Below are 221,372 nucleotides of genomic sequence, written 5' to 3'. Positions count from 1 at the left end.
GAACAGCGGGTCCACGCCGAAGTGGCTGAGCAGCGGGATGAAGATGGGCATGAAGATCACGATGATCTCGGTCCATTCCAGCGGCCAGCCCAGGATGAAGATGATGAGCTGGCTGAGGATCAGGAACTCGGTCTTGCTGAGGTCCATGCCCAGCACCCATTTCTCCACCAGCTCCTGCCCGCCCAGCAGCGCGAACGCCGCCGAGAAGATGGCCGAGCCGACGAAGAGCCAGCAGACCATGGCGGTGGTCTTCGCGGTCAGGAAGACCGACTCCCTGACCTCGGTCTGCAGCCGCGCCTGCCGGTAGGCCATCAGGGCCCACAGCAGCACGCCGCCGGCGGCGACGGCGCCGAACACCGGGCTGACCGGTTCCGACGCCAGCCCCTGCTTGTGCGCGGCATACCAGACCAGCGACGCGAGCAGCGGCAGCCACAACAGCAGCCAGACGATGAAGACCGGCCGGCGCTGGCCCGGCTCGCGCTTGTTGATCACCGAGTAGATGGCTGCCAGCACGTAGCCGCCGAAGGCACCGACGGCGGCGGCCTCGGTGGGTGTGGCCAGGCCAAAGACGATGGAGCCCAGCACCGCCAGGATCATGACCAGCAGCGGAAAGAAGCTGGTCAGCAGCAGCTTGAAGATCTCCAGCCGCTGGAAGTTGAGCAGCGCATAGAAGCCCACGAGGACCGCCGCCGTGACGGCCCAGCCGACCCAGCCGCGGCCGCTTTCGGCGGGCGGTGCTGCCGCCGTTGACGCGGCCGGCATCGGCTCGGCGATGGTCGAAGGTGCGGCGACGGTTGCAGCAGGCTCGGTGACGGGGGGCTCGCCAATCGGCGGCTCGGCCACACCGGCCTCCTCGCTGGCCGCCTCGGACGGCGGTTCCGACAGGCCGCCCGTTTCCTGGGGCTCGGCCAGGCCGGACTCGGTGGACGAGGTGGCCTCGCTGCCCATGACCTGCGGCGCATCGGCCGCGGGCGCCTCGGGCGCCACCGGGTTGAGGGCGCGCAGCGCGGCGAAGAAGGCGATCACCATCACGATGGCCACCGGCAGCAGCGCCACGCCGAGCTGGCGCAGCACCGGGCCCTTGTCGGGCTCGCGGCCCAGGGCCCGCAGCAGCGCCGGCAGGGCCGGGCGCAGGCGGCCGCCGCTGAGGCGCTCGGCCAGCGGCGGCAGGTTGACATGCCGCGCCTCGGCCGACAGCGGCGGCATCAGCGCCGGCTTGAGCTTGGCCAGCAGCACCACATAGAGCACGTACAGGCCTGCCAGCATCAACCCGGGGAAGAAGGCGCCGGCATAGAGCTGCACCACCGACACGCCGGCCGTCGCACCGTAGACGATCAGCATGACCGACGGCGGGATCAGGATGCCCAGGCAGCCACCGGCCGTGATGGCGCCGGCCGACACGCGCACGTCGTAGCCGCCCTTGAGCATCTGCGGCAGCGCCAGCAGCCCCATCAGCGTGACGACCGCACCGACGATGCCGGTGGCCGTGGCGAACACCGCGCAAGTGAAGATGGTGGCCACTGCCAGCGAGCCTGGTACGCGCGCCATGGCCAGGTGCAGGCTTTTGAAGAGCTTGTCGATGAGGTTGGCCCGCTCGACGAGATAACCCATGAAGACGAACAGCGGGATGGAGATGAGCACGTCGTTGCCCATCACCTTGAAGGCGCTCTGCACCATCAGCGCCAGCGTCTTGCCAGTGTCGAAGTCGTAGGCCAGCCAGGTGAACAGCATGCCCATGCCCATCAGCGTGAACGCCGTCGGGAAGCCCAGCATGATGGCCACGACGACCAGGGCGAGCATGGTCAGCCCGAGGTGGCCGCGCGTGAGCTGCTCGGCGTTCAGCATGGTGAAGCCGGTGCCGGCGATGATGATCGCCATCAGCGTGAAGCCGAACCAGAGTTCCTTGCGAATCTTCATGGCCGGGCCTCTTCCGCGTGAACCATCTGCTTGAGCTTGTCGACGTCGACTTCCTCGACGTCCTGCTCGCGGCTGGGCCAGTAGCCCTGCTGCAGGCATTGCAGGCAGCGCACGATCTCGACGAAGCCCTGCAGCAGCAGCAGCCCGCCGGCCAGCGGGATGACGGCCTTGAACGGGTAGACCGGCAGCGGCGTGGCGCTGAAGGTGGACTCGCGGATGGCCACGGCATCCTGGAAGAAGGTCCAGCCGGCCCAGGTCAGCGCGACGATCCCAGGCAGGAAGAAGACGATGTAGAGCGTCAGGTCGATGGTGGCCTGGGTGCGCGGCTGGAAGAAGCCGTAGAGCACGTCGCCGCGCACATGGCCGCTCTTGGCCAGCGTGTAGGCGCCCGCCATCATGAACAGCGTGCCATAGCCCATCAATTGGGCATCGAGGTTCCAGTCGTGTGGCGCGTTGAGGATGTAGCGGGAGAACACCTCCCAGCTGATCAGCGCGGTCAGGGCGACGATCAGCCAGGCGAAGGCCTGGCCGATCCAGGTGGACAGATGGTCCACCGCAAGCAGCAGTTGTTTCATGGCATGGCAGGAAAAAGGGGCGCGAGGCCCCTTGGTGTCACCGGGATCAGGCCTTCTTGGCCGGGGCTCTGAAATAGTGGTTCCAGGCCATCTTGAAGTCGACCGTGTAGTCGTTCTGCCAGCCGCCAGCGCGCTGGGCGAAGGCCTTCTGGCTGTCCAGCACTTTCTTGAACAGCGGGTTCTCGGCCGCCTTGGCGGCGATGACTTTGTCCCAGGCGGCGATCTGCGCGCGCAGCACGCTGTCGGGCGTCTTGTAGAACTTGACGCCGGCCTTCTTCAGCTCGTTGTAGTCGGTGCTGTTGCGCTCGATGGCCTTCCAGCTCATGTCGGCGCTGGACGCCTGCACGGCGTAGTCGATGACCGCCTTCAGCTCGGCCGGCAGCCCGTCGTACTTGGCCTTGTTGAACAGGATCTCGAACTGCTCGCCGCTCTGGTGGAAGCTCTGCAGCATGCAGGTCTTGGCCACGTCGGCAAAGCCCAGCACGCGGTCGGACGAGGCGTTGTTGAACTCGGCCGCGTCGATGAGCCCGCGGTCCAGGGCCGGCACGATCTCGCCGCCCGGCAGCGGGTTGACGGCCACGCCGAGTTCCTTGAACACGTCGACGGCCAGGCCGACGGTGCGGAACTTCAGCCCCTTGAGGTCCTCGGGCTTGCCGATGGGCTTCTTGAACCAGCCCAGCGGCTGCGTCGGCATCGGGCCGTACAGGAAGGACACGACGTCGATGTTCAGCGCGTTGTAGACCTCGGCCAGCAGCGCCTTGCCGCCGCCGTAGTTGTGCCAGGCCAGCACCATGTTCGGGTCCATGCCGAAGGCCGGGCCCGAGCCCCACAGCGCCAGGGCGTTGTTCTTGCCGTAGTGATAGGCCACCACGCCGTGGCCGCCGTCCAGCGTGCCCTTGTTGACGGCATCGAGCAGCTGGAACGCCGGCACCACCGAGCCCGAGGGCAGCACCTCGATCTTGAGGCGGCCGCCGGCCATGTCGTTGACCTTCTTGGCGAAGTCCTGGGCGTACTCGTGGAAGATGTCCTTGGCCGGCCAGGTGGACTGGAAGCGCATGCTGACGGTCTGCGCCTTCGAGATCATGGGCGCGGCCAAAGCGCCTGCACCGGCCGTGGTGACCGCGGCTTTCTTGATGAAGCGCCGACGCGCGCTGGGAGTCTGGGTCATGGGCTTGTCTCCGATTTGAAGTGTTTGACTGCGCCTTGATAAACCGTGCGGCTGGGCGCCCCGCCGCCGTGCCCGACTGTCTGGCGGCCCCCTAATCCGACGCAACTGGGTCAAACCCACGGTTGAGGCCGGCTTGACCGTAACGGTCTGCTCACGCAGCATGGTCCGATGTCCCAGGCCACCGCCCTCCCTTCGCCTTGGCGTGACCGCAAGCGCTACGGCTGGCTGTTGTCGGGGCTGCTGCCAGGCATGGCCTGGGTGAACCTGTGGCAGTACCAGTCGACTGGCAAAGTAATGTTTCTGTGGCTGATGGCGGCCACGATCTACACCGTCATTCCCCTGCTGGACTGGTGGTTGGCCGAAGACCGCGCCAACCCGCCGGCCGAGGCCGTGCCCGCGCTGGAGGCGGACCGCTGGTATCTGGCGGTGCTGCTACTGTTCATTCCGCTGCAGTTCGGGCTGACGCTGCACGGCGCCTGGATTGCCGCGCGCGAACCGGCCGGGCCCCTGGGCGTGATGGGCTTCATCGGCCTGGTGCTGACGGTGGGTGGCATGAATGGCGTGGCCATCAACACGGCCCATGAGCTGGGCCACAAGCACGCCCGCTGGGAGCGCTGGCTGTCGCGGCTGGTGCTGGCGCCGGTGGCCTATGGGCACTTTTACGTGGAGCACAACCGCGGTCATCATCGCCGCGTGGCCACCTTCGAAGACCCGGCCAGCGCGCGCCTGGGCGAAGGCTACTGGGCCTTCCTGCCACGCACGCTGCTCGGCGGCCTGCGCTCGGCCTGGGCGCTGGAGGTGGACCGGCTGGCGCACCGCGGCCTGGCGGCCTGGCATTGGCGCAACGAGTGCCTGCAGGCCTGGGCGATGACGCTGGCCCTGTATGGCGGCGTGGTGGCGTGGCTGGGCTGGGCGGTGCTGCCCTTCTTGCTCGCGCAGGCCCTATACGGCGCCTCGCTGCTGGAGGTGGTGAACTACATCGAGCACTACGGCCTGCTGCGCGCCACTGCTGCCGATGGCCGGCCGGTGCGCTGCGCGCCCGAGCACTCATGGAACAGCAACCACCGCGTGTCCAACCTGTTCCTGTACCACCTGCAGCGCCACAGCGACCACCACGCCCACCCGGCCCGGCGCTACCAGGCACTGCGGCATTTCGAGTCGGCACCGCAGCTGCCCAGCGGCTATGCCGGCCTGCTGCTGGTCGCCTACTGCCCGCCGCTGTGGTTCCGTCTGATGGACCGGCGCGTGCTTGCCCACTATGGCGGTGACCTGTGGCGCGCCAATGTGCAGCCCTCGCGCCGCGCCGCGCTGGAGCGCCGTCACGGTGCCGTTCAAAATCGCTGAACAATGGCGTCAAGACCGGTGAACCGCTCGCCGGACTGCACGGAACACACTGCGAGCCCATGATGAGCCCTGCCAACCGCTACACCCCCGTCGCCATCGCGCTGCACTGGCTGCTGGCGCTGGCCATTGTCGGCGCTCTTGGCATGGGGCTCTACATGACGAGCCTGCCGTTCTCGCCGACGCGGCTCAAGCTCTACAACTGGCACAAGTGGGCGGGCGTCACCATCCTGACGCTGTCGGCGCTGCGCCTGCTGTGGCGCCTGACGCACCGCCCGCCGGCGGACCTGCCCATGCCGGCCTGGCAGGCGCGCGTCGCCCATCTGACGCACAGCCTGCTCTACGTGCTCTTCTTCGCCGTGCCACTGGCCGGTTGGGCCTACAGCTCGGCGGCGGGCTTCCCCATCGTCTGGTTCGGCGTCTTGCCGCTGCCCGACTTCGTGCCGAAGGACAAGGAGCTGGCCGAGGTCTTCAAGCTCGTCCACAAGTTCGCCGCCTATGGCCTGGGGCTGCTGGTGGCAGCCCATGTGGCCGGTGCGCTCAAGCACCATCTCATCGACCGTGACCGCCTGCTCGCCCGCATGGGCCTGGGCCGCGCCTGACGAAAGGACCCCAATGAAACGCCTGTTTTCCGCACTGCTGATCGCCACCAGCGCCCTGGCCGCACATGCCGCCACGCTGCAGCCTGCCAAGAGCGATGTCAGCTTCACCTTCAAGCAGATGGGCGTGCCGGTCGATGGCACGTTCAAGAAGTTCGAAGCTGCGCTGGACTTCGACGCCAAGAAACCCGAGGCCGGCAAGATCGCCTTCACGGTGGACCTGGGCAGCGTGTCGTTGGGCGATGCCAGTTTCGACGCCGAGCTGGCCAAGGCGCCCTGGTTCGACACCAAGCGCAACGGCAAGGCGACCTTTGTCTCCAGCGCCATCAAGCCAACGGGCCCCGGCAAATACGACGTCGCCGGCAAGCTGACCATCAAGGGCGCCAGCCGCGACGTCACCGTGCCCATCACCGTGGCCGGCGGTATCGCCTCGGGCAGCGTCGCCATCAAGCGGCTGGACTTCAAGATCGGCGACGGCGAATGGGCCGACACGTCCATGGTCGCCAACGATGTAACCGTCAAATTCAAGCTGGCTTTCGCCGGCCTGTAACCTCTGCCTTCCCTTTCCTTCCCACCCCCCGGAGACCCATCGATGAAGAACGCATTGCTGCTCACCGCCCTGCTTGCCGCCGCGGGCGTCGCTCAGGCCCAGAGCGCCACCTACGTGATCGACCCCACGCACACCTTCGTGACCTGGGAGGCCAAGCACTTCGGCACCAGCACCTCGCGTGGCCGCTGGGACAAGAAGGAAGGTTCCATCACCTTCGACAAGGCCGCCAAGACCGGCCGCTTCGAGGTGACGCTGGACATGACGTCCATCTCCACCGGCGTCGGCCCCTTCGATGGACACCTCAAGAGCAACGACTTCTTCGGCGTCGAGCAGTTCCCGACCGCCAAGTTCGCCGGCGACAAGCTGACCTTCAACGGCGACAAGCTCGTCAGCGTGACCGGCAACCTGACGCTGCGCGACAAGACCCACCCCGTCACGCTGACCGCCACCGGCTTCAACTGCTATGACCACCCGCGCCTGAAGCGCGAGGTCTGCGGCGGCGACTTCGAGGCCACCATCCAGCGCAGCCAGTGGGGCATCAGCTACGGCGTGCCGGGCATTCCCGACAACGTGCGCCTGCTGATCCAGGCCGAGGCGATCAAGCAGTAAGCAGCTCCCGGCCCGTCCTTCAAAGCCCGCCCCTCGGCGGGCTTTTTGCTGGCCGGCCGGTGGGCGCCGCCATGCGGTCCGTGAACTATTGCCGCACCGCTCGCAGCGGCGCCCTCGCGGGGCGGCCGGCCTGTCGCTCTCCCATGCAGTTCGTCACCCAGGCCGGCCGGCGTGTCGCTCCGGCCCCACGCCACCCGGGGCGCCTGCTTACAGTGGCCCCAACGACGACACAACGGCCATGACTCCCTCCTTCACACCCAGCCCCCAGCAAAAGCTCTGGATCGAGCGCTGGCAGCGTTTTTCCGGCACGGTGGTGCGCTACTTCCACATCTACGCCGGCTGGCTGGTCGGCATCAGCTGGAAGCGCTTCGTGCTGCTGTCCCTGGCGCTGCTGATCGGCGTCAATGTGCTGAAGAACCTGCCGCCCTTCACCTGGCGCATCAGCGAGCAGGTCGAGGACCACGATCACGGCGCCGCGGCGCGCCGCCACGCCAGGCTTGAGGCCGACGCCAGGAAGGCCGCCGACAAGGCGCGCCAGGCGGCCGAGAAGGCGGCCAAGAAGGACGGCGAGAAAGGTGCCGTCCACTACGAGGTCAAGATCGACGAGCGCGGCGTGCGCATCCAGCCGGTGCGCCCTGCATCCTCCGGTGCCAGTGCCGCCAGCGCCGCCAGTGCCGTTGACGAGGACGGCGAACCCAAGGTTGCCGAAGACGCCGCTGCCCCCGCCATCTCCATCGACTTTCCCAAGAGCGCCCGCCCCGAGGACATCCGCGCTGCCATCGACCAGGCCAAGGACCAGCTGAGCCAGCTCAAGCAGGAGGCGGAGGAAGTCACCGAGGCGCAGGTGGCCGCCGCCGAAGCCCAGGCCGCGCTGCGGGAAGCTGCCGAGGAAGCCAGCCAGGCGCAGAGCCGCAAGCGCGTCACCATCATCCATGCCGGCGATTCGCTGATGGACCTGGCCATCCTCTGGGTGCTGGCCTCCGCCGTCATCAAGGCCATGTACAAGGGCCGCATCCAGGCCGAGGTCAAGGCCGCCCAGGCCGCCGAGAACGCCGAGAGCGAGGCGCTCAAGCGCCAGGTCATCGAAGCCCGCATGGCCGCCATGCAGGCCCAGGTCGAGCCGCACTTCCTGTTCAACACGCTGGCGAGCATCGACCACCTCATCGAGACCGACCCGCCGCGCGCCAGCCAGATGCAGAAGAACCTGATCGCGCTGCTGCGGGCCTCCATGCCCACCATGCGCGAGGCCAATGCCAATGGCGGCGTGCGTGACCTGGGCCGTGAGCTGGCCGTCATCCGCCCCTACCTCGAGATCCTGAAGGTTCGCATGGAAGAGCGCCTGCAGACGGAGATCGACGTGCCCGAGGGCCTGCTGTCCGCCGAGTTCCCGCCCATGATGATCCAGGGCCTGGTCGAGAACGCCATCAAGCACGGCCTGGAGCCCAAGGCCGAGGGCGGCACGCTCAAGGTCAAGGCCGAGATCGTGCACGGCAAGCTGGCCGTCATCGTGGCCGACACGGGCCTGGGCTTCGGCCGCGCCGCCACCAGCGGCACCGGCGTGGGCCTGGCCAATATCCGCGAGCGCCTGCAACTGCTGCACGGCAGCAAGGCCAGCGTCACCGTCACCGAGAACCAACCCAGCGGCACGGTCGTCACGATCACCGTGCCCTACCGCAGCCGCAACGACGAAGGAGCCACGGCATGAAAACCCTCTTCAAGATCCTGTTCATCGGCACTGCGCTGATGGTGGTGTTGGCGATGTTTGGCGGCTTTGCGCTGCTCAACCACCACGGCCCGGACATGCACATCGTGCTGGACGATGGCGAGTTCTTCCTCGGTGACAGCGACTTCGGCGACTGGCTGGGCGCCGCCATCGGCCTCTTTGTCGCCGGCGTCGTCTGCGTCATCGTGCTGCCGCTGGTGCTGCTGCTTGGCCTGGCGCTGCCGCTGCTCATCGTCGGCGGCGTGATCGCCCTGGTCGTGGCCAGCCTGCTTGGCGTGGGGGCCGTGCTCAGCTCGCCGCTTATCCTGCTCGGCCTGCTGCTCTTCGTCGTGCTGCGCAACCGCAGCCGCGCCAACGCGGCGAGGTCCACGTCGGTCTGAGGCTAGTAGCATCGTCGGCATGAACACAGCAGCACCCATCCGCGCCATCCTGGCCGACGACGAACGACTGATGCGCGAACAGCTCCGCAGCCGCCTCACCGAGGTCTGGCCCGAGCTGGACATCGTGGCCGAGGCCAAGAACGGCCTGGAGGCCGTCGAGCTGACCCGGGAGCACAAGCCCGACCTGGTCTTCCTCGACATCCGCATGCCGGGCCTGACGGGCGTCGACGCCGCCCGTCAGATTGCCCAGCTGCCGGAGGACGACGACTGGCTGGTGCCCGAGATCGTCTTCATCACCGCCTACGACCAGTACGCCGTCGAGGCCTTCGAGCAGGGCGTGGCCGACTATGTGCTCAAGCCCGCCGAGCGCGAGCGGCTGCAGCTGACGGTCGCGCGCATCAAGAAGCGCCTGGCCCAGCGCGAAGGCAGCGAGTCGGTCGAGACATCGTCAGTGCCGCTGCAGCAGCTGCTGCACAAGCTGAGCGCCCAGGTCAGCGGCGGCGGCGCCAAGCCGAGCTATCTGCAGTGGATCCAGGCCACGGTCGGCCAGGCCATCCAGATGATCCCGGTCGAGGACGTGCTGTTCTTCATCAGCGACGAGAAGTACACCCGCGTGCAGACCGCCAAGGTCGAGGCGCTGATCCGCAAGCCCATCAAGGAGCTGGTGGACGAGCTGGACCCGCAGGTCTTCTGGCAGATTCACCGCTCCACGCTGGTCAATGCGCGTGCCATCGACGGCATCACCCGCGACTTCCGCGGCCGGCAGCTGGTGGGTGTGCGCGGGCTGACCGAGAAGCTCGAAGTCAGCCGCAGCTACACGCACTTGTTCAAGGGCATGTAGGCGCCAAGCAGGCGAGGAGGGCTTGGCGCCTGTCGCGGGCCGAGCGCCGGGCCGCCCCAGGCCGGCCCGTCTGGCGATGTGCGAGCGGGGCAGGCCCCGCGAGCATCGCCGTCCCCTCGGGCGAGGGGCTCACTTTTCTACAAAAGCTCGTTCGATGACGTAGTCGCCCGGCGTCGTCGTGCTGCCTTCCTTGAAGCCGCGGATGTCCAGCATCTCCTGCATGTCCTTCAGCAGCGCCGGGCTGCCGCACAGCATGATGCGGTCGTTCTCGGGGTCCAACGCCGGCAGGCCCAGGTCGGCCTGCAGCTTGCCGGTCTGGATCAGGTCGGTGATGCGGCCCATGTTCTTGTAGGGTTCGCGCGTGACGGTCGGGTAATACAGCAGCTGCTCACTGGCGAACTCGCCGAGGAACTCGTGCTGGTGCAGGTCCACCGTGAGGTGGTCGTGGTAGGCCAGCTCAGCCACCTCGCGCACGCCGTGAACGATGACGACCTTCTCGAAGCGTTCGTAGGTCACCGGGTCGCGCACGATGCTGATGAAGGGCGCCAGGCCCGTGCCGCTGCCCAGCAGGTAGAGGGTCTTGCCCGGCAGCAAATAGTCGATCAGCAGCGTGCCCGTGGGCTTGCGGCCGACGACGATCTTGTCGCCTGGCTTGATGTGCTGCAGCTTCGACGTCAGCGGGCCGTCCGGCACCTTGATGCTGAGGAACTCCAGCTGCTCCTCGTAGTTGGCGCTGACGATGCTGTAGGCCCGCAGCAGCGGCTTACCGTTCTCGCCCTTGAGGCCGATCATGGTGAAGTGGCCATTTGAAAAACGCAGCGCCTGGTCGCGCGTCGTCGTGAAGCTGAACAGGCGGTCGGTCCAGTGGTGGACGGTCAGGACGGTCTCTTCGTGGAAGGCACTCATGGGCGGGCTATTCGTGACGGGTTAACCCGGGGATTTTCGCCGGGAAGTGGGCCTCCACCGTCGCCAAGGGGTCAAGGCGTCGTTTCGATGCGCAGAAGCCTCGCGCCGGCGCCCTGCCGGCTGACCGAATCCTGTGGGTTGTAAAGCGCGCAGGCCTTCAGCGACAGACAGCCGCAACCGATGCAGCTCGTCAGCTGGCTGCGCAGCTTCTGCAGCGCGGCAATGCGTGCGTCCAGCAGCGGCGCCCAGGCCGCCGAAAGCCTCGTCCAGTCCGCCTTGGTCGGCGTGCGGCCATCGGGCAGCGTGGCCAGCGCGGCCTTGATCTGCGGCAGCGTCAGCCCGACGGCCTGGGCCGCGCGGATGAAGGCGACGCGGCGCAGCGCATGGCGTGGGTACTGACGGTGCCCGCCGGTACTGCGGCTGCCAGCCAGCAGCCCTTCGGCTTCGTAGAAGCGCAAGGCACTCGTCGCGACGCCCGCACGCCGCGCGAGCTGGCCGATGGTCAACGGCGTGCTTGACTTCAAGTCCACTTCAACTTCGAGCATGGCGCGATATTCCCACAGACGAGGCCGTCCATGCTGATGAAAACCGCCACCCCGGCGCCCGCGACAATTGCGCAGCTGCACCACCTGCTCGACGCCGGCCAGGCGCTGTCCGCCACCTACCGCGGCCAGCTGAGCAACCACCTGCCCATGGCGCAGCAGGCGCTGCTGGAGCTGGGCGCCTCGGCCGCCCGACTGCAGGCCTTCACTGAAGCCGGCGAGACGCTGCTGGAGCCGCACACCGCGGGCCGGCCGGCGCGCATCGCCATCGAACGCGATCTGGGCCGGCCCGACAGCGATGCGGCCTGGCGTGCGCACTTCGCGGCCCGTATTACCAAGCTCGGTTCTGCCGCCGCCCTTGCCGAGGCCCTGCCGATGCTGCTGCCCGGCGCCGGCGCCATCGCCTTCCACGGCCTGATCCGCACGGGCCACGCCGTGCTGGCCGGCCACGAGGCCGAACTGGCCGCCGGCCTGGCGCACTGGGCGTCCCACTTCATGCCGCTGCCGACGACCGACGACGGCCCGCCGCTTGACCTGCCCGACTGGTTGCGCGCGCTGGCGACCGTGCAGCGCCCGGCCTATCCGGCGGGCAGCCTGATCACCGGGCGCATGCAGGCCTGGGGTGAATTGCCTGGCTTCGCGGCCGTGGCCGGCCGCCTGCGCCAGGGGCCGGACACGCTGCGCGACCTGGCGCTGCTGGCCGCCCACACCTATGCGGCCACCGGAAACTTCACCGTGCTGCACCTGATGACGGCCAGCCATGCGATGACGGTCTTGGAGCGCTGGTGGCCCACGCCGGCACTGCCGCGTGGGTTCAGCGTCGCCGCGGCGGCCGGCCTGCTGGCCAGCGGCGCCACGCCCGCGACGATGCTGGACCGTCCGCCCAGCCGCCCCTGGCCCGCATTGATCTCGGCGGCGTGCGAGCAGCCCGATCCCCACGTCATCAAGCTGACCCATGCCGCCTGGCGATTGGGACGGCGCTGGCCCGACCCGGCTTGGCGCCGCGCCGTCGAGCGCGCCATTCCAGTTTGATGGACGAGAGTTTCCAGTAAACTGGATGGATGGACATCACACAACGCATCGGCCGCCGCCTGCATGAACTGCGCTCGGCCGCCGGCCTGTCGCTGGACGCGCTGGCCCACAAGAGTGGCGTCAGCCGTTCCAACATCTCGTTGATCGAACGCGGCCAGAGCAGCCCGACGGCGGTGGTGCTGGACAAGCTGTCGTCAGCCCTCGGAGTCAGCGTCGCGTCGATGTTCGAGGGCGCTGCGGAGGCCAGCCCCTCCGCAGCGCCATCGCCGTTGGTGCGCGTGGCTGACCAGCCCGTCTGGGACGACCCGGCCTCAGGCTACCGCCGCCGCAACGTGTCGCCTGCCGGCATGTCGCCCCTGCAGCTCGTGGACGTCATCTTCCCCGCCGGCCAGCGCGTCGCCTTTGAGACCTCGGCGCGCGATGCCGACATCCATCAGCTCGTCTGGATGATCGACGGCGTCATGGAGATTGGCCATGGCGGCGAGCAGTGGCAGCTGAATGCCGGCGACTGCCTGGCCATGCAGCTCGATGCACCGATCCGTTTCCACAACCCTGGCACAAAGCCGGCGCGCTACCTCGTCGCGCTCACGGGAGCACGCCCATGAACATCCGTGAAATCGGTGGCGCTGAAGCGCTGGCCCGCGTGGGCGAACTGGCCGAGGTGCTGCGCGACTGCGTCGAAGGTGGCGCGTCGGTGGGCTTCATGCTGCCGCTGGCCGAAGGTCGTCCCGAAGCCTTCTGGCAACATGTGGCGGCGGCCGTCGCAGAGGGCAAACGTCACCTCTTCGTCGCCGAGGACGAGGCCGGCCGCATCTGCGGCACGCTGTCTCTTGTCGTCGACATGCCCGACAACCAGCCGCATCGCGCCGATGTGTCCAAGATGCTCGTCCACCGCCGCATGCGCCGCCAGGGCGTGGCCGAGCGGCTGTTGCGTGCGCTGGAAGTGAAGGCGCGGGAACTGGGCAAGACGACCCTGGTGCTGGACACCGTCACCGGCAGCGATGCCTCGCGGGTCTACGAGCGGCTGGGATGGCAGAAGGCGGGCGACATTCCGGCCTATGCACTGATGCCCGATGGGCAGTTCTGCTCGACGACCTACTACTTCAAGCCGCTCTGAAGCCGATGCCACGGCGCTCGCGCACCTCGGGCTTCGCCCGATGCTCCGCTTCGAGTTGAGCCAAGAACTCATCCGGCGTGAAGGCCTCGCCGAGGATCTCGATCTGCTGCCTCACGGCCGCGAAGTCGCCATGCGTCAGGCAATCCATCGCCACCAGTCGTGAGCGCTGCTCGTCGGTCGGCGCCTCGCCCGCCTCGCGCTCGAACATGGCCACGCGCTGCTCCGGCTTCAGCGCCTTGAACCTGATCTTGAACGCGAAGCGTCGCAGCGCGGCCTCGTCCAGGTCGTCGAAGAGGTTGGTCGTGCAGATGAAGAGGCCGTTGAAGCGCTCCATGCCGGCCAGCATTTCGTTGACCTCGCTCACCTCGTAGTTGCGCTCGGCGCGCTTGCGGCTGCGCAAAAAACTGTCGGCTTCGTCCAGCAGCAGCACGGCGCCTTCGCTCTGTGCCAGCTCGAACATGCGTGCCATGTTCTGCTCGGTCTCGCCGACGAACTTGCTGGCGATGTCGCTGGCACGTTTGACCATCAGCGGCCGGCCCAGCGCCTGCGAGATGTGCTCGGCCAGGGCCGTCTTGCCGCTGCCGGGCGGGCCGTAGAAGCAGAGCTGGCCCGCGCCCTTGCGGCGCAGTGCCTCGACGATGCGCGGGATCTCGAAGCGGCTTTCGCAGTTCAGCAGGTCCAACGCATAGCGGGTCACGCAAGGGCGGGCGTGGCTGACGTCGTCCCGGCCCAGGGCCTTGTCGGCATTGGCCAGCTGGCGCTCGATGAGCTTCTCGGCCTCATCCGCCGAACCGGCCAATTGAGCGAAGCGCACGGCGGTGCGGATCTGCGCCGGCGTGAGGCCCGGCCGCTCGGCGAGCTTGCCGACGAAGTCTTCGCTGACGGCAACCTCGCCGAGGGATTTCGCGACCAGGCCGCGGCGCGCACCGGGTGGCGGCGACTTCAGTTCCAGGTGGTACTGGAAGCGTCGGCGGAAGGCGGGGTCGATCTGCTCGATGCGGTTGGTGACCCAGATCACTGGCACCGGGTTGGTCTCCAGGATCTGGTTGACCCAGGCCTTGCCGCTGACCGAATTGCTCAGCGCCCCATCGCCGCTGGCGTCGAGCCGGCTCAGCAGCGAGGCTGTGTCGCTGGACAGTGGCGGAAACACGTCCTCCACCTCGTCGAACAGCAGTGCCACATTGGCGCTGGCCTTCAGGAAGACCTGGCTGATCTGCAGCGAGCGGTAGCGGTCGCGGCCCGACAGCGAATTGCCGTCGCGGTCGGCGTACTCGACCTCGTACAGGTCCAGCCCCGCAGCGGCGGCGGCGACCTTGGCCAGCTCTGTCTTGCCCGTGCCCGGCGGGCCGTAGAGCAGCACGTTCACGCCGGTCGCATGCGTCGCCACCGCTTGGCGGAGCAGGCCCTGCAGCAGGCCGAGGTCTTCGCTGACGAACTGGAAATCACTGGCGCCAAGCAGGCTCGGCGTGGCGGGCCGGGTGAACACGGCCATCAGGTCGTGTGGGCCCTGGTACTCGCGCATCAGCACGGGAGGCAACTGGTCGCTGACCTTCATCAGGTCGGCCAGGTCGGTGATGTTGTGCTCGGAGATCAGGTTCTCGACCATGCCGATGCGTTCGAGCCGCGAGCCGGCGCGCAAGGCTTCGGCCACCTCCCGTTCGTCGACGCCGGCGACCGCAGCGATGGCGGCAAAGGCCTCTTGCGCGGTGTTGACCTTGAACTCCACCAGCGCCCCGCGCAACTCGCGCTGGTAGCGGGCGAGCGTCCCGTACAGCAGGATGGCGCGCTCGGCCGGGTTGAGCTGCAGCAGCGTGCCCAAGGCGGCGATGTTCTTCTCGACCAGCGTCGATTCACGCTTGAGCTGGCGGTCCAGGTGCTCGCAGGTGGTGGCCAGCAAGGCCATCATGTCCTTGGGCGCGTCCTTGACGTATTCGTCGAGGTAGAAGAAGAGCGTGGCTTCAGAGAACGGGCCACTCCACTGGCCGAAGCGGTCCAGGAAGACCTCGTCGCTCAGCGATTCATGTCCTCGCCACAGCTCGTTGCCCGCGCAGCGCTGGCCAAGATAGCCGCGCAGCCGTTGCAGCACGCGCGCCGGCCAGACCAGGTGGCGGCCGGTGAAGGACAGCAGGCCGTTGAAATCGCGCCGCAGGTTGAAGCGGCCGGCGTGCCTGACGGTCAACGTCAGCACGAACTGCGAGCACATGCGGTCCAGCACCGGGGCGCTGTCCAGGCCGGGCGACGGCAGCACTCGGGCGGATGCCCGGGAGGCTGTGTCTACGGCGGCTCGCTTCACCATTTGATGGGCTCCTGGCGCGGCCTGCAACGGCCGGCGCGGACCCATCTTGTATCAGGCTTGGGCGCAGATCAATGTAAGACAGGCTTCCCGAGTGTTCAGTGCATCACGACCGGCTGCTGGCCCATCAAGGCGTAGCGCTCGATGAAGGCGTCGAGGTCATCTTCGGACGGCTCGCCTTCATCGATAAGCGCCTGCACACCTTGCTGGAAGGATTCAGCCAGCGCGCCTTCGATGAAGATTTCCTTGCGGGCGAACTTGTCGACGATCTCGAAGCCGCCGCGATTCAGCTGGGGGCCCGACTCGACAGCCTGGAGTTCAGTGGTCGGTACGTCGAACTGCACGACGATGAAGCTGTCGGAGTTGTAGAGCATGTGCATGGAGTTCTCCTCATGGCTTCAACTGCGGGTGGCGACCGGGGTTTCAAGTCCCGGTTGGTTTAGATACTGGCAGAACGCCCCGCAGTTCGGGTCATCCCCCGCGCTGACAACGTGTAGGAAGCGTCAGGAGTTCACGTCGGACAAGCTGATCTCGAAACCGCGTGTTTCGGGGTCACCTTGGCGCAGCCGGACCGGCCAATAGCCTCGCGCCGGGTCGAGCCAAAGCTCCACGCCGGGGTCGTGCGGACCCAGCGGCAGGCGGCGCAGATGCAGTACGGCGGCGTCCTCGGGCGCGCCGTCGACGGCCTCGAAGGTCCACTCGCGCAGCTCACCGCGGAGGCCGGCGACCCAGACGCGCCATCGCCCGCCCGGTGCGGGCGAGGCCTGCACGAGTGCCGCCAGCTGCAGCCACCAGGACAGGCGGTCCTGCGTGCCCTCGGGGAGATCCAGCCGGGCCGGGCTGGCCGAGAAGCTGACGCGGCGGCCCTCGGCATCGAAGTTGACGGCTGTCGGTCCCGGCCGCCCTGCTGGAGTGCAAAGCGCTGGGGTGCCAGGCCGGCGCTGCCGGTTTGGCCCAGGCTCTCCAGCGCGGGCAGGGCGCGCTCTCCGATGCGCCGTGTCAGCCGCAGGCTGTAGCGGCCGTCCGCCTGCGGCTGCCAGTCCAGCAGCGCCTCGCCGTCCTGGCCGCCTTGGCGCAGGCGGTAGTGCCAGGTCGCGGGGCCGGCCAGGCGCATCAGGGGTGCGTCAGGTTTTGCCATGGGCGCTTCCATCGCGGGCTTGGGCGCTGGCTGATTGGGACGAGTCGATCGGGCCCTCGGGGCGGGCAAGGCGGCAGGTGCTGGCTCGGGCAGGGCCACGGGCGCGGTCGGCGGCTGCAACAGCGCGATGTTGATGGCGCGTGCCGGCGTCACCGGGGCCTCGCGCACACGCTCCCTGCCCAGCAGCGCCGCATGCGCAAGCAGGCTGGCCACCAGCGCAAGCACGGCGGCGCGGGATCGTGCCGGCGAGGAGGTCAGGGCAGCGCGCATCGCACAATGCTGCCATCTCCGCGGACAGCTCTTCATGAAACTCGCCAGCTACGCCGACGGCTCGCGCGACGGCCATCTCGTCGTCGTGTCGCGCGACCTGACCCAGGCCCACTACGCCACCGGCATCGCCACGCGCCTGCAGCAGGTGCTCGATGACTGGGGCTTCATCGCCCCGCAGCTCGAAGACCTGGCCGTGCAGCTCAACCACGGCAAGCTGCGACACGCCTTCGCCTTCGAGCCTGACAAATGCCTGGCGCCGCTGCCGCGGGCCTATGGCTGGGCGGTGGTCGATGCGGATGGCGGTATTCGCCGCGAGGCCGGCAATTTCTCGGCACCGGGCCAGCCGCTGCGGGCGCCCGCCCACGGCGAGCCGGCGCTCGCGGCCATCACCGGCGACCTGGCCGCCGCGAGCGACGCCGCGGCCGCACTGGATGCCCTGCGCCTGTTGACTTTTGCCCTGGATTGGCGAATCGAGGGCGAGCTGATGGCCACGCATTGCGCACCCGTGGCCGTCACGCCCGATGAACTCGGCGGCGCTTGGTCGGGCGGCCGCCTGCAAGCGCGCCTCAGCCTGCTGCACAACGGCGGCAAGCTGGAGCCGCGCGAGGTGACGGTCACGGCCGGCGACGCCCTGGCCCGCCTGGCACGGCTGCGCGCGCTGCGTGCCGGTCAGGTGGCGGGCGCGGCCCTTGGCGCGCTCGACCTGACACTCGCGCCTGGCGACAGCCTCCATCTGGACCTCAAGTCCGCCGAGGGCGCCAGCCTTTTCGGCGCCATCGACCTCGACATCGCTCCCGCTGCCGCATGACACCCCTGCCTATCCTGATCGACACCGACCCTGGCCAGGACGACGCCATCGCGCTGCTGCTGGCCGCCGCCAGCCCCGAGCTGGAGCTGATCGGCGTGACGACCGTCGCCGGCAATGTGCCGCTGCGGCTGACGACGCTGAACGCCCGCAAGGTGATGGAGCTGGCCGGCCGCCGCGACGTGCCCATCTGCGCCGGCGCCGACCGGCCGCTGGATGTGCCCCTGGTCACCGCCGAGCATGTGCATGGCGACACGGGCCTGAACGGCGTCGAGCTGCCCGAGCCGACGCTGGCCCTGGACCCGCGCCATGCGGTCGACTTCATCATCCAGACGCTGCGGGAGCGCGAGGCCGGCACCGTGACGCTCTGCCCGCTGGGCCCGCTGACCAACATCGCGCTGGCGCTGCGCCAGGCGCCCGACATCGCACCACGCATCCGCCGCATCGTGCTGATGGGCGGCGGCTTCTTCGAGGGCGGCAACGTCACGCCGTCGGCCGAGTTCAACATCTATGTCGACCCGCAGGCGGCGCACGAAGTCTTCAGCAGCGGCGTGCCCATCACGATGGCACCGTTGGACGTGACGCATGAGGCGCTGACGACGGCGGCCCGCATCGAGGCCATCCGGCGCCTGGGCAACCGCGCCGGCAGCGTCGTCGCCGCCTGGATGGAGTTCTTCGAGCGCTTCGACGAAGAGAAGTACGGCCAGGACGGCGGCCCGCTGCATGATCCCTGCGTCATCGCCTGGTTGCTGCAGCCCGAGCTGTTCACCGGCCGTGACTGCAACGTGCGCGTCGAGACCCGGAGCGAGCTGACGCGCGGCATGACGGTCATCGACTGGTGGGGCGTGACGGGCCTGCCCGCCAATGCCCAGGTGCTGCGGCATGTCGACGCTGACGGCTTCTTCCGGCTGCTGACGGAGCGGCTGGCCAAACTGGATTGAGGTCGTCATTCCTGACGGTCGTCGCTCCGTCGACATCATTTATCGCCGCGTGCAAAATATGCGCCTTCACAGGGGCTGACCCGGCACAGAGCGCATCGCGCCAGCAGGGGCTGCATCCGCCACGGATGCAGGCGAGGAAAGACACATGACGACCCGAGAAAAACTGCTGGAGGTGATCGCCATCCAGACAGAGGTCGCGCGCCTGGGGTTGGACCTGGGTGGCTTGATGAATCTGGTCGTCGGCCGCACGCTGAATCTGGCGAATGCCGACGGCGCCGCCGTCGAGATGGCCGAGGGTGATGACATGGTCTATCGCGCCGCCGCCGGCATGGCAGCGCACAGCCTGGGCCTGCGGCTCCAGCGGGGCAGCAGCCTGTCGGGGCTTTGCGTTAGCGAAGGCCGCGCCCTGCATTGCGACGACGCGCTGAGCGACCCGCGCACCGACCGCGCTGCCTGCGCCAAGCTCGGCCTTCGCTCGATGATCGTCGTGCCACTGCGCCACCATGGCGAGACGGTGGGCGTGCTCAAGGCGATGTCTTCGCAGGTGGGGCATTTCAATGAACGCCATGTGGCGCTGATGGAGCTGCTGTCCGACCTCGTCGGCGCGGCCATGTATTTCGCCACCCGCTATGCGCCGGGCGATCTCTTCCACAAGGCCACCCATGACGGTCTGACCGACCTGCCCAACCGCTCGCTTTTCCTCGACCGCCTGCGCTCATCGCTGTTCCAGTCCGTGCGCGACGGCCAGCCGCTGGCTGTGTTGATGCTGGACCTGAACGGCCTCAAGCCCATCAACGACAACCATGGCCACCGCGCCGGTGATGCGGTGCTGCTGGAGTTCGCGCGCCGCCTGCGCGGCAGCGTGCGCCAGTCCGACACGGCGGCGCGCCTGGGCGGCGACGAGTTCGGCGTCATGCTGCGGCCGCTGGCCGCCGAGGGCGGGCTGGAGACGGCCCTCACACGCCTGCGCCAGCAGCTCAACGGCGGCTTCCAGTTCGAGGGCCGCAGCCTCCCGGTGGCCGCCAGCATGGGCGTGGCCTGCTATCCGGAGGACGGCGACGATGTGGCGCAGCTGATGGAACTGGCCGACCAGCGCATGTACCACCACAAGCGCGCGCTGCAGCATGTCGCAGCCTGAGACGACCGTCGCCGCCACGGTGGGAAGATGGGCGCTCCCTTGAACGGAGCCCGCCATGCAACGTCGCCTCGTCATCGCCACTGCCCCCGTCCTGCTGTCGCTGCGCCCGGCCTGGGCGCTCAGCCTCACCGAGGGTGACGCCAACGCCGGCATCCGCGCGGCGCTGGAGCGCGGCGCCAATGCAGCGGTGGCCTTGCTCGGCCGCCGCGACGGATTTCTGGCCAACCCGCTGGTCAGGATCGAACTGCCGGGCTATCTGAAGGACGCCGCCAAACTGCTCAAGGCGACCGGCCAGGGCGCCAGGCTGGATGAACTGGTCACGGCGATGAACCGCGCTGCCGAGGCCGCGGTGCCGGCGGCCAAGCCGCTGCTGGTCAGGGCGGTGAAGGACATGAGCGTCGAGGACGGGCTGAAGATCCTGCGCGGAGGGGACGACTCGGTGACGAACTTCTTCGCCGACAAGACCCGCGAGCCCCTGCACGCACAGTTCCTGCCCATCGTCACCCAGGCCACCGAGCGCGTCTCCCTGGCCGAGAAATACAACGCCGTCGCCAAGAAGGCGTCCGGCTTCGGCCTCGTGCGTGGTGACGACGCCAACATCCAGCAGTACGTGACCGGCAAGGCGCTGGACGGCCTGTTCCGCATCATTGGCGAGGAAGAAAAGAAGATCCGGCGCGATCCGGTTGGCACGGGCAGCGCCATCCTGAAGAAGGTCTTCGGCGGGCTCTGAGCGCTAGCTTGTGAGGCCGTGCGCCTGGTGCCACTCGGCCAGCGACAGGTCGGGATAAGCGTCGAAGCGCGGGTCCTTGGGCTTGCCCTCAACGGCCACCCATGGCGCCTTGGAACCCACCATGCAGTGCACGTTGTCCGGCGGCACCGGCAGCGCCGTATCGATGGCGCTGGCGTGCGGGTGCACCAGCTCGGGCCAGGTCGGGTCCCACAGCCACAGGGCGCTGCCGCAGCGCTTGCAGAAGTAGCGCCGCCCGCTGCTGGTGTGCGTGCCCTTGCCGTCCTTGTCAGGCAACTGCGCGCGGTAGATGCGCAGATGGCGCTTGCCCTTGACCTTCATCGTGTGGGTCAGCGCGCCCAGGTTGATGGCGTAGCCCCCGGCGCCGGCCGTCTTGCGGCAGATGGAGCAGTAGCAGCGCATGAATGGCACCGGCGAGTCGGCCTCGACCGAGAACCTCACACTGCCGCAATGGCATGAACCTTCAAGCTGCATGGCTGCACTCCGCACGCTGACGACGACGCGCCGATGATGGCCACGGCCGCTGCGGCGCCGCCATCCCACGAGCGCCCTGGGCCTTTGCGCGCAGCTGAACGACAATCCCGGCCCTTGCCCGTTCGCGTCTCTGGCGCATTGCGATGAATTCCGATCTTCCCGATCCCGTCACCCCGTCCGACGACACGGCCGCCCCGCCGGCGACAGAGCCTTTGGTTTCAGCAGCGACCGAAGCGCCCGTTGATGCCCCCGACGCCGACGCCAAGCCAGAAGCCACCGCAGCAGCGCCGGCCGGTGAAGCCGCAGTCGCCGCACCCGCGCCTGCTCACGTAGCCGCGCCCGCCGTTGACGCCACGGCCGAGCTCAAGGCCCTGTTCCCCGCGCTGTTCACTGGCAAACCCAAGCCCGTCAAGCTGCGCGTGCAGGCCGACATCCAGGAGCGCGCGCCCGGCAAGTTCAGCAAGGCCCAGCTCGGCGCCTTCCTGCGCCGCCACACCGGCAGCACGGGCTACCTGATCGCGTTGACGCAGGCCAAGACGCGTTTCGACCTCGACGGCAACCCCGCCGGCGAGATCAGCGAAGAGCACCTGACCGCCGCCAAGGAAGAGCTGGCGCGCCGCAAGGGCGTGCAGCAGGAGCGTCAGCAGGCCGAGCAGGAGCGCCATCAGCTGGAGTTCCAGCAGCGCCGCAACCGCGCACAGCTGCTGTGGGACTTCGAGCGCACGACACTGACCGAGGCCAACTTCTGCGTCCTCAAGGGCGTCGTGCCCGAGGAGCTGCCGGGCCTGCTGGAGATCGCCCGCAAGGAGCGCGCCGAGGCGCCGCCCGCGCCGCCGCGCCAACCGCCCCGTGAAGCGCGACGCGACGACCGCCGTGACGACCGCCGCCCCGCTGGCGGCCGTCCCGAGGGCCGCGGCCCGCGTCGCCCTGATCAACGCGCCGAAGCCCGGCGCGATCAGCCACGTGGCGACCGCCCCCCACGTGGTGAAGGTGGCCGACCCTCGCAGCCGGCTCCCAAGCCCACGCCTGCGCAGGCCGAGCAGCCCGTGCCATCTCAGATGGCACAAGCGCTCCAGGCCGCCCGGAGCACCAAGGCCGAGGACCAGAAGCCCGAGTGATCGGGCTGCTCGGTCAGGCCGAGTAACGCTGTTCCAGGTAGGCCAGCAGCGTGCGGATGGTCTGCGCCTCGCCGCCCACCGGCCGGCCGGGGCGCGGCGCATCGTTCCAGGCGAACAGGTCGATGTGCAGCCAGTCCTGGTGGGCGGGCAGGAAGTCCTCCAGGAACAGCGCCGCGTTGATGGCGCCGGCCAGCGCGCTCTTGCCCGTGTTGACCAGGTCGCCGATGCTGCTCTCGATGCCGGCGTGATACGGCGCCCACAGCGGCATGTGCCACAGCGGGTCGTCCAGCTTCAGGCCCAGGTCAACCAGATCGCGCGCCGTGTCCATGTGCTTGGCGAACAGCGCCGGCAGTTGGGCGCCCAAAGCCACGCGGGCGGCGCCCGTCAGCGTCGCCAGGTCGATGACGAGGTCGGGCTGGCCCTCGGCGGCATAGGCGAGGGCGTCACTCAGCACCACGCGGCCTTCGGCATCGGTGTTGCCGATCTCGATGTGCAGGCCCTTGCGCGTCTTGATGACGTCGCCCGGCCGGTAGGCGTTGCCCGAGATCGAGTTCTCGACGGCCGGGATCAGCAGTTGCAGCCGCACCGGCAGCTTGAAGGCCATGACGAGGCCTGCCAGGCCGAGCGCATTGGCCGCGCCGCCCATGTCCTTCTTCATCTGGCGCATGCCGTCGCCGCCCTTGATGTTGAGGCCGCCGGTGTCGAAGCAGACGCCCTTGCCGACCAGGGCCAGCTTGGGATGCTTGGGGTTGCCCCAATTCACTTCGATCAGGCGAGGTGAGCGCGTGCTCGCGCGGCCGACGGCGTGGATGCTGGGGAAGTTCTTCTTCAGTAGCGCATCGCCGACGATCTCGGTGAAGCTGGCGCCGTACTGCTTGGCCAGGGCCTTGGCAGCGCCGGCCAGCTCGGCCGGGCCCATGTGCTCGGCCGGCGTGTTGACCAGGTCGCGCGTGGCGGCCATGGCGGTCGCCAGTGCCAGGCCGCGTTCGGCGTCGGCGCCGCCTTTGAGGAGCAGCGTCGCCGGCGCGCGCTTGGCCGGCTTGTAGAGGTCGAAGCGGTAGCCGCCCAGCTCCCAGGACATGGCCGCCGCCTCGGGCAGCAGGGCCAGGCCGGCCTCATCAAGCTTGTAAAGCCCTTCGGGCAGGGCCAGCGGCAGATGGCTCAGCGCAAAAGGGTGGGCCGCATGGGCGACGCCGGCAAACACCTGCCCCAGACGGCCATCGGCGCCCGGCACCAGGGCGTGGCTGTCCGGTGCACCGACGAAGCCGACCGTGGCCAGCCAGGCCCGGGTGGCCTCGGGCAGGCCGCCAGCCAGCACCTGGAAAGCGGCGCGGTCGACGACGGTGATGGGAGTGGCCTTGGCCGGAACGGTCTTCTTCAGCTGGACGGTCATCGCGCTTTCCTGGAATCGAAACAGCCATTGTCAGCAAAAGCCGAGTGTGCAAAGAAGTGTGTTCCGGCTGTCAACCGCTCTCTTCAAGCCCGCGTTGTGCCTTGCAATCGCGCCGCACCCGGCGTGAGACGGCCCGCAAGGCCAGACAGCCATGATGAAGACCCAGTCCCGTACCGAAACGCAGCAACGCCGCCTCCCCGTGCCCGAGATGGGCGGGGCCTGGAGCGCCGAGGAATCCGTCGAGAAGGGCCGCAAGCACGAGGCCTTCGACACCGGCTTCTTCAGCGGTGACCGCCGCGGTCTGGCCCGCGCCCAGCGCTTCGACCGCAAGCGTTAAGCCCGCGGCTCGCGCCTGGAACCCGCCATCCGGCTGCCGGACGGCGGGTTTTGTTTTGCCCGGCCGAGAAATCCTGCCGGACCCGCTATGCCGGCTGCACGGAGAATGCGCCCCCATGAAAGCCGCTCGCCGTTCCATCGCCTTCTTCTCCGGCGTCCTGCTCTATTGCGCCGGCGCCGGCGCGGCCATGAAGTACGCCAGCACTGGCCTGCCACGCTCGGTCTATGTGTCGCTGGGGGGGCGCAACAGCCTGCCCGTCATGCTGGGAGAGGCCCTCGCCATCGCGGCCGTGCTCTTCATCATTGCCGCCATCTGGGCCTATCTGACGCTGCGCCCGCAGCGCCGCCGCCACAAGCCCTACGTCGCCTGGATGATGTCCGGTGTCGGCGTGGCATGGGCCGGCTGGCTGATCTTCGGCGCCTTCAGCTTCGCGCTGAAACCGCGCGCCTACTCGGCACCGCTGCAGACCATGCTGCTGTCGTCCAGTGCCGCGCCGCTGTTCGGGGCGCTGAACATCTTCGGCGTCGTCGGGGGGGTCTGGCTCGCCGGCCGCGTGGCCAAGCGGCGCCAGCTGGGCCTGCCGACCACGCGCTCACGCAGCCGCGTCGATGACGAGCCCGCGCATGACGCCGGCGCCGACAGCACAGTGTCGACGATCGGGCCCCACACCGTCTCACCGCACTGAGTCATGCCACGCGCGGTCTGCCCGCGCTGTGAGCGCCCGGCGCCGACTTGCCTCTGTGCGACGCTGCCGGCGCTGCTGCTGGCCCACCGCACCGAGCTGCTGATCCTGCAGCACCCGGCCGAGGCTGGCCACGCGAAGAACACGACCGCCCTGCTGACGCTGGGCTTGCAGTCGGCCCACCTGCTGCGGGGTGAGGCCTTCGACGCGGCGCTGGCCGGCCCCGGCACCGCGCTGCTCTACCCGGGCGACATTGGGAGCGCAGCCCCGGTCGACGTGAAGCGGCTCATCCTGCTCGACGGCAGTTGGCGCCAGAGCCGCCGCCTGCTGGCCGCCAATCCCTGGCTGGCGGCGCTGCCACGACTGGCCCTGCCGGACCAGGTATCGCGTTACGCCATACGCCGCGCGCACCGGCCCGGCCAGCTGTCCACGCTGGAGGCCGGCCTGCATGCGCTGGCCCTGCTGGAAGGCGGCCCCGAGCGTTTCGAGCCGCTGTGGGCGGCGTTCGATGCCTTCATCAAGGCCGGCATTTACAGAAGGGAAACGGGGATGACCTAGCATTTCCGGATGCTCTCGTTCCTGCGCCCTGTTTTCCTGGCCTTGCTGGCCGCCCCGCTGCTCGCTCTGGCCGCACCGCCGGAGGCGTCGACCGAGCATGTGAAGGCACGCCTCGTCTCCAGCCAGTCGGCCGTCGCGCCGGGCCAGCGCTTCACCGTCGCGCTGGAGCAGGACATCAAGGCCCACTGGCACACCTACTGGATCAACCCCGGCGACTCGGGCCAGGCCACCTCCATCGACTGGCAGGGCGCCACGGCCGGCCCCATCCAGTGGCCGACACCCGCCGTGCAGCCCATCGGTCCGCTGGTGAACTACGGCTATGAAGGCCGGCCGGCGCTGCTGGTCGACCTGACCGTGCCCGCCGATGCCAAGCCGGGCAGCCGCTTCGCGCCCACGGCCGAGGTGCGCTGGCTGGTCTGCAAGGATGTCTGCATCCCCGAGCAGGTCAGCCTGGGCCTGGACCTGCCTGTGGCCACCGAGCCCAAGGCCGGCGCCGACGCGGCCCAGATCGAGGAATGGCGCGCAGCCATTCCCAAGCCCGCCAACTTTGCCGTGCAGCTCAAGGCCGCGCCCCAGGGCGTGCGGCTCAGCGGGGCTCAGGCGGGCGTCACCAAAGCGTATTTCTTTGCCGACACCTGGGGCGCCGTCACCCACAGCGCGCCGCAGGCGCTGAAGGCTGAGGCCGGTGGCTGGGCGCTCGACATTCCCGCCGGCGAGGAACCGGTGCCCGCCGGCAAGCCCTTGTCCGGCGTCATCGTGCTGACGACGGCCGCGGGCGAGCAAGCCTGGACGATTTCCGAGCCCATGCCCGAAGGCGCCGGCAAGGGCCCCGGCCCCGCCGACCTGAACGCCCCTGCCGCCGCTGAGGCGTCGCCGACGCCGGCCCCCGAAAGCGACCTGGGCCTGCTGCCCGCGCTGGGGCTGGCGCTGCTGGGCGGCCTGATCCTCAACCTGATGCCCTGCGTCTTCCCGGTGCTGTCGATCAAGGCGCTGGCCCTCGTGCGCGAAGGCAATCACAAGGCCGAGGGCCTGGCCTACACCGCTGGCGTGCTGGCCAGCTTCGCGGTGCTGGCGGCTGTGCTGATCGCGTTGCGGGCCGGTGGCCAGCAGGTGGGCTGGGGCTTCCAGTTCCATTCGCCGGTTTTCGTGCTGATCGTGGCCTACCTGCTCTTCCTCGTCGGGTTGAGCCTGTCGGGCCTGTTCGCCATCGGCGGCAGCTTCACCGGCGTCGGCTCGGCGCTGGCGTCGCGCCAGGGCCTGGCGGGCAGCTTCTTCACCGGCGTGCTGGCGGCCGTGGTCGCCACGCCCTGCACGGCGCCGTTCATGGGCGCTGCGCTGGCCTTCGCGCTGTCGCAGCCGGCGGTGGTGCTACTGGCCGTGTTCCTGGCGCTGGGGCTGGGCCTGGCGCTGCCCTTCCTGGTGCTGGCCTTCTGGCCCGCGGCGCAGCGCTGGCTGCCGCGGCCGGGGGCGTGGATGGACACCTTCAAGCAGGCGCTGGCCTTTCCGATGTATGCCGCCGTCGTCTGGCTGCTGTGGGTGCTGGCGCAGCAGACCGGGCCGGACGGCGTGGCGCTGGCGCTGTGTGGGCTGGTGTTGATCGCCTTTGGCCTGTGGTGGCGACACAGCAGTGGCGCCACGGTGGTGGGCACCGGTGCGGCCATCGCCAGCGTCGTGCTGGCGCTGGGCGTGGCGGTGGTGATCAAGCCCGTCGCCGCCGATGTGCGCGCCGCAGCCGAGGCGGGCACCGAGGCCTACAGCGCCGCGCGTCTGGCCGAGTTGCGCGGGCAGAGCAAGCCGGTCTTCGTCAACATGACGGCGGCCTGGTGCATCTCCTGCCTCGTCAACGAGCGCGTCGCGCTGTCGCGGCCCGAGGTGAAGGACGCCTTCGCCAAAGCCGGCATCGCCTACCTCAAGGGCGACTGGACGCGCGAGGACCCCGCCATCACCGCCGTGCTCAAGGCCCACGGGCGCTCCGGCGTGCCGCTCTACCTCTATTACGCACCGGGCGCCGCCGAGGCCCAGGTGCTGCCGCAGATCCTCACCCCCGGCCTCGTCATCGAGGCTGTTTCCTCCCCTGTCCCTGCAGCAACCCCCCGGAGTTCGACATGATGAAACTGCTTCGCCGCTCGCTGATCGCCGCCGCCCTTGCGCCTGCGCTGGCCCTGGCCAGCACCGTGGACGCGCCCGCGCCCGCCTTCACGGCCACCACGGCCGATGGCAAGACCGTCTCGCTGGCCGACTACAAAGGCAAGACCGTCGTGCTGGAGTGGACCAACCACGACTGCCCCTACGTGAAGAAGCACTACGGCGGCAACATGCAGAGCCAGCAGAAGGCCGCCGCCGCGCAAGGCGTGGTCTGGCTGCAGGTGATCTCGTCCGCGCCCGGCCAGCAGGGCCATGTGGACGGCGCCACCGCGCAGAAGCTCAACGCCGACCGCGGCGCCGTGCCTGCCGCCACGCTGCTCGACCCCAAGGGCGAAATCGGCAAGGCCTATGGCGCGCAGACGACGCCGCACATGTATGTCATCCGGCCCGATGGCACGCTGGCCTACAAGGGCGGCATCGACAGCCTGGCCACCGCCAAGGTCGACGACATCACCAAGGCCGAGCCCTACGTGACCCAGGCCCTGGTGGCCGTGTCGTCGGGCCGCAAGGTCGAGAAGGCGTCGACGCGGCCCTACGGCTGCTCCATCAAGTACGCCAGCTAGAAGACCGACAACCCGGTCTTCGTGACGAACAGCTCCAGCGCCTGGCGCCCCAGCAAGGAGTTGCCCGTGGCGTCCAGCGCGGGCGACCAGACGCACAGCGTGAGCTGGTCGGGCACGACGGCCACGATGCCGCCGCCCACGCCGCTCTTGCACGGCAGTCCGATGCGGAAGGCGAACTCGCCGGCCGCGTCGTAGGTGCCGCAGGTCAGCATCAGCGCGTTCACGCGCCGCGTCTGCGCGCTGCTGAGCACGGGCGTGCCCGCCAGCGGGTGGCGGCCGTCACGGCACAGGTAGCCGGCAGCGCAAGCCACCTGCTCGCAGCTCATGGCAATGGCGCACTGGTTGAAATAGACGTCCAGCACGGTCGCGACGTCGTTGTCCAGCGTGCCGAAGCCCTTCATGAAGTTGGCCAGTGCGGTGTTGCGGTAACCCGTGTCGGCCTCGGACCCCGCCACCTCCGCGTCGATGCGGATGGGCTCGCCGCACAGCCGGCCCAGCAGCGCCAGCAGCTCCGCCTGTGCGTCGCCCAGCGAAACCAGCCGGTCCGCCACCGCGATGGCGCCGGCATTGATGAAGGGGTTCCGCGGGATGCCGCGCTCCGTCTCCAGCTGCACCAGCGAGTTGAACGGGCTGCCCGATGGCTCGCGGCCGATGCGGTCCCACAGCGCCTCGTCCAGCGAGCGGATCGCCAGCGTCAGCGAAAACATCTTGGACATGCTCTGGATGGAGAACGGCACGGCGCTGTCGCCCGCCGCGGCGGTCTCGCCTGAACAGGTGCGCAGCGCGATGCCGAACTGGGTCGGTGCCACGCGCGCCAGCGCCGGGATGTAGCTGGCCACCTTGCCACCGGCGCTGCCGAGCAGCGGGCGCAGTTCGGCGTTGATCTCGTCGAGGATGAGCTGGAAGTCCATGCGCTGATTCTCGACTTGAGAATGCGCACCCATGCAAGCCCTGCTCGACGCCATTGCCACGGCGGCCTTTCCCGTTGACGCCCAGCGCCTCTTCCATGGCCGCGGCGGCCTCTTTCCCGGCTGCGAGCACCTCGCGCTCGACGCCTACCCGCCCGCGCTGCTGCTGACCAGCTTCGAGCCGCTGGCCGATGAGGCGTTGACCATCATCGGCGCCGCCATCACGGCACGCTGGCCTGAGGCGCCCTGGGTGTACCAATGCCGCCAGGAAGGCGGCCGCACCGAGACCCGGCTGATGGCGGGCAGCGTGCCGGAGCCCCACGTCGTGGCGGAGGCCGGCACGCGCTACGGCGTGCATCTGCTGCGCGGCCAGAACCACGGCCTCTTTCTCGACATGGCCGAGGGCCGGCGCTGGGTGCGTGAGCAGGTCAAGCCCGGCGACAAGGTGCTCAACCTGTTCGCCTACACCTGCGCCTTCTCGGTCGTCGCGCTGCAGGCCGGTGCGAGCGAGGTCGTCAATGTGGACATGAGCGACGGTGCGCTCGCCATCGGCCGCCGCAACCACGCGCTCAACGGCGTCGAGCGCGGCGCGAAGTTCCTGCCCCACGACATCTTCAACTCCTGGGGCAAGCTGACGCGCTTCGGGCCGTACGACCTCGTCATCGGCGACCCGCCCAGCTTCCAGAAGGGCAGCTTCGTCGCCACCAAGGACTATGCGCGGCTGGCGCGGCGGTTGCCTTCGCTGCTGGCGCCAGGCGGGATGGCGCTGCTGTGCCTGAACACGCCGAAGCTGGACCTGGCTTTCCTGCACGGCGTGATGGCCGAGCACGCGCCCGAGCTGGCCTTCGTCGAGCGGGTGGCCAACCCGGCGTCGTTCTCGGATGCGTCGCCGGACAGGGCATTGAAGGTGCTGGCCTACCGCCTGCCCTAAGCGCTGGCGCTGGCGCAATTCTTCTATACCGCCCCGCCGCCGCTGACGATGCTCCCGACCACTTCACCAAGGAGTGGTCATGGACCTTCTTATCAACGGCCGGCGCCAGGCCGTGGCGGCCGAATGGCGCGATGAAACCCTGCTGCATGTGCTTCGAGAGCACCTCGGCCTGGTCGGCACCAAGTTCGGTTGCGGCGTGGGCCTGTGCGGCGCCTGCACGGTGCTGCTGGACGGCGTTGCCGCGCGGGCCTGCGTGCTGCCGGCCAGCGCGGCCGCTGGCCATGAGCTGACGACCATCGAAGGCCTGGCCGGGAAGGACGGCGCGCTGCATCCGCTGCAGCGCGAATGGCTGCAACACCAGGTGCCGCAATGTGGCTACTGCCAGGCGGGCCAGCTGATGAGCGCGGCGGCGTTGCTGCGTCAGAACCCCCGGCCCGACGCCGCTGCCTGCGAAGCGGCGATGGCCGGCAACCTGTGTCGCTGCGGTACGCAGCAGCGCATTCGCGTGGCCATCGTTGCGGCGGCGGGCTGACATGGCTGACGCCGCAATTGCACTGACACGCCGCAGCTGGCTGCAGCTGTCGGGCGCGGGGCTGACCGTTGCGCTGTTCAGCGGCTGCGCGTTACCCGTCATCCCTCAGCGCCCGGCGCCCAGCCTGGGGGATGCGCTGGGCTGGATCCGCCATGACGCCGGCCGCTACACGCTGTGGCTGCCGCGCGTCGAGATGGGCCAGGGAATGCTGACCGGCCTCAAGCAGATCGCCTGCGCTGAGCTCGGCGTGGGCTGGGACGCGGTCAGCGTGAAGCTGCCCAGCACCGCTGACATCGGCCGCGTGAAGGCCACCGTGGGCAGCGATTCGATCAAGGATTACGCGCTGCCGCTCGCCCAGGCCTGTGCGCTGCTGCGCGACGCGGTGGCGCGCGGCGGCTTTCCGTCCGCTGGCGACGCGCCGCCCTTGCCGCGCTGGCCGGGCCTCGACCGGCCCGACCTGAAGCGCCCGCCGCTGGAGCAGGGCGAGGCCATCGTCAGGGGCCAACCGCTGTACGTGGCCGATGTGCGCCGGCCCGGCTTGGTGTTCGGGCGCGTGCTGTATGCGCCGCAGTCGCCCGAGTTCGCGTCGGCGCCGCGTGCCTTCGACGAAGCCGCCGCGCGGGCGCAGCCCGGCTTTGTCGCCCTGGTGCGCGACGACGTGCTGGCGCAGGGCCAGGCCCGTGGCATCGGCATCGTCGCCGGGACACCGGGCGCGCTGGACCGCATCGAGCGCGCGCTGGCCGTGCAGTGGCAGGTGGAGGAGAACAAGGCCGGCTGGCGCGAGCTGCTGGACATCGACGCCCGGCTCGCGCGTGACCCCAAGCTCACGCATGCGGTGCACGACGACAGCGTGCCAAAGGCCGGCGCCTGGGACCTGGACCTGCGCTTCGACATCCCGCCCGCCGCCCATGCCGCGATGGAGCCGCGCGCGGCGGTCGCCGAGTTCGCGCCGGACGGCAAGCTGCAGCTGTGGGTTGGTAGCCAGGACGTGTTCTACCCACGCGATGTGGTCGCCAAACGCCTGGGCCTGGGCGACGACGAGATCACCGTGCACAGCCACCGACTCGGCGGCGCGTTTGGTGGCAAGACCCTCTGCACCGTCGAGCTCGAAGCCGCCGTGCTGGCGCGTGCCACTTGCCGGCCGGTCAAGGTGCAGTGGACGCGGGCGCAGGAATTCGCCCAGGGCTTCCATCGCGCACCGTCCAGTCATCGCGTCAGGGTCAGGCTCAGGGACGGCCGGTTGCAGCATTGGTGGCACGCGTTTGTCAGCTCGCACATCCTGTTCACCAACGCGGCCATGCCGCCATGGATGCAGGCTGTCAGCCGCTTTGTCGGCGATGCCGGCGTGGCACGCGGCGCCAGGCTGCCCTACCGCGCCGACGCGCGGGAAACGCGCTTTGCGCTGCAGCGCCTGCCGGTGTTGGCCGGGCCCTGGCGGGGCCTGGGCGCGGGCCCCAACCATTTCGTCACCGAGTCAGCCATCGACGAATGCGCGCGGCTGGCCGGGCAGGACCCGCTGGCCTTCCGCCTCGCCCATATCGAGGACGAACGGCTCGCGCGGGTGTTGAAGCACGCGGCGCAGATGGCGGGCTGGACAGCAGGTTCGCGCCTGGGGATCGCCTGTGGCGTCTACAAGGACATGAGCTATGCGGCCGTCGTCGCCGACGTGGCGGCGGCCGCTGACGGCGCCGTGCGCGTGCGGCGGATGTGGTGCGCCCATGACTGTGGCCGCGTCATCAACGCCGACCAGGTGCGCGCGCAGTGCGAGGGCAACCTGGTCTGGGGGCTGGGCCTCGTGCTCATCGAGAGCCTGGGCTTCGACGGTGGCAACGTCGCGTCCGCCACCTTTGCCGACTCGCCCATCCCGCGCTGGGGCGACATCCCGACGATGCAAATCGACCTCATCGACACCGGCGAGCCACCCACCGGCGCCGGCGAGACGGCCATCGTCGCGGCGGGGGCGGCTATCGCGAATGCCATCCGCGCGACGGGCGGCCCGCGCGTGCTGTCGCTGCCCTATCGGCCAGCAACCGGCCGCAACAATGCAGGCCCGTGACGCCGACTTCTGCCCCGCCCGACTTCGCCAGCGCCGCCATGCTGCGCGTGCTGGCGCAGGGCATGCGCGAATTCGGCCTGGCGCCACCCGCCGCCACACCAGGCGGCGCGACCGTGGGCCTGGATGCCAAGCGCGCACTGCTGACCCATGCCGTGCGCGCGGGTGGCCTGCAATGTCTGGCGCTGCTGGGCCGCGGCCTGCACCGCTTCACGCATGAGCCGAGCCACCGCGCGCTCGCGTCGGCCCGTGATGCGAGTGACCTGTTCGAGCGTTGGGGGCGGCTGGAGCGCTATATCCATTCGCGCCACCGCGTGCAGGTCGACGCGGTGGAACCCCGCGAGGCGCGGCTGCGCCATGTGTCGCTGCGCCCGCAGTCGCCTCCGCACCCGGCGGAAGACCTGGTCGTGCTCGGTGTGCTGGTGGCGTTTCTCGAAGCCTGCGGACACCAGGGCCTGTCGGCCTGGGCCGTCGACGCCTGCGTCTACCCGGCCTGCGACGCCGCTGCGCTGGCGCGCGTCGTCGAGGGCAGCGGTAGCGCCGACTGGCGCATCAGCTGGGCGGCTCACGCCGAGCCGCCCCGGCACGATGTGGGCGCGCCTCGCAGCCTGGCGCCCGATGAAGCCTGGCCGCAGAGCGTCAAGGCGCTGTTCGACAGCCTCGTCAGCCGGCTGCCCGCTGCGCCCGGCCTGGACGAACTGGCGCATCAACTGGGCCGCGCCCGGCGCAGCCTGCAACGCGAGCTGCAACTGCAGGGCACGGGCTTGCGGCCGCTGCTGGCCGAGGCCCGCTACCGCACGGCCGGCTGGTGGCTGATGCAGACCGGCACGGCGCTGGCGGAGATCGGCTTCCTGTGCGGCTATGCCGACCAGTCGCACTTCACCCGCGAGTTCCGCCGCCGCAGCGGCATGACGCCGGCCGACTACCGGCGGCACTTTGCGGCCGGCGGCTGAGGCTCAGACCAGCTTGTTCAGCGCGGCGATCAGCTTGGCCCGCGCCGCCGGGTCGCTGACCGACTCGGCCAGCCGGTTGAAGAACACCGCCCGGCTGTCCGTGCCGGTGGCCGCGCGCTTGACCAGCACCTTGGCGATGGGGCCGACATGCTGGGCCAGCAGGGCCTGGGCCTTGTCCACGACCGCCTCGTTGAGCGGCCCGCCGATGGCGGTGCCCGAGATCGCCGATCCCGCGGAACCCTTTGAACCGCCGGCCGACGGCGAGCCGGCCGTGCCGCCCGCCGTGCGGTGCCGGCCGCCGGTGACCAGGCTGGCCTGGCCCAGGAAGGCGTCGCGCGCGCGCGGGTCGGTGACCTGCTCGGCCAGCTTGTTGTAGAGCTCGTTGATGTCCTGGCACTCGCGGGCGGCGCGGCGCACCAGCACGCTGGCCAACGGGCCAACATGCTTGGCCAGCGTCAGCTCCGCCTGGGTCAGCTGGGCCTTGTCCCAGTGCGACGGTGTGGGGGCGCTGGCCGTGCCTGCGGTGGAGCCCGGCAGTGATGTACCGGACAGCGACGGCGGCGCGATGGTGGGCGTCGCCAGCGGCTGCGCGGGGCGGGCGCGGGCCGGCGCGAGCATCACGGTCTTTTCCCAACCGGTGTCGTCGATGCTCTGGCCGATGCCGTCGGTCAAGGCCTGCTTGAATTCCTCGGCCGTGGCGTAGCGGTCTTCGGGGCGTTTGGCCAGGGCGCGCGCAACGAGAGCGTCGAACCAGCCGGGGCGCTCGGCGCCTTCGACCATCGATGGCGGCAGCGGCATCTCGTTGACGACCTTGTACATGAGCGCCTCGGTCGTGCCGGCGAAGGGCGCGCGGCCTGTCAGCAGTTGGTAGAGCACCACACCGGCGCCGTAGATGTCGACGCGCCGGTCCATCGGCTTGCCGAGGAACTGCTCGGGCGCCATGTGGCTGGGTGTGCCCACCATGTAGTGAGTCTGCGTGAGGCTGGTGCTCTCGATGCGGGCGATGCCGAAGTCGGCCACCTTGAGCCGCCCGCCGGCCGTCGTCATGATGATGTTGGCGGGCTTGATGTCGCGGTGCCAGACGCCTTTCTCGTGCGCGTGGTGCAGGGCATCGAGCAGCTGGCTCATGATGCCGGGGATGTCGGTGTCGGTGAAGCGGACCTTGGCGCCGAGATAGCTTGCCAGCGAACGACCCTCGACGAACTCCATTGCGATGTAGGCCACGTTCTCGGCGCGGCCGAAGTCGTAGACGGCGACGATGCCCGGGTGGTGCAGACGGCCGGCGGCCTGCGCCTCGTTGCGGAAACGCGAGGCGGGTGCGCCGGGGCTGTCGTCGTCGGCGTCGAGCTGGGTGCGGATGGTCTTCAGCGCGACCGTGCGCTGTATGTCGGGGTCGAAGCCCTTGTAGACGACGCCCATCGCGCCCTCACCGAGGACTTCGGTGATGCGGTATTTGCCGAGCTGCTGCGGGTGCTTGGTGGGTTCAGGCATCGAGGAGCTTCATCGCCTGCACGACGCTGGCGCGCATGCGCGAGAAGGAGTCGGACAAGGTGGCGATCTCGTCCTTGCCGCTGGCCGCGAACTCGGGCGCGTCCAGGTCGCCTTGGCTGACGCGGTCGGCCAGCGCCGACAGGCGCGTGACGGGGCGCACGACCAGCATCCACACCATGATGTTGAGCACGATGCCGACGACGATGAAAACGCCGATCAGCGAGGTGATGAAGAGCTTGAAGACGTTGTCGGCGCGTTGCAGCGGCACGCCCAGCGGCACGGAGACGATCTGCGCGCCGATGACCTCGTTGAGGTTCCAGCCGAAGCCGTTGGCGGGGCCGTACTTGGCCACCATCGTGGCCGGGGCGGCGTCCACGCTGCTGTGGCAGGCGAGGCAGGCCGGGTCGGTGATACGCATCGGGCGGGCGATGTAGAGCGACGGGCCGGCGGGCGTGTCGCGCGTGCCAACGGCTTCCTTCAGCTCGGCGGAGGTGCGGAACTGGCCGACGACATCCACTTCCCAGCTGGTGGCGCGGTCGCGCGGGTTGGTCGGGTTGAGGGTCGCTTCCTTGTAGGCGAACTCGGGGTGCTTGGCCAGCAGCGCGTTCAGCACCTCGGTGGCGGCATAGCTGGGCACCGTCTGCGGCAGGAACTCATGCGCCATCTGCGAGGCCAGCAGCGGCTTGACCTGGGTGTTGGTGTAGGCCCGCACCGCCAGCGCCTTCTCCATCAGCATGCGTGCGCTGCCGACGACTTCCTGCTGGGCGTTGTCCTGCAGCAGGCCGCGGGCGATGTAGCCGCTGACGGCGATGCCCAGGCTCATGACGAGCAGGTAGACCAGGTTGAATTTGGCGAGCAGCTTCATGGTGATTCTTTCCCTGAGGGCGGCAATGGTAGTGCGCTGATATGGCTGAGTGACAGCGTGCTTGCTCGCGGTTCCCTGGCGGAATGCACATAAAGAAGGGCGCCGAACCGAAGTCAGGCGCCCTGAAGGGGTGCGGAAGACGCGTGCATCACCGCATAGTTCGGCGGCCGCGAGTAGCGCGGCCTGCGCCGCGGTTCAAACGCCCGCGGCGTCCAGCTCGCTACCGACGCGCTGCAGCCAGACGCGCACGCGCTGCCGGTCCAGCAGGCCGAGGCCGCCCGGGCCCTGCAATGCGGCCCAGAAGCTCGCACCGGCGCCGTCCACTTTCTGCAGCAGCGAGTCCGGCAGCTTGCGCAGGTGGATTACTCGGGCACCCTGCGCCTGGGCGCGCTCCAGCAGGCCGCTGGCGGCCAGCAGTTCGAAGCGCTCACCGCGCACCTCGTTGAGCACGATGACCAGGGGCAGCCGGGCGGCGGAGCCGTCCAGCCATGCGCGCAGCAGGTCGGTCGAATCGCGGCCTGCGTCCATCACATGCCAGTAGTTGAGCTGCACGCCGAGTTCGGCGGCCACATCAGCCGCGCCGGCCTCGTCGAGCCAGCGGGTCAGCGCGCCCTGGGTCTGCGCAGCCAGGTCGACGAGCACGCGGCGCTCAGGCTGTTCGGCGGCAGCTTCGATGACGGGGTCGAGGCTGTCGTGTGCGTCCAGCAGCAGCGGTGCGGCGAAGTCGGCGTAATAGCGGGTCAGCGCGCCGTGCGAGCGGTCGGTGTCGAAGCCCAGGAAAGGCAGGCCGCGGTCGATGAAATGCTGGGCCAGCACGCGGGCAACCAGCGATTTGCCGACGCCGCCTTTCTCGCCGCCAATGAAGTGGATCTGGCTCATGCGCTACTCGTTCGTTGAAGTTCGGGCCATGGTAGTCCAGGGCCGTCGACAGCCCTGTGTCAGCGCCCGCGGCGGGCGCCCGCGCCATACTGCCGCACCATGCGCATCCTGCTCGTTGAAGACGACGATCAACTCGTCGAGACCACTGCCCGCGCGCTGCGCTCCCAGGGCTGGGTGGTGGACTGCACGGCGCGCGGCGAGCCGGTGCCGCGCTCGCTGCGCGAGGACGCCTACGACCTGCTCATCCTCGACATCGGCCTGGCCGGCATCGACGGCTTCGAGACGTTGCGCCGTGTGCGCGCCGATGGCCTGACCGTGCCGGTGCTGATCCTGACCGCGCGCGACGCCGTCGAGGACCGTGTGCGCGGACTGGAAGGAGGGGCCGACGACTATCTCGTCAAGCCGTTTGCGCTGACCGAGCTGGTCGCCCGCGCCCGCGCGCTGGTGCGCCGCAGCCAGGCGCGCACCAGCAACCAGCTGCAGCTGGCCCGCCTGCGCATCGACCAGGAGGCGCGTCGGGCCTACATCGAGGACGAACCGCTGGCGCTGTCGGCGCGCGAATGGGACGTGCTCGGCTTCCTGATGGCGCGCGCCGGCAAGGTGGTGGCCAAGGAGCACATCGCGCTGGCCAGCAACGCCTGGGACCAGGGCGTCAGTGACAACGCCATCGAGGTCTGCCTGTCGCGCCTGCGCGCCAAGATCGAGCCCGGCGGCGTGCGGCTGCGCACCGTGCGCGGTCTTGGCTATCTCCTCGAGGAAATAGGCTGAAGCCAGTGGCTGAGCCGTCGCGTGCCAGCCTGCAGCGCCGCCTGTTCGGCTGGCTGATGCTGCCGCTGCTGGTGGCCCTGCCGCTGTTGGGCTGGGCGCTTTACGAGCAGGTGCAGCAAAGCGCGCAGAGCTGGCTCGATGAAGGGCTGGAGGACACCGCGCTGACGCTGGCGGGCCAGATCGACCTGCGCAGCGGCGAGCCGCGTGTCGACGTCAGCGCGACCATGGACCGGGCGCTGCGCTTCGACCGCCAGGACGATGTCTTCTATCTGGTGCTGGCGCCAAGCGGCGAGGTCTTGCAGGGCGATGCCGGGCTGGCCGATCTGCAGCCACGCCCGGCGCCGCAGGTGGTGGGCGGTGTCGCGTACGGCGATGTCCGGCTGCGCGACCGCGCGCTGCGCCTGGTGCAGCTGGGTGCCGCCTGCGGTGCCGGCGCCTGCCAGGTGCTGGTGGCCGAGACCCTGCACAAGCGCGACGCACTGCAGCGCCAGATCGGCAGCCGGGTGGCGCTGAGCGGGCTGGGTCTGATGGCGCTGCTGGCCCTGGCGGCCTGGCGGGCCATCCGCCAGGGGCTGGCGCCGCTGACCGGCCTGAGCGTGGAACTTGAGCACCGCGACCTGCACCGGCTGACGCCGCTGAACGCCAGCCTGCCGCGCGAGCTGGTGCCGCTGCAGTCGGCCTTCAACCGCCTGTTCGAGCGCCTGGGCCGCGCGGTCGGCGCGCAGCGGGAATTCCTGGCCGACGCAGCCCACCAGCTGCGCACGCCGCTGACCTCGCTGCAGACCGAGATCGAGCTGGCGATGCTGGAGCCGCACGACCCGCGCATGGACCCGCTGTTGGAGCGGCTGCGCCAGCGCGTCGTGCGCAGCGCCCGCCTGGCCCAGCAGCTGCTGTCACTGGCGCGCGCCGAGGACCGCAGCGTCGACGTCGGCAACGCGCTGGACCTGCGCGACATCGCCACCGAGTGCGGCCAGGACTGGGCCCACCGCGCCCTGCCGACCGGTGTCGACCTTGGCTTCGAGCTGGCCGAGGCGCCCGCCCTGGGGCATGCCTTCCTGCTGCGCGAGCTGCTGGAGAACCTGGTCCACAACGCCGTCAGCTATGCCGGCGCCGGCGCGCGCATCACGGTGCGCTGCGGCAGTGGGCCGGACGGCAGCTGGCTGGAGGTCGAGGACAACGGCCCCGGCATCCCGCCAGCAGAGCGCCCCGTGGCCATGCAGCGCTTTCGCCGCGGCGAAGGCGCCCAGGGCACCGGCAGCGGACTGGGCCTGGCCATCGCGGCCGACATCGCGGCGCGCCATGGCGGCCGGCTGCAACTGCTGGACGCCCACGCCGGCCCGGGGCTGCGCGCGCGCTTCAGCCTGCCGCCGCTGCCGTCGGGTCCAGTGCCAGCTGCTTGAACAAATTCATCGCGACGACAACGCGCCGCCCCGGTGTCGCCGGCACCTCATGCATGGTGATGCCGGGGAACATGATCAGCGTGGCCGGCCGCGGCTGGTAGGCGCTGGTCTTGGAGAACACCAGCGGCGCGCAGCCGGGCTCGGCCTCCAGGTAGACGACGCAGCTCAGGTCGGCCGGAAAGTGGTTGTGCGGCGCCGTGTAGTCGGCCTCTTCATAGATGGCGCCCCAGCAGTGCGTGACGATCAGGTCCAGCCCCAGCTGGCCGAAGTCGCCCGACCAGGCCTTGGGCGCGGCGGCCTTCGCAATCTCCACCACGCTGGCGCACAGTGGCATCAGCTTGGGCGAGAGCATGTGGCTCTTCCACGGGCTCATGTAGGCCGCCTTCACGTTCGACTCGGGCGACTGCGGGTGGCTGACACGCAGCTCGTCGATGGCCTCGCGGGCCAGCCGCAGCCGGTCGGCGATGGGGGCCAGCTCGGCAATGATGACCGGCAGCTCGGTCTGGATGCTGGCGCCCACCACGTGGACGGATTCAGGGGCGGGCGCGGACGTGCTCATGCCGCGATTCTGGCCGCTGGGGCCGCGCCCCCAAACGCTGAAAAGGCCGGTCAGCCGAGGGCTTCGTACAGCGCCTGCATTTCCTGCGTCAGCTTGTGGCGCGCGTCGAGGTGAATCATGGGCCGGCTCAGCTCATGCGATTCCTTGACCTTGACGCTGCTCGACAGATAGGGTTGCAGCACCGGCAGGCCCTCGTCCAGCAGTTCCTGCACGACGCGCTGCGGCAGCGAGGCGCGGGCCTGGAACTGGTTGACGACGATGCCCTCGACCGACAGCTCGGGCGCATGGTCGGCGCGGATCTCCTCGACCGCTTCGAGCAGGCCGTAGAGCGCGCGGCGCGAGAAGTCGTCGCAGTCGAAGGGGATGAGGCACCCCTGCGCGGCGATCAGCGCCGAGCGCGTGTAGAAGTTCAGCGCCGGCGGCGTGTCGATCCAGATCTCGTCGTAGTCATCGGCCAGTGGCAGCAGCGCGTCGCGCAGCTTGTAGATCTTGTAGCGGCTCTCCAGCTTGCCGTGCAGCTCGTCGAGCTCGGCGCTGGCCGGCATCAGGTGCAGGTTCTCCCACGGCGTCTCGGTGACGAACTCGGTCGCGCTGGGTGCACGCACGCTGAACTTCAGCGTCGACTCGAAGAACTCGGCCGAGCCGGCCGCGCCCTCGTCCAGAGATTCGCCCATCAGGTAGCGGCTGGTGTTGCCCTGCCGGTCCAGGTCGATGACGAGCACGCGCCGTCCGCTGGCTGCGGCGATCGCCGCGAGGTTGCTGGTGATCGTGGACTTGCCCACGCCACCCTTCTGGTTGAACACGACTCGCCGCATCGCCGACTCCGTTGCTGCTGGATGCGGCGATTGTGCACTGCACAAAAGTCAGTGCGCGGTGGTGGGCTGAGGGTTGAGCGGGTGGGCAATGCCGCCGTCGCCGTAAGTGCGCACCACCTCGGCGATGACGACCTGGTAGCCCTTCAGCCAGCGCGCCTGGGCCTGCTTGGCCTCGCGGTGCGACGGGTGGCTCATCAGCTGCTGCAAGGCCTCCATCGAGGTCCAGTAGTAGACGTTGGAGATCAGCCCGGTCGCGGCGTTCTCCCAAGTCTCTTCACCGATGTAGCCCGGGATGGCGCGGGCCAGCGCGGCGATGCGCTCATCCAGGGCGTGGAAGTCGGCGTCGTAGTCGCCCTTGGCGAAGGTGAAAGTGGAGGTGAACATCGATCAATTTGCAATGCACGGCCGGCCATCACAGGCGTTCTTGGGCAGCCACTGGATGGAGCTTGGTGCGTAGTCTTCGCCAAAGCGATCACGGTTGTAGAAGAGGGTTGAGCCATCGCTCAGGGTCCAGCCCACAAGGCGAACGCCGGCGCTTGGGAATCGTTGGACTGCCTCGGGCTTGCCGAATCTCTGTTCCAGGTAGGTTCGGCCCTGCGCATGAGCCTCCTGAGGAATTGCGGTGCTGACACGCAGCAGCCGGTTGCTGGCGAACGTGAAGTTCACATACATCGTCGGCACGCCGTTGAGTGACTTCAGATCGACCGCGCAGCTGCGAGTTGCATCAGGTATCCCCGTCCAGTCGGCGCGGCAATCAACATTCAGCCCGCTTAGTAGCGTCTTCAATCCCGCCTCGTCGGCGAGTGTCGAGAGTGCCTCGAATTGCAATGTGGCGTCGGGCCGTAATTCGCTCTTGTAGAGCTCGTACTCCCGAATCAATGCCGAGTGGGCTGCCGGGGGCGGCGAGCGACCAAAGACGGCGTACAGGATGGCGAGGACCAGAACCGTACAAAGCAGGAGCAACCGTAAAGGCCGGCGCGGTTTCGGGTCGGAGTGAGGTGGTGTCATAGCTCGCGTCGTCAACGCTCAAGCGCGCGTTCGACAAAGCGCCGCGGCACCGTGGTCTTGGGCACGCGCACCGAAAACCAGCTGCGGATGTCGCTGTCCACGCCGATGCCGTGCATGAAGTTGTAGAGGCCCTTCTTCAGTCCCTGGCCCAGGCCCTCGTGGTCGGTGGGCGTCGGGTCGATGAAGGCGATGTCGTTCTTCGCGAAGCGGCCGTCGGCGGGCAGCGGCTGCAGCGTGACGCCGTATTCCGCCGGGTTCATGCCCACCGGCGAGTGCACCGTGCAGGCAAAGCGGTGGAAGAAGCCGCTGTGGATGCAGCCGTTCTCGAACAGCTGGCGCACGTACTCCAGCGCGTCCACGGTGTCCTGCGTCGTCTGCGTCGGGAAGCCATACATCAGGTAGGCGTGCACCAGCACGCCCGCATCGGCAAAGGCCTTGGTGACGCGCGCCACCTGTTCGATGGAAACGCCTTTCTTCATCAGCTGCAGCAGCCGGTCCGATGCGACCTCCAGCCCGCCCGAGATGGCGATGCAGCCGCTGTCGGCCAGCAGCTGGGCCAGCTCCGGCGTGAAGGTCTTCTCGAAGCGGATATTGCCCCACCAGCTGATGGCGACGCCGCGGCGGATCAGCTCCTCGGCCAGTGCCTTCAACGCCTTGGGCGGTGCGGCCTCGTCGACGAAGTGGAAGCCCGTCTGCCCGGTCTCCTTGACGATGGCCTCGATGCGGTCCACCAGCACTTCGGCGCTCGCCGCCTCGTAGCGCGAGATGTAGTCGAGGCTGACGTCGCAGAAGCTGCACTTCTTCCAGTAGCAGCCATGCGCCACCGTCAGTTTGTTCCAGCGCCCGTCGCTCCACAGCCGGTTCATCGGGTTGAGCATGTCGAGCAGCGACAGGTAGCGGTCCAGCGGCAGACCGTCCCAGGTCGGCGTGCCGACGTCGTCGAAGGGAATGTCGGGTTCGACGAAGTTGGTGTACTTGACCTGCCCTTGGTCGCGCCAGAAGGTGCGCACCAGGCGGGTCTTGGACCGCTTGCCCGCCACGTGCTCCAGCAGCGCGAGCAGCGGCCGCTCGCCGGCGTCCAGCGTCACGTAGTCGACGACATCGAAGACCCGCGGCTCGGCCAGCTCGCGCAACTCGGTGTTCACATAGCCGCCACCCAGCACGCAGACGACCTCGGGCCGCGCGGCCTTGATGGTCTGCGCGATGCGCAGCGCGGCGTAGACCGAGCCGGGGAAGGGCACGGACAGCAGCACGACGTCGGGCTGGTGCTGTAGCAGCGCGGCCAGAGTCAGCGCGTGCAGCGTGCGGTCGACGAGATTGGGTGGCGCGGCCAGCGCTTCGGCCAGCGGATCGAAGTGAGCCTGGGCGGCGGCCAGCGATTCGGCATAGCGGACGAATTCGAAGCGCGCATCCACCGCGTCGCGCAGCACGTCGGCCAGGTCGTTCAGGAACAGCGTGGCCAGGTGGCGGGCGCGATCCTGCAAGCCCAGCGCACCGAAGGCCCAGGCGAGCGGGTCGCCGCCGTCCTCATCGACGTAGTTGTCGAGCGAAGCGAAGCGCGCGCCTTCGGGCAGGAAGGATCGCGTGTTGATGCGATGCGCCACGGTGGGGTCGCGGCCCTGGAGGAAGGCGATGACGCGCGGCGTCGCGGCGGCGATGGCCGGGAACTCGGCGGAGAACCAGGCGGTCTGCGGTGTTCGCTCGGCGTCGGGCAAGGCGAGCACGGCGTCGCGAATCTGGTCAAGTCCGGCGGGCGAGAACAGCTCCAGCACCAGCGCCAACGCCAGGTCCACCTGCTGCGCGTGGATGCCGCGCGAACGCAGGAAGCCGGTCAGGTAGGCGGTGGACGGGTAGGGCGTGTTCAGCTGCGTCATCGGGGGGATGACGGCGAGCACCCGGGGGGACGACAACGACATGGGCCGAATTGTCGCGGCAGGGCGGGTCGCGAGCTGCCCTATCGCCTTGGCGGGTGCGGGTCGTGCTCGGTCGGCTCAAGCGGCTTCTCGGCCGCCAGTTCCTTGGGAATGAAGGGGTTGACCAGCATGAACCGCCTCGATGCACCCTCTCGGATGAGCCGCAGTTCGTCGGCAAACGAGGCCTGGAACAGCCGCTCGAAGGACCCGTCCTGCCGGGCGAGGTTCAAGCCCTTCTCCAGCCGCTCCGCCATCTGCGGTTCATGGATGTTGACGTAGAAGATGATGGGCAGCGCGAAGTGCAGCGTGATGTCAGGCAGCAGCATCAGCTCGCCGGCCAGTTCAGGGCGGGGGTTCAGCGCGGTCTCGACATCCGTGACGCTGATCGGGATGTAGTCGATGCGCTTTTTGGCCAGCATGTCGAACAGCGAGGCCGGGGTCGGGGTGTCATTGACGGCGTAGCCGTTGTGCCGGTAGATGTCGACATCGACCCAGCCGTTCGCCTGCCCGACCACCAGCTTCTTCAGGTCGTCCGCATGCTGGATGCCTTTGAACCGCTCCAGATCGGCGCGGCGGATCAGCAGCTTGCGGTAGCCCAGCAAATCCTTGAAGAGCGAAATGTTGATGCGCAGGCTGCGCTCCGGCAGCTTGTCTTCGCGGGTTTCCAGCGGCCGCCACGGCCCGGCGTGCACGTTCACCACTTCGCCGCGATTGATCTCGCGCCGGAGCCTGGCCGTGGAGTAGCTGCGCTTCACGCGGGAGAGCTGGTAGGGCCCGTGGTCCCTGACGGTCTTGTCCAGCGCCAGCGTCAGCAGCGCGAACTGGTAGTCGTCGCGCCTCGGCGTGGCGCCCCAGTCCCAGTAGCGGTAGTGCATGGCATTCTTGGCGGGCGACGCGGCGGGCTCGGCGCCGGCCCCTTGCGAGGTTGCCGCGCCAGCGCCAAGCAGGCAGCACAGGGCCCATGCGACAAACTTGGCAAAGCCCTTTCTCGGCATGGCAGCAGCTCGATTCAAAGCCAGGCCAGCGCCAGCGCTGGCCAGACCACCAATCCCATCAGGACAAACGCCGCCAGAAACAACGAGGCATACCAGCGGAAAAAGAGCTGAACCGCGTTCGGCAGTCTGCCGATGAACCTGTTGCCAGGCTGCATGTTGCCGCGTTGTGGATGGAACCAGATGCAGGCACAGAGCCCAGCCCAAGGCACGGCGATGGCCGGCCCGGCCAGCGTGGCCGCGATGGCTGCCGTCTCTGCCGATCCGTAGGTCATGGCGATGAACAGCAACGCTGCGCCGGCCAACGAGACCGCCATCAACCACCAACGATGGGGGAACCACCGAGCGGCGATCTGTGTGGCGAGCGTTGGAGACACGGTGCCTCGAACTTTGCAGCAATAACGGTTGGCGCGCGAACTATCCCGCCAACCACCCCGCCAACTTCTCCGCAATCATCAAGGTCGGCGAGTTAGTGTTCCCGCTGGTGATCGTCGGCATCACGCTGGCATCCGCGATGCGCAGCCCCGTCACGCCGCGCACGCGCAGCCGTGAATCGACGACCGCGCCGGGGTCATCCTTGCGGCCCATGCGGCAGGTGCCCACCGGGTGGAAGATGGTCGTCGCGATGTCGCCGGCCAGGCGTGCCAGTTCCTCGTCGGTCTCGTACTGCGGCCCTGGCCGGTATTCCTCCGGTTTGAAGCCCGCCAGCGCCGGCTGCGACACGATCTTGCGCGTCAGCCGCAGGCTCTGTGCCGCGATGTGGCGGTCGGCGTCGGTGGACAGGTAGTTGGGCCGGATGGCCGGCGCCACCGCCGAATCCGGTGAGATGGCCTGCACCGTGCCGCGGCTGGTCGGGTTGAGGTTGCAGACGCTGGCCGTGAACGCATTGAAGGCGTGCAGGGGCTCGCCGAAAGCGTCCAGCGACAGCGGCTGCACGTGGAACTCCAGGTCGGGCCAGGTCTTGTCGGGACTGCTGCGCGTGAAGGCACCGAGCTGGCTGGGCGCCATGCTCAGCGGGCCGCTGCGGCGCAGCGCAAATTCAAGGCCCATCATGGCCTTGCCGATCAGCGACGACGAGCGCGTGTTCAGCGTCTTGGCGCCCTGCACCTTGTAGACCGCGCGCACCTGCAGATGGTCCTGCAGGTTGGCGCCAACGCCGGGCAGGTCACTCTCGACCGGGACGCCCAGGCCCTGCAGCAGCGCAGCGGGCCCCAGGCCCGAGAGCTGCAGGATGTGCGGCGAACCGATGGCGCCAGCGCAGAGGATGACCTCGCCCCCGACATTGATCCAGGGTTGTTCCACGCCATGCGGCGTCTGCACCTCCACGCCGCTGCAACGCAGGCCCGAGTCGTCACGCAGCAGCCGCAGCTTGCGTACCTGGGCGCCGGTCCACAGCTCGAAGTTGGGCCGGCCGAAGGTGGTGGGCCGCAGGAAGGCCTTGGCGGCGTTCCAGCGCAGACCCTTCTTCTGGTTCACCTCGAAATAACCCACGCCCTCGTTGTTGCCTGCATTGAAGTCGCTGGTCGCCGGGATGCCGGCCTGGGATGCCGCGGCGGCGAAAGCGTCGAGGATGGGCCAGCGCAGTCGCTGCTGCTCGACGCGCCATTCGCCCTTGTGCCCGTGCGTGGTCGCAAACCCGTCGGGCGCGGTCTTGGGGTTGTCCAGCCGCCAGTGGTTCTCGTGGCGGCGGAACGCGCGCAGCACGCGTTCCCAGCGCCAGGTGTCGTCACCGGTCACGTCGGCCCAGTGCTCGTAGTCGCGGCTCTGGCCGCGCATGTAGATCATGCCGTTGATGCTGGAGCTGCCCCCCAGCACCTTGCCGCGCGGGTAGCGCAGCGCGCGACCGTTGAGGCCCGCTTCGGCCCCGGTGCTGAAGCACCAGTCGGTGCGCGGGTTGCCGATGCAGTAGAGATAGCCGACGGGGATGTGAATCCAGTGATAGTCGTCCTTACCGCCGGCCTCGATGAGCAGCACGCGCTTGTGCGGGTTGGCGGTGAGCCGGTTCGCGAGCAGGCAGCCGGCCGTGCCGGCGCCCACGATGATGTAGTCGAAACCTTGTTGGGCCATGAGGGAGATGCTGGGCGCCGCGCGGCGCGCAGCAAGCCCTAGCGTAAATCACTCCCCCTTCGTGCCGCTTGCGTCGCTGCCCAGGCGGTACCAGTCCAGCCTGCGCGTCAGCGTCATGACCAGTGCCAGCACCGCGAACAGCAGCACCGCGCCGATGACCAGCGCCGTCTGCTCTCGGCTCAGCAACACGTAGAGCGCGCCGTACAGCAGCGCGACGCCGCCGCCGAACGCCGCGCCGCGCAGCCAGCCGCCCAGCATGGCCGCGGCGTACTGCGTCAACACGGCGGCCGCCGCGCCGGCGGCGATCAGATAGGCCACCAGGAAGGGCAGGTGCTCGGACAGGCTCAGCAACAGCAGGAAGAACAGGCTCAGCGCCATGCCGACGAGCAGGTATTGCACCGGGTGCACGCGTCGGCCCGTCAGCAGCTCGGTCAGGCCGACGGTGACGAAGGTCAGCGCGATGAACATCAGGCCGTATTTGATGGCGCGGTCGCTCATCACATACGGGTTCACAGGGTCGATCAGTTCGACGGCCAGGATGTCCAGGCCGCCGCCTTTTGGCGCCTTTGCTGCTGCGGAATAGTTTGATATGACCGCATCGCCTGCGGCCAGTTCGGGCAGAGGTCGCCCGGCCTGCACATCGGACACGGCCGTGCTGGCCAGTGACGAGACCTGCCAGCGCGCCGTGAAGCCGCTGACGCCGACATGGTGCTCGATGGGCAGAAACTGGCCGGTGAAGCTTGGGTGCGGCCAGCTCGATTGCAGGCTGACCTGGGTGTCGCCGGCGGCGGGCACCAACCCCAAGCGCTGGCTGCCGACGAGGCTGAGCTTGAGCGACACCACCAGCGGCTCGTCCGTGCGCAAGTCGGGCAGCACGGCATGCAGGCCACCGCGGAAGGCCGGGTAGAGTGCGCCCGGTCGTACGTTCAGCTCGCGCCCGTCGCGCTTGAGCTCGGCCGTGCGGATGCCGCGCGTGTCGCTCACTGCCACGATCACCGCGGGGTCGTCGCAGGCCAGCCGGCCGTTGGGATGCTCTGCCTTGGGCACCAGCGCCGGCAGCGCATCCCAGCGCGCCTCGACGCTGAGCTGGCTGGCATAGGTGTTGACCTTGAAGAGGCCGCGCTTGCGCACCTCGGGGCTGATGCCGCCGGTGACCTGCAACTTGGCCGGCGCCGCAACGAGCCAGAAGTCGCGCGACTCGACGGTGTCCTTGCTCAGATCAGTGTTGACCCAGGTTTCCTTGCAGGCCCTCACCAGCAGCGGCCCGGCCAGCGCCTGGGCGCCCGCCAAGGACTGCTCGACGCTCTGCGCGGCCTCGCGTTGGCGCATCTGTCGCTCATGCACGAGACCGCCGATTTCGGCGAGCACGATGCACAGCAGGGCGGTGACGACGGCCAGGATGGCCAGCTTGGAAAAGGTGGGGTTGAGCTTCATGCCGCCAGCATCGCCAGCGGCGGTGAGGGCACGAAGGGCTGTGTGAAGCCTCGGTGAAGTCAGCGTGGAAGCACGAGCGTGACGCGCAAGCCCGGGTCCGCCGCCTCGAACACCAGCCGCCCGCCGTGCAGCTCGGCCACCCGCCGTGCAATGGCCAGCCCCAGGCCCGAACCCTTGACCAGGCTGCCCGGCCGGGCCGTGGAGAAAAAGCGTCTGCCCAGTTGCGCGAACGCCGCCGCCGGCACGCCCGGTCCGTGGTCTCTCAGCGCCAGCCGGGCGCTCGTCGGCGTCGTGCTGACGGCCAGTTCGAGCGTCGTTCCCGCAGGCGCGAAGTCGATGGCATTGATCAGCAGGTTGCCGAATGCCAGCTCCAGCAGCGCCGCATCCGCATCGACCGCCGCATCTTCCCGCGCCGTCCAGACGATGCCGAGGCCTTGTTGCGCCAGCCGCGACGCCTGCCGCTCCAGTTGCGCCTCGGCCCAGTCGGCCAGCACGATACGCTGCCGTTCGCCCAGCCCCACTTGCGCTTCCAGCTGCGACAGCGCCAACACCCGCTCCACCAGCGTTTGCAGCCGGGCGGTCTGGTCCAGCACCTGGGCCGCAAAGCGCTGGCGGTCGGCGGCGGGCAGTTCCTCCTGCAGCAGCTCGCCGCTGGCGCGCAGTGCGGCCAGCGGGCTCTTCAGTTCATGCGTCAGCGCGCGCACATCGTGCTCCAACTGCTCGCGGCCTTCCAGGCGGCGGCGCATGTCGTCCATGGCCAAGGCCAGGTCGCCCAGCTCGCCGGGCATGTCGGGCGGGGCAATCGCCTGGCCGGCCTGGGCCTGCTGGGCATAGCGGCGCAGCTTGCGCACCGAGGCCACCAGCCACAGCGTCACCGCCACGCCGATGGTGAGGCTGGCCGCCAGCAGCGCGGCGCCGGCCAGGAAGACGCGCTGCTCGGCGCGGTCGATGAAGCGCTGCACACTGGCCACCGGCTTGGCGACGCTGACGACACCCAGCCGGGCGCCGCCCTTGATCACCGGCGCCGCGACGACGAGCACGGTGCTGCGGTCATCGGTGCCATAGGCGCGCGAGGACCGCGCGCCGTAGTCGCCGCGCAGCGTCAGCGCCACGTCGCGCCATTGCGAATAGTCCTGCCCGACGGCCGATGGCTGGCCGGAGTCGAGCACGACGCGGCCGGCGGCGTCCGTGACATAGATGCGCAGGTCCAGGCTCTGCTTGCGCAGGCCCCAGATCGTGACGTCGATCTCGCGTCGGGCATAACGCTGCAGTTGGGCGGCCAGTCGGCCGTCGGGGCTGACGCCGCCGGCCGTCATTTCTTCCGCAGCGACTTCGGCCAGCAGGTTGGCTGTGTCGACCATCAGGTCTTCCATGACCTCGCGCACGCTGGGCTTGACCTCGGCCAGGAAGACCTTGAGCAGCAGCGCCGCGCTGAGCCCGGCGATCAGGAAGAAGCCGAAGAAGACGCGCAGGCCCAGGCGCATCGGCTACGGCTCCAGGGAGTAACCGAGACCCCGGTGCGTCTTGATCGGGTCGCGCGCCGGCGCCGCCTCGCGCAACTTGGCGCGCAGGGTCTTGATGTGGGTGTCCACCGTGCGGTCGGCGCTTTCGGCGCTGCTGCCCCAGACGGCGTCCAGCAGCGCGTCGCGGCTGTGAATGCGCTGCGGTGCGCGCAGCAGGTGGGTCAGCAGGCCCAGCTCCAGCTTGGTGAGGTTGAGCGGCACGCCGTCCAGGCTGACCCGTGCGCCGTCGACCGCGAAACCCTTGGTCACGGCCGGCAGGGGCTGGGCGCGACGCAGCAGGGCGCGCACGCGGGCGACGAGTTCGCGCGGGCTGAACGGCTTGGCGAGATAGTCGTCGGCGCCCAGCTCCAGGCCGAGCACGCGGTCCATCTCCTCGCTGCGCGCGCTCAGCACGATGACGGGCAGATATTTCAACGGCCCGCTGCGCAGCTCGCGGCACAGGTCCAGCCCGTGGCCGTCGGGCAGGCCGATGTCGAGGATGAGCAGGTCCGGCGCGGGTCCGCTGCGCAGGCGCTCTCGCGCCTCGGCCAGCCAGGCGCGGTGCTCGACGGCGAAACCCTCGCGCCGCAGCGCGAACACGACCGTGTCCGCGATGGCGGGGTCGTCTTCCAGCAGCAGGAGGCTGGCGGTCAAGCGCGCCAGCCCTTGGCCAACGCGGCGACCAGCTGCGCCGCCGTGCCGGGCGCCCGGTTGACCGGCAGCGCCTGGCCGGCCCAGAGGCTGATGAAGTCGGCCTGGCCGGCCTTGGCCGCCGCCTGGCGCATCGGCCGGCTCGCGGCATTGGGCTGCGGGAAGGCAGGCAGCGCCGCGCCTTCGAGTTCGCGCGTGACGCGGTTGGCCACGCCGCGGGCATGGCGGCCGGAAAAGGCGCGCGTCAGCGTCGAGTCGGCATCGCCGGCGGCCATCAGCGCGGCGCGGTAGGCCGGCGACAGCGGGCATTCATCGACGAGCAGAAAGGCCGTGCCCACCGTCACCGCGCTCGCACCCAGCGCCTGCGCCGCAGCCACGCCGCGCGCATCGGCGATGCCGCCCGCCGCGATGACGGGAATGCCGAGCGCATCCACGAGTTGCGGCACCAGCGCCATCGTGCCGATCAGCGCACCCTCCGGCGTGCCGAGGAAGCCACCACGATGCCCGCCAGCCTCGTAGCCCTGCGCGACGACGGCATCGACGCCGCTGGCCTGCAGCATGCGTCCCTCGGACACCTGCGTGGCCGTGCCGATGACCGTGAAGCCCTGGGCCTTCAGCGCAGCGACCCGCGCCACGCCGGGGTCACCCATGACGAAGCTGATGACGGCGGGCCGGGCAGCGATGGTGGCTTCGAGCTGGGCCTCGAAGTCCTCCTCGAAGCGCTCGGGCCGTGCCGGAGCGGGCAGGCCCAGCTCGGCATGCCAGGCGGCCAGGCGCGCGAGATAGGCGTCCAGTGCGGGGTCGTCGCGCAGCCAGGGCAGGGGGCAGAACAGGTTGATGCCGAAGGGCCGCTCGGTGCGCCCGCGGATGTCCGCCGCCAGCTCACCGATGCGTGCCGGCGCCAGATAGGCCGCGCCGAGCTGGCCGAAGCCGCCGCCCGCGCTGACGGCGGCAACCAGTGCGCTGCTGGCGGCCTCGCCGGCCATGGGTGCCATCCAGATCGGTGGCAGGTTGAACAGGCTCATGTCTACCCCATCGTTCGCGCGGCCAGCACCGGGAAGAGCTTGATCAGCCCGTCGGCGAGCAGCTCCACGGCCAGCGCGGCCAGGATGAGGCCCATCAGCCGCGTCATGATGTTGATGCCGGTCTGGCCCAGCACGCGGGCGATCTTGCCGCTGGCGGAGAAGACGATGAAGGTCACCAGCGCGACGACGATGCCATAGCCGCAGAGGATGGCCAGCTCCCACCAGACGCGGGTCTTGTCCGCGTAGATGACCATGGTGGAGATGGTCGCCGGGCCGGTCAGCAGCGGGATGGCCAGCGGCACCACGGCGATGCTGGCGCCGGCGTCCACCTTGTTGTCGCCATCGCTGACGTCCTGCGGCCTGGCCTCGGCGGGTTTGGCATTGAGCATCTGCAGCGAGCTGATCAGCAGCAGGCAGCCGCCGCCGACCTGGAAGCTGGCCAGCGAGATGCCGAAGAACTCGATGATCTTCAGGCCGAACAGTGCGGACAGCGCGATGACGATGCCGGCCGTGCAGGCGCTGACGATGATGGTCCGGCGCCGCTGCTGGCGCGAGAACGCGGCCGTGAAGTGGATGAAGAAGGGCACCACGCCGATCGGGTTCACGATGGCCAGCAGCGCGACGAGGGGCTTGTAGATGTCCATGGCGGGCGATTGTGGCTAGCTTCTCAGGCGGCGCAGGTAGTCCAGCCCGGCGGCACCACGGGCGCCCCACCAGCTCAGCAGCTCGCCGTCGACGAGTTGCACACGCGCCTGCGGGCACAGCGCCTGCGCTTGAGCCATGTGCGTGGCATCGAAGCGGTAGGGCTCGGAGCTGAGCAGCACGCGGTCGATGCGCCTCAACCAGGCTTCGTCGCCCTGCAATACCGGATAGCGGCCGGCGCCATGCTCGCCGCCCAGCGCGTTCGGCCAAGTGCGCCAGCCGGCCTCGGCCAGCAGCGTGGAGATATAGGTATCACGCGCCACCGTCATCCAGGGCTCGCGCCAGATCAGGTACAGCACGTTCTCGTCCGGCCTTGGCACGGCCCGGCAGCCAGCCAGCGCGGCACGGAACTCGGCCGACAGTGACGCAGCGCGCTCGTTGACGCCGGCCTCGTCCGCAAAGGCGGCGCGCAGCTGCTCGAACAGCATCAGGTTGTCCTCGGGCCGGCGCGGGTGCGTGACGATGACTTGGGGCACGAACTGCCGCAGCGCCTCGAAGGTCTCCAGCCGGTTCTCGTCGACGTTGACGACGACATGCGTCGGCATCAGCTTCTTCAGCTTGGCCAGGTTGACGTCCTTGGTGCCGCCCACCTTGGGGACGTCCGCAACGACTTCGGCCGGGTGGATGCAGAAACCGGTGCGCGCTACGAGACGATGGCCGAGACCAAGGGCCACCAGCGTTTCGGTCGCGCTGGGCACCAGCGAAGCGATCCGAGGCGCGGTCATTCCTCGTCCGTCAACGCCAGGTAGACGGCGCAACAACCGCGCAGCCAGACCAGCGTCGGCAGCACCAGCGCGATGGCGAAGACGACACCGCCACCGATCAGTGCCGCCAGCCCGAGCGACCCGCCCTGAAGCGGCACGCCGCGGGCGCCCAAGCCGCGTGGGCCCAGCCCCATGACGCCCGCCAGCAGCTGTCCGGCGGGCAGCTCAATCCCCGCGCCCAGGATGGCCAGGCCGGCCATGAAGCGGCCGCCGCTGACGACGACGAAGCTGACCGCCGCCGTGGCCAGCGCGGCCAGCAGGTAGACGGCGGCCATCAGCAGGGCCGTCTCAGGCAGGCCGTGGCGCAGCCGGCCGCGTAGGAAGGCCAGCACGCCGGCACTGCGCCGGCCGGCCCAGACGGCAGGCCCGGCCAGCGGCCCCACCAGGATGACGAGCGCAAAGCTGATGCCGCCCAGCAGCAGCACCCCGGCTGGCAACACGATGGCCAGCAGCGGCGCGCCGACGCCGGGCAATCGCGTCGCCCACAGCAGTCCGGCCAGTAACAGCGCGGCCAAGCCTGCCGCAGCCACGCAGGCCAGCAGCGCGAGCAGCACGCGGTGGGCGCTGTGCAGCGCGTCCGCGAAAGCGTCCTGCGGGTCCCGCACCGGCAGACCGCGGGCCTGGTCCATCAGCATCAGGCCGGTGGCATTGACGCCAAAAAAAGCGACAGCCAGCGCCAGGCCCATCCACACCGCGCTGAGCAGGTTCTGCTCGCGCACCAGCGCGGACTGGGCCATGGCAAGAAGCAGGCCCGCGGTGCAGAAGCCCGCCAGCAGTGCGTACAGGGCGCGCAGATTGCGCAGCGCGTCGATGCTGGCGAGCACGCGGGAGAGGGCGGTAAGCAGGCTGGGCGTCATGGATTGGGGCTCGGGGCGGCGATGGTATCGATGACGAGAAGGTGATGACCGGCAATCGCCAGGGTTTGTGCTAGCTCTGAAAAACAACACTTCCCGGAGGGGCGTCGCGCAAGCTCAAACCCCGCCACCATAATCAATTGCCTGTGTCTGGACGCCGCACCTTCGCTTGAATGGTTCACGATGGGTTGAAAGTCCACATGGTTTTTTGGTTTTGAGAAGAGAAGGGCTTCCCCATGGGAAACAAGCTATACGTGGGCAACCTCGCCTACAGCGTGCGTGATGAGTCGCTGCAAGAGTCGTTCGGTCAGTTCGGTACTGTGACCTCCGCAAAGGTCATGATGGATCGTGAAACGGGTCGTTCGAAAGGTTTCGGCTTCGTCGAGATGGGTTCGGATGCCGAGGCGCAAGCCGCAATCAACGGCATGAATGGCCAGGCCCTCGAAGGCCGCGCCATCGTCGTCAACGAGGCTCGTCCTCGTGAAGAGCGTCCGGGCGGCTTCGGTGGCGGCGGTGGCCGTTCCGGTGGTGGCGGCTTCGGCGGCGGCGGCGGTTACGGCGGTGGCGGCAGCGGTGGTGGCGGCTATGGCGGTGGCGGCGGTGGCCGTTCCGGCGGTGGCGGCGGCTACGGTGGCGGCGGCAGCGCCGGTGGTGGTGGTGGCTACGGCGGTGGCGGCGGTGGCCGTTCCGGTGGTGGCGGCTACGGCGGTGGCGGCGGTGGCCGTTCCGGCGGTGGCGGCGGCTACGGCGGCGGCGGTGGTGGCTACGGCGGCGGTGGCCGTTCGGGCGGCTACTGATCTCCCAGCCTCACGGCACACAACAACAAAGCGCCTTCGGGCGCTTTGTTCGTTTCTGGCCCCGTTCGGGCGGCCTCCTATAGCAGCCTACGGCACGTCCCGGCGGCTCAGTACCCGAGCGTCGCCTTGGCGAAGACTTCGCTGGCGCGCACCGCACCCGGCGTTTGGCGGGCCCGGCTCAGCCCCAGGCTGATGACGCGGGCCAGGCCGATGCGGTGCTGAAACATCAACGACAGCACCCGGCCGGTGTCGTGCGCGGCGACCAGGCTCAGGCCCGGCTCGGCACGGCGGCTGAAGTGGGTCTGCTGGTGGATGAGCCGCAGCGAATCGCGGGGGCTGACATGCAGCACGATCAAGCTCTGTGCGCTGCGGTCCGTGAAAGCGCGCCGGCCGTCGGGTCCTTCGACGTAGCCCAGACCCAGGCGCTGCTCGAACTCCAGCCACAGTCCGCCGGGCAGGGGCGCACGCAATTGGGCCTGCACCTCGGCCTGCAATCCCAGGCCGACACGGTCCGCCTCCACATCCAGGCGGCGACCCCATTCGACCTCGGCATAGAGGAAGTTCAGCAGCTCGCCCGGGTTGGATTCGAAACCCAGCAGCAGGGTGCGTGTCGCATGCAGCCGGCTGCCGGTCCTGGCGCGGTGGCTGTCCAGGCCGACATGGCCCCAGACGCCGGTGTTGCGCGCCGCCGCGAACCAGAAGCCCGGTTGCACGAGGCGGTCGACGACCTGGCCGGCGACAACGCCCAGCAGCGGGTCGGCCAGCGTGCGCGTCTCCTGCAGCTTGAGCGTCACCTCGCTCTCATGCATGTCGACCAGCAGTTCGCGCGGGCCGAGGCGGAGGTAGGCCAGGCCGGCCGCGCGGCGGATGCCGCTCTGGTTGACGAAGCCGTTGTCGTTGGCGAACCGCGGGCTGATCTCCTCGATGTTGACGTTGGCGATCCAGTCGGCGTCGCGGTGTTGCCAGCCCAGCCATGCGCGATGGCCGCGCTCGCGGTTGACGCGCTGCACTTCGCCGTCCTCATCCAAGCCCAAGGTCGTGGTCGACAGCAGCAGGTGGCCGCGCCATTGGTCGCTGTCGCCGGCCCGCCAGACGCCGTCGCTGCCAACGACCCGCGTCGTCAGCCCGCTGCCGAAATCACGCCGCGACACCAGCCCGGCCCAGCCGAGATCCCCAAACTGCATGCGCCCGCGCGCAAAGCTGGCCTGTGAACCGCGCGGCTGCGTGCCGACGCGGGTCGCAAAGGCGCTGGCGCGCAGCACCGGGCCGCCGCCGGCGTCGCGCAGGTGCAGCGCCGTGGCCTCGGCGTCCGCGCCGCGCCACGTGGCACGCAGGCCCCAGTCGGGGTCGGTGATGGCGCGGGTGTAGAAGGCCGCGAGGCTGCGGTTCTCGCCCGATTCGTCGGGCTGGGTCGGGCCGACGACGTCCGAGCTTTCGAGGAAGAAGGCGCGCTTCTCCGGCACGCTCAATGCGAAGCGGGTGTTGCCGGCCAGCTGCGGTTCGTCCAGTTCCACCTGCGAGAAGTCGGGGTTCAGCGTCGCGTCCAGCACCCAGTCGGCGCGCGGGCGCCACTTGAACTCGGCGCCGAGCGAAGCCTTGGGTCCGCGGCGCGTGCCGTCCGCGTCACTGCTGTCGCGTGTCGAGCGCAGCGTCAACTCGGGGCGGAAGGCGATGAAGCTGCGTTCGCGCACCTGCTCGACGAGGTCGCCCAGGCCGTCCAGCGGCGGCAGTTCGGCGATGAAGCTGAGCGCGTCCTTGGTCAAGGCCGGCGCGCTGACGTTGAGCGTGCGGTCCTCGCGCGGGATGTTGCGCGTGACCATGAGGCGCCAGGGCGCTCCACCGGTGTGCGGGAACCGCAGCGCGGCCAGCGGCCAGCGCAGCTCGACGCTGTAGCCGTCGGGCAGGCGCGTGGTGGCGGCGTCGAGGTCGAAGTCGGGTGCGGCGTCCTCCTTCGCTTCCTCGGCCGCGTACAAGCCGTCCTCGACGGCGCCGGCCGCGCTGATTCGCGCGAACTGCGCCGTGCGACGGTGGCCGACGGGGTCGATGAAGACGGCGACATAGTCCTGATCGGCCTTGACCTGGTCGCGCCGGGCCAGCGGTGCGCGGATGCGGCCGGGCGCCGGGTCCCAGGCGCGGATGCCGAAGACGAGGGCGTCGCCGGTGACCAGCACCTGCACGGTCGTGCGCCAGCGCGCGGGCTGCTTGTCGACGGGCAGGAATTGCGCAAAGTGCTCGTAGACGGGCGCCCGCTGCCAGGCCTCGTCGTCGAGGCGGCCGTCGATCACCGGGGCAGGTGCGCCGGCGGCCAGGCGCAGCGCGGTGGGATGGGCAGGGCTGTTGAGTGCCCATGCGGGCAAGGCAAGGGCGCAAAGACCCAGGCCCAAGCCCAGGCCGAGAAGGCGAATTGTCATGACAGGGTTCGAGATCGGCCGCCCTGAGCGGGCAGCCGCGGGAATCGATGGGCTGGCGCCGGTCAGCGCAGACGGGGCGGCAGCAGGCAGGCAGCGCTAAATGCTTTCAGCGCGCAGTCTCAGCAGGGGTGAAGTACCTTGGCCATGATGTCCTCCTTCGCTGCCCATCGGGTCAGCTCTCGGTTCGAAGGCGCGCAGTGTAGCCACGGCGCGCGCGCTGGTCAGCCCCTATTCGCTCGCGCGCTTCTTGCGCGCCCGCCCGCTCAGCACACGGTCGTAGAGCCAGTTCGGCAACAGGCGCAGCACTTTGGCCAGCACGCCCATCTGCCACGGGATGACGCGGTAGCTGACCTGGGCCTGGATGCTGCGCACGGCCTGGTCGGCAAAGTCCTCGACCTTCATCAAGAAGGGCATGGAATAGCGGTTGCCTTGCGTCAGCGGCGTGTCGATGTAGCCGGGCAGCAGCGTGACGACGCGCACGCCGAAGGGCCGGCATTCCCCGCGCAGGCTTTCGCAGTAGGCGACCACGGCCGACTTGCTGGCGCAATAGGCGCCATGCCCGGGCAGCCCGCGGATGGCCGCCACGCTGGCCACGCCGACCAGGGTGCCCGAGCCGCGCGCCATCATCGCGGCGACAAAAGGATGGAAGGTCGCGGCCAGGCCGACGTTGTTGGTCGCGAAGGTGCGGCGCATGACGTCCAGGTCGTCGAAGTGGGCCGTGTCCATGCCGATGCTGATGCCGGCATTGGCGATGACCACGTCCGGCAGGCCCTGGGCGGCGATGCAGTCGCGGCCAACTCGTGCCATCCCGTCGAGGTCGGCCACGTCGGCGCCGTAGATCCTGAAGCGCGCCGCGTCCAGCCGTTGCTCGGCTGCCCAGCGCTCGACCTCGGCGGTGCGGCGTGCGACCAGCGCCAGCCGGGCGCCGTCGCGGTAGTAGCGCAGCGCCAGCGCCTGCCCGATGCCGCTGGAGGCACCGGTGATAAAGACGAGTGCGCTCATCTGGACGGTTTGGAGACGATCTGCCCCTGGGCCCTGCCGGTGAACGAGACCTGCCCGGTCAGGTGCCGGTACTCGAAGTTCTGCGCGTTCAGCGTCGAGCCGCCCTGCCGGATGGTGACGGGCAGGTGGGAGCGCAGGATCTCGCTGTTGGACAGCGCCTGCACGAATTCGCCGCGCATCTCCATCTGCGGTACCGCGTTCTCGCCGGCGCCGGCCGGCAGGCGGCGCACATGGACGTTGCCGATCAACTGCATGTCGGTGCCGTCGCCATTGCTGAGTGCGCGCTTGGCCTCGGCGATGGCCAGGCTGCCATCCGGCGCGATGGCGCGCACGCGCACCTGGTCGATCTCGACGGTGTCGGTGTCCGGGTAGTGGCGCAGCTCGGCCCCGGCCACCTGGACGTTGAGCCGGCCATCGGCGCCGATGCGCTGGATCTCGAAGTTGGCCATGCGGTAGTCGGGAATGTGACGCGGCGGCGCGAGTTCGCCCGGCTCGTCGATCAGCGGCGTGTTCTTGACCAGCCACCAGGTGCCGCTGGCCAGGAAGGCCATCAGCAGCAGGGGCAGGTAGTTGGAGACCAGGCTCTGCAGCCGCCACAGCCAGGCGCGGGGTTGATGGCGGCGCGGCGCGGGCGCTGGCAGCGCGGTGCTCAAGTCTTGCCCCCGTCCAGCGTTGCGTGGTGGGCGTGCAGCAGGCGCTCGTAATGGCCGGCCGCCATCAGCAGCACGTCGCAATACTCCCGCGCGGCGCCGTGGCCGCCTGCGGCGCGCGTGACGTGGTGGGCGATGGCCAGCACCTCGGCGTGGGCGCCGGGCGGGGCGCAGGCGAAACCGGCGCGCGTCATCAACGGCAGGTCGGGCCAGTCGTCGCCCATGACGGCGACTTCACCCCAGCTCGCGCCGAGTTGCGCCAGCAGCGGCTCGGCGGCGGCCAGCTTGTCGCGCACGCCGTAGACGGCATGCTGCAGATCCAGGTCCGCCACGCGCCGGCGGACGGCCGGGCTGTCCCGGCCGGTGATGATGACGGGCGTGATGCCCACCTGCTGCAGCGATTTCAGGCCGTGGCCATCGAGCGTGTTGAAGGCCTTGAACTCCTCGCCGCGCTCGCTGATGTAGATGCGGCCGTCGGTCAGCACGCCGTCGACGTCGAAGATCGCGAGCTTGATCGCCAGGCCCTCGCCTTGCGCTCGGATAAGGAGTTCGGGGGGGAAGCTGAGCGCTGCCATCAAATCACCTTGGCCCGCATCAGGTCGTTGATGCTGATGGCGCCGAGCAGCCTTTGATCGGCGTCGACGACGAGGACGACGGTGATGCGTGCGGCCTCCATCAGGTCGGCCGCGTCCACGGCCAGCGCGTCGGCGCCGACCGTGCGCGGCCTGGCATGGGCGACCTCGGCGGCGGTCAGCCCGCGCAGGTCGCGGCCCTGCTCGACGAGGCGTCGCAGGTCGCCGTCGGTGAAGATGCCCTGAACGCGGTCCTCGGCGTCGACGATGACCGCCATGCCCAGGGCCTTGGCACTCATCTCGCGCATCAGGTCGGTGAAGCCGGTGTCGGCCGCCACGCGCGGCAGCGCGTCGCCCGAGCGCATCAGGTCGTGGACATGCGTGAGCAGCTTGCGGCCGAGTGCGCCGCCCGGGTGGGAGCGGGCAAAGTCCTCTGCCTTGAAGCCGCGCGCGTCCAGCAGGGCCACGGCCAGCGCGTCGCCCAGCGCCATCTGTGCCGTCGTGCTGGCCGTGGGCGCCAGCTGCAGCGGGCACGCTTCTTCAGCCACGGCGCTGTCGAGCACCACGTCGGCATGGGAAGCGAGGCTGGACTCGGCGCGGCCCGTCATCGCGATGACCGGGATGCCCAGGCGCTTGAGCACCGGCAGGATGGCGTTGAGCTCATCGCTCTCGCCCGAGTTGGACAAGGCCAGCACGACATCCCCGCTGGTGACCATGCCGAGGTCGCCATGGGCCGCCTCGGCCGGGTGGACGAAGAGGGCTGGCGTGCCGGTGGAGGCCAGCGTCGCGGCGATCTTGCGGCCCACATGGCCGCTCTTGCCCATGCCCATCACGGCAACGCGGCCGCGGCAGTCCAGCACCGTCTGCACGGCCCGGACAAAGGCGTCGCCCAGGCGCGGCGCCAGCTCCGCCAGGGCGCGGGCCTCCACCTCGAGCGCCTGGCGGCCAATGCGGACGGCGCGCTCGGCGGCAATCACTGAAGAACTCATGCGGCCAGTGTAGACAAGGGTCCCGGCGGGGCGGCCTGCCGCCCGGCCGCTCAGGCGGCGCGCCGCCGCTTCAGGGCCAGCAGCGCGGCGCCTGCCAGCAGCAGCGCCGCGCTGGCGGGTTCCGGCACCGGCGTCACGGCCTTGCTGTCGAAGACGATGTTGCCGCCGGCGCTGAACAGCCCGAGCAGCACGTCCTCATCGCCACTGAACAGCGCCGTCGGCGAGTTCGTCTTGATGTTGAAGCTGCCTTCGACCCAGTTGCCGAAGCCGCCCTTGGGGTCCTGCGGGCGGTAGCGCAGCTTCACTGTGGCGCCCGAGTCCATCGAGGCCGCTGCCATCAGCTCGGTGCCGCCGTTGACCTGCAGCCCGGTGCCGAGGGTGTCGGTGAAGATCATCTGGAAGAAGGACTCGCTGCGGCCGCCCATGTCCCGCGTCACGTCCAGTGTGACCTTGGGCACATGCTTGCCGCTGGCGACCTTGACGAACCACTTGGGCGTCGAACTGTCGACGAACTGCATCCAGCTGAAGTCCGAAAACTTGGCCTTGCCGATGCCGCTGCCCCCGCCGGTGTTGCTGGTGACCAGCGTCAGACCCCAGCTGAAACTTTCAATGTCGATCCAGTTTTCATGGAAGCGGTCGGTCGATTCGCCGGGAATGCCGTCGATCTGCAGGTAGTAGTCATTGGCGGCCTGCGCCAGGCCGGCGGCCAGCAGGCCAAGGGCGAGCAGCGCACCGCGGCAGGCCTGGGTGAAATGAGAAGCCATGTCGAAACTCCTTGCGCCCGAAATGGGCGACGGCATGCTGGCAGCGCCGTCGGGCGGCGCCATCCCCAGGTCAGCACGCAAAGGGTTTCCACGCGACCGGCGCAAGGTCGGCAGTCCTAGACTGAACCGACACAAATCGCACCACGGAGGAGACACCGTGCAGCGGACCGACATCTCGGACCCGGCCTATTTCCACAAGGTCGTCGATTGCCAGTGGGCCTGCCCGGCACATACGCCCGTGCCCGAATACATCCGGCTGATTGCGCAGGGCCGGCATGACGAGGCTTACTGGGTGAACTGGGTCAGCAATGTCTTCCCCGGCGTGCTCGGGCGCACCTGCGACCGGCCCTGTGAGCCCGCCTGCCGGCGTGGCCGCGTGGAGGAGAAGCAGGCCGCCAAGCCGGAGCCGGTGGCGATCTGCCGCTTGAAGCGTGTCGCGGCGGACAACAAGACCGAAGAGTTCCGCGCGATGCTGCCCAAGCCGGCGGCGCGCAACGGCAAGCGGGTGGCCTGTGTCGGCGCGGGGCCGGCATCGTTGGCCGTGGCGCGGGACCTGGCGTTGGAGGGTTATGCGGTCACGGTGTTCGACGGCGAGGCCAAGCCGGGCGGCTTCATCCGCACGCAGATCCCGCGCTTTCGGCTGCCCGAACGCGTCATCGACGAGGAGTGCGGCTACATCCTCGGTCTGGGTGTCGAATGGCGTTCGGGCCAGCGCATCGACTCGATGAAGGCGCTGCTGGCCGAGGGCTGGGACGCCGTCTTCGTCGGCTGCGGCGCGCCGCGCGGGCGTGACTTGGCACTGCCGGGCCGGCAGGAGGCCGCCGCGCAGATCCACATCGGCATCGACTGGCTGGCCAGCGTGTCCTTCGGCCATGTGACCAGCGTCGCGCCACGCGTCATCGTGCTGGGCGGCGGCAACACGGCGATGGACTGCTGCCGCTCGGCCCGGCGGTTAGGAGCCTCTTCCGTCACGGTGGCCGTGCGCAGCGGCTATGCGCAGATGAAGGCGAGCCCGTGGGAGAAGGAGGACGCCGAGCACGAAGGCATTCCCATCCTCGACTTCCATGTGCCGGTGGCGTTCGAGCATGTCGACGGCAAGCTGACCGGCATGCGCTTCAAGAAGGCTCAGACTGGCGAGGAGATCGTCATCCCCTGCGACGAGGTGCTGATCGCCGTCGGGCAGGAAAACAGCTTCCCGTGGATCGAACGTGACGCGGGCATCGCCTTTGGCGACGACGGCCTGCCGGTGCTGGATGCGAAGAGCTTCCAGTCGTCGCTGCCGCATGTGTTCTTCGGCGGCGACGCGGCCTTCGGTCCGAAGAACATCATCACCGCCGTCGCGCACGGTCATGAGGCTGCCGTCAGCATCGACCGCCTGCTGCATGGGGAGCCCGTCACGCAGCGCCCGCCGCCGCATGTCAACCTCGTGTCCCAGAAGATGGGCATCCATGAGTGGAGCTACGACAACGCCATCACGCTGGACCTGCGCGGCAAGGTGCCCTGGGCCGCGGCCGAGATCGCACTGGCCAGCATCAAGGTCGAGGTCGAGCTGGGCTTCGACGGCGCCAGCGCCTTCAAGGAGGCGCAGCGCTGCCTGAACTGCGACGTGCAGACGGTGTTCGCGCCCAAGCTCTGCATCGAGTGCGATGCCTGCGTGGACATCTGCCCGATGGACTGCATCACCTTCACCGAGGACAGCGACGACAGCGCCGACCTGCGCGAGCGGCTCAACGCGCCGGCGCTGAACCTGATGCAGGACATCTATGTCGAGGGCGGGCTGAAGACCGGCCGCATCCTGGCCAAGGACGAGGACGTCTGCCTGCACTGCGGGCTGTGCGCCGAGCGCTGCCCGACCGGGGCGTGGGACATGCAGAAGTTTCTGCTTGTCACGGCCAAGGCCGGCGCTTCGTGCCGGAATATCACGACGCGCAAGGAGGTGACGGCATGAGCCGCATCGAAGCCATCAACGACTTCGTCGTCAAGTTCGCCAACGTCAACGGCTCCGGCTCGGCGTCGGCTAACGAGCTGTTCGCCCGCGCCATCCTGCGCATGGGCGTGCCGGTCAGCCCGCGCAACATTTTCCCGAGCAACATCCAGGGGCTGCCGACCTGGTACGAGGTGCGCGTCTGCGAAGCCGGCTGGCTGGGCCGGCGTGGTGGCGTGGACCTGATGGTGGCGATGAACCCGCAGACCTGGGCGCAAGACCTTGCCGAGATCCAGCCGGGCGGCTACCTGTTCTACGACAGCACCAAGCCCATGCCGGCCAGCGCCTTCCGAACCGACATCCACGTCATCGGCATGCCGGCCACGGCCATCTGCAATGCCACTTACGACGTGCCGCGCGAGCGCACGCTGTTCAAGAACATCCTTGTGCTCGGCGCCTTGAGCGAGCTGATGGGCATCCCGGCCGCGGTCATCGAGAAGCTTTTCGCCGAGCAGTACAAGGGCAAGGAGAGGCTGCTGGACTCGAACGTCCGCGCGCTGCACGCGGGGCGCGAATTCGCGCGGGATCACCTGTCGGTACAGCCCTTCGGCCTCGCCGTGAAGTCGGCCGATGCGGTGGGCGACAAGGTCTTCCTGGAAGGCAATGCGGCAACGGCGCTGGGCTGCGTCTACGGCGGCGCTACCGTCTGCGCCTGGTATCCGATCACGCCGTCGTCGTCGGTCGCCGAGGCGTTCGAGAAGTACGCGACCAAGTTCCGCACCGACCCCGAGACGGGCGAGAAGCGCTACGCCATCGTGCAGGCCGAGGATGAGATCGCGTCCATCGGCATCATCACCGGCGCCGGCTGGAACGGCGCACGCGCCTTCACCTGCACGTCCGGCCCCGGCGTGTCGCTGATGACCGAGTTCCTGGGCCTGGCCTATTTCGCCGAGATTCCCTTCGTCGTCATCGACGTGCAGCGCGGGGGCCCCAGCACAGGCATGCCCACGCGCACCCAGCAGGCCGACCTGCTGAGCAGCGCCTACGCCTCGCATGGCGACACGCAACATGTGCTGCTGCTTCCTGAAGACCCGCGCGAGTGTTTCGAGTTCGCGGCCGACGCGCTGGACCTGGCTGAGCGCCTGCAGACGCCCGTCTTCCTGATGAGCGACCTCGACATCGGCATGAATCAGCGCCTGTGCGCGCCGCTCGAATGGGACGACACCCGCCGCTACGACCGCGGCAAGGTCATGACGGCGGAACAGCTGGAGGCGGGCCAGGAATTCGCCCGCTACAAGGACGTGGACGGCGACGGCATCCCCTGGCGCACGCTGCCCGGCACGCATGCGAGCAAAGGCGCCTATTTCACACGCGGCACCACGCGCAACGAGCAGGCCATCTACTCCGAGCGCGGCGACGACTACGTCCGCAATGTCGAGCGCCTGCGCGCCAAGTTCGCCACCGCCGCCTTGCTGGCGCCGCAGCCACTGGTGCGCGCCGCCGCGCAGAAGACCAGCGTCGGGGTGCTCTATTTCGGCTCCACCGCGCCGGCCATGGACGAGGCGCTGGCCGCGCTGGCCGAAGCCGGCATCCACATCGACGCGATGCGCCTGCGCGCTTACCCCTTCCCGCCGTCGGTCGCGGAGTTCATCGAGGCGCACGCCGCCGTCTTCGTCGTCGAGCAGAACCGCGACGCGCAGATGCGCCGCATGCTCGTCAACGAGCTGGAGGTGGCGCCCAAGCACCTCACGCCGGTGCTGCATTTCGACGGCACGCCCATCACGGCGCGCTTCATCACCGATGCGATCACGCGCCATGTGCATGCGCTGGCCACGGCGCCCAGGAGCGCCGCATGACCTACCTCGCCAAGCCCAAGCTGCACCACCCCAGCCTGACCCGCAACAAGGTCGGCTATACGCGCCGCGACTACGAAGGCAAGGTTTCCACGCTGTGCGCCGGCTGCGGCCATGATTCCATCTCCAGTGCCATCGTGCAGGCCTGCTGGCAGCTCGACATCGCGCCCCACCGCGTCGCCAAGCTCAGTGGCATCGGCTGCTCCAGCAAGACACCCGACTACTTCCTCGGCGCCAGCCACGGCTTCAACACCGTGCACGGCCGCATGCCCAGCGTGCTGACCGGCGCCTACCTCGCCAACCGCGAGCTGCTCTACCTCGGTGTGTCGGGCGACGGCGACTCCGCCTCCATCGGCCTGGGCCAGTTCGCGCACGCCATGCGGCGCGGCGTGCGCATGGTCTACATCGTCGAGAACAACGGCGTCTATGGACTGACCAAGGGCCAGTTCAGCGCCACGGCCGACAAGGGCTCGGTCGCCAAGAAGGGCGCTGCCAACAACGATGCGGCCATCGACCTCGCAGCGCTGGCGCTGCAGCTCGGCGCCACTTTCGTGGCGCGCAGCTTCTCGGGCGACAAGGCCCAGCTCGTGCCGCTGATCGAAGCCGCCATGCGCCATGGCGGCGCAGCCTTCATCGACGTCATCAGCCCCTGCGTCGCCTTCAACAACCACGCCGGCTCGACGCGCAGCTATGACCATGTGCGCGAGCACAACGAGGCGCTCAACCGCATCGACTTCATCGCCCTGGCCGCCGAGCAGGTCGTGGAGCGCTCGCCCGACGTCATCGACGTGCCGCAGGCCGACGGCAGCACGCTGCGCCTGCGCAGAACGGCGCCGGACTACGACCCCACCGACCGGCTGAATGCGATGAACGCCATGCAGCTGCGCGCGGCGGCTGGTGAGATCGCCACCGGGCTGCTGTATGTCGACCCGGCGGCCAAGGACTGGCATGCGGCGCAACGCACGGCGTCCGCTGCCCTGAACGGGCTGGGTGAAAAAGCACTCTGCCCCGGGTCGGCGGCGCTCGCAAGAATCAACGCCGGGCTGAGATGATCCGGGCATGCGCCCTCATCTCTTGACCCTCGCCGCCGCCCTCGCCCTGACTGCCTGTGCCAGCTCCAGCCAGGACAAGGTTTCCAAGGCGGCCACGACGCCGCTGTCCGACCTCAACGTCGTGCGGGCCGACATCCCCGACGTGTTGAAGGCGGCGCTCGCCGCACCTTACGCGCCACCGGCCGACACCAGCTGCCCGGCGCTGGCCGCCGGCATCCAGGCACTCGACGAGGTGCTCGGCCCGGACCTGGATGCACCGCCGAGCCGAGGCAGCTCCGGCCTGCTGGAGCGCGGCGAGGACGCCGCCACCGGCGCGCTGCAGCGCACGGCCGAGGGCGTCGTCCCCTTTCGGGGCTGGGTGCGCAAGCTGAGCGGCGCCGAGCGCTATGCCCGCCAGGTCAGCGCCGCCATCACCGCCGGTGGCGTGAGGCGCGGTTTTCTGCGCGGCGTGTCGGTGGCCAAGGCCTGCGTCGCTGCGCCGGCGCCGGCCGCCAGCGCGCCGGCGCGTTAGGACAGTCCCAGGCTCGGCTCCACGGCTGCTTCGTCGATGTGCTTGGCCGGGATCGTCGCCAGCGCCAGCTCGGCGCTGTTCAGAGCGCCTTCGATGAAGCCCTGGTAGTCCGAATAAGCCTCGCCCACGATGTGCAGGTTGCGCGCGCCGCTGCCAAAGTCGAAGGCCTTGAAGGCGTCCATCACCTTCCAAGAACGCACGCCCGGCTGCCAGCCGTGGTTGGCGGCGCCATAGGGCGCGCGGGCCCAGTCGCGGATGCCGTAGGTGATGATGGCGTTGCGGATGTAGCGCGCCGTCTCCGCGAGGCTCAGGTCGCCAAAGATGCGCTGGGCGTTTTCGGTCAGCTTGAGCGCCGTGCCGCCGCCGGCCTCGGCCGAGCGCTTCACGTCACGCGCGACGAACAGCGCAAAGGCATCGACGATGCGGGCGTTCTGGTCCACCTCGGCGCGGTCGTGGCGGTCGCCGTCGATGACGTAGTGGCGCCAGAACTCGGTGGACGGGCGGTCCATGTAGAGCAGCACCATGCCGTGGCCGTCGGGGTCGTTTTGCGGCGGGCGGCGGAAGTAGTGGATCTCGCGCGTGGGCATGCAGTTGGCGTACTGCTGCGGCGGCTGGCCATAGCTCCACCACGGCGTGTTGCAGACGAAAAAGACCTTGAGCATCGGGAAGCCGTTGACGCTGTCGAGCTGCGAGGCGATGTGCTCGGGCAGATGGCGCGTCAGCTTCAGCAGCGGCAGCCGCGGCAGCGCCAGGATCAGGCGCTCGGCCCGCAGCGTGACGGCGCCGTTCTGCGTGGCCACGTCCAGCGACAGCGTCGGCTTGCCCAGCTCCACCGGGCGCACGCCCATCAACTTGTGGCCGCCAGCCAGCGTCACGTTCGCGTGTCCGCGCAGCCGGGCCAGCAGCCCGTCCGTCAGCTTGGCCGAGCCGCCCTCGATGCTGGCCAGCTGCTGTCCCACCGTCTTGAGCGCGCGCAGCCACCAGATGATCCACTCGGCCGCGTTCAGGTTCTCCGGGATCATGTGATAGAAGGTTCCGGTGTCGCGCAGCTTGACCAGCGCGCGGTGGCTCAGCACCCCCTGCGCCGACAGCGCATTCCAGAAGCCCATGTCCCACAGGGGCTGGCCGTGCAGCTGGGCGTGCTTGCGCAGCCGCATGTAATCGGCCTCGGTCAGCGCGTCGATCCAGGCCTGGTCCTGCGGGTCACGGCCCATGATCAACATGATTCCGCGCTTGAGCAGCTGCAGCGAATTCAGGCCGCGCTCCACTTCCGGCAGGTCCAGGTCGTCGGCGCCGACCTGGTCGGCCGAGGGACCGAAGAAGTCGATCAGCCCGACGCCCAGTTCCGCGCACAGCGCCGCGAAGCGCGGCTGCAGCGTCGGCTCGAAGCGCATCGGCCCGTACTCGGCGATGAAGCCGTCCATGTCCTCAGTCTCGATGCGCCCGCCCCAGCGGTCGGCCGACACCTCCAGCACGAGGATGCGGTGGCCCGCGTCGGCCAGGCGCAGCGCGCAATACAGGCCCGAAACGCCGCCGCCGGCGATGACGATGTCATAGGTCGTCATGGCAATGCTCCACTTGTATGTACAACTGGGGTGCGAGCATATCGGAGCGGCCCGGGATAGCCCGTCCGCCCGATGCCATGGGTCTCAGGCGTCAGTGCCCACGGCGGTCCTGCGCCGGCGCTGCCAGGCAGCGAGCGCGGCCAGGCCGGTGGCCCACAGCAGCAGCGTGGCCGGCTCCGGCACGGGCGGGGCCGGCGGCAGCGGCGGGATGGCCGGTGCGGGCCAATTGGGCTCGGGTGGCTGCGGCTCGGGCACTGGCGGCGGCAGCTCGGGCGGCGGGATGACGACCGGCGGCACTTCGGGCGGCAGCACCGGCGGCGTCGCCAGTGGCGGGCTGTCCGGGGGCTGCATGTCGGCCGGGGGTAGCGTCGGGTTGGGCGGCAAGGGCGTGGACGCGGGCGGCAGGTCGGCGGCCGGCGGCATGCGGCTGGCGGTCGGCGGCGCCTGCAGCGTGCGGGCGGTCGGGGTGTCACTCGCGGGCGGAGCTGGCACGACCGCCGGACCGGCAGCGGGCGGGTCGAAGGCCAGGGGTTCGGCGGGCGCACCGGGCGCGCCCCTTGCTGTGACGGCAGGCCGGCGAATGATGCGGCTGACATTGCGGCAAATCAGGGGGACGACGATGCACTGCCCGTCTTCGCAATAGGCCAGGCCGCGCTCCTCATGGTCGGCGCGCCAGGTCTTGCGCGTCACCTTGCCGCAGATGCGCCGCTTGCCAAAATGCATGTCCAGCAGCGCGGGCTCATAGCGGTAGTTGCCCTCGATGGCGTCGCGCCGGATCGACACGATGTCGTCATAGGCGAACTGCCTCATGCGGGCTTTCAAGCGCTCGCGGGTGCGCGCCGGGATGTCGGTGTAGTGATCGACGGCGCCCGGCACATCGCCGACGAAAGGGTCATGCCCGGGCGACCGCCACTTGCAGCTGTCGCTGCCACGTGCCTGTGCCGGCACGGCCAGCGCGGCCAGCGCGGCGAGGGTGGCGGCAAGAAAGAGGCTGACGAGATTGGGCACCGCCGAACCATGGCAAATGGCGCTCCTGAAGGATTTGCGCGGCCGCCCTCAATCGGCTGTCGCGCGCAGCAGCAACCAGGCCGGCAGTCCAAGATACAAGGTCAGCAGTCCCAGCCGTTCCAGCCAGGTGCGCCAAGCCAGGGCCTCCTGCGGACGTGCCAGTGCCGCCGCGAACGAGACCGCCTCGACCACCGCCCGCACCGCCGCCGCACACAGCACCACGCCGGCAATCCAGGCCGCCCACCACAGCCCGAAGGCGGTCAGGTAAGCGCCCAGCCCGAAGCTGTAGAACTCGCCGAAGGCACTGCCGTAGGCGATCTTCTGGTGCAACTGGAAGGCGGGCACGGCCAGCAGCATGGGCAACAGCAGGAACTTGAGCGCCGGCTTTGCGAGGCGGTTGGGTCTGTGCTGGGCGCGCGAGCGGGCATAGGCGCCACGCTGATGAATCGGCACGCCCAGGGCTCGGGCCAGCGCCCACGCGTCGGGCAAGGCCAGCCCATGCGGCCAGCGCTCGCCCGTGGCCAGCCGCAGCGAGGCGCCCGCGCCAGGCAGCAGCAGGCGCCAGGGCTCGACGGCGGCGATGTTGTGCAGCGGAATGTCCAGCCGCCGCTGGCCGCGCGCCAGCACCAGCACGCCATGCGTCAGCGTGACGTGCGCGGTGCAGGCGCGCAGCACAGCCCAGGCCGCGGCCTCGGGGATGAGGCACAGCGCCGCGAACATGCGCAGCAACCCCAGGGTGTTCGTCTGCAGCCCACCATCGCCCCACAGCACGGCCATGCCCATGGCCAGCGCGCCGCCGCGTGAGATCAGGCGCAGCAGGCCAGCCACTGCGCGAGCCGCGGGTGGCAGCACGACAAGGCGGGTCGGCAATGTGGCGGTCGCAGTCGTCGGCAGCGCGCCCAGCCGGCGACTCAGCGCCACCATCACGGCCAGGCCAGCGAGGAAGACGGCCGCGGCAGCGCCGACCCAGTCGCCCCAGCGGACGATCAGCGTGGGCGCCGGGTCGCGCACCGGCAGCTCGCCGATGACGAGGGTGCGCTCGGCCATGCGCGTGCCAGCGATGACGTCGCCATTGGCGGCAATGACGGCGCTCAAGCCGTTGGTCGTGACGCGGAACTGTGGCAGGCGGGTCTCGATGCTGCGAAACGCCGCGACCGCCTGATGCAGCGCGGCGCCTTGTGCGTGCTCGCTGAACCAGGCGTCGTTGGACATCGTCAGGATGAGCTGCGCGCCCAGGCGGGCGCCGGCGATGGCCAGGCCCGGGTCGGTGTCGTCCAGGCAGATCAGCGGCAGCACCGGGATCTCGCGTCCATCCGCCAGGCGCAGCGGCAGGATGCGCGCGCCGCTGCCCGGCAGCCACGCGCCCGCACCGGGCAGCCAGCCGCGCACGGTGGGCGTGTCCACCCATGCCGGCAGGTATTCGGTGAACGGGAAGAGCCGGGTCTTGCGGTACATGCCAACCAAGCCGCTGCCGGGCTGCACGAAGGCGGCGGCGTTGTACTCGCCCTCCGCGTCGCGGTCATAGGTGCCGAAGACGAAGGGCACGCCAGCGGCGTCAATGGTGGCCTGGATCTCGGCATCCAGCTCGGCGCCGGCCTCGCTCTTGGGCTGGCCGAAGCTGGTCGGATACACCGTCTCAGACCACAGCACCGCGTCCACCCGCTGGCGCTCGACGGCGTCGTAACTCATCGCGAAATGGGTGTCGAGCACCTCGCGCACGACGGCCTCGGCGCCCCGCTCGCGGCGCAGGCGTTCGTAGTCGGTGATGTTGGATTGCACCAGGCCCATGCGCAGTGGCCGGGTGGCGGCGGGCGGCTCGGGCTGCAGCGCGACGGCGCCGTAGCCAGCCAGCAGCAGCGGGCCGATGGTCGCCAGTGCGAGTGGGGCCGCGACCCCGCGCAGCCCCGCGCGGCGGCGTGCGAGTGCCGCGGCGACGGCTTCGTTGGCCAGCAGCAGCACGACCGTGAGCCCGGTGGCGCCCCCCAGGTCGGCCGCTTGGCGCAGCAGCCGGGCGGGGTAGAGGCCGTGGCCGAGGGTGTCGCCCAGCAGGCGCGGCAACGCCCATTCGGCGGCCACCCAGGCAGCGGCGCCGGCGAAAGCTGCTAACGCCGCACCTTGATGGCGGCGCACCAGGTGGCGAACGACCGCGAAGACCAGGATCTGCGGCTGGAACAGCGGCGCGGCGAGCAGCAGCAAGGCCAGGCCCGCGCCGGCGCCGACCTGGGTGTAGGCGCCCAGCGCGCTGCCGAACCAGTAGAACACCGCGCCCGTGTAGGCGACCGACATGGCCCAGGCGCTGAGCAGCGTTCGGCCGAGACTCGCTTGCGCGTCCAGCGTGCGCAGCCACGGCACCAGGGCGACGAATCCCAGCACCCAAGCGGGACCGCCGCGCACATAGAGGCCACACAGCAGCGCGGCCATGACGACGCCCGTCCACCGGCTGCGGGCGAACCGGCTTGCCAAGGTGGCGAGGCTCAACGCGGGCTGTCCACCGGCGCGGGGACGACGATGCGCCGGATCGGCAGGCCTGGCGGCGCCAGCTCGGGCGGCACGACGCGGTCGGCCGGCACGGCGACGTTGCGGCCGTTGATGACCAGCGTGCGCGTGTCCGGCGAGAACATCAGGATGGGCTCGATGCGCTGGCCGTCATCGGTGGCCTGGTGGTGGCGCACATAGCCGGGCGGCAGGTCGAAGTTTTCGGGCACGGCCAGGCCGATCAGCGGCGGGCGCGTGCCCGGGGGATTGAAGGCGCCCAGGCCGGTGCGCACGCCGGCCGCATGCAGGCGCTGGATCACTTCAGCCATCGTGGGGCGCTCGCCTTCGTTGATGTAGTCGGCCAGGTCGGGCGTCTGGTCGCCGTCGGGGTCGCGCAGGCGGGGGATGCGGGCGGCGGGAGCTGTGACTTTGGCTGCAGCCACGACGGCCGCCGCCGCGGGCGCGCTGGCCGCAGCAGGCAGAGGCGCCGCCGGCTGTGTTGCAGCCAGAGGCTGCTGGGCAGGCGCCGCTGCGACCGGTGGTGCAGGTGGCGGCGGGACGTCCGCCGCCGGCCACCACCAAGCCAGCCCGCCGGCCACCGCAGCCAGCGCGACCGCCAGCGCCCAGGGCGAAGGGCCCCAGGCGTCGGGCTTGTGGTCGCCGGGTCGCGTCATGCCAGCCTGCGCTCAGCGCTCACGGCGCTGCAGGGGTGGAGGTTGAGATCGCCCAGCCCATGCGTTCGTGCCCGTACTGGTTCCAGATCGGGCTCTTGCCATTGGTGAACGAGGTGTAGCGCGCGGCGCCCGAGCCGGTGGTGCCCCCGAAGATGCCGGCGTTGACGGTGCCGCCGGTGTAGGTCGGGTGGGTGTCGTCGGACTGGATGTAGTCGTAGCTGCTGCTGGCAGACACGAACTTGGCGTTGGCGTCGCGCAGCGTGGGCTTGAGCGCGCCCGTGATGCGGCCCACATAGCTGGCCTCGCTCTCGCCGGGCACCCAGCGCAGCGCGTCGGAATCGACGGCGCCGTCGCCGTTGCTGTCGTAGTCGGCGCCCATGTACTGCGCGAAGTTGTCGGCGCAGTTGAAGCCCTTCTGGCGCGCGTACTCGCACATCCAGTAGTTCATCGTCGCCAGCTTGGGCAGGAAGCGGTCGCGCATGTTCACGGTGGCGCCGGTGCTGGCATCCCTGCAGCTGCTCTGCGTGTTGTCGGCGTTGTAGCCTGGGTAGTGCAGGTTGGCGATCTGCTTGAGCTTGACGCCCGCATAGGCGTTGGCATTGATGAAGTCCATGGCCGCGGCCACATAGGTCTTGCAGCTGTTCACCGCAGCGTCCATGCCCGCGTAGTTGCAGGTGCCGGTCTGGCTCTTGAAGGCGGAGCGCGCCTGCAGGCCGTCGTTGCCGCACATCTCGAAGGTGACGACTCGGGTGGACGCCGCCTGCATGTAGGACCTTTCGGCCACGATCTTGTTGTTGTAGATGTCTGAGGCGACAGCGCCGGACTTGGTGCGACGCACGCTCTCGATGTTGGCGTTCCACTTCGCCGCGAGGTACTCGGCGTCCACCGTGGGTGCCGAGTACTTGGCCGCGTTGAGCACCGAGCCGTTGTAGCCCGCGTAGATCGAGTCGCCATAGGCCACGACGCGGTACTTGGCCGTCGCGCCGGGGCGGTTGATCGTCCATGACACGTTCTGCGTCAGCGTGCTGGCGGCGGCCGGTGCGGCGCAGATGGCTGCCAGCAGCGGCAGGCCGATCTTCCAGACGGAGCGACGCATCGTGCGATGGATGGCCGGGCGGAGTGAAGTCTTCATCTGTGTCTCCTAGCTGTGTTTTGCGACGGGAACCCAAGACAACGCCTCACGCTAGCACCCGACCTGCACGGTGGATTGCGGACATTCCCTTTGTGTGCGCTGCAGCATGGCGGCCCGCGCCGGCTGGGCGATGCCGGCGGGTCAGTACAACCGTATCGCCATGTCGAACCGCCAGGTGCGGCGGATCTCGATGACGTCGTACTCGCGGGCCAGTGCCGGCGGGAAGGCCGGATAGTTGGCCTGCGTCTCGATGACGCGGCGGATGGCGTCGTCCACGGCAGGCACGCCGCTGGAGCGGAAGAAGCTGACCGACTCCACCGTGCCGTCGCTGCGGATGGCGACCGTGACGAGGGCGTCGGTGTGCGGTTGCCTCACGACCTCGCGGATCAGGTCGAAGGCCTGGCCGAGCTGGATCTTGCGCGCCCAGGCCTCGGCGTAAAGCACCATCTCGGCGTTGGCATCGGTGCGGCCGAAGAGGCGACCCCGGCGGGCGCTGCTCCAGGACGAAGGGAGATTGGGCTGGGCCTGCCGCGTGGCGTCGCGCTGGGCATCCCGCCTGGCGGCTTCCTCGTTGAGCTGCTGGCCGATGGCCCGCAGCCGGGCCTCGCGCTGATCCTCCTCGGCCTTGGCGGCCGCGAGCTTGGCGGCAGCGGCGCGGGCGGCTTCCTGACGCAAGGCCTCCTGGCGCCCGGCTTCCTGGCGTGCCGCCTCCTGCCGCGCGGCGTCCTCGCGGGCCGCGGCCTGGCGGGTGGCTTCGGCACGCGCGGCCTCCTGGCGAACGGCCTCCTGGCGCTCGGCGTCGAGGCGTGCCGCCTCGGTTCGCGCTGCTTCCTGCCGGGCTGCGGCCTGACGCTGCGCCTCCAGCCGTTCGGCCTCCAGCCGCGCCGCCTCCAGCCGCGCCGCCTCGGCCCCGGCGGCCTCCAGCCGCGCCGCTTCCCGGCGGACGGCATCCAGCCTGGCGGTTTCCAGCCGGGCGGCCTCCGCGCGTTCCGCCTCGGCCTGCGCTGCGGCGAGGCGTTCTGTCTGCTGGCGGGCCTGCTGCTCGGTGTCGCCACGGGCGCGGTCGAGCAGCGCCAGGTCGGTGGCGCGCTGGCTGGCGTCGCGATCCAGTTGGACGCGCGTGGTGTCGCGGGCCTGGAGCAGTGGCGTCACCGCCGGGCTGGCCGTGGCGGCCAGCGCGGCGACGACGGGGGCGGAGGCCGGCAGCGCCGTCGGCACGGACCAGTTCGTCGCGCTCGGCTTGTCCACGGCGATGACGGTGGGGGCGGCAGGCGCGGTGGGTGCGGCAAGGAATTGGGGCGCTGGCGTCGGCACGTCCGGCGGGGGCGCTGCTTCGGCCGGCGCGCTGCGCGCCGATGGGGCGCTGGGTTCAGCGGGTTCTGCCGGCGTGATCGGTGGCGTCGTTGGCAGTACTGGCGGCAGCACGGCTGCCACGGCCGGTTCCGGGCGCGGCGTCGCCAGCACGATGCGCAGGTCGGGCACCTCCGCCCGCCGCGCCTGCCAGGGCAAGGCCAGGCCCGGCAGCCCCAGGCCTTCGCCGCCGAAGCTCAGGCTCAGCAGCAGCGCGTGCAGCAGCAGTGAGACCAGCAGCGCCCGCACCGGGCCGCGCCGCGCTGCCCGCGGCCAGGGCGGGGTCGGCTGGATAGCAGGCGTCGGCGCGGTGGACCAGCGACTCAAGCCAACCCCACCGTCGCTGCGCGGCGGCCATGGCGGGGCCCGCAACCCCGGCAGGGCTGTCTCAGCTTGGGAGCGCTCTCGAACCGCATGTGGAACCGCATGGGCGGCAGGGTAGCTCAGCCCTCGCGGACCTTGAATTAGGGATGACAGGGCCGGAGCATGTCGCTGACCGGGCCGTCATGACGTCTGATGGAGATGCCCATGAACCACCGCGGAGGCCGAATGAAGCTGCTGACCTCAAGCCGCCTGCGGACGCTGGATGCGCTGTTTGCGCGCGGTGGGCGGGCGCAGGCCGGGGCCGAGCAAGGCCAGGAGGGGGCGCTGGACACGCGCATGCCCGACGACGCCGAGACGTTGATGCTGCAGGCGCTGGCCAGCGCGCATCGGGCACGCATGGCGGCGGAGCTGGCGCTGCAGGAAGGCGGCGGCCGCCAGTACGCGCCGCGTGACGAGGCCGAGGTGGTGGAGGCCCGGCGTGACGCCAGCGCAGGCTGAGACAGGGCGCGTCATATCGGCGTGGGCAGCGCCTCACCGCGCTGCATGGCGTCGACATTCGCGATGAAGTTCTCCACCGTCGCGCGGATGGACTGCGGCGACCAGCCGGCGATGTGCGGCGTCAGGATGACGTTGTCAAAGCCAAGCAGTTCGGCCGGCGGCTGCGGCTCGCTCTCGTAGACGTCGAGCGCCGCGCCGCCGATCTGGCCGGCCGCCAGCGCCGCAGCCAGCGCTGCGGTGTCGATGCAGGAGCCACGCGCGATGTTGACGACATGGCCACCCGGCCCCAGCGCGGCCAGCGCCTCGGCGTTGACGATGTGGCGGGTGCCGGCGCCGCCGGGCGTGGCGACGACGAGGTCATCGGCCCAGGTGGCCAGCGCCGCGACGCTGTCGAACCAGGCCGCGCTGCCGGCGTCCTCGCGCGGGCGGCGGTTGTGATAGCCGATGACCATGCCGAATGCGGCCGCGCGCGCGGCAATCTTGCGGCCGATGCCGCCCATGCCGATGACGCCCAGACGCCGGCCCATGAAGTTGGGAAACAGCGGCAAGGCGTCGCGCCAGATGCCGGCACGCAGCGCCACGCCCAGCCGCGGCAGGGCGCGCACGCTGGCCAGCAGCAGCGCCATGGCATGGTCGGCCACACAGTCGTCATTGGTGCCGGCGCCGTTGCAGACGAGCACGCCACGCGCCTTGGCGGCCGCGACGTCGAGGTTCTCGTAGCCCGCGCCCTGGGCGGCCAGCAGCTTCAGATTAGTCAGCACCGCGATTTCGGCGGCGCTGAAGCCGACCGAGCCGTTCGTCAGCACCAGCTCGATCTCGTCGGCATGCGCCGCGATGGCCGCGGCGCGGCGGGCGGCATCGGGCGCGTCGATGACGCGAAAGCGGCTCAGCAGCAGGGCCTTGTGTTCATCGGCGATGGGGACGAGCAGCAGCAGGGTGGTCATGGGCGGACGACGTCGAATCAGAATGCGCACATCATGTCCGAACCGCTCTATTTCACTTGCCCCGCCGAGTTCCGCGACTGGCTGGCCCAGCACGCCACGACAGCCACCGAACTCATCGTCGGCTTCCACAAGGTTGGCAGCGGCGTGCCCAGCATGACCTGGCCCCAGTCGGTGGACGAGGCGCTGTGCTTTGGCTGGATCGATGGCGTGAGAAAAAGCGTCGACGAGCTGCGCTACCAGATCCGCTTCACGCCGCGGCGCGCCGGGTCGATCTGGAGCGCCATCAACATCGCGCGCGTGGAGGCGCTGACGGCCGAAGGGCGCATGCAGCCCGCGGGCCTGGCGGCCTTCGCCCGGCGCGAGGCGCACAAGAGCGCCATCTACCTGTACGAGCTGAAGGGCGAGCCCGAGTTGCCGGCGGCGATGAAGAAGCGCTTCAAGGCCAGCAAGGCGGCCTGGACCTGGTTTGAAAGCCAGCCGCCGGGGTGGAAGCGCTCCACGCTGCGCTGGGTGCTGACGGCCAAGCAGGAGGCCACCCGGGAGCGCCGGCTGGCGCAGCTGATCGAGGCGTCTGCGGCCGGCCAACGCGTGCGTCCCTGAACCTGGGGCATGCCGAATGGCGCACGCGACCCGTGCGACCACAATCACCGCACTCCAAATCCGCTCCCATCATGAAACGACTGCTGCTGCTGCCTGCGCTGCTTGCTGCGACGCTGGCCCACACCCAGGCCGAAACCCCGCTCGACACCCTGCCCTACACGCCCAGCCTGGACGTGACGGCCATGGACCGCAGCGCCGACCCCTGCGACGACCTCTACCGCTATGCCTGCGGTGCGTGGACCAAGACCAACCCGATCCCGGCCGACCAGTCGCGCTGGTCCGTCTACGCCAAGATGGCCAACGAGAACCAGCGCTATCTGTGGGGCGTGCTGAACAAGCTGGGTGACGCGAGCCCCGAACGCACGCCCGCGCAGACCAAGCTGGGCGACTATTTCGCCACCTGCATGGACGAAGGCGCCGTGCAGGCCGCCGGCCTCAAGCCGCTGCAGCCGCTGCTGGACCGCATCGCCGCGCTCGGCCACAAGCGCGACCTGCCCGCGCTGCTGGCCGAGCTGCAACTGGCAGCCGGCGGCGAGCGCTTCTTCTTCGACTTCAGCGCCGGCCAGGACTTTGCCGACGCGACGCGCCAGATCGCCTTCGCCACGGCCGGCGGCCTGGGGCTGCCGGACCGGGACTACTACCTCAAGCGCGACGCCAAGACGCTGAAGATCCGCGCCGCCTACGAGGCCCACGTGGCGCGCATGTTCGAGCTGCTGGGCGAGCCGCCCGCAGCGGCCAGGGCGGCGGCGCGCAGCGTGCTGGCCACCGAGACGGTGCTGGCCCGCGCGTCGTTGTCGAAGGTCGACAAGCGCGACCCCTACAAGACCTTCCACGTGGTCGACGCCGCCGGCTTGAAGGCGCTGACCCCCGGCTTCGACTGGCCGAGCTACCAGGCGGCGCTGGGCACGACGCCCTGGCATGCGCGCTACAACGTCACCGAGCCGGCCTTCTTCAAGGCCTTCGCCGCGCGGCTCAAGGCGATGAGCCTGGTCGACCTGAAGACCTATCTGCGCTGGCAGCTGGCCAGCAGCCTCAGCCCTGCGCTGGACAACGCCTTCGTGCAGGCCAACTTCGACTTCTATGGCCAGACGCTGACCGGCACGCCGCAGCTCAAGCCCCGCTGGAAGCGCTGCGTGCAGCTCGTCGACCTGCAGCTCGGCGAAGCCCTCGGCCAGGAGTTCGTCGCACGCAACTTCACGCCCGACCTGAAGGACGCGACGGTGCAGATGACCGTCGAGATCCAGGCCGCGATGGCGCGCAGCATCGACAGCCTGACCTGGATGAGCGCCGAGACCAAGGCGCGTGCCCACGCCAAGCTCAAGACCATCGTCAACAAGGTGGGCTACCCCGAGCGCTGGCGCGACTACACCGTCCTGGCCGTGCAGCGTGGCGACTTCCTCGGCAACGTCATGCGCGGCAATGCCTTCGAGCATCGCCGCCAGCTCGCCAAGATCGGCCAGCCCCTGGACCGCGGCGAATGGCACATGACGCCGCAGACCGTCAATGCCTATTACGACGCGCAGATGAACGACATCAATTTTCCGGCCGGCGTGCTGCAGCCGCCGCTTTACGACCCGCGCATGGACGAGGCGCCCAACTACGGCAACACCGGCGGCACCATCGGCCATGAACTGACGCATGGCTTCGACGACGAAGGCCGGCAGTTCGACGCCCAGGGCAACCTGAAGAGCTGGTGGACCAAGAAGGACAACCAGGCCTTCGAGAAGCGCGCCGCCTGCGTGGCCGACCAGTACGCGCAATACCCGGTCATCGACGACATCAAGATCAATTCCAAGCTGACGCTGGGCGAAGACCTCGCCGACCTTGGCGGCCTGGTGCTCGCGTGGGAAGCCTGGAAGGCCCACATGAAGGGCCGCACCTTGGAGAGCCGCGACGGCATGACGCCCGAGCAGCGCTTCTTCGTCGGGTTTGCGCAATGGGACTGCGCCGACGCCCGCCCCGAGCAGCTGCGCGTGCAGGCCAAGGTCGACCCGCATTCGCCGGCCAAGTGGCGCATCAACGGCGTCGTCGTCAACATGCCGGAGTTCGAGAAGGCCTTCAACTGCAAGCCGGGCGCCAAGCTGGTGAAGCCGGCGGGCCAGCATTGCAAGGTGTGGTGAGTTCTGACTGGCGCCGCCCGCCGGGCTGGCGCTAGCATCGCCGCCCGGGAGGAAACGGCCAATGGACCAGTTGCCGATCGAGGCGGCGCGCGAACTGCGCTTTCGGTTGAGGGATGCGCATTTCACGACTTTCAACACGCTCAACACCATCTTCACCGGCGGGCTGGTGGCCTTCCTGCTGCGGCAGGTGCTGGAGATGCCTGCGGCGCAACGGCCGTGGCTGCTGGTGCTGGCGAGCCTGCTGACGCTGATCGCCTGCTGGAGCGGCCTGTTCCGCATGCTGGCACTGGTGCGCTTTCCTTCGCGCATGTCCGACGCCCTGCTGTCGTTCGGTGCCGGGGCCGCCGTCTATGTGATGGTCAGCCTGCTGGACGCCGGGCCGCAGGTCTGGATGCGGACCTCGGCCGCCGTCGCCTTCTTCGGCGGTGTGGGCACCTTGAACATGCTGCGCGGCGCGCGCATGGATCCCTTCAACGATGACGTGCTGCCGCTGATCGAACGAGACCTGCGCCTGGCCGCCTGGGCGCGGCTGGGCTTTGTGCCGCTGATGCTGCTGCTGGCCGAGAGCGGGCTGCCCGACGTGGTGCTGGGCGCTGCCGCCGTGGCGGGGGCGGTGCTGGCGCTGGTGGTGGATGACGTCGTGTGGGGGCGCTCGGTGGCGCTGACCTCGCGGCCCGACGTGCTGGCGAGCGAGCGCCAGGCCTTGCGCGAGGCGGCGCTGCTGGGCGAACGGCGCTAGGTGCCTGTGCGAGACCGCCGCGCAGGCCTCAGGACAGCAGCTTGAACAGCATGTTCGGGTGGATGGCCAGGTTCATCAGGCCCGCCATGCCCATCACGACGCCGGCCACCGTTGGCACCATGGCCACGACGAAGAGCGGCCACAGGTGGGTCAGCGCCGTCACGGCCAGCAGCGCGATGGCGATGGCCAGCAGCGCGTCGGACAGGTCGAACTGGTCGTCGCGCTTGTTCAGGCTTTCGTAGTTCTGCTGCGCGGTCTCGGCCAGCACGCGCAGTTCCTCGCGCTTCTTCAGCTGGTCGGCTGCCTTGGCGCGGTAGGCGGCAATCGCCTTGTCATAGGCCTCGGCCTGCGCCGGGGGTGCGCCCAGCCTGGCGACTTCGAGCTGGGTGGCTGATGCGTCGGCCACGTCGGCGCGGATGGTGCGCGCCTGGTAGTAGGCCCAGTAGTCCAGCTTGTCCACCTGCGCCTGCTGCATGGCCTGCACGATGTTGTCGTCCTTGACCTTGCAGATGCCCAGGAAGGTCGCCAGGATGGCCACCGTCACCGCGACGACGGCATTCAACCGGTCGGCACTGGCTTCCTTGGCGGCCTGTGCGGCGCGGTCGATGACGTCGGTGGGTTCGAGCATGGTGGGGTGCTGTGGTTGCTGCCGAGTGCGTGGTGGCACGGCAATCCACGTCTGTGGCAATCGATCACCCGTAGTTCCCCAAATTCCGCCGGGTCGGCACGCTCACAAGCCAAGCCTCAGGCTTGGACGACGTTGCGGCCCTGGTTCTTGGCGCGGTACAGCGCGGCATCGGCGCGCGCCAGCACCGCGTCGCCACTGGCATCGCCGCGCTCGGCCTCGGCGATGCCGAAGCTGGCGCTCAGCGGCCAGTCCTGCTCCAGCCAGCGCAGCGGCGTGCAGTCGACCAGGTGGCGCATGCGCTCGGCCACCAGCGCGGCGCCGGCAATGTCGGTGTCGGGCAGCAGCACGCAGAACTCCTCGCCGCCCAGGCGGCCGAAGCGGTCTACCTCGCGCACGCAAGGCTGCAGCTCCCTGACCATCTGGCGCAGCGCCGCATCACCGGCGGCGTGGCCGAGGCTGTCGTTGAGCTGCTTGAAGCGGTCCATGTCGATCATGACCAGGGCATAGCCGCGGCCGCGCGCCAGCCAGGCATGGGCATGCGCCAGCGCCTGGTCGAAGGCGCGGCGGTTGAGCGTATCGGTCAGGGCGTCGCGCTCCAGCAGCCGCTCGATGCGCAGGATCAGGCGCATCAGCACGAGGAAGGCCAGCGTCGCGTTCTGCAGCAGCGTCAGCACCAGCGCCGCCCACAGGAAGGCGTGGTTGAACTCGGTCGGCACACGGACGCCGGGCATGCGGCCTGGGTTGTTGAAGGCTTCCAGGCAGCGCACCGCCATCAACAGCGCGATGAGGAAGAGCGGCAGCGTCAGCGGTGCTGGCGTTCGCCGGCCGTTGGTGCGGCGGCTCAGGGCCCGCCAGGCCATGATGCCCGCCGCCAGCGTCAGGCCCGCGCCGGCGCCGTTGACGATGCACGCCTGCCAGCGAAGGCTGGCGTCATCCGGCAGTGCCAGCAGCAGCAGGGCGGCGCCGACGACGACGATGGCGCCGGGCTTCCAGACCAGCTGGCGCGTGGTGATGCCGGAAACCGCCGCGCCCAGCAGGGCAAAGGAGGTCATGGACAGCACATCACTGGGCCAGTGGGTGAGGGCGTCAGGCATCACGCCGCGCAGGCCATGCAGCGTCAGCGACAGCGCAGCGGCGGCGTTCGCGCCGGCCATGGCCAGCGAGGCGCGCGGCGCGATGCGCGCGATCAGCGCCAGGCCCAGCCAGACCAGCGTGGACGCGCCGGCCACCAGGATGATGCTGGCCAGCAGCGTCTGGGTCTGCGCAGTGGTGATCATGCGGCAACCATGGCGCCCAGCTGTGTCGCCACGCAGACGCGGTTGCGGCCCTCGGCCTTGGCGCGGTAGAGCTCGGCGTCGGCGCGGGCCAGGCAGATCTCGCCCTGCGCATCGCCGGCCACGGGCAGCGCCACGCCGAAGCTGGCCGACAGGTTCAGCTCGATGTCTTTCCAGCGCAGCGGCTGGGCGGCGAGCTGGCTGCGCAGGCGCTCGGCCACGTTCGCGGCAGTCGCCAGGTCAGTCGGCGAGCCGATGGGCAGCAGCACGCAGAACTCCTCACCGCCCAGGCGCGCGAGGTGGTCGACCTCGCGCAGGCCGGCCTGCCAGACGCGCACGCAATGCTGCAGCGCGGCGTCGCCGGCTTGGTGGCCATGGGCGTCGTTGATGCGCTTGAAGTGGTCGATGTCGATCATGGCCAGCGCAAAGCCATGGCCGCGTTGCAGCTGGGCCTGAGCCTCGGTCAGCGCCTGTTCGAAGGCGCGGCGGTTGAGGGCGCCGGTCAGCGGGTCACGGTAGGTCAGGTGCTGGATGCGTGTGACGACGCGCCAGATCATCAGCGAGATCAGGCTCAGCGTGATGCTGACCGTGATGACCAGCCACAGCACGGCGCGCCCCGGTGATGGCAGCGCGCCGCTGGTGAAGCGGTCTGCCCCCGGCACCAGCAGCAGCTCGGCCGTGTGAACCATGCCCAGCAGCGCCAGTGCCGCGAACGGCAGCGTCATGCATGCGGTGATGGCCACGGAGAGCTGGCTGCCGATGCCGCGCACGACTTCGCGCACCGCGAGCAGCGCCAGCACCGTGACGCTGACCGTGCTGGCCAGCTGGGGCGCCAGGCCCGAGCCGCTGGCCAGCCCCAGCGTGACACCGATCACGCCCAGGCCGGCGATCCAGGCCACATCGTGGGAGCGCTGGCGGCTGCGCAACATGCGTCGCAGCGCCAGCAACAGCAGCACCATGCAGGCCAGCAGGCCGAACTCTCGGATCGCCTGTTGCAGCAGCACGGGCCAGGCCGCCATGCAGTCGCCGCAACCCTGCGACGCGATGCGCACCAGATGAGCCGCCGCCATCAGCCGCGCGGCGCGCGGGGCGATGCGGAACGCCTGGGCAAGCGTCAGCCAGGCCAATGCCGCCATCAGATTGAAGAGGGCGCTGACCTTGAGGACCGTCGGGACGTCGAGGAATTCCATGCAATGGGTTCTGGCGGCACCGCATCTTCACCGACAACGACAGAATGCTGGCCATGACAGCCTGGATCCTGATCACCGGCGGCTCGCGCGGCATTGGCGCGGCAACGGCGCTGCGCTGTGCCGAGGCGGGCTGGGACGTGGCCATCAACTTCGCCCAGGATAGCGGCGCGGCCGATGTGCTGGCGGCCAGATTGCACGCACTCGGCCGCCGCGCGCTGACCTTGCAGGCCGACGTCGCCGACGCGGCCCAGGTGGCGGCGATGTTCGAGCGCCTCGACGCGGCCGGCGGCAGGCTGGCGGGCCTGGTCAACAACGCCGGCATCGTGGCGCCGGCCGCGCGGCTGGCGGCGATGACGCCGGAACGCTGGCGCCGCCTCTTCGACGTCAACGTCATCGGCACGCTGCTGTGCTGCCAGCAGGCCGCGCGGCGCATGAGCACCGCGCAGGGCGGCGCGGGCGGCGCCATCGTCAACCTGAGTTCGCGCGCGGCCGAGTACGGCTCGGCCGGCATCTATGTGGACTACGCCGCCACCAAGGGCGCGGTCGACACGCTGACCCGCGGCCTGGCGCGCGAGCTGATCAGCGAAGGCATCCGCGTCAACGGCGTGCGGCCGGGCATCATCGAGACCGACATCCACGCCGGCAGCGGCATGGACGCCAGCGGCGCCGCGGCCACCATCCCCATCCAGCGCCTCGGCCGCGCCGAAGAGGTCGCCGAAGCCATCGCCTGGCTGCTGAGCGACGCGGCGAGCTACACGGTCGGCGCGCTGCTCGACGTGGCGGGCGGGCGCTAACGACTTTCCAGTACGGTGGCCTCCACGCCGCCTTCATCGCGCAGCCGCGCGGCGGTCGCGCGGGCTTCGTCGGCGCTCGGGAAGGGGCCGGCGCGCAACTGGTGGCGGCCGGCCTCGCGCACGATGGTCAGCAGCGGCAGCAGGCCGAGGTCGGCCTCGGCGACGCGCTGGCGCAGGGCTTCGGCGCCATCGAGCCTGGTGAAGGCGCCGAACTGCAGCCAGTGGCCGCCGGCGCTGGCGCCGCGCGTCGTCTCGCGCTGCGGCGCGCCCTGCGGCGCCTCCGGCACGTAGACGGGAGCGGGCTCGCCGGCCGCCGGCGCCCACGTGCCGGCGCGTATCTCGGCATAGGTGATGCGCCTGACCTCGACCGGCGCGACGCCGCGCAGCAGGTCGAGCTTGAGGGCGGCGGTGTAGCTCAGGTCGATGATGCGGCCCTTGTGAAATGGCCCGCGGTCATTGACGCGCACGACGATCTCGCGGCCATTGGCGGGGTTGCGCACGCGGGCATAGCTCGGGATGGGCAGCGTCGGGTGGGCGGCTGTCATCGCATACATGTTGTAGACCTCGCCGTTGGCCGTGGGCCGGCCGTGGAACTTGCGGCCGTACCAGGAGGCGAGGCCACGCTCGGCATAGGCGGCGTCCGTGGTGATGGGCAGGTAGCGCTCGCCCAGCACTTCATACGGCTTGTTCGGGCCGCCGATGCGGATGGCCTCCAGCCGCGGCACGGCGTCGGGCACGCGGGACAGGTCGGTGGGCGGGCTGGATGGCGGCCCGTCGCGGTCCGCAGGCGCCGGCGTGCGCGTCGCGCAGCCGCTGAGCTGCCCCAGCAACAGCACCAGCGAGCAGGCCACAGCGAGCCCAGTATGCTGCGCGCTGTCCTTGCAATGTCCAAGCCATGCCATGAGCAATTTCGTCTTTCCTCCAGCCGAGATTCCCAGCGCCGCCGTGCGCGGCACGGACGCGCGGTATGCGGTGCGCCGCATCTTCTGCGTCGGCCGCAACTATGCCGATCATGCCCGTGAGATGGGCGCCGACCCGACGCGCGAGCCGCCGTTCTACTTCACCAAGCCAGCGACCGCGCTGACCCCGTCCGGCGCGACCGTGCCCTACCCGACCGAGACGCAGAACTACCACTACGAGATGGAGCTGGTGCTGGCCATCGGCGCGCCGGTGTTCAAGGTCAGGCCCGAGGCGGCCGGCGCCGCGATCTGGGGCTATGCCGCCGGCCTTGACATGACGCGCCGCGACCTGCAGGCGGCGGCCAAGGCGGCAGGCAAGCCCTGGGACACGGCCAAGGGCTTCGACCAGTCGGCCATCCTCGGCGACATCGTGCGCGTGGGCGACATCGGCCGGCTGGACAAGGGCGCCATCACGCTCAGCGTCAACGGCGTCGAGAAGCAGCATGGCGACCTGGCCGACATGATCTGGAACCAGGCCGAGATCGTCTCCAACTTGTCCCACCTCTACCACTTGCATCCGGGCGACCTGATCTACACCGGCACGCCGGCGGGCGTGGGCGCGGTGGTGGCCGGTGACGTGCTGGTGGGCCGCATCGAGGGCCTCGGCGAGATCACGCTGACGGTGGGACCGGCCGAGTGATGGAGAACGAAACGCTGCAGGGCGCACGCGAACGCAATATCCGCGACGCGCTGGCCGAGGACATCGGCCGCTGCGACTGGACGGCCCGGCTGGTGCCCGCGGGCCGGCGCGTCAATGCGCTGGTGCGCGTGCGTGAGGCAGCCGTGCTGTGCGGGCGTGACTGGTTCGACGGCGTGTTCGCCGCGCTGGATGCCACCAGCCAGATCGAGTGGCTGTACGACGAAGGCGTGCCGATGACGGCGGACACGCTGGTCTGCCGCATCCAGGCGGATGGCCGCGCGCTGCTGTCGGCCGAGCGGCCGGCGCTGAACTTCCTGCAGCTGCTGTCGGGCACCGCGACGATCACGCGCGCCCATGTCGACGCGGTGGCCGGCGCCAGCACCAACCCCAACGGCTGCGCCATCCTCGACACGCGCAAGACGGTGCCGGGCCTGCGCCTGGCGCAGAAGTACGCGGTGCGCGTTGGCGGTGGGCACAACCAGCGGCTGGCGCTGTATGCGGGCATCCTGATCAAGGAGAACCACATCGCCGCGGCCGGCGGCGTGGGCCCGGCATTGCGCGCCGCCCAGGCCTTGAACGCCGGCGTGGACATCCAGATCGAGGTCGAGACCATCGCGCAGCTGCATGAGGCGCTGGACGCCGGCGCCGTCAGTGTGCTGCTGGACAACTTCAGCGAGGCACAGATGCGCGAGGCCGTGGCGGTCAACGCCGGGCGCGCCCTGCTGGAAGTGTCGGGCGGCGTCGCGCTGGACCAGCTGCGCTGGATCGCCGCGACCGGCGTGGACCGCATCTCCATCGGCCGGCTGACCAAGGATGTCAGGGCCGTGGACTATTCGATGCGGGTGCTCGGGCCGGTCTGAGGCTCAGAGCCAGCGCCGCACGCGCCGTCGGTAGTCCGCATAGTCGGCGCCGAACTTGTGCTGCAGCGCGGCCTCCTCGAACGGGATGTACCAGGCCTGCGCCGCGATGAAGAACAGCAGCGGACCGGCCAATGCCGCCAGCGCGCCCAGGGCGAGCGCGGCGCCGCAAAGCGCCAGCAGCATGCCGAGGTACATCGGGTTGCGGCTGAAGCGGAACATGCCGCGGGTGACGATGCGCGTGGGTTCGTCGAAAGTGCGGATCTGCGTGCCCGTGCGGCGGAACAGCCGCGCATGCCATTGGGCGATGGCGATGCCGACGGCGACAAGCGCCAGCCCGGCGATGCGCAGCGGCAGGCTGGCAAAGTCCCGCAGCGGGACGAGCTGTTGCAGCGCGATCATCAGCAGGACGCAGGCGATGAAGAGAAGCGGAGGCAGGGGATGACGCATGGGCAGCAGGTGCATGACAGTGGGGCCGCCAGCCTGCCAGCCGGCGCACCGCTGCGCATTAACCCAGGTTCATCGCCAACGTCGGCCTTCGACATCCTGTGCGCCCTGGCGGGCTGCGATCTGCCCGAGCGCCAGACGCTGGAGCGGGCGCTGCGCCCGCGCCGGCTGGTGCGCGGCGAGCGCCTGTTCGAGGCCGGCGTGCCGCTGCCCGAGGTGTTCGTGCCCCGCGACGGCGTCATCAAGCTGGTCTACGAGACGGTCGGCGGCGACGCCTGGGTCAAGGCCTTCGTCACCGCCGGCCAGTGCTTCGCCAGCGTGACGGCCTTGAGCCCCGGCGGGCGCAGCAGCTTCGCCGCCGTGGCCGAGACGGCCGCCATGGTCGACGTGCTGCCCTATGCCGCGCTGCAGGACCTGGCGTGCCGCCATGCGCCCTGGCAACGCGCGCTCACCCAGGCCTTCCGGCTCTACGGCGAACGCAAGGAGAGGCGCGAGATGCAGCTGCTGACGCTGACGCCCGAGCAGCGCTACGAATGCTTCCTGCGCGAACAGCCGCAGCTGGCGGCGCTGCTGAAGCAGCGCGACATCGCCAGCTACATCCGCATCACGCCCGTGGCGTTGAGCCGCATCAAGGCCCGCTTGGCCAAGGCACACGCTGACGCCGCGGCCTGCGCACCGGATCATCTACCGCGGCCGTAGGGCTCCAACTCGGGCCGAGCGCCGGGCCGCTCCCAAGCCGGCCCGTCAGGCGATGTGCGCGCGGCTCGATGCCGCAAGCATCGCCGTCCCCTCGGGGGACCGCTCGCGTACCCGCGAGCGAGGGGCGCCATTACTCGGGCCGAGCGCCGGGCCGCTCCCAAGCCGGCCCGTCAGGCGATGTGCGCGCGGCTCAAGGCCGCAAGCATCGCCGTCCCCCCGGGGGACCGACCAGACTCGCTGGCGTTCAGCCAGGCGAGCTGGGCGAGGGGCCAACAAGCTCAAGCATCAAACCACGGCTCGTTCGGCAGGTCGTCAAACACCTTGCGCAGGCCGGCGCTCCAGCCGTTGCGCAGCGCCAGGAAATACGGGTCGTCGCGCTCGATGCGGTGCGGCGGCTTCATGGCCTGCTCGAACTGGTTGGCGCGCAGCATCAGGATGTCGATGGGGAGGCCGACCGAGAGGTTGGAGCGGATCGTCGAGTCGAAGCTGACCAGGGTGCATTTGGCGGCCTCGTCCAGCGGGGTCGTCTCGTAGCTGATGACGCGGTCGATGATGGGCTTGCCGTACTTGCTCTCGCCGATCTGGAAATAGGGCGTGTCTTCCGTCGCTTCGATGAAGTTGCCCTGCGGGTAGACATGAAAGAGCCGCGGTCCCTCGCCCTTGATCTGGCCGCCGATCAGGAAGTTGGCGCCGAAGTCGACGCTGTGGCGCCGGTCGTTGGAGTCCTGGTCCCGCTCGATCACCTCGCGCACCGTGCGGCCCAGCAGCACGGCGGCGTCGTACAGCGTCGGCACCTTGAGCAGGTGGTCGCCTTCGCCCTGCAGACGCTGGTTCAGCAGCGAGATGACGGATTGCGTCGTGGCCAGATTGCCGGCCGTCAGCACGACGATCTCGCGCTGATGCGGGATCTGGAACTGGTGCATCTTGCGGAAGCTGGCGATGTGGTCGATGCCGGCATTGGTGCGGGTATCGGAAGCGAACAGCAGACCCGCACGCAGGCGTATCGCGACGCAATAGGTCATGGGGAGATCCTGGCGATTGAACTGGCTGGCATGGTACGGGCCGCCGTCTTGCCGGTCGGTGGATCGCATCGACTCGATGCACGTGACTGCCAACGCTGAATCTAGGGAGTGACTGGCGCTCGGGGCGTCAGCCGCGGCCTAAGCGCCTGTAGGAGCAGAGGTGGCCGGCCGCTTCCGACGGTGACTCGGCCTGCCGGCCGACAGCCCGGACGGGTGGTGCTGCCTAGGCTGCAGCATTCCCCAACGCCCAGGAGCCGATATGAACGACGCCAGCCGCAACTCTTTGCCCGACGACAAGGTCGGCACCGAGGAAGACTTGAGTGGCCAGGCGGCCGCCCAGAAGATCGCCGACCTGGTCGAGGCGGGAAACAGCTGCTTCTTCTGCACCGTCGGCATGAACTCCCGGCTGCACGCGCGGCCGATGACGGTCACGGAAGTGGAGGACAGCGGCCAGCTGTGGTTCTTCACCGAGATCGACAGCTACAAGACCATCGAGCTGGACCGTGACCCCCGTGTGACGCTGTTCTTCAAGGAGGGCGACAACGGTGGCCACCTCAAGCTGGACGGCACTGCCGCCCAGGTGACGGACCGGGAGACCATCCACCGGTTGTGGTCGCCCAAGATGCGCGCCTGGTTCACCGAGGGCGAGGACGACCCGCGCATCTGCCTGCTGCGCGTCGATCCCGCCAGCGGCGAGTACTGGGACAACCGCCACGGCACGGCCATCGCGGGGATCAAGATGCTGTTCGGCGCCATCACGGGCCAGCGGACCGACGATGGCGTGCATGGCAAGCTGACGCTCTGACTGCGGGCATGCTCCCGAAGCCTGCCCGACCGCCGGCTGCTTCCGCCTGGCGCGCGGTGCGGGGGGCCGGGGCATGCTGATCCTGTGGTTCGTCCTGGTGGGCGTCGTGCTGGTGCTGATGGCGTTCTCGTCGCACCTGGTGCAGCGCCTGCCCATGTCGCCCGCCATCATCTATCTGGGCGTGGGGGCCGTGGCCGGCGTGTGGGGCCTGGGCCTGCTGCCCATCGACCTGTGGCAGCACCACCATGCCATCGAGGTCATCACCGAGGTCGTGGTGCTCATCACGCTGTTCGCCGTCGGCCTGCGGATGCAGCTGCCGATGGTCTGGCGCGCCTGGCGCATCCCGGTGCGGCTGGCGACCATCGGCATGGTGCTGACCGTCGCCATGATCGCGGCGCTCGGCCATGCCTGGCTGGGGTTGCCGCTCGGCGCCGCCGTGCTGCTGGGCGGCATCCTGGCGCCGACCGATCCGGTGCTGGCCTCCGACGTGCAGATCCGCGAGCCGGGCGACCGCGATGCGGTGCGCATGTCCATCACCGCCGAGGGCGGCATGAACGATGGCACGGCGTTCCCGGCCATCATGCTGGGACTGGGCCTGCTGCAGTACCACGCGATAGGCGCTGGCGGCTGGCGCTGGTTTGCGGTGGACCTCGTCTGGGCGATTGCCGCCGGGCTGGCCGTCGGCTGGTTCTGCGGTCGTTGGGCCGGCCAGGGCATGGCCTGGCTGCGCCGCCAGGGGCATCCGCTGGAGTCGGAGGAGTTCCTCGTCTTCGGGCTCATTGCGCTGGCCTATGGCATCGCGCTGGCGCTGCATGCCTATGGCTTCCTGGCGGTGTTCGCGGCCGGGGCCGGCTTGAGCGCCATCGAGAAGCAGCGCGAAGGGCGGGCCGATCCGGCCACGGACGCCTCCCATTCCAGCCGGCTCGACAACTTCAGCGGACAGTGCGAGCGCCTGGCCGAAGTGGCGGTGGTGCTGCTCATCGGCGCCCTGCTGGCCTGGGTCGAGTGGCGCTGGGAACTCTTCGTGTTTGCCGCAGTCGTGCTGCTGGTGATCCGGCCTCTGGCCGTCTACGCCGTGGTGCGCGGACCGCAGACATCGCCGGCGCAGCGGCGGCTGATCGCCTGGTTCGGCATCCGCGGCGTCGGCTCGCTCTACTACCTGAGCTTTGCGGTGGGCTACGGCATGGACCCCGCCTGGGGCACGCCCCTTGCGGGAGCTGTCCTCGCGACGATTGCCGGCTCCATCCTGCTGCATGGCGTCTCTTCGACGCCGCTGATGGATTGGTATCACCGGCGCCGGTGACCGTCGGGGTAGCGCCCAGCGCCTCAGCCGCCATCCACGCTGAACTCCACCAGGCGCCATTGCCCCTGCACCTGCCCGAGGTAGAACGCGTAGGGCTTGCACCAGACCACCAACCGGTCGCCGTCGGGCTGCGGCCGCGCTCGCTGCAGGCATTGGCGGACAGCGCCGGTGAAAAGCGCCGGCACCACCTGGGCGATGAAGGCCTCGCGCTGGCGTGGCCGGCCCTCGAACAGGAAGGGCAACTGCGCCAGATCGGCCAGCGCAGCGCCGCCCGGCTGGGCAGCAGCCTGGCGCAACTGCGTCACGAAGGCCGCGCCGTCGCGCGCCACCGCCTCGCGCGCAAAGGCTGCCGTCGCGAACAGCACCGTCGCGGCATACAGCGCCATGGCGCGCCTCACCGGTGCCGCCCCTCGACCAACCGGTCCGGCACGATGTTGGCGACAACAAGCCGGCCATGCTCCTTCACCACATAGACGGTGAAGGGCCGGGCGGTGGGCGCGTCTGCGTATTGCATCCACATGTAGAAGGCATAGCCGGGCTGGCCCGCGGCGTCGGTGGTCTGCGTGATGGTGACCGGGCCACCCGGCTGTCGGCCCCGTTGAAAGAAGGGCAGGATCTGCGACTGCAGCGCCGTGCGGGCCGCCGCGTCGCCGATGCGGTCGACCAGCCGGCGGCTCAGCAGCGACCGCGTGGCGTCCACATCGCCGGCCATCGAGCGGGCGACGAACTCGTCGGCGGCCTGGCGGAACGGCGCGCTGTCGGCGGCCATCTGGATGTCCTGGGTGGCGCTGCCCGGCGCGGCGCGCGCGGCGCTCATGGGCGCGCCGATCAGGCATGCGGTCAGCAGCAACGACGCAATGGCTCGCTTGGGGGTCATGGGGTAGTCCTCGGTGATGTTTCAAACGCGCCGGCCGAACAGGCGCGGCTGCCAGTGCCAGCCCGAACGGGTGACCAGCGCGCACAGCGCGGTCAGCACGCCTTCGCCGTCCAGCCGCGCGGCGTATTCGGTCGGCAGTTCGGCGCGCCCGGGGAACAGGCGCAGCGGCACGGCCGCCAGCCGCGCCGGCACGACCATCGTGGCCTGCAGGGCCGACGACCACACGCGCTGGGCGTCCGGCCGCGCTGCGTCGACCAGGTCATCGCCGACATGCCGCAGGCTGGCTTCCTCGGCGTCCTGGGGCGCATCGCCGTCGATGCCCAGCTTCTCGTGCACACGCACCCAGCCGCGGCGTTCATCGATGTGCAGGGTGATGTGATGGCGGCGGCGTGGGCTGGGCGACACGTCGACGCGCCAGGCCTGCTGGCCGTCGACCTCCACAGGCGTGATGTCGAAGGGGCCGCCGGGGCGCGCCAGTGACAGCAGCCGCGAACGCAACTCGCCCGGCGTGGCCACCGGGGCATCGTGCAAGGCCGGCACGCCGGTGGTGTGCGAGCCGGCCCAGGCGATCAGGGCGACGAACACCAGGCCCTGGGTGATGGCCATGGCGGTGAAGAAGGGCCAGCTTGCCGCCGGCTCGGCGGTGGCCGGCGCCCGGCCTTGCTCGGGCACCGGGACGCGCTGCGCCGCCCATCGCGCCATCGCCATGCGGCTGTCGGCCGCACGCAGCTCCAGCAGGTCCGCGCCGTGCCGCTCGAACACCACCAGCGTTGCCGTACCGACCCCGCCGTTGACCAGGCGCAAGCCCCGGCGGCCGGCGTCGGTGAAAGGATCGGTGGGCATGGCCTGGGCCAGCAGGGCGACGTAGTTGCGCGCGGCGTTGGCATCGGCAAAGCGCGACAGCCGCAACTCGCTGCCGTCGGCAAAGCGGCCGGCACGCAGCAGCAGGATGCCGCCGGCGCGCATGTCGGTGTCTTGCACCGCTTCAGCGCCGTTGAACAAGGCTTGCGCATCGAGTGAAGCTGCGCTGGGCGGCGCTGGCGGTGTGTCGATGTCAACCGAGCCGGCCCAGAACAGCAGCAGGATGGGGAAGGCCAGCGTGGCCGCCAGCATGTGCAGCGTGTACTGCCGTGCATCGGACCTGTCCCCGAGCGCGAGGGCCAGGGCGGCCAGCGGCGACAGCGCGCAGATGCCGGCCATGCCGAGGTGGACCGGCGCGCCGCTGAGGAACAGCCACAGCAGCACGCCGCCGCTGAACAGCAGCAGGTAGGCGCAGCAGGCCAGCCCGAGGTCGCGCACGCTGCGCGATTGGCGGTGGGTGGCCTGGGCCAGGGCGGGGGTGAGGGGCTGCGACATGACCCCAGTCTCCGCAGCCGCCGTTTCGCCGGCGTTTCAACGCCGGCATCGTCATGTTTCGTTTGTTGCCGCCGGCCCTTGCAGCGCGCCCATGAGATACGGCGCCGTCCGGCTCCCGTCGACCTGGGCCACGTCTTCGGGCACACCGCAGGCCACCAGCCGGCCGCCTTCCGCGCCGGCCCCCGGACCGATGTCGATGACCCAGTCGCAGGCCGCCACCACGCGCATCTCGTGCTCGACGACGACGACCGTGTTGCCGGCGTCCACCAGGCCGTTCAGTTGGGCCAGCAGCTTGTCCACGTCCGACGGGTGCAGTCCCGTCGTCGGCTCGTCCAGCACATAGAGCGTGCTGCCGCGCTGCGCCCTTTGCAGCTCGGTCGCGAGCTTGATGCGCTGCGCTTCGCCACCCGACAGCTCCGTGGCCGGCTGGCCCAGCCGCAGATAGCCCAGGCCGATCTGCTGCAGCAGCGCCAGCGGGCGGGCCAGCGTGGCGTCCTGCGCGAAGAAGGCGAGTGCCTCGTCCACCGTCATTCGCAGCACGTCGGCAACGGTCTTGTCGCGCAGCTTCACCGTCAGCGTCGCCTCGTTGTAGCGCGCGCCGTGGCAGGCCGGGCAGGGCGCGTAGACGCTGGGCATGAAGAGAAGCTCGACGCTGACAAAGCCCTCGCCCTCGCAGGTTTCGCAGCGGCCTTTGGCGACGTTGAAGGAGAAGCGGCCCGCGTCGAAGCGCCTGGCGCGCGCCGCGGGCGTGGCGGCGAACAGCTTGCGCACATGGTCGAACAGGCCGGTGTAGGTGGCGAGGTTGGAGCGCGGTGTGCGGCCGATGGGTTTCTGGTCGACCTGCACGAGGCGGCGGATGTGCTCGGCGCCAGCGCCGATGCGGCCGTGCGTGACTTCGCGCGACGCCTCCTCGTCTTCATCGCCGGCCTCCGGCGCGGGGGGCTCGTGCCCGAGAACCTGGCCGACGAGTTCCACCAGCGCCTGACTGACCAGGCTGGACTTGCCCGAGCCCGAGATGCCGGTCACGGCGGTGAAGCAGCCGAGCGGGAAATCGACGTCGACACCGCGCAGGTTGTTGCGCGTCACGCCTTCGAGCCTGAGCCAGCCGCGCGGCGCGCGCCGTGGTGGGCGCGCCGTGCCGCCGCGTGGAAACAGGTAGGCCGCCGTGCGCGACGCCGGCACAGCCGCCAGCCCGGCCGGTGGGCCGCTGTAGAGCACCTGACCGCCCAGTTCACCGGCGTCCGGGCCGACGTCGACGATCCAGTCGGCCTCGCGCATCAGGCCGAGGTCGTGCTCCACGATGAACAGCGAGTTGCCGGCGGCCTTCAGGTCCTTCAGCGCCTTCAGCAGCGCCTCGCCGTCGGCCGGATGAAGGCCGGCCGAGGGCTCGTCGAGCACGTAGATGACGCCGAACAGGTTGGAGCGGATCTGCGTGGCCAGGCGCAGGCGCTGCAGCTCACCGCTGGACAGCGTGGGCGTGCCGCGGTCCAGCGACAGATAGCCCAGGCCCAGCTCGTTGAGCGTCGTGATGCGCGCCAGCATGTCGTGGGCGATGCGCTGGGCGGCGATGAGCTTTTCCTCCGACAGGTTGGGCGTGCGCCGCACATCGGGCGCCGCCGCGTGCGCATGGCCACCGGCGGCCACACGCTGGGCCGTGTGTGCCTTCGACGTCGCGCGGCTGACGCCATGCCCGACCGCCGCGGCATGGGCTGCGCCGGCTGCGGTGGGCCCCAGCACCTCGGCCAGTTCGCGCAGCGGCATGCGCGACAGCTCGCCGATGTCCAGCCCCTCGAAGGTCACCGACAGCGCCTCGCGCTTGAGCCGCTTGCCCTCGCACACCGGGCAGTCGCTGGCCACCATGTAGCGCGACACGCGGCGTTTCATCAGCGCACTCTGCGTCGTCGCGAAGGTATGCAGCACGTACTTGCGTGCGCCCATGAAGGTGCCCTGGTAGCTCGGCTCCATCTTGCTGCGCAAGGCCGCGCGCGTCTCGGCGGGCGTGAAGCCGGCGTACACCGGCACCGTGGGCTGCTCGTCGGTGAAGAGGATCCAGTCGCGTGTCTTCTTCGGCAGCTCGCGCCAGGGCTTGTCGACGTCGTGGCCCAGCGTGACGAGGATGTCGCGCAGGTTCTGCCCGTGCCATGCGGGCGGCCAGGCGGCGATGGCGCGCTCGCGGATGGTCAGCGAGGGGTCGGGCACCATCGACTGCTCGGTCACCTCGAACACGCGGCCCAGGCCGTGGCAGCCCGCGCAGGCGCCCTGTGGCGTGTTGGGCGAGAAGTCCTCCGCATAGAGCATGGGCTGCCTGGGCGGGTAGTGGCCGGCGCGCGAATACAGCATGCGCAGCAGGCTGGACAGCGAGGTGGCGCTGCCGACGGACGAGCGCGCGCTGGGCGTGCCGCGCTGCTGCTGCAGGGCGACGGCGGGCGGCAGGCCGTCGATGCTGTCGACCGCTGGCACGCCGACTTGGTCGATGAGGCGGCGCGCATACGGCGCGACCGACTCGAAGTAGCGCCGCTGCGCCTCGGCATAGATGGTCGAGAAGGCCAGCGACGACTTGCCCGAGCCCGACACGCCGCTGAACACGACCAGCGCGTCGCGCGGCACATCGACGTCGACGTTCTTCAAGTTGTGTTCTCGCGCGCCGCGAACGCGCACATGGCCCGCGACATCGGGACGTTGGAGGGACGGCGGTTTCACGGCTGAACCATGCGTCCAAACAACCGCTGCGCCTGTAGGACAACTGCTTGCGCGCCTCGGTCGGGACGAAGCGCATGGCGGGCCTCGCGCTTGGCCATACTGCGGGGCATGAACCGCGCAAGCCTCTTCCTGACCCCGGCCCTGCTGGTGGTCGCCTTCTCTGCGGCCGCCGCTTGCGACCGCACGCCGCTGCCGCCGCCAACGGCGCAGGCGCCGCACCGCGTGCTGTTCGTCGGCAACAGCTTCCTGCACGGCCATGTGCCGCCGGTGCTGCACTACAACGCGGCCCGCGTGACGGACCTGAACGGCAGCGGCTATGGCGGCGTGCCCGGCGTGTTCAAGCAGCTGGCCGACGACGCGGGCGTGGCGGTCGACGTCGCCAGCGAACTGGTCAGCGGCCAGACGCTGCAGTTCCATGCCGACGAGAAGCGATCACTGATCGCCAGCCGGCCTTGGGACACCTGGGCGCGGGCCGACCAGGTCTATCGCGCGCCCGGCGGCCGCTGGGCCGGCCAAACGCTGGAGGCCATGCAGGCGGAGCTGCACGCGGCGTACGCGCAGGCGATGGCGCGGGCCACGTGCATCGCCGGCGTGTTGCCGGTGGGCGACGCGGCGCTGCGTGCGATGCAGGAAGGCGTGGCCGACCGCAACCTCTACGACGGCGTCGCCGCCGGCAAGTCCAGTTTGTGGGCTGACGACCACTACCACTTCGGCGCCTGGGGCAGCTATCTGGAGGCGCTGGTCATCTTCGGCCAGCTTGCCGGCCGCGACCCGGCGAGCCTGGGGGCCACGAACCGCGCCGGGCGTGACCTGGGCCTCAGCGCCGCGCAGATCGAGGCTGCGCAGGGCGTGGCTTCACGCCAGCTGCGCACGCCGCACGACAGCGGCGTCAGGCCCCCCTCATCGCCCGCTTCGCCGACAAGGCCATGACGACGGCGAACACGACGACCACGAGCAGGCCGATGGTCAGCGACGAGTGTTCGGCGATCAGGCCGATCAGCGGCGGGCCGGCCATCATGCCGAGGTAGCCCACGCCCGACACGGCCGCGATGCCGTGCGCCGGCGCCACGCCCGGCACCTGGGCGGCGGCGCTGAACAGCACCGGCACGACGTTGGACAGTCCCAGGCCGACGAAGGCGAAGCCCACCAGCGCAACGACGGGCGAATCCACCGCCAGCGCCAGCACCATGCCCGCGGCAGCCAGCACGCCGCTGGCGCGCATCAGCCGCGTGGGCGGCATGCGGGCGCGCACCCAGTCGCCGCCGAAGCGGCCAACGGCCATCGCGCCGCTGAAGCTGGCGAAGGCCAGCGCCGAAGTGCTGGCTTCGCTGGCGCGCTCCTGCTTCATGAACAGCACGCTCCAGTCGTAGATCGCGCCCTCGGCGATCAGCCCCATGGAGGCCAGCACGCCCAGCAGCAGCAGCGGGCCGCGCGGGATGCTCAGCGGCCGCTTCTCGTCGGCGGCACCGGGCTCCACTGGCAGCATGGCACGGCTGGCGACCAGCACCGCAAGGGCGCCCAGGCCGGTGGCCAGGAAAAGATGGCCTTGCGCCGTCAAGCCCAGCGCGGGCGCCACGCTGCCCAGGCCCGCGCCGGCCATGCCGCCCAGGCTGAACATGCCGTGGAAGCCGCTCATCAGCGGCCGGCCGGACAGGCGTTCGATCTCGGTGGCCTCGACGTTGACCGACACGTCCAGCAGGCTGCCGGTGATGCCGAAGGCCAACATCACGACGAGCAGCGCCGCATAGAGGGGCACGGTCAGCAGGCTGGCCACGCTGGCGCAGCACAGCACGCCCATGGTGGCCGCCACGGCGGCCGGCCCAAAGCGGCCGACGACGCGGCCCGCCTGGGCCAGGGCCAGCAGCGCGCCGACGCCGCCGGCCAGCATGGCCAGTGCCAGGGCTTGCTCGCCCAGGCCGTAGTAGGCCTTGACGGTGGGCACATGCACACCCCAGGTGGCGAACATGACGCCGAGGACGAAGAACTGCGTGCGCAGCGCGATGGACGCGCCCGCCAGGGAGGGCGGGCTCACTTGGCGCTGGCGGTCACGCGGCTGAAGAAGTCGTAGACGCCCTGGTCGCCCATCTTGCGGGCGTTGGCGAGTTCACCGCCCTCGGTCGCGTAAAGCAGCTTGCCCTGCGGCGACAGCACGGCCACGGCGGGGATGCCCTTCTTCAATGGCACGCGGTAGCCCTCGGCGATGTCGACATTGCGGTCGAAGCGGCCGACGTCGACCTTGACGACCTTGAAGCTGCTGGCGATCAGCGGCGCGCTGGGGCCGGTCTTGAAAGTCGCATCCAGCATGCGGCAGTCGCCGCACCAGTTGGCGCCGAAGACGACGAGGACGGGCAGCTTGGCTTTCTCGGCCTCGGCCAGCGTCGCGCGGATGGCGGCCTTGGCGTCGGCAGCTTCGTCGTAGATGGCGGGCGGGCCGCTGGCTTCAGCGGCGAGGCTGGCGGCGAGCAGGAGGGAGGCAGTCAGGAAACGCATGGGATCACTTTCAGCGGGAAGCTTGTTCGAAAAAGTGCCAGAGGGTGTCGTTAGCATCCAGCGCCTGCGAGGCAGCCGGCTTGCCGCGGCGCACGCTGTCGGCGCCGGGCCAGGAATGGCCGCCGGTCTCGGTCACGCAGAGCTGCACGGCGGTGCCGCCGGCGCAGCCGCTGTGGGTTTCGCAGTAGGCGCCCGGCTGGTCCAGCGTGCGCTGCGGCGGCGCCGTGCAGCGGTTGCGCTGCACCCAGCGCGAGATCGTGTCCGCCACGGAGGTGAAGGCCATCACCTTGCTCTCATCGCGGAAGGCATCGGCACCGGCGCCGCCGTTGAACAGCACGTGGGTGTCGTCCCTGGCGTGGATGTGCAGCACCGAGATGGGCTTGCTGCGCGTGCAGCTGGCGGTTGCGTCGGTGCCGGCGACGGCTGCAACGGCGCGGAAGACATCGGCCGCCTCGCAGGCCAGGCGGTGGCTGAGCATGCCGCCATTGGACATGCCGGTGGCGAACACGCGGCCGGCGTCGATGCTGTAGCGGGCCTGGATCGCCTTCACGGTGGCGCGGGCGAAGCCGACGTCATCGCTGCCCTTGTCGCGTGCGTCGCCGCAGCAGCCACCCGCGTTCCAGGTGGCGAACTTGCCGCCAGGGAGTTTGCTATAGCCGTTGGGAAAGGCGACGACAAAGCCCGCCTCGTCGGCCTTCTTTTGCAGCCCGTATTTGGCATCGTCGGCCATGTACTCGGCATGGCCGCCGCCGCCGTGGAAGGCCAGCACCAGCGGCGCCGGCTTGCTGGCGTCATAACCCGTCGGCAGGTGGACCAGCACCTTGCGGCCACTGACCTGCATCTCATGCAGGCCGCCCTTGGCTGGCGCTTCGCCGCCCTTCTCGGCGCGGCGCTGCTCGGCGCGGGCCTTGAGGCGCTCACGCAGCGTCTCCTGTGCCTGGGCGGCCGGCGGAAGCAGCGTCAACATGGCAGCGGAAATGCAGCCACAGAGCCACACAGGCACGGAGAACCGCCGCTCGTGTTTTCTCTGTGGCTCTGTGTCTCTGTGGTTGCCTTTGAATTTCATCATCCACCCCCACCGAGGACCCGGTAGACCGAGACAAGGTTCTGCGCGCGCTGGCTCTGCACCTGCACAAGGGCCTGACGCGCCGCGAACAGCGAGCGCTGCGCGTCCAGCACCTCCAGCGAGCCGGAGACGCCGGCGCGGTAGCGCTCCTCGGCCAGCGCCAGGCGGCGTGCCTCGGCGTCCACCAGTGCGGCTTGCGCGCTGCGCTGCTCGGCCAGCGTCGTGCGGCCGGCCAGCGCATCGGCGACGTCGCGGAAGGCCGCCTGGATGGCGCGCTCGTACTGCGCCGTGGCAGCGTCGCGGGCCGCGCGGGCGCCCGCAAGGTTGGCGCGGTTGCGGCCGGCGTCGAACAGCGGCTGCAGCAGCTGCGGCGCAAAGCTCCAGGCCGAGTTCTTGAACAGCGCGTCGAGCTGGTTGCTCGTCGTGCCGAAGCTGCCGGTCAGCGTGATGCGTGGGAAGAAGGCGGCGCGCGCGGCGCCGATGTTGGCGTCGGCGGCGGCGAGCTGCTGTTCGGCCTGACGGATGTCGGGCCGGCGCGTCAGCACCTCGCTCGGCACGCCGGCGGGCAGCTCGGCCAGGGGCTCGAAGTCGGTCAGCAGCCCTGTCGGCGCGGGCAGGTCGGCGGGCAGGGCCGAGCCCAGCAGCAGCACGAGGGCGTTCTCGTCGAGCATGCGCTGGCGCTGCGTCTGTGCCAGCGCCACCCGTGCGGCCTGCAGCGCTGACTCGCCGGCGCGCAGGTCCAGCTCGCTGGTGATGCCGCCCTCGAAGCGCTGGCGGATGAGATCGAGCGACTGCTCGCGGCTGCGCAGGGTGTCGCGCGTGATGCGCAGCAGGGCCTCGTCGGCCTGCAGCGCGATCTCGGTGGTGGCGACCGCCGCGATCAGTGCGTTGCGCACGGCCTGTTGGTTGGCTTCAGCGGCCAGCAGCAGCGCCTGTGCGGCGGCGCCGGCGCTGCGCAGGCGGCCGAACAGGTCCAGCTCATAGGCGCTGACCTGCAGGCCGGCCTGATAGTTGGTCGTGATGCCGCCGTTGGCGTTGGGCGCGCGCGAGCCGCTCAGGCCGGCATTGACGGTCGGCCACAGGTCGGCATCGCGCGCCGCGGCGGTGGCGCGCGCGCTTTCGATGTTGGCGGCCGCCACGCGCAGGTCGCGGTTGTTGGCCAGGGCGAGCGGAATGAGCTGCTGCAGCCGCGCGCCCTGGAAGGCCTGGGCCCAGGGCAGCTCGGCGGCGGCGCTGCCGCTGCCTCCCGCGGTCGGGAAGACTGCAGCCGGCAGGGCCGACTGGGCGGCCTCGGCGGCCGTGGGCTTCTGGGGCTCGGGGCCGGCGCAGGCCACCAGCGCCAGCGCCGCAGCCAGGGTCAGCGCGTGCTTCATGCGGGGCCTCCCGACGATTCCTCCGCCTCGTGGGCGTCGCGGCGGCGCTGGCGTTCGCTGGCCGGGAAGAAGCGGCGCACCAGCACGAAGAACACCGGCACCAGGAAGACGGCGAGCGTCGTCGCGGAGATCATGCCGCCCATGACGCCGGTGCCGATGGCACGCTGGCTGGCCGAGCCCGCACCGCTGGCCAGCACCAGCGGCAGCACGCCGAGGATGAAGGCCAGCGACGTCATCAGGATGGGCCGCAAGCGCAGGTGCGCCGCCTCGATGACCGCGTCCGCGGCGCTGCGGCCATGGGCCTGCAGATCCTTGGCGAACTCGATGATGAGCACCGCGTTCTTGGCCGCCAAGCCGATGATGGTGATCATGCCGACCTTGAAGTAGACGTCGTTCTCCAGCCCGCGGAAGTTGGCGCCCAGCACGACGCCCAGGATGCCTAACGGCACGACGAGCAGCACCGCGAACGGGATGCTCCAGCTCTCGTACAGCGCGGCCAGGCACAGGAAGACGGCCAGCAGCGAGAAGCCGAACAGGATGAAGGCGGTGGAGCCCGAGAGTTTTTCCTCACGCGTCAGGCCGGTCCACTCGTAGCCGAAGCCGGCGGGCAGCTCGGCGGCGAGGCGTTCCATCTCGGCAATCGCCGCGCCGCTGGACACGCCCTTGGCCGCCTCGCCCGCGATGCGCATCGTCGGGTAGCCGTTGTAGCGCACCGTCTGCATCGCGCCGCTGATCCACTTGCTGCTGGCAAAGGCGGCCAGCGGCACGGGCTGGCCGCTGCTGTTCATCACATTGAGCTTGAGCAGGTCTTCGGGCGTCATGCGCGCCTGGGCCTCGGCCTGGACGACGACGCGCTGAAGCCGGCCGGCGTTGGGGAAGTCGTTCACGTAGCTGGAGCCCAGCGAGGTGCCCAGCACCGCGTTGATGGCACCGATGGGCACGCCCAGGGCCAGCGCGCGTTCACGGTCGATGCTCAGCTCCAACTGGGCCGCGTCCTCCAGGCCGTCCGGCCGCACAGCCGCCAGCAGCGGGCTCTTGGCGGCGGCGGCCAGCAGCTGGCCACGGGCGGCCAGCAGCTCGCCGCGCGTGTGGCCACCGCGGTCCTGCAATCTGAAGGCAAAGCCATTGGCGCGGCCGAGGTCGCGGATGGCCGGCGGGCTGACGGGGAAGATGATCGCGTCGCGGATCTTGCTGAGGGCGCCGAAGGAGCGCGCCACCAGCGCCTGCGCGCTGCGCTCTTCGCCCTGGCGTTCGTCCCAGGGCTTGAGCGTGATGAAACCCAGGGCGGCGTTCTGGCCCGAGCCGGCGAAGCTGAAGCCCACCACGCTGACCATGCTCTCCACCTCGGGCTGCTTGAGCATGTAGTCCTCGGCCTGCTGCATGACGGCCAGCGTGCGCGCCTGCGTGGCGCCCGGCGGCAGTTGCACGTTGACGAGGATGCTGCCCTGGTCCTCGTTGGGCACGAAGGAGGTCGGCAGCCGTTGGAACATCAGCACCGCCACGGCGATGACGGCGGCGTACAGGATGAGCCAGCGCGGCGCCTTCTTCAGCATGCGCGTGATGCCGTTCTCGTAGCGCCTGGCCATGCGGTTGAAGCCGCGGTTGAACATGCCGAAGAAGCCCTTCTTCTCCAGGTGATGGCCGGCCTCGACGGGCTTGAGCAGGGTGGCGCACAGCGCCGGCGTCAGCGACAGCGCCATGAAGGCCGAGAAGGCGATGGCACTGACCATCACGGCGGCGAACTGGCGGTAGATGTTGCCGATGGCGCCGCCGAAGAAGGCCAGCGGCACGAACACCGACAGCAGCACCACCGTCACGCCGATGATGGCGCCGGAGATCTGGCCCATCGCCTTGCGCGTGGCGGCCAGCGGCGACAGCCCCTCCTCGCTCATGATGCGCTCGACGTTCTCGACGACGACGATGGCGTCGTCCACCACGATGCCGATCACCAGCACCATGCCGAACATCGTCAGCACGTTGATCGAGAAGCCCAGAGCGAGCAGGGTCGCGAAGCTGCCCAGCAAGGCGATGGGCACGACCAGCGTCGGGATCAGCGTGTAGCGGATGTTCTGCAGGAACAGGAACATCACCAGGAACACCAGCACGACGGCCTCGATCAGCGTCTCGACAACCTGCGAGATCGAGATGTCGATGAACAGCGAGCTGTCGAAGGGAATGGTGGCCTTCACGCCCGCCGGGAAATAGGGCTGCAGCTCCTTGAGGCGCTGCTTGACGAGGTCGGCCGTCTGCAGTGCATTGGCGGTGGGCGCCAGCTGCACGCCGATGCCGACCGAGGGCTGGCCGTTCAGCCGCGTGGAGCGGCCGCCATAGCTTTGCGCCCCCAGCTCGACGCGGGCGACATCCTTGAGCCGCACGGTCGAGCCATCGGCATTGGCGCGCAGCACGATGTTGCCGAACTGCTCGGCGCTGGTCAGCTGGCCGCGCACGACGACGGTGGCGAACAGCGTCTGCCCCGGTACGCTGGGTTGGTCGCCGATGGTGCCGGAGTCGACCTGCGCGTTCTGCGCGCGGATCGCGTCGTTGACATCTGCGGGCGACAGTCGATAACCCAGCAGCTTGGCGGGGTCCAGCCAGATGCGCATGCCGCGCTCGGTGCCGAACAGGCTGGCCTGGCCGACGCCGGGCACGCGCTGGATCTCGGGCAGCACGGTGCGTGCCGCGTAGTCGCCCAGCGCGATGGGGTCGAAGCTCGGGTTGTCGCTCGACAGGATGGTGAAGAGCAGGAAGTTGGGGTTGGCCTTGTCGACACGCACGCCCTGCTGGATGACGCTGGCCGGCAGCCGCGGCGTGGCGCGGGCCAGGCGGTTCTGCACGTCCACCTGGGCCAGGTCGGGGTTGGTGCCGGGGTCGAAGTTCAGCGTCAGCGAGCCGGTGCCATCGGCCTGGCTGACGGCCTCCATGTAGATCAGGCCTGGCGCGCCGTTCATCTCGCGCTCGATGATGCTGATGACGGCGTCTTCCAGCGTCTGCGCCGAGGCGCCGGGGTAGGTCACCGACAGCGCGATGGCCGGTGGCGCCACCGGCGGGTACTGCGCGATGGGCAGCTGCGTGACCGCGGTGCCGCCGATGACGAGGATGAAGAGGGCGATGACCCAGGCAAAGATGGGCCGGTTGATGAAGAACTGCGCCATGGCGGGATCAGCTCTTGGCGGCGGCCGATGTGGCGGGAGCGGGTGCGGAGGCCGCGCCCGGTGGCGTCCACGGCACCGGCCTGGCCTTGCCACCGGCACGCGCCCGCTGCAGGCCGTCGACGATGACCTTCTCGCCAGGTTTCAGGCCCGACAGCACCAGCGCCTGGCCGGGCCGGGGCGGCCCCAGCTTGACGGGGCGTGCCGCCACGCTGCCGTCTTCGGCCACGACCAGCACGTTGTCGCCCTGGGCGCTGCGGCGCACCGCCTGCTGGGGCACCCAAATGCCGTCGGCCACTTCGGCCTGGGCGAGGCGCACGCGCACATACAGCCCCGGCAGCAACTGGCCCTGCGGATTGGGCAGCTCGGCGCGCAAGGTGATCTGGCCGGTGGTTGCATCGACGCTGAGGTCAGAGAACAGCAGCCGGCCGGCGTGGGCATACACGCTGCCGTCTTCCAGCACGACCTGAACCTGGGCGGCTTCCTTGCCCGCGGCCCGTTGCAGCTGGCCGCCGGCCAGGGCGGCCCGCAGCCGCATCACTTCGTTGGCCGGCTGCGTGAAGTTCACATACAGCTTGTCGACCTGCTGCACGATGGCCAGCGGCGTCGCCTCGCCCTGGCCCACCAGCGCGCCTTCGGTGACGAGGGCCCGCCCGATGCGCCCGGCGATGGGAGAGGTGACGGTGGCATAGCCAAGGTTGATCTGCGCGGTCTGCACGGCGGCCTTGCCTGCAGCGACATCGGCCTTGGCCTGGCCGGCGGCGGCCTGGGCGTTCAGCGCTTCCTGCTGGCTGACGGCCTGGCTCTTGGCCAGCGGTGCATAGCGGTCGGCCAGCGCCTGGGCCTGCATCAGATTGGCCTCGGCGCGCGCCAGCTGCGCCTGCGCACTGGCCAGCGTGGCGCGGTAAGGCGCGGCGTCGATCTCGAACAGCGGCTGGCCGGCCTTGACGTCCGAGCCCTCGGTGAAGAGGCGTTTTTGCAGGATGCCGGCGGCGCGTGCGCGCACCTGGGCGACGCGGAAGGCCTCCAGCCGACCGGGCAGTTCGGTCGTCAGGTCGGCCCGGCCCGGCGCGGCCGTGATAACGCCGACTTCAGGCGGCGGCGGGGCGGCTGGCGCCGGGGCGCTGCTGCCTTGGCCGCAGCCCACCAGACCGATCAGAGCGCTCAATGACAGCGCCTTTGCCGTCCGTCCAATTCCCGCAACCCTCATGCCGGCCTCTATCGCTTAGCTTGCTGCCAGCTGTCTGCCGGCAAAGCCGGTGACTGTATCGACGAGGCGTGATGCTCGTCGGTGAAGGAACGCAAAGCCCCCAGCCGCGCCGCCTGCACCGCCTTGCCGATGGCCGGGCCCTGGGCGCCGCGGGCAATGGCCTCGGCGCTGACGGCGGCGAGGTCCACTTTCTGCGTTGCAGCCAGGTCCGCCAGCAAGCGTTCGCGTTGCGGATAGTCGCGGTTCTCCAGGCCCAGGCGGCCACGCGCATCGCATTCGCAGGCCCACAGCAGTTCGGCAAAGCGCTCGGGCCGGCGCCAGGCGTCGCAACGCTCCAGCAGGCGCAGCCGCGCCTCGGGGCCGAAGCCCGTGCTCTGGTGCACATGGGTGTGTTCGCGGGCCACCAACTCGGCCAGCTCGCGGCAGTCGCTCGGCACCTTCCAGCGCTCGCTCACCTTGCGCGCCAGCTTCTCGCTGCGCACCTCGTGGGCAATGTGGCGCGGCAGCTCTTCCTTGCGCGTCGTGCCCTTGCCAAGGTCGTGGCACAGGCAGGCATAGCGCACGGTCAGCGGCGCCTCCAGCCGCGCGCACTGGTCCAGCACCATCAGCAGGTGCACGCCGGTGTCGACCTCGGGGTGGTGGGCCTCGGGCTGCGGCACGCCGAACAGCGCGTCCACCTCGGGCAGCAGCTTGTGCAGCGCGCCGGCCTCGCGCAGCACTTCGAACATGCGCGAGGGCTTTTTCTCCATCAAGCCGCGCGACAATTCCTGCCAGACGCGCTCGGCCACCAGCGCATCGACCTCGCCGGCGCCGACCATGTCGCGCATCAGCTCGACGGTCTCGGGCGCGACGGTGAAATCCGCAAAGCGCGCGGCGAAGCGGGCGAGGCGCAGGATGCGCACGGGGTCCTCGGCAAAGGCCGGCGACACATGGCGCAGCAGCTTGGCGGCGATGTCCCGCTGGCCGCCGTAGGGGTCGATGACCAGGCCGTGTTCGTCCTCGGCCATCGCATTGATGGTGAGGTCGCGCCGTGCCAGGTCCTGCTCCAGCGTGACGTCGGGCGCCGCGTGGAAGGCAAAGCCGTGATAGCCGGCGGCGGTCTTGCGCTCGGTGCGGGCGAGCGCCACTTCCTCGCGCGTTCTGGGGTGCAGGAAGACGGGAAAGTCCTTGCCGACGGCGAGGTAGCCGGCGTCGAGCAGCGCCTGGGGCGACGCGCCGACGACGACCCAGTCGCGGTCCTGCACGGTCAGCCCGAGCAGGCGGTCGCGCACGGCGCCGCCGACGAGGTAGGTCTGGAACGAAGGCATCCCGCGATTTTGCGGCTCATGCCGGCGGTGCTGCGGTTCATCGCAGGGGGCTGTCGTTCAAACCGCCGGGCGGGGAGCATCGCGCCCGCGCGATGTCGCGCTGCATTCAGGAGCTTTCATGACCCGCACCACCTTCTTCTCCCTGTGTCTGGCTGCCGTCGGCATGGCGCTGTTCGGCTGGCTGGGCTACGACGCCTCCCACGTCGCGGCCACGCTGGGCCTGAATCAATCGCTCGGCGAGGCTGGCGTGGCGCTCGCGGGCCTGGCCGTCAGCGCCGGGCTGGTCATTGCTGCCGCGCGTCTGTCGCTGCGGCAGCGCGTTGTGAGCTAGGTCTTGGGGGCAGGCGGCAGCGCGTTCTGCCGCCACACTTCGGCCCATGCAGATCCTCAGTGAACACCGCTGCTTCGGCGGCACCCAGCGCTTTCACCAGCATGACTCGGCCGAGATCGGCCTGCCCATGCGTTTCGGCCTTTTCACGCCGCCCAGCCCGAAGGCGCTGCTTGTCTTTCTCGCCGGGCTGACCTGCACCGAGGAGACCTTCGCGACCAAGGCCGGCGCGCAGGCCCTGGCTGCCGAGCTGGGCCTGGCGCTGCTGACGCCCGACACCAGCCCGCGCGGCGCGGGCGTGCCCGGCGAGGCCGACAGCTGGGACTTCGGTGTCGGCGCCGGCTTCTATCTTGATGCGACCCGCGAGCCCTGGGCGCGGCATTGGCGCATGGAAAGCTGGCTGATGAATGAACTGCTGCCGTTGGTGCAACAGCAGACCGGCCTGGACCGCGCCGGCCTGTTCGGCCACTCCATGGGCGGCCATGGCGCGCTGACGCTGGCGCTGCGCCACCCGGGCCGCTTCGCGTCGCTGTCGGCCTTCGCGCCCATCGCCGCGCCGATGCGCTGCCCCTGGGGCCGCAAGGCCTTCAGCGGCTATCTGGGCGAGGACCGCGCGACGTGGGCGGCGCACGATGCCACCGAGCTGATGCAGGTCCGGCGCGCGCCGCCGTATCCGGGCGGCATCCTGATCGACCAGGGCCTGGCCGACAAGTTCCTGGCCGAGCAGTTGCACCCCGAAGCCTTCGAGGCCGCCTGCACGGCCGTCGGCCAGCCGCTGGACATCCGCCGCCACGCCGGCTATGACCATGGCTACTACTTCATCGCCAGCTTCGTCGGCGACCACCTGCGCCATCACGCCACCCAGCTCGCTTGACGTTCCGCACGGTCGTGCTAAATTGCCGGCCATGGAAACCCGCAGCGAACGCGCCGAGACCACGCTGGCCGCCATCGTCGACACCGCGCTGGCGATGGCCGCTGCTGAGGGCCTGGAGAGCCTGACCATCGGCGAGGTGGCCAAGCGCCTGGGCCTGTCCAAGAGCGGCGTGTTCTCGCGCGTCGGCTCGCGCGAGCAGCTGCAGGTGGCCGTCATCCTGGAATACGACCGGCGCTTCCAGCAGGCCGTCTTCGTGCCGGCCATGGGCAAGCCGCGCGGGCTGCCGCGGCTGGACGACATCATGCGCCGCTGGCTGGCGCGTGCCACCAACGCCGACCGCACGCTGTCCTGCCTGTATACGGCCGGTGCCTTCGAGTACGACGACCGCGAAGGCCCCGTGCGCGACCAGTTGCAGGACGGCGTGCTGCGCATGCGCGCCGCGCTGCACCGCACCGTCACACAGGCCATCGAGGCCGGCCACCTGCAGGCCGACCTCGACGCCGAGCAGTTCGTCTTCGAGATGGATGCCCTCTTCACCGGCCTGTTGCGCGATACCCGCTTCCTGCGCGACCCGCGCGTGCACGAGCGGGGCGTCAAGGCGTGGGAGCGCATGCTGTCCGCCGCCAAAACGGCGGAAGCGCCCCGCTGAGTTTTTTTGCCAAAATCTCGCACGGTCGTGCGAAATAAGGAGCCTTGAGTGACCACCCACAACCCCGCCGCCGCCTTCTTCGCCTCACCGGCCGCACGCGGCATTGCCGCGCTGCTGCGCGGCCTGCACCATGTGTCGCCGGCGCTCGGCACGCGCCTGGCCATGGGCCTGTTCTTCACGCCCATGCCCACCAAGTGGCTGGCCCGCTCGCGCGCCGTGCCCAGGCCCTGGGTGGAGCGGCAGCTGCCGTTCGAGGGCGGCCACATCAGCGTCTGGCAGCGCAGCGACATCGAGCCGGGCCGCCCCAAGGTGCTGCTGACCCACGGCTGGGCCGGTGATGCGCAGCAGATGCGCCCGCTGGCCGACACGTTGGCCGTCGCCGGCTTCGAGCCCGTGTTGCTGGACTTGCCGGCCCACGGCCGCAGTGGTGGCTGGCGCAGCAATCTGCTGCAGTGGGTGCGGGCGATGTTCGCCGTGACGGCGCGTTTCGGGCCGTGGGACGGCGTCGTCGCGCATTCGCTCGGCGCGATGGCGCTTTCGCACGCGCTGGCCCGGGGCCTGCCGGCCGGGCGCGTGGCGCTGATCGCGCTGGCGCCGCCGCCCTGGCAGTTCCTGCGCTGGTTCGCCGACGCGATGGGCACGGGCGAGGCCCTGGCGGCGCGCATGCGGGGGCGCTTCGAGCGGCGCGAGGGGGCGTCGCTGGGCCACTTCGAGCCGGCGTGGCTGGCCGAGCGCGTCACGCAGCCGACGCTGATCGTGCATGACCGCGGCGACGTGACCGCGCCGCTGGCGGGCAGCGAGACCCTGCTGGCCGGCCTGCCCGCCGGCCGCCTGCAGGTGACCGAGGGCCTGGGCCACCGCCGCCTGCTCAGTGATCCCGGTGTCATGCGGCAGGTCGCGGAGCACCTGGCAGCCGCGCATCCCTAACGACGCTCCCGGTCGGTGGCGCATGATGCGTGCTGCTGACAACGGGAGCGGCAGATGAGCGGTGACGGACTTCGGCAGGCGCGGAACGGCTTGATCGCGTGTTTCCTGATGGGCTTGTCGCTGCTGGCGCAAGCCATCGCGACCCGCGCCGGTCAGGTGCAGGGCGAACCGCAGGCCGACGGCATCACCGTGTACCGCGGCCTGCAGTACGCCGCGCCGCCGGTCGGCCCGCTGCGCTGGCGTGAACCGCAGCCGGCGGCGCCATGGTCTGGCGTGCGCGCTGCAACGAGCTTTGGCCCCGCCTGCCCGCAGAAGGCCGGCCTGTCGCTGGAAGGCGGCGGCGACCCCGGCCCGTTGAGCGAGGACTGCCTCTATCTCAACGTCTGGGCGCCCGCAGCCAGCGGCGGCGGCCCGCGGCCCGTGATGGTCTGGCTGCATGGTGGTGCGCTGATCTTCGGCGCCGGCAGCCTGGCGCTGTACGACGGCGCGGCGCTGGCCCGCGACGGCGTGGTCGTCGTCACCGTCAACTACCGCCTCGGGCCGCTGGGTTATTTCGTGCATCCGGCGCTGGAGCGTGCCGCGCCCGGCGGGCCGGCCAACTTCGGCCTGCTGGACCAGATCGCCGCGCTGCGCTGGGTGCAGCAGAACATCGCCGCGTTCGGCGGCGACCCGCAGCAGGTGACGGTCTTCGGCCAGTCGGCCGGCGCGCAGAGCGTGCTGGCGCTGATGGCCTCGCCGCTGGCGCGCGGGCTCTTCCATCGCGCCATCGCACAGAGCCCCTACGGCATCCCCAGCCACTCCCGCGAGCAGGCACGCCAGACCGGCATCCGCGTGGCGGAGAGCGTCGGTCTGCCCGGTGCGCGGGCCACGGCGGCGCAGCTGCGCGCCGTGCCGGCCGAACGGTTCGCCGCGCTGGAAGGCGCCGGCCTGTCCTTGGCGCCCAGCCTCATCGTCGGCGACGCGGCCCTGCCGCGCCCGCTGCTGGCTGCCTTCCAGGCCAGGCAGCAGGCCGCCGTGCCGCTCGTCATCGGCGGCAACAGCGACGAGACCAGCGTCGCGCTGGCCTTCGGGCTGGAGCCGGCCGCGCTGGTGCAGAAGCTCGGCGCGGCGCGCATCCTCGTCAAGCCGCTGTACCCCGGCGTTGCGGACGACGCCGAGTTCGGCCGCCAGGTCGTGCGCGACGTCGCCTTCACCGCCTTCGCGCGCCGCATCGCCGTGCTGCATGCGCCGCTGGCGCCCACGTTCCGCTACTACTTCGACCGCCTGCCCGCGGCGCAGCGCGCCACGGCGCCCGGCGTTGCGCACGGTGGCGAGGTGACGGCCGTGTTCGGCACGGGCGATCTCTGCGGCTGCCTGGCCGTAGCACTGACCGAGGACGACCGGCGCGCCTGGCGTGGCCTGGCCGGGCGTTGGGTCGCCTTCGCCCAGCGCGGCAAGCCCGAGCAGGCGGGCGGCCCGGCCTGGGCCACTGACAGCCTGCGGCGACCCACGGTCATGACCTTCGGGCCCGACGGCGAACAGCTCCAGCCCGGCTTCATGGCGCAGCGCCTGAACACGCTGATCCTCGGGCTGAAGTTCGTCGGGCGGTCCGCGCCCAAATAGCGGCGAGATCAGCGCCGGGTCAGCACGACTTCGAGGTACTCGCTCGGCACGACCAGGCTGTCGGCGCCGCCGCGGTTCAACGTGGCCAGCAGGTCCGTCAGATCGCGCTCCAGCGCGGCGCCCTGGTCCGACCCAAGCGCGGCGAAGGCCTTGTGCACCGGGCCGTACCAGGTGCGGAACACCTCGATGAAGTGCGCCGGCGAGCGGTAGCGGAACTGGAAGTGCCGCCGCGTCACGGCGACCTCAGTCACCGCATCACCGAACAGCTGGGCCAGATGCGCCTCCTTGCCCCACAGCGACGGCGGCTGCGCGCCGGCGGGCGGCGGCACATGACGGCCGATGACCTTGAACAGCTGGCCGATGAAGCCCTCGGGCGTCCAGTTGGCCAGGCCGATGCGGCCACCGGGCCGGCAGACGCGCGCCAGCTCGGCGGCGGCCTTCGGTTGGTCGGGCGTGAACATCACGCCGAAGGTCGACAGCACGGCGTCGAAGCTGGCGTCGGCAAAGGGCAGGGCCTCAGCGTCGGCGACGCGGAACTCGATCTGCAGGCCCTCCGCCTCGGCACGCGCCGCGCCGCGCTCGAGCAGGTCGTCGACGTAGTCGGTCGACGTGACCGTCGCCCCGCGGCGCGCGGCCGCCAGGCTGGCGTTGCCGTTGCCGGCGGCCACGTCGAGCACCTGCTCGCCCCAGCGCAGGTCGCAGGCTTCGGCGAGCTGTTCGCCGACGAGTTGCAGGGTGGTGCCGATGACGGCGTAGTCGCCGCTGGCCCAGGCGGTCTGCTGGCGGGCTTTGAGTGCGGCAAGGTCGAGCGGTGCGTTCATGGGATGTCTCCGGACAGGCAAGGCGGCCAGCATCTCGCCGTGTCGCGGCGCAGTCCTGCCCGGCCGCCCGCAATTCCTGCCCGAGCGTCCGGCACCCCTAGGCCTGCGTCCCATAATTGATCGACCCCCTTCGGAGAGTGCCATGGCCCTGGATCACATCGCCGCCGCGCTGGAGCGCGTCGCCGCCGTCATGCGCAAGCGGCCGGACCTCGGCCTGCACGACGACTCGCCGGCTCGCGTGCGCTGGGAGGGCGGCATGCGCGTCTCGGCGCGCCATGACAACGGCCTGCGCGTGGACACCGACATGCCGCGCGAACTCGGCGGCAGCGGCGAAGGCGTCACGCCGGGCTGGCTGCTGCGGGCCGGCACGGCCTCATGCGCCGTCACCTGCATCGTCATGAATGCGGCGGCGCAGGGAGTGGAGTTGCAGTCGCTGGACGCCTGGGTCACCAGCCGCTCCGACACGCGCGGCCTGCTAGGGCTGGCGGGCGAAGACGGGCAAGCCGTCGGCGCAGCGCCCGTGGCGATGACGCTACACATCCGCATCGCGGCCGCCGGGCTTTCGGAGGCGCAAACCCGCGAGCTGGTCGAGCAGAGCTGCCTGCGCTCGCCGGTGCCGGCGGCGCTGCGCCAGCCCGTGCCGCTGGCGCTGGCCATCGAGGTGGCTGCGGCCTGATCGACGAATGGACGCGCTGTCCCACACGCTGGGCGTGGTGCGCCTGGTGGGCGCGATCTTCCTGCAGGGCCGGTTCACCGCGCCGTGGTGCTACCAGTCGCCGCACGCCGACCTGGCCGCGCCGCTGCTGGAGCCGACAGCCGAACGCGTCGTCATCTTCCACCTGATCACCCAGGGCGACTGCCATGTAACGCTGGACGGCGCCGAGCCGGTGGCGCTCACGGCGGGCGACGTCATCGTCTTCCCGCACGGCGACGCGCACCGCATGGCCTCCGACCCGGCGCTGCCGCCCGCCAGGGGCGCGCGGCTCGACCGGCTGCTGGCGCGGCGGCCGCGCCTGCTGAGCTATGGCGGCGGCGGCACCGAGACGCAGCTGATGTGCGGCTACTTGGCCTGCGACACGCGCCTGGCCCGCCTGCTGCTGGCCGGCCTGCCGCCGCTGGTGCGCGTCAATGTGCGCGGGTCGAGTGCCGGGGCGTGGCTGGAAAGCTCCCTCCGCTACGCGCTGGCCGAGGCGCGCTCGCCACGGCCGGGCGGCGAGGGCGTGCTGGCCAAGCTGGCCGAGGTGCTGTTCATCGAGGTGCTGCGGCTGTACATGAATGCGCAGCCGCCCGACCGCACCGGCTGGCTCGCGGCCGTGGGGGACCGCATCGTCGGCGCCGCCTTGCAGGCGCTCCATGAACGGCCGGCGCAGCTCTGGACCGTGGAGGACCTGGCGCGCGCGGCAGGCACCTCGCGCACCGTGCTGGCCGACCGCTTTCAGCAGCTGGTGGGCAGCCCGCCGATGCAATACCTGACGCACTGGCGCATGGTGCTCGCGGCCAACCTGCTGGCGGGCAGCAACGCGCCGCTGGGGCGCATTGCCGAGCAGGTCGGCTACCAAACCGACACCGCCTTCAGCCGCGCCTTCCGCCGCGAGTACGGTGCGCCGCCAGCGGCCTGGCGCCGCAGCCGTCGCAGCTGATCCGGGCCGCCAGGGGACAATCGCCGGATGGCAGTCCTCTCCCTCACCAACGCCCATCTCGCTTTTGGGCACGTCGCGCTTCTCGATGGCGCCGGTTTTTCCCTCGAAGTCGGCGAGCGCGTCGGCCTCATCGGCCGCAACGGCACCGGCAAGTCCTCGCTGCTGAAGATCCTCGCCGGTCTCGAAAAGCTCGACGACGGCCTGCTGCAGCAGCAGCAAGGCCTGACCAACGTCTACGTGCCGCAGGAGCCCGAACTGCGCGGCGACGCGACCATCTTCGACGTCATCAGCGAGGGCGTGGCCGAGCACAAGGCGCTGCGTGAGCGCTACGAGATCCACGACGAGAACGACGATCTGGCCTGGGTGCAGGAGCGCATCGAGCACATCGGCGCGTGGAACTGGGAGCAGCGCGTCGAGGAGACGCTGCACCGCCTGGGCCTGGACGGCGCGCGGTTGATCAGCACGCTGTCCGGCGGCCTGAAGAAGCGCGTGGCGCTGGGCCGCGCGCTGGTGGCCCAGCCCGACGTGCTGCTGCTGGACGAGCCCACCAACCACCTGGACCTGGACGCCATCACCTGGCTGGAAGGCCTGCTGAACGACTTCAAGGGCTCGCTGCTGCTGATCACCCACGACCGCGCCTTCCTGGACAACGTCGCCAACCGCATCGTCGAGCTGGACCGTGGCCAGCTGCGCGGCTACCCCGGCAACTACGCCGCCTTCCAGGCCGCCAAGGCCTACGAGCTGGAGAACGAGGCGCTGTTCAACGCGCGCTTCGACAAGCTGCTGGCGCAGGAAGAGGTGTGGATCCGCAAGGGCGTCGAGGCCCGCCGCACGCGGTCTGTCGCGCGCATCCAGCGCCTGGAGGTCATGCGCCAGGCCCACGCCGCGCGGCGCGACGTGCAGGGCAAGGTGCGGCTGGACATCGACACCGGCGGCGCCAGCGGCAAGATCGTCGCGGAGCTGGAGGACGTGTCCAAGAGCTACGGCGACCGCGCCATCGTGCGCGGCTTCACGTCCACGATCCTGCGCGGCGACAAGGTCGGCCTGATCGGCCCCAACGGCGCCGGCAAGACGACGCTGCTGAAGATGATCCTCGGCGAGCTGCCGCCCGACAGCGGCAGCGTGCGCCTGGGCTCCAAGATGACGGTCGCCTACTTCGACCAGATGCGCGACACGCTGAACCTGGACGCGACGCTCGCCGACACCATCAGCCCCGGCTCGGAGTGGATCGAGATCGGCAACCAGAAGAAGCACGTCAAGAGCTACCTCGGCGACTTCCTGTTCTCGCCGGCGCGTGCCAATTCGCCGGTGCGCACGCTCAGCGGCGGCGAGCGCAACCGCCTGCTGCTGGCACGCCTGTTCGCGCGGCCGGCCAATGTGCTGGTGCTGGACGAGCCCACCAACGACCTCGACATCGAGACGCTGGAACTGCTGGAGGAGTTGCTGGCCGAGTACGACGGCACCGTCTTCCTCGTCAGCCACGACCGGCGCTTCCTGGACAACGTCGTCACGTCCACCATCGTCTACGAGGGTGAGGCGCGCTGGCGCGAGTACGAGGGCAGCGTGCAGGACTGGCTGACACAGTCCAAGCGCGCCGCGGCCCTGCAGGCGCAGGCCGCGCCGAAGCCGGCTGCCGCGCCCACGCCGCCACCCGCGCCTGAGCCGGCGCTGGTCGTCGCCAACAAGCGCAAGCTCAGCTACAAGGAGCAGCGCGAGCTGGAGGACATCCCCAAGCAGATCGCCGCGCTGGAGGCCGAGCAGAAGCAGCTCAACGCGCTGCTGGCCGGCGGCGAGCTGTACACACAGGGGTCGGCGCGCATCGCCGAGGTGACCGACCGCGCCGCGGACATTGATGCGGAGCTGCTCACGCTGATGGAGCGCTGGGAAGCGCTCGAAGCCAAGTGAACGCCTTGCAGCAGGAATGGCTGGCCCTGCAAAGCCAGCACGAGCGCTACGAAGCCCTGGCGCTGGGCGTGAAGCTCAGCGGCTTTGCCGTCGTCGTGCTGGTGCCCGACCCGCTGCTCGCGCTGCCGCTGCTGGCCCTGCTGTGGCTGCAGGAAGGCGTGCTCAAGACTTTCCAGGGCCGGCTGGGCGAGCGGCTGCTGGCCATCGAGCCGGCGCTGAAGTCGGGCGAGGGCGCTGCGCCGATGCAGCTGTACAGCGACTGGCTCGCCAGCCGGCCGCGCGGCGCCGGCCTGGCCGGGCAATACCTGAAGAGCGCGCTGCGCCCGACGGTGGCCTTGCCTTATCCGTTGTTGATGCTTCTGGCTGCCGTTCTCTAGACCGGCGCCAGGCGATCAAGCGGGATCAGGGCGCCCTGGCCCTTCAACTGCACCACGGTTTCGCCCGCGCGCAGCACGACGTACTGGGCGACGTGCACGGCGCCGTTGAAGCGCACCTTGTCGCCGGGCTTGACGACGGGCAGGGGCGCCACGAGGGGCGCCGGTCGCGGCATCGGGCGCGCCTGGCGAGCGACATCACGGCATTTGCCATTCAGGCCGGGTGAGTGCTTGGCCAGGGCCGCGAGCGAGCGCGTCATCTCCGCCTTGAGCTGATCGGCGGTGAAAGGCTTCTTCAGCAGGAAGTGGGCGCCCAGCGTCTGGGCTTCGGTCTCGTGCGCGGGCGTGACGTCGAAGCTCAGCAGCGACAGGTGCAGGGCCGGCCGCACGTCGCGCAGGCGTTGGTAGAGCTGGATGCCGGTCAGCGGCGCCTTGGGGAACCAGTCCGTGATCAGGAAATGAGGTTTGAAGAACAGGCCTTGGGCGAGCGCGGCATCGGTGTCGGCGCAGCACAGGACGTTGTCGGCCGAAAAGCCATGGCTTTGCAGCAGCTGGCGCGCAAAGGTCTGCACCCCGGCCAGGGCGTCGACGACGAGGAATTTCAAGGGATCGCTCATGTCCGTATCGGCCGCCGCGGAGGCAGCGGCGAAGCGGCCGAATTGTGCGGGCGGCCATGAGCGGCCCAGGGGCCGAATCCCCTGCAGAGTGAGAACTTTTTGTCAGCCTTGCAGGCGGCAGAAATCGGCCCGCAGGCCTTGCGGCGCGCGCGCCAGATACAGCGACTGGCCGGCGCCGCCCGACGCGGTCAGCGTGTGCAGCCCGTCGCCCAGGCCGGCCGGCAACTCGCCGCTGAATCGCAGGCTGAACTGCTCGCCCGGCTGGCGGCCGGGCAGGGCGGTGGCGGCCTGCAAGATGACCGCGTGGCCATCGACCTCGAAACGCTGGCCGACATGGGCCTGCCAGCTGGCCAGGCCGGCCCGTTCATCCAGCCGCGGGCGCACGGCGGCCACCGCGGCGGTGGCACCCGCGCTGCCGACGATGGCGCTGGCGCCGGTCTTCAGGAAATCGCGCTTGTTGATCATTGCAGCATGCTCCTCATGGACGGTGGCCTCAGCTCCGCGGCGGAAAGATGCCCTGCAGCGCGATGCAGAAGTTCAGCGCCTGGTAGGGCTGGCGGTTCTCGTGCGGCAGGCTGGCGCCGGCCGGGCTGATGGCGGCGGCGTCCATGACGGCCGCGGCGCCGGGCGCGCGGTAGACCTTGGCGCCATTGGTCGTCGGTGCCATCACGTTGCCGGCCGGGCTGGTGGCCCCCGGCGTGCTGCCGGCCCGCAGCGCATGGCTGTGGCTCGGCATCTCGTGGGCTTGCAGCGCGACGGCGGCCTGGCCGACGACCTGGCCCAGGTCGCGCGGGCTGAGGCCAGGGCCCTGGCCGGCGCCCATCGCAAAACTGCCGCGCAGGTCGGGCAGGGCGAAGTTGGTCTTGCCATTGCCGCCATAGGTCGTGCCCAGCAGCGCGAAGAGGGCGGTGTTCTGGGCGATGGGCAACAGCTGGCCGTCGCAGCTGGCCCAGCCCACGGGCACAAAGTTGTAGGGCATGACACGGATCTCGGCGATGAAGGGGTCGGACATGGGGTGCTCCTCAGCCTTGAGACGGGAAGATGCCGTACAGCGAAATGATGTAGTTCAGCGCCACCGTCGGCGCCATGTTCTGGTGCGGCTGGTTGCCGCCCGCGCTGCCGACGGCGCTGGCAGCCATCGCCGTCGCACCGGGGCCGGTGTCATAACTGGCGACGCTGGTGGCCGCCAGCAGCGCGCCGCCCGGGGCCGTGCCGGTGGCCACTGCCGCGTTGGCGTGCAGCGCATGAGTGTGGGCCGGCATCTGGCTGGCCAACAGCGTGACCGTCTCAACACCGCCGACCTCGCCCAGCATGCGCGACGAGGTGCCCGGGCCTTGGCCCTGGTGCACGGGCACGCGGCCACGCAGGTCGGGCAGCGCAAAGGTGGTCTGGCCGTCGCCGCCATAGGTCGTGCCGATCAGGGTGAACAGCACATCGTTCTCGGCGATGGGCAGCAGCTGGCCGTGGCAGAACATCCAGCCGACGGGCTCGAAGTTGCCGGCGAACAGGCGGATCTCGCCCACATAGGGAGTCGACATGGTGTTCTCCTGGGTCTGGGCTCAGTTGCGGCTGGGGAAGATGCCTTGCAGCGCGATGACCCAGCTCAGCGCCGTGAACGGCTGCATGTTCGGGTGGGGCTGGTTGCCGCCGGTGCTGGCCAGTGAACTGCTGCCCATGACCGAGTCGCTGCCGGCCGGCCCGTAGCGGTTGATGCCGCCGCGCGGTTTGGCGGCCGGTACCGCGCCGCCGGGCACGCTGGCGTTGGCAAGGTCGTTGGTGGCCGTGAGCGCGTGGCCGTGGGTGGGCAGCTCGCCTGCCGTCAGCGTGACGGCCTCCTGGCCTGCCTTGTCGCCGAGCGAGACGCCGGCACCGTGATGCAGCGGCGCGCGGCCGCGCAGGTCGGGCAGGGCGAAGTTGACGCGCCCGTCACCGCCGTAGGTCGTGCCCAGCAGCGCAAACAGCGCCTGGTTCTGCGCGATGGGCAGCAACTGGCCGTTGCACAGTGCCCAGCCCTTGGGCGGGTAGACGAAGCTCATCAGCTTGAGTTCGCCAAGGAAGGGGTCGGACATGGTGGTCTCCTAAGCGAACACGGCTGAATGGCGCGGCGCTGTGGCCTCAGCCACGGCGGCGACGCAACACGACCAGCAGGCCAGCAGCCAGCAGCAGCGAGACGGCGGGCTCGGGCACGGGGGCGGTCACCAGGTCGATGCGGAACTCTGCGAAGTTGTTGGCCTGGCCGGCGAAGCGCTGCTTGAAGACGAGGGTGTCGAGGTCGAAGGCGATGGAGTCGGCGTCGACCTGGTGCACCAGCACCATGGGATCGGCCGGGCTGAGCAGGCCGCTGGCGCTGGCGGGCCCCGACGTGGCGAAGCCGTCATAGGCATACACCAGGATGCCGGTGATGACCCGCCCGGTGAAGGCGATGCCGTCGAACTGGTAGCGCGCGTGCTCGCCGCCGCTGCCCAGATAGCCGGTCGTCCAGACGTCGTTCGTCGTGTCGCCAACGGCCACGCGCATCAGGATCATGGTGCCGGAGAAGAAGATCCTCTCGTCGTCGAGCATGAAGGCGCTGATGTCACCGGCGCCGCCCAGGTTGCCGGCCTGCACGCCGCTGGCGAGGTCGGCGAAGGCCACGGCCTGCGACAGGGCGATGGGCGTGGGGTCGTCCACGATGCCACCGGGAGCGATCAGGTTGACGGTGATGCCGTTGGCAAAGTCGGCCTGGGCGGCGAGCGACGCCAGCGCCAGGGACAGGCCACCGAGCAGGTGACCAAGGCGGAACCGATTGCGGAGCATGGGGTCCCCCAGCGCGTTGTCAGGCGACCGAGTGGACTCGCTGCGCGCTGCGGGCGCCAGGGCTTGCTCCCGCAAACAAGGGGGGCGAACCTAGGGGGGCAGGTCAGGGCGCGGGGCGGCCTTGCAGGTGGTCGACGCCCGCACGCAGCGCGCGCCAGAAGGCCGGGTCCAGCGACGTGGCGACGTTGACGCGCATCAGCGAGCCGGGGCTGCGCGTGGCGCTGAAGAGGGCGCCGGGTGCCGTCAGCCAGCCTGTGTCGAGCAGGGGCTGGGCCAGGCGCTCGGTGTCGACACCGACGTCCAGCCAGCCGAACAGGCCGTCCGGCGGCGCCGCCCAGGCGAAGCCCTGCTTGCTCGCCAGCGCCGAGACCTTCTGACGTGCGCTGGCCAGGCGCTCGCGCAGGCGCTGCGCATGGCGGCGCAGCCGGCCCTGCTCCAGGCACAGCGCCACGGCGCGCTCCAGCACCGCGGAGCTGGTCAGGCCATCCAGCAGCTTGGTGTCGGTCAGCGCGCTCAGGCGCTCGGGTGCCGCGGCGAGGTAGCCCACGCGCCAGGCCGGCGTCAGCACCTTGGAGAAGCCCGACACATAGGTCACGCGGCGCAAGCCGTCCAGCGCGGCCAGGCGCGGCAGGTGCTCGGGCGCCAGGAAGCCGTAGCTGTCGTCCTCGACGATGAAGAAGTCGTGCTCGTCGGCCAGGCGCAGCAACTGGTGGGCGGTGGCCAGGTTGAGGCTGTGGCCGGTCGGGTTGTGCAACACCGACACCGTCAGGTAGGCGCGCGGCGAATGCGCGGCGGCGAGCGCGCCCAGCACTGCCAGGTCGGGGCCATGCGCGGTGCGCGGCACCGGCAGCAGGCGGATGCCGGCCTGGGCCAGGCGCGCAAACATGACGGCCCAGCCGGGGTCGTCGACCAGCACCGCGTCGCCTGGCTGCAGCTGTGTGCGGATGATGAGGTCGAGCGCATGCGTGGCGCCGTTGGTCGTCAGGATCTGCGACGGCGCGGCGTGGATGCCGAGGTCGTCCAGGCGCTGGCTGAGCGCCGCGCGCAGGCGGTCGTCGCCCATCGGGTCGCCATAGCTGACCTGCAGCGCAAGCGCGTCCGGCTGTTGCAGGCGGCGCAGGGCCGACTGCAGCAGCGTCGGGTCCAGCCAGTCGGCCGGCAGCGTGCCCAGGCCGGGGGCCCGCGCGGCGTCGGCCTCGAACATGCCGCGGATCAGCGCCGTCGCGTCCATCGGCGCCTGGCGTGTGGCCGCCGCCGCCGGCGCTCGGGTCGGTCGGGCGCTGACCGGCCGCTGCTCGCGCACGAAGAAGCCCCGCTGGCGCCGCGCCTCCAGCAGGCCCGCGGCCTGCAGCTGGTCGTAGGCGGCCACGACGGTGTGCACGCTGACACCATGCTGGCGCGCGCAGTCGCGCACCGAAGGCAGGCGGGCGCCGGGCAGCAGCAGCCGTTCGCGGATGCGCTGGGCATAGCGCTCGGCCAGCTGGCCGGCCAGGGGCAGGCTGGCGCCGCGTTGCAGGGGTGGGTGTGTACCGGTGGGCATGGCGATACAGATTCGTGGTCTGGTTGGCTGACTGTACTGGTTGTGTATCGGTTTGCCTGCCTAGACTGAGGCCATGTCAGGGCTTCCCACTTCCACCACGGTCTCGACCACCATGGCGTCCGATGCAACGCGGGGTCTGCTGCTCGGCGTGGCCGGCGTGTTCATCTTTGCGCTCAGCATCCCGATGACGCGCCTGGCCGGCGGCAGCGCTGCGGCGCCGCAGCTGGACCCGGCCTTCGTCGCCTTCGGCCGCGCGGTGGTCGCCGGCCTGCTGTCGGTGGCCTACCTCGCCGCCACCGGCGCGCGCCGGCCGCGTGCTGGTGAATGGGGACCGCTGGCCTTCACGGCCGCCGGCGTCGTGTTCGGCTGGCCGTTGCTGCTGGGCGTGGCCGTGCGGCATGTGGACGCCGTGCATGCCTCGGTCGTGTCGGGCGTGCTGCCGCTGGCCACGGCTGTCATTGCCGCGCTGGTGCTGCGCCAGCGGCCGAGCGGTGGCTTCTGGGCGTGCGCCTTCGCCGGGCTGGCGCTCGTCATCGGCTTTGCGGCCTGGCGCGGCGCGGGCGGGCTGGAGATGGCCGACGGGCTTTTGCTGGGTGCCGTGGTCTGCGCATCAGCCGGTTACGTCAGCGGTGCGCGGCTGTCACGTGTCATGACGGCCGAGCAGGTGATCTGCTGGGTGCTGGTCATCAGCCTGCCCATCACCGTGCCGTTGGCCGTGCTGACACGGCCGGCCGCACCGGTGGCGGCGTCGGCCTGGGTGGGCTTTGCCTATGTGTCGCTGTTCTCGATGTGGATCGGCTTCTTCGCCTGGTATCGCGGCCTGGCGTTGGGGGGCACGCTGCGTGTCAGCCAGGTGCAGGTGCTGCAGCCTTTCTTGTCGATGCTGCTGGCGGTGCCCTTGCTGGGCGAGCGGCTCGACGCGATGAGCGTGGTCTTCGCCTTCGCCGTGCTCGCGGTGGTGTGGCTGGGCAAGCGGCAACCCGTCAACTAGGAGATCGCCATGAACGAAGCCTTCACGACCCGACTGGGCGCCGGTCAGGCGCTGACGCTGGCCGCCGCACGCGCGCCGCGCCGCGTCGTGGTGACCAGTGGCCGGCTGTGGCTGACGCTGTCCGGCGGCACGAATGACCACTGGTTGCAGGCCGGCGAGGGACTGATCCTGGCCGCGGGGCAGGAGGCCGTCGTCGAGGCCTGGCCCGAGGCGGCCTTTCAGCTGCTGCTGCCGGCGCCGCAGCGCCGCCCGGCCCGGCCGGCGCCGGGATGGCGCCTCGTGCTGGCGGCGGCATGAAGACGCTGGGCATCCTGGGCGGCATGAGCTGGGAATCGACCCAGCATCTGTACGCGCTCATCAACCGCGGTGTCGCGGCGCGCCTGGGTGGCCTGCACAGCGCCCAGCTCGTGTTGCACAGCGTCGACTTCGCGCCGATTGCCGCGCTGCAGTCCGCTGGCGACTGGACCGAAGCGGCGCGTGTGCTGGGCGACGCGGCGGCCGGCCTGCGGCGCGCCGGCGCCGAGGCGCTGCTGATCGCGACCAACACCATGCACCTCGTCGCCCGCGAGATCGAACAGGCGGCCGGCCTGCCGGTGCTGCACATCGTCGACGCGACGGGCGAGGCGCTGCTTGCCGCGGGCGTGCGCCGCGCCGGCCTGCTGGCGACGCGCTTCACGATGGAGCAGGCCTTCTACCGCGACCGCATGCGCGAGCGCTTCGGCATCGAGCTCATCACGCCCGACGAGGCGGGGCGCGCCGAGGTCCACCGCCTGATCTACGAGGAGCTGTGCCGCGGCCGCTTCGAGCCGGCCTCTCGCGAGGTGCTGCGCGCGCAAGTCGCGGCGCTGGCTGATCGGGGCGCGCAGGCCGCCATCCTGGGCTGCACCGAGCTGGGCCTGTTGTTGCCGGTCAGCTCGGCGGCGGCCGTTCCGCTGTTCGACTCCACCGATTTGCAGGCCCGCGCCGCCGTCGACTGGATGCTAGGCTGACTCCTTTGAAATTCCACGTAACGCCACCATGAGCACCGTCTGGACCCAAGCGCGCCGCGCCGCGCGGATGAACCCGTCCATCATTCGCGAGATCCTCAAGGTCACCGAGAAGCCGGGCGTGCTGTCCATGGCCGGCGGCCTGCCCAGCGCCGATACCTTTCCGGTCGCTGAGCTGAAGGCCGCCTGCGACCGCGTGCTGTCGCAGGCGCCGCGCGAGGCCCTGCAATACGCCGCCAGCGAGGGCTATGCGCCGCTGCGCGAATGGGTGGCCGCGCGAGTCGCTTCACTCGGCATGACCGTCAAGCCCGAGCAGGTGCTGATCACCAGCGGCTCGCAGCAGGGGCTGGACCTGGTCGGCAAGATCCTCTGTGACGCCGGCGCACCGGTGGCCGTCGAGACGCCGACCTACCTTGGCGCGTTGCAGGCCTTCACGCCCTTCGAGCCGATCTTTGCCAGCCTCGCCAGCGACGACCAGGGGCCGCGCCCCGAGGCCATTGCGGCCCTGCCGCATGACGCGCCTGGCACACGCTTCAGCTACCTGCTGCCCAACTACCAGAACCCCACGGGCCGCGTGATGGACGCGCAACGGCGGGTCGAGGTCGTCGAGGCGTCGCGCGGCGCCGGTGTGCCCATCGTCGAGGACAACCCCTATGGCGACCTGTGGTTCGACGAGCCGCCGCCCGATGCGCTGTCCAGCCTGTGGCCCGAGGGCTCGCTCTATCTGGGCTCGTTCTCCAAGGTGCTGACGCCGGGTTTCCGCCTGGGCTATCTGATTGCGCCGCCGGAGCTGTACCCCAAGCTGCTGCAGGCCAAGCAGGCGGCCGACCTGCACACGCCGGGCTTCAACCAGCGCGTCGTGCACGAGGTCATCCGCAATGGCTTCCTGGACAACCACATCCCGACCATCCGCGCCCTCTACAAGGCCAACCGCGATGCGATGGCGGCAGCCCTGCGCGAGCACCTGCCGCCGGGTTGCGACTACCTGTCGCCGCAGGGCGGCATGTTCTTCTGGATCCGCCTGCCCGCGGGCCTGGACGCGATGGCGCTGCTGCCCCAGGCGGTGGACGCCGGCATTGCTTTCGTCCCAGGCGCGGCCTTCTATGCCCACCAGCCGGACCCACGCACGCTGCGCCTTTCCTTTGTCACGTTGACGCCGGACCTGATCCGCGAGGGCGTCGAGAAGCTGGGGCGCCTGTTGCACGAGGCGCTGGAACTGGCCGTGGAGGCCGCGCCCTGATGCAGCGTGATGGCTACCGGCTCAGCTTTGCGCCTGAGGACATCGACGCGCGGGCGGCGCATGCCTTCCTGCGCGGCGCCTATTGGTGCGAAGGCATTCCGCTGGCCTTGGTCGAGCGCGCTGTTCAGCACTCGCTGTGCATCGCACTGCATGCCGAAGGCGAGGGCCAGGTCGGCTTTGCCCGCGTCGTCACGGACCGGGCGACGTTTGCCTATCTCTGCGACGTCTATGTGCTTGACGCCCACCGCAGCCGCGGCCTGGCGACCTGGATGATCGAGACGCTGCGGGCCCACGCCGACTTGCAGGGCCTGCGACGCTTCATGCTCTTCACCCGTGACGCCCAGCCGCTGTATGTCGGCCATGGTTTCAAGCCGCTGGCCACGCCGCAGCGCGGCATGGAAATCGTCAAACCCGGGATCTACCTCAAACCATGACTGAACTGCGCCGCTTTGCCCAGGTCGATGTTTTCACCGCCGTTCCCTTGAAGGGCAATGCCCTCGCCGTCGTCATCGACGGCGGCGGCCTGTCCGACGAGGAGATGGCCGCCTTCGCGCGCTGGACCAACCTGTCCGAGACCACCTTCCTGCTGCCGCCCACCGATCCGGCCGCGGACTACCGCGTGCGCATCTTCACGCCCGGTGGCGAGCTGCCGTTTGCCGGCCACCCGACGCTGGGCAGCGCCCACGCCTTCCTCGCCAGCGGCGGCGATGTGAAGAAGTCCGGCGAGGTCGTGCAGCAATGCGCCATCGGCCTGGTGCGCGTCAAGCGCGAGGGCGCCCGCCTGGCCTTTGCCGCGCCGCCGCTGAAACGCAGCGGCCCGGTCGACGCGACGGAACGCGCGCAGGCGATTGCGGCGCTGCGCATCGCACCGGAGTCCCTGCTCGACCTCGTCTGGTGCGACAACGGCCCGGGCTGGATGGCCGCCCGCCTGGCCGACGCGGCCAGCGTGCTGGCGCTGCAGCCCGACTTCATCGCGATGCAGGGGCTCAAGCTCGGCGTCGTCGGTGCCCATCCGGCCGGCAGCGAATGCCAGTTCGAGGTCCGCGCCTTCGTGCCCGATCTCGGCATTCCGGAGGATCCGGTCACCGGCAGCCTCAACGCCGGCTTGGCGCTCTGGCTGCAGGAGGCCGGTCTGGCGGGTGACAGCTATGTCGCGGCCCAGGGCGCCGCGCTGGGCCGCGCCGGCCGCGTGCATGTCAAGCGCGATGCCGAGGGCACGTGGATAGGCGGCGATGTGACGCCGCTGATCCATGGCCAGGTGAGGCTGTGAGCGCTGCGCCATGAGCATGGCGCTGGACCATCTCGTTGTCGGCGCGGCTTCGCTGGACGAGGGTGTCGCCTGGTGCGAGCGCGTGCTGGGCGTGGCACCGCAGCCGGGCGGCAAGCACGCGTTGATGGGCACGCACAACCGCCTGCTGCTGATCAGCGGCCCCAATCACCCGCGCTGCTATCTCGAGGTCATCGCCATCGATCCCGATGCGCCGCCGCCGGGCCGGCCGCGCTGGTTCGACCTCGATCAGCCGGCGTTGCGCCAGCGCCTGGGCGACGGGCCGGGGCTGATCCACTGGGTCGCCCGCGTGCCCAACCTGGACGCGGCGCTGGCTTGCTGGCGCAGCGAGGGTGTCGACGCTGGCGCGGCGGTCAAGGCCTCGCGCGGCAACTTGACATGGCGCATCGCCCTGCGCGAGGACGGCCGCCGCCTGCGCCGCGAGGCCTTGCCGGTGTTGATCGAATGGGGCGAGGCCCACCCGACAGACAACTTGCCCGACCAGGGCGTGCAACTGCTGGGCTTCGACGCCCGCGATGGACTGAAGGCCCGCCTGCGCACGCTGCGTGGCGAGGTCGAACTGGAGGCGATTGGCTGATGAGAACCGAGGATCTGTTCCGTGAGGACGCGACGTTGCTGACCTGCGAGGCCACGGTGGTCGCGCAAGTCGAAGGCGGCGTGCTGCTGGACCGCACCGTCTGCTATCCGCTCGGCGGCGGCCAGGCGGGTGATACCGGCTGGCTTATCAACGGCGCGCAGCGGTGGCGTATCACCGACACGCGCAAGAGCAAGGAGCACCCCGAGGCCATCGTTCACCTGGTCGACGGCGAGTTGCCGCCGGTGGGCACTGCGGTGCGTGTCGAGGTCGATGCCGCGCGCCGCGAGGCCCACCGGCGCTTTCACACGGCGACGCATCTGCTGTGCGCGCTGCTGCCCTATCCGGTCGATGGCTGCTCCATCACCGAAACGTATGCGCGGCTGGACTTCCACACCGATGAACCTTTCGACAAGGAAGCCATCCAGGCGGGGCTGGATCGGCTCGTTGCAGAAGCGCACCCGGTGGGGCACCGCTGGATCACGGAGGATGAGTTGGATGCGAACCCCGGGCTCGTTCGCTCGATGAGTGTGCAGCCACCGCGCGGCTTGGGCCGTGTTCGGGTGCTGGAGGTGGAGGGTGTGGACTTGCAGCCTTGTGGCGGCACGCATGTCTCGAACACTTCAGAGATAGGTGCAGTCGTCGTGACGAAGATTGAAAAGAAATCAGCCAAGACCCGCAGGGTTGTGCTCGGCTTTACCGAGTCGGCCAGCGGCCGGAGCTGATTTTTTTCGGGGAGCACTCATGTGAGCGTAGCGAATGTGGGTGATCACCAAAAGAAGGCAGCCAAGACCCGCCGCGTGGTCTTGGGATTTGCCGGCTGAATCCGCTGGCTAAACTGCGGCGCCTATGGCCGGCCCCGACATCCAGCTCATCACGCCCGAGTCCGCAGCGCATTGGCAGGAGACCCGACTCATCCTCCGCGAGTACGCGGCCAGCCTGGACGTGGATCTCGACTTCCAGGGCTTCGAAGAAGAGGTCGCCGCCCTGCCTGGCGCCTATGAGCCGCCGGGCGGCCTGATGTTGCTGGCCCTCGTCGAGGGGGCCGTCGCTGGTTGCGGGGCCTTTCGACCCCTGCCCGATGCCGACTACCCCAATGCCTGCGAGATGAAGCGCCTGTTCGTGCGCCCCGCATTTCGCCGATTCGGCCTGGGTCGCATCCTGGCCCAGGCGCTGATGGACCGGGCCACCGAAGCCGGCTATTCGTCCATGCTGCTGGACACGCTCGACGACATGGAAGCCGCGCGCGGCCTGTACGAAAGCCTGGGCTTTGTCGAGGTGCCGCCGTTCTACTTCAACCCCATTGCCGGCGCCCACTATCTGAGAGCCGAGCTGGGCGCCTTCCGCCCCAGTTACTTCGGATAACCGCCTAGAGTGGCGGGATGGCCCTCGACGACCTCCAGCCCCTTGGCTCCCACCGCTGCCTGCTCGGCGAATCGCCGCTTTGGCACCCCACCGAACAAGTCCTTTACGCGGTTGACATCCCCGGCCGCCAGGTGCTGCGCTGGCGCGAAGGCGCCGACGCGCCGGACGTCTGGCCGCAGGACGCCGAGCCGGGCTGCGTCGCGGCGCGCGCCGACGGCGGCCTGTTTGTTGCACGGCGCGATGGGCTGTGGACGCTGGACCCATCGACCAGCGTGCAGGAGCTGGTGAGTGCGCCGCCCTATGACGCCGCGCGCCTGCGCTTCAACGATGGCAAGGTCGACCCGGCTGGCCGGCTCTGGATAGGCAGCATCTCCGACGCCCGTGAGCCGGAGGCGGTGCTCTACCGTTTCGACGCCATGCGCTTCACGGCCGAGGTGCCGGGCTTGACGACGTCCAATGGTTTGGCCTGGAGTCCGGACGGGCGCCGCATGCATTGGTCCGACACCAAGGCGCATCGCATCTATGTGGCCGACTACGACGTCACGACGGGCGGACTGGCGGGCGCGCGCGTCTTCGCCGAGTTCGAGCCGCGCACGCCGGGCAAGGCCTACGGCGGCCGGCCTGATGGCGCGGCGATGGATGCCGAAGGTTGCTACTGGGCGGCGATGTTCGAGGGTGCCTGCCTGCTGCGCATCGCGCCGACCGGCGAGATCTTGCGGCGTGTCGAGTTGCCGGTCACCTGCCCGACGATGCCCACCTTCGGCGGCGCCGACCTGCGCACTCTTTTCATCACGACAGCTCGCGAGAAGCGTCCCGCCGACGAACTGGCGCGCGAGCCGCTGGCCGGCGCGGTGCTGCAGTTGCGGGTTGATGTGCCGGGCTTGGCCGCAACGCTGACACGGGCCTGAATCCCGTGCGGCGCGAGACGCAGGTTTACCCCGGTGTAACTCGTCACCTATAATGCGTGGCTTTGTGGATGGCGCCTGGCGCTGTCCCGGTGTAGGCAGCCCCCGGCAGTTTTGGTGGCTGTGCCGCCGACCCCAGACGCAGGCGCCATGACCGACAACGGCATCCGAACGACCTGGCCACCAGCCGCTTCAGCGGCCGGCGGCTGGGACGATGACAACGAGGAGCTGCCCGTCAAGGCCCTGAGCCGGGAAGAGGCGGCAACGCTGAAGCTGGCATTGCCGATGCTGTCGCCCTGGCGCGTGCTGGGGCTTCAGTTGGCGGTTGGGTTGCTGTGCGTGGCCGTGACATGGCTGTGGACGGCGTCCGCTGTTGCTACGGCGTCGGCGCTTTACGGCGTCGCGGCGGTGGTGTTGCCAGGCATGCTGCTCGCGCGGGGCATGACAAAGCAGGTGAACTCTGCAGTCGGTGCGACTGCGCGGTTCATGGGTTGGGAATTTTTGAAAATCGGTGCATCGATCGCGATGCTGGTGCTGGCGCCAAAGGTGGTGCCGGGCCTGAGTTGGCCAGCCCTGCTGGTCACCCTCGCGGTCTGCATCAAAGTGAACTGGCTTGCGCTTGCGTGGCGCGGCCGCAGATAGAACTGACGAGGCAGAACGAACCATGGCATCAGAAGGCCACGCAACCGCCGCCCCGACCGCTGGTGAATACATCATTCACCACCTGCAGCATGCGCAGAGCGGCAAGCAGACGGGCATCGTCGACTTTTCGGTCGTCAACCTCGATTCCATCTTCTTCAGCGTGCTGCTAGGTCTGGTGGGCAGCTTCCTGCTGTGGCGTGCCGCGAAGTCGGCGACGTCTGGCGTCCCGGGTCGTTTCCAGGCGGCTGTCGAAATCCTCGTCGAGATCGTCGCCGACCAGGCCAAGGGCATCGTCCACAACGCCAACAGCCGCAAGCTGGTGGCTCCGCTGGCGCTGACCGTGTTTGTCTGGATCTTCCTGATGAATGCGATGGACTTGTTCCCGGTGGACCTGTTCCCCTGGATCTGGCAGCAGATCACCGGCGACCACCATGCCTATCTGCGCGTCGTGCCGACGGCCGACCTGTCCATGACCATGGGCCTGTCGCTGGGCGTGCTGATCACCTGCGTGCTCTACAACATCAAGATCAAGGGCGCTGGCGGTTGGGGCCATGAGCTGATCTCGGCGCCCTTCGGCGACAAGGTCGTGCTCTACCCGGTCAACCTCGCCATGCAGCTGATCGAGTTCATCGCCAAGACCGTCTCGCACGGCATGCGACTGTTCGGCAACATGTATGCCGGCGAACTGATCTTCATGCTGATCGCCCTGATGGGTGGCGCGTGGACGCTGTCGGCCACCGGTGTCGGCCTGGCCATCGGCCACATCATCGCGGGCTCGGTGTGGGCGATCTTCCACATCCTGATCATCACGTTGCAGGCCTTCGTGTTCATGATGCTGACGCTGGTCTACATCGGCCAGGCCCACGACGCGCACTGAGCGTCACCCAGGTTTCCCCAGGCAGTTTTCCTCAACCGTTTCTCTCTCTAAATCTCTCAAGGAGTCATCGTGGAAGTTATTAGCTTTGTTGCTCTCGCCGCTGGTCTGATCATTGGTCTGGGCGCTTTCGGTGCTTGTATCGGTATCGGCATCATGGGCAGCAAGTACCTTGAGTCCGCCGCTCGTCAGCCCGAGCTGATGAATGAACTGCAGACCAAGATGTTCCTGCTGGCCGGCCTGATCGACGCGGCCTTCATCATCGGCACGGGTATCGCCCTGTGGTTCGCCACGGCCAACCCGTTCCTGGGCCAGATCGCCACGGCCCTGGCTGCCGGCGCCAAGTAATTCGACGTTGTCGTGCCGCCGTGGCCCCTAGCGCCCGGCGGTGTCCGCACTCGAACTCTGTGAGGCACCAAGGTGTTTATTAACGCGTCGCTGATCGTTCAGATGATCGTGTTCCTGATCCTGGTCGGGTTCACGATGAAGTATGTGTGGCCGCCGATCATCAAGGCGCTCGATGAGCGCGCCGCGAAGATCGCCGCAGGCCTGTCCGCCGCCGACAAGGCGAAGGCCGAACTGGCCGGTGCCGAGGCGCAGATCGCCAAGGAACTGGCTCAGACCAAGGCCGAGTCCGGCAAGCTGATCTCGGACGCCGAGAAGCGTGCCGCCGCCATCGTCGACGCTGCCAAGGGCCGCGCCGAAGAAGAAGGCGCCAAGATTCTGGCCGCCGCCAAGGCCGACGCCGAGCAGCAGGTGTCCCGCGCTCGCGAAGCCCTGCGCGAGCAGGTCGCCGCGCTGGCCGTCAAGGGCGCCGAGCAGATCCTGCACAAGGAAGTCAACGCCGGCGTTCACGCCGAGCTGCTGGCCCGCCTGAAGACGGAGCTGTAAATGGCCGAGATCGCCACCATCGCCCGCCCCTACGCGGAAGCGCTGTTCCAGGTTGCCAAGTCGCAGGACCTGGCCGCCTGGGGCCGTCAGCTCGACGCGCTGGCCCAGGTGGCGCAGGACGCCGATCTGCGCCAGTTCGCCGATCACCCCAAGGCCCAGTCTGAGCAGGTGCTCGCGGTCATCGCCGCTGCCGCCAAGCAAGACCTGGCCCCGGGCGTGCAGAACTTCCTGCGCGCCGTGATCGAGAACGGCCGCCTCGCGGCGCTGCCCGAAGTCGTTGCCCAGTACCACGTGCTGGCCAATGCCGCTTCCGGCGTGTCCGACGCGCACATCTACAGCGCCTATGAAATCAGCGACGCCCAGTTGGCCGAGCTGAAGACGACGCTGGAACAGCGCTTCGGCCGCAAGCTCGACGCGCATGTGCAGATCGAGCCGGCGCTGATTGGCGGCGTGCGCGTGGTGGTCGGCGACGAGGTGCTGGACACCTCCGTCAAGGCCCGCCTTGAGCGCATGAAGGTCGCCCTGACTGCCTGACGGCTGCCCGAGCCACCGCAAGACATCCCACCGATTCACCCTGCGACTGACCCGCCTGATGGCTGTGGTTTGGCCGCTCCGGGTACTGGAGACCCAGCATGCAACTCAATCCCGCTGAAATTTCCGAACTGATCAAGAGCCGCATCGAGGGTCTTGGAGTTGGTTCGGACATCCGCAACCAGGGCACCGTCGTGTCCGTTTCCGACGGCATCGTCCGCGTCCACGGCCTGTCCGATGTGATGCAGGGCGAAATGCTCGAATTCCCGGTCGCCAAGGACGGCAGCCAGACCTTCGGCCTGGCTCTGAACCTCGAGCGCGACTCCGTCGGCGCCGTGATTCTGGGTGCCTACGAGCACATCTCGGAAGGCGACACCGTCAAGTGCACGGGCCGCATCCTGGAAGTGCCGGTTGGCCCCGAGCTGATCGGCCGCGTCGTCAACGCGCTGGGCGAGCCCATCGACGGCAAGGGCCCGATCAACGCCAAGATGACCGACGTCATCGAGAAGGTCGCCCCGGGCGTGATCGCCCGCAAGTCGGTCGACCAGCCTGTGCAGACCGGCCTGAAGTCGATTGACTCGATGGTTCCCGTCGGCCGTGGCCAGCGTGAACTGATCATTGGTGACCGTCAGACGGGCAAGAGCGCCGTCGCCATCGACGCGATCATCAACCAGAAGGGTCAGAACATGACCTGCGTCTACGTCGCCATCGGCCAGAAGGCGTCGTCGATCAAGAACGTCGTGCGTGCTCTGGAGCAGGCAGGCGCGATGGAATACACCATCGTCGTGGCCGCCTCGGCCTCTGAATCCGCAGCGATGCAGTACGTGTCGGCCTATTCGGGCTGCACGATGGGCGAGTACTTCCGCGACCGCGGCCAGGACGCGCTGATCGTCTATGACGACCTGTCCAAGCAAGCCGTCGCCTATCGCCAGGTCTCGCTGCTGCTGCGCCGCCCGCCGGGCCGCGAAGCCTACCCCGGCGACGTGTTCTATCTGCACAGCCGGCTGCTGGAGCGCGCCGCTCGCGTGAACGCCGACTACGTCGAAGCCTTCACCAAGGGGGAGGTCAAGGGCAAGACCGGTTCGCTGACGGCCCTGCCGATCATCGAGACGCAAGCCGGTGACGTGTCCGCCTTCGTGCCGACCAACGTGATCTCGATCACCGACGGCCAGATCTTCCTGGAAACCAGCCTGTTCAACGCCGGTATCCGCCCCGCCATCAACGCCGGTATCTCGGTGTCGCGCGTCGGTGGTGCAGCCCAGACCAAGCTGATCAAGTCGCTGTCCGGCGGTATCCGTACCGACCTGGCGCAGTACCGTGAGCTGGCCGCGTTTGCGCAGTTCGCCTCCGACCTGGACGAAGCCACCCGCAAGCAGCTGGACCGCGGTGCCCGCGTGACGGAACTGCTGAAGCAGGCCCAGTACTCGCCGCTGCCCATCTCGCTGATGGCTGCGTCGCTGTACGCCGCCAACAAGGGCTTCATGGACAGCATCGAAGTGAAGAAGGTCCTGTCCTTCGAGCACGGCCTGCACCAGTTCCTGAAGACGAGCCACGCCGCCCTCCTCGCCAAGCTGGAAAACGACAAAGCGATGGACAAGGACGCCGAGGCCGAGCTGAACGCCGCGATCACTTCCTTCAAGAAGTCGTTCGCTTAAGCCACGGAACACGCGGGGCCAGGTCTCCACTTAGCCCCGCACTGAACTAGGAGTTCGAATGGCTTCAAGCAAAGAAATCCGCGGCAAGATCAAGTCGGTCGAGAACACCAAGAAGATCACCAAGGCGATGGAAATGGTCGCCGCCTCCAAGATGCGCAAGGCGCAGGAACGGATGCGGTCGGCTCGCCCCTACGCCGAGAAGATCGGCAACATCGCGGCCAGCCTCTCCAAGGCCAACCCCGAGTACCGCCATCCCTTCCTCGTGAAGAACGAGGGCGTGAAGACGGTCGGCATGGTCGTCGTCACGACGGACAAGGGCCTGTGCGGTGGTCTCAACACCAACCTGCTGCGCGCGGCCACGACCAAGCTCAAGGAAGTCGAAGCGGCGGGCCAGAAGGCCGAAGTCGTCGCCATCGGCGGCAAGGGCCTGGGCTTCATGAACCGCATCGGCGCCCGCGTCGTCGCTCATGCGACGCAGCTCGGCGACCAGCCGCACATCGAGGCTTTGATCGGCCCCGTCAAGGTGCTGCTCGACCAGTACGCCGAAGGCAAGCTGTCCGCCGTCTACCTCTGCTACACGCAGTTCATCAACACGATGAAGCAAGAGGTGAAGGTGCACCAGCTGCTGCCGCTCAAGGCCAGCGACATGGAGACCGACAAGGCCGGCCACTCGTGGGATTACATCTACGAGCCGGACGCGCCCACGGTCATCAACGAGCTGTTGATGCGCTACACCGAAGCACTGGTCTTCCAGGCCGTTGCCGAGAACATGGCCAGCGAGCAGTCTGCCCGCATGGTGGCCATGAAGGCCGCGACCGACAACGCCGGCACGCTGATCGGTGAGCTGAAGCTGGTCTACAACAAGACCCGCCAGGCCGCGATCACCAAAGAGTTGTCCGAGATCGTCAGCGGCGCCGCCGCGGTCGGTTGAGTCGCTTCGGCACGCAAAGAATTGAATTGAAGGAACGCAAAAATGGCTAACACGCAAGCAGCAGTCGGCAAGATCGTTCAGTGCATTGGCGCCGTCGTCGACGTGGAATTTCCGCGCGACCGCATGCCCAAGGTGTACGACGCGCTTAAGATGGAAGGCTCGGCCCTGACGCTGGAAGTCCAGCAGCAGCTGGGCGACGGCGTCGTCCGCACCATCGCGCTGGGCTCCTCCGACGGCCTGCGCCGCGGCACCGAGGTCTACAACACCGGCGACACCATCCAGGTGCCGGTCGGCAAGGCGACCCTCGGCCGCATCATGGACGTGCTGGGCAACCCTATCGACGAGCGCGGCCCGGTCGCTTCCGACCTGACCGCCTCCATCCACCGCGCCGCTCCTGCCTACGACGAGCTGAGCCCGTCGCAGGACCTGCTCGAAACCGGCATCAAGGTGATCGACCTGATCTGCCCGTTCGCCAAGGGCGGCAAGGTGGGTCTGTTCGGTGGCGCCGGCGTCGGCAAGACCGTCAACATGATGGAGCTCATCAACAACATCGCCAAGGCGCACAGCGGCTTGTCCGTGTTTGCCGGCGTGGGTGAGCGCACCCGTGAGGGCAACGACTTCTATCACGAGATGTCGGACTCGGGCGTCGTGGTCCAGGACAAGCTGGAAGACTCCAAGGTCGCCATGGTCTACGGCCAGATGAACGAACCCCCGGGCAACCGTCTGCGCGTCGCGCTGACCGGCCTGACGATCGCCGAGTCCTTCCGCGACGAAGGCAAGGACGTGCTGTTCTTCGTGGACAACATCTACCGCTACACGCTGGCCGGCACGGAAGTGTCCGCACTGCTGGGTCGCATGCCTTCCGCCGTGGGCTACCAGCCGACGCTGGCCGAGGAAATGGGCCGCCTGCAGGAGCGCATCACGTCGACCAAGGTCGGCTCGATCACGTCCATCCAGGCCGTCTACGTCCCTGCGGACGACTTGACCGACCCGTCGCCCGCCACGACCTTCGCCCACCTGGACGCCACCGTCGTGCTGTCGCGCGACATCGCTTCGCTGGGCATCTACCCCGCCGTGGACCCGCTGGACTCGACCAGCCGCCAGATCGACCCCAACGTCGTCGGCGAAGAGCACTACTCGACGACGCGCGCCGTGCAGCAGGTGCTGCAGCGCTACAAGGAACTGCGCGACATCATCGCCATCCTGGGCATGGACGAACTGTCGCCGGAAGACAAGCTGTCGGTGGCCCGCGCCCGCAAGATCCAGCGCTTCCTGTCGCAGCCCTTCCACGTCGCCGAAGTCTTCACCGGCTCGCCCGGCAAGTACGTGCCGCTGAAGGAAACCATCCGCGGCTTCAAGATGATCGTGGCCGGCGAGTGCGACCACCTGCCCGAGCAAGCTTTCTACATGGTGGGAACCATCGACGAAGCTTTCGAGAAGGCCAAGAAGATCCAGTGAGGATGACCGGGACGTTTCGGCGTCCCGTCTCTCACAGGACTTCTTCAATGGTTAGCTAAGGAAGATTGAACATGGCAACCCTCCACGTCGACGTGGTCTCCGCCGAAGAGCAGATCTTCTCGGGCGAGGCCAAGTTCGTCGCCCTGCCGGGCGAGAGTGGCGAGCTCGGCATCCTGCCGAAACACACGCCGCTGATCACTCGCATCAAGCCGGGCGCCGTGCGCATCGAGCGGCCTGACGGCACCGAAGAATTCGTCTTCGTCGCCGGCGGCATTCTCGAAGTGCAGCCGAATCGCGTGACCGTGCTGGCCGACACCGCGATCCGCGGCAAGGACCTCGACGAGGCCAAGGCCGTCGAGGCGAAGAAGCAGGCCGAGGAAGCGCTCAAGAACGCCAAGAGCGAACTCGACCAGGCGGCCATCCAGAACGAACTGCTGACGCTGGCGGCCCAGGTCGCTGCGCTGCGCAAGTTCCGCAAGAAGTAAGGCGCGGCCTCGCGCACAGCGATGGACGAGCAGGCGCTCGGCACATCCCAATCGAGCGCGGCCCCGGCCGCGCTCGGTGCTTGTGGCCGGCACAGCTTGGTCGTCGTCACGGGCCACGAGCCAGGAAGACGCATTCCGCTGTTAGACAAGCCCCTGGTGATCGGGCGCCGCACCGCCGCGGACCTCGTGCTGCCCGAACTGCAGGTGTCGGGTCTCCATTGCCGCGTGCAGGTCGACGCGGATCGTCCGGCGCTCAGGGTCACCGACCTCAAGTCCACCAACGGCAGCTTCATCAACAGCCGCCGCATCACGGGCAGCGCCTATCTCGCGCCGGGCAGCCTGCTGGCCGTGGGCCAGCACCTGTTCCGCCATGACTTCGAGCCGGCGGAGCCGGGCGCTCAAGTTGCACAGGAAGACACCGGGCGCGCAACCAGCGTCACCGCGTGGTTGCCGGCGCAGGGCCAAGATCAGGATCTGCAAGGCCCGCTTCGCCTCGACCACTGCTACCGCCCGGCCGAGCCGCCCCGCGGTGCCGGATTCGCCACGCTGGCCTTGCCCGGGGAGCGCGTCGGCCTGCTCCTCATCGACGTCTGTAGTCTGCATCTGCATGCCGCCCAACATGCCGTCCGCGTGCTGCGGGAGCTGCGCGCCGTCCATGACGTCAGTGGCCCTGCCGAACTCTTCGGTCTGTTGCATGCGCGCTGGCGCGAGAGCGACAACGCCGGGCTTTTCTTCACCGCCTGGGCCGCCGTCTACGACCCCGCCACCCGCCGGCTCAGCCATGCCTGCGCCGGCCAGCACCCGGCTTTGTTGCGTGTGCCTGATGGTGAGATGCAGCGTCTCGATGCCCTCAATCCGCCCATCGGCCTGCTGCCCGGCACGGCGTTCGTCGAAGAGAGCCTGAGCGTCCCTCCCGGCAGCCGCCTGCACATCTTCAACAAAGGCGCGTTCGAGTTCATCGACCGCAGCGGGCGCCGGCTGGAGCTGGACGACTTCGAAGCCCTGCTGGCCTGCCTGCCGCCCACGCTCGGCAGCGTGCCTGAGCAAGCGTTTGCTCAGCTGCGGCAGCGGGCCGAGCGCGTCGAGTTGGACGACGACTTTCTGCTGGTGCGGGCGGAGTTCGCAGCCTGAGATCAAGCAGCCAGCAATGGCAGCATCTCAATGTGGCCGGCCAGCGTCGCCAGCGTGGCTAAACTCCGGCCGCTAAATTAGGGAGAGCACATGAAAAAACTGACAACTTCTGGCCGCGGCATTCTTGCCGTCACACTAGCAGCCGCCCTCGCGGGCTGCGCGACGACGGAGCAATCGCGATCACTTGAGGTGCCCAAGGTTGCGGCGGCAACAGCGCCTGCCTACCAGGGGCCTCGTGCGCCAATTGCCGTTGGCAAGTTTGACAATCGCAGCAACTATCAACGTGGCATCTTCTCTGACGGTATTGATCGCTTAGGCGCACAGAGCAAAACCATCTTGGTCTCGCATCTGCAGCAGACCAACCGTTTCAGCGTGTTGGACCGCGACAACCTCGAAGAGTCCAAGCAAGAGGCCCAGTTCAAGGGCAGCGCACAGACCATCAAGGCCGCCGATTACCTGGTAACGGGCGCTGTCAGCGAATTCGGCCGCAAGGATGTTGGTGACAAGCAGCTGTTCGGCGTGCTGGGTCGCGGCAAGACGCAAGTGGCCTATGCCAAGGTCACGCTGAACATCGTCAATTCGACGACCTCAGAGGTTGTTTATTCGGTGCAAGGCGCAGGCGAATACAGCCTCTCCGAGCGAGAAGTGTTGGGCTTTGGCAGCACTGCGAGCTATGACGCCACCTTGAATGGCAAGGTCCTCGACCTCGCCATCCGTGGGGCGGTCAATGCGCTGACCGCGGGCATCGATGGCGGCGCGTGGAAGCCGGCACGGTGAGGGCCGCGCCGATGAAACGACTTCCTCTTGTCGCTTCTTTGATAGTGCTGGTGGGTTGCGCTCAGCCAGGCCCCAAACCGTTGTACCAGTGGGATGGCTACCAGGGGGCCGTCTACCAGTACCTGAAGTCCAATGGCAGCGACCCTGGTACTCAGATCGCGGCTCTTGAAGCTCAAGTCGCAAAGAACCAAGCCGGTGGGGTGGCCACGCCGCCCGGCATGCGCGCCCACCTCGGCTTGTTGCATTCGAAGATGGGCGACGACGCTGCCGCACGGAGCCATCTTGAGGCAGAGCGCGCACAGTTTCCGGAGTCGGCCGCTTATATCGACTTCCTGCTGAAGTCCGGCAAGCCGAGTGCTGGTGCAGGGGCCCCGGCTCCGGCGGCCAGCCAGCCCAAGACCTGAGGGAGAAAGAATGAACACGATATTTCGCGCGGTGCGCCGCTGGGCCGCGGCGGTTGGCGGTGCCATGGCGCTGCTCGCGCTTCAAGGTTGTGCTACCCCCCCCAAGCCCTACGACTACACCGCATACAAAGAGGCCAAGCCGGTCTCCATCCTGGTGTTGCCGCCCGTCAACGGTACGCCCGAAGTGCAAGCCACACCCAGCGTGATGGTGCAGATGGTGCAACCGCTGGCTGAGTCGGGCTATTACGTGATGCCTGTTTCGCTGGTCGATGAGACTTTCAAGAGCAACGGCATGCACACGCCGGATGACGTGCAACAGATCCCACCGGCCAAACTCCGCGAGATTTTTGGCGCGGACGCGGGGCTTTATGTGAAGGTCACGCGCTACGGCTCGGTCTACAAAGTGCTCAATAGCGAAACCGCCGTCACGCTAGAGGCCAAGCTGATCGACCTGCGCAATGATCGGCTGCTGTGGGAAGGCAGTGCCACCGCGTCAAGCGCCGAGCAGCAGAACAGCAGCCAAGCAGGGCTCATCGGCCTGCTCGTGCAGGCGGTTGTCGAGCAGATCATCGCGTCGACGACGGACCGCAGCCACCCCATGGCAGGGTTGGCCAGCCAGCGGCTGCTGGCGGCCGGTCGACCGAATGGCTTGCTCTACGGTCCGCGCTCGCCCAGCTACGGAAAGCCCTGACCATGCGCATCGAGCTTGTGGCCCCCGACGGTGCTCGCGCCGCTTTGAGCCTCCACGGCGGCCACCTGCTGTCCTGGCAACCCGCCGGCGCCCCCGAGCAGCTCTACCTGTCCCCCCGCAGCGAGTTCACCCCCGGCAAGGCCATCCGTGGTGGCGTGCCGGTCTGCTTTCCGCAGTTCGCCGAGCGCGGGCCGCTGCCCAAGCATGGCTTTGCGCGCACGCTGCCGTGGGAGTTGGTGAGCAGCGAGCAGGGCAAGGACGACGCGTTGGCCGTGCTGCGCCTGCGCGATAACGACGAGACGCGCAAGCTGTGGCCGCATGCCTTCGAGCTGGAGCTGAGCGTGCGCGTCGGCGGCCACACGCTCGATATTGAACTGGCCTGCGAGCACCTGGGCCAGCCGCAAGACGCACCGCTGCACTTCACCGCCGCGCTGCACACCTATCTGCGCGTGGCCGACCTGGACGCCGTCAGCGCCGAGGGCCTGGCCGGGCTGCGGTATTTCGACAGCATCAAGCAGGCCGAGGTGCTGCAGCGCATGGACCTGCTGTTGACCGGTGAGAAAGGCGTGCTGGACCTGGACCGCATCTACTTTGGCGTGAAGGAGCGGCCGCTGCTGGTGACCGAGGACCGCCGCCAGGTGGTCATCCGGCAACAGGGCTTCGAGGATGCGGTGATCTGGAACCCCGGGCCCGAACGCTGCGCCAGGCTGGCCGACATGCCGGCCGACGGCTGGTCGGAAATGCTCTGTGTGGAGGCGGCCTGCATCGGCCGCCCCATCGAGCTGCAGCCGGGCGAGAGCTGGGTGGGGCGGCAGAGCCTGACCCTGGCTTAGCCGCCGCTCAACCGAGCAAGGGTGCGTCGGGCAGTTCGTTGGGCCGCGGCGCGGCGCTGCTCGCATCGCGTGGGAAGTGCGTCACCAGCATCGCATCCACCGCGCTGATCGCATCGCCCAAGCCCTGCTCGAAATGGCCGGCGCGAAAAGCCGCCCCCATCGTCTCGACCAGCTTCTGCCAGTGGCCCGGCTCGACACGCCGTGCCAGCGCGCGGTCGGCCACGATCTCGATGCGGTGGTCCGCCAGCAGCAGGTAGATCAGCACACCGTTGTTGAGTTCGGTGTCCCACACGCGCAACTTGGCGAACATGGTGATCGCCCGCTCGCGCGCATCGGCGTCGCGCCACAGATAGCTCAGCGGCAGGCTCGCCTCGACGCAGACGCGGATCTCGCCGGTGTGGCGCATCTCGCTTTCGGCCACGCGCTGCTGCAGCCGCGCCAAAGCCTCGGCAGGCAGCACGCGGCGGGCGTCGTCTTCGTCCCACATGCGGTGGCGCATGAAGCGCTTCAAGGACAGACGCGCCATCACCAGTCTCCCGAGGCGCCGCCGCCGCCGAAGTCGCCACCGCCGCCGGACGAGAAGCCGCCGCCGCCGCCAAAACCTCCGCCGCCACCGAACCCACCGCCGCCGCCGAAGATGACGGGCGGGATGAACACGCCGCCGTGGCGGCGCGTGGCACGTGTCGAGCGCCGGGCCGAGCCAATGCCGAGGAGGCCGACCAGGACCAGCGCCCCGACCGCGGCGACGCCGGCCATGACGAGGCCGCCGCTGAACGCCCAGCCGGCCGCACCCGCCGCGCCGGCGGTCGCGACGCTGCCAAGCTTGCGGCCGAGCAGGCCGGTCAGCAGCATGCCGACGACCGGCACGCCGATGAAGAAGAGCAGCCCGAGGTCCTGGAAGCCGAAGCCTTCGTCGCCACCGCGAGGATGCGGCGCCTGGTCGGGCGCCGGCAGGCCTTCACCGGCGATGCGGGCCTGCAAGCGCTCGATGGCCGCCTTCAGTCCGCCGGCGTAGTCACCGGCCTGGAAGGCGGGTTTCATCGCCGCATCGATGATCTGCCGCGCCGCCAGGTCGGGGACCGCGCCTTCCAGCGCCTTGGCCACCTCGATGCGCATCTTGCGATCGTCCTTGGCGACGACGATCAGCAGCCCGTCGCCGACGGCGCGGCGGCCGATCTTCCATTGGTCGGCCACGCGCTGGGCATACGCGGCAATGTCCTCGGGCGCCGTGGTGGCGACCATCAGCACGGCGATCTGCGGGCCGGACGCCTGTTCGTAGGCGGCCAGCTGGGCCTCCAGCGCCTCGCGCTGCACGGCGTCCAGCGTGCCGGTCTGGTCGATCACGCGGGCGCTCAGCGGCGGCACCGGTTGCACGTCCTGGCCGTGCGCAAAGGCTGCCGCCATCAGCAGCAGCAAGGCCGTCAGCCAGCGCATCGCGCGCTCACCTGGACGCCGCGGGCGCCGTGGGCTGGGCCGTGCCGAAGTCGACGGTCGGGGCCGTCGTGATGGCCGCCTCGTTCTGCACGGTGAAGTTGGGCTTGGGGTCGTAGCCGAACACCATCGCCGTCAGGTTGTTGGGGAAGCTGCGCGTGTGCACGTTGTAGGCCGCCACCGCCTGGATGTAGCGGTTGCGCGCCACGGTGATGCGGTTCTCGGTGCCCTCAAGCTGCACGCGCAGGTCCTGGAAGCCCTGGTTGGCTTTCAGGTTGGGATAGTTCTCGGTGACGACCAGCAGGCGCGACAGCGCGCTGCTCAGCTCGCCCTGCGCCGCCTGGAATTTTTTCAAGGCTTCGGCATCGTTGACCAGTTCGGGCGTGGCCTGCACGCTCGTGGCGCGGGCGCGTGCCTCGATGACGCGCGTCAGCGTCTCCTGCTCGAAGTTCGCCTCGCCTTTGACCGTGTTGACGATGTTGGGAATCAGGTCGGCCCGGCGCTGGTACTGGCTCAACACCTCGCTCCAGGCGGCGTTGGCCTGCTCGTCCAGCGACTGGAACTGGTTGTAGCCGCAGCCGGACAGGCTGAGCACAGCGGCCAGGGTGACAAGGAATCTGATCATGGAAGGGCCTCACGGCAACAAGGTGAACCCCGCAGGGGCAAACCGCGCTCCCGCTGGCAACCCGCGCTCCCGCTGGCAACCTTCGCCGCCGACTCCAGCGAGGATAATTTCGCTCATGCTTGCCCCGCTTCAGAACGACAACTTCCTGCGCGCCTGCCTGCGCCAGCCCACCGACCACACGCCGATCTGGCTGATGCGCCAAGCCGGCCGCTACCTGCCGGAGTACCGCGCCACGCGCGAGAAGGCGGGCAGCTTCATGGGCCTGGCCACCAATCGCGACTACGCCACCGAAGTCACGCTGCAGCCGCTGGAGCGCTATCCGCTGGACGCGGCCATCCTTTTCAGTGACATCCTGACCGTGCCCGACGCGATGGGCCTGGGCCTGACCTTCCAGCAAGGCGAGGGGCCGAAGTTTGCGAAGGTCGTGCGCGACGAAGCTGCCGTCGCGGCGCTCGAAGTGCCGGACATGGACAAGCTGCGCTATGTCTTCGACGCGGTGACATCCATCCGCCACGCGCTGAAGGGCCGGGTGCCGCTGATCGGCTTCTCGGGCAGCCCGTGGACGCTGGCCTGCTACATGGTCGAAGGCGGTGGCTCCGACGATTACCGCCAGGTCAAGAGCCTGATGTATGCGCGCCCCGACCTGATGCACCGCATGCTGGACATCAATGCCCGCTCGGTCGCCGCCTACCTGAATGCGCAGATCGAAGCCGGCGCCCAGGCCGTCATGCTGTTCGACTCGTGGGGCGGCGTGCTGGCCGACGGCGCCTTCCAGGCATTCAGCCTCGCCTATTCGCGTCAGGTCTTGAGCCAGGTGAAGACCGAGCACGACGGCGTGCGCATCCCGCGCATCCTCTTCACCAAGGGTGGCGGCCTGTGGCTGGACGAGATCGCCGATGCCGGTGCCGATGTCGTCGGGCTCGACTGGACGATGAACCTCGGCAAGGCGCGCGAGCGCGTCGGCCACCGCGTCGCGCTGCAGGGCAACCTCGACCCGAATGTGCTGTTCGCGCCGCCCGAGAACGTGCGTGCCGAGGCCCGCAAGGTGCTGGACAGCTTCGGCAAGCCGACGCCGGGCAGCGGCCACATCTTCAACCTCGGCCACGGTATCAGCCAGTTCACGCCGCCGGAGAGCGTGACGGCCCTGGTGGACGAGGTCCACAGCCATTCCCGCAGGCTGCGCGCGATGCTCTGACGAGGCTCTCAAATCTGCACCAGTCCGATGACTTATCCCCAAATATCGGGATGCGTGCAGCGCGTGAAGGCCTTGGTGCAATGCACCTAAGAGTTTTCCCGAATTCGTGCTAAGTGCTTGATTTTCAACGTGACACCTAGAACGTGGCGTTGAACGCATTTGGGGCGGTTCGGCCAGTGGACGCGCTCTATCGGTCCTCCGGGGCGGATTTGCTCACAAACTTATCCACAGAAATTGTGGGCAACCCAAGCGCCTTTTAAATCATGCACTTGCAGCCGCTTGCTGAGCCATCGCTTCATAAGAAGCGTGGAGCTGCGCATGGTTGAGCGGCAGCCCTCCGCCACGGTACGTGTCGCCGTCGACGCGCCCCAGCACAGCGGCCTGGCCGACCCGCTTGATTACGCCAGTGAGCAGGCGCTCGCACCGGGCTGTCTGGTGCGCGTGCCGCTGGGCAGGCGCGAACTTCTGGGGGTGGTGTGGCCGGGCGAGGGCACGCCTGCGCCGGACCTGGTTTTGCGGCCCGTCGCCGCAGTTTTCGACACCCTGCCGCCGCTGGGCGCGGACTGGTGCCGGCTGCTTGATTTCGCCGCCGGCTATTACCAACGCAGCGTGGGCGAGTTGGCCAGCGCCGTGCTGCCGCCCCAGCTGCGCGAGCTGTCCCCCGCTCAGCTGGCGGCGCGGCTGCGCAAGCTGGACAAGAAGCCGGCCAAGACGGTCGCGCCCACGCCGGTGCTGCCCGAGCTGGCGCCCGAGCAGGCCTTGGCCGTCGAGCGCATTGCCGCCCAGATCGACGCGCCGACGCCGAAACCACTGCTGCTCTTCGGCGTGACCGGCAGCGGCAAGACCGAGGTCTATCTGCGCGCCGCCGAGGCGGCACTCGCCGCTGGCCGCCAGGTACTGGTGCTGGTGCCCGAGATCAACCTAACACCGCAGTTGGAGGCCCGCTTCACCGAGCGCTTCGCCGCGCTGCTGCCGCAGCCGCTGGCCATCGTGTCGCTGCACAGCGGGCTGACGCCCGCCCAGCGCCTGCAGCACTGGCTGGCCGCCCACCTCGGCCGAGCGCGCTTGGTGCTGGGCACGCGGCTGGCCGTGTTCGCTTCAATGCCGCAGCTGGGGCTGATCGTTGTCGACGAGGAGCATGACCCCTCCTACAAGCAGCAGGACGGCGCCCGCTACTCGGCGCGCGACCTGGCGGTGTGGCGGGGTTTCGATATGAAGATCCCCGTTGTGCTCGGCTCGGCCACGCCGTCGCTGGAGAGCTGGCAGCACGCCGAGTCCGGCCGTTATGAGCGCCTGACACTGGCCGCCCGCATCGGTGGCGGCGCGCTGCCTCGGGTGCGCCTCTTCGACATGAAGGCCTTGCCGCCAAGCGCCGGCGTCACCACCGCGCTGACCGCACCGCTGCTGGCTGCGCTGAAGGAGCGCCTGGACCGCGGGGAGCAAAGCCTCGTCTTCCTGAACCGCCGCGGCTATGCGCCGGTGCTGCACTGCGGTGAATGCCAATGGAAAAGCGACTGCCCGCACTGCAGCGCCTGGCGTGTCTTCCACAAGCGCGACCGCACACTGCGTTGCCATCACTGCGGCTTCACCGAGCGCGTGCCCCGCGCCTGCCCCAACTGCGGCAACCCGGACATCGCGCCCATTGGCCGCGGCACCGAGAAGCTGGAGGAGCAGCTGACCGAGGCCCTGCCCGGTGCGCGCGTGCTGCGCATCGACGCCGATTCCACGCGCCGCAAGGGTGAGCTGGAGGCGCAGCTCAAGGCCGTGCACGATGGCGATGTGGACATCCTCGTCGGCACGCAGATGATCACCAAGGGCCACGACTTCCGCCGCATCCGCTTCGTCGCCGCGGTGAACCCGGACGGGGCCCTCTTCAGCAGCGACTTCCGCGCGCCCGAGCGCCTGTTCGCGCTGCTGATGCAGGCCGGTGGTCGTGCCGGGCGCGACGCCGAACGTGACGCGGAGGGCGCGACGCCGGCCGAGATGTGGGTGCAGACCTGGCACCGCGACCATGCGCTCTACCAGGCGCTGGCGCGGCACGACTACGAGCGCTTCGCCAGGACCCAGCTTGAAGAGCGCCGCTCGGCCAGCCTACCGCCGTTTTCGCACTTGGCGCTGCTGCGCGCCGAGGCACGCACCGCGGAAGCGGCCAAGGCCTTCTTGACGGCCGCGGCCGAGCTGGCGCAGGACGAGGGCGTGCTCGTTTACCCGCCGGTGCCGCACGCCGTGGCGCGCGTGGCCGACGTGGAGCGCATGCAGATGCTAGTAGAAGCCACGCAGCGCGCGCGGCTGCAGGCCTTCCTGCGGGTCTGGGTGCCCGAGCTGATCGCGCTCAAGCGCGACCACAAGCCGGTGCTGCGCTGGGCCGTCGACGTCGACCCGCTGGCGATCTAGCGCTGAGCCGCGCGATCCAGCGTGCTCGCCAGGGCGACAGCTCGGCGCATTTCGGCGCGGCGGCGCAGCGTGCGCGGCAGCAGGAAGGCGCCGGCCAGGGCCGCCAGCGTCAAGGCCAGCGTGCCGGGCTCGGGGATGCGGTTCAGGCGGACATCGTCGAGGTTGGCGCCGAGGCTGTCGCTGGTGCCGACCGACGCGAAGCTCAACAGGTTGCGGCCGCCCTGGGCTGTCACGCGGTACTGATGCTGGGTCCAGTCGTTCTGGCTGCCGCCCAGCCCGGTGAGGGTGGCGCCGAGCGCATTGCCGTTCCAGAACACCTGCATGCCATTGCTCGACGCTGCCACGTTCTGGCGGGGCGCATACCAGAAGCTGAGGTCGTAGCTGGCGCCGCTGCTGAGGTTGTCCAGATACTGGCCGATCAGCGAATTGCCCGTCGTGTCCAGCTCGATGTAGTTGCGGCCTTCCTGGGCGGCGCCGGCGACGTTGTTGCGGATCTCGAAACCAGTGCCCGGGCCAGCCAGCCAAGTCCAGCCCGCGGTCGACGCGACATTGACCCAACTGCCATTGCCCACCACCGTGCTTTCGAAGCCGCCGTTGACGAGCAGGTTGCCGGCGGGCGCCGGTGCGGCGAGGGTGGTCGCGCTGGAAGCGAACAGGGCGAGCAGAGCGAGGGTGCGTTTCATCGGGGCGCGGGGCTGGGTGGGGTTGGCCGCGATTCTTCGGCCAGCCAGGCCCGGCGCCGGGTGCAGACTTCACGTCCGCCGGGGCGACCCCCTCAGACCGGTGTGCGGCCTGTGACGCAAGTCACTAGAGCGGCCCTGCCAACTCAGCCACGCGCCGAATGGTCCAGCGTGCTGGCCAGCGCGGTGGCGCGGCGTTGCTGCTCCAGGCGGCGCAGCGCCCGGCTCAACGGGCGGGCCAGCAGCAGCGCAAGCACGCCGGCGGCGACGAGCAGCGTGCCGCCGTCGACTTCAGGCGCGAGCGCCTCGAAGCTGGCGCCGGTGTCGGTCTGCTGGGCGGCCGGTTTCCAGGCGCTGCCAGGGCTCAGTGCGGTCAGGCTGGCTGAGCCGAGTCGGCCGGCGTCGGCCATGGCAACGCGCGTCGTTGTATCGACCGTGCTCTGCGGGCGCGCATCATCACGCGCGGCACCGGCCGGGGCGAGGGAGCTGAAGGCAGCGAGGGTGACAGCAAATACCAGGGCTTTCATGCGGGTTCACCGTGGAAAGAAGGGCTGGAGCGCATTGTTGGCAGCCTAGCGTGGCTGGGTTGTGAAGACTTCACGCGCACAGGGGGTCCCCCCGCGAATGAGCGATTCAGTCTTGACTTGTGGACGCAGCGCGCGCCGCCGCCTTGGCCGCCAGCTCTTCACGCATGCGCTTGAGCTTTTCGCGGGGGTCTTCGCGGGTGCTGCCTTCGTTGAGCTTCATTTCCGCCAGAAAGCGGCTGGGAATACCCACGACGGTGTCGCGGCCTTTTTTGCGCCGGCGCAACGTCGACACCGCCAGCGTCGTGCGCGCGCGGGTGATGCCCACATACATCAGCCGCCGTTCCTCCTGCAGCGCCTCCGGCGTCAGCTCGGCTTCCTCGCGCTTGAAGGGCAGCAGGCCCTCGTTGACGCCCGCCAGCACCACATGCGGCCACTCCAGGCCCTTGGAGGCGTGCAGCGTCGTCAGCGTGACCTGGTCCTGGTCGTCGCCGCGCTCGGCCAGTGACAGGATGACCGAGATTGTTTGCGCCACGTCCAACACGCTCTGCTTGGGCTCGGTGAAGCTGACACCGCCTTCCTCGCTCTGCTGGCCGCCGCAGCGCTTGGCGACCCAGTCGAGGAAGTCCAGCACATTGCCCCAACGTGCCTGGGCGACCTTCTCGTTTTCCTCGTTGTCGAGCAAGTGGGCTTCGTAGGCGATGTCCTTGAGCCACTCCGTCAGCATCGCGTGCGCAGCGGTGTGGCCTTCGGTGTGCCTGGCCTTGTATTGCAGCTCGTTCACGTAGCGGCCGAACTCATGCAGGCTGTCCACGGCCCGCTTGGTCAGCGCGGTGGCCAGCGACTCGGCGAACAGCGCCTCGAACATGCTGCACTTCCACTGCGCCGAGAACGTACCGAGCGACCCGAGCGTCGTGTGGCCGATGCCGCGCTTGGGCGTCGTGACGGCGCGCAGAAAGGCCGGGTCGTCGTCCTGGTTCACCAGCAGCCGCAGCCAGGCGCACAGGTCCTTGATCTCGGCCTTGTCGAAAAAGCTCTGCCCGCCCGACACCTTGTAGGGGATCTGCGCGCGGCGCAGCGCCTGCTCGAAGACGCGGGCCTGGTGGTTGGCCCGGTAGAGGATGGCGAAGTCCCTGAACTGGGGCCCCTTGCCGTCGGCGCGCAGCTGCTGGATGCGTGCGACCGCGCGCTCGGCCTCGTGTTCCTCGCCATCGGCCTCCAGCAGCACGACCGGCTCGCCGTCGCCATACTCGCTCCACAGCTTCTTCTCGAAGATCTTGGGGTTGCCGGCGATCACGTGGTTGGCCGCGCGCAGGATGCTGCCGGTGGAGCGGTAGTTCTGCTCCAGCGGAATCACCTTCAGCGACGGGTAGTCGACCGGCAGGCGCTTGAGGTTCTCGATGGTCGCGCCGCGCCAGCCGTAGATGGACTGGTCGTCGTCGCCCACGGCCGTGAACATGCCACGCTCGCCCACCAGCGCCTTCAGCAGCTCGTACTGCACGGCGTTGGTGTCCTGGTATTCGTCCACCAGCACATAGCGCAGCTTGGCCTGCCACTTCTCGCGCGCCTCGGCGTCGCGCGTCAGCAGCTTCAGCGGCAGCGTGATCAGGTCGTCGAAGTCCACCGCCTGGTAGGCGGCAAGGCGCTCCTGGTAGTGCACCATCACCGCAGCCGCGGCGCGCTCGTCGTCGTCCTTGGCCACGTGGGCGGCCTGTGCCGAGTCCAGCCCCTGGTTCTTCCACAGCGAGATCGTCCACTGCCAGCGCCGTGCCTGGTTGATGTCGGTCGTGTTGCCGGCATCCTTCAGCACGTTGAGCACATCGTCGCTGTCGAGGATGGAGAACTGCTCCTTCAGCCCGACGCGCGAGCCCTCCTCGCGCAGCAGCCGCACGCCCAGCGAGTGGAAGGTCGAGATCGCCAGATCCTTGGCCGCCTTGTTGCCCACCAGCGCCTTGGCCCGTTCGCGCATCTCCTGCGCGGCCTTGTTGGTGAAGGTGATGGCGGCAATCTGACTGGGCCGGTAGCCCGACACCAGCAACTGCGCGATCTTCGTCGTGATGACCCGCGTCTTGCCCGAGCCCGCGCCGGCAATGACGAGGCAGGGGCCGCTCAGGTGGTAGACGGCTTCGAGCTGGGCCGGGTTGAGGCCGGCCGATGCTTGGCCGGGTGGCGGGGCGGCGGACATGGGGCGCGGATCATAGGCGCGAGGCTTGTCACGGGACGGGGTGGCTAGCGTCGGCGCTTGCAGGCCGAAGCCTCAGGCAGCGGGCTCATGGCGAGACAATCCAGCGGGGCCTTGATTCATAAAACAGGGGGCAGCGATGCTGAAGAAATTGTTTGGGCGTCTCACTGGTGAGAAACCGGAGAAGCTCCGCGAGCCGGCACTCGACCCGGCTACGCAAGCGCTGATGCGGGCGATTCGCGAACGCAGCGGCTCGGACCCGTTGATCGGCGCTAAGCTCGGCTCAAAGGAAATCCTGCAACGCCTGATCGACGCGATGAAGACAGACAAGGGGGTGCATATCGAGTCCCTGCTCTGCGCGTTGGGTGCTCTTGCGGGCTACTCGTGCCAAGCCAATCTGCGAGGGCAGGCCTTGGCCAAAGGGCTGCCCGAGACGGCGGCGTTCCAGGTAGTGGAGACGCAGGACGGCAAGCGGTATTTCTTCGGCGATCCTCTGAACCAGGCGCTGGCAGAGTCCCAACATTCACTGTGGGGATTGGCGGCAGGTGCTGCGGTGCACGCCGGTGCGGGTGACCTGCCTGACATCGGCGAGATCTTCAAGCACACGTCGTCTTCCCTGGGAACCGACGCATTCGGCCGAGTCCGGGCCGACGCTGGGCATGCGGCGGCCGACTTGCCTCTGAACTATCTAAAGGCGCTTTGGCCCCGGCTCTTCCCGACCGTCAGGTTGTTCTGCGAAAACCCGCTGGACTGGACCATCCTCTACAGCCTTGCTGTGCAGCAGGCCATCGAGATGGGCAAGGGCGTCATCGCGCCTGCACTGGCGCTCAGGATCGTCATGGAGAGCGCGATCCCGATGTCCAAGGTGGATCTCGGCAGCCTGAAGGATTTTCGAGCTTGACCGCTGCCGTAGCGCGGTGAAATTGCGTGGGCTCATGCCACCCGGGCCACGCCTTCCCCCGGCAAGGCGCGCAAGCCAAGCCCAAGCAGCAGCAGCACGAAGAACAGGAAACCGATGCGCGGCGCGTCCAGCAGGCTGTCGAAGGCGCCGACGGTGCCAAAGCCGATCAAGGCCGCGACGATGGCTGGCGCCAGCGGGTGGTCGCGGCCGCGGCCGAATGAGAGGCGCACCAGCGCCAGCACATAGGCAGAACCCAGCAGCGCCAGGCCCACCAGCCCCTGCTCGAACAGCACATGCAGGGCCGCGTTCTTCATGTGCCAGGGCATGTGGTGGCGGTCGCTGGAGAAGAACCAGTGCGCCATCTCGCGGTTGAAGTCGCCGTTGACGAGCAGCGCCTTGCCGTGGGCGTCATGCAGCGCGATGCGGCTGATGTCGACACGGGCGCCGCGGGTGTCCAGCGCCATCGAGAAGGTCACGAAGCGCGGCGCCCACCAGTCGCCGCCCAGCGCCGGCACGGGGCCGAGCTTGAATTCGCTGGTCTGCCAGCGGAGCACACCGCCCTCGGCTTCATCGGTGCGCAGCGGCTTGAGCAGCGGCTGCACACCGAAGCAGTTGTCCGGGTAGATCAGGTTCTTTTCGCAGATCTGCAGGCCGAGCACGGCGTCGTTGGCGGTGCGGCTGACCAGCGTGACGGTGACCGGGCCGGGCGCCGGTGCGGCAATGCGCTGGCTGACGCGCAACTGCTCGCCGCGGCCCAACACATGCTTGCCGGCGGCCATCGCCAGGAAGGCCTCGGGCTCGTCGTTGCGCAGCCGGTAGTCGCCGACCTGGGACTGGACCGGGCCTTCGTAGAAGTTGCTCGGCACGAAGCGGCCCGCCCCCTTGCCCAGCAGCCATTGCTGGCCACCGTGCAGCAGGCGCAGGCCCTCGCGCCAGTGCGTCAGGCGGGTCTCGCCATCCTCCTTCCACGTCGCAACGCGGTCGCGCAGATAGGCGCCGCCGCCCAGCGCCGCGACGATGGCCATCACCAGCAGCAGTCCCGCCACCAGCAGGGCGCGCTTGCGCCAGCCGGCCTTGCCTGCGTTGGCGGCGCCCTGCAGCGGCCACAGGCGCTGGTCCAGCAGCATGGCGGCCCACAGCCCGGCCAGCGCAAAGCCCGCGGTCAGTGCGGTCCAGCGGCCGGCGGTACCGCCCCAGTAGTCGGCCACGATGACCATGGTGGCCAGCAGCCAGAACCAGCAGGTCGACACCAGCAGCACATAGACAGGCCGCACCTGCCCCGGCGCGTCGCGCCAGCGCAGCGCGGCACAGCACAGCAGGGCGAGGAAATTCAGCACATAGGCCGCCTTCGGCACCGCCATCGACAGCGCCCAGCTGGCGGCGCCCAGCAGCAGGGCCAGCAGCGCGCCCATGACGACCGCAGTCAGCCGCTGGCTGAAGCCGGGCAGCCACAGGCTGGCCGGCATCACCAGCAGGATGACCATGACGAAGAACAGCGCCAGCAGCCCGCGGTAGCCACCGCCACCGAAGACCAGCACCGCCGCCAGCGCGAAGGCGCCGGCCATGGCGAGCGCGCCCACTTTGGCCAGGCGCGGCAGCGGCGCGTCGACGGCACCCAGCGTGCTGTCGAAGGCGCTGCTCTCCGGCCCGGCCGCGACGGCGCGGCGGCGCTGCGCGTCGGCCAGCATGACCATGGGGATCAGCGCGAGCGGCAGCGCCAGGTAGACGCCGCGCGAGAAAGTCGTCAGACACGCATAGGCCGCCAGCAGCGCCACGCCCATGCCGACGGCAAAGCGCCACGGCGAGCGCGTGCGCAGCAGCGCCAGCAGCGCGAACGGCAGCGTCAGCACCAGGAAGCCGTCGAGCGCCGCGCCGCCGACATGCATCTCCCAGAACAGCGCCGTGGTGCGGTAGTCGGTCGAGAAGTCCAGCAGTCCGGTATAGGCCAGGCGCTCCCACAGCGCCGCGGCGCTGCCCGCCGCCAGCGCCAGCACCAGACCCAGCAGCAGGCCGCGCGAAAAGCCCCGCGGCCGCGCGGCCGCCGCCGCCGTCCACAGCGGCAGCAGCACCAGCACGAGGAACAGGGCCTTGGCGTTGCGCACCGAGTTCATGGCCTCGTGATAACCGTGGAACCAGCCGAAGTCGAAGCCGCCGGCGTCGTCGAAACCGCGCTTCACGCCCCACAGCGTCGACAGCGCCAGCGCCGCGATCAGCAGGGCCACGGCTGGCGAATAGACCAGCGCATGCCGCCAGGCCGGCGCGCGATCGCGCGCATTGAGTTGCAGCGCATAGGCCAGGTAGCCGCCACAGCCGCAGGCCGTGACGAACAGGTCCATCTCCTCGAAGGTGATCCAGCCGCTCCACGGCGCGAGGCCAACCAGGGGCAGCGGCGCCAGCAGCAGCACCGGCGTCTTGACCCAGAACAGCGCGGCCAGCAGCACGACGGCGCCCCACGCCGCCAGGGCCAAGGTGCCCGACAGCGGGTGGTGCCAGGCCAGCTCGGCGCCGACGAGGCCCAGGGCCAGGCCGGCGACCAGGGCCAGCCATTGGGCCTTGGTGGCCGGCAGCCGCAGCTGCAGCTCGCCCAGGCCGAGCAGGCCCGTGGCGGGAGACGCGCCGACGGCCGACATCAGCGCAGGTGCCCCGGGACGACGCCGCACGGCGAGGCGGCGGCGAAGCGGGGGGCGGGCAAGGTTGCGCGCGGTGGATGGGCCATGGGAACCTCCGGGTCGGGGCGCGCATTGTTGCCGAGCCTCGTGCCCGGCGCACCCCTCACAAGCCCGGGTGCCAGCCCCGCTGCGGCGGTCAGCCGCGTGGCTGGCTGGGCGTGCTGGCGGTACGGACGGGCAGTTCCGAGACGCTGGCCGCAACGGCCAGCAAGCTCAGCCCCGCGGCAGCGCCCAGCCACAGCCAGCGCTTCCACCAGGCCGGCTTGGCAGCGGGGTCGCCCGGCGCGTTGGTGCTGCCCGAAGTGCCCGGATTGCGGGAGGGGCTCAGGCGCAGCCATTCGCGCAACTCGTCGGCCAGGCCCTCGGCACCGCGGGTACGCAGTTCGGGCGACTCGGCCATCGCCGCGCGCAGCAGCGTGTCGAGCTTGACCTGCGGGGCTTCCTTCAGCGTCGGCCATGCATCGGCCGAACTGCCGCGCAGCGGGGCCAGGCCCTTGGGCGTGTCTTCCCAGCCGCAGACCAGCAAGCGCGCCAGCGCCCCCAGGCCGTAGACCTCGCTGGCCAGCGTCGGCGGCTCGCCGTTGCGGCGCTCGGGGGCGATGAAGGCCGGCGACGCGCCCAGGCTCAGGCCCCGGTCGAAAGGGTCGGTCGGGTCGGGGATCTTGGTCAGGCCCAGGCCCATCAGGCGCACATTGCCGGCGGGGTCGAGCCAGATCATGGCCGGGTCGATCTCGGCCAGCAGCCAGCCTTGCTGGTGGGCCGAGCGCAGCGCCTCGCAGAGCTGCACCAGCAATTCGATGCGCTCGCGCAGGCCAAGCTGCTCCAGCCGCGGCAGCAGCGGCTCGCCATGCGTGCCTTCGACGATCAAATACGGGTGGGCGTCGGGCGTCACGCCGCTGTCGCTGGGCACGGCGATGTGCGGGTGCTGCAGCTTGGCCAGGTCGCCGGCCTGGTCGGCATAGCGCAGCATCACACCGGCGCCGTGGTCACTGCGGTCCAGCACCAGCACGGCGGCCAGGGCCTCCGTGGCCATCGCATGGTGGGCGCTGTACCACTGGCCGGCATGCGCCTGCTCGCCATCGGGCAGCGGCTTGACCAGCCGCCACACGCCCAGGGCCTGGCCTTCTTCCAGCGGAGCGGCGGCGGCCGGCGGCGGCAGAGAAAGGTTGGGCATGCGCATGGCGCGGCATATTAGGGGTGACCCCAGGGGGCTGCCACCCCGCCGTTGTTACAAGCGGCGACCGTCCGAGCATTCGCTCACGTCCCTCGATACTCGCGGCCCAGATGTTTGCCGTCCTCGCCACGACTTTCCCGTTTTTCGCGCTGGTGCTGTGTGGCTGGCTGGCTGCCGAGCGCGGCCTGCTGCCCGACAGCGCCATTCCCGGCCTCAACGGCTTCGTGCTGTTTTTCGCGCTGCCCTGCCTGCTGTTCCGCTTCGGGCGCGACACGCCGGTGCTGGAGTTGCTGAACCCCGCGCTGCTCGGCGTCTACATCGCTTCGGCGCTGCTGATCGTCTTCTTCACCATCGCGACCACGCTGTCGACGCGCGTCGGCATGAAGGACGCCGCCTTCGGCGCGCTGGTGGCGGCCTTTCCCAATACCGGCTTCATGGGCGTGCCGCTGATCGTCGCGCTGCTGGGCTCGGCGGCGGCGGGGCCGGTGGTCAGCACCATCCTGGCCGACCTCTTCATCACCAGCTCGCTGTGCATCGCCCTGGCCCAGGCGGGCGCCAGCGGCGTCGCCGGTCGGGCGGCCTTCCTGCAGGCGCTCAAGGCGGCCGGCTCCAACCCGCTGCCCTGGGCCATCGGCCTGGGCGCCATCGTCGGCGCCACCGGTCTGGTGCTGCCGCCGCCGCTCGCCAAGGTCATCGCCATGCTGGGCGACGCCGCCTCGCCGGTGGCGCTGTTCACCATCGGCGCGGTGCTGAGCCGCTCGGGCCGCGCCAACCGCGCCGCCGGGCGGGTCACGGCACCGGCGCTCTACCTGCCGGTGGCGGCCATCAAGCTGCTGCTGCACCCCGCGCTCGTATTCGCGCTGGGCGCGGCGGTGCGCTGGATGGGCGCGCCGCTGTCGGGCGGCCAGCTCGTCGCGCTGACGCTGGCGGCCGCCCTGCCCAGCGCCAGCAATGTGTCGCTGCTGGCCGAGCGCTACGGCGCCGACAACGGCCGCGTGGCCCGCATCATCCTGGCGTCCACGGCGCTGGCCTTCCTCACGTTCAGCGCGCTGGCGACCCTGCTCATCGAGCCTGCGGCAGCGTGATGGCCACGCGCAGGCCGCCGCCTTCGCGGTTGCCCAAAGCGATGCGGCCGTCATGCGCCTCAGCGATCTCGCGCGCCAGCGCCAGGCCCAGGCCCGTGCCGCCCTGTCCGCTTTTCGAGCCGGGCTCCGATCGCTTGGTCGAGTAAAAGGGGAGCAGCGCCTGCGCCAGCACCGTCTCGCTCATGCCGGGGCCGCGGTCCAGCACTTCGATGCGCAGCTCGCCGCCGGCGAGCGCCAGCCGCAGCGCGATCTCGTCGGGCTCGCTGCCCGACTCATGCGCGTTCTTGATCAGGTTGAGCAGCGCCTGCTCGATCTGCGCCGGGTCAAACCAGCCCGGCTCGGCCGGCAGCTCGCCGTCCAGGTTGAACTCGCCCAGCGTGGCCAGCCGGTTCAGGAAGCCGGCCCAATCCACCACCTCACGGTGAGGCGCCGGCAGCTTGGCGAACGCTGCATAGCCGCTCAGAAAGCCATGCAGGTGCGCGGCGCGCTCGCCGATGCTGGCCAGCACCTGCGGCAGCCGCTCGGTATTGCCGCGCCGCGCCAGCTCGGCGCCGCTATGCGCCAGCGACGAGATCGGCGCCAGCGAGTTGTTCAGCTCGTGGCTCAGCACGCGAATGACGCGCTTCCACGTCGCGACCTCGGCACGCGACAGCTCGCGCGTCATGCGGCGCAGCAGCCGCAGCCGGTGCGGCTGGCCCTGCAGGCGGAACGAGCGCGTGCTGTGGTGGAAGGTCTCTTCCGAGCCGTCGGGCAGCGTGACCGTGAAGAGCCGGTCGCCGTCGCCCGCCAGGGCTTCGCGCAGCGTCTCCGGCAGCGTGGCGATGACGGTGGGAAAGTCCAGCCCGGTCAGGCTGCGGCCGTCGCCCAGCAGCTGGCGCGCGGCCAGGTTGGCGATGGCGATGCGCTCGCTCGCGGCCGTCAGCACCAGCGCGACCGGTGTGTTCTGCACCACCGTGTCCAGCAGCAGCTCGCGCTGGGCCAGGTGCTGGCGCTGCTCGCGCAGCGCCAGGCCCAGGTCGGCGTGCAGGCGCGTCAGCGCGACCAGCTCGCGCGGGCCGTCAGGCGTCAGGTTGAGGCTGAAATCGCCGTCGCGGTAGCTCAGCACCGCGCCCTCCAGCGCGCGCGTCAGCTTCAACAGCGGCGCCACCCACGCGGCAGCCAGCCAGGCGATCAGCGGCAGCATCACCAGCACCGCCACCACGAGGGCCGTGCCGGCCTCCAGCCCGGCGCGGCGCACGCCCAGGATGACCAGCGGCGGCACGACGGCCGCCAGCGCCAGCGCCAGCAGCGCGCGCGCGCGCAGCGAGAGATGGGCCTTCATCAAATTTGGATTCCGTAACGCTCCAGTCGCCGGTACAGCGCCTGGCGTGACAGGCCGAGCTGTGTCGCCGCGCGGCTGACGACGCCGCCGGCCGCAGCCAGCGCCGCGACGACAGCCTCGCGGCTGGGTTCGTCCAGGTTGCGCCAGGCGCCGCCATTGCCGTTGGCCTCGTCCAGCCCCAGCAGGCTGGGCGTGATCTCGCCGCCCTGGCACAGCAGCGCCGCCCGCTCGACAGCGTTCTTCAGCTCGCGCACATTGCCCGGCCAGCGGTGGGCCAGCAGCGCCTCGCGGGCCGCTTCGCTCAGGCCCGCCCGGCCGGCCAGGAAATGCTCGGCCAATGGCAGCACATCGTCGCGCCGCTCGGCCAGCGGGGGCAGCCGCAGCTCGATGAGGTTGAGGCGGTAGAACAGGTCCTCGCGGAAGGCGCCCGACCTCACCATCGAGCGCAGTTCGGCATTCGTCGCGCTCAGCACGCGCACGCGGGTCTGGCGCGTCTTGCTGGAGCCCAGGCGCTCGAACTGGCCCGTCTCCAGCACGCGCAGCAGCTTCACCTGGCCGGCCAGCGGCAGGTTGGCGATCTCGTCGAGGAACAGCGTGCCGCCGTCGGCCGCCTCGAAGCGGCCCACGCGCGCCTTGGCCGCGCCCGTGTAGGCGCCGCTGTCGCTGCCGAACAGTTCCGCCTCGATCAGCTCGGCCGGCAGCGCACCGCAGTTCAGCGCGACGAACGCACCCTCCCTGGCCGCCGAGTTGGCGTGCACGAAGGCGGCGATGCGCTCCTTGCCCGCGCCGTTCGGCCCGGTGATCAGCACCGGCACGGGCGCCGCGGCGATCTGGCCGGCGAGTTCCAGCAGGTTGGCCATCGCGTCAGAGCCGAACACCACGCCAGCCAGGTTATAACGCCGTGCCAGTGCGGTTCGCCGCGTGGCTCGCGCTTCGCGCAGCTGCGCGATCTCGCGGTTGGCCTCGCCCAGCTCCAGCAGGTTCTCCACGGTCGCCACCAGCTTGGCGTCGTCCCAGGGCTTGGCCAGGTAGTCCGCCGCGCCGGCCTTCACCAGCGCGACCGCTGCGTCCAGGCGCGTCCAGGCGGTCAGCAGGATGATGGGCAGGTCCGGCCGCCGGGCGCGGATGGCGCGGAAGAGCCGCTCGCCTTCCTCGCCGGAGGTCGTGTCGGCCGTGAAGTTCATGTCCTGGATGACCAGGCCGAAGGCCTGTTTTTCCAGCAGTGCCAGGCCTTCCTCGGGGCTTGCCGCCACGGCGGTCTCGATGTCCTGGAGGGACAGCAGCAGCTCCAGCGCCTGGCACACGCCGGGGTGGTCGTCGATGATCAGTACGCGTCTCAGGGTCACTTGGGTTCCAGCCAGATGCGGTCCGCGGTCTCGCGGCGGATGCGGAAGACCGACGCCGCGCGCGGCTGGCCGCCGGGCGGGGGTGTGAAGTCGAAGCGGCCGTTGGCCAGCGCGTGCAGCTCGGTGTGAGTGAGCTGACTACCCAGCCCGAACGCGAGCGCGACGCAGTCCTGCGGCACGACGGTGTAGCGAACGATGCGGCCGCAGGTATTGCGCCCGGCGCCGATGAAGTCGCAGATCTCCTCGTGCTTCGTGCCGGCCTTGAACACCACGAAGCGGTCCCAGCTGAAGCTCGTCAGCTTGCCAAGGTCCACCTCCTTGGCAGCCGGGTCGCGCACCAGGTCGCCGATGCGCTGGCTGATCATGCCGGGGCCATTGGCGGCTTCACTGCAGGCGATGAGGGCGAGGCACAGGCACAGACCCAGGGTGGCGCAGAGGCGATGCATGGGGCGCGAGGATAGCGGCGAGGCCGCGACGCGCCGCCGGGCGTTGTGCAGCGATGGCTGCGTCAGTCGCCCGGGATGAACGGATTGTCGGCCTCGTACTCCGCGCGCGTCTTGCGGCGGTGGTCGCCCGACAGGTGGATGGCCGCCATGGCGCGGTCGATATAGATTTCCGACCGAAGCGGCCAATCATGGGCGGCCTCAAAAAGCCCCGGCATCAGCTCGTAGCTCTCGGGCTTGCCTTCAGCGTCCACGTCGTTGAACCACAGATGCGAACCACAGCTAGGGCAGAAAGCCCGCTCCGCGAAGCTGGAGGAGCGATGGCGCGTGACCTGGCCTGTGACGGTCACGGCGGACGCGTCGGCCGTGAAGCACAGGAACAACCCGCCCGACCACCGCTGGCACATCCGGCAGTGGCAGGCGCCGATCCGGGGATCGTGATGGCCGGCCACGGTGATGGTGACCGCGCCGCAGAGGCAATGGCCGGTGATGGGGGTCGTGGCTGAGGCGCCGTGGGCGGCGTCGTCACTTTGGAGGGAGGTTTGCTGCATTTCCGAGGCTCCAAAGTGACAGAGCGAACGCCGGCAAACGACGCGCCGGGAGCTGGGTGGTCAGCCACGGGCAGTCGCAGCGATCAGCAGCAAGAGTTTGGACGATGGAGGCGTCGACCGCACGGAACAGTCGGCAGGCCTTGCGGCACTGCCTACCGACCGTCCGGTCTTGCGTCAGCCCATCGTCGGCCCCAGCGGTCAGTTGCGGTCGGTGCGTGGCGCGCGCATGGCGTAGTTCGACCCGTTGGACGTGGTGGTCGTGTTGCCATCGGCCGCGGTGCGGTCGGCACCCATCAGGCCGCCGGTGCGGTTGTTCGGATTGCGGCCCATGTCCTGGTCGCCCGGTGTCACGGCAGCCTTGGCGGCACGGCCGGCGCTTGTCGAGGCCGAGTCGGCATTGGTGTCGCTGCCCATCATTCCACCGGTGCGGTTCTCCGGATTGCGCCCCATGTTTTGATCGCCGGGGGTCACTGCGGCGCTCGCCGCGCGCCCGACGGGTGTCGTGGCGGTCTGGGCCGTTGCAGTCGTTGCGAGCGCGGTTACGGCGAGCGTAACGAGAAGGTGCTTCGTCATGACCAGTCTCCGATAGAGGTAAGGGAAACTTATTGGGCAATCGGCATGCCAGCCCTGATTGGTCGCCGAGGAGCTGCAGCCGGAAGGCGCATTTCCCTTGGCTCACCCCCGATCGGCGATGGCGGCAAGCCGGGACTCAACGCCGTGGTGCCGACAGGCGGCGGCACCGTCTTGACCGACGCGTCAGTCAAGCCGCCCACGCCCCTCATTCATTCTTGAACAGGCCCTTTTCCTTCATGCGCATCAAACGCGAGCGCGTGGCCGTCTTGCGCGCGGGCGCGAGTTCGTGGATCTGGGATCCGCCGGGCATCGTGCCGCCGCGGCCAGCTTGTCCCGCGCCGGGCAGGGCTTCGTTTCCCTGCGCGACAACGGCGCCAATGTCGGGCAGTTCCGCCGCACCGATCACTTCGGTCAGCACGGGCGGCTCTTGCACGACGCTGCGGATCTCGTGCAGCGGCAGCAGCTCCGGCATGTCGCCCCGGGGCTGCAAATGTGCCGCTGCGATCTGCACCAAGCCGTCCATGTTTTCCTCATTCACGACATCGTGGCTTGCAACGTGGTCTCCGGATCGGCCGTCGTCGCCGTCGTCAGGACCGGGAATATCCAGATGCGTCAGATCCACCGTATCGCTGAGATCGACGAAGTCCGCGGCGTCGGCGCGCCGGGCCGTCCTGGCATCGTCCCGCAGCACGGCCCGCACCGAATCAGCCGCAAGCAGATCGGGCACCGAGCCGCTGCTTTCGCGCGCGGCTGCCGATCCGGTGCCCAGGTCCGGCACGTCCATGCGGTCATAGGCCTGCAGGCGCAAGCGCTCCCACACCAGCCCGGTCGACGCCAGCTGGCGCAGCCGCTCCGCCTGCGACAGACTGCTGCCGATGGACGAGAGCATCGCGTGCAGTTCGGGATGGACCTCGCTGTCGACGTCGAACTGCAGGTGAAGAACGGCCATGGTTCCTTGCCCTGCGCGCAGGTCAGGCACTGGTCGCTTGTTCCTCCGACACGGCTTCGCCGATCATCTGAAAGCCGCGCACATTGGCCGCCATGGGGTCGGGCATGATGAAGACCGGTATCGCCGGAAACCGCTTGACGAGAACGTCGCGGTAACGCTCAGGATGGCCGCCCACCAGCACCATCAGATCGATGATTTCGTGCGCGTCGCGCAGGCCGTCGATCATGCGGTTGATCGAGTCCTCGATCACCGACATGATGACCGGCTCGAAGGGCTGCAGGTCGTGGGCCACGCCGGCCAGCTTGACCGGGCTGCCGCTGCGCAGCGCATCGTTGATGCGCGGCATGACCGCGGGGCCGAGCGGCCGGCCGACCTCGGCCACCAGCGAATCAAGCACCGAGCGCACGACGCGGTGGCGCCCGGCGTCGGACGCCGCGCCGCTGGCGCGCGGATTGATGCTGCCCTGCTGGATCAACAGCCAGTCCAGGGTGTGCTCGCCGGGGTCAATCATCAGCACCGACAGATCGTCCAGGGCTTCACCGCTGGCCAGCGGCTTGAGTGCCCCCGGTGTCCTGGCGATGACCTCGTTGAGTTCGTCCAGGTGGGCGTCCAGCGCGGCGTAGCCGCCCATCGGCTGGGCCTGCACCAGAACCTTCCTGACCTTGATGTGCTTGTCGTCGCCGACAGGGATGTCGCCCTCGTAGCGCGAACGCAGGTAGTCGCGGCGTTTGCTGTCGTTGTACTGGTTGACGGGCAAGCCGAGAACGAGCACATCAATCACCGGGTCGCCAGCTTCCAGCATGTAACGCAGCGCACCTTTGGTCAGGGCTTCATAGATGACACCGCGGTAGAACTCGTCCGTCACGTCGCGCCCGAAGCTGCCGCCGGCCTGCGCCAGGCCGACGTCGCGGCCCACCTCGTAGCTGGCATCGTTCACCGGCACGTCGAAAGTGTCGCGCCGGCGCGTCCCCAGCGTGCGCACCGCGCTGGCGTCGGCCGGGATCGCCATCGACGGAAAGTTGATGAAGGCCGGTTCGGCGCCGTTGCGCACACTCAGTTTCACGAGGCCGAAACCGACGTCGATGGCGCGCACCACGGGCGCCTTGTTCGACGACCCTTGTTTCGTATCAGCATTGACTTCGCGCAGCTTGGCGTTGGACGCGTTAGGCATGTTGTTTCTCCGGTTGGGCAGCGGTTGGACATCTGAGACTCGGGAAGGCCGGAGCAATTCCGTCGAGTGCGAGCTAACTGCGAGTCTGGACGCCCCGGCCCGCCAGGGCTGTGTCCAAGCGATACAGGCGGTCCGTTGCGCTTGAACCCACGGGGCTTGTGGAATCGGACGCGCTGCGACGACGGCTGTTCAGCGAGAGCGGCCGTCACAGTCCGGCCCGCGCGCCTCCCATACGATCCGCCGGTCCTCCATCGGCAAAGGCCCAGCCCGTGCGACGCCTCGGCATCACGATCATCCTCACCCCTGCGACCACCACGCATGCTGGCGCTCAGGAGCGCCAGCGTCCCCGCAACACGCGGGCCCAGCCCTTGCGCGTTCAGGACGGCAAGCCGTGACCCCGATTCAGCAATGGCATGCCACCCGCAGCCTGCGACTGCTGCTGGAGACGCTGCGCGACCTGATGGTCTCGATGGGCCCGCTGCTGCTGCTCGGCGGGGGCCTGCTGGTCGCGGCCTACTGGTGGCTGGACCCGCAGCCGCCGCGCCAGGTGAAGCTGGCCACCGGCCCGGCCGGAAGCGCCTACGCCAGCTTCGGCGAGGGCTATGCGAAGGCACTGGCGCGCGAGCGCGTCCGTGTGGCGCTGATCGCCACGGAAGGCGCGCAGGACGATCTGGCCCATCTGCGCGCGGGCACGGCCGATGTGGGCTTCGTGCGCGGCGGCATGGCCGATCCGGTGGCCGACACCGAGGCCGGCATCGTCTCGCTGGGCAGCCTGTTCTACGAGCCGGTCTGGGTCTTCTACCGCCGCGATCTGGCCATCGCGCGCCGCCAGCCCGGCGGCGAACTGCAGCGGCTGGATCAGCTGCGCGGCCTGCGCGTCAATGTCGACCAGGACGGCAGCGGAGTACCGCAGATCGTCGAGAAGCTGCTGGCGCTGAACCAGCTGAACCCGGCCGATCTGCAGCTGTCCCATCTGGCGCCCGACGCCGCGGGCGAGGCGCTGCGCCAGGGCCGGCTGGACGCCGCGGTGCTCATCTCGGCGCCGCAGGCCGGCCTGATCCGCACGCTGCTGCGCGATCCGGCCATCGCGTTGATGGCCTTTGAGCAGAACGAGGCCTATTCGCGCCACCTGCCCTTCCTGTCCACCGTGAGCCTGCCGCGCGGTGTGGTGGACCTGGCGGCCGACTTGCCGCCGAACGACGTGCCGCTGCTCGCCACCACTACCGCCCTGCTGGCGCGCGAGCAGACGCACCCCGCGCTGCGCCAGCTGTTCGCGCAGGCGGCCCTGCGCCAGCACGGCGAGGCCGGCTGGTTCAACGGCGCGCGCGACTTCCCCAACACCCGCACCAGCGAGCTGCCGGTCAGCGCCGAGGGCGACCGCGCGATCAACGGCACGCCGCCGGCCTGGGCGCGCTACCTGCCTTTCTGGGCCGGCAATCTGCTGGAACGCATGTGGCTGGTGGTCGGCGGCTTGCTGGTGCTGATGCTGCCGCTGTCGCGCGTGGTGCCGCCGCTCTACACGTTCCGCGTGCGCTCGCGCGTGTTCCGCTGGTACGCGCGGCTGCGCGAGGTGGAAGCAAAGCTTGAAACCGGCGCTAGCGGGCGCGACGCTTTGCTCGATGAGCTGGATGAGCTGGACCGCGTCACCCACCGCATTGCGGTGCCGCTGTCCTATGCCGAAGAGCTTTACGCGCTGCGCAACAACATTCATGCGGTGCGCAAGCGCCTGTTGGCGCAGCGGTCCCGGCCAACAGACGGACCGACCGGCTGATCGACAAGCGACGCGGCGGCGTGCTGCGGACTGGCTGTGAGGCAGGCACGGTGGGACGGTGGCAGCGTCCTTGGGTTCGATGAAGTCCGCTATCAGCAGTCAATCGCACGTAATGCTAGGCTGCCTCGCCATGAGCGAGCCAAAGAAGATCGAGCTGTACGACGGCCCCGCCGGGGGCTGGGGCGCGTTGAAGAGCGTCGCCAAGCACCTGAACGAGCAGGGCGTGGCCGTGAAGGGTGCGAAGACGCTGCTGCACGCCAACCAGACCGACGGCTTCGACTGCCCGGGTTGTGCCTGGCCGGACCGTGACCATCGCTCGACCTTTGAGTTTTGCGAGAACGGTGCCAAGGCCGTGGCGGCGGAAGCGACCGCGCGGCGCGCGACGCCGGAGGTCATCGGCGCGAAGACCGTGAGCGAGTGGGCCGCGGCGTCCGACTACGAGCTGGAAGCGACCGGCCGCCTCACCGAGCCCATGGTCTATGACGCCGAGACGGACCGTTATCGCCGCACCACCTGGGACGCGGCGTTCGCGCTGATCGCCCGTGAACTGCAGGCGCTGCCCAGCCCGAACGAAGCGATCTTTTACACATCGGGCCGCACCAGCAACGAGGCCGCGTTCCTGTACCAGCTGTTCGTGCGCGAGTACGGCACCAACAATTTCCCCGACTGCTCCAACATGTGCCACGAGCCCAGCGGCTCGGCGATGAAGCCGACGATCGGCGTCGGCAAGGGCACGGTGACGCTGGGGGATTTCGAGCTGGCCGATGCCATCTTCGTGTTCGGCCAGAACCCCGGCACCAACCACCCGCGCATGCTCGGCGAGCTGCGCGCGGCGCGCAAGCGTGGCGCGCGCGTCGTCAGCTTCAACCCTTTGCGCGAGCGCGGGCTGGAGCGTTTTGCCGACCCGCAGAACGCTTTTGCGATGGCCACCTTGAGCGACTCGCCAATCAGCAGCCACTACTTCCAGTTGAAGGTCGGCGGCGACTTTGCCCTGCTCAAGGGCATGTGCAAGCATGTCGTGGCTCTGGGCGCGCTGGACCGCGGCTTCATTGCCGAGCACACCACTGGGTTCGACGATTTCAGCGCCGAGCTGGAGGCCCAGCCCTGGGCGCCGCTGGTCGAAGCCTCGGGCCTGACGCGCGAGCAGATCGAGCAGGCTGCCGATCTCTACGTGGCCAGCGAGCGCACCATCGTCTGCTGGGGCATGGGCATCACCCAGCACCGGCATTCGGTGGCGACCATCCAGATGATCGTCAACCTGCTGCTGCTGCGCGGCAACCTGGGCCGGCCCGGTGCGGGTGCCTGCCCGGTGCGCGGCCACAGCAATGTGCAGGGCGACCGCACGATGGGCATCTACGAGAAGCCCGCTGCTGCTTTCCTGGACAAGCTCGGCGAGGTCTTCGGCTTCGAGCCGCCGCGCGAGCCGGGGTTCGACACGGTCGGCGCGATCCAGGCCATGCTGGACGGGCGTGGCAAGGTCTTCATCGCGATGGGCGGCAACTTCGCTGCGGCCACCCCCGACACCGCCGCCACCTGGCGCGCGCTGCGCCGCTGTGAGCTGACCGTGCACATCACGACCAAGTTCAACCGCAGCCATGTCGTGCACGGCCGCCAGGCGCTGGTGCTGCCGGTGCTGGGCCGCACCGAGATCGACATGCAGGCGACGGGCGCGCAGGCCGTGACCGTGGAGGACTCGATGAGCATGGTGCACCTGTCCGCCGGCATGAATGCGCCGGCCAGCGAGCACCTGCTGTCCGAGCCCATGCTGGTGGCCCGCATGGCGGCCGCCACGCTCGCGCACAGTCGCACGCCGTGGCTGCAGCTGGCCGGGGACTACGCCGCCATCCGCGACAAAATCGAGGCCGTGCTGCCTGACTTCGCCGGCTTCAACGACAAGCTCAGGACCCCCGGCGGCTTTCGTCTGCGCAACACCGCCAGCGAGCGCCAATGGGCCACGGCCAGCGGCCGTGCCGCGTTCAGCACGCATGCGCTGCCCACCGACCTGGCCGTCGACCGCGCGGCCGAGCGCCACCTGGACCAACGCGTTTTCACGCTGACGACGCTGCGCTCGCACGACCAATACAACACGACCATCTACGGCCACGACGACCGATACCGTGGCGTCCATGGCCACCGCCGGGTCGTCTTCATCCATGCCGACGACATCCGCGATCTGGGCCTGAAAGCCGGCGACTGGGTGGACATCACCAGCCTCTACATCGACGAGGCCGGCGGCGACGTGCAGCAGCGCCGCGCCGAAGCCTTCCTGCTGGTGGCCTACGACATCCCGCGCGGTTGCCTGGCCAGCTACTACCCCGAGACCAACCCGCTGGTGCCCCTGCAGAGCTTTTCCATCGGCGCGCGCACGCCGACCAGCAAGTCCATTCCCGTCGTGCTGACGCCGCATGTCGACCGAACTGCTGCTGCAGACGCTGCATGAGCTGGCGCCTGGCGGCCAACCGGTCGCGCTGACGCGGCTGGCCAAGCGGCTGGACCAGCGCGTCAGCGTGCTGCTGCGTGAGCTGACCGCGCTGAGCGACGCCAGCGTGGGCGGCGTCCCCGGGCCGGGCCTGGTGCGGCTGGCCTGTGATGATGCCGGTCGTTGGACCGTGGAGTTAAGCGCTTAGCTTTTCGCCGTGCCAGGCTCGGCCATCCGGCGGTGCTGGGCGGCCAGCAGCTCGGCCGGCGTCACATTCGCCAGGATGGCCTGCAGCTTGTTCTTCCAGCCGGCCACCACGTCGCTCTCGCCGTCCTTCATCGCCTCGTAGCCGGCCTTGGCGACGTCCGCGGGGTCGGCCTTCTTGTCGTCGGTGCCGACCTTGGTGTCCGTCATGTCGGCGCGTGCGAAGAAGTGCGTGTCGGTCGGTCCCGGCATCAGGCACGTCACCGTGATGCCGGTGTCCTTGAGCTCGTCGCGCAGCGCGTAGCAGAAGGAGTCGATGAAGGACTTGCTGGCGTTGTAGACGGCCTGGAACGAGCCGGGCAGCAGGCCGGCGATGGAGCCCGTCACGAGGATGCGGCCATGGCCGCGGGTGCGCATGTCGCGCCCCACCTGCTGGATCAAGTCGAGCGTGCCAGTGATGTTGGTGTCGATGACATGGCGCACGTCGGCAAAGTCCTGGTCCAGGAAGCCGCGGCCCAGACCGTGCCCGGCGTTGGCCAGCAGCGCCGCGACGGGCCGGCCGGCGATGGCCTGCAGCAGCAGGCGCACGCCGTCCGCGGTGGCCAGGTCGGCCTTGACGACCGTCACGTCGGCACCCTGGGCGCGCAGCTTTTGCGCCACTTCGTCCAGCGGCCCCTCGTCGGCGGCGATGACCAGGTCGTGGCCGTCTTCAGCGCAGAGGCGCGCAAGTTCCCGGCCGATGCCGGAGGACGCGCCGGTGACGACGGCGAGCGGGCGGGCGGTGGTGTTCATGCAAAGCTCCTCGGCGGTTGTCAGCACACCCGGTCACGATGAACTTTCGCTTCTCGCCGCTGCGTAGGACGAGGCCTCATCGAGCTGCCTGGCGGTCCAGTTAGGGACGGCATTGCGATTGCTGGCTGCCCCTGGCACGCACTGGGACATCCCCTGATTTGTCCGGTTTCAGACAGTGCAGACGCCCCAGGCATGCCCAAATCGCGCCACCACAACAGGAGACACGAATGAGCCATGCCGTGCGCGACCAGGTATCCGCCGACGAATGGGCGCTGCGCCAGGACCTCGCCGCCTGCTACCGCCTGGTGGCGCTGATGGGCTGGGACGACCTCGTCTTCACCCACATCAGCGCGCGCGTGCCCGGCCCCGAGCACCACTTCCTGATCAACCCCTACGGCCTGATGTTCGACGAGATCACGGCCAGCAACCTGGTCAAGGTCGACGCGCAATGCCGCAAGCTCATCGACACGCCCCACCCGGTCAACCCGGCGGGCTTCGTCATCCACAGCGCCGTGCATGCGGCGCGACACGACGTGCAATGCGTGCTGCACACCCACACCACCGCCGGCGTGGCCGTCAGCGCGCAGGCGGGCGGCGTGCTGCCCATCTCGCAGCAGTCGACCTTCGTGCTGGCCTCGTTGGGCAGCCATGTGTACGAGGGTGTGGCCTTCCGCCCCGACGAGGGCCCGCGCCTGCAGGCCGACCTCGGCAGCAACACCTTCCTGCTGCTGAAGAACCACGGCCTGCTGACGGTCGGCGCGTCGGTGGCCGACGCCTTCCTGGCCATGCACACCTTCGAGGCAACCTGCCGCATCCAGCTCGCCGCGCAGAGCGGCGGCGGGGCGCTGACGCCGGTGGACCCCGCCATCCTGCGCGGCACCGCAGAAGCCATGCGGGTGCAGACGGGCGGCCTCGGTGGCGCCTTCGTCTGGCCGGCGCTGCTGCGCAAGCTGGACCGCGTTGGCAGCAACCACCGCGATTGACCCCTCGTCCGCCCGGCCCGGCTTGGGAGCGGCCCGGCGCTCGGCCCGCAAGAAGGAACTGACATGACCACTGCCATCCTCACCAACGCCCTGCTCGCCGTCCTCGCCGTCGTCATGGCGGGCCTGGGCCTGTCGCTGACGCTGGACGACTTCCGCCGCCTGCGCGAGCACCCGCTGGCGGCCGTGCTGGCGCTGGCCCTGCAGGTCGTCGTGCTGCCGCTGGCCTGCATCGCCGTCATCGCCGCCTTCAAGTTGCCGCCGCTGTACGCCGTCGGCCTGATGCTGCTGGCCGCCTCGCCCGGCGGCATCACGGCCAACCTGTTCAGCCATCTGTTCGGCGGTCATGTGGCCATGAACCTGTCGCTGACGGCGCTCAACACCCTGCTGTCACTGGTCACGCTGCCGCTGATCGCCAACTGGGCGATTGCGCACTACGCCGGCGGGGGGCAGGTCGTGCCGCTGCCGTGGCAGAAGCTGGCCGAGGTCATCGGCGTCATCGCCGTGCCGGTGCTGGCCGGCATGGCCGTGCGGCGCTCGCGGCCCGCGCTGGCGGCGCGGCTCGACAAACCGGTCAAGGCGCTGTCCGCCGTGCTGCTGGTGGTGCTGACGGTGCTCGCCATCGCCAAGGAGCGGCAGGCGCTGATGGGCGCCGCCGGCGAGCTGGGCGGCGCGGTGCTGGCCTTCAACCTGCTGAGCCTGGGCGCCGGCTACGGCCTGGGCCGCCTGGTACGGCTGCCGCGGCCGCTGTGCATCGCCATCGGGTTCGAGGTGGGCATCCACAACTCGACGCTGGCGCTTTACCTGGCGCTGGGGGTGCTGCAGCAGTTCCCGGTCGCGCTGCCGGCGGCCTTGTACTCGGTCAGCATGTATGTCACCGGACTGCTGTTCGGGATGTGGCTGAAGCGTTCCAGCTGACACACTGCGGCCATGAAACTCCTCGGCCGCCTCACCTCCATCAACGTCCGCAAGGTCATGTGGACCGCCGCACAACTCGACCTGCCGCTCGACCGGGAGGACTGGGGCGCCGGCTTCCGGTCTCCGCAGGAAGCGGGCTACCTGGCGATGAACCCCAACGGCCTGATCCCCGTCCTCATCGACGGCGACTTCGCGCTGTGGGAGAGCAACACCATCTGCCGCTACCTGGCCACACAGCGCTACGCCACCACGCTGCTGCCCACCGAGGCGCAGGCGCGCGCCAAGGTCGAGCAATGGATGGACTGGCAGGCCGGCGAGCTGAACAACAGCTGGCGCGTGGCCTTCATGGCCCTGGTGCGCGGCCAGCCGGCCACGCCCGACGCCATCGAGGCCGGCGTGGCGAACTGGAACCGCCACATGGGCATGCTGGACGCGCAACTGGCGCAGACCGGTGCGCATGTGACCGGCGACGACTTCACGCTGGCCGACGTCGTGCTCGGCCTGTCGGCCCAGCGCTGGAAGAACGCGCCGATCACGCGCGTCGACCTGCCGGCCGTCGAGGCCTGGATGCAGCGCCTGGGCGCGCGGCCCGGCTTTGCCGAGTTTGTCGACAACGGCATGCCCTGATCAGGGCTTCGCCTGCGCCCGGTCGACGATCTGCTGGCCGGCGAGCTTGGCAGCAGCGAGCTGTTCCGGCGTCGGCGGCACCTTGAAACGCAAGCTGCGCTGCTGGACCAAGTTCGCGGCGACCGCCGGGCCATGGGTGCCGGCCATCTGGCCATGGGCGAACAGGAAGGCCAGCTTCTCGGTCTCGCTCAGGCCCCAGGCCTCGGAGGTCACGACGGCGCCCGACAGGCTGCCGGGGTGGCCGGCCAGCGCGTCGCGCCTCATGGCGGCGGTGACTTCCTGGCGCAGCGCCGGTGCCAGCGCGTCGGGCTGCACGGCGCCCGCGTAGACCGACGCCGCCTCGGGCACGCCGCCGCGCATGGCCCGCAGCGCCAGCTCGGGCAGCAGCGCGCGGTGCTGGGCCGTGACGGTCTGGCAGCGCCGGGCTTCGGCATCTGCCTCCTGCATCAACTGGGTCATCATCTCCGGCGCCACGCCCCCGTTGCGCGCTTGCTCGAAGCTGTGGCGGCGGTGCTCGGTGGTGGCGCAGTCGCCCAGCCATTTCACCGCCGCCCAGGCCGCTGCCGGGTCGTTGCCGGCGTGGGCGCGCTCGATGTGAGCGCCATAACCTTCCGAGCCAATGCGCGGTGCCGTCGCGACCGGCTGCGTCGCCTTGGGCTGCGCTTGGGGCGGCGCAGCGGCGATGCCGGATGCGGAAGCGCCGGGCATGCTGGCCGGCGTGGGCCAAGGCAGCGGCAATGGCAGGGCAGCGCTCGGCGCCTGCGCTGGCGCGGGCTCGCCGGACAGCCAATGCCCTGCGCCAGCCAGGGACAGCAGGAGGACGGCGGCGAGCAACCAACGTGCGCGCTTCATGCCTCAGCCCCGCGTGGCGAGCAGTTCGCGCACCGTCGCCACGACGAGCGCCGGTTCGCTGAATTGCGGGAAGTGTCCGCTGCGGTCGGCCGCGACATGGCGCCCCAGCGGCGACATTGACACCAGCCCGCGCTGATGGGCCGCCCGCGCGGCCAACAGCTGCGGCTTGGTGGCCCAGCGCATTGCCGGCTTGCTGCCGGTGATCACGCGCAGCGGCACGGCGGGGAAGGGCGGCGCCGCGGCCAGCTCGGCGGCGGAGCGCTCGGTCTGGCGCGTCTCGTGGTGCGGGTGCAGCGGCGCGACGCGGTTCATCAGCCAGGCCAGCCCCTGCTGCAGCGCGTTCTCATGCGCCTTCAGCGCCGTCAGGTCCTCGGGTGCCGACGCCTCCAGCAGCACGACCCCGGCGACCTCGCCCGGATGCCGGCGCGCGAACAGGTTGGCGATCAGGCCGCCGAAGGAATGGCCGACCAGGACATACGGCGGCGGCAAATCCAGCACCGCCAGCAGGCGGTGCAGGTCCGCCGTCATCGCGCCGGCCGTCTGTGGCTCGGCGGGCGCGGCGCTGCGGCCCACGCCGGGGCGGTTGTAGGCCAGCGTGGTCGTTTGCGCCGAAAGGTCAGCAAACACGCGCATCCAGCCCGCCAGCGGCCCGCCCGAGCCGTTGATCAGCACCGCGATGGGCCCGCCCTGGCCGGCCACCAGCACTTCGACGGCGCGGCCATCGACGTCGATGACACGGGAGGCAGGCAGCGGTGACATGAAAAAATGGCGGGCCGTGATGGGCCCGCCATTCTGCTGGCGCTTTGTCGCGCCGTTAGGTCATCAACCCAGCCGCACCGGGACAAAGATCTGCTGGCCGCCGCGCGACACCAGCAGCGCCACCTGCTTCGGCGCGTCCTTCATCGCCGCGCGCACCGCGTCGATGTCCTGCACCGGCTTGCCGTTCAGCGCCAGCAGCACGTCGCCGGGCTGCACGCCGGCCAGCTGCGCCGGGCCGGTCACGCGCTCGATCAGCAGGCCGTGGTCCAGCCCCGAGCCGCGCAGCTCCTGGCGTTCCAGTGGCCGCAGCGCCAGGCCCAGCTGGCCGCCTTGGGGCGCGGCGCTGGCATCCTGCACATCCTTGTCGGCGCGGCCAAGGGCGACGGTTTCGCTGACGCGGGCCTTGTCGCGCCAGATTTCCAGCTTGAGCTTGTCGCCCGGTTGCGCCAGGCCGACGCGGCTGGACACATCGCCCGCCACGCGCACCGGCTCCCCGTCGACCGCCGTGATGACGTCGCCCGCCTTCAGCCCGGCCTTGGCGGCGGCGCTGCTCGGCTGCACGCTCGACACCAGCGCGCCGTCGGGCGCGTTCAGGCCGAACGACGCGGCCAGCGGCGCCGACAGGTCCTGCAGCGTGACGCCCAGGCGCGCGTGCTCGACCTTGCCGTGGGCGACAAGCTGGTCCTTGATCTTCAGCGCCACGTCGATGGGGATGGAGAAGGCGAGTCCCTGGAAGCCGCCGCTCTGCGAAAAGATCTGCGCGTTCACGCCGACGACGCGGCCCGAGGCGTCGAACAGCGGGCCGCCCGAGTTGCCAGGGTTGACGGCCGCATCGGTCTGGATGAAGGGCACCACGCTGTCGCCCGGCAGCGAGCGGCCCTTGGCGCTGACGATGCCCTGCGTGGCTGTCTGCTCGAAGCCATAGGGCGCGCCGATGGCCAGCACATAGTCGCCGACCTGCACCTGGCGCGGGTCGCCCAACTGAACCGTCGGCAGGCCGTTGGCGTCGAGCTTGAGCACGGCGATGTCGGTGGCCGGGTCGCTGCCCAGCACCTGGGCCTGGAACTCGCGGCGGTCGCTGAGCTTGACGGTGACCTGCTTGGCGTCGCGCACGACGTGGGCGTTGGTCAGCACCAGGCCATCGCTGCTGATGATGAAACCCGAGCCCTGGCCGCGAAAGGGCTGGGGCCCGCGCGGCTGCATGCGCATGCCTGGCACGCCGCGGAAGAAGCGGAAGAAGGGGTCGTTCTCCAACCCCTGCATCTCGGCGTTCTCCTCGGCGCTGGCCTTGTGCAGGCCGGCGACATTGATGCCGACGACGGCCGGGCCTTGGGTTTGCACGATGGCGCGGTAGTTGGGCAGCTGGGCCGGGGGCAGCGCGACGGCGGGTTGCGCTGCGACGGCAGCGGCCGCTGCGGCCACAGGCGTCGGCGTCGGCGTCGGGCTGGGCGGGGCGCCGCCCGTTGCGGGTGCGCTGCTGGGCGCCTTGTCCTGCAACCAGGCGGGCAGGGCCCAACCCGAGGCGCCCGTGGTGATGGTCACGCCGGCGGCCAGCAGGGCGGCGGCCGTGGCGGTCAATGCGGTCTTGGCAGTTCGGGTCATCGAGTTCTCCTCAGGCAGGCTGCGGCGCAGCCGATGCCAGCCACTCTAGGCAGCCAGGGTGAGGGCTCGATGAGGCGAAGGTGAGGCGAAAGTTAAGGCGCAGGCCGCGCCTGCGCGCCAGGCGCGGCGCCTACGCAGGTGTCAGCTGCGGTCGGCTTCGGGCTTGTCGCCGCTCTCCGGCGCGCGGGACGGGTCGTCCTTCTTGCGCGCGGCGGTCGCGGTGCCGTGCTTGCCTTGCGACTTGTCCTGCATGCCGATGTCGGTCGGCTCGGTCGCGTTGCCGGCGTGGCGGCGTTGGTCTTTCTCGCTGCCTTGTCGTTGCGGGTCGGGGTGGGCCATGGCGTGCTCCTTTTTTGCGGGGACATGGCGGCGGCAATCGCCGTGCCGGCAGTCTTTGCAGAATCGGCCGTCTACGCCGGCTGCTCCGCGCGTTCCTGGCAGGCGACGCAGCGCGCCGCGGTGGGCTGGGCCTGCAGGCGCGGCAGCGGGATGTCGCAGCCGCAGTCCACGCATTCGCCATAGCGCCCTTCGTCCATGCGCGTGCGGGCGGCGGCGATGTCGCGCAGCTCCTGCGTGTCGCGGCCCTGCTCGGCATGGCGCACCGTGTGGCGCGCCTCCTCCTCGCCGCGCTCGCCGTTGTCTTCCACCGGGCCGCCCGGCGTGCGGGTCATGTCGCCGGCTTCTTCGGCGCGCAGCGCGCCCACCTCGGCGCGCAGCTCAGCCTCGCGCTCGTCGAGCCGGGTGCGCAGCTGTTGCAATTCGGCGCTGTCTTGCAGGGGCATGGCGATCTCCTTGGCAGCCGGCGAGCGGGCAATTGCCGTGCCGGCAAGCCTTCTCTGCTCGCATGGCGTGGTTATCCTGCGCTTCATGTCCACCGAGCAACAGCAACTCCAGGCCGCGATCCATGCGTTGCAGGCACAGCGCGAATTGCTCGGCGATGCGGTGGTCGATGCGTCCATCGGAGCGCTTCGTGCCAAGCTGGCTGCGGTGGCAGACGCGGCAGCGCCCGCGTCCAAGGCCGTGCAGCCGCCGCAGGCGCTCAGGCAGGTGAGCATCCTGTTCGTTGATGTGGTCGGTTCCACCACGCTCAGTCAGCAACTGGACCCTGAGGAGACCAGCGCCGTCATGGACGGCTTTCTGCGGCGCGGTACCGCCACCGTGCAGGCCCATGGCGGCCGCGTCGTGCAGTACGCCGGCGACAGCATGCTGGCCGTCTTCGGCGTTCAAGAGGCTGCCGAGGACGACGCGGAGCGCGCCGTGCGTTGCGGCCTGGGCCTGCTCGACCTCGGGCGGGCGCTCGCTGCCGAAGTGCTCGCCACCCATGGCCTGGCGGGCTGCCATGTGCGCGTGGGCATCCACACGGGCGGCGTGCTGCTTGGCGGCGGCGGCGGCGGTGACGGTGACGAGAACGCCGTTCGCGGCCTGACTGTCAACATCGCTGCGCGCATGGAGCAGACCGCTGCAGCGGGGGCGCTGCGCATCAGCCATGACACCTATTCGCACATCCGTGGCCTGTTCGAGGTGTCGTCGCCCGAATCGCTGCAGGTCAAGGGCGTCGACCAGCCCATCACGAGTTATTTGGTACGCAAGGCCAAGCCGAGGTCCTTCCGGATCGCCAAGCGCGGCATCGAGGGCGTGGCCACGCGGATGATCGGCCGCGATGCCGAATTCGAGGCGCTGCAGGCCATCTTCAAAGACCTGTTTTCCCAGCCCCGCCTGCGCGTCGTTCTGGTGGTGGCCGAGGCAGGCATCGGCAAGAGCCGCCTGCTCGACGAATTCCAGGCCTGGACGGAAGACCGGCCGGAGACCGTCTACCTCTTCCGCGGCCGCGCCACCCCGCAGACGCAGGGCCAGCCCTTCGGCCTGCTCCGCGACATCGTCGCCTGGCGACTCCAATTGAGCGACGAGGACACGCTGGACGAAGCCAAGGCCAAGATCGAGCGCGGCCTGATGCCCCTCTTTGCCGATGAGCCCGAACACGCGCAAGCCCATGCCCACCTGCTGGGCCACCTGATCGGGCTGGACTGGAAGGACAGCGCGCACCTACGCGGCATCCTCGACGACCCCAACCAGATCCGCAGCCGCGCCCTGCATGCGGCGGCGCAGATGTTCCGCCGCGTGAGTGGCCAGAAGGGCTTGCCCGTCATTCTGCAGCTGGAGGACTTGCACTGGGCCGACGATGAAACCCTGGACTTCCTGAGCGATCTGGCCCAGGTCAATGCCGACATGCCGCTACTGCTGCTGGCCTTCAGCCGGCCCACGCTGCTGGAGCGACGCGCCGACTGGCTGAGCGGCGGGCAAGCCCACACACGCATCGACCTGCATCCGCTGGGCAAGGCGGACAGCCGCAAGCTGGTCAACGAGCTGTTGAAGAAGCTGCCCGAGGTCCCGGACGCACTGCGGGAAGTCGTCATGGGCGGCGCCGAAGGCAACCCCTTCTACATGGAAGAGCTGGTGCTCATGCTGATCGACCAGGGCGCCATCGACGCCTCGGGTGCCCCCTGGCAGCTGCGGGCCGACCGGCTGCTGGCGACCAAGGTGCCGTCCACGCTCACGGGCGTGCTGCAGGCGCGGCTTGACGGCCTGCCCGCGGACGAGCGGCTGACGCTGCAGGAAGCCAGCGTCATCGGCCAGGTGTTCTGGGTTCGGGCGCTGGCGGCGCTGGATGCCGACAACGAGGCGAGGCTGCCGCGCTTGGTGCAGCGTGAACTGGCGCTGCCGCGCCTCGACAGCGAGCCCGACGACCTGCGCGAATACGCCTTCAAGCATGCCCTGTTGCACCAGGTGACGTATGGCACCGTGCTCAAGCGTCAGCGCTCGATGCTGCACGCCAAGCTGGCTCACTGGCTGGCGGCGCAAAGCCAGGGCGACAGTGCCCGTGCCGGCGAGTTCCTTGGACTGACAGCCAAGCATTTCGCCGACGCCGGCGATGCGGGCAACGCGGCTGAATTCCATGCCCGCGCCGCTGAATATGCGGCCGACCGGCTGGCGCACGCGTCAGCCCTGGCTCATGTGAAGCAAGCCTTGGCTTCGATAGACGCCGCAGGGGCCAGCGCCCACCAGGCTGCGCTGCGTTGGCGGCTGATTTGCGTGCGCGAGCGAACCTGGGAGATTCAGGGCGAACGTGACAAGCAGGCGGCGGACATCGACGCGATGGACGGCATTGCCGACTCGCTGGACGACGATGCCCGGCGCGCCTATACCGCCTGCCGCCGCGCCACCCATCTCAGGCGCATCGCGGCGCATGCCGACTGCGAGCGCGCGGCGCGGCGCGCCGTGGCGCTTGCGGACAAGGTGCTGGCAAAGTGGGCCCTCAGCCTGGCGCCGGCTGGCGTCAACGATGAACTTCACGAGATACGGCTGATGAGCTTGAGATGGGTGGGCCACGCCGTGATGAGCCAGGGACGCTGGGACGAGGCGCGACTTGTCCTGCAACAAGCGTTGAGCGAGGCATGCGAGCGCGGGCTGCCCAAGGCGCAGATCCTCTGCCTCAACAGCCTGGGGATCCTGGCCGAGCGTTGTGATGACCGTGTGGGTGCCCTCGGCATGTTCCGTGAAAGCCTGGCGATATCCCGTCAAGCAGGTGATCGGCGCAATGAGGCCATCCAGCTCGGCAACGTGGGACTGCTGTCTCTGCCGCTGGGCGACTTGTCTACTGCCCAGCGCGACCTGGACGAGTCATTGCAGATGGTTCGCCAGAACGGCGACCGGGCGCTGGAGTGCGCGCGCTTGTGCGGCCTGTCTGCCCTGGCGGTGTTGAAGGGCGAGGCCGACCGCGCGCGGGTCCACGCGGGCAACGCTTTGGACACAGCAAGGGCCGTGCAGGCGCGGGAGTGGGTGGCCTTCGCATCGTTTTGCCTGGCAGATGCTCTGACAGCGGGCGGCCAGGTTGCGGCGGCGGCGGCGGCCTATGCCGAGGCGCGCACGCTGGCCGAGGAACTCAACTCAGGCTGGCGATTCGATGCAGGTGCAGGGTTGGCCAGCCTGTTGTTGGCGCAGGGTGACATCAGTGGCGCAGTGCGGGCGTTGCAACCGCTGCTGCCGCCCGCCGAGCAGCCCGTCGACGAGGCCGTCGCGCAAGGGACCGCCATGTCCGGCGGACCGGCTGCGCCTGCGAGCGCGGCCGGCAGCTTTCCTGGCGCGGAGTGGCCGCGCAAGATCGAGTTCACCATCCACCGGGTGCTTGCGACCGCAGGCGACCCACGCGCGGCTGAGTGGCTGCAGCGCGCCCACCGCACGTTGATGGCGCAGGCCGACGCCATCAAGGACGTGGCGCTGCGGCAGATGTTCCTGACCAACATCCCACACCATCGCGACATCGCCGCGCGTTGGCAAGCGCGTGGTGGGCAGTAGCGCCGCAGCGATGTCGATGCGGCAGCGCACGCGGTCCCGCGGCTAGGCAGCAGCCGGCGGCGGCGGCGGTGAAGCCATGTTCGCGGCGGCCGCGCGCGCAGATCGATCCCGACACTGCACGCCGAATAGCCTCGATGGGAGACACTGAGCCACCTTCACGAGCCGGCAGCCGATGCACCTCAGCGACGACCGCCGCACCCACCTCGGCTGGATACGCGAAACCCTCGCTGGCTGCACCGGCGCGCTGGCCGCGCTGCCTGTGGCGCTCACCGTGGGCTTGCTGGCCTTCGCTTCGCTCGGGGCGGATGCAGCCCGCGTGGCCCTACCCGCGGTCCTGGTCACTGCTGGGTTCGGCGGCCTCATCCATGCGGCGCTCAGCCGCACCAGCCTGCCGACAGCGGGCCCGTCTTCAACGACGGCCTTGATCCTTGCCACCCTGGTCACGCAGCTTGTCGCCGACCCCCGACTGGCATCGGCCACGCCCACGGGCATTCACGGCATCGTCGCCTTGTGCGGGATGGCGCTGCTGCTCAGCGGCGTGGTGCAGATCGGATTTGCACTGCTCGGCCTGGCGCGGCTGGCGCGCGTCGTGCCCCAGCCCGTGCTTGCCGGGTTCATGAACAGCGCGTCGGTGCTGACGGTGCTGGCGCAGCTGCCGCTGCTGCTCGACCTGCCACAGGGGAGCCGCTTGAGCCTGGGCCAGCTGGGTGCCGGCAACCCGGTAGCGCTGACCCTGGGCCTGGGCACCGCTGTCGGCATCTGGTGGACCGCCCGGCGCCGGCCGCGGCTGCCGGCGGCGCTGCTCGGCTTGGTGGCCGGCGCGGCGGTGCATGCGCTGTGGTCGCTGCTGGTGCCGATGTTTTGGCCTGCGCACGCCGGCTCGCTCTCGGCCGGCGCCCTTGTCGGCCCGTTGCCGTCGGCGCTGCCATGGCCGCCCGCGCTGCTGCCGCTGCTGGAGCGCGGCGGCTTGGCGCTGCTCCAGGCGCACGCCGGACCCGTCACCGTGACGGCGCTGGCGCTGGCCGCAATCAGCACGCTGGAGTCGTCGCTGAGCGTGCGCGCGGTGGACCAGCAACTCAACACCAGGCATGACCCCCGACGCGAGCTGATCGTCCTGGGCTTCAGCAACATGGCTTGCGGCCTGCTCGGTGGCTTGCCGCTCACAGCCGCGCGCGTGCGCGCCCAGGCCACGCTGCGCGCCGGCGGCCGCGGGCGTGTCGCCGTGCTGGTGGGGGCGGCGGTGTTGGGGCTGCTGTTCCTGTTGGGTGCCCCCTTGCTGGCGCGGCTGCCGCTGCCGGTGCTGGCGGGGGTAATGCTGATCGTCGCGCTGGGCCTGGCCGACCGCTGGACCGGGCACTTGCTGGCGCGCTGGTGGGCCGGCGACCATTCGCGCGACCTCGCGCTGGGCCTCGGCGCAGTGTTCGTCATGGTCGTCACCACCCTGTGGCAGGGCATGGCCGCGGGCATCGGCCTGGGCGTGCTGCTGTCGTTGGTGGCCTTCGCCTCGCGCATGAACCGCTCGCTGCTGCATGACCGCTATCTCGCATCCGCACGCCCCTCGCGCCGCATCTACCCCCTGCCTGTCGAGGCGCGGCTGCAGCCGCTGCGCGCCGGCATCACCGTCTTCGAGCTTGGCGGCGCGCTGTTCTTCGGCAGCAGTGAACAGCTGCTCGACGCAGCCGACACGCTGGATGCCGAATGCCGCAGCCTCGTGATCGACATGCGCCGCATGAGCGCCATCGACGAGTCCGGCGCCGTGGCGTTGCAGCAGGTGGTGGCACGGCTGCAGGCGCGGGGGATCCGCGTCGATCTGGCGGGGCTGGCGCTGGGGTCGGCGGCGGCACACGCGCTGCACAGCTTCGGCGCGCGTTCGCTCGCCGCGCCCCATGTTCTGCACTGGCCGGACGCCGACCGTGCCATAGAAGCGGCGGAGCACCGCCTGCTGGATGAAGGTGACGTTCTGGCGATGGCCGAGGTTTCCCTGGCCGACTCGGCACTGCTGGCCGGGCTGGACAGCGCCCAGGCGGCCGTCGTCATCGCCAAGCTGCAACCCCGATCTTTGGCCGCGGGCGAAGCCCTGTTCAGGGAGGGCGACCCGGGCGACCGTCTGTATGTGCTCGGCAAGGGTTCGGTCAGCGCCGTCAGCCAGCCTGACCGACATGGGCGCACGCAGCGCTACCTCAGCGTGTCGCCGGGCATGATGATCGGCGAGACGGCGATGCTCGACGGCGGTGGCCGCACCGCCGGGGCGGTGGCCGACGCGCCCACGCTGGCCTACGCGTTGACGCTGGACAGCCTGGACGAGATGGGCCGCAGCCATCCGGCCATTGCGATCCGGCTGCATCGCAACGTGGCCCTGCACCTGTCGCAACGGCTGCGCGGTGCGGCGGGCGCGTGGCGCGACAGCACGCGCTGACCCGCAACACCGACACCGTCGGTCATCGCGCGCTGCCGCGGGTCCACGTGGCCACCGGTGCGGCGTCCTGCCGGTCACCGTGCGCCGCCAGCGCGGGCGCCGGCTGACCGGCGAGCCGCGTCCAGGCGGCCAACTGTTCCGGGGTGCTGTCCCATTCGCGTGCGAACACCGAAGTGCCGTGCCGGTACATCCACAGCGCCAGTTCAGCAGAAGGTGCGTGCCCGGCGTTTGCCAACGCGATGAACCGGCCGTAGGCCTCGGGGAAGCGGGCCTGGCGGAACGAGGTCAGCGCGTCCGCATGCGAACGCTCGATGGTTGCTGGCGTCGACTGCGCGATTGCGCTTGGCGCGTGGCTGCCCAGCACGAGCAGGGCAGCGGGGATCCACTTGAAGGCGGCGTTGGACATGGTGAGGCTCCTGGGCGTGTGCGTTGGATAGGCGGTCCCGCCGGGAGGCGGCGGCGCCTTTTGCAGCGGTGATCGCATGGTCGCGCCGCCAGCGCCCCGTGGAGCGCACCGGTTCAATAGTGAACGCCCGATGCGCTGCGGGCCGGCTGATGGCGTGGTTACAGTGACTGGCGCCTGGCGGTCCTCGGGCTCAGCAACGAACGCGGGAAACGGCGATGGAACAAGCGGACGAGATCCTGGTCGAGCTGGCGAAGCTGGGCGACACGCGCACCTGGGAGCCTGGCACCGCGGTCGTCAACGAGGGCGATGTGGCGGACTGCATGTACATCGTGCACAGCGGCGAACTGCGTGCAGTGGTGGCTGGCGAAGGCGGGCGCATGGTGGAGCTGAACACACTGGGCGCCGGCGAGTTCTTCGGCGAGCTGATGCTCAGCGGGGAGCGGCGTGCCGCCACGGTGGAGGTGACGTCCAGGGCAAGGCTGACACGCGTTGGGCGCGCCGAGCTGGAGCGCGTGCTGGCGTCGCGGCCCGATCTCGCCCATCACCTCATTCAGCGCCTCGTTGAGCGGGTGCGCACGCTCACGCGCACCGTGGGCCGCCTGGCCTCCGTCGACGTGTACGGGCGGCTGGTGGGGCTGTTTGAGGCGCTGGCCATCGACACCGGGGGCCAGCGTATGGTGCCGGGCCCGCTGAGCCAGACGCGCATCGCTGAGCGGCTTGGTGCGTCGAAGGCCATGGTCAACCGGCTGCTGCAGGACCTGGCGCGCGGCGGCTATATCGAGGTGTCGCGAGAGCGCATCGTGCTGCTCAGGAAACTGCCGCCGCGCTGGTGACGGCGAGCCGGCTTGCCTCAGCCGGCCCGGCTCCGTGACAACCCGCCCGGGACATTCCCGGGTGCGGCACGGCGACGCAAATCCATGTCGCGCCGCTGCAAGTCGCCTGCTACCCAGCGCCCAAAGCCGTCACTACCGTGCATCCAGGGTCGAGGCCGCCATCCCGGCGCCGCCCTTCTCGCCTGGAGTGTCATGAGAAAGAACATCACCGCCCTCGTTGGGGCCCTGCTGCTGGGCCTGGCCAGCGCACCGGCCTTGGCCGGCAAGATCTTCCTGTCCGGCGGCGCCTATGACGACGTCAACACCGACCTCTTCGTCAACGGTCTGCGCAAGGCCACGGGCCGCGACAGCAGCTACACGCCCAACATCAGCAGCACCAACAACTGCGGCAGCAACTGGGCCACCACCGTGTGCCCGCGCATCGCCGTCATCACGGCGTCCAAGGAGACCTATGCCGTCGGCCTTGACGCCTTCAACAACGACATCCCGGCCAGTGGCTCGTCACCGGTCAAGCGCGGCTACTACAACCTCTTCCAGACCCACGGCTTCAGCCCGAAGCACATCACGGCCCACGTCGACAACTACGGCGTGCATGCCAGCAGCAGCACCACGCAGGGCCAGGCCAACATCGCCCTCATCAACCAGGCCGACGCGGTCTGGATCGTCGGCGGCGACCAGGCCAAGGTCATCCGCACGCTGCTGACCGACAGCGGTGCCGACTCCGGCCTGGCCGCTGCGCTGCGGGCGCGCTGGAACAACGGCAGCGGCAACATCGTCATCGCCGGCGACTCGGCCGGCAACCATGCGCTGAACGTGAAGATGCATGCCGGTGGCGTCAGCTATGGCTACCTGTACTACGGCGCGGACCTGCCTGACACGGCCGTCACGGGCTGGCAGACGCTGGGCGACACGCGTGACGGCACCAGCGCGCTGCGCTACCTGGAGAACGGCGCGACGATGAAGGGCCTGGGCTTTCTGCCCGCGGGCATCCTCAGCGACACCCACTTCGACAGCCGCTCCGGGCGCCTGGGCCGCCTGGCCGCCGCGCTGCGCGACCTCAGCGTGGCCCAGGGCTTCGGCGTCGACGAGAACACCGGCGTGCTGGTGGACACCTCGTCACAGACGGCCACCGTCTATGGCGCCAACCGGCTGCTGATCGTCGACACGGCGGCGGCAAGCGTGCAGACCGGCAGTTACTACAAGGTCAACGGGCTGCGCGTGAGCCTGCTGACGCCGGGCGACCGCTACAACTATTCGAGCAAGGTCGTCACCAGCAGCAAGAGCGCCATCGGCACGGCCTACTACTACGGCAGTGCTTACAACTCGGCCGACATCTTTGCCGCGCTGGAGACGTCCAAGTCCCTGACGCGCGTGGTGGACCAGACGCCGACGATCAATACCGGCACGGCCCCGGTGCCCGTCTACAGCAGCGGCCCGACCTACCCCAGCGGCTCGCCCGTCATCCGCCTGCGCTTCACGCGCGACGCTACCAGCAAGGGCTACTACAGCGGCGGCAAATACACGGTGGACAAGGTGAAGGTGGATATCTATTGACCCCTCGCCTGGTCTTGCGCCGCTGTACGCGGGCAAGCCCAGTCGGTCCCCCGAGGCGACGGCGGTGCTTGCCGGATTGACCGGCAAGCACATCGCCTGACGGGCCGGCTTGGGGCGGCCCGGCGCTCGGCCCAAATACTCACCCTTGCATCGTCGACGCAGCCGCACGCGGGACGGGCCAAGCCAGCACTGGTCCACCGTCATCGATACGCGCATGCACGGGCGGCAGGAAGCCTGCCGCCTGCAGTGCCATCAAAGCTGGTCTCGCCGCGTCGTCGACATCCAGCACGCGGCTCTCGGCCTCTTCACCGAGGAAGGACAAATACACCGTCTGCCGCGGCAACAGCGCCGCCAGGTGGCTGCGCCAGTCCGGCCCCAGCCGCGCTTCGGCCTCGGCCGGGTCGCCGGGGTAGAAGCGCGCGCCCAGGGCCTGCCAGAAGGGCGAGTGGCCCTGTTCGTCACGCCGGCCCGGCAGCTCGGCCACCAGCCAGTCGCCGAAATCGGCCGGCCGCTCGCGCAGCTGCGCCTGTGCGGCAGCGATCAGTGTCGACACCGCCGCCACCTGAGCGGCCTCGCCCAGTCCCGGCGCCGTGCGCAGTTCGGTCAGCTCGGCATGGCCGGTGTGGTCGTTGCCCAGCAGCAGCGTGGTCTGCACGCGGAACAGCTCGAGCTCGGCGGCGGCATGCACGACGCGGCCGAGGCGGAAGTGGTAGCGCGGTAGCGTCAGGCCCAGGCGCGGCACCAGCAGCAGCGACGCATTGCTGTCGTCCAGTGACAGCCGGATGCCGCCCGTTTCATGGGTTAGCAGGATGCGGCTCATGCGGACACCTCCGTCTGCAAAGGCGTCATGACAAGGCGCTCGCCCGGCTGCGCGCCGACGCGGGCGGCGGTGCCGGCGTCCACCTCGCGGCCGACCTGGGCGAGGACGGCGCGAAAGCGCGTGCGCTCCGTGCAAGCCAGCAGGGCCCACTCGCGCTCGCGCACATCGGCCTCGGCCGCCACGACGACCTCGCGCGCCAGCCTCACGCTGCGCAACGAGGCCAGCGGCGCGTCCACCGTCGGCCCGCCATCGAAGATGTCGACATAGCTGTCGGCATCGAAGCCCTCGTCCTGCAGCACCGAGAAGGGCAGCTCGCCCACCGGGTGCAGCTGGCCCAGGGCCCACTGCGCGGCCTCGGGCAGCAGGGCGACATAGATGGGTGAGGGCGGCATCAGGTCGGCGATGAAGGCCTTGCTGCGGCCGCCGACGATGAGTTCGGCCTGCGGATAGTCCATGCCGAAGAAGCGCCGGCCGACGGCATCCCAGAAGGGGCTCTGGCCGGCGGCGTCGGTGATGCCCGGGCTCTCGGCGGCGATGCGCTCCGAGAAGCGCTCGGCATGAGCCCGGATGAAGAGCAGCCGCGAGCGCGACAGCAGCTGGGCGGCGGGGCCGTGCTCGTAGTCGGGGTCGAGATAAAAGGAGGTCAGCAGCGTCGCGCCGGTCAGGTCGTGGCAGAGGTGCAGGGTGTGCATGCGCTGCGACACCCCTAACGCATTGCTCGCATGCACGACGAACTCGTTGCGGTAGCTGTAGAAGCGGTCGAAGAAGCCAGCGCTGGCGGCAATGCCCGAGCAGCCGACCACGCGACGGGCCGACATGTCCTCCAGCACGAAGAGATAGGTCTCCTCGCCGCTGGCGTCGTCCAGGCTGGCAAAGGACTGCATCGACGCGGCGATGCGCGCGGCCAGCTTGGCCTCGTCGTTGGGCAGCGAGCTGATGCCGTCGGCACTCGCCGCCGCCATGCGCATCAGTGCGGGCAGGTCGGCCTCGGCCACGGGGCGCAGCAGCAGGTCATTCATGTGGGGTCTCCGGGAGTGGGCGCAGAGCGCCAGGCCAGCGCGCGCCGGCTGCGTTCGTCGCGCGGCGTGTGGCCGAAATGGCTTTTGTAGGCGTTCGAAAAATGCGGGCCCGACGAGAAGCCGCAGGACAGGCCGATCTGCAGGATGGACTGCGAGCTTTGCTGCAGCAGGCGCTGCGCGCGCCCCAGGCGCAGCGCCAGGTAGTGGCGCGAGGGCAGGGTGTCCAGGTGTTGCTTGAACAGCCGTTCGAGCTGGCGACGCGACACGCCGACAAGGGTGGCCACCTCCTCGGTCGGCAGCGGCTCGCCGAGGTTGGCCTCCATCAGCGCCAGCGCTTCGGCCAGCTTGGGGCTGCCGGCGCCGCGGCGCTCGCTGTAGCCCGCGCGCTGGCGCTCGTCGCGCGGGCGCAGGCCCTTCACGCCCAGCCACTGCGCCAGCTCCTGGCCCAGACGCTCGCCATGCTGGGCCGCCAGCCAGGCGCCGCACAGGTCCAGGCTGGCCAGGCCCGAGGCGGCGGACAGTCGCAGGCCATCGGCGCTGATCTCCCACAGACCGTTGGCCCAGGCGACGCCAGGGTGGGCCTCGGCCAGGCTGTCCAGCAGCGCCCAGTCGGCGCAGGCGCGCTGGCCGTCGAGCAGGCCGCAGGCAGCGAGCTGGGCAGCGCCGGCGTCGATGCCGCCAAGCACGACACCGTCGGCCGCCCAGCGCTTGAGGCGAGCCGCCAGGGCGGGGTCGCAGGGGCTGGTGTCGGCGGCGATGACGATGACGGCGTGCCAGTCGACGTCGAGTGGCAGGGCCTCGGTGTGCAGTTGGGCGCCGTTGCCGGCGGCAACCGGTCCGCCGGCCAGCGACAGGCAGTCGCAGCGCCACACCGCCTCGGCCTGCAGCTCGTTGGCGGCGGCCAAGCTGTCGAGCACGCCGGCCAGGGCCAGCAAGGAGAAGCCGGGCAGCGGCAGAAGCGCGACGCGGCGGCGTGTGGGTTCTGCGTTCACGGTTGCTGTTCCGTGAGTGCGTCGACCCGAAGGCCCATGCCGGGACGTCGCCCCGGCCGGCGACCTTCTTTTTGAGCGACCAAAAAGAAGGCAAAAAGTCGCCCCCGAACCGCCCGGCCCTTAGCTTCGCAGCGGGCTGCCCTGCGGTGCTCGCGGCTTGCAACCCCGCGCAGAACTCCCTTCGCTACGCTGCGGTCAAACAGCTGCGCGGAGTCAGAGCTTGAGGCGTGCTGCGCACGCGGTTGCAAGCCGCTGCGCTCCTCGGCGGGCTTAAAGGGGGGGTGAAGGAACAGCCGGCGATAGCCGGATGTCCGGCTTGGCTGTTGGGCTGTCCGGCTGTTTCGGCTCTCCCCTTCAAAACCGCCGAGAAGCGCAGAAGGCCGAGGCGCGTGCGCAGCACGCTTCGACATCTGACTCCGCGCTACTGTTTGACCGCAGCGTAGCGAAGGGAGTTGAGCGCGGGCCTCGGCCTTCGAGCATCGCAGGGCAGCCCGAAGGGCCGGTTTTGCAGGGGCGCTTTCTTTGCTTACTTTCTTGTGCGCACAAGAAAGTGAGTCGCCCGCCGGGGCGAACTCCCGGCTGGGCCTTGCCAAAAAGCCAAAGCAATGACGAAGCATCACCCCATTGTGCTCACTGCCAGTTCACCAACGCCGGCACCGCCAACAGCGCCAACGCCATCACGAGATAGATCGCCTGCAACGGCAGCATCCACTTCACCCACTGCCCAAACGGCACCCCAGCCAGCGCGAGCACGCCCACCGTGATGCCCGAGGTCGGGATGATCGGCGTGGTCAGCTCGCCGAACTGAAACGCCAGCACCGCCGTCTGCCGGGTCACGCCCACCAGATCGGACAGCGGCGCCATGATGGGCATGGTCAGCGCGGCCTGGCCGGTGCCGGAGTGGATGAAGAAGTTGATGACCGACTGGATGACGAACATCTTCTGCGCCGAGAACACCGGCGAGCTGCTCTCCACCAGCGGCGCCAGCGCATGCAGCATGGTGTCGATGATCTGGCCGTCGCGCATCAGGATGACGGTGGCCTTGGCCAGCGCGATGACCAGTGCCGTGCCGACCAGATCGCGCGCGCCGTGCAGGAAGGCGGCCATGAACTCGTCCGCCGACAGCCGCGCGACGATGCCCACGGTGATGGCCATGACGAGGAAAAGCGCCGCGATCTCCTCGATGTACCAGCCGTACTTGACGACGCCGACGATCATCACGCCGAGGGTCGCCGCAAACAGCCACAGCACGGCGCGGTGCCGGCCGGTCATGCCGGCGAAGTTCTCGAAGCTGGCCAAGTCCAGCGTCTTGCGGCGCTCCTGGTCCATCGCATAGGTGGGGCTCAACTGGGGCGAGCGCTTGATGCGCGCCGCCCACCACATCAGGAAGCCGACGGTCAGCGCCGTGGCGATCGCCCAGCAGATGGCGCGGTAGCCGATGCCGGAGAACAGCGGCACGCCGGCAATGCCCTGGGCCACGCCGACATTGAAGGGGTTCAGGAAGGCCGTGGCGAAACCCACCTGCGAGCCGACGAAGGGAATGGCCACGCCGGTCAGCGTGTCCAGCTTCAAGGCCAGCGCCAGCGGGATGAAGATCAGCACGAAGGGAATGGCTTCTTCCGCCATGCCGAAGGTGGCGCCGCCCAGCGAGAACAGCGTGACGAAGACGGGAATGACCGCCACGCGCACCAGGGCCGAGCGGTTGTGGGCGCGCGCGACCGACTTGATCATCGCGTCGATGGCCTGGGTGCGCTGCAGCACCGCGAACGCGCCGCCGACGATGAGCACGAAGCCGATGATCAGCGCCGCCTCGACAAAGCCCTTGATCGGCGAGGTCAGCAGCGCCACCAACCCTTGCGGCTTGGCCTCCACCACGTGATAGCTGCCGGCGAAGATGACGTTCTTGCCGTCAACGAGCTGGGTGTCGAATTTGCCACCGGGCACGACCCAGGTGGCCGCGGCAATCAACGCCAGCAGGACGACCAGCAGCACGTAGGTGTTGGGGAGCTTGAGTTTCATGGCGAGAGCAGCGATCCGCTTCGGTAGGCGACCGAACCGGCGATCTTGGCCAGGCGCATGCCGCGGGTGGCGAAGCGGCGCGACGTGCGCGCAAAGCAGCGGCCGCTGGCACGGGCATGCAGGGCGGTGCGGGCATCGGTCAGCGGGCAGATGATTTCCACCACCAGCTCGCCGGCCTCGACCCAGTCGCCCGGCTGCTTGGCGAAGACGAGGATGCCGCTCGATGGCGCCGTCAGCGGCTCCACGCCCTCCAGCGGTGTCGGCTCGCAGCCGGCCGGCGCGCGCGGCGCGGTGCCGTCGACATGGCCGAGGTGGCGCAGGAAGGCCAGCAGCGCGTCGGCGTCCTGCTCGGCCAGGTCGTGCGACACCTCCGTCTCGCCGCGCAGCTCGACGGTGGCGGCCAGGCAGGCCTGGGCATCGATGGGAAAGCGGCCCTCGAAATGCGCGGCCAGCTCCCACCAGATGCGCGACGCCGTCTCGTCGAAGGGGTCGTCGCCCGAGACCTCGCTGTACAGCAGGGCTTGCGCGCCGAGGTAGCCGGCCAGCGGCTGGAAGGCGGCCGTCTGCGGTGTGCCGGTGTAGACGTGCATGACGGCCTGGTTGTCGCAGTGCAGGTCCAGCACCAGGTCGGCGTCCATCGCCAATGTCTGCAGCAGCAGCTTGAGGGCGTTCGTTTCGCTGCCGGGCTCGACCGCGGCCAGCAGCTCGTGGCAGGCGGCGCGGATGACGCGGGTGTTGGCGGCCACGTCGGCGCCGAGCCGTGGCTCGACGAGCGGGATCAGCGCGGCGGTGAGGTGCTTGAACTGGCGGTTGAAGTTGGCGCCCGTGCCCATGTCGAAGCGACCGAAGGCCGAGCCCTGGATGTCCTGCGCCAGGCCGATGGGGTTGGCCATGGGCACGAGGACGATCTCGCCGGCAATCGCCCCCGCCGCATCCAGGGCCGACAGCCGCTCGATCAGGCATTGCGCTACCAGCATCGGCGGTATTTCGTCGGCATGCAGGCTGGCGTGGAGATAGGCCTTGCGGCCCGACGCGGCGCGGCCGAAGTGCAGGCTGCGCAGGCGCCGCTGCGTGCCGGCGCTGGCGGGCGGCAGGTCGTGGAAAAGGGTTTGCATGGTCAGCTCAGAAATGCAACCACAGAGGCACTGAGGCACAGAGCAAGGCAAGCCTTGGATTCACTCCGTGCCTCTGTGTCTCTGTGGTTGCCTTTGGGTTTCTTGTCAATGGGCGACGAGCGGGGTGAACAACGGCTGGGCCACGCGCACGGGGATCACGTCCAGGCGCGCCTTCAGCACCGTGTAGTCCTCGCCGCCCAAAGCGCCGCTGAACCAGCCGACCAGGCCCGGGCCCTTGTAGAGGCGGAATTCGAAGCCGAGGTCTGGCGCCATGTCGCCGGCGCGGGGCTTGGCGCGATAGGCCAGGCCGCGCACCTCGGGCAGCGGGCTGTCCAGCAGTTGCGCCATCGCGGTGGTGATGGTGGAGTCGCCGAGGATGTCGAGGAAGTAGCCGTCGCTTTGCAGATAGGGCTTGTAGTCGCTCGCGGCCGGGTCGATCTTGGCCTCGCGTAGCTTGTGCGGGGCGGGTGTCGTCACGCCGGTGCTGAGGTCGTGACGGTCGCCGCGGTCCAGGTAGCTCAGCAGCGCGCCGCGCAGGTTGAAGGCCGGCAGCTTGGGGTCGGACGTGGCCTCGGACAGGTCCACCAGCAGGGCGCCGCGCGCGCCGATCACTTCCACCTCGGCGCCCTTGACGACGATGGCCGAGTTTTCCTCGACGCCCAGCCCCAAGCGGTAGTTGAAGGCCCGCATCGCCGGCAGCATGCGGCCGATGCGGCCGCGCTTGAGGAAGTGCTGGTCGATGAAGAGGTCGGGCCCGACAAAGCCCAGCCCGCGGTCGTACTCGCGCCGGTCGCGCCACTGGCCCTTGAGGATCTGCATGTTGTCCTGCGCGTCGCGGAACATCATGCGGCTCATGATGGCCGCGCCCGCGCTGGTGCCGGCCACCACGCCGCCGCCGTCGAAGACCTGGCGGATGGCCTTGAGCATGGCGGTGGGCTCGCCGCCCGGCTGCAGCGTGTCGACAATCAGTTCCTGCGCGCCGCCCGAGAAGAACACGGCCTTGGCGGCTGCCACCTTGGCGATCAGCGCCGGGTCGTTGAGATTGGCTGGCAGGTCGACGCCTGCCAAGCGCGGCGCGACGGGAATGGCTTCGGCATGGGCGCCGCGGTGGTTCAGCGCGGCCACGATCTGGCCGGCGCTGCGCTCGGGATTGGCGGCGGCCGTGGCGAACACGGCAATGCGTGCGCCGGCCCCGCCGGCCTCGTCGACGATGCGCTGCCACACGGCGTCGTTGTCGGTCTTCAGCGCGCCACCGATGACGATGGCCGTGCCGGCATGGGCCGCGCTGCCGCACCACAGCGCACAAAACATAAGTCGTTTGAGGAAATTCATGAAGCCATGTTGGCAGTGCCCCGCCGCAGCAGCCAGCGGGTTAGGCCCCAAACCAAGGCGCGGCGCACCACGAACGCAATTGCATGTCGCTTCTGGGCAAGCCGTGTTGCAGGGCCGCTCCTGACGCTTGCCGAGAAGCGACGCGCATTTGCGTGCAAGCGACCGGCGCGCCAAAACCCCATAGGCAACCCCTGCACCGCATCCCTAACCTGAGGGGCATCCGCTCCACCCATTCACAACACGAGGCCCTATGACTTCAGCTCCCTCCTTCGCACGGCACGCGCTGGCTCACGCCGCGCTGCTCTGTCTCATCGCGCTGCCGGCGCAGGCTCAGGAACAGAAGCTCGAACGTGTCGAGATCACCGGCTCCAGCATCAAGCGCATCGACGGTGAGGCGGCCCTGCCGGTGGACGTCATCAAGCGCGGCGACATCGACAAGGCTGGCGTGACGACCGCGGCCGAGCTGCTGCAGAAGATCACCTCCAACGTCGGCGGCCTGACCGACGGCGCCAGCATCACCGACCAGTCCGGCGCCCAGCGCGGCTTCAACGGCGCCAACCTGCGCGGCCTGGGCGTGTCCAGCACGCTGGTGCTGCTGAACGGCCGACGCCTCGCCAACTTTGCTTCGCCCGGCGACAACGCCGGCGTGGACCTGAACAACATCCCGGCCGGCGCCATCCAGCGCGTGGAAGTGCTCAAGGACGGCGCTTCCGCCATCTACGGCACCGACGCCATGGGCGGCGTCATCAACTTCATCACGCGCAAGGACTACCAGGGCGTCGACCTCGGCGTCTATGCGTCGCGCACCGACGAAGGTGGCGCTGGCAAGACGACCTTCTCCGCGTCGGCCGGCTTTGGTGACCTGGCCAGGGACCGCTTCAACGTGTTCGCCGCGCTGGACGTTCAGAAGCTCGATCCGCTGAGCTCGGCCCAGCGCAAATTCATCCAGGAATACGACCTGCCGGGCCGGCTGGCGCCCCAGCTGTCCAGCAACACCTTCCCGGCCAATGTCGACCTGACCGCGGGTCAGCTCACGGCGCTGAACAACTTCGTGCTGGCCAACCCCAACACCGCGTTGAAGGGCAGCAACGCCAACGGCACCTGGAACCCGGGCGGCGGCACCGCGGCGCCGCGCCGCGTCAACTTCGCCAAGTCCAGCTGCACTGGCGGCCTGAACCCCAACTCCCTGGCCCCCACAGGCCCGGGCGGGCGCGAGGGCTGCGCCTTCAATTACATGGGCGACTCCGAGATCTACCCGGCTTCGGACAAGGCCAACATCGTCGGCCGCGCCACCTTCCAGATCGCCGACGACCACCAGCTCTTCGCGGAAGTGCTGCTGTCCAAGACCGAGACCGACTACGCCGCTTCGCCGGCCACCAACCGCTTCCGCGCGGCCGTCGGCATCACGCTGCCCACGTCGCTGCAGCAGCAGACCGGCATCACCACGCCGGTGGACTTCCGCTTCCGCCTGACCGATGCCGGCAAGCGCACCAGCCGCGTCGAGAGCGAGGCCACCCGCGTGGTCGTCGGCGCCACCGGCCACTTCAGCGGCTGGGACTACGACACCGCCATCAATGTCGCCACCAACAAGGCCACCGACACCAACATCGACGGCTGGGTGTCGCTGACCAAGCTGGAGGCCGGCATCAAGGCCGGTGCCTACAACCCCTTCGTGCCGTCCACGGGCGATGCGGGTCGCAACTTCATGAACGGCATCAAGCTCAATGGTGCCGCGCGCATTGCCGAGGGCACCAGCACCAGCATCGACGGCAAGCTGACCCGCGCCCTGACGGCGCTGGCCGGCGGTGACCTGATGCTGGCCGTCGGCGCCGAAGTGCGGCGCGAGGAAACCGAGTTCAGCGCCACTGACGTGCTGAAGAGCAATGACATCGTCAACGACCGGTCCAGCTCCGGCGCGCTGCTGGCCGACACCCGCCACAAGCGCGACGTGATGGGCCTCTTCACCGAGCTGTCCGCCCCCTTCAGCAAGCAGTGGGAAGGCCAGTTCGCCATCCGCCACGACCGCTACGACGGCGTGTTCGACGCGGCCACCGGCACCACCTCGCCCAAGCTCAGCACCACCAACCCCAAGATCGGCCTGACCTTCCGCCCCGACCGCGCGCTGCTGGCCCGCGCGTCCTACGGCACGGGCTTCCGTGCGCCGACGGTGTCGGAAATGTTCCGCCCGGTGCGCAATGGCATCACCGCCAGCTTCGTCAAGGACCCGGTGTCCGGCGAAGTCGCGCAGATGGTCGTCGACCGCTTCTCCAACCCCGCCCTCAAGCCCGAGAAGTCCAAGCAGTTCAGCATCGGCATGGTGTTCGAGCCTTCGCGTTCCTGGAACGGCAGCGTCGACTACTGGGCCATCCGCAAGACCGACATCATTTCGGAGATCGGCGAAGAGACGATCTTCACCAACCCGGTCTACTACAACGACCCGATCATCGTGAAGCGCTTCTCCGACGGCTTCGTCGACATCGTGACGGTCCGCAAGGAGAACCGCGGCAAGCTCAACACCTCGGGCCTGGACCTCTCGTTGTCCTGGCGCGGCGAGGCCACCGCCTATGGCCGCTTCGGCGCCAGCCTGGCAGGCACGGTCGTCACCGAGTACAAGTTCAACACCGACCCACGCTCGCCGCTGATCAGCGGCCTGGGCAAGTTCCGCGACGACAAGGCCGTGCAGCGCTGGCGCCACAAGCTCAGCGTGGACTGGGACATGGGCCCCTTCAGCGCGACGGTGACCAACAACTACATGTCCGGCTACACCGACCAGAACACGCCGGGCCTGGCCGCGCCCGAGTGGAACGACCGCGAGGTCAAGCCCTACTCGCTGTGGGACCTGACCGCCAGCTACCGCATCACGCCCGAGCTGCGCTTGCGCGCCGGCGTGCTGAATGTGGCCGACACCGCGCCGCCCTTCACCAACCAGTCGCGCTACTTCCAGGTCACCTACGACCCAACCTATGGCGACACGCGCGGCCGCACTTTCTTCGCCAGCTTGAGCTATCAGTTCCGCTGAGCGGCGAAATCAATCTCGGCCCGCAAGCCGCCGAGATGCGAAGGCGCCAGCACCACGCTGGCGCCTTTTTGTTTGGCCGCCGCCCGCACGATGGCCAGGCCCAGGCCGCTGCCTTCCACGGCCGTGCCTTCGCCGCGCTGGAAGCGGTCGAAGACACGCTCGCGCTGCTCGGCCGGAATGCCCGGGCCGTCGTCGTCCACGCGCAGCAGCGGCGCGCCACCGGGGCCGCGCAAGGCGCTCACCTGCACCGTTCGGGCGCCGTACTTCACGGCGTTGTCGATGAGGTTGCGAAAGGCGCCGCGCAAGGCCTGCGGGTCGCCGCTCAGCGGCAGCGGGTCGGGGGCGGTCAGCGTGAGGGCCACGCCGGCCTTGGCGGCCAGCGGCTGCACGTCGGCCACGGCCTGGGCCGCCAGCTCGGCGAGGTCCAGCGGCTGCTCGACGGCCGCAGCGCCGGGCTCGGCGCGGGCCAGGGCCAGCAGCTGCTCCACCAGGTGCACCGCGCGGTCGATGCCGCCGCGCAGGCGGGCGATGGCGGCGTCCTGCTGCTCACCGGGCGCCGAGTCGCGCAGCAGGCCGAGCTGCAGCTTCAGCGCCGTCAGCGGCGAGCGCAGTTCGTGGGCGGCGTCGGCGACAAAGCTGCGCTGGGTGTCGAAGGCCGTCGACAGGCGCGCCAGCAGGCCGTTGAAAGCCTCCACCAGCGGCGCGATCTCGCCGGGCAGGCCCTCGGTCGGCAGCGCGCCCAGGGAGTTCACACCGCCCGCCTGGGCCGCCTGCACGACGCGCGACAGCGGCGCCAGCGAGACGCCGATCAGCCACCACAGTGCCGCCGCCACCAGCGGCAGGGCCACCGCCACCGGCACCACGCTGCGCAGCGCGGCCAGCGCGGCCAGGCGCTGCCGCACCGCCAGCGGCTGGGCCACCTGCACCACGCGCAGCGGCGTGGCCGCGCCGAACACGCGCCAGTCCTGTCCGCCCAGGCGCAGGTTGGAGAAGCCCAGCACCGCGCGCGCCGGCAGGGGCTCGGTCAACCCCTGCGGCCGGCTGGAGTACAGCTGCAGCCCTTGCAGCGACCAGATCTGCACCACGTAATCCAGGCCCGGGTCGGCCAGCGCTGCGGCCTCATCGCCGGCGATGCGGCCCTGGTCGCGCAGCGACAGCGCCGTCTGGCGCAACTGGTAGTCGAACAGCGCGTCGGCCTCGGCGCGCACGCTGAAGTAGGTGGCGCCGGCGACTGCCGCGGCCGTGACGGCGCCGAGCACCGCAAGCAGGGCGAAGAGGCGGCCGCGCAGGGTGGCAAGCAGCTTCATGCCGGCGTCTTTTGGCGCGCTGCGCTCAGGCAGGTTTCTGGGGAAGGCGGCGGAGGCATGGCGGTCGCATTCTGCCGCCGCAAAAAATTTGCCGGGCCGCTGTCGATTGGGTGCCGGCTCGCGCATCACAGGTTCAGGAACCCGCGCCGTGTGGGTTCCGCCCACCCCCCTGTAACCTGCGCCCGGCATGCCGCTGCGCTTCAACCCAGCCCTGGAGTTCCTCATGCAATACATGCTCATCTACCGCGAAGCCACCGCCGAAGTCGGTCGCCGCGACGACCCCGCCGCCGCGCCCGCCTACTGGGGCGCCTGGAACGCCTACATCGGCGCGCTGGGCGGCGCCGGCGTCATCGTCAGCGGCAACGGCCTGCAGCCGCCGCGCACCGCCACCACCGTGCGGGTCAGCGGCGGCCAGCGCCAGGTGCAGGACGGCCCCTTCGCCGACACGCACGAGCACCTCGGGGGCTATTTCATCGTTGAGGTGGCGTCGCTGGACGAGGCGCTGGAGTGGGCCGCACGTGCGCCCTGCGCCTCTGCCGGCAGCGTCGAGGTGCGGCCGGTGTTGCCGCCGCCGCCGGCGCAGTGACGGACGCCGCCGCAGTTGCGGCGGAGCGCGTTGCCCGCGAAAGCTATGGCCGGCTGGTGGCGCTGCTCGCCTGGCAGTGGCGCGACCTGGCCGCGGCCGAGGACGCGCTCAGCGAGGCCTTCGCGGCCGCGCTGCGCACCTGGCCCGAGCAGGGCCTGCCCGCTTCGCCCGAGGCCTGGCTGATGGCCGCCGCCAGGCGCCGGCTGCTGCACGCGGCGCGCCACACTCGGCTGACGCAGGACCCGGCGGTCACCGCGTTGTTCGACGACGACGCGGCCGCGCCCGCCGCCGAGGCCGTGCCGGATGCGCGGCTGCGGCTGATGTTCGTCTGCGCCCACCCGGCCCTGGCCGAGAACGTGCGCGCGCCCCTGATGTTGCAGGCTGTGCTGGGCCTGGACGCACAGGTCATTGCCAGCGCCTTCCTCGTCTCGCCCACGGCGATGGCCCAGCGCCTGGTGCGCGCCAAGGCCCGCATCCGCGAGACCGGCCTGCGCTTCGACCCGCCCGAGGCCAGCGAGCTGCCCGGCCGCCTGGCCGCCGTGCTGGAGGCCATCTACGGCGCCTACACGCTGGGCCGGCACGATCCCGACACGCCGGCCGGCGACCTGCGCGAGGAGGCGGTCTTCCTCGCGCGGCTGGTCACCGTGCTGCAGCCCGACCAGGCCGAGGCCTGGGGCCTGCTGGCGCTGCTGCTGCATGTCGAGGCCCGACGCGCGGCGCAGTTCGACGCGGCAGGCCGCTTCGTGCCGCTGCCGCGCCAGGACCCCGCCGCGTGGGACGCCGGCCTGGCCGCCGAGGCCGAGCGCGCGCTGTGGACGGCGGCGCGCCTGCGCCAGCCGGGGCCGTTCCAGATCGAGGCGGCCATCCAGTCCGCCCATGCCCAGCGCCGAGCGACGGGCCAGACGCCCTGGGCCGGCATCGCCCAGCTCTATGCACTGCTGGTGGCCCATCACCCCAGCCTGGGCGCGCGCGTCGGCCAGGCCGTCGCCCAGGCCGAGGCGGGCGACGCGGCGGCGGCACTGACCACGCTGGCCGCCTTGCCCGGCACGACGGTGCAGGCCTATGCGCCCTACTGGGTGGCGCGCGCCCATGTGCTTGAGTGCGCCGGCGCGCCCGGCCACGCTGCGGCCTTGCAGCGCGCCATCGGCCTGACCGAGGACCCGCGACTGCGCGACTTCCTCGCGGGTCGGCTTCAGGCCGCGCCGCCCTTGTCAGGCGCCCCTTCTTAACCCGGGTCGACGGAAACAGCGCAGCTCTGCGCCGGCGAGCTTTTCAACCGGCGAACCGGCGCCCGAACTGTCGGCCTCGACCTACATGCCAAGGCGCGCTGCCCGCCCACAATCCGCCTGGTCCGTGGCACTTAGCTGGCAATGACAGAACAACAGACAAGCGGTGCTGCCGATCATCTGCACCAAAGCAATGAACGGTTTCGGCTGCTGGTGGCGAGCGTGCGGGACTACGCCATCTTCATGCTCGACCCGGATGGATACGTTCTCACCTGGAATACCGGTGCGGAGCACCTCAAGGGTTACCTGCCGGAAGAGATCATCGGGCGCCACTTCTCGACGTTCTACCCACCGGAGGCGCTGGCCAGGGACCTGCCCCAGCATGAGCTGGAGGTGGCCGCCAGCTCGGGGTCGTTCGAGGACGAGGGCTGGCGCTTGCGCAAGGACGGCTCGCGGTTCTGGGCCAACGTCGTCATCACGGCCATGCGTGAGTCAGACGGCCGGCTGGTCGGCTTTGCGAAGGTCACGCGCGACCTGACCCAGCGCCGCGCGCATGAGGAAGAGCTGCGCCGCAGCGAGGAACGCTTTCGGCTGCTGGTGGAAGGTGTCTCCGACTACGCCATCTTCATGCTTGACCCCAACGGCAACATCGCCACCTGGAACGTCGGGGCCGAGCGCATCAAGGGCTACACCGCCGACGACATCATCGGCCAGCACTTTTCCAATTTCTATCCCGCCGAGGCGCGTGAGTCCGGCTGGCCGGAGCATGAACTGCTGGAGGCGACGGCCAAGGGCAGCTTCGTCGATGAAGGCTGGCGCGTGCGCAAGGACGGCAGCCAGTTCTGGGCGAACGTGACGATCACGGCGCTGCGCGACGACACGGGCCGCCTGCTCGGGTTTGCCAAGCTCACCCGCGACCTGACCGAGAAGAAGCGTGTCGAAGCCGCAGAGCAGGAGAGCCGGCAGCGTGACGAACTCCTGGAGGCAGAGCGCAGCGCGCGGATGGCCGCCCAGCACGCAGTGCGCATCAAGGACGAGTTCCTGGCGACGCTCTCGCATGAGCTGCGCACGCCGTTGAGCGCCATCCTCGGCTGGAGCCAGATCCTGCTGCACAAGGGGACTTCGATGCCGCCTCAGCAACTGCAGCGCGCGCATGAAGTGATCGACCGCAATGCGCGCGCACAGGCCCAGCTCATCGACGATCTGCTCGACCTCAGCCGCATCGTCAGTGGCAAGACGCGGCTGGAGATCCAGCAGGTCCAGGTCGCGCCGATCGTGCAGGCGGCCATCGACTCTGCCCGGCCTTCCGCAGAAGCCAAAGGCCTTCGCCTGCACGCGCTGCTGGAGCCGATCGAATCGCTGGTGAGCGCAGACCCGGCGCGGCTTCAGCAAGTGGTGTGGAACCTGCTCACCAACGCGATCAAGTTCACCCCCAAGGACGGCCAGATCCAGGTGCTGCTGCAGCGGGTGAACTCGCACATCGAACTGAGCGTCAGCGACACCGGGATCGGCATTCCGCCGAGCTTCCTGCCGCATGTGTTCGAGCGCTTCACCCAGCGTGACGCCACGGCGACCCGCAACTTTGGCGGCCTCGGCCTTGGCCTGGCCATCTGCAAGCAGCTGGTCGAACTCCATGGCGGCAGCATCCGCGTGGCGAGCCAGGGCGAGAACCTCGGCGCGACGTTCTTCGTCACCCTGCCCTTGTCCATCATGCAGCTGGCCCAGGAGGAAGCCAGCCGCAGCCATCCGACGGCGCCGGTGCCGGCTGAAGCGTTGGTGCTGCCCAATCTGGAAGGCGTCCATGCCTTCCTCGTCGACGACGAGCCCGACGTGCGCGAGCTGATGAGCCGCGTGTTTGAGAACCAGGGCGTGAGAGTGACGGCCTTTGCAAGCGCGGAGGACGCGTTGACGGCACTGCAGAGCAGCAAGCCGACGGTCATCGTCAGTGACATCGGCATGCCGCGCATTGATGGCTACCAGTTCATGCGGGCGGTGCGTGCGGCAGAACAGGACAACCGCCGCATTCCCGCACTCGCGCTCACCGCTTTCGCGCGTGCGGAAGATCGCAAGCGCTCGCTGCTCGCCGGCTATCAGGCCCATCTGGCCAAGCCGTTCGACCTGGCAGAGCTGGTGCTCGTCGTGGCCGACCTCGTCAGTGCCGCTCGACGCGCCTGAGCGGCGCGCGGCTCAGGCCGCGGCCGCGCCGCCCTTTTCCGGCCCGGCGTAATAGCCCACGCCGCGCACGGTGTGCAGCAGGTCGGCGCCGAGCTTCTTGCGCAGCTGGTGCATGTAGACGCTGATGGCGTTGCTCTCCAGCTCCTCGCCCCAGCCGTAGAGGCGGTCTTCCAGCTGGGCGCGCGACACGATGGCGCCGGGCCGCTCCAGCAGGGCCTGCAGCAGCGCGAACTCGCGCGCGGAAAGCAGGATGGGCCGGCCGGCACGGGTGACCTCGTGCGTGGCGGGGTCCAGCCGCAGGTCGGCCACGGTCAGCGCGGTGTCGGTGCGGCCGCCCAGCCGGCGCGTGACGGCGCGCAACCGGGCCAGCAGTTCGTCGAGCTCAAAGGGCTTGACGAGGTAGTCGTCGGCCCCGGCGTCCAGGCCGGCGACCTTGTCCGCGAGGGCGTCGCGCGCCGTCAGCACGATGACGGGCGTCGCGTCGCCGCGGCCGCGCATGGCCCGCAGCACGGCCACGCCGTCGCGCTTGGGCAGGCCCAGGTCCAGCAGCACGGCGTCGAAACGCTCGCCGCTGGCCAGCACCGCATCGGCGGCCTGGCCGTCGCGCACCCAGTCGGCCGCAAAGCCCTGGCGGCGCAGGGCCTCGCGCAGGCTCTCGCCAATCATGGCGTCGTCTTCGACAAGCAGCAGGCGCATCGGGGGTCATCGGGTGGGCGGCAACAGGGGCGGATTGTGGCAATTCGGTGCGCCCCCGGGCTTGCCCGGTTCAGCCCGAGAATGGCGACTGGTTGTGCCTTCCCGGCAGACGTGAGGAAGAGGTCATGGGTCTTGCAGAACTCGCCGCGGTCGGCGCGCATTTGAAGCAGCGGCGCGATGCCATCCTGAAGGCCTGGCGCGGCGCCGTCACCGCCGACCCGGCGCTGACGACGGGCGCCTCGCTGCCGCGCGCCCAGCTGCACGACCACATCCCCGCGCTGCTGGTGGACTTCGAGCGCACGCTAGCCGGCACTGCTGACGGCGCGGACGCCGATGGCAGTGAAGTCCACCAGGGCGATGCGGCGGCCCATGGCCTGCACCGCTGGCAGCAGGGCTTCGACCTGAGCGAGGTCACGCGTGAGCTCGGCCGCCTGAACGAATGCGTTGTGGTGGAGCTGGAAAGCTATGCCAAGGCGCATGCCGAGCTGGCGCCCGAGGTGATGGCAGAGGCGCGCCGGATCTGGGCCCGGCAGTGCGGCGACGCCATCAGCGCCAGCGTGTCGCAGTATTTCGAGCTGCAGCAGATCGAGGCCACCAGCCACATCCGCGACCTGGAGCTGGCCCTGCGGTCCATGCGCGAGCTGGAGCAGGAGCGTGCCCGCCTGTGGCAGGAGGCCGCGCATGACCTGCGCGGCGGCCTGGGTGTCGTGGCGAGTGCGACCGCGGGGCTGGCGTCGCCGCGCGCGTCGGAGCCGATGCGTGAGCGCTTCGTGCGCCTGCTGGACCGCAATGTCGGCTCGCTGAGCCACCTGCTCAACGACGTGACCAGCCTGGCCCGGCTGCAGGGCGGCCTGGAGCACCGCGTGCTGGCGCCCGTCGATGTCGCCGCGCTGCTGGCGGCGCTGTGCGAGGAGATGCAGCCCTATGCCCAGCAGCGCGCGCTCTACCTCAGGTTCAGCGCCGAGGCCCCGATGGTGGTCGAGGGCGACGCGGTCAAGATCCGCCGTATCGCGCAGAACCTGGTCATCAATGCGCTCAAGTACACCGTCAAGGGCGGCGTGAGCGTCAACTGCGGGCCGGGTTCGTCGACCGACAGCGACCGCTGGTTCCTGCAGGTCAAGGACACCGGGCCGGGTTTCCATGCCGGGCCGGGCTCGCAGCTGGCCGGGGCCATCGAGGAGGCGACCGACCAGGCCAGGCAGGTCACGGCCGACCATGCCAACGGCGAGGTCACGCATGTCAACGTCGAGTTGGCCGACACCTACCCCGCGCCGGATGACCCGCGCGAGGTCCGCGCGGCGCCGGGCGAGGGCCTGGGGCTGTCCATCGTCAAGCGGCTGTGCAGCCTGCTGGATGCGACCACAGAGCTGCAGTCCGAGATGGGCGTGGGCACCACCTTCCGCGTGCTGCTGCCGCGTCAGTACGGCGAGGCCGCGGCACAGTCCTGATCGGTGGCGCACCGCACTTGGCTGGTGCGCGCGGCGCCGTGCGGTGTGGCGGCGTGCGCCAAGCCTGTGCACAGGCCTTGCATACAAGCCTGAATCGCGCTGGCATGGAAGCTGCACTGCCCGGGCATGGGCATTTCCGCCACCGACATCAGCCAGCGCATCGTCGAAGCCGTGCTGGCGCAGAAGCTCGCACCTGGCGCGCGGCTGGGCGAGCAGCAGCTGGCCATGCTGTTCGACTGCAGCCGCACCATCGTGCGCGAGGCCCTCATGCGGCTGGCCGCGCGCGGCATCATCACGGTCAGCGCGCGACGCGGCTGGTATCTGATCTCGCCGTCGCAGGACGAGGCCCGTGAGGCCTTCGAGGCGCGGCGCGTCATCGAGCTGGGCCTGCTGCGGGGGGACGCGCCGCTCGGCAAGCCCGCGCTGGCGCGGCTGAAAAAGCATCTGCAGCAGGAAAAGGCGTCGCTGCGGGGCGACGACGTCGGCACGCGCAGTTTCCTGCTGGGCGACTTCCATGTCTGCCTGGCCGAGTGCCTGGGCAATGGGCTGCTGGCCGAGACGCTGCGTGACTACACGGCGCGCACGACGCTGATCGCCATGCTCTACCAGTCTTCGCACGACGCGGCGGTGTCCTGCCAGGAGCACGTCGCCATCGTGGCCGCGCTGGAGCAGGGCGACCGCGCCCGCGCCGAGGCGCTGATGGCCGAGCACCTCGCCAACGTGCAGGCCGCCCTGCGCCTGCCTGCCGTCAACGACCCGCTGGACCAGTTGCGCAGCGCGCTGGCGCCGCTGCCGCATCCGGGCCGCGATGGCGTCAACCCTTCCGCCGACTTCTCGACCGACTTCTCGACCGACTCCCCCGCCGACCCTCCCGCCGCCTATCTAGGAGCCTTGCTATGACCCCGACCACCCTGACCCGCCGCCTGCTCATCCTGGCCTCCAGTCTGCTCGCCTTGAGCGCCCAGGCCCAGACCGCGCTGGACAGCATCACCAAGAGCAAGACCATCAAGATCGCCGTTCCCACCGACTACCCGCCCTACGGCTTCGTCGGCCCGGACATGGTGCCGCAGGGGCTGGACGTCGCGGTGGCCCAGCTCATCGCAGCCAAGCTGGGCGTCAAGGCCGAGCTGGTGCCCGTGACGAGCGCCAACCGCATTCCCTATCTGCAGACGAAGAAGGCCGACCTGGTCATCTCGACGCTGGGCAAGAACCCGGACCGCGAGAAGGTCATCAACTTCAGTGCGGCCTATGCGCCCTTCTTCCAGGCCGTGTTCGCGGCCAAGAGCCTGCCCATCAAGAGCTGGGCCGACCTGGGCGGCAAGAGCGTCGCCGTCACGCGCGGCGCGATGGAAGACCAGGAGCTGGCCAAGGTCGCGCCGGCCACGCTGGAATACAAGCGTTTCGAGGACAACAACGCCACCATCGCCGCCTTTGCCGCCGGCCAGACCCAGCTGCTGGCCACCAGCGCGGCCGTCGCCGGCAACCTGATGCAGCGCAATCCGGCGCTCAACACCGAATACAAGCTGCTGCTGAAGGACAGCCCCTGCTATGTCGGCGTGGCCAAGGGCGAGGACGCGCTGCTGGCCAAGGTCAACGCCATCATCGCGGCGGCCAAGGCGGCGGGTGAGCTGGAGGCGCTGTCCAAGAAGTGGCTGGGCCGCAGCACCGGCGAACTGCCGCTGTGAAGTGAATACCAAGGCAACCACAGAGTCACAGAGGAAGCACAGAGCGCCTATTTCTCTGTGTCTCTGTGGTTGCATTTCAGTCCGTCCTCGCCGAAGACGCTCGGCAGCAGGAGGCATGAGCCCATGATTACCTTCGACTTCCTCGCGGTGCTGGCCGAATGGCCGTTGCTGCTCAAGGGCCTGGCCTGGACGCTCGGGCTGACCCTGGTAGCCACGCCGCTGGGCATGCTCATCGCAACCCTTGGCGCCTGGTCGCGCGCCAGCGGCCCGGTGTGGCTGCGCCGCCTGCTCGGTGCCTATGTCGAGCTGCTGCGCAACACGCCCTTCATCGTGCAGCTGTTCTTCATCTTCTTCGGCCTGCCGGCGATGGGTGTGAAGCTGTCGCCCGAGGCGGCCTCGCTGATCGCGATGACGATCAACCTCGGCGCCTATGGCACCGAGATCCTGCGCGCCGGCATCCAGGCCACGCCGCGCGGGCAATGGGAGGCGGCGCAGAGCCTGGCGCTCAGCCCCGTGCAGACCTTCACGCGCGTGGTGCTGCCGCCGGCCCTGCAGCGCGTCTGGCCGGCCATGACCAGCCAGATCATCATCGTCATGCTGGGCTCAGCGGTCTGCGGACAGATCTCGACGGAGGAGTTGAGCTACGCCGCCAACCTGATCCAGAGCCGCAACTTCCGCGCCTTCGAGGCCTTCATCATCGCGACGCTCGCCTATCTGGCGCTGTCCATTGCGGCGCGCAAGCTGCTGATGTGGGCGGGGCCGCGCTTCATCTTCGGGCGGAGGCCGGCATGATCGAGTTCACCCTCTGGGACATCGTCCGCAACCTGTTGTTGGCCCTGCGCTGGACGGTGGCCCTGTCGGCCATCGCCTTCGTCGGCGGCGGGCTGGTGGGTGGCCTGCTGCTGACCTTGCGCCTCGGCCTGGGCAACCGCACGCGACGCCTCATCTCGCTGTATGTGCAGCTCTTCCAGGGCACGCCGCTGCTGATGCAGCTCTTCCTGGCCTACTTCGGCCTGGCACTGCTGGGCCTGGAGGTGTCGGCCTGGACGGCGGCGGCCTTGGCGCTGACGCTCTACACCAGCGCCTACCTCGTCGAGATCTGGCGCGGCTGCGTGGACGCCGTGCCCAAGGGTCAGTGGGAGGCCGCGCGCAGCCTGGCGCTGAGCTTCGGCGAGCAGCTGCGCCACGTCGTGCTACCTCAGGCGGGCCGCCTGGCCATTGCGCCCACGGTTGGCTTTCTCGTGCAGGTCATCAAGGGCACGGCGCTGGCGTCGGTCATCGGCTTCATCGAGCTGACCAAGGCCGGCAGCATGATCGCCAACGCCAGCTTCAAGCCCTTCCTCGTCTTCGGTTGCGTGGCGCTGCTGTACTTCGCGCTGTGCTTCCCCGTCAGCCTTTTCGCCCAACATCTGGAAGGCAAGCGCCATGCTCGCTGACGTGAAGCCCCTCGCCCAGGCGCGCCGCGCTGTACGCGGGCGCCCCTGGTCGGTCCCCGGCGGGGACGGCGATGCTCGCGGCATCGAGCCGCAAGCACATCGCCAGCGCGGGCCGGCTTGGGAGCGGCCCGGCGCTCGGCCCGAAAACCTCAGCGCCATGGAGCACTGACATGTCGACTTCTGACCCCATCGTCCGCATCACCGCGCTGCGCAAGTCCTACGGCGCCAACGAGGTGCTCAAGGGCATCGACCTGGACGTCGTGCGCGGCGAGGTCATCGCCATCATCGGCAAGAGCGGCTCGGGCAAGAGCACGCTGCTGCGTTGCATCAACGGCCTGGAGCAGTTCCAGGACGGCGCGCTGACCGTCAACGGCAAGCCGCTGCTCTACGACAGCGCCATGGCCATGCGCACGCTGCGCCAGCAGGTGGGCATGATCTTCCAGGGCTTCAATCTGTTTCCGCACCTGAGCGTCGGCCGCAACGTGATGCTGGCGCCGACGCTGGTGAAGCAGCGCAGCGCCGCCGATGCCGCCGAGCAGGCGCGCAGGCTGCTGACCCGTGTGGGCCTGGCAGAAAAGTTCGACGCGATGCCCGAGCAGCTTTCGGGCGGCCAGCAGCAGCGTGTCGCGATTGCACGGGCGCTGGCGATGGAGCCGGCCGTGCTGCTGTGCGACGAAATCACTTCGGCGCTGGACCCCGAGCTGGTGGGCGAGGTGCTGCGCGTCGTCGAGTCGCTGGCGGATGAGGGCATGACGCTGCTGATGGTCACGCATGAGATGAGCTTCGCCCGCAAGGTGGCCGATCGCGTCATCTTCATGCACCAGGGCCGCGTGCACGAGATCGGCGCGCCTGCCGAGCTGTTCAGCGCGCCGCGCACGCCGGAGCTGCAGCAGTTCCTCTCGTCGCTGAACGATTAGGGCCTGTTAACGCTTCGGCAGTAGGCCGCGAAGGCCAACCGCCAGGGGCCAATCAAGGCGCAACGCGCCGCCCGCATTGATATGCGGGCAAGCGGTGCAACGGCGAGTGGCCCCTGGCGGATGGCCTTCCCTGCGGGTTGTGACCAGCAAGCCCGCGCGCGGCGTTGCGAAGCCTTGCTTGGGCCCACCCAAGCTTCGTTTCGCGCCTTGCTCGCGGGCTTTCTGGTCACAACGCGGCCTGCTGCCGGAGTGTTAACAGGCCCTGGAACACCGATTGCCGGAACGGCTCTCCTTCCATGAACGGAGTAGTCGATGAAGACTGTGTGGCTCGTGGCGGCCGACGAGGCCATTGCCCGCATCCTTGAACTGCCGCCCGAGGCCGGCGACCTGGTGCCCGTCGAGGAACTGACTGACCCGGGCGCGCATGCCCGTGAGTCTGATTTTCACGACGCCCCGCATGGCCGGCGCGCCGCCGGAGGTACCGGTCCGCAGGGCCAGGCCACCGTCTCGGCCAGCGATTCCGACCGCCATCTGCAGGCCCAGGCCTTCGCCGCCCGCATTGCCGAGCGCCTGGCCGAGTGCCAGCGGGAGAAGCGTTATGACGCCCTGCACCTGATCGCGGCGCCGCGCATGCTGGGCTATCTGCGCAAGGCGCTGGATGCCAACGTGGCCGCCGTCGTCGAGAGCGAGCAGAACAAGGACGTGGTGCATGAAAGCCCAGCCGACCTGACCCGGCGCCTGCCCGACGGGCTGTCCTCCCGCCTGGCGGGGTGACGACGCCGCCGACCGCGGGTTGGCATTACGGCGCTGCGCCGCTTCCCCGCCACCGTCTGGCTCAGCCCTCAGCCATCGCCTTCTTGTAGATCGACTGGCGCGGCTGGGCCATCAGCCGGCGCAGCATGGGCGCGAAGAAGTCCAGCGGCAGCGCCTCGGCCGCCGGGTCGAAGGCGGGGTTGTCATAGCGCTCGACGAACGCCGCCGTGCGCTCGAAATGCGCGTGGCCGCGGAACTGTTCGCGCATGTCGCGGTCCAGGCCGATGTGGTGGAAGAAGTTGTGGCCCTGAAAGATGCCGTGCTGCTGAACCATCCACAGGTTCTCTTCGCTGACGAAGGGCTTGAGGATGGCAGCGGCGATGTCCGGGTGGTTGAACGAACCCAGGGTGTCGCCGATGTCGTGCAGCAGCGCGCAGCAGAGGTACTCCTCGTCGCGCCCATCGCAGTGGGCCAGCGTGGCGGTCTGCAGGCAGTGCGTCAGCCGGTCCACCGGAAAGCCGCCGAAGTCGCCGTCCAGCAGCTGCAGATGCGCCAGCACGCGGTCCGGCAGCGTGCGCGCCATCTGCATGGCCTCCGGCACGATCACGCCCCAGTCCTCGCGGCTGCTCTGGTCCATGCGGGTGAAGCTGGCGCGTGCGTTCATGGGGGCTCCAAGGCTGTGCATGGGTCGCATTCTGGGCCGGCGCAGGGTGGCCGCCTGTCGCGTCCGGCACTGGTCGGCAAGACGGGGCCGGCGGCCTCGCCGGCATCACCGGAAGGTGAAGAACACCCATCCGGCGGCCGGCCAACCCACGGCAGAATCCGCCGCAAAACCAGGGAGCAGTGAATGTCGGATGTGGCAGACCAGCGTTTTGCGCCGCCGCAGGCGCATGTGGCGGACCTTGCGCCGGACGAGGCCGTGCTGGCCGGGCGCGGGACGCGCTTCATCGCGGCGCTGGTGGACGGCGTCATCGCCGCCGCCGTGCTCTGGGGTGTGCTCATGATCCCTGTGCTCAAGCCCATCGCCGATGCCGACACGCAGGCAGCCGCAGACGGCATCTGGTCCATCATGCCCGGCTCGTTTGCCCTCGGGGTGGTCGTTTTCCTGCTCGTCCAGGGCTGGCCGCTGGTGACGCGCGGGCAGACGCTCGGCAAGATGCTGTTCAAGCTGCGCATCGTGCGCTCCGACGGTTCCAGGCCCGAGGCCTGGCGGCTGCTCGGGTTGCGCTACGGCGTCGGCCTGCTGATGAGCATCAGCGTCGGCGTTGTCATGATCTACAGCCTGATCGATTCGCTGCTGATCTTTCGCACGTCGCGCAAATGTCTGCATGACTCGATTGCCGACACCCAGGTGATCAAGCTCTGAACGCGCCGCCCACGGCCCGGGCCGAGCGTGTCGACACGCTCGCCCTCGTCGAGACCCCGGAAGGCGTCGGCCTGTCCCTGCAGCCGGCCGGCCTCGTGGCGCGCACGATGGCCTTCCTGCTCGACCTGCTGATCCGGCTGGTCGTCGACCTCGGGCTGCTGATGGCATTGGGTGCCTGGGGCGGGTTGGGCATGGGCTTGATCTTGCTAGGCATGTTCTGCGTCGAGTGGCTCTATCCCATCGTGTTCGAGCTGAGCCGCTGGGGCGCCACGCCGGGCAAGCGCGCCGTCGGCCTGCGCGTGGTGATGGACACCGGCCTGCCGGTGACGCCGGCGGCCTCGTTCACGCGCAACCTGCTGCGGGTGGCCGACTTCCTGCCGCTGGCCTATGGCTTCGGCATCGTGGCCATGCTGCTGAACCGCGACTGCAAGCGCCTGGGCGACCTGGCGGCGGGCACGCTGGTCGTCCATGCCGAGCCGGTGGTGTTGAACGACACGCCGCCGCCGGCCGCGCCGCTGGCGCCCACGCGACCGCTGAGCGCACGCGAGCAGGCGGCCATCCTGTCCTGGGCCGGGCGGGCCAAGCGCCTGACGCCGGCCCGCTTCGAGGAACTGGCGCAGATGGCCACCGCGGTGCTGCCGCCCGTGAAGGCCGATGACCCCAAGCGCGACACCGTCGAGCGGCTGATGGGCGTGGCGCAGTGGCTGATGGGGAGGCGCGCTTGACCCCCATGCGTTTCGAGGCCGCGTACGGGCCGCTGTGGAAGGACTTCGCCGAGCAGCTTGCCGAGGCGCAGCAAGGCAAGCCCGTGGACGGCGCGCTGCTGGCGCTGCGCTACCGGCGCGTCTGCGAGAACCTGGCGCTGGCGCAATCGCGGGCCTATCCCATCCACCTGGTGGCCCGGCTGGAGGCCCTGGCGCAGGACGCCCACCAGCTCATCTACCGGCGCCAGGACTACGGGCTGCGCAGCCTCGGCCGCATGCTGCGGGGGGACCTGCCTCGCGCCGTTCGCGCGCAGGGGCGCTTCGTGCTGCTGGCGCTGGCGCTGTTCGTGCTGCCGCTGGTGCTGGCCTTTGCGCTGGCGCTGACCGGTCCCGACTTCGCGCTGCGGCTGCTCAATGCCGCTCAACTGCTGCGTTACGAGCAGATGTATGCCGACGGCAACCAGGCCATGGGCCGGCTGCGCGAGGCCGGCGGCGACTGGCAGATGTTCGGCTACTACATCTTCAACAACATCGGCATCGGCTTTCGCTGCTTCGGTGCGGGCATCCTGGCCGGCGTCGGCAGCGCCTTCGTGCTGGTCTACAACGGGCTGATGATCGGCGCCGTCGCCGGTCACCTGACGCGGGTGGACTTGGGCCACAACTTCTGGCCCTTCGTCGCCACGCATTCGTCCTTCGAGCTGACCGGCATCGTGCTGTCCGGCGCTGCCGGCCTGCGCCTGGGCCTGGGCTGGCTGGCCCCGGGCCGCATGACGCGGCTGGAAGCCCTGCGCGCGGCCGCCCTGGCGGCGGTGCCGCTGGTCTACGCGGCCTTCTTCCTGCTGTTGGTGGCGGCCTTCTTCGAGGCATTCTGGTCCGGTGCCGCCTGGATCGCGCCGGCGGTGAAGTACGGCGTGGCCGCGCTGTGCTGGGCGCTGGTGCTGATGTGGCTGCTGCTGGCCGGCCGCGGAGGGCGCACGCATGCGCGTTGAGGGCTTGGCCATTGCGCTGCGCCCGCGCAGCCCGAGCGAGGCCTGTGACCTGGGCCTGGCGCTGGTGCGCCGGCATGCGCGTTCGATCTGGCGCTGCTTCACCCCGGTCTTCCTGGTCGTGGCCGTGCTGGCGCTGTGCACGGTGGACAGCTACGGCTGGGCGCCCGTGCTGATCGTCTTCTGGCTCAAGCCCTGGCTGGACCGCGTCCTCGTGTTCGTGCTGGCGCGCGCGGTGTTCGGCGAGGCCACGCACTGGCGCGACCTGTGGCGCGCCCGGCGCCAAGTGCTGGGTGGGCAATTGCTGCGCACGCTGCTTTGGCGGCGCGTCTCGCCGTGGCGAGCCTACACGCAGCCGATCGAGCAGCTCGAAGGCCAGCGCGGCGGCGCCCGGCGCAAGCGTTCAAAGCTGATGCTCAACGACAACCGCGGTGCTGCCACCGCCCTGCAGACGGCGTTTGCGCATGCGGAGGCGGTGTTGACCTATGGCCTGGTCGCGCTGCTGTGGTGGTTTGCGCCCGAGAACCGCAGCGCGGATGTCTGGGAGTGGCTCGTCAACCCCGGTTCGCACGCCGCCGGGGAGCTGGGGATGCACCTCCTGATGTCGGTGAGCTACATGGCCGTGGTGCTGTTCCTGGAGCCCTTCTACGTGGCGGCGGGTTTTGCGATGTACCTGAACCGGCGCGTCGCGCTGGAGGCCTGGGACATCGAACAGGAGTTCCGCCGTGCTTTCGCGTGAGGGCGCGATGCTGGCGGCGCTGCTTTGCCTCGCGGCTTCGGACGCGGGCGCGCAGGCCGTGGCGCCACCGGCCATGAGTGCCAGCGCCGTCCATGCCGCGGCCAGCGTCGTGCGGGCCGACCCGCTGCTCCCCGGCTTGGAGACCGCCAAGGTCCTGCGCTTCAAGGACAAGGAGAAGGACAAGCCGACCGAACAGGATGACGTCCGCTGGTGGCTGGACCTCATCGGCAACCTCTCGGCCGGCATGCGGGTGGCGATATGGCTGGTGGGGGCGGGCCTGCTGATCTGGGTGCTGTTGCGCCTGCGTGACTGGCTCGGCCGCGGGTCCGGCGGCGCGGCGCTGCAAGCCCTGCCGCCCACGCACGTGGGCACGCTGGACATCCGCCCTGAAAGCCTGCCCGCCGACATCGGCGCCGCCGCGCGCAGCCTGCTGAGCCGCGGCGAAGAGCGCGCCGCGCTGTCGCTGCTGTACCGGGGCGCGCTCTCGCGCCTGGTACACGGCCACGGCGTGCCCATCCGCGCGGCCAGCACGGAGCGCGAATGCCTGACGCTGGCGGCGCCGCGGTTGACTCCCGCGCCGCATGCCTACCTGGCGCAGCTTGTCGGCGCTTGGCAGTCCGTGGCCTATGCCCGGCGACAGGTGCCGGCCGACGTCATCGAGGCGCTGTGCCAGGGCTTTGACGGGCATCTGCCAGCGTCGGGAGTGCCGGCATGACGCGTGAACGCCTGGCCTGGCTGCTGGTCGTGGTCGGCCTTGTGCTGGGCGGCTGGTGGCTGTCGCTCAACACCGAGTGGGTAGACGTCGAGCGCCCGCGGCCCGCCCAGGGAGAGGCCCGTAACAACCGCGTCTACGCCGCCGAACAACTGCTACGCCGCCTGGGCATGCAGGCCGAGCATCACGAGTCCCTGACGGGCCTCCCGCCGCCGGGGGCGCGCCTCGTGCTGCTTTCGCAAGACTGGGAGCTGATGCCGGAACGGGGCGAGCAACTGCACCAATGGGTCCGGCGTGGCGGTCACCTGGTGCTGACGGCGCATGACGACTGGCAGGACACGGCGCTGGCCAACTGGGTGCCCATCCATGCGGTCTATGTGAAGTCGACCGAGCGGCCCAAGGCTTCATCCGCCTCACCGGCCTCGTCGGCCGCCTCAATGCCCTCCGCACCCTCTGCGTTGCGAGGCCGCGCCGCGACGGCGCAGGTACGCAGCACCCTGGCGTCCACGCCGCCGCTGTGGGGCGGCACGGAGGCGGTGGCTGCCTGCAATGCCTTCTTCGATCCGGGGTGGACCTTGCGTGCCAAGCCGGGCCATGCCGCCGCCTGGTCGCTGGCGCGCGTTGACGGCACGCCGGCCACGCAGACGCTGGTAGCGCGGCAGACGCAGGCCCTGCCGGCCAAGCTGCCGCATCGGGCGGTGCAGGTCCTGCGGGTGCCGGTCGGGCAGGGCAGCGTGACGGTCTTCAACGCGGGCCACCATTTTTTCCACAACGAGTTCGTCCTGCCCTGCGACAACTCCCTGGTGCTCGCCGCCGCCGTGCAGGCCGAGCCGGGCGCCGCGGTCTGGATCTACCTGAACGAGAAACGTGAGGCCTTGCTGCCCTGGCTGTGGGACAGCGGCTGGATCGCCATCGTCATCGGCTTGCTGGCGCTGGCAGCTGCCTTGTGGCGCGGCGCCGTCCGCTTCGGGCCGCGGCTGGCGCCCGCGCCGCGGCTGCGCCGCTCCATCTCCGAACAGGTGCGCGGCCTGGGCGCCTATCTGCAAGGCAGTGGCCGCGAGGCCTTGCTGGCGGCCCAGCAGCGTGCGCTCGCCGAGACAGCGATGCGCACCCTGCCGCGCTACGCGCGTCTGCCGGTCAACGAGCGCGTGCAGGCCATCGCGACCGCGACCGGGCTCGCGGCGGTGGATATCTACGCCGCCCTGGCCGCCCGCTTCTGCACCCGCGCCGAGCTGCCGCAGCGCCTGCAGGTGCTCGAAACCGCCCGGCGCCGGCTCCAACGAACTCCCGAAGAAAGGCTCTCCCCACCATGATCAAGCCCGAGGAACTCAAGCTCGCCACGCAATGGCTGCATGTGCTGCGCAGCGAAATCGCCAAGGCCGTCGTCGGCCAGGTGCAGGCCGTGGAGCAGATGCTCGTGGCCGTCGTCGCCTCGGGCCATGTGCTGGTCGAAGGCGTGCCGGGCCTGGGCAAGACGCTGCTGGCCCGGGCGCTGGCCCAGGCGCTGCGCCTGCAGTACGCGCGCGTGCAGTTCACGCCCGACCTGATGCCGGCGGACGTCGTCGGCCACAGCGTGCTGGACGACACCGGCGCCGGCCTGGGTCGCCTGCGCGTGCGCAAGGGGCCGGTGTTCACCAACCTGCTGCTGGCCGACGAGATCAACCGCGCGCCGGCCAAGACCCAGAGCGCCCTGCTGGAGGTGATGCAGGAGTACCAGGCCACGCTGGAGGGCCAGACCCTGCCGCTGCCGCGGCCCTTCCTCGTGATGGCCACGCAGAACCCGGTCGACACCGAAGGCACCTACCCGCTGCCCGAGGCCCAGCTCGACCGCTTCCTGCTGCAGGTGCGCATCGGCTACCCGACCCATGACGAGGAGACGGCGGTGGTGCAGCTTGTCACCACCGGCCGCGCCGGCCACGAGCTGCCGCTGGAGGCCGTGCAGCCGGTGCTGGACGATGTGCAGGTGCTGGAGCTGCAGCGCCTTTGCGGCCTGGTGCATGCCGATGCCAAGGTCATCGACTACGCGGTGCGCGTGGTGCGCGCGACGCGCAACTGGCCGGGCCTGGAAGTCGGCGCCGGCCCGCGCGGCAGCGTGGCGCTGGTGCGCACGGCGCGCGCCATGGCCTTGATCAACGGGCGCGACTTCATCACGCCCGACGACGTGGCCGCGCAGGCGCTGGCCGTGCTGCGCCACCGCGTGACGATGGCGCCGGATGCGCAGATCGAGGGCCGGGACCTGGACGAGATCCTGCAGGCGGCGCTGGAGAGCGTGGAGGCGCCGCGGCTTTGAACCCTGCTGCGCGTCGCATCGTCCTGCCCACGCGGGCCAGCATTGCCGTGCTGGCCGGGCTGGGGCTGGCCGCTGCCTTCGCCTTGAGCTTCGGTGCGCCGCTGGCTACCGTCGCGCCGCTGGCCGGCGGATTGCTTGGTGTGCTGCTGGCCTTTGCCGGCTGGGACCTGTGGCGCAGCCTGCGGCTGTGGCGGCTAGGCGGCCTGCGTGTCGAGCGGCGGTTGCCGGCCGCATTCGCCATCGGCGCGCCGACCGAGCTGAAGCTGGACCTCGTCAACCCCGGTCGGCTGGCCTGGTCGCTGCAGGTGTTCGACGAGCTCGACCCGCTGTTCGACTTCGAGGGGCTGCCGCAGCGCGTGCGCATGGCCGCGCAGAGCCGCAGCACGCTGAAGTTCCATGCCACGGCGCGTCAGCGCGGCATGGTGGTGCTCGGCCTCACGCAGGTGCTCTGGCGCAGCCGTGCCGGCGCCTTCGAGGTGCGCGAGCGCATGGGCCAGGCACAGCCCCTGCGCGTCTACCCGAACTTCGCTGCCTTGGCGCGTTATGCCTGGCTCAGCGGCGACCGGCGCCTGGCGCAGATCGGCATCAAGAACTTCGTCCAGCGTGGCCAGGGCACCGATTTCCGCCAGCTCGCCGAGTACCGCCGCGGCGACCCGCTGCGCCACCTCGACGCCAAGGCCTCGCTGCGCCTGCGCCGCCCGGTCGTGCGCGAGTACCAGGACGAGCGCGACCAGTGCGTGATGTTCCTGCTCGACTGCGGCCGCCGCATGCGTGCCGACGAGCAGTCCGCCGGTGCTGGCGAGAGCAGCCATTTCGACGACGCGCTGGACGCGCTGATGCTGCTGGCCTATGTCGCGCTCACCGAGGGGGACGAGGTGGGCGCGATGACCTTTGGCGGCGAGGAGGGCGCCAGCCGCGACTGCGCGCCGCGCAAGGGCATGGGCACGCTCAATGCGCTGATGAACAAGATGCACGACCTGCAACCCGGCGGCCATCACTCCGACTACCTGGCAGCCGCCGAAACCTTGTCGCGCCGGCTGCGGCGCCGCTCGCTCGTCATCATCCTGACCAACTTCCGCGACGAGGATTCGCCGGAGCTGCAGCCCGCCCTGCGCCTGCTGCGCCGCCGCCATCTCGTGCTGCTGGCCAGCTTGCGCGAGACGGCGCTGGCCCGCATCGCCGGGCAGGGCATCCATGGTGCCGACGACGCCGTGGCCGTGGCGAGCGCCCACCTGCTGGCGCAGGCCCGCGACGATGCCTTCGCCCGCGTCGTGGACCACGACAGGCTGTCCATCGACGTCGAACCCCGCGCGCTCGCGGCCACCCTGGTGAACCGTTATCACCAGGTCAAGCGGGCCGGGCTTCTGTAGTTTTTTCAAGGAGGACCCCATGACCGAATCGACGATGAACCAGTACGCCCCGCCGCGGGCCCATGTGGAAGACCTGCCGTCCACCGCGGTGGCGGAGCTGAAGCTCTTCTCGGCCCGCGGCCGCATCGGCCGGCTGCGCTATCTGGCCTATGGTGCCGGCGCGTCGGTCATCTACTACATCGTCTTGACCGCGTTGCTGTTCGGCCTGGGAGGCACCGCCTCGTCGATCGCCACGGTGCTGGCGGCCATCGTCGTCATCTGGTTCAGCGTCATCACCGGCATCAAGCGCTGCCACGACATCAACATCAGCGGCTGGTGGTCGCTGACCCTCATCGTGCCGGTCATCGTTTTTGTATGGATCTTCTGGCCAGGCAGCCGTGGCGAGAACCGCTTCGGCCCGCCGCCGCCGCCCAACACCCTCGGCGTCAGGGTGCTCGGCCTTCTCATGCCGGTGATCTTCTTCGTCGGCATCCTGGCCGCGGTGGCGATCCCGCAATACAAGAACTACACCGACCGGGCGCGTGCCGCCCAGGCTGCCGGGCCGCGCTGATCCGGCTCAGCCGCCGCTCAGCGCTGCCAGCCGCTTGACGCAGCGCCCGTGCCTGTCGTTCACCCGTGTCGCAAACCATTGCGTCGTCAGCTTGCGCGTGAACTTCGGGCTCTTCAGGTCGATGCGCGGCATCACGGCGCGGGGCAGCTTGCGGCCGTCCAACTGCTCGGCGTAGGCGAACACGCGCTCGTACAGCTCGGTGTTCTCGAAGCCTGGCTCGTCGCCCTGGTCGAGGTCGCGCTTCACCGCGGCCTCGCTCAGCCGCAGGCGGTTGGCCAGCGTCAACGCGGCGCGCCCGGTCTCGCCCACGCCTGAGGCCGCGGTGCGCGAGACCAGGTCACCATCGAGTGCCAGCGGCAGGCCGGTGGCGACGCTCAGTGCGTTCTGGAAGCCGGCGTTGCGGCTGGCATAGCGGCCGGCGTTGAAGTCGGCGAAACGATAGATGGGCGCGTCATAGGGCGCTTCGTAGGCCAGCAGATGAGCGGTGCCGAAGTAGATGCCGCCGCGCCGCGTGAACACCTCGCGGCGGATCGATTCCTTCACCTCGTAGGGATAGCGCCGCTTCTGCGCGTGCGCCTGGGCGAAGGCGATGCTGACCTGCATCGGCCCGCCGGTGCGCACCGGGTTGTTGTCGGCCAGGAAGCGCTTGCCCAGCGGCACCATGCCGATGAAGTCCTCGAAGACTTCACTGAGCTGCCGCTCGGTCTTGACCGCGTTCAGGCGCTCGGCATAGCTGCGGCCATCCGGCGAATCCAGCGCGAATGCGGCGCGCACCATCAGCATGGGCACGTTGGCCTCGTCGGCACGGCGCTCGATCTCCTTCCAGGCGATGGCCGGCAGGCCCGGCACGGCGGGGTCGGCCGTGTAGCCGGATTCCTGCTCGATGACGGCCATCACGGCGCACAGGTTCTGCACCGTGGAGGGCAGCGCCAGCGTGGCCAGCGCGGCATGGATGTCCGCGGCCCAGCCGTCGGCGCCGGGCGTCTTGTCCGGCAGCGCCGCGGCGACGAGCCGGCGTGCCTCGGTCGGCCCCAGGCCTTCTGGCTGCTGAGCCGGTGGCGGGCTGCCGCAGCCGGCCAGCAGGGCGAGGAGGGCCACCGGCGTTAGCGCGCTCCAGCGGATGTGCAGCAGGCTGACGAAGGTGCGCATGGCTCAGCCCGCCGCCCCGGGGCTTTGCAGAAGCGCCTTGGCGGCCTCGATGCGCAGGGCCAGAGGCGCGCTCGTGTCATTCAGCACCTGCTGCAGAAAGCGCCGCGGGTCCACGCCCTTGGCATCTTCGATGGGTGCGTTGACGACGGGCGGCGGCGGGAGGGGCCGCAGCGACTGCATCGCCGCCTCGAAAGCCGCCGGCTTGATGCTTTGCAGGCGGGCCAGCAGGTCCGCTTGGCCGTCGATGCCCGGTGGGATATCCAGCCAGGGCGTGTCGGCAAACACCGGCGCCAGGTCGGGGGCGACGAAGGCCGACCAGTTCTCCGTCCCCGCCTGCGGCGCGGGCACCAGCTCGGCATGGACCGGCGGCGACGTGGCCGACGGCAGCAGACGCAGGCGGGCCGGCGCCGTGCCCGCCAGATAGCGCGCGCCCAGGCGCGCCAGGAACTCCGCACCACGCTGCGCATCCACCGGCGCCTGCAGCGAGAACCACAGCTGCAGCGCATCGGTGCCCGACACGGCAATGGCCGGCGCGGGCAGGTCGAGGTCCGTCTGCACACCGCGCCACACCTTGCCCAGCGCCTCCCAGTCGGCCGGGCCGCTCAGCGCCATGACCAGTGCCCGCACATGGCCGGTGTCGTCGATCAGGCGGCCTTCGCTGGCCTCGGCGGGCAGCAGGAACAGGCGATGCAACTCGGCTTGCAGGCGATTCATGTCGGGACGGATTGGGCGGGCCGGCGGAATCTACCCCAGCCGCCCAGCCGCTTCTGTAGCTGACTGTTCCATGGCTCGGTGGCCGCACGCCGGTGCGCGGGTCTCTGACGAAGTTCGTGCCCTCAAGCTTGATGAGACGCGCGGCACGCCGTGTTGACAGCCCCGGCGCCGCTGCGAATCATCCGCGCAACCACAAGGGGGGAATATGAGCCGTCTTCGATCATTTCAAGTTGCCTTTGCCGCCGCGATGGCGCTGGCCTGTTCGCCAGCGATGGCCGATCTGGTCAGCAGCCGCGCCAGCCTTGGCGCGACGGACCACATCGACTGGGACCAAATTCCGCTGGATGCTTCGTTCCCGACCGCGGCGGTGGTTACGGCGCTGGGCGAGGCTGCGAGCGTCAGCAGCGGCAACAGCGCCAACCTGTGGCGGCTGGACCAGGGCGGTCCGCCCAACGGCTACTGGCAGGCGAACTTCACACCCGGCGAGGCTTTGGTCCTCAGCTTCTCAGGCGTGATCTCGCTGAGCTTCACCGATGCCGTGGCAGGTGCAGGCACCCAGTTCGCCAACGGCGCCCGGTACGGCGCCTTCGATGCCACGCTGACCGCCTTCGATGCAAGCGGCAATCTGCTGGAGACGCACACGGTGGCCGGCAGCACCGGGCCGGGCTTCGACGGCTCAGCGGTCTTCGTCGGCCTGGCGCGTGCCCAGGCCGATATCTCGCGGCTGGAATTCCGGGTGTCGAGTCCAGCGGGGTCGGAGTATCCCGTCATCAACCGCGTCGACATCCTGCAGGCCGCCGTCGTTCCTGAGCCCGGCGCCGGCCTGCTGGCTCTGCTCGGCTTGCCGGTCATTGCCTGGGCGCGAAGCCGCCAGCGCAAGAGCTGGTAGCGACGGGCGCACAACCGCTCCGGCCCGCTGGCGTCAAAGCGCCGCGGGTGCCGTGTCGCCGAAGTGCGCCGCTGGCAGCACCAGCGTGATGACGGCGCCGCCGCCGTCGCGGTTGGCGGCCCAGATGCGGCCGTCGTGGGCTTCGGCGATGCGCCGGCAGATCGCCAGCCCCAGTCCCGTGCCGCCGGCGGCGTTCTTGGTCGCGCTGGACTGCACGAAGGCTTCGAAGATGCTTTCAAGCTCGTCCGGCGGGATGCCGGGGCCGCGGTCGGCCACGGTGATGCAGACGTCGCCGTCATCGTCGTGGCCGGCGCTCAGCTCGATGCGGCCGGCCTCGGGCGAGAAGCGGATGGCGTTGGCCAGCAGGTTGCCCAGCAACTGCTGCAGGCGCAGCGGGTCGGCCAGCACGACAAGCTCGTCCTCGCCGAGGTCGCTGTCCAGCACCAGCTGACGGGCCGCCAGCAGCGGCCCCAGTTCGCGGGCCACGGCCGCCGCGAGCGGGCGCAGGTCCAGGCGCTCGGGCTGCATGGGCTCGGCGCCGTGTTCGATCTTGCTGAGGTCGAGCAGGTCGTTGACCAGGCTGAGCATGCGCTGGCCGGCGCGGTGCACGTCGGCGAACAGTTCGGCCAGGCGCGGCTGCTCGCGCCCGCGCAGCGTGCCGAGCTCGGAGAAGCCGAGGATGGATTGCAGCGGCGTGCGCAGCTCGTGGCTGACGTTGGCGATGAAGTCGGACTTGGCGCGCGAGGCCTGCAGCGCCGCGTCGCGGGCGGCGCGGGTGGCGCGCTCGGCCTCGCGGAAGTCGCTGATGTCCATGAAGCAGACGACGATGCCCATGGGCCGGCCGTCGGCGTCGGGGAAGGTCGACTTGCTGATGAAGAGATCGCGCTCGCGGCCATCGCTGCCGTGCCAGATCGCCTCGTATTTCATCTCGCCACCGCGCGCCAGCAGCTCGGCGTCGCGGTCGTTGTGCAGGGCGGCCTCGTCGGTGCGCAGATAGCTGGCCGCCCGCCGGCCAAGCACCTCGGCACGTTTGCGGCCCGTGAACTGCTCCCAGGCGCGGTTGACGTCGAGGTAGCGGTTGTCGCCGTCCAGCACCGACATCGGCAGCGGGCTGCTGGCCAGCAGCGAGCGCGCCAGGCCGAGCTGGGCGCGCAGTTCGGCCTGGGCGCGCACCAGCCCGCTGACGTCGGCGGCGCTGCCCACCCACTCCAGCACATCGGCATGGCGGCGCAGCGGCACCAGGTGGATCTCGAAGCTGCGTGCCGTGCCGTCGGGCGCGCTCCAGTCGGCGCGCAACTGGTGCGGCCGGGCCTCCTGCGCGTCGCCGGCCGCGAACAGCGCCGCCACCGCGACCGAGCCGCCGAACAGCTCCCGCAGCGGCCGGCCCAGCACCTGGGCCACCGGCTGGCCGCTCAGGCGGGCATAGCCTTCGTTGATGAAGGTCACGTGGCCGAGGGCGTCGGTGCGGAACAGCAGGTCCTGGACGCTGCCAAAGATGGCGCTGAGTTCGCGCTCGCGCTCGGCGACTTGGCGTTGCGCCTGGTCCAACTGCAGCAGCGAGCGTTCATGCGCGCGCAGCGCCGCCGCTCCCACGGCCGACAGCGCCAGCAGCGCCGCAGCAATGCCGAGCGCCGGCAGGCCCAGGTCGCGCACGGTGGCGAGCCACTGGCTGCGCAGCTCGGCCTGCGGCAGCTCGACGAGGACGACGAGGGGCCGGCTGCGTAGCGCGCGGTAGGCGCCAAGCTGTTCGGCCGCGCGCAGGCCGGGGCCCTCCCAGCGGCCGTGCTCGCTGCCGGCGCGCACGCGGGCCAGCGGCGCGGCGGGTGTCTGCAGCGACGCCAGGCGCGCGCCGGCAAGGTGTTCGGCGCCGTCGGTCACGGCCAGCAGCCGGCCGTCGAGGTCGACGAGGGCGGCGGCGGCGCGCGGGTCGTTGAGCGTGAGCTGCTGGAAGTTGGCCAGCGCGTCGGGATTGAGCAGGGCGACGAGCAGCGCGGGGCGGTCTTCACCGCCGCTGCCGGGCAGCGTCAGCCCACGCAGCACCGGGATGAAACCCACACCCGGCGGCACGACCGCGGCCGGGCCGACCAGCCCGGCCAGGCTGCGCGCCGCGACAAAAGTGCCGACGCTGTTGCGCCGGGCAGCCGGCCAGGTGCCAAGGGCGGTGGGGGCGATCTGTACGCCGCGGTCGGCCGGGTCGGCAGCAGCCAGCACGTGGCCTTCCGCGTCGACCAGGGCCACGCCACGCAGGAAACCCAGGCTGGTCTGCGTCTGGCCCAGCAGGGCCTGCAGCACCTCGGGCGGCGCGCCGCGCTCGGCCACGTCGGCCAGGCCGGCCAGCGCGATCTGCGCCGCGTCCAGGCTGCGGCTGGCGTGGTCCTCCAACACCCGGGCCAGCAGGGCCTGGCGGGCATGCGTGTCAGCCGTCAGCTTGAGCTTTTCGCGCCACATGCCGTAACCCGCGCCGGCCAGCAAGGTGGCGGCCAGCAGCACGCCGGCACTGGCGGTGATGACGCTCGGACGCCAGCGGCTGCGGTGCGGCATGGCGGCTTCAGTGATTGCGGATGATGGCGCTCAGGCCGTGCCGTTTGGCCGCGGCCTGCAGCCGGCCGTCCTTCTGGATGCGGGCGACGAAGCTATCCACGGTGTTCAACCAGGCGGCGTCGCCCGGCTTGACGGCATAGGCGTAAGGCAGCACCGAGAACGGCGCGGTCGGTGCGACGAGGCGGGCCCAGTCGGCGTTGTCCAGCAGGCGGCGGCTGTAGGGATAGTCGGTCACGAAGGCATCGACGCGCCCGGCTTCGAGCTCGCGCTCGCGCGTGTCGGGCGGGCGCACGGTGACGAGGTTGGCATGCTTGAGCGTGGCAGCCATCACCGGCTCCATGAAGGTGCCGGCCTGCACGGCGATGCGCACGCCGGGCCGGTCCAGGTCCTCCCAGCGCTGCACGACGCGGCTGCTGCGCGTCGTGACGGCGTAGATGTCGCTTTCCAGGTAGGGGCGGCTGAAGCGCAACGTCTGCGCGCGCTGCGGCGTCACGCCGACGGCGAACATGGCCACGTCGCAGCGGTCGCCCAGCAGGTCGTCGACCAGCGTCGCAAACGACGAATCGACATAGACCGGCTTGACCTTGAGGTCGGCAGCGAAGGCGGCCGACAGGTCGATGTCGATGCCCGACAGCCGGCCGGTGCGCGGGTCGCGCAGCGAGACGCCGTAGTAGTCGGGCCAGATGCACACGCGCAGCTGGCCGCTGTCGCGGATGCGCTGGCTGACGCTGGAGGGGGCTGCGGCGGCGGTGGCCAGGCCGAGGCTTGCGAGCAGGGCGGCCGTCAGCCGCCTCACGCCCGGGCCCCTGGCCGCGTCGCATTGACGCGGTCGCGCAGTGCGATCAACTCGGGCGCGTGGGCGATGAAGGTGGCGACGATGGCGGGGTCGAAGGCGCCGCCGGCCTGCTCGGCCAGCATGGCCAAGGCGCGGTCGTCGGCGCGGGCGGGGCGGTAGCGGCCGGGCAGGGTAAGCGCGTCGAAATGGTCCACGACGGCAACGATACGCGCGGACAGCGGAATCGCCTCGCCGCGCAGGCCCCGGGGGTAGCCGTTGCCGTCCCAGCGCTCGCGGTGATGCAGGGCGATCTCGGCGGCCAGCGCGAACAGCGGAAGGCTGGAGCCGCTGAGCAGGGCGGCGCCGCGCAGCGGACGAGTGTGCAGATTGCTGGGCTCGTCGTCGGCCGCAGCGTCGCTGACGTCGAGCTCGCCGATGTCGTGCAGTGGCGCGGCCAGGCGGAGCAGCCGGGCGCTGCCGGCCGCCATCCCGAGCCGCAGCGCCAGGCCCTCGGCCAGATGTCCCAGGCGCAAGCGGTGCGCGCTCGGGTCCTCGGCATGGCGGTCGACAGCCTGCACGGGCGGTGTCCACGGCGTCTGGTCAAGGGCGGCAGTGGCTGGCATGTCGGGCTCCGTTGGATGTTGAATTGTCCAATCAAAGCGTTTTTATCAAATGGCCAAGCGCGGCGCATCGGGATTAATTCGGCAAAATGTCCCACGTGAACGCCATGCCCGACACCTGTTCGACCACGGAGGCCGCCCAGCTTCTGGGCATGGCCGTGCGTTCCGTGCAATTGATGGTGGACCGCGGCGAGCTGCAGGCCTGGAAGACGCCGGGCGGCCACCGCCGCATCCTGCGCAGTTCGCTCGAGGCGTGCATGGCCGCGCGCTCCGGCCCCGCATCGGCCCCGCCGCTGCGGGCCGACGATGCTGCAGCGGCCAGCCGGCCGCTGAGCCTCCTGCTGATCGAGGACTCGGTGCATTTCCAGAACCTGATCAGCCTCGTCGTCAAGCGCGAGCTGCCGGCGGCCGAGCTGCATGTCGCGTCCGACGGCATCGCCGGCCTTGCGCTGGCCGGTCGCCTGGAGCCCGATGTGCTGCTCATCGACATCCTGCTCCCGGGCATCGACGGCGCCGCGCTGATCACCAGCCTGCGCTCGCACCCGCAGTTCGCGCGCAGCCGCCTCATCGTCGTCACTGCGCTGGACGAGTCACAGCGCCAGCCGTATGCCTTCGCGCTCGACGGCGTGCCCCTGGTGCACAAGACCGACCTGGTCACCCGGCTGCCGCCCCTGCTCGCCGCGGCCGCTGCCGCGCGGGTGGCGCGGCCGGCCTGACGGCGCCCCTCATGAGCGCGCGCCTGCTGTTGATCGAGGATGACGCCTCGATTGCCCGTTTTGTCGAGCTGGCGCTGGAGGAACTGCCCCGCCACGACGGCTCGGCGCCCGCTGTCGAGCTGACCGTGGTGCGCCTGCTGAGCGACGCGCGCAAGGCCCTCGCCAGCGGCGGCTGGCAGCTCGTCATCAGCGACCTGATGCTGCCCGACGGCTCGGCCGAGGCGCTGCTGACCGACGGGCTGGCCCTGGCAGCAGGCGCGCCGCCGTGGGTCGTCTTCAGCGCCGGCGTGCACGACGACCGCCATGCCGCGCTGGCCGCGCGCGGCGTCGCCCGCACGCTGCGCAAGCCTGTGCCACTGGCCGAGCTGCTGGATACCGTGGCGGCGCTGTTGACCGCGGGTCCGGCCATGCCGCCGCCCGCCGCTGCCGACGCCAGCATCGACCCGGTGCACCAGCATTTCGGCGGCGACCGCGCGCTTTACGACAGCTTTCGCGCGGGCTGCCTGGAGCGCTTTGCCGACGACATCGCCGACGGCCATGCCGCCGTGCAGGCGCTCGACGGGCCGGCGCTGCGCCGTGTCGCCCACGGGCTGAAGGTGGTGCTGGAACTGATCGGCGAGCCGGCGCTGGCCATCCAGGCGCGCGCGCTGGAAGACGCCACCGGTGGCCTGGCGGCGGGCCAGCCCCTGCCCGACGGCTGGCCGCGGCTGGCCCGCGGGCTTGCCGGTCTGCGAGCGGGCCGCGGCGCCTAACCGAATGGCGTGGCGGCCGCCACGCAGTATTTGGCAGATTTCATCCAGCGCCCTCCGATTGAGGGTCGTCGCATTGATCAGATGTATCAATTGATTTGATAATTGCGACATGACCCTCAGCCGCCCACCCACCCCGCTGACAGACCTGGATCCGGGTGGCGTGCCGTCGGCCGGCGGACCGTGCGGCTTCACGAGCCGTGTGCTGTATGTCGAGGACGATGCCGTCAACGCGATGTTGATGCAGGGCATCCTTGAACTGCGTTCGGGCAGCCAGCTGCTGGTGGCGCGTACCGGCGCCGAGGCGCTGCGCCTGGCGGCCGCGGGGGGGATCGACCTGGTGTTGTGCGACCTGCGCCTGCCCGACATCAGCGGCGAGGCGCTGCTGCCCGCGTTGCGCGCCGCCGGCCTGCCGAAGGCCGTGCCCGCCGTGCTCGTCACCGCCGAGTCGGAGTTCGTCGCATCGCAACTGGCGCGCCGCTACGGCTACGACGGCCACTGGACCAAGCCGCTGGACGTGGCTGCCACCCTGCGCAGCCTGGAGGTTTGGTTGGCCCCCGTCCAATCTTGCCGCGCTGAACCCGGGCCGGCCTAACCGGCCCCCGGCGCTCGGCCCGGGAGGCGGCCAAGCCGTCAGCGGCGCCGCTACAAATCTTTTCGCGCCGGCCACACGGCCGTGCGTCTGTCGGGCGATTCTTCGGTGCGACACCCTGGAGACCGCCGATGAGAAACCGCCGCTTTGTGCTGGGCCATGGCGCCGCCATCGCCAGCGCCCTGGTGCTGGCCGGCCGCGTGCCGGCCGCGCCGCTGACGACGAGCGCCGCTGCCAACGCACCCTTGAGCGCTGAAGAGCGCGCCCTGCATGCGCTGAACCGCCTCGGCCATGGCCCGCGGCCGGCCGACGCCGCGGCCATCGCTGCGCAGGGTGCTGGCCCCTGGCTGGAGCGCTTCCTGGCCGAGCAGCTGGAGCCGCGCCGCCTGCCGCAGCCCGAGCCGCTGGCGCAGCGCCTGGCCGGCCTCGACGTGCTCAAGCTGGGCCAGGCCGAACTGTTCGGCCGCTACCGCGAGGCCGTCAAGGCGGCCCGCGACGCGCGTCGAGAAAAGGCCAAGGGCATGACGCCCGAGGCCGACGCGATCAACGCGGTGCGCGAGCAGATCCGCCCCCTTGTCGCCCAGGCCGCCACGGCCCGGCTGGCGCGGGCGATGCAAAGCCCGGCCCAGCTCGAAGAGGTGCTGACCGAGTTCTGGTTCAACCACTTCAACGTCTTCGCCGGCAAGAACGCCGTCGGCGTGCTGGTGGCCGACTACGAGCAGCGCGCCATCCGGCCCCATGTGCTCGGGCGCTTCCGCGACATGCTCGGCGCCACGGCGCGGCACCCGGCCATGCTGATCTACCTGGACAACGCCCAGAGCGTGGCGCCCGGCTTCGTGCCGCGGCGTGCAGCGCCCAACCCCCAGCGCAACAGTGGCCTCAACGAGAACTACGCCCGCGAGCTGATGGAGCTGCACACGCTGGGCGTGGACGGCGGCTACACGCAGCGCGACGTGACCGAGCTGGCGCGCATGCTGACCGGCTGGGGCATCGACCCGCGCAAGGCCATGGCAGGGGGCCAGGGCGAGCTGTTCGCGTTCGACGCCCGCCGGCACGACGCCGGCAGCAAGACCTGGCTCGGGCGGACCATCCAGGGCGCCGGCCAGGCCGAGGGCGAGCAGGCGCTGGACGTGCTGGCCGCCCACCCCGCCACGGCACGGCACCTGGCCTTCAAGTTCGCCCAGGCCTTCGTGTCAGACGACCCGCCCGCCGGCCTGGTCACCCGGCTCGCCGACAACTTCCGGGCCAGCGGGGGCGACCTGCGCGAGTTCACGCGCACGCTGATCGGCGCCGACGAGTTCTGGCGCCGCGAGGCCTACCAGGCCAAGTTCAAGACGCCCTATCAATACCTGCTGTCGTCCCTGCGCGCGCTGGACCTGCAGCCCACCGACACGCGCAACCTGCTCGGCGCGCTGGCACAGGCCGGCCAGCCGCTGTATGGCGCCGCCACGCCCGACGGCTACAAGAACACGGCGGCCGCCTGGCGCAATCCGGAGGCGCTGACGCAGCGCGTGCAGCTGGCGACGACCCTCGGGCAGCGCAGCGGCATGAGCGCCGAGCGACTGGGGGCGACGCTGGGCGCTTCGGTCAGCGAATCGACCCGCGGCACGCTGGCCGCCGAGCCGCCCGCCCAGCGGGTCGCCCTGCTGCTCGCCAGCCCCGACTTCATGAAGAGGTGAACCAAATGCCCCCACGCGCCTTTCAGTCGCTGCCCCCCGAGGGGGCGCGTCAGCACCTTCGGACGCCCGAGCGGAGCTGACCACCATGCTTCGTCGCCAACTCCTGCACTTCGGTGCCTTCACCTTGGGTGGCCTGCCCGTTTCACTCGTGCGCGCGCAGAACGGCGCGCAGAAGAAGCTCGTCGTCGTCAT

218 protein-coding genes (2 of these 218 only partly in view) are annotated in these 221,372 nt (G+C 69.8%); 115 read left to right on the top strand and 103 right to left on the bottom strand.

Annotated elements, in window-relative coordinates:
- The 3 genes in view from ASC81_RS11375 to ASC81_RS11365 are tightly spaced (at most 46 nt apart) and all read right to left on the bottom strand, a layout consistent with a single transcriptional unit that may run on beyond the window.
- Positions 1-1,917, bottom strand: the 5' portion of a protein-coding gene (locus ASC81_RS11375; RefSeq protein WP_056266736.1) for a TRAP transporter large permease subunit. Its footprint begins 219 nt before the window's first position; the window shows 1,917 of its 2,136 coding nt (coding positions 1-1,917); its start codon is at positions 1,915-1,917; its stop codon lies off the left edge, out of view.
- Complete coding sequence (locus tag ASC81_RS11370; RefSeq protein WP_056266734.1) at positions 1,914-2,492, bottom strand: TRAP transporter small permease subunit; 579 nt, start codon at positions 2,490-2,492, stop codon at positions 1,914-1,916. Before ASC81_RS11370 ends, ASC81_RS11375 begins: the two co-directional genes overlap by 4 nt.
- Positions 2,493-2,538: 46 nt before the next feature.
- Complete coding sequence (locus tag ASC81_RS11365) at positions 2,539-3,660, bottom strand: TRAP transporter substrate-binding protein (RefSeq protein WP_056266730.1); 1,122 nt, start codon at positions 3,658-3,660, stop codon at positions 2,539-2,541.
- A 168-nt stretch (positions 3,661-3,828) separates the two neighbouring features.
- Between ASC81_RS11365 and ASC81_RS11360 the strand changes: the two genes are divergently transcribed.
- The 7 genes from ASC81_RS11360 (at position 3,829) to ASC81_RS11330 (ending at position 9,703) form a co-directional block, all read left to right on the top strand.
- Positions 3,829-5,004: an alkane 1-monooxygenase gene (locus ASC81_RS11360; protein ID WP_056266727.1), complete on the top strand. Its 1,176-nt coding sequence runs from the start codon at positions 3,829-3,831 to the stop codon at positions 5,002-5,004.
- Between the two features lie 59 nt (positions 5,005-5,063).
- Positions 5,064-5,603, top strand: coding sequence for a cytochrome b (locus ASC81_RS11355; protein WP_369820851.1), 540 nt, complete (start codon positions 5,064-5,066; stop codon positions 5,601-5,603).
- Between the two features lie 13 nt (positions 5,604-5,616).
- Positions 5,617-6,150, top strand: a complete 534-nt coding sequence (locus ASC81_RS11350; protein WP_056266724.1) for a YceI family protein — start codon at positions 5,617-5,619, stop codon at positions 6,148-6,150.
- Between the two features lie 42 nt (positions 6,151-6,192).
- Entirely contained in the window at positions 6,193-6,759 is a 567-nt protein-coding gene (locus ASC81_RS11345) for a YceI family protein (RefSeq protein WP_056266721.1), read from the top strand.
- A gap of 238 nt (positions 6,760-6,997) precedes the next feature.
- Positions 6,998-8,464, top strand: a complete 1,467-nt coding sequence (locus ASC81_RS11340) for a sensor histidine kinase (protein ID WP_056266718.1) — start codon at positions 6,998-7,000, stop codon at positions 8,462-8,464.
- Positions 8,461-8,862, top strand: a complete 402-nt coding sequence (locus ASC81_RS11335; RefSeq protein ID WP_056266716.1) for a hypothetical protein — start codon at positions 8,461-8,463, stop codon at positions 8,860-8,862. Before ASC81_RS11340 ends, ASC81_RS11335 begins: the two co-directional genes overlap by 4 nt.
- A gap of 19 nt (positions 8,863-8,881) precedes the next feature.
- On the top strand, positions 8,882-9,703 hold the full coding sequence (locus tag ASC81_RS11330; protein WP_056266713.1) for a LytTR family DNA-binding domain-containing protein: 822 nt from the start codon (positions 8,882-8,884) through the stop codon (positions 9,701-9,703).
- A gap of 129 nt (positions 9,704-9,832) precedes the next feature.
- Here the strand turns inward: ASC81_RS11330 and ASC81_RS11325 are convergent, their stop codons facing one another.
- Entirely contained in the window at positions 9,833-10,609 is a 777-nt protein-coding gene (locus tag ASC81_RS11325; protein WP_056266710.1) for a ferredoxin--NADP reductase, read from the bottom strand.
- 71 nt (positions 10,610-10,680) lie between these two features.
- Positions 10,681-11,154: a redox-sensitive transcriptional activator SoxR gene (soxR, locus tag ASC81_RS11320; RefSeq protein WP_056266706.1), complete on the bottom strand. Its 474-nt coding sequence runs from the start codon at positions 11,152-11,154 to the stop codon at positions 10,681-10,683.
- 30 nt (positions 11,155-11,184) lie between these two features.
- On the opposite strand from soxR, the gene ASC81_RS11315 reads away from it, so the two are divergent.
- The 3 genes from ASC81_RS11315 to ASC81_RS11305 are packed head-to-tail and all read left to right on the top strand — an operon-like array spanning position 11,185 to position 13,300.
- Positions 11,185-12,183, top strand: a complete 999-nt coding sequence (locus ASC81_RS11315; protein WP_056266703.1) for a questin oxidase family protein — start codon at positions 11,185-11,187, stop codon at positions 12,181-12,183.
- 29 nt (positions 12,184-12,212) lie between these two features.
- On the top strand, positions 12,213-12,788 hold the full coding sequence (locus tag ASC81_RS11310) for a helix-turn-helix domain-containing protein (RefSeq protein ID WP_056266699.1): 576 nt from the start codon (positions 12,213-12,215) through the stop codon (positions 12,786-12,788).
- Positions 12,785-13,300: a GNAT family N-acetyltransferase gene (locus tag ASC81_RS11305; RefSeq protein ID WP_056266696.1), complete on the top strand. Its 516-nt coding sequence runs from the start codon at positions 12,785-12,787 to the stop codon at positions 13,298-13,300. The genes ASC81_RS11310 and ASC81_RS11305 overlap by 4 nt, the downstream gene beginning before the upstream one ends.
- On the opposite strand, the gene ASC81_RS11300 is transcribed toward ASC81_RS11305, so the two are convergent.
- The 3 genes from ASC81_RS11300 to ASC81_RS11290 form a co-directional block, all read right to left on the bottom strand.
- Positions 13,287-15,596 carry an ATP-binding protein gene (locus tag ASC81_RS11300; RefSeq protein WP_056266693.1) on the bottom strand — a complete coding sequence of 770 codons (2,310 nt, stop codon included), beginning with the start codon at positions 15,594-15,596 and terminating at the stop codon, positions 13,287-13,289. The genes ASC81_RS11305 and ASC81_RS11300 overlap by 14 nt on opposite strands.
- Before the next feature lie 95 nt (positions 15,597-15,691).
- The gene (locus ASC81_RS11295) at positions 15,692-15,973 is read right to left on the bottom strand and encodes a DUF3567 domain-containing protein (protein ID WP_056266691.1); all 282 of its coding nucleotides are present in this window, start codon (positions 15,971-15,973) and stop codon (positions 15,692-15,694) included.
- Between the two features lie 123 nt (positions 15,974-16,096).
- Positions 16,097-16,363: a hypothetical protein gene (locus ASC81_RS11290; RefSeq protein ID WP_056266688.1), complete on the bottom strand. Its 267-nt coding sequence runs from the start codon at positions 16,361-16,363 to the stop codon at positions 16,097-16,099.
- A gap of 672 nt (positions 16,364-17,035) precedes the next feature.
- On the opposite strand from ASC81_RS11290, the gene ASC81_RS11285 reads away from it, so the two are divergent.
- The 4 genes from ASC81_RS11285 (at position 17,036) to ASC81_RS11270 (ending at position 20,615) form a co-directional block, all read left to right on the top strand.
- Positions 17,036-17,809: a hypothetical protein gene (locus ASC81_RS11285; protein WP_056266685.1), complete on the top strand. Its 774-nt coding sequence runs from the start codon at positions 17,036-17,038 to the stop codon at positions 17,807-17,809.
- Positions 17,806-18,747 (top strand): nucleoside hydrolase, encoded by a 942-nt coding sequence (locus ASC81_RS11280; protein ID WP_056266683.1) that lies wholly within the window; start codon positions 17,806-17,808, stop codon positions 18,745-18,747. The genes ASC81_RS11285 and ASC81_RS11280 overlap by 4 nt, the downstream gene beginning before the upstream one ends.
- A gap of 145 nt (positions 18,748-18,892) precedes the next feature.
- Positions 18,893-19,885 (top strand): sensor domain-containing diguanylate cyclase, encoded by a 993-nt coding sequence (locus ASC81_RS11275; protein WP_056266681.1) that lies wholly within the window; start codon positions 18,893-18,895, stop codon positions 19,883-19,885.
- 55 nt (positions 19,886-19,940) lie between these two features.
- Entirely contained in the window at positions 19,941-20,615 is a 675-nt protein-coding gene (locus ASC81_RS11270; protein WP_056266679.1) for a DUF4197 domain-containing protein, read from the top strand.
- A gap of 3 nt (positions 20,616-20,618) precedes the next feature.
- On the opposite strand, the gene ASC81_RS11265 is transcribed toward ASC81_RS11270, so the two are convergent.
- Entirely contained in the window at positions 20,619-21,107 is a 489-nt protein-coding gene (locus ASC81_RS11265; protein ID WP_056266676.1) for a GFA family protein, read from the bottom strand.
- 143 nt (positions 21,108-21,250) lie between these two features.
- Here ASC81_RS11265 and ASC81_RS11260 point away from each other — a divergent pair, with 143 nt between their 5' ends.
- Complete coding sequence (locus ASC81_RS11260) at positions 21,251-22,225, top strand: ProQ/FINO family protein (protein WP_056266674.1); 975 nt, start codon at positions 21,251-21,253, stop codon at positions 22,223-22,225.
- A gap of 13 nt (positions 22,226-22,238) precedes the next feature.
- Here ASC81_RS11260 and ASC81_RS11255 read toward each other — a convergent pair whose 3' ends face one another.
- A complete protein-coding gene (locus ASC81_RS11255; RefSeq protein WP_056266671.1) occupies positions 22,239-23,618 on the bottom strand; it encodes a M17 family metallopeptidase in 1,380 nt (459 codons plus the stop codon).
- Between the two features lie 154 nt (positions 23,619-23,772).
- Here ASC81_RS11255 and ASC81_RS26995 point away from each other — a divergent pair, with 154 nt between their 5' ends.
- The 5 genes from ASC81_RS26995 (at position 23,773) to ASC81_RS11235 (ending at position 27,903) form a co-directional block, all read left to right on the top strand.
- Positions 23,773-23,955, top strand: a complete 183-nt coding sequence (locus ASC81_RS26995; protein WP_156392007.1) for a hypothetical protein — start codon at positions 23,773-23,775, stop codon at positions 23,953-23,955.
- A gap of 115 nt (positions 23,956-24,070) precedes the next feature.
- On the top strand, positions 24,071-24,640 hold the full coding sequence (locus ASC81_RS11250) for a hypothetical protein (protein ID WP_056266668.1): 570 nt from the start codon (positions 24,071-24,073) through the stop codon (positions 24,638-24,640).
- A 3-nt stretch (positions 24,641-24,643) separates the two neighbouring features.
- Positions 24,644-25,195: a tRNA-uridine aminocarboxypropyltransferase gene (locus ASC81_RS11245; protein WP_056266666.1), complete on the top strand. Its 552-nt coding sequence runs from the start codon at positions 24,644-24,646 to the stop codon at positions 25,193-25,195.
- 9 nt (positions 25,196-25,204) lie between these two features.
- Positions 25,205-27,304, top strand: a complete 2,100-nt coding sequence (locus ASC81_RS11240) for a protein-disulfide reductase DsbD (RefSeq protein ID WP_056266663.1) — start codon at positions 25,205-25,207, stop codon at positions 27,302-27,304.
- Complete coding sequence (locus tag ASC81_RS11235) at positions 27,301-27,903, top strand: redoxin domain-containing protein (protein WP_056266661.1); 603 nt, start codon at positions 27,301-27,303, stop codon at positions 27,901-27,903. Before ASC81_RS11240 ends, ASC81_RS11235 begins: the two co-directional genes overlap by 4 nt.
- Here ASC81_RS11235 and ASC81_RS11230 read toward each other — a convergent pair.
- Complete coding sequence (locus ASC81_RS11230) at positions 27,900-28,814, bottom strand: glutaminase (protein ID WP_056266659.1); 915 nt, start codon at positions 28,812-28,814, stop codon at positions 27,900-27,902. The two genes, ASC81_RS11235 and ASC81_RS11230, sit on opposite strands and share 4 nt — an antisense overlap.
- Before the next feature lie 31 nt (positions 28,815-28,845).
- Between ASC81_RS11230 and ASC81_RS11225 the strand changes: the two genes are divergently transcribed.
- The 4 genes from ASC81_RS11225 (at position 28,846) to ASC81_RS11210 (ending at position 33,280) form a co-directional block, all read left to right on the top strand.
- The gene (locus ASC81_RS11225; RefSeq protein ID WP_056266656.1) at positions 28,846-29,742 is read left to right on the top strand and encodes a class I SAM-dependent methyltransferase; all 897 of its coding nucleotides are present in this window, start codon (positions 28,846-28,848) and stop codon (positions 29,740-29,742) included.
- A gap of 79 nt (positions 29,743-29,821) precedes the next feature.
- Positions 29,822-30,274, top strand: coding sequence for a (2Fe-2S)-binding protein (locus ASC81_RS11220; protein WP_056266653.1), 453 nt, complete (start codon positions 29,822-29,824; stop codon positions 30,272-30,274).
- 1 nt (position 30,275) lies between these two features.
- Positions 30,276-32,330, top strand: coding sequence for a xanthine dehydrogenase family protein molybdopterin-binding subunit (locus tag ASC81_RS11215; protein ID WP_156392005.1), 2,055 nt, complete (start codon positions 30,276-30,278; stop codon positions 32,328-32,330).
- A complete protein-coding gene (locus ASC81_RS11210) occupies positions 32,327-33,280 on the top strand; it encodes a helix-turn-helix transcriptional regulator (RefSeq protein WP_056266650.1) in 954 nt (317 codons plus the stop codon). Before ASC81_RS11215 ends, ASC81_RS11210 begins: the two co-directional genes overlap by 4 nt.
- Before the next feature lie 3 nt (positions 33,281-33,283).
- Here the strand turns inward: ASC81_RS11210 and ASC81_RS11205 are convergent, their stop codons facing one another.
- From ASC81_RS11205 to ASC81_RS11195, 3 genes are all read right to left on the bottom strand, one after another.
- Positions 33,284-34,771, bottom strand: a complete 1,488-nt coding sequence (locus ASC81_RS11205; RefSeq protein WP_056266648.1) for a serine/threonine-protein kinase — start codon at positions 34,769-34,771, stop codon at positions 33,284-33,286.
- Positions 34,764-35,636 (bottom strand): DUF3365 domain-containing protein, encoded by an 873-nt coding sequence (locus ASC81_RS11200; protein WP_056266645.1) that lies wholly within the window; start codon positions 35,634-35,636, stop codon positions 34,764-34,766. Before ASC81_RS11200 ends, ASC81_RS11205 begins: the two co-directional genes overlap by 8 nt.
- 195 nt (positions 35,637-35,831) lie before the next feature.
- Positions 35,832-36,515, bottom strand: a complete 684-nt coding sequence (locus ASC81_RS11195; RefSeq protein WP_056266641.1) for a mobilization protein — start codon at positions 36,513-36,515, stop codon at positions 35,832-35,834.
- Between the two features lie 99 nt (positions 36,516-36,614).
- Here ASC81_RS11195 and ASC81_RS11190 point away from each other — a divergent pair, with 99 nt between their 5' ends.
- Positions 36,615-37,283, top strand: a complete 669-nt coding sequence (locus tag ASC81_RS11190) for a response regulator transcription factor (protein WP_056266638.1) — start codon at positions 36,615-36,617, stop codon at positions 37,281-37,283.
- Positions 37,284-37,288: 5 nt separating this feature from the next.
- Positions 37,289-38,683: a sensor histidine kinase gene (locus ASC81_RS11185; RefSeq protein ID WP_056266635.1), complete on the top strand. Its 1,395-nt coding sequence runs from the start codon at positions 37,289-37,291 to the stop codon at positions 38,681-38,683.
- Here ASC81_RS11185 and ASC81_RS11180 read toward each other — a convergent pair.
- From ASC81_RS11180 to ASC81_RS11110, 15 genes are read right to left on the bottom strand one after another with little or no spacing between them, the layout of a single operon-like run.
- Entirely contained in the window at positions 38,640-39,242 is a 603-nt protein-coding gene (locus ASC81_RS11180) for a hypothetical protein (protein ID WP_056266632.1), read from the bottom strand. The genes ASC81_RS11185 and ASC81_RS11180 overlap by 44 nt on opposite strands.
- A 50-nt stretch (positions 39,243-39,292) precedes the next feature.
- On the bottom strand, positions 39,293-40,057 hold the full coding sequence (locus tag ASC81_RS11175) for a ParA family protein (protein WP_056266630.1): 765 nt from the start codon (positions 40,055-40,057) through the stop codon (positions 39,293-39,295).
- A gap of 48 nt (positions 40,058-40,105) precedes the next feature.
- The gene (locus ASC81_RS11170; protein ID WP_056266627.1) at positions 40,106-40,441 is read right to left on the bottom strand and encodes an antibiotic biosynthesis monooxygenase; all 336 of its coding nucleotides are present in this window, start codon (positions 40,439-40,441) and stop codon (positions 40,106-40,108) included.
- Positions 40,442-40,444: 3 nt separating this feature from the next.
- A complete protein-coding gene (locus tag ASC81_RS11165) occupies positions 40,445-41,065 on the bottom strand; it encodes a hypothetical protein (RefSeq protein WP_156392003.1) in 621 nt (206 codons plus the stop codon).
- Positions 41,066-41,076: 11 nt separating this feature from the next.
- Positions 41,077-42,981, bottom strand: coding sequence for a radical SAM protein (locus ASC81_RS11160; protein WP_082536441.1), 1,905 nt, complete (start codon positions 42,979-42,981; stop codon positions 41,077-41,079).
- 38 nt (positions 42,982-43,019) lie between these two features.
- Positions 43,020-43,973, bottom strand: a complete 954-nt coding sequence (locus ASC81_RS11155; RefSeq protein WP_056266620.1) for a hypothetical protein — start codon at positions 43,971-43,973, stop codon at positions 43,020-43,022.
- A 14-nt stretch (positions 43,974-43,987) separates the two neighbouring features.
- Positions 43,988-44,347: a hypothetical protein gene (locus ASC81_RS11150; RefSeq protein ID WP_156392001.1), complete on the bottom strand. Its 360-nt coding sequence runs from the start codon at positions 44,345-44,347 to the stop codon at positions 43,988-43,990.
- Positions 44,348-44,387: 40 nt separating this feature from the next.
- Positions 44,388-46,037 carry a GMC family oxidoreductase gene (locus tag ASC81_RS11145; protein WP_056266615.1) on the bottom strand — a complete coding sequence of 550 codons (1,650 nt, stop codon included), beginning with the start codon at positions 46,035-46,037 and terminating at the stop codon, positions 44,388-44,390.
- A 48-nt stretch (positions 46,038-46,085) separates the two neighbouring features.
- Positions 46,086-47,471, bottom strand: a complete 1,386-nt coding sequence (gene creD, locus ASC81_RS11140) for a cell envelope integrity protein CreD (protein WP_056266613.1) — start codon at positions 47,469-47,471, stop codon at positions 46,086-46,088.
- A gap of 59 nt (positions 47,472-47,530) precedes the next feature.
- Positions 47,531-48,955 carry a two-component system sensor histidine kinase CreC gene (gene creC / locus ASC81_RS11135; protein WP_056266609.1) on the bottom strand — a complete coding sequence of 475 codons (1,425 nt, stop codon included), beginning with the start codon at positions 48,953-48,955 and terminating at the stop codon, positions 47,531-47,533.
- 3 nt (positions 48,956-48,958) lie between these two features.
- Positions 48,959-49,627, bottom strand: coding sequence for a two-component system response regulator CreB (gene creB, locus ASC81_RS11130; protein ID WP_156391999.1), 669 nt, complete (start codon positions 49,625-49,627; stop codon positions 48,959-48,961).
- The gene (locus ASC81_RS26990) at positions 49,624-50,649 is read right to left on the bottom strand and encodes a nitronate monooxygenase family protein (protein WP_056266605.1); all 1,026 of its coding nucleotides are present in this window, start codon (positions 50,647-50,649) and stop codon (positions 49,624-49,626) included. The genes creB and ASC81_RS26990 overlap by 4 nt, the downstream gene beginning before the upstream one ends.
- A 2-nt stretch (positions 50,650-50,651) precedes the next feature.
- Positions 50,652-51,293 carry a MarC family protein gene (locus tag ASC81_RS11120; RefSeq protein WP_056266603.1) on the bottom strand — a complete coding sequence of 214 codons (642 nt, stop codon included), beginning with the start codon at positions 51,291-51,293 and terminating at the stop codon, positions 50,652-50,654.
- A 15-nt stretch (positions 51,294-51,308) separates the two neighbouring features.
- A complete protein-coding gene (locus tag ASC81_RS11115) occupies positions 51,309-52,076 on the bottom strand; it encodes a helical backbone metal receptor (RefSeq protein WP_056266600.1) in 768 nt (255 codons plus the stop codon).
- Positions 52,073-52,972 (bottom strand): hypothetical protein, encoded by a 900-nt coding sequence (locus tag ASC81_RS11110; RefSeq protein ID WP_056266597.1) that lies wholly within the window; start codon positions 52,970-52,972, stop codon positions 52,073-52,075. Before ASC81_RS11110 ends, ASC81_RS11115 begins: the two co-directional genes overlap by 4 nt.
- A gap of 233 nt (positions 52,973-53,205) precedes the next feature.
- Here ASC81_RS11110 and ASC81_RS11105 point away from each other — a divergent pair, with 233 nt between their 5' ends.
- On the top strand, positions 53,206-53,766 hold the full coding sequence (locus ASC81_RS11105) for an RNA-binding protein (protein ID WP_056266595.1): 561 nt from the start codon (positions 53,206-53,208) through the stop codon (positions 53,764-53,766).
- 107 nt (positions 53,767-53,873) lie between these two features.
- On the opposite strand, the gene ASC81_RS11100 is transcribed toward ASC81_RS11105, so the two are convergent.
- The 6 genes from ASC81_RS11100 to ASC81_RS11075 all read right to left on the bottom strand — a co-directional run bounded on the left by ASC81_RS11100 (position 53,874) and on the right by ASC81_RS11075 (position 60,154).
- Positions 53,874-56,177, bottom strand: a complete 2,304-nt coding sequence (locus tag ASC81_RS11100) for a carbohydrate binding family 9 domain-containing protein (protein ID WP_156391998.1) — start codon at positions 56,175-56,177, stop codon at positions 53,874-53,876.
- Between the two features lie 228 nt (positions 56,178-56,405).
- Positions 56,406-57,179, bottom strand: coding sequence for an SDR family oxidoreductase (locus ASC81_RS11095; protein ID WP_056266590.1), 774 nt, complete (start codon positions 57,177-57,179; stop codon positions 56,406-56,408).
- Positions 57,176-57,832: an LPS export ABC transporter periplasmic protein LptC gene (gene lptC, locus ASC81_RS11090; protein WP_082536439.1), complete on the bottom strand. Its 657-nt coding sequence runs from the start codon at positions 57,830-57,832 to the stop codon at positions 57,176-57,178. Before lptC ends, ASC81_RS11095 begins: the two co-directional genes overlap by 4 nt.
- The gene (locus ASC81_RS11085) at positions 57,829-58,404 is read right to left on the bottom strand and encodes an HAD family hydrolase (protein ID WP_056266588.1); all 576 of its coding nucleotides are present in this window, start codon (positions 58,402-58,404) and stop codon (positions 57,829-57,831) included. Before ASC81_RS11085 ends, lptC begins: the two co-directional genes overlap by 4 nt.
- On the bottom strand, positions 58,404-59,390 hold the full coding sequence (locus tag ASC81_RS11080; RefSeq protein WP_056266585.1) for an SIS domain-containing protein: 987 nt from the start codon (positions 59,388-59,390) through the stop codon (positions 58,404-58,406). Before ASC81_RS11080 ends, ASC81_RS11085 begins: the two co-directional genes overlap by 1 nt.
- A 50-nt stretch (positions 59,391-59,440) precedes the next feature.
- The gene (locus tag ASC81_RS11075) at positions 59,441-60,154 is read right to left on the bottom strand and encodes a type VI secretion system tube protein Hcp (RefSeq protein WP_162245891.1); all 714 of its coding nucleotides are present in this window, start codon (positions 60,152-60,154) and stop codon (positions 59,441-59,443) included.
- Between the two features lie 157 nt (positions 60,155-60,311).
- Between ASC81_RS11075 and ASC81_RS11070 the strand changes: the two genes are divergently transcribed.
- From ASC81_RS11070 to ASC81_RS11055, 4 genes are read left to right on the top strand one after another with little or no spacing between them, the layout of a single operon-like run.
- A complete protein-coding gene (locus tag ASC81_RS11070) occupies positions 60,312-62,102 on the top strand; it encodes an FAD-dependent oxidoreductase (RefSeq protein ID WP_056266580.1) in 1,791 nt (596 codons plus the stop codon).
- Positions 62,099-63,934 (top strand): 2-oxoacid:acceptor oxidoreductase subunit alpha, encoded by a 1,836-nt coding sequence (locus ASC81_RS11065; protein ID WP_056266577.1) that lies wholly within the window; start codon positions 62,099-62,101, stop codon positions 63,932-63,934. Before ASC81_RS11070 ends, ASC81_RS11065 begins: the two co-directional genes overlap by 4 nt.
- The gene (locus ASC81_RS11060) at positions 63,931-64,983 is read left to right on the top strand and encodes a 2-oxoacid:ferredoxin oxidoreductase subunit beta (RefSeq protein WP_056266574.1); all 1,053 of its coding nucleotides are present in this window, start codon (positions 63,931-63,933) and stop codon (positions 64,981-64,983) included. Before ASC81_RS11065 ends, ASC81_RS11060 begins: the two co-directional genes overlap by 4 nt.
- A gap of 7 nt (positions 64,984-64,990) precedes the next feature.
- Positions 64,991-65,494 (top strand): hypothetical protein, encoded by a 504-nt coding sequence (locus tag ASC81_RS11055; protein ID WP_056266571.1) that lies wholly within the window; start codon positions 64,991-64,993, stop codon positions 65,492-65,494.
- On the opposite strand, the gene ASC81_RS11050 is transcribed toward ASC81_RS11055, so the two are convergent.
- From ASC81_RS11050 to ASC81_RS11025, 6 genes are all read right to left on the bottom strand, one after another.
- Positions 65,491-67,059 (bottom strand): FAD-dependent oxidoreductase, encoded by a 1,569-nt coding sequence (locus tag ASC81_RS11050; protein WP_056266569.1) that lies wholly within the window; start codon positions 67,057-67,059, stop codon positions 65,491-65,493. The two genes, ASC81_RS11055 and ASC81_RS11050, sit on opposite strands and share 4 nt — an antisense overlap.
- 84 nt (positions 67,060-67,143) lie before the next feature.
- The gene (locus tag ASC81_RS11045) at positions 67,144-68,067 is read right to left on the bottom strand and encodes an MHFG family PEP-CTERM protein (RefSeq protein ID WP_056266566.1); all 924 of its coding nucleotides are present in this window, start codon (positions 68,065-68,067) and stop codon (positions 67,144-67,146) included.
- Between the two features lie 48 nt (positions 68,068-68,115).
- The gene (lnt, locus tag ASC81_RS11040) at positions 68,116-70,545 is read right to left on the bottom strand and encodes an apolipoprotein N-acyltransferase (RefSeq protein ID WP_235533627.1); all 2,430 of its coding nucleotides are present in this window, start codon (positions 70,543-70,545) and stop codon (positions 68,116-68,118) included.
- Complete coding sequence (locus ASC81_RS11035; protein ID WP_056266560.1) at positions 70,542-71,216, bottom strand: hypothetical protein; 675 nt, start codon at positions 71,214-71,216, stop codon at positions 70,542-70,544. The genes lnt and ASC81_RS11035 overlap by 4 nt, the downstream gene beginning before the upstream one ends.
- Positions 71,217-71,235: 19 nt before the next feature.
- The gene (locus tag ASC81_RS11030; protein ID WP_235533626.1) at positions 71,236-72,348 is read right to left on the bottom strand and encodes an SGNH/GDSL hydrolase family protein; all 1,113 of its coding nucleotides are present in this window, start codon (positions 72,346-72,348) and stop codon (positions 71,236-71,238) included.
- 141 nt (positions 72,349-72,489) lie between these two features.
- On the bottom strand, positions 72,490-74,025 hold the full coding sequence (locus ASC81_RS11025) for a TonB C-terminal domain-containing protein (protein WP_156391997.1): 1,536 nt from the start codon (positions 74,023-74,025) through the stop codon (positions 72,490-72,492).
- Positions 74,026-74,247: 222 nt separating this feature from the next.
- On the opposite strand from ASC81_RS11025, the gene ASC81_RS11020 reads away from it, so the two are divergent.
- Positions 74,248-74,520 (top strand): hypothetical protein, encoded by a 273-nt coding sequence (locus tag ASC81_RS11020; RefSeq protein WP_056266553.1) that lies wholly within the window; start codon positions 74,248-74,250, stop codon positions 74,518-74,520.
- 11 nt (positions 74,521-74,531) lie between these two features.
- Here the strand turns inward: ASC81_RS11020 and ASC81_RS11015 are convergent, their stop codons facing one another.
- A complete protein-coding gene (locus ASC81_RS11015) occupies positions 74,532-75,464 on the bottom strand; it encodes an NAD(P)-dependent oxidoreductase (protein WP_056266550.1) in 933 nt (310 codons plus the stop codon).
- A 33-nt stretch (positions 75,465-75,497) separates the two neighbouring features.
- Here ASC81_RS11015 and ASC81_RS11010 point away from each other — a divergent pair, with 33 nt between their 5' ends.
- The 3 genes from ASC81_RS11010 (at position 75,498) to ASC81_RS11000 (ending at position 78,923) form a co-directional block, all read left to right on the top strand.
- Positions 75,498-76,064 carry a YdeI family protein gene (locus ASC81_RS11010; protein ID WP_056266547.1) on the top strand — a complete coding sequence of 189 codons (567 nt, stop codon included), beginning with the start codon at positions 75,498-75,500 and terminating at the stop codon, positions 76,062-76,064.
- 71 nt (positions 76,065-76,135) lie between these two features.
- Positions 76,136-78,184 carry a M13 family metallopeptidase gene (locus ASC81_RS11005; protein WP_056266543.1) on the top strand — a complete coding sequence of 683 codons (2,049 nt, stop codon included), beginning with the start codon at positions 76,136-76,138 and terminating at the stop codon, positions 78,182-78,184.
- Between the two features lie 61 nt (positions 78,185-78,245).
- Positions 78,246-78,923, top strand: coding sequence for a hypothetical protein (locus ASC81_RS11000; protein WP_056266541.1), 678 nt, complete (start codon positions 78,246-78,248; stop codon positions 78,921-78,923).
- Positions 78,924-78,951: 28 nt separating this feature from the next.
- Here ASC81_RS11000 and ASC81_RS10995 read toward each other — a convergent pair whose 3' ends face one another.
- The 3 genes from ASC81_RS10995 to ASC81_RS10985 form a co-directional block, all read right to left on the bottom strand.
- Positions 78,952-79,551 (bottom strand): DUF4337 domain-containing protein, encoded by a 600-nt coding sequence (locus ASC81_RS10995; RefSeq protein WP_056266538.1) that lies wholly within the window; start codon positions 79,549-79,551, stop codon positions 78,952-78,954.
- A gap of 116 nt (positions 79,552-79,667) precedes the next feature.
- Positions 79,668-80,828 carry a diguanylate cyclase gene (locus tag ASC81_RS10990; RefSeq protein WP_056266535.1) on the bottom strand — a complete coding sequence of 387 codons (1,161 nt, stop codon included), beginning with the start codon at positions 80,826-80,828 and terminating at the stop codon, positions 79,668-79,670.
- Positions 80,825-82,015 carry a diguanylate cyclase gene (locus ASC81_RS10985; protein ID WP_056266533.1) on the bottom strand — a complete coding sequence of 397 codons (1,191 nt, stop codon included), beginning with the start codon at positions 82,013-82,015 and terminating at the stop codon, positions 80,825-80,827. Before ASC81_RS10985 ends, ASC81_RS10990 begins: the two co-directional genes overlap by 4 nt.
- A 53-nt stretch (positions 82,016-82,068) precedes the next feature.
- Between ASC81_RS10985 and ASC81_RS10980 the strand changes: the two genes are divergently transcribed.
- On the top strand, positions 82,069-82,809 hold the full coding sequence (locus ASC81_RS10980) for an SDR family oxidoreductase (RefSeq protein WP_056267501.1): 741 nt from the start codon (positions 82,069-82,071) through the stop codon (positions 82,807-82,809).
- Here ASC81_RS10980 and ASC81_RS10975 read toward each other — a convergent pair.
- Positions 82,806-83,660 (bottom strand): septal ring lytic transglycosylase RlpA family protein, encoded by an 855-nt coding sequence (locus ASC81_RS10975; protein WP_056266529.1) that lies wholly within the window; start codon positions 83,658-83,660, stop codon positions 82,806-82,808. The genes ASC81_RS10980 and ASC81_RS10975 overlap by 4 nt on opposite strands.
- A 49-nt stretch (positions 83,661-83,709) precedes the next feature.
- Here ASC81_RS10975 and ASC81_RS10970 point away from each other — a divergent pair, with 49 nt between their 5' ends.
- Both ASC81_RS10970 and nadC read left to right on the top strand, forming a co-directional pair.
- On the top strand, positions 83,710-84,408 hold the full coding sequence (locus ASC81_RS10970) for a fumarylacetoacetate hydrolase family protein (RefSeq protein WP_056266526.1): 699 nt from the start codon (positions 83,710-83,712) through the stop codon (positions 84,406-84,408).
- Positions 84,408-85,268, top strand: coding sequence for a carboxylating nicotinate-nucleotide diphosphorylase (gene nadC, locus ASC81_RS10965; RefSeq protein ID WP_056266523.1), 861 nt, complete (start codon positions 84,408-84,410; stop codon positions 85,266-85,268). Before ASC81_RS10970 ends, nadC begins: the two co-directional genes overlap by 1 nt.
- 3 nt (positions 85,269-85,271) lie before the next feature.
- On the opposite strand, the gene ASC81_RS10960 is transcribed toward nadC, so the two are convergent.
- Complete coding sequence (locus ASC81_RS10960) at positions 85,272-85,730, bottom strand: isoprenylcysteine carboxylmethyltransferase family protein (protein ID WP_200960045.1); 459 nt, start codon at positions 85,728-85,730, stop codon at positions 85,272-85,274.
- Here ASC81_RS10960 and ASC81_RS10955 point away from each other — a divergent pair.
- Positions 85,707-86,411: a Crp/Fnr family transcriptional regulator gene (locus ASC81_RS10955; RefSeq protein ID WP_235533625.1), complete on the top strand. Its 705-nt coding sequence runs from the start codon at positions 85,707-85,709 to the stop codon at positions 86,409-86,411. The genes ASC81_RS10960 and ASC81_RS10955 overlap by 24 nt on opposite strands.
- A gap of 278 nt (positions 86,412-86,689) precedes the next feature.
- Here ASC81_RS10955 and ASC81_RS10950 read toward each other — a convergent pair whose 3' ends face one another.
- A complete protein-coding gene (locus ASC81_RS10950; RefSeq protein WP_056267496.1) occupies positions 86,690-87,433 on the bottom strand; it encodes a proteasome-type protease in 744 nt (247 codons plus the stop codon).
- Positions 87,434-87,692: 259 nt separating this feature from the next.
- On the opposite strand from ASC81_RS10950, the gene ASC81_RS10945 reads away from it, so the two are divergent.
- On the top strand, positions 87,693-88,238 hold the full coding sequence (locus ASC81_RS10945) for a pyridoxamine 5'-phosphate oxidase family protein (RefSeq protein WP_056266518.1): 546 nt from the start codon (positions 87,693-87,695) through the stop codon (positions 88,236-88,238).
- 73 nt (positions 88,239-88,311) lie between these two features.
- Positions 88,312-89,541, top strand: a complete 1,230-nt coding sequence (locus ASC81_RS10940; RefSeq protein ID WP_056266515.1) for a sodium:proton antiporter — start codon at positions 88,312-88,314, stop codon at positions 89,539-89,541.
- Positions 89,542-89,564: 23 nt separating this feature from the next.
- Here the strand turns inward: ASC81_RS10940 and ASC81_RS10935 are convergent, their stop codons facing one another.
- The 4 genes from ASC81_RS10935 to ASC81_RS10920 are packed head-to-tail and all read right to left on the bottom strand — an operon-like array spanning position 89,565 to position 94,474.
- Positions 89,565-89,927 (bottom strand): hypothetical protein, encoded by a 363-nt coding sequence (locus ASC81_RS10935; protein ID WP_056266511.1) that lies wholly within the window; start codon positions 89,925-89,927, stop codon positions 89,565-89,567.
- A gap of 8 nt (positions 89,928-89,935) precedes the next feature.
- Positions 89,936-90,418 carry a hypothetical protein gene (locus ASC81_RS10930; protein WP_056266509.1) on the bottom strand — a complete coding sequence of 161 codons (483 nt, stop codon included), beginning with the start codon at positions 90,416-90,418 and terminating at the stop codon, positions 89,936-89,938.
- 21 nt (positions 90,419-90,439) lie between these two features.
- Positions 90,440-91,774 (bottom strand): hypothetical protein, encoded by a 1,335-nt coding sequence (locus ASC81_RS10925; protein ID WP_056266506.1) that lies wholly within the window; start codon positions 91,772-91,774, stop codon positions 90,440-90,442.
- A gap of 51 nt (positions 91,775-91,825) precedes the next feature.
- Complete coding sequence (locus ASC81_RS10920) at positions 91,826-94,474, bottom strand: excinuclease ABC subunit UvrA (protein WP_056266504.1); 2,649 nt, start codon at positions 94,472-94,474, stop codon at positions 91,826-91,828.
- Positions 94,475-94,582: 108 nt separating this feature from the next.
- Between ASC81_RS10920 and ASC81_RS10915 the strand changes: the two genes are divergently transcribed.
- A complete protein-coding gene (locus tag ASC81_RS10915) occupies positions 94,583-95,404 on the top strand; it encodes a hypothetical protein (protein WP_056266502.1) in 822 nt (273 codons plus the stop codon).
- Here ASC81_RS10915 and ASC81_RS10910 read toward each other — a convergent pair.
- From ASC81_RS10910 to ASC81_RS10880, 7 genes are all read right to left on the bottom strand, one after another.
- On the bottom strand, positions 95,364-96,506 hold the full coding sequence (locus ASC81_RS10910; protein ID WP_235533624.1) for an MFS transporter: 1,143 nt from the start codon (positions 96,504-96,506) through the stop codon (positions 95,364-95,366). The two genes, ASC81_RS10915 and ASC81_RS10910, sit on opposite strands and share 41 nt — an antisense overlap.
- Positions 96,503-96,964 carry a co-chaperone YbbN gene (locus ASC81_RS10905; RefSeq protein ID WP_056266499.1) on the bottom strand — a complete coding sequence of 154 codons (462 nt, stop codon included), beginning with the start codon at positions 96,962-96,964 and terminating at the stop codon, positions 96,503-96,505. Before ASC81_RS10905 ends, ASC81_RS10910 begins: the two co-directional genes overlap by 4 nt.
- A 10-nt stretch (positions 96,965-96,974) precedes the next feature.
- Complete coding sequence (locus tag ASC81_RS10900; RefSeq protein ID WP_056266495.1) at positions 96,975-97,931, bottom strand: PHB depolymerase family esterase; 957 nt, start codon at positions 97,929-97,931, stop codon at positions 96,975-96,977.
- A gap of 98 nt (positions 97,932-98,029) precedes the next feature.
- Complete coding sequence (locus tag ASC81_RS10895) at positions 98,030-99,403, bottom strand: efflux transporter outer membrane subunit (protein WP_056266493.1); 1,374 nt, start codon at positions 99,401-99,403, stop codon at positions 98,030-98,032.
- Positions 99,400-102,555, bottom strand: coding sequence for an efflux RND transporter permease subunit (locus tag ASC81_RS10890; protein ID WP_056266489.1), 3,156 nt, complete (start codon positions 102,553-102,555; stop codon positions 99,400-99,402). The genes ASC81_RS10895 and ASC81_RS10890 overlap by 4 nt, the downstream gene beginning before the upstream one ends.
- Before the next feature lie 7 nt (positions 102,556-102,562).
- Positions 102,563-103,762 (bottom strand): efflux RND transporter periplasmic adaptor subunit, encoded by a 1,200-nt coding sequence (locus ASC81_RS10885; RefSeq protein WP_056266486.1) that lies wholly within the window; start codon positions 103,760-103,762, stop codon positions 102,563-102,565.
- 8 nt (positions 103,763-103,770) lie between these two features.
- Positions 103,771-105,069: a multifunctional CCA addition/repair protein gene (locus ASC81_RS10880; protein ID WP_056266482.1), complete on the bottom strand. Its 1,299-nt coding sequence runs from the start codon at positions 105,067-105,069 to the stop codon at positions 103,771-103,773.
- A gap of 118 nt (positions 105,070-105,187) precedes the next feature.
- Here ASC81_RS10880 and ASC81_RS10875 point away from each other — a divergent pair, with 118 nt between their 5' ends.
- The 5 genes from ASC81_RS10875 (at position 105,188) to ASC81_RS10855 (ending at position 109,449) form a co-directional block, all read left to right on the top strand.
- Entirely contained in the window at positions 105,188-105,400 is a 213-nt protein-coding gene (locus ASC81_RS10875) for a hypothetical protein (protein ID WP_056266479.1), read from the top strand.
- Between the two features lie 46 nt (positions 105,401-105,446).
- A complete protein-coding gene (fghA, locus tag ASC81_RS10870; RefSeq protein ID WP_056266477.1) occupies positions 105,447-106,271 on the top strand; it encodes an S-formylglutathione hydrolase in 825 nt (274 codons plus the stop codon).
- 31 nt (positions 106,272-106,302) lie between these two features.
- A complete protein-coding gene (locus ASC81_RS10865; RefSeq protein WP_056266473.1) occupies positions 106,303-106,920 on the top strand; it encodes a TetR/AcrR family transcriptional regulator in 618 nt (205 codons plus the stop codon).
- A 48-nt stretch (positions 106,921-106,968) separates the two neighbouring features.
- Entirely contained in the window at positions 106,969-107,847 is an 879-nt protein-coding gene (locus tag ASC81_RS10860; protein WP_056266468.1) for an alpha/beta fold hydrolase, read from the top strand.
- Between the two features lie 90 nt (positions 107,848-107,937).
- The gene (locus ASC81_RS10855) at positions 107,938-109,449 is read left to right on the top strand and encodes a carboxylesterase/lipase family protein (protein ID WP_162245890.1); all 1,512 of its coding nucleotides are present in this window, start codon (positions 107,938-107,940) and stop codon (positions 109,447-109,449) included.
- Between the two features lie 8 nt (positions 109,450-109,457).
- On the opposite strand, the gene ASC81_RS10850 is transcribed toward ASC81_RS10855, so the two are convergent.
- Complete coding sequence (locus ASC81_RS10850) at positions 109,458-110,270, bottom strand: class I SAM-dependent methyltransferase (RefSeq protein WP_056266463.1); 813 nt, start codon at positions 110,268-110,270, stop codon at positions 109,458-109,460.
- A 142-nt stretch (positions 110,271-110,412) separates the two neighbouring features.
- On the opposite strand from ASC81_RS10850, the gene ASC81_RS10845 reads away from it, so the two are divergent.
- The 4 genes from ASC81_RS10845 to ASC81_RS10830 are packed head-to-tail and all read left to right on the top strand — an operon-like array spanning position 110,413 to position 114,192.
- Positions 110,413-110,946: an OsmC family protein gene (locus tag ASC81_RS10845; RefSeq protein ID WP_056266460.1), complete on the top strand. Its 534-nt coding sequence runs from the start codon at positions 110,413-110,415 to the stop codon at positions 110,944-110,946.
- 7 nt (positions 110,947-110,953) lie between these two features.
- Entirely contained in the window at positions 110,954-111,910 is a 957-nt protein-coding gene (locus ASC81_RS10840) for an AraC family transcriptional regulator (RefSeq protein WP_056266458.1), read from the top strand.
- A 27-nt stretch (positions 111,911-111,937) separates the two neighbouring features.
- On the top strand, positions 111,938-113,815 hold the full coding sequence (locus ASC81_RS10835) for an ATP-binding cassette domain-containing protein (protein WP_056266455.1): 1,878 nt from the start codon (positions 111,938-111,940) through the stop codon (positions 113,813-113,815).
- Entirely contained in the window at positions 113,812-114,192 is a 381-nt protein-coding gene (locus ASC81_RS10830; protein ID WP_200946786.1) for a hypothetical protein, read from the top strand. The genes ASC81_RS10835 and ASC81_RS10830 overlap by 4 nt, the downstream gene beginning before the upstream one ends.
- Here ASC81_RS10830 and ASC81_RS10825 read toward each other — a convergent pair.
- The 7 genes from ASC81_RS10825 to ASC81_RS10795 form a co-directional block, all read right to left on the bottom strand.
- Complete coding sequence (locus ASC81_RS10825) at positions 114,189-114,806, bottom strand: response regulator (protein WP_056266450.1); 618 nt, start codon at positions 114,804-114,806, stop codon at positions 114,189-114,191. The genes ASC81_RS10830 and ASC81_RS10825 overlap by 4 nt on opposite strands.
- Positions 114,807-114,908: 102 nt before the next feature.
- On the bottom strand, positions 114,909-115,271 hold the full coding sequence (locus ASC81_RS10820; protein WP_056266447.1) for a hypothetical protein: 363 nt from the start codon (positions 115,269-115,271) through the stop codon (positions 114,909-114,911).
- A 28-nt stretch (positions 115,272-115,299) separates the two neighbouring features.
- Positions 115,300-115,818 (bottom strand): phage tail protein, encoded by a 519-nt coding sequence (locus tag ASC81_RS10815; protein WP_056266443.1) that lies wholly within the window; start codon positions 115,816-115,818, stop codon positions 115,300-115,302.
- Positions 115,819-115,828: 10 nt separating this feature from the next.
- A complete protein-coding gene (locus ASC81_RS10810) occupies positions 115,829-116,344 on the bottom strand; it encodes a phage tail protein (protein WP_056266441.1) in 516 nt (171 codons plus the stop codon).
- A 21-nt stretch (positions 116,345-116,365) separates the two neighbouring features.
- Positions 116,366-116,875, bottom strand: coding sequence for a phage tail protein (locus tag ASC81_RS10805; RefSeq protein WP_056266438.1), 510 nt, complete (start codon positions 116,873-116,875; stop codon positions 116,366-116,368).
- A gap of 46 nt (positions 116,876-116,921) precedes the next feature.
- The gene (locus ASC81_RS10800; RefSeq protein WP_056266434.1) at positions 116,922-117,602 is read right to left on the bottom strand and encodes a PEP-CTERM sorting domain-containing protein; all 681 of its coding nucleotides are present in this window, start codon (positions 117,600-117,602) and stop codon (positions 116,922-116,924) included.
- Between the two features lie 103 nt (positions 117,603-117,705).
- A complete protein-coding gene (locus tag ASC81_RS10795; RefSeq protein WP_056266432.1) occupies positions 117,706-119,142 on the bottom strand; it encodes a PLP-dependent aminotransferase family protein in 1,437 nt (478 codons plus the stop codon).
- Positions 119,143-119,215: 73 nt separating this feature from the next.
- Between ASC81_RS10795 and ASC81_RS10790 the strand changes: the two genes are divergently transcribed.
- The 24 genes from ASC81_RS10790 (at position 119,216) to ASC81_RS10675 (ending at position 137,794) form a co-directional block, all read left to right on the top strand.
- Positions 119,216-120,133, top strand: a complete 918-nt coding sequence (locus ASC81_RS10790; protein WP_056266428.1) for a DMT family transporter — start codon at positions 119,216-119,218, stop codon at positions 120,131-120,133.
- A 9-nt stretch (positions 120,134-120,142) separates the two neighbouring features.
- Positions 120,143-120,430: a DUF2917 domain-containing protein gene (locus ASC81_RS10785; protein WP_056266426.1), complete on the top strand. Its 288-nt coding sequence runs from the start codon at positions 120,143-120,145 to the stop codon at positions 120,428-120,430.
- Positions 120,427-121,122, top strand: coding sequence for an aspartate/glutamate racemase family protein (locus ASC81_RS10780; protein WP_056266423.1), 696 nt, complete (start codon positions 120,427-120,429; stop codon positions 121,120-121,122). The genes ASC81_RS10785 and ASC81_RS10780 overlap by 4 nt, the downstream gene beginning before the upstream one ends.
- Before the next feature lie 28 nt (positions 121,123-121,150).
- Positions 121,151-122,359: a PLP-dependent aminotransferase family protein gene (locus ASC81_RS10775; protein ID WP_056266419.1), complete on the top strand. Its 1,209-nt coding sequence runs from the start codon at positions 121,151-121,153 to the stop codon at positions 122,357-122,359.
- The gene (locus tag ASC81_RS10770) at positions 122,359-122,793 is read left to right on the top strand and encodes a GNAT family N-acetyltransferase (protein WP_056266416.1); all 435 of its coding nucleotides are present in this window, start codon (positions 122,359-122,361) and stop codon (positions 122,791-122,793) included. The genes ASC81_RS10775 and ASC81_RS10770 overlap by 1 nt, the downstream gene beginning before the upstream one ends.
- Positions 122,790-123,629, top strand: coding sequence for a PhzF family phenazine biosynthesis protein (locus ASC81_RS10765; RefSeq protein WP_056266414.1), 840 nt, complete (start codon positions 122,790-122,792; stop codon positions 123,627-123,629). Before ASC81_RS10770 ends, ASC81_RS10765 begins: the two co-directional genes overlap by 4 nt.
- A gap of 10 nt (positions 123,630-123,639) precedes the next feature.
- Positions 123,640-124,224 carry a VOC family protein gene (locus tag ASC81_RS10760; RefSeq protein WP_056266410.1) on the top strand — a complete coding sequence of 195 codons (585 nt, stop codon included), beginning with the start codon at positions 123,640-123,642 and terminating at the stop codon, positions 124,222-124,224.
- Positions 124,224-124,946 (top strand): alanyl-tRNA editing protein, encoded by a 723-nt coding sequence (locus tag ASC81_RS10755; RefSeq protein WP_056266406.1) that lies wholly within the window; start codon positions 124,224-124,226, stop codon positions 124,944-124,946. Before ASC81_RS10760 ends, ASC81_RS10755 begins: the two co-directional genes overlap by 1 nt.
- Positions 124,947-125,070: 124 nt before the next feature.
- A complete protein-coding gene (locus ASC81_RS10750) occupies positions 125,071-125,586 on the top strand; it encodes a GNAT family N-acetyltransferase (RefSeq protein WP_056266402.1) in 516 nt (171 codons plus the stop codon).
- Positions 125,587-125,603: 17 nt separating this feature from the next.
- Positions 125,604-126,494, top strand: coding sequence for an SMP-30/gluconolactonase/LRE family protein (locus ASC81_RS10745; protein ID WP_056266399.1), 891 nt, complete (start codon positions 125,604-125,606; stop codon positions 126,492-126,494).
- Positions 126,495-126,641: 147 nt separating this feature from the next.
- A complete protein-coding gene (locus ASC81_RS10740) occupies positions 126,642-127,133 on the top strand; it encodes an ATP synthase subunit I (protein WP_056266397.1) in 492 nt (163 codons plus the stop codon).
- A gap of 22 nt (positions 127,134-127,155) precedes the next feature.
- A complete protein-coding gene (gene atpB, locus ASC81_RS10735) occupies positions 127,156-128,010 on the top strand; it encodes a F0F1 ATP synthase subunit A (protein ID WP_056266394.1) in 855 nt (284 codons plus the stop codon).
- A gap of 69 nt (positions 128,011-128,079) precedes the next feature.
- Positions 128,080-128,355 carry a F0F1 ATP synthase subunit C gene (gene atpE, locus ASC81_RS10730; protein ID WP_056205553.1) on the top strand — a complete coding sequence of 92 codons (276 nt, stop codon included), beginning with the start codon at positions 128,080-128,082 and terminating at the stop codon, positions 128,353-128,355.
- Between the two features lie 72 nt (positions 128,356-128,427).
- The gene (locus ASC81_RS10725; RefSeq protein ID WP_056266391.1) at positions 128,428-128,898 is read left to right on the top strand and encodes a F0F1 ATP synthase subunit B; all 471 of its coding nucleotides are present in this window, start codon (positions 128,428-128,430) and stop codon (positions 128,896-128,898) included.
- Entirely contained in the window at positions 128,899-129,432 is a 534-nt protein-coding gene (locus ASC81_RS10720; protein ID WP_056266388.1) for a F0F1 ATP synthase subunit delta, read from the top strand.
- Between the two features lie 98 nt (positions 129,433-129,530).
- Entirely contained in the window at positions 129,531-131,084 is a 1,554-nt protein-coding gene (gene atpA, locus ASC81_RS10715) for a F0F1 ATP synthase subunit alpha (RefSeq protein WP_056266385.1), read from the top strand.
- Positions 131,085-131,142: 58 nt separating this feature from the next.
- Positions 131,143-132,015, top strand: a complete 873-nt coding sequence (gene atpG / locus ASC81_RS10710; protein WP_056266381.1) for a F0F1 ATP synthase subunit gamma — start codon at positions 131,143-131,145, stop codon at positions 132,013-132,015.
- 42 nt (positions 132,016-132,057) lie between these two features.
- Positions 132,058-133,473, top strand: coding sequence for a F0F1 ATP synthase subunit beta (gene atpD, locus ASC81_RS10705; RefSeq protein WP_056266379.1), 1,416 nt, complete (start codon positions 132,058-132,060; stop codon positions 133,471-133,473).
- Between the two features lie 71 nt (positions 133,474-133,544).
- The gene (locus tag ASC81_RS10700) at positions 133,545-133,958 is read left to right on the top strand and encodes a F0F1 ATP synthase subunit epsilon (RefSeq protein WP_056266377.1); all 414 of its coding nucleotides are present in this window, start codon (positions 133,545-133,547) and stop codon (positions 133,956-133,958) included.
- 21 nt (positions 133,959-133,979) lie between these two features.
- A complete protein-coding gene (locus ASC81_RS10695; protein ID WP_082536433.1) occupies positions 133,980-135,089 on the top strand; it encodes a SpoIIE family protein phosphatase in 1,110 nt (369 codons plus the stop codon).
- 90 nt (positions 135,090-135,179) lie between these two features.
- Positions 135,180-135,866 (top strand): CsgG/HfaB family protein, encoded by a 687-nt coding sequence (locus tag ASC81_RS10690; protein ID WP_056266370.1) that lies wholly within the window; start codon positions 135,180-135,182, stop codon positions 135,864-135,866.
- An 11-nt stretch (positions 135,867-135,877) separates the two neighbouring features.
- On the top strand, positions 135,878-136,270 hold the full coding sequence (locus tag ASC81_RS10685) for a DUF4810 domain-containing protein (protein ID WP_056267491.1): 393 nt from the start codon (positions 135,878-135,880) through the stop codon (positions 136,268-136,270).
- Between the two features lie 10 nt (positions 136,271-136,280).
- Complete coding sequence (locus ASC81_RS10680; protein WP_056266367.1) at positions 136,281-136,961, top strand: DUF799 domain-containing protein; 681 nt, start codon at positions 136,281-136,283, stop codon at positions 136,959-136,961.
- Positions 136,962-136,963: 2 nt separating this feature from the next.
- Entirely contained in the window at positions 136,964-137,794 is an 831-nt protein-coding gene (locus ASC81_RS10675; protein ID WP_056266363.1) for a D-hexose-6-phosphate mutarotase, read from the top strand.
- A gap of 7 nt (positions 137,795-137,801) precedes the next feature.
- Here ASC81_RS10675 and ASC81_RS10670 read toward each other — a convergent pair whose 3' ends face one another.
- The 3 genes from ASC81_RS10670 to ASC81_RS10660 are packed head-to-tail and all read right to left on the bottom strand — an operon-like array spanning position 137,802 to position 139,850.
- Positions 137,802-138,320: a TPM domain-containing protein gene (locus ASC81_RS10670; RefSeq protein ID WP_056266360.1), complete on the bottom strand. Its 519-nt coding sequence runs from the start codon at positions 138,318-138,320 to the stop codon at positions 137,802-137,804.
- Positions 138,320-139,228: a YgcG family protein gene (locus ASC81_RS10665; RefSeq protein ID WP_056266357.1), complete on the bottom strand. Its 909-nt coding sequence runs from the start codon at positions 139,226-139,228 to the stop codon at positions 138,320-138,322. Before ASC81_RS10665 ends, ASC81_RS10670 begins: the two co-directional genes overlap by 1 nt.
- 7 nt (positions 139,229-139,235) lie before the next feature.
- Entirely contained in the window at positions 139,236-139,850 is a 615-nt protein-coding gene (locus ASC81_RS10660) for a LemA family protein (RefSeq protein WP_056266352.1), read from the bottom strand.
- Between the two features lie 115 nt (positions 139,851-139,965).
- Between ASC81_RS10660 and hemE the strand changes: the two genes are divergently transcribed.
- Together hemE and ASC81_RS10650 are read left to right on the top strand one after the other, a co-directional pair.
- Positions 139,966-141,045 (top strand): uroporphyrinogen decarboxylase, encoded by a 1,080-nt coding sequence (gene hemE / locus ASC81_RS10655; RefSeq protein WP_056266349.1) that lies wholly within the window; start codon positions 139,966-139,968, stop codon positions 141,043-141,045.
- Positions 141,046-141,363: 318 nt separating this feature from the next.
- Positions 141,364-143,439, top strand: a complete 2,076-nt coding sequence (locus ASC81_RS10650; protein WP_056267487.1) for a primosomal protein N' — start codon at positions 141,364-141,366, stop codon at positions 143,437-143,439.
- On the opposite strand, the gene ASC81_RS10645 is transcribed toward ASC81_RS10650, so the two are convergent.
- The 3 genes from ASC81_RS10645 to ASC81_RS10635 form a co-directional block, all read right to left on the bottom strand.
- On the bottom strand, positions 143,436-144,122 hold the full coding sequence (locus tag ASC81_RS10645) for a hypothetical protein (RefSeq protein WP_056266344.1): 687 nt from the start codon (positions 144,120-144,122) through the stop codon (positions 143,436-143,438). The two genes, ASC81_RS10650 and ASC81_RS10645, sit on opposite strands and share 4 nt — an antisense overlap.
- Before the next feature lie 143 nt (positions 144,123-144,265).
- Positions 144,266-144,646 (bottom strand): hypothetical protein, encoded by a 381-nt coding sequence (locus tag ASC81_RS10640; protein WP_056266342.1) that lies wholly within the window; start codon positions 144,644-144,646, stop codon positions 144,266-144,268.
- A gap of 106 nt (positions 144,647-144,752) precedes the next feature.
- Complete coding sequence (locus tag ASC81_RS10635) at positions 144,753-146,828, bottom strand: ATP-dependent helicase (RefSeq protein ID WP_056266338.1); 2,076 nt, start codon at positions 146,826-146,828, stop codon at positions 144,753-144,755.
- 136 nt (positions 146,829-146,964) lie between these two features.
- On the opposite strand from ASC81_RS10635, the gene ASC81_RS10630 reads away from it, so the two are divergent.
- Positions 146,965-147,726 carry a hypothetical protein gene (locus ASC81_RS10630; protein ID WP_056266335.1) on the top strand — a complete coding sequence of 254 codons (762 nt, stop codon included), beginning with the start codon at positions 146,965-146,967 and terminating at the stop codon, positions 147,724-147,726.
- 32 nt (positions 147,727-147,758) lie between these two features.
- On the opposite strand, the gene ASC81_RS10625 is transcribed toward ASC81_RS10630, so the two are convergent.
- Together ASC81_RS10625 and ASC81_RS10620 are read right to left on the bottom strand one after the other, a co-directional pair.
- Positions 147,759-150,386, bottom strand: coding sequence for a hypothetical protein (locus tag ASC81_RS10625; RefSeq protein WP_156391995.1), 2,628 nt, complete (start codon positions 150,384-150,386; stop codon positions 147,759-147,761).
- Positions 150,387-150,531: 145 nt separating this feature from the next.
- Positions 150,532-151,575, bottom strand: a complete 1,044-nt coding sequence (locus ASC81_RS10620) for a hypothetical protein (RefSeq protein WP_056266329.1) — start codon at positions 151,573-151,575, stop codon at positions 150,532-150,534.
- A 104-nt stretch (positions 151,576-151,679) separates the two neighbouring features.
- Here ASC81_RS10620 and ASC81_RS10615 point away from each other — a divergent pair, with 104 nt between their 5' ends.
- Positions 151,680-152,654 (top strand): AEC family transporter, encoded by a 975-nt coding sequence (locus ASC81_RS10615; RefSeq protein ID WP_056266326.1) that lies wholly within the window; start codon positions 151,680-151,682, stop codon positions 152,652-152,654.
- Here the strand turns inward: ASC81_RS10615 and ASC81_RS10610 are convergent.
- The 7 genes from ASC81_RS10610 to ASC81_RS10580 form a co-directional block, all read right to left on the bottom strand.
- Positions 152,632-153,975, bottom strand: coding sequence for a PAS domain-containing sensor histidine kinase (locus ASC81_RS10610; RefSeq protein ID WP_056266323.1), 1,344 nt, complete (start codon positions 153,973-153,975; stop codon positions 152,632-152,634). The genes ASC81_RS10615 and ASC81_RS10610 overlap by 23 nt on opposite strands.
- Positions 153,975-155,321, bottom strand: coding sequence for a sigma-54-dependent transcriptional regulator (locus ASC81_RS10605; protein WP_369820850.1), 1,347 nt, complete (start codon positions 155,319-155,321; stop codon positions 153,975-153,977). Before ASC81_RS10605 ends, ASC81_RS10610 begins: the two co-directional genes overlap by 1 nt.
- Positions 155,318-155,767 carry a hypothetical protein gene (locus ASC81_RS10600; protein ID WP_056266321.1) on the bottom strand — a complete coding sequence of 150 codons (450 nt, stop codon included), beginning with the start codon at positions 155,765-155,767 and terminating at the stop codon, positions 155,318-155,320. The genes ASC81_RS10605 and ASC81_RS10600 overlap by 4 nt, the downstream gene beginning before the upstream one ends.
- A gap of 62 nt (positions 155,768-155,829) precedes the next feature.
- Positions 155,830-156,315, bottom strand: a complete 486-nt coding sequence (locus ASC81_RS10595; protein ID WP_056266318.1) for a GFA family protein — start codon at positions 156,313-156,315, stop codon at positions 155,830-155,832.
- A gap of 198 nt (positions 156,316-156,513) precedes the next feature.
- Positions 156,514-156,888, bottom strand: coding sequence for a hypothetical protein (locus ASC81_RS26985; protein ID WP_156391993.1), 375 nt, complete (start codon positions 156,886-156,888; stop codon positions 156,514-156,516).
- Positions 156,889-157,093: 205 nt separating this feature from the next.
- A complete protein-coding gene (locus ASC81_RS10585) occupies positions 157,094-157,837 on the bottom strand; it encodes a hypothetical protein (protein ID WP_056266312.1) in 744 nt (247 codons plus the stop codon).
- A gap of 22 nt (positions 157,838-157,859) precedes the next feature.
- On the bottom strand, positions 157,860-159,008 hold the full coding sequence (locus ASC81_RS10580; RefSeq protein ID WP_056266309.1) for a hypothetical protein: 1,149 nt from the start codon (positions 159,006-159,008) through the stop codon (positions 157,860-157,862).
- Positions 159,009-159,468: 460 nt separating this feature from the next.
- Between ASC81_RS10580 and ASC81_RS10575 the strand changes: the two genes are divergently transcribed.
- The 3 genes from ASC81_RS10575 (at position 159,469) to ASC81_RS10565 (ending at position 163,406) form a co-directional block, all read left to right on the top strand.
- The gene (locus ASC81_RS10575) at positions 159,469-160,779 is read left to right on the top strand and encodes a TAXI family TRAP transporter solute-binding subunit (protein ID WP_056267482.1); all 1,311 of its coding nucleotides are present in this window, start codon (positions 159,469-159,471) and stop codon (positions 160,777-160,779) included.
- Between the two features lie 130 nt (positions 160,780-160,909).
- Entirely contained in the window at positions 160,910-163,219 is a 2,310-nt protein-coding gene (locus tag ASC81_RS10570; RefSeq protein ID WP_056266307.1) for an FdhF/YdeP family oxidoreductase, read from the top strand.
- Positions 163,185-163,406, top strand: coding sequence for a hypothetical protein (locus ASC81_RS10565; protein WP_056266303.1), 222 nt, complete (start codon positions 163,185-163,187; stop codon positions 163,404-163,406). The genes ASC81_RS10570 and ASC81_RS10565 overlap by 35 nt, the downstream gene beginning before the upstream one ends.
- Here the strand turns inward: ASC81_RS10565 and ASC81_RS10560 are convergent.
- Positions 163,403-164,194 (bottom strand): SDR family oxidoreductase, encoded by a 792-nt coding sequence (locus ASC81_RS10560; protein WP_056267479.1) that lies wholly within the window; start codon positions 164,192-164,194, stop codon positions 163,403-163,405. The genes ASC81_RS10565 and ASC81_RS10560 overlap by 4 nt on opposite strands.
- A 227-nt stretch (positions 164,195-164,421) precedes the next feature.
- On the opposite strand from ASC81_RS10560, the gene ASC81_RS10555 reads away from it, so the two are divergent.
- The 3 genes from ASC81_RS10555 (at position 164,422) to ASC81_RS10545 (ending at position 166,719) form a co-directional block, all read left to right on the top strand.
- Positions 164,422-165,177, top strand: a complete 756-nt coding sequence (locus tag ASC81_RS10555; protein ID WP_056266301.1) for a class II aldolase/adducin family protein — start codon at positions 164,422-164,424, stop codon at positions 165,175-165,177.
- Positions 165,178-165,240: 63 nt separating this feature from the next.
- Positions 165,241-166,092 carry a bile acid:sodium symporter family protein gene (locus ASC81_RS10550; protein WP_056266299.1) on the top strand — a complete coding sequence of 284 codons (852 nt, stop codon included), beginning with the start codon at positions 165,241-165,243 and terminating at the stop codon, positions 166,090-166,092.
- A gap of 12 nt (positions 166,093-166,104) precedes the next feature.
- A complete protein-coding gene (locus ASC81_RS10545) occupies positions 166,105-166,719 on the top strand; it encodes a glutathione S-transferase family protein (protein ID WP_056266295.1) in 615 nt (204 codons plus the stop codon).
- Here ASC81_RS10545 and ASC81_RS10540 read toward each other — a convergent pair whose 3' ends face one another.
- From ASC81_RS10540 to ASC81_RS26980, 5 genes are all read right to left on the bottom strand, one after another.
- Positions 166,720-167,571, bottom strand: a complete 852-nt coding sequence (locus tag ASC81_RS10540) for a hypothetical protein (protein WP_056266293.1) — start codon at positions 167,569-167,571, stop codon at positions 166,720-166,722.
- Positions 167,572-167,574: 3 nt separating this feature from the next.
- Complete coding sequence (locus tag ASC81_RS10535) at positions 167,575-168,330, bottom strand: alpha/beta fold hydrolase (RefSeq protein ID WP_056266289.1); 756 nt, start codon at positions 168,328-168,330, stop codon at positions 167,575-167,577.
- A 63-nt stretch (positions 168,331-168,393) separates the two neighbouring features.
- Positions 168,394-169,932 (bottom strand): Do family serine endopeptidase, encoded by a 1,539-nt coding sequence (locus ASC81_RS10530; protein WP_056266287.1) that lies wholly within the window; start codon positions 169,930-169,932, stop codon positions 168,394-168,396.
- 141 nt (positions 169,933-170,073) lie between these two features.
- Positions 170,074-170,271 carry a hypothetical protein gene (locus tag ASC81_RS10525; protein ID WP_056266282.1) on the bottom strand — a complete coding sequence of 66 codons (198 nt, stop codon included), beginning with the start codon at positions 170,269-170,271 and terminating at the stop codon, positions 170,074-170,076.
- A 71-nt stretch (positions 170,272-170,342) separates the two neighbouring features.
- Positions 170,343-170,714 (bottom strand): TraR/DksA family transcriptional regulator, encoded by a 372-nt coding sequence (locus tag ASC81_RS26980; protein WP_056266279.1) that lies wholly within the window; start codon positions 170,712-170,714, stop codon positions 170,343-170,345.
- Positions 170,715-170,799: 85 nt separating this feature from the next.
- Between ASC81_RS26980 and ASC81_RS10515 the strand changes: the two genes are divergently transcribed.
- Both ASC81_RS10515 and ASC81_RS10510 read left to right on the top strand, forming a co-directional pair.
- Complete coding sequence (locus tag ASC81_RS10515) at positions 170,800-174,285, top strand: adenylate/guanylate cyclase domain-containing protein (RefSeq protein WP_162245888.1); 3,486 nt, start codon at positions 170,800-170,802, stop codon at positions 174,283-174,285.
- 172 nt (positions 174,286-174,457) lie between these two features.
- Positions 174,458-176,701, top strand: coding sequence for an SLC26A/SulP transporter family protein (locus ASC81_RS10510; protein ID WP_056266275.1), 2,244 nt, complete (start codon positions 174,458-174,460; stop codon positions 176,699-176,701).
- Positions 176,702-176,723: 22 nt separating this feature from the next.
- Here ASC81_RS10510 and ASC81_RS10505 read toward each other — a convergent pair whose 3' ends face one another.
- The gene (locus ASC81_RS10505; protein ID WP_056266272.1) at positions 176,724-177,107 is read right to left on the bottom strand and encodes a hypothetical protein; all 384 of its coding nucleotides are present in this window, start codon (positions 177,105-177,107) and stop codon (positions 176,724-176,726) included.
- Between the two features lie 215 nt (positions 177,108-177,322).
- On the opposite strand from ASC81_RS10505, the gene ASC81_RS10500 reads away from it, so the two are divergent.
- Positions 177,323-177,940, top strand: coding sequence for a Crp/Fnr family transcriptional regulator (locus tag ASC81_RS10500; RefSeq protein WP_056266269.1), 618 nt, complete (start codon positions 177,323-177,325; stop codon positions 177,938-177,940).
- 192 nt (positions 177,941-178,132) lie between these two features.
- The gene (locus tag ASC81_RS10495; RefSeq protein ID WP_056266266.1) at positions 178,133-179,494 is read left to right on the top strand and encodes a cyanophycinase; all 1,362 of its coding nucleotides are present in this window, start codon (positions 178,133-178,135) and stop codon (positions 179,492-179,494) included.
- A gap of 139 nt (positions 179,495-179,633) precedes the next feature.
- On the opposite strand, the gene ASC81_RS10490 is transcribed toward ASC81_RS10495, so the two are convergent.
- From ASC81_RS10490 to ASC81_RS10465, 6 genes are all read right to left on the bottom strand, one after another.
- A complete protein-coding gene (locus tag ASC81_RS10490) occupies positions 179,634-180,314 on the bottom strand; it encodes an arginine N-succinyltransferase (protein ID WP_056266263.1) in 681 nt (226 codons plus the stop codon).
- Entirely contained in the window at positions 180,311-181,333 is a 1,023-nt protein-coding gene (locus ASC81_RS10485) for an arginine N-succinyltransferase (protein WP_056266260.1), read from the bottom strand. Before ASC81_RS10485 ends, ASC81_RS10490 begins: the two co-directional genes overlap by 4 nt.
- A complete protein-coding gene (locus tag ASC81_RS10480) occupies positions 181,330-182,325 on the bottom strand; it encodes a GlxA family transcriptional regulator (RefSeq protein ID WP_056266257.1) in 996 nt (331 codons plus the stop codon). The genes ASC81_RS10485 and ASC81_RS10480 overlap by 4 nt, the downstream gene beginning before the upstream one ends.
- Before the next feature lie 630 nt (positions 182,326-182,955).
- A complete protein-coding gene (locus ASC81_RS10475) occupies positions 182,956-184,344 on the bottom strand; it encodes a YfcC family protein (protein ID WP_056266254.1) in 1,389 nt (462 codons plus the stop codon).
- Positions 184,341-185,459, bottom strand: coding sequence for a succinylglutamate desuccinylase/aspartoacylase family protein (locus ASC81_RS10470; RefSeq protein ID WP_056266251.1), 1,119 nt, complete (start codon positions 185,457-185,459; stop codon positions 184,341-184,343). The genes ASC81_RS10475 and ASC81_RS10470 overlap by 4 nt, the downstream gene beginning before the upstream one ends.
- A gap of 105 nt (positions 185,460-185,564) precedes the next feature.
- Positions 185,565-186,791, bottom strand: coding sequence for a cyanophycinase (locus tag ASC81_RS10465; protein WP_082536431.1), 1,227 nt, complete (start codon positions 186,789-186,791; stop codon positions 185,565-185,567).
- 250 nt (positions 186,792-187,041) lie between these two features.
- Here ASC81_RS10465 and ASC81_RS10460 point away from each other — a divergent pair, with 250 nt between their 5' ends.
- A complete protein-coding gene (locus tag ASC81_RS10460) occupies positions 187,042-189,810 on the top strand; it encodes a TonB-dependent receptor (protein WP_056266247.1) in 2,769 nt (922 codons plus the stop codon).
- On the opposite strand, the gene ASC81_RS10455 is transcribed toward ASC81_RS10460, so the two are convergent.
- Positions 189,798-191,117: an ATP-binding protein gene (locus tag ASC81_RS10455; RefSeq protein ID WP_056267476.1), complete on the bottom strand. Its 1,320-nt coding sequence runs from the start codon at positions 191,115-191,117 to the stop codon at positions 189,798-189,800. The two genes, ASC81_RS10460 and ASC81_RS10455, sit on opposite strands and share 13 nt — an antisense overlap.
- A gap of 223 nt (positions 191,118-191,340) precedes the next feature.
- Here ASC81_RS10455 and ASC81_RS10450 point away from each other — a divergent pair, with 223 nt between their 5' ends.
- From ASC81_RS10450 to ASC81_RS10440, 3 genes are all read left to right on the top strand, one after another.
- Entirely contained in the window at positions 191,341-191,703 is a 363-nt protein-coding gene (locus ASC81_RS10450) for a YciI family protein (protein WP_056267473.1), read from the top strand.
- Positions 191,700-192,932 (top strand): RNA polymerase sigma factor, encoded by a 1,233-nt coding sequence (locus ASC81_RS10445; protein WP_056266244.1) that lies wholly within the window; start codon positions 191,700-191,702, stop codon positions 192,930-192,932. The genes ASC81_RS10450 and ASC81_RS10445 overlap by 4 nt, the downstream gene beginning before the upstream one ends.
- A 141-nt stretch (positions 192,933-193,073) precedes the next feature.
- Complete coding sequence (locus ASC81_RS10440; protein WP_056266241.1) at positions 193,074-195,104, top strand: PAS domain S-box protein; 2,031 nt, start codon at positions 193,074-193,076, stop codon at positions 195,102-195,104.
- A 12-nt stretch (positions 195,105-195,116) separates the two neighbouring features.
- Here ASC81_RS10440 and ASC81_RS10435 read toward each other — a convergent pair whose 3' ends face one another.
- Positions 195,117-195,800: a response regulator transcription factor gene (locus tag ASC81_RS10435; RefSeq protein WP_056266236.1), complete on the bottom strand. Its 684-nt coding sequence runs from the start codon at positions 195,798-195,800 to the stop codon at positions 195,117-195,119.
- A gap of 125 nt (positions 195,801-195,925) precedes the next feature.
- Here ASC81_RS10435 and ASC81_RS10430 point away from each other — a divergent pair, with 125 nt between their 5' ends.
- The 7 genes from ASC81_RS10430 to ASC81_RS10395 all read left to right on the top strand — a co-directional run bounded on the left by ASC81_RS10430 (position 195,926) and on the right by ASC81_RS10395 (position 202,060).
- Positions 195,926-197,248 (top strand): sensor histidine kinase, encoded by a 1,323-nt coding sequence (locus tag ASC81_RS10430; RefSeq protein WP_056266233.1) that lies wholly within the window; start codon positions 195,926-195,928, stop codon positions 197,246-197,248.
- Positions 197,249-197,374: 126 nt separating this feature from the next.
- On the top strand, positions 197,375-198,148 hold the full coding sequence (locus tag ASC81_RS10425; RefSeq protein ID WP_056266229.1) for a GntR family transcriptional regulator: 774 nt from the start codon (positions 197,375-197,377) through the stop codon (positions 198,146-198,148).
- A complete protein-coding gene (locus ASC81_RS10420) occupies positions 198,145-198,933 on the top strand; it encodes a transporter substrate-binding domain-containing protein (protein ID WP_056266227.1) in 789 nt (262 codons plus the stop codon). The genes ASC81_RS10425 and ASC81_RS10420 overlap by 4 nt, the downstream gene beginning before the upstream one ends.
- A gap of 123 nt (positions 198,934-199,056) precedes the next feature.
- On the top strand, positions 199,057-199,725 hold the full coding sequence (locus tag ASC81_RS10415) for an amino acid ABC transporter permease (protein WP_056266225.1): 669 nt from the start codon (positions 199,057-199,059) through the stop codon (positions 199,723-199,725).
- Complete coding sequence (locus ASC81_RS10410) at positions 199,722-200,369, top strand: amino acid ABC transporter permease (protein ID WP_056266222.1); 648 nt, start codon at positions 199,722-199,724, stop codon at positions 200,367-200,369. The genes ASC81_RS10415 and ASC81_RS10410 overlap by 4 nt, the downstream gene beginning before the upstream one ends.
- Before the next feature lie 170 nt (positions 200,370-200,539).
- Complete coding sequence (locus tag ASC81_RS10400; RefSeq protein WP_056266217.1) at positions 200,540-201,286, top strand: amino acid ABC transporter ATP-binding protein; 747 nt, start codon at positions 200,540-200,542, stop codon at positions 201,284-201,286.
- Positions 201,287-201,598: 312 nt separating this feature from the next.
- Entirely contained in the window at positions 201,599-202,060 is a 462-nt protein-coding gene (locus tag ASC81_RS10395) for a host attachment protein (protein WP_056266214.1), read from the top strand.
- Positions 202,061-202,121: 61 nt separating this feature from the next.
- Here ASC81_RS10395 and ASC81_RS10390 read toward each other — a convergent pair whose 3' ends face one another.
- Positions 202,122-202,703, bottom strand: a complete 582-nt coding sequence (locus ASC81_RS10390; RefSeq protein ID WP_056266211.1) for an HD domain-containing protein — start codon at positions 202,701-202,703, stop codon at positions 202,122-202,124.
- 183 nt (positions 202,704-202,886) lie between these two features.
- On the opposite strand from ASC81_RS10390, the gene ASC81_RS10385 reads away from it, so the two are divergent.
- The 9 genes from ASC81_RS10385 to ASC81_RS10345 are packed head-to-tail and all read left to right on the top strand — an operon-like array spanning position 202,887 to position 210,756.
- Positions 202,887-203,405: an RDD family protein gene (locus tag ASC81_RS10385; protein ID WP_056266208.1), complete on the top strand. Its 519-nt coding sequence runs from the start codon at positions 202,887-202,889 to the stop codon at positions 203,403-203,405.
- The gene (locus tag ASC81_RS10380) at positions 203,402-204,130 is read left to right on the top strand and encodes an RDD family protein (RefSeq protein WP_056266206.1); all 729 of its coding nucleotides are present in this window, start codon (positions 203,402-203,404) and stop codon (positions 204,128-204,130) included. The genes ASC81_RS10385 and ASC81_RS10380 overlap by 4 nt, the downstream gene beginning before the upstream one ends.
- A gap of 5 nt (positions 204,131-204,135) precedes the next feature.
- A complete protein-coding gene (locus ASC81_RS10375; protein ID WP_235533642.1) occupies positions 204,136-205,098 on the top strand; it encodes a stage II sporulation protein M in 963 nt (320 codons plus the stop codon).
- Positions 205,088-205,834 carry a hypothetical protein gene (locus ASC81_RS10370; RefSeq protein ID WP_056266199.1) on the top strand — a complete coding sequence of 249 codons (747 nt, stop codon included), beginning with the start codon at positions 205,088-205,090 and terminating at the stop codon, positions 205,832-205,834. Before ASC81_RS10375 ends, ASC81_RS10370 begins: the two co-directional genes overlap by 11 nt.
- The gene (locus tag ASC81_RS10365; protein ID WP_235533622.1) at positions 205,821-206,549 is read left to right on the top strand and encodes a DUF4129 domain-containing protein; all 729 of its coding nucleotides are present in this window, start codon (positions 205,821-205,823) and stop codon (positions 206,547-206,549) included. Before ASC81_RS10370 ends, ASC81_RS10365 begins: the two co-directional genes overlap by 14 nt.
- Entirely contained in the window at positions 206,546-207,859 is a 1,314-nt protein-coding gene (locus ASC81_RS10360) for a DUF4350 domain-containing protein (RefSeq protein ID WP_056266198.1), read from the top strand. Before ASC81_RS10365 ends, ASC81_RS10360 begins: the two co-directional genes overlap by 4 nt.
- Positions 207,856-208,836 carry a MoxR family ATPase gene (locus ASC81_RS10355; RefSeq protein WP_056266195.1) on the top strand — a complete coding sequence of 327 codons (981 nt, stop codon included), beginning with the start codon at positions 207,856-207,858 and terminating at the stop codon, positions 208,834-208,836. The genes ASC81_RS10360 and ASC81_RS10355 overlap by 4 nt, the downstream gene beginning before the upstream one ends.
- Positions 208,833-210,206, top strand: coding sequence for a DUF58 domain-containing protein (locus ASC81_RS10350; RefSeq protein ID WP_082536430.1), 1,374 nt, complete (start codon positions 208,833-208,835; stop codon positions 210,204-210,206). Before ASC81_RS10355 ends, ASC81_RS10350 begins: the two co-directional genes overlap by 4 nt.
- Positions 210,207-210,225: 19 nt before the next feature.
- Positions 210,226-210,756, top strand: coding sequence for a DUF805 domain-containing protein (locus tag ASC81_RS10345; RefSeq protein WP_056266191.1), 531 nt, complete (start codon positions 210,226-210,228; stop codon positions 210,754-210,756).
- Positions 210,757-210,762: 6 nt separating this feature from the next.
- Here ASC81_RS10345 and ASC81_RS10340 read toward each other — a convergent pair whose 3' ends face one another.
- Both ASC81_RS10340 and ASC81_RS10335 read right to left on the bottom strand, forming a co-directional pair.
- Complete coding sequence (locus ASC81_RS10340; RefSeq protein WP_056266188.1) at positions 210,763-211,905, bottom strand: DUF1615 domain-containing protein; 1,143 nt, start codon at positions 211,903-211,905, stop codon at positions 210,763-210,765.
- A gap of 3 nt (positions 211,906-211,908) precedes the next feature.
- Positions 211,909-212,619 carry a hypothetical protein gene (locus tag ASC81_RS10335; protein ID WP_056266187.1) on the bottom strand — a complete coding sequence of 237 codons (711 nt, stop codon included), beginning with the start codon at positions 212,617-212,619 and terminating at the stop codon, positions 211,909-211,911.
- Positions 212,620-212,824: 205 nt separating this feature from the next.
- Here ASC81_RS10335 and ASC81_RS10330 point away from each other — a divergent pair, with 205 nt between their 5' ends.
- Positions 212,825-213,508: a hypothetical protein gene (locus ASC81_RS10330; RefSeq protein WP_156391988.1), complete on the top strand. Its 684-nt coding sequence runs from the start codon at positions 212,825-212,827 to the stop codon at positions 213,506-213,508.
- A gap of 33 nt (positions 213,509-213,541) precedes the next feature.
- On the opposite strand, the gene ASC81_RS28190 is transcribed toward ASC81_RS10330, so the two are convergent.
- From ASC81_RS28190 to ASC81_RS10315, 3 genes are read right to left on the bottom strand one after another with little or no spacing between them, the layout of a single operon-like run.
- Positions 213,542-216,049 carry an ATP-binding protein gene (locus ASC81_RS28190; RefSeq protein ID WP_056266182.1) on the bottom strand — a complete coding sequence of 836 codons (2,508 nt, stop codon included), beginning with the start codon at positions 216,047-216,049 and terminating at the stop codon, positions 213,542-213,544.
- A gap of 7 nt (positions 216,050-216,056) precedes the next feature.
- Positions 216,057-216,845, bottom strand: coding sequence for an ABC transporter substrate-binding protein (locus ASC81_RS10320; RefSeq protein ID WP_056266179.1), 789 nt, complete (start codon positions 216,843-216,845; stop codon positions 216,057-216,059).
- The gene (locus tag ASC81_RS10315) at positions 216,842-217,447 is read right to left on the bottom strand and encodes an HD-GYP domain-containing protein (protein ID WP_056266177.1); all 606 of its coding nucleotides are present in this window, start codon (positions 217,445-217,447) and stop codon (positions 216,842-216,844) included. Before ASC81_RS10315 ends, ASC81_RS10320 begins: the two co-directional genes overlap by 4 nt.
- A gap of 104 nt (positions 217,448-217,551) precedes the next feature.
- Here ASC81_RS10315 and ASC81_RS10310 point away from each other — a divergent pair, with 104 nt between their 5' ends.
- The 5 genes from ASC81_RS10310 to ASC81_RS10290 all read left to right on the top strand — a co-directional run.
- Positions 217,552-218,160 (top strand): helix-turn-helix domain-containing protein, encoded by a 609-nt coding sequence (locus ASC81_RS10310; RefSeq protein WP_235533621.1) that lies wholly within the window; start codon positions 217,552-217,554, stop codon positions 218,158-218,160.
- Positions 218,161-218,171: 11 nt separating this feature from the next.
- Complete coding sequence (locus ASC81_RS10305; RefSeq protein WP_056266171.1) at positions 218,172-218,912, top strand: response regulator transcription factor; 741 nt, start codon at positions 218,172-218,174, stop codon at positions 218,910-218,912.
- Positions 218,913-219,021: 109 nt separating this feature from the next.
- On the top strand, positions 219,022-219,504 hold the full coding sequence (locus ASC81_RS10300) for a response regulator (RefSeq protein WP_056266168.1): 483 nt from the start codon (positions 219,022-219,024) through the stop codon (positions 219,502-219,504).
- A gap of 128 nt (positions 219,505-219,632) precedes the next feature.
- The gene (locus tag ASC81_RS10295) at positions 219,633-221,180 is read left to right on the top strand and encodes a DUF1800 family protein (RefSeq protein ID WP_082536429.1); all 1,548 of its coding nucleotides are present in this window, start codon (positions 219,633-219,635) and stop codon (positions 221,178-221,180) included.
- 85 nt (positions 221,181-221,265) lie between these two features.
- On the top strand, positions 221,266-221,372 hold the start of the coding sequence (locus ASC81_RS10290) for a DUF1501 domain-containing protein (protein ID WP_056266165.1). 1,126 nt of this gene lie beyond the right edge of the window; only the first 107 of its 1,233 coding nucleotides appear in the window; the start codon lies at positions 221,266-221,268; its stop codon lies beyond the right edge, outside the window.

The organism is Pelomonas sp. Root405, assembly GCF_001425165.1.
Classification (GTDB): Bacteria; Pseudomonadota; Gammaproteobacteria; order Burkholderiales; family Burkholderiaceae_C; genus Pelomonas.
Note: the sequence above shows the minus strand (reverse complement) of the source record. Positions and strands in the feature narration are given on the sequence as shown.

Coding starts and splice junctions, on each gene's coding strand:
- ASC81_RS11370 (WP_056266734.1), bottom strand. CDS start 2,492: ATGAAACAACTGCTGCTTGCGGTGGACCATCTGTCCACCTGGATCGGC.
- ASC81_RS11365 (WP_056266730.1), bottom strand. CDS start 3,660: ATGACCCAGACTCCCAGCGCGCGTCGGCGCTTCATCAAGAAAGCCGCG.
- ASC81_RS11360 (WP_056266727.1), top strand. CDS start 3,829: ATGTCCCAGGCCACCGCCCTCCCTTCGCCTTGGCGTGACCGCAAGCGC.
- ASC81_RS11355 (WP_369820851.1), top strand. CDS start 5,064: ATGATGAGCCCTGCCAACCGCTACACCCCCGTCGCCATCGCGCTGCAC.
- ASC81_RS11350 (WP_056266724.1), top strand. CDS start 5,617: ATGAAACGCCTGTTTTCCGCACTGCTGATCGCCACCAGCGCCCTGGCC.
- ASC81_RS11345 (WP_056266721.1), top strand. CDS start 6,193: ATGAAGAACGCATTGCTGCTCACCGCCCTGCTTGCCGCCGCGGGCGTC.
- ASC81_RS11340 (WP_056266718.1), top strand. CDS start 6,998: ATGACTCCCTCCTTCACACCCAGCCCCCAGCAAAAGCTCTGGATCGAG.
- ASC81_RS11335 (WP_056266716.1), top strand. CDS start 8,461: ATGAAAACCCTCTTCAAGATCCTGTTCATCGGCACTGCGCTGATGGTG.
- ASC81_RS11330 (WP_056266713.1), top strand. CDS start 8,882: ATGAACACAGCAGCACCCATCCGCGCCATCCTGGCCGACGACGAACGA.
- ASC81_RS11325 (WP_056266710.1), bottom strand. CDS start 10,609: ATGAGTGCCTTCCACGAAGAGACCGTCCTGACCGTCCACCACTGGACC.
- soxR (WP_056266706.1), bottom strand. CDS start 11,154: ATGCTCGAAGTTGAAGTGGACTTGAAGTCAAGCACGCCGTTGACCATC.
- ASC81_RS11315 (WP_056266703.1), top strand. CDS start 11,185: ATGCTGATGAAAACCGCCACCCCGGCGCCCGCGACAATTGCGCAGCTG.
- ASC81_RS11310 (WP_056266699.1), top strand. CDS start 12,213: ATGGACATCACACAACGCATCGGCCGCCGCCTGCATGAACTGCGCTCG.
- ASC81_RS11305 (WP_056266696.1), top strand. CDS start 12,785: ATGAACATCCGTGAAATCGGTGGCGCTGAAGCGCTGGCCCGCGTGGGC.
- ASC81_RS11300 (WP_056266693.1), bottom strand. CDS start 15,596: ATGGTGAAGCGAGCCGCCGTAGACACAGCCTCCCGGGCATCCGCCCGA.
- ASC81_RS11295 (WP_056266691.1), bottom strand. CDS start 15,973: ATGCACATGCTCTACAACTCCGACAGCTTCATCGTCGTGCAGTTCGAC.
- ASC81_RS11285 (WP_056266685.1), top strand. CDS start 17,036: ATGAAACTCGCCAGCTACGCCGACGGCTCGCGCGACGGCCATCTCGTC.
- ASC81_RS11280 (WP_056266683.1), top strand. CDS start 17,806: ATGACACCCCTGCCTATCCTGATCGACACCGACCCTGGCCAGGACGAC.
- ASC81_RS11275 (WP_056266681.1), top strand. CDS start 18,893: ATGACGACCCGAGAAAAACTGCTGGAGGTGATCGCCATCCAGACAGAG.
- ASC81_RS11270 (WP_056266679.1), top strand. CDS start 19,941: ATGCAACGTCGCCTCGTCATCGCCACTGCCCCCGTCCTGCTGTCGCTG.
- ASC81_RS11265 (WP_056266676.1), bottom strand. CDS start 21,107: ATGCAGCTTGAAGGTTCATGCCATTGCGGCAGTGTGAGGTTCTCGGTC.
- ASC81_RS11260 (WP_056266674.1), top strand. CDS start 21,251: ATGAATTCCGATCTTCCCGATCCCGTCACCCCGTCCGACGACACGGCC.
- ASC81_RS11255 (WP_056266671.1), bottom strand. CDS start 23,618: ATGACCGTCCAGCTGAAGAAGACCGTTCCGGCCAAGGCCACTCCCATC.
- ASC81_RS26995 (WP_156392007.1), top strand. CDS start 23,773: ATGAAGACCCAGTCCCGTACCGAAACGCAGCAACGCCGCCTCCCCGTG.
- ASC81_RS11250 (WP_056266668.1), top strand. CDS start 24,071: ATGAAAGCCGCTCGCCGTTCCATCGCCTTCTTCTCCGGCGTCCTGCTC.
- ASC81_RS11245 (WP_056266666.1), top strand. CDS start 24,644: ATGCCACGCGCGGTCTGCCCGCGCTGTGAGCGCCCGGCGCCGACTTGC.
- ASC81_RS11240 (WP_056266663.1), top strand. CDS start 25,205: ATGCTCTCGTTCCTGCGCCCTGTTTTCCTGGCCTTGCTGGCCGCCCCG.
- ASC81_RS11235 (WP_056266661.1), top strand. CDS start 27,301: ATGATGAAACTGCTTCGCCGCTCGCTGATCGCCGCCGCCCTTGCGCCT.
- ASC81_RS11230 (WP_056266659.1), bottom strand. CDS start 28,814: ATGGACTTCCAGCTCATCCTCGACGAGATCAACGCCGAACTGCGCCCG.
- ASC81_RS11225 (WP_056266656.1), top strand. CDS start 28,846: ATGCAAGCCCTGCTCGACGCCATTGCCACGGCGGCCTTTCCCGTTGAC.
- ASC81_RS11220 (WP_056266653.1), top strand. CDS start 29,822: ATGGACCTTCTTATCAACGGCCGGCGCCAGGCCGTGGCGGCCGAATGG.
- ASC81_RS11215 (WP_156392005.1), top strand. CDS start 30,276: ATGGCTGACGCCGCAATTGCACTGACACGCCGCAGCTGGCTGCAGCTG.
- ASC81_RS11205 (WP_056266648.1), bottom strand. CDS start 34,771: ATGCCTGAACCCACCAAGCACCCGCAGCAGCTCGGCAAATACCGCATC.
- ASC81_RS11200 (WP_056266645.1), bottom strand. CDS start 35,636: ATGAAGCTGCTCGCCAAATTCAACCTGGTCTACCTGCTCGTCATGAGC.
- ASC81_RS11195 (WP_056266641.1), bottom strand. CDS start 36,515: ATGAGCCAGATCCACTTCATTGGCGGCGAGAAAGGCGGCGTCGGCAAA.
- ASC81_RS11190 (WP_056266638.1), top strand. CDS start 36,615: ATGCGCATCCTGCTCGTTGAAGACGACGATCAACTCGTCGAGACCACT.
- ASC81_RS11180 (WP_056266632.1), bottom strand. CDS start 39,242: ATGAGCACGTCCGCGCCCGCCCCTGAATCCGTCCACGTGGTGGGCGCC.
- ASC81_RS11175 (WP_056266630.1), bottom strand. CDS start 40,057: ATGCGGCGAGTCGTGTTCAACCAGAAGGGTGGCGTGGGCAAGTCCACG.
- ASC81_RS11170 (WP_056266627.1), bottom strand. CDS start 40,441: ATGTTCACCTCCACTTTCACCTTCGCCAAGGGCGACTACGACGCCGAC.
- ASC81_RS11165 (WP_156392003.1), bottom strand. CDS start 41,065: ATGACACCACCTCACTCCGACCCGAAACCGCGCCGGCCTTTACGGTTG.
- ASC81_RS11160 (WP_082536441.1), bottom strand. CDS start 42,981: ATGTCGTTGTCGTCCCCCCGGGTGCTCGCCGTCATCCCCCCGATGACG.
- ASC81_RS11155 (WP_056266620.1), bottom strand. CDS start 43,973: ATGCCGAGAAAGGGCTTTGCCAAGTTTGTCGCATGGGCCCTGTGCTGC.
- ASC81_RS11145 (WP_056266615.1), bottom strand. CDS start 46,037: ATGGCCCAACAAGGTTTCGACTACATCATCGTGGGCGCCGGCACGGCC.
- creD (WP_056266613.1), bottom strand. CDS start 47,471: ATGAAGCTCAACCCCACCTTTTCCAAGCTGGCCATCCTGGCCGTCGTC.
- creC (WP_056266609.1), bottom strand. CDS start 48,955: ATGCGCCTGGGCCTGCGCGTCTTCTTCGGCTTCTTCCTGATCGCCGGG.
- ASC81_RS26990 (WP_056266605.1), bottom strand. CDS start 50,649: ATGAGCCTGTTCAACCTGCCACCGATCTGGATGGCACCCATGGCCGGC.
- ASC81_RS11120 (WP_056266603.1), bottom strand. CDS start 51,293: ATGGACATCTACAAGCCCCTCGTCGCGCTGCTGGCCATCGTGAACCCG.
- ASC81_RS11115 (WP_056266600.1), bottom strand. CDS start 52,076: ATGACCGCGCCTCGGATCGCTTCGCTGGTGCCCAGCGCGACCGAAACG.
- ASC81_RS11110 (WP_056266597.1), bottom strand. CDS start 52,972: ATGACGCCCAGCCTGCTTACCGCCCTCTCCCGCGTGCTCGCCAGCATC.
- ASC81_RS11105 (WP_056266595.1), top strand. CDS start 53,206: ATGGGAAACAAGCTATACGTGGGCAACCTCGCCTACAGCGTGCGTGAT.
- ASC81_RS11100 (WP_156391998.1), bottom strand. CDS start 56,177: ATGACAATTCGCCTTCTCGGCCTGGGCTTGGGCCTGGGTCTTTGCGCC.
- ASC81_RS11095 (WP_056266590.1), bottom strand. CDS start 57,179: ATGAGCGCACTCGTCTTTATCACCGGTGCCTCCAGCGGCATCGGGCAG.
- ASC81_RS11085 (WP_056266588.1), bottom strand. CDS start 58,404: ATGGCAGCGCTCAGCTTCCCCCCCGAACTCCTTATCCGAGCGCAAGGC.
- ASC81_RS11080 (WP_056266585.1), bottom strand. CDS start 59,390: ATGAGTTCTTCAGTGATTGCCGCCGAGCGCGCCGTCCGCATTGGCCGC.
- ASC81_RS11075 (WP_162245891.1), bottom strand. CDS start 60,154: ATGGCTTCTCATTTCACCCAGGCCTGCCGCGGTGCGCTGCTCGCCCTT.
- ASC81_RS11065 (WP_056266577.1), top strand. CDS start 62,099: ATGAGCCGCATCGAAGCCATCAACGACTTCGTCGTCAAGTTCGCCAAC.
- ASC81_RS11060 (WP_056266574.1), top strand. CDS start 63,931: ATGACCTACCTCGCCAAGCCCAAGCTGCACCACCCCAGCCTGACCCGC.
- ASC81_RS11055 (WP_056266571.1), top strand. CDS start 64,991: ATGCGCCCTCATCTCTTGACCCTCGCCGCCGCCCTCGCCCTGACTGCC.
- ASC81_RS11050 (WP_056266569.1), bottom strand. CDS start 67,059: ATGACGACCTATGACATCGTCATCGCCGGCGGCGGCGTTTCGGGCCTG.
- ASC81_RS11035 (WP_056266560.1), bottom strand. CDS start 71,216: ATGACGCGACCCGGCGACCACAAGCCCGACGCCTGGGGCCCTTCGCCC.
- ASC81_RS11030 (WP_235533626.1), bottom strand. CDS start 72,348: ATGAAGACTTCACTCCGCCCGGCCATCCATCGCACGATGCGTCGCTCC.
- ASC81_RS11020 (WP_056266553.1), top strand. CDS start 74,248: ATGAAGCTGCTGACCTCAAGCCGCCTGCGGACGCTGGATGCGCTGTTT.
- ASC81_RS11015 (WP_056266550.1), bottom strand. CDS start 75,464: ATGACCACCCTGCTGCTGCTCGTCCCCATCGCCGATGAACACAAGGCC.
- ASC81_RS11010 (WP_056266547.1), top strand. CDS start 75,498: ATGTCCGAACCGCTCTATTTCACTTGCCCCGCCGAGTTCCGCGACTGG.
- ASC81_RS11005 (WP_056266543.1), top strand. CDS start 76,136: ATGAAACGACTGCTGCTGCTGCCTGCGCTGCTTGCTGCGACGCTGGCC.
- ASC81_RS11000 (WP_056266541.1), top strand. CDS start 78,246: ATGGACCAGTTGCCGATCGAGGCGGCGCGCGAACTGCGCTTTCGGTTG.
- ASC81_RS10995 (WP_056266538.1), bottom strand. CDS start 79,551: ATGCTCGAACCCACCGACGTCATCGACCGCGCCGCACAGGCCGCCAAG.
- ASC81_RS10990 (WP_056266535.1), bottom strand. CDS start 80,828: ATGATCACCACTGCGCAGACCCAGACGCTGCTGGCCAGCATCATCCTG.
- ASC81_RS10985 (WP_056266533.1), bottom strand. CDS start 82,015: ATGGAATTCCTCGACGTCCCGACGGTCCTCAAGGTCAGCGCCCTCTTC.
- ASC81_RS10980 (WP_056267501.1), top strand. CDS start 82,069: ATGACAGCCTGGATCCTGATCACCGGCGGCTCGCGCGGCATTGGCGCG.
- ASC81_RS10970 (WP_056266526.1), top strand. CDS start 83,710: ATGAGCAATTTCGTCTTTCCTCCAGCCGAGATTCCCAGCGCCGCCGTG.
- nadC (WP_056266523.1), top strand. CDS start 84,408: ATGGAGAACGAAACGCTGCAGGGCGCACGCGAACGCAATATCCGCGAC.
- ASC81_RS10955 (WP_235533625.1), top strand. CDS start 85,707: ATGACGCATGGGCAGCAGGTGCATGACAGTGGGGCCGCCAGCCTGCCA.
- ASC81_RS10960 (WP_200960045.1), bottom strand. CDS start 85,730: ATGCACCTGCTGCCCATGCGTCATCCCCTGCCTCCGCTTCTCTTCATC.
- ASC81_RS10950 (WP_056267496.1), bottom strand. CDS start 87,433: ATGACCTATTGCGTCGCGATACGCCTGCGTGCGGGTCTGCTGTTCGCT.
- ASC81_RS10945 (WP_056266518.1), top strand. CDS start 87,693: ATGAACGACGCCAGCCGCAACTCTTTGCCCGACGACAAGGTCGGCACC.
- ASC81_RS10940 (WP_056266515.1), top strand. CDS start 88,312: ATGCTGATCCTGTGGTTCGTCCTGGTGGGCGTCGTGCTGGTGCTGATG.
- ASC81_RS10935 (WP_056266511.1), bottom strand. CDS start 89,927: ATGGCGCTGTATGCCGCGACGGTGCTGTTCGCGACGGCAGCCTTTGCG.
- ASC81_RS10930 (WP_056266509.1), bottom strand. CDS start 90,418: ATGACCCCCAAGCGAGCCATTGCGTCGTTGCTGCTGACCGCATGCCTG.
- ASC81_RS10925 (WP_056266506.1), bottom strand. CDS start 91,774: ATGTCGCAGCCCCTCACCCCCGCCCTGGCCCAGGCCACCCACCGCCAA.
- ASC81_RS10915 (WP_056266502.1), top strand. CDS start 94,583: ATGAACCGCGCAAGCCTCTTCCTGACCCCGGCCCTGCTGGTGGTCGCC.
- ASC81_RS10905 (WP_056266499.1), bottom strand. CDS start 96,964: ATGCGTTTCCTGACTGCCTCCCTCCTGCTCGCCGCCAGCCTCGCCGCT.
- ASC81_RS10900 (WP_056266495.1), bottom strand. CDS start 97,931: ATGTTGACGCTGCTTCCGCCGGCCGCCCAGGCACAGGAGACGCTGCGT.
- ASC81_RS10895 (WP_056266493.1), bottom strand. CDS start 99,403: ATGAAGCACGCGCTGACCCTGGCTGCGGCGCTGGCGCTGGTGGCCTGC.
- ASC81_RS10890 (WP_056266489.1), bottom strand. CDS start 102,555: ATGGCGCAGTTCTTCATCAACCGGCCCATCTTTGCCTGGGTCATCGCC.
- ASC81_RS10885 (WP_056266486.1), bottom strand. CDS start 103,762: ATGAGGGTTGCGGGAATTGGACGGACGGCAAAGGCGCTGTCATTGAGC.
- ASC81_RS10880 (WP_056266482.1), bottom strand. CDS start 105,069: ATGCCTTCGTTCCAGACCTACCTCGTCGGCGGCGCCGTGCGCGACCGC.
- ASC81_RS10875 (WP_056266479.1), top strand. CDS start 105,188: ATGACCCGCACCACCTTCTTCTCCCTGTGTCTGGCTGCCGTCGGCATG.
- fghA (WP_056266477.1), top strand. CDS start 105,447: ATGCAGATCCTCAGTGAACACCGCTGCTTCGGCGGCACCCAGCGCTTT.
- ASC81_RS10865 (WP_056266473.1), top strand. CDS start 106,303: ATGGAAACCCGCAGCGAACGCGCCGAGACCACGCTGGCCGCCATCGTC.
- ASC81_RS10850 (WP_056266463.1), bottom strand. CDS start 110,270: ATGAACGCACCGCTCGACCTTGCCGCACTCAAAGCCCGCCAGCAGACC.
- ASC81_RS10845 (WP_056266460.1), top strand. CDS start 110,413: ATGGCCCTGGATCACATCGCCGCCGCGCTGGAGCGCGTCGCCGCCGTC.
- ASC81_RS10840 (WP_056266458.1), top strand. CDS start 110,954: ATGGACGCGCTGTCCCACACGCTGGGCGTGGTGCGCCTGGTGGGCGCG.
- ASC81_RS10835 (WP_056266455.1), top strand. CDS start 111,938: ATGGCAGTCCTCTCCCTCACCAACGCCCATCTCGCTTTTGGGCACGTC.
- ASC81_RS10825 (WP_056266450.1), bottom strand. CDS start 114,806: ATGAGCGATCCCTTGAAATTCCTCGTCGTCGACGCCCTGGCCGGGGTG.
- ASC81_RS10820 (WP_056266447.1), bottom strand. CDS start 115,271: ATGATCAACAAGCGCGATTTCCTGAAGACCGGCGCCAGCGCCATCGTC.
- ASC81_RS10815 (WP_056266443.1), bottom strand. CDS start 115,818: ATGTCCGACCCCTTCATCGCCGAGATCCGTGTCATGCCCTACAACTTT.
- ASC81_RS10810 (WP_056266441.1), bottom strand. CDS start 116,344: ATGTCGACTCCCTATGTGGGCGAGATCCGCCTGTTCGCCGGCAACTTC.
- ASC81_RS10805 (WP_056266438.1), bottom strand. CDS start 116,875: ATGTCCGACCCCTTCCTTGGCGAACTCAAGCTGATGAGCTTCGTCTAC.
- ASC81_RS10800 (WP_056266434.1), bottom strand. CDS start 117,602: ATGCTCCGCAATCGGTTCCGCCTTGGTCACCTGCTCGGTGGCCTGTCC.
- ASC81_RS10795 (WP_056266432.1), bottom strand. CDS start 119,142: ATGCCCACCGGTACACACCCACCCCTGCAACGCGGCGCCAGCCTGCCC.
- ASC81_RS10790 (WP_056266428.1), top strand. CDS start 119,216: ATGTCAGGGCTTCCCACTTCCACCACGGTCTCGACCACCATGGCGTCC.
- ASC81_RS10785 (WP_056266426.1), top strand. CDS start 120,143: ATGAACGAAGCCTTCACGACCCGACTGGGCGCCGGTCAGGCGCTGACG.
- ASC81_RS10780 (WP_056266423.1), top strand. CDS start 120,427: ATGAAGACGCTGGGCATCCTGGGCGGCATGAGCTGGGAATCGACCCAG.
- ASC81_RS10775 (WP_056266419.1), top strand. CDS start 121,151: ATGAGCACCGTCTGGACCCAAGCGCGCCGCGCCGCGCGGATGAACCCG.
- ASC81_RS10770 (WP_056266416.1), top strand. CDS start 122,359: ATGCAGCGTGATGGCTACCGGCTCAGCTTTGCGCCTGAGGACATCGAC.
- ASC81_RS10765 (WP_056266414.1), top strand. CDS start 122,790: ATGACTGAACTGCGCCGCTTTGCCCAGGTCGATGTTTTCACCGCCGTT.
- ASC81_RS10760 (WP_056266410.1), top strand. CDS start 123,640: ATGAGCATGGCGCTGGACCATCTCGTTGTCGGCGCGGCTTCGCTGGAC.
- ASC81_RS10755 (WP_056266406.1), top strand. CDS start 124,224: ATGAGAACCGAGGATCTGTTCCGTGAGGACGCGACGTTGCTGACCTGC.
- ASC81_RS10750 (WP_056266402.1), top strand. CDS start 125,071: ATGGCCGGCCCCGACATCCAGCTCATCACGCCCGAGTCCGCAGCGCAT.
- ASC81_RS10745 (WP_056266399.1), top strand. CDS start 125,604: ATGGCCCTCGACGACCTCCAGCCCCTTGGCTCCCACCGCTGCCTGCTC.
- ASC81_RS10740 (WP_056266397.1), top strand. CDS start 126,642: ATGACCGACAACGGCATCCGAACGACCTGGCCACCAGCCGCTTCAGCG.
- atpB (WP_056266394.1), top strand. CDS start 127,156: ATGGCATCAGAAGGCCACGCAACCGCCGCCCCGACCGCTGGTGAATAC.
- ASC81_RS10720 (WP_056266388.1), top strand. CDS start 128,899: ATGGCCGAGATCGCCACCATCGCCCGCCCCTACGCGGAAGCGCTGTTC.
- atpA (WP_056266385.1), top strand. CDS start 129,531: ATGCAACTCAATCCCGCTGAAATTTCCGAACTGATCAAGAGCCGCATC.
- atpG (WP_056266381.1), top strand. CDS start 131,143: ATGGCTTCAAGCAAAGAAATCCGCGGCAAGATCAAGTCGGTCGAGAAC.
- atpD (WP_056266379.1), top strand. CDS start 132,058: ATGGCTAACACGCAAGCAGCAGTCGGCAAGATCGTTCAGTGCATTGGC.
- ASC81_RS10700 (WP_056266377.1), top strand. CDS start 133,545: ATGGCAACCCTCCACGTCGACGTGGTCTCCGCCGAAGAGCAGATCTTC.
- ASC81_RS10695 (WP_082536433.1), top strand. CDS start 133,980: ATGGACGAGCAGGCGCTCGGCACATCCCAATCGAGCGCGGCCCCGGCC.
- ASC81_RS10690 (WP_056266370.1), top strand. CDS start 135,180: ATGAAAAAACTGACAACTTCTGGCCGCGGCATTCTTGCCGTCACACTA.
- ASC81_RS10685 (WP_056267491.1), top strand. CDS start 135,878: ATGAAACGACTTCCTCTTGTCGCTTCTTTGATAGTGCTGGTGGGTTGC.
- ASC81_RS10680 (WP_056266367.1), top strand. CDS start 136,281: ATGAACACGATATTTCGCGCGGTGCGCCGCTGGGCCGCGGCGGTTGGC.
- ASC81_RS10675 (WP_056266363.1), top strand. CDS start 136,964: ATGCGCATCGAGCTTGTGGCCCCCGACGGTGCTCGCGCCGCTTTGAGC.
- ASC81_RS10670 (WP_056266360.1), bottom strand. CDS start 138,320: ATGGCGCGTCTGTCCTTGAAGCGCTTCATGCGCCACCGCATGTGGGAC.
- ASC81_RS10665 (WP_056266357.1), bottom strand. CDS start 139,228: ATGCGCTGGCTGACGGCCTTGCTGCTGCTGATGGCGGCAGCCTTTGCG.
- ASC81_RS10660 (WP_056266352.1), bottom strand. CDS start 139,850: ATGATCAGATTCCTTGTCACCCTGGCCGCTGTGCTCAGCCTGTCCGGC.
- hemE (WP_056266349.1), top strand. CDS start 139,966: ATGCTTGCCCCGCTTCAGAACGACAACTTCCTGCGCGCCTGCCTGCGC.
- ASC81_RS10650 (WP_056267487.1), top strand. CDS start 141,364: ATGGTTGAGCGGCAGCCCTCCGCCACGGTACGTGTCGCCGTCGACGCG.
- ASC81_RS10645 (WP_056266344.1), bottom strand. CDS start 144,122: ATGAAACGCACCCTCGCTCTGCTCGCCCTGTTCGCTTCCAGCGCGACC.
- ASC81_RS10640 (WP_056266342.1), bottom strand. CDS start 144,646: ATGAAAGCCCTGGTATTTGCTGTCACCCTCGCTGCCTTCAGCTCCCTC.
- ASC81_RS10635 (WP_056266338.1), bottom strand. CDS start 146,828: ATGTCCGCCGCCCCGCCACCCGGCCAAGCATCGGCCGGCCTCAACCCG.
- ASC81_RS10630 (WP_056266335.1), top strand. CDS start 146,965: ATGCTGAAGAAATTGTTTGGGCGTCTCACTGGTGAGAAACCGGAGAAG.
- ASC81_RS10620 (WP_056266329.1), bottom strand. CDS start 151,575: ATGCGCATGCCCAACCTTTCTCTGCCGCCGCCGGCCGCCGCCGCTCCG.
- ASC81_RS10615 (WP_056266326.1), top strand. CDS start 151,680: ATGTTTGCCGTCCTCGCCACGACTTTCCCGTTTTTCGCGCTGGTGCTG.
- ASC81_RS10610 (WP_056266323.1), bottom strand. CDS start 153,975: ATGAAGGCCCATCTCTCGCTGCGCGCGCGCGCGCTGCTGGCGCTGGCG.
- ASC81_RS10600 (WP_056266321.1), bottom strand. CDS start 155,767: ATGCATCGCCTCTGCGCCACCCTGGGTCTGTGCCTGTGCCTCGCCCTC.
- ASC81_RS10595 (WP_056266318.1), bottom strand. CDS start 156,315: ATGCAGCAAACCTCCCTCCAAAGTGACGACGCCGCCCACGGCGCCTCA.
- ASC81_RS26985 (WP_156391993.1), bottom strand. CDS start 156,888: ATGACGAAGCACCTTCTCGTTACGCTCGCCGTAACCGCGCTCGCAACG.
- ASC81_RS10585 (WP_056266312.1), bottom strand. CDS start 157,837: ATGGCCGTTCTTCACCTGCAGTTCGACGTCGACAGCGAGGTCCATCCC.
- ASC81_RS10580 (WP_056266309.1), bottom strand. CDS start 159,008: ATGCCTAACGCGTCCAACGCCAAGCTGCGCGAAGTCAATGCTGATACG.
- ASC81_RS10575 (WP_056267482.1), top strand. CDS start 159,469: ATGGTCTCGATGGGCCCGCTGCTGCTGCTCGGCGGGGGCCTGCTGGTC.
- ASC81_RS10570 (WP_056266307.1), top strand. CDS start 160,910: ATGAGCGAGCCAAAGAAGATCGAGCTGTACGACGGCCCCGCCGGGGGC.
- ASC81_RS10565 (WP_056266303.1), top strand. CDS start 163,185: ATGTCGACCGAACTGCTGCTGCAGACGCTGCATGAGCTGGCGCCTGGC.
- ASC81_RS10560 (WP_056267479.1), bottom strand. CDS start 164,194: ATGAACACCACCGCCCGCCCGCTCGCCGTCGTCACCGGCGCGTCCTCC.
- ASC81_RS10555 (WP_056266301.1), top strand. CDS start 164,422: ATGAGCCATGCCGTGCGCGACCAGGTATCCGCCGACGAATGGGCGCTG.
- ASC81_RS10550 (WP_056266299.1), top strand. CDS start 165,241: ATGACCACTGCCATCCTCACCAACGCCCTGCTCGCCGTCCTCGCCGTC.
- ASC81_RS10545 (WP_056266295.1), top strand. CDS start 166,105: ATGAAACTCCTCGGCCGCCTCACCTCCATCAACGTCCGCAAGGTCATG.
- ASC81_RS10540 (WP_056266293.1), bottom strand. CDS start 167,571: ATGAAGCGCGCACGTTGGTTGCTCGCCGCCGTCCTCCTGCTGTCCCTG.
- ASC81_RS10535 (WP_056266289.1), bottom strand. CDS start 168,330: ATGTCACCGCTGCCTGCCTCCCGTGTCATCGACGTCGATGGCCGCGCC.
- ASC81_RS10530 (WP_056266287.1), bottom strand. CDS start 169,932: ATGACCCGAACTGCCAAGACCGCATTGACCGCCACGGCCGCCGCCCTG.
- ASC81_RS10525 (WP_056266282.1), bottom strand. CDS start 170,271: ATGGCCCACCCCGACCCGCAACGACAAGGCAGCGAGAAAGACCAACGC.
- ASC81_RS26980 (WP_056266279.1), bottom strand. CDS start 170,714: ATGCCCCTGCAAGACAGCGCCGAATTGCAACAGCTGCGCACCCGGCTC.
- ASC81_RS10515 (WP_162245888.1), top strand. CDS start 170,800: ATGTCCACCGAGCAACAGCAACTCCAGGCCGCGATCCATGCGTTGCAG.
- ASC81_RS10510 (WP_056266275.1), top strand. CDS start 174,458: ATGCACCTCAGCGACGACCGCCGCACCCACCTCGGCTGGATACGCGAA.
- ASC81_RS10505 (WP_056266272.1), bottom strand. CDS start 177,107: ATGTCCAACGCCGCCTTCAAGTGGATCCCCGCTGCCCTGCTCGTGCTG.
- ASC81_RS10500 (WP_056266269.1), top strand. CDS start 177,323: ATGGAACAAGCGGACGAGATCCTGGTCGAGCTGGCGAAGCTGGGCGAC.
- ASC81_RS10495 (WP_056266266.1), top strand. CDS start 178,133: ATGAGAAAGAACATCACCGCCCTCGTTGGGGCCCTGCTGCTGGGCCTG.
- ASC81_RS10490 (WP_056266263.1), bottom strand. CDS start 180,314: ATGAGCCGCATCCTGCTAACCCATGAAACGGGCGGCATCCGGCTGTCA.
- ASC81_RS10485 (WP_056266260.1), bottom strand. CDS start 181,333: ATGAATGACCTGCTGCTGCGCCCCGTGGCCGAGGCCGACCTGCCCGCA.
- ASC81_RS10475 (WP_056266254.1), bottom strand. CDS start 184,344: ATGAAACTCAAGCTCCCCAACACCTACGTGCTGCTGGTCGTCCTGCTG.
- ASC81_RS10470 (WP_056266251.1), bottom strand. CDS start 185,459: ATGCAAACCCTTTTCCACGACCTGCCGCCCGCCAGCGCCGGCACGCAG.
- ASC81_RS10465 (WP_082536431.1), bottom strand. CDS start 186,791: ATGAATTTCCTCAAACGACTTATGTTTTGTGCGCTGTGGTGCGGCAGC.
- ASC81_RS10460 (WP_056266247.1), top strand. CDS start 187,042: ATGACTTCAGCTCCCTCCTTCGCACGGCACGCGCTGGCTCACGCCGCG.
- ASC81_RS10455 (WP_056267476.1), bottom strand. CDS start 191,117: ATGAAGCTGCTTGCCACCCTGCGCGGCCGCCTCTTCGCCCTGCTTGCG.
- ASC81_RS10450 (WP_056267473.1), top strand. CDS start 191,341: ATGCAATACATGCTCATCTACCGCGAAGCCACCGCCGAAGTCGGTCGC.
- ASC81_RS10440 (WP_056266241.1), top strand. CDS start 193,074: ATGACAGAACAACAGACAAGCGGTGCTGCCGATCATCTGCACCAAAGC.
- ASC81_RS10435 (WP_056266236.1), bottom strand. CDS start 195,800: ATGCGCCTGCTGCTTGTCGAAGACGACGCCATGATTGGCGAGAGCCTG.
- ASC81_RS10430 (WP_056266233.1), top strand. CDS start 195,926: ATGGGTCTTGCAGAACTCGCCGCGGTCGGCGCGCATTTGAAGCAGCGG.
- ASC81_RS10425 (WP_056266229.1), top strand. CDS start 197,375: ATGGGCATTTCCGCCACCGACATCAGCCAGCGCATCGTCGAAGCCGTG.
- ASC81_RS10420 (WP_056266227.1), top strand. CDS start 198,145: ATGACCCCGACCACCCTGACCCGCCGCCTGCTCATCCTGGCCTCCAGT.
- ASC81_RS10415 (WP_056266225.1), top strand. CDS start 199,057: ATGATTACCTTCGACTTCCTCGCGGTGCTGGCCGAATGGCCGTTGCTG.
- ASC81_RS10410 (WP_056266222.1), top strand. CDS start 199,722: ATGATCGAGTTCACCCTCTGGGACATCGTCCGCAACCTGTTGTTGGCC.
- ASC81_RS10400 (WP_056266217.1), top strand. CDS start 200,540: ATGTCGACTTCTGACCCCATCGTCCGCATCACCGCGCTGCGCAAGTCC.
- ASC81_RS10395 (WP_056266214.1), top strand. CDS start 201,599: ATGAAGACTGTGTGGCTCGTGGCGGCCGACGAGGCCATTGCCCGCATC.
- ASC81_RS10390 (WP_056266211.1), bottom strand. CDS start 202,703: ATGAACGCACGCGCCAGCTTCACCCGCATGGACCAGAGCAGCCGCGAG.
- ASC81_RS10385 (WP_056266208.1), top strand. CDS start 202,887: ATGTCGGATGTGGCAGACCAGCGTTTTGCGCCGCCGCAGGCGCATGTG.
- ASC81_RS10375 (WP_235533642.1), top strand. CDS start 204,136: ATGCGTTTCGAGGCCGCGTACGGGCCGCTGTGGAAGGACTTCGCCGAG.
- ASC81_RS10370 (WP_056266199.1), top strand. CDS start 205,088: ATGCGCGTTGAGGGCTTGGCCATTGCGCTGCGCCCGCGCAGCCCGAGC.
- ASC81_RS10360 (WP_056266198.1), top strand. CDS start 206,546: ATGACGCGTGAACGCCTGGCCTGGCTGCTGGTCGTGGTCGGCCTTGTG.
- ASC81_RS10355 (WP_056266195.1), top strand. CDS start 207,856: ATGATCAAGCCCGAGGAACTCAAGCTCGCCACGCAATGGCTGCATGTG.
- ASC81_RS10345 (WP_056266191.1), top strand. CDS start 210,226: ATGACCGAATCGACGATGAACCAGTACGCCCCGCCGCGGGCCCATGTG.
- ASC81_RS10340 (WP_056266188.1), bottom strand. CDS start 211,905: ATGCGCACCTTCGTCAGCCTGCTGCACATCCGCTGGAGCGCGCTAACG.
- ASC81_RS10335 (WP_056266187.1), bottom strand. CDS start 212,619: ATGAATCGCCTGCAAGCCGAGTTGCATCGCCTGTTCCTGCTGCCCGCC.
- ASC81_RS10330 (WP_156391988.1), top strand. CDS start 212,825: ATGAGCCGTCTTCGATCATTTCAAGTTGCCTTTGCCGCCGCGATGGCG.
- ASC81_RS28190 (WP_056266182.1), bottom strand. CDS start 216,049: ATGCCGCACCGCAGCCGCTGGCGTCCGAGCGTCATCACCGCCAGTGCC.
- ASC81_RS10315 (WP_056266177.1), bottom strand. CDS start 217,447: ATGCCAGCCACTGCCGCCCTTGACCAGACGCCGTGGACACCGCCCGTG.
- ASC81_RS10310 (WP_235533621.1), top strand. CDS start 217,552: ATGCCCGACACCTGTTCGACCACGGAGGCCGCCCAGCTTCTGGGCATG.
- ASC81_RS10305 (WP_056266171.1), top strand. CDS start 218,172: ATGAGCGCGCGCCTGCTGTTGATCGAGGATGACGCCTCGATTGCCCGT.
- ASC81_RS10300 (WP_056266168.1), top strand. CDS start 219,022: ATGACCCTCAGCCGCCCACCCACCCCGCTGACAGACCTGGATCCGGGT.
- ASC81_RS10295 (WP_082536429.1), top strand. CDS start 219,633: ATGAGAAACCGCCGCTTTGTGCTGGGCCATGGCGCCGCCATCGCCAGC.